The 230,686-nt window shown below is 50.6% G+C and carries 204 protein-coding genes, 1 tRNA gene and 10 pseudogenes (2 of these 215 only partly in view); 104 read left to right on the top strand and 111 right to left on the bottom strand.

What is annotated here, in order from left to right; genetic code table 11:
* A protein-coding gene (locus K3T83_RS42180) for an alpha/beta fold hydrolase (RefSeq protein ID WP_220209153.1) crosses the window boundary here: on the bottom strand, positions 1-477 show its 5' portion. Its footprint begins 336 nt before the window's first position; 477 of the gene's 813 nt are visible here — the first part of the coding sequence; its start codon is at positions 475-477; the stop codon falls past the left edge of the window.
* 328 nt (positions 478-805) lie between these two features.
* On the opposite strand from K3T83_RS42180, the gene K3T83_RS42185 reads away from it, so the two are divergent.
* Both K3T83_RS42185 and K3T83_RS42190 read left to right on the top strand, forming a co-directional pair.
* Positions 806-1,198, top strand: coding sequence for a hypothetical protein (locus tag K3T83_RS42185; RefSeq protein ID WP_220209154.1), 393 nt, complete (start codon positions 806-808; stop codon positions 1,196-1,198).
* Between the two features lie 403 nt (positions 1,199-1,601).
* Entirely contained in the window at positions 1,602-2,024 is a 423-nt protein-coding gene (locus tag K3T83_RS42190; RefSeq protein ID WP_220209155.1) for an organic hydroperoxide resistance protein, read from the top strand.
* Positions 2,025-2,113: 89 nt separating this feature from the next.
* On the opposite strand, the gene K3T83_RS42195 is transcribed toward K3T83_RS42190, so the two are convergent.
* Entirely contained in the window at positions 2,114-2,317 is a 204-nt protein-coding gene (locus tag K3T83_RS42195; protein ID WP_220209156.1) for a large ribosomal subunit protein bL35, read from the bottom strand.
* A 732-nt stretch (positions 2,318-3,049) separates the two neighbouring features.
* Here K3T83_RS42195 and K3T83_RS42200 point away from each other — a divergent pair.
* The 3 genes from K3T83_RS42200 to prpB all read left to right on the top strand — a co-directional run bounded on the left by K3T83_RS42200 (position 3,050) and on the right by prpB (position 5,944).
* Complete coding sequence (locus tag K3T83_RS42200; protein WP_220209157.1) at positions 3,050-3,658, top strand: TetR/AcrR family transcriptional regulator; 609 nt, start codon at positions 3,050-3,052, stop codon at positions 3,656-3,658.
* A gap of 40 nt (positions 3,659-3,698) precedes the next feature.
* Positions 3,699-4,937 (top strand): beta-ketoacyl-ACP synthase II, encoded by a 1,239-nt coding sequence (gene fabF / locus K3T83_RS42205; protein ID WP_220209158.1) that lies wholly within the window; start codon positions 3,699-3,701, stop codon positions 4,935-4,937.
* A gap of 77 nt (positions 4,938-5,014) precedes the next feature.
* A complete protein-coding gene (prpB, locus tag K3T83_RS42210) occupies positions 5,015-5,944 on the top strand; it encodes a methylisocitrate lyase (RefSeq protein ID WP_220209159.1) in 930 nt (309 codons plus the stop codon).
* A gap of 72 nt (positions 5,945-6,016) precedes the next feature.
* On the opposite strand, the gene K3T83_RS42215 is transcribed toward prpB, so the two are convergent.
* Both K3T83_RS42215 and K3T83_RS42220 read right to left on the bottom strand, forming a co-directional pair.
* Positions 6,017-6,439 (bottom strand): hypothetical protein, encoded by a 423-nt coding sequence (locus K3T83_RS42215; RefSeq protein WP_220209160.1) that lies wholly within the window; start codon positions 6,437-6,439, stop codon positions 6,017-6,019.
* 132 nt (positions 6,440-6,571) lie between these two features.
* Entirely contained in the window at positions 6,572-7,129 is a 558-nt protein-coding gene (locus K3T83_RS42220) for a TetR/AcrR family transcriptional regulator (protein WP_220209161.1), read from the bottom strand.
* A gap of 218 nt (positions 7,130-7,347) precedes the next feature.
* Here K3T83_RS42220 and K3T83_RS42225 point away from each other — a divergent pair, with 218 nt between their 5' ends.
* From K3T83_RS42225 to K3T83_RS42235, 3 genes are all read left to right on the top strand, one after another.
* On the top strand, positions 7,348-8,805 hold the full coding sequence (locus tag K3T83_RS42225; protein ID WP_220209162.1) for an alpha/beta hydrolase: 1,458 nt from the start codon (positions 7,348-7,350) through the stop codon (positions 8,803-8,805).
* A 65-nt stretch (positions 8,806-8,870) separates the two neighbouring features.
* Positions 8,871-9,167, top strand: a complete 297-nt coding sequence (locus tag K3T83_RS42230; RefSeq protein WP_220209163.1) for an antibiotic biosynthesis monooxygenase family protein — start codon at positions 8,871-8,873, stop codon at positions 9,165-9,167.
* Positions 9,168-9,429: 262 nt separating this feature from the next.
* A complete protein-coding gene (locus K3T83_RS42235; RefSeq protein ID WP_220209164.1) occupies positions 9,430-10,473 on the top strand; it encodes a trypsin-like serine peptidase in 1,044 nt (347 codons plus the stop codon).
* A 251-nt stretch (positions 10,474-10,724) separates the two neighbouring features.
* Here K3T83_RS42235 and K3T83_RS42240 read toward each other — a convergent pair whose 3' ends face one another.
* The 9 genes from K3T83_RS42240 to K3T83_RS42280 form a co-directional block, all read right to left on the bottom strand.
* Positions 10,725-11,321 carry a hypothetical protein gene (locus K3T83_RS42240; protein ID WP_220209165.1) on the bottom strand — a complete coding sequence of 199 codons (597 nt, stop codon included), beginning with the start codon at positions 11,319-11,321 and terminating at the stop codon, positions 10,725-10,727.
* Between the two features lie 84 nt (positions 11,322-11,405).
* Entirely contained in the window at positions 11,406-11,699 is a 294-nt protein-coding gene (locus K3T83_RS42245) for a hypothetical protein (RefSeq protein ID WP_220209166.1), read from the bottom strand.
* A 46-nt stretch (positions 11,700-11,745) separates the two neighbouring features.
* Positions 11,746-12,537: a hypothetical protein gene (locus tag K3T83_RS42250; protein ID WP_220209167.1), complete on the bottom strand. Its 792-nt coding sequence runs from the start codon at positions 12,535-12,537 to the stop codon at positions 11,746-11,748.
* Positions 12,538-12,920: 383 nt separating this feature from the next.
* Positions 12,921-14,960 (bottom strand): phage major capsid protein, encoded by a 2,040-nt coding sequence (locus K3T83_RS42255; protein WP_220209168.1) that lies wholly within the window; start codon positions 14,958-14,960, stop codon positions 12,921-12,923.
* Positions 14,957-15,607 (bottom strand): hypothetical protein, encoded by a 651-nt coding sequence (locus K3T83_RS42260; protein WP_220209169.1) that lies wholly within the window; start codon positions 15,605-15,607, stop codon positions 14,957-14,959. The genes K3T83_RS42255 and K3T83_RS42260 overlap by 4 nt, the downstream gene beginning before the upstream one ends.
* 27 nt (positions 15,608-15,634) lie before the next feature.
* On the bottom strand, positions 15,635-16,018 hold the full coding sequence (locus K3T83_RS42265) for a hypothetical protein (protein ID WP_220209170.1): 384 nt from the start codon (positions 16,016-16,018) through the stop codon (positions 15,635-15,637).
* Positions 16,019-16,039: 21 nt separating this feature from the next.
* A complete protein-coding gene (locus K3T83_RS42270; RefSeq protein ID WP_220209171.1) occupies positions 16,040-16,183 on the bottom strand; it encodes a hypothetical protein in 144 nt (47 codons plus the stop codon).
* Between the two features lie 144 nt (positions 16,184-16,327).
* Positions 16,328-16,969, bottom strand: coding sequence for an NUDIX hydrolase N-terminal domain-containing protein (locus K3T83_RS42275; RefSeq protein WP_220209172.1), 642 nt, complete (start codon positions 16,967-16,969; stop codon positions 16,328-16,330).
* The gene (locus K3T83_RS42280; protein ID WP_220209173.1) at positions 16,966-17,880 is read right to left on the bottom strand and encodes a CPBP family intramembrane glutamic endopeptidase; all 915 of its coding nucleotides are present in this window, start codon (positions 17,878-17,880) and stop codon (positions 16,966-16,968) included. Before K3T83_RS42280 ends, K3T83_RS42275 begins: the two co-directional genes overlap by 4 nt.
* Before the next feature lie 262 nt (positions 17,881-18,142).
* Between K3T83_RS42280 and K3T83_RS42285 the strand changes: the two genes are divergently transcribed.
* Together K3T83_RS42285 and K3T83_RS42290 are read left to right on the top strand one after the other, a co-directional pair.
* On the top strand, positions 18,143-18,925 hold the full coding sequence (locus K3T83_RS42285) for an aminoglycoside adenylyltransferase domain-containing protein (RefSeq protein WP_220209174.1): 783 nt from the start codon (positions 18,143-18,145) through the stop codon (positions 18,923-18,925).
* Between the two features lie 164 nt (positions 18,926-19,089).
* Complete coding sequence (locus K3T83_RS42290; RefSeq protein ID WP_220209175.1) at positions 19,090-20,307, top strand: Gfo/Idh/MocA family protein; 1,218 nt, start codon at positions 19,090-19,092, stop codon at positions 20,305-20,307.
* Positions 20,308-20,495: 188 nt separating this feature from the next.
* On the opposite strand, the gene K3T83_RS42295 is transcribed toward K3T83_RS42290, so the two are convergent.
* Positions 20,496-21,320, bottom strand: coding sequence for a GNAT family N-acetyltransferase (locus tag K3T83_RS42295; RefSeq protein ID WP_220209176.1), 825 nt, complete (start codon positions 21,318-21,320; stop codon positions 20,496-20,498).
* Positions 21,321-21,637: 317 nt separating this feature from the next.
* Between K3T83_RS42295 and K3T83_RS42300 the strand changes: the two genes are divergently transcribed.
* Both K3T83_RS42300 and tuf read left to right on the top strand, forming a co-directional pair.
* A tRNA-OTHER gene (locus tag K3T83_RS42300) sits at positions 21,638-21,712 on the top strand.
* A 158-nt stretch (positions 21,713-21,870) separates the two neighbouring features.
* The gene (gene tuf / locus K3T83_RS42305; RefSeq protein WP_220209177.1) at positions 21,871-23,079 is read left to right on the top strand and encodes an elongation factor Tu; all 1,209 of its coding nucleotides are present in this window, start codon (positions 21,871-21,873) and stop codon (positions 23,077-23,079) included.
* A 313-nt stretch (positions 23,080-23,392) separates the two neighbouring features.
* Here the strand turns inward: tuf and K3T83_RS42310 are convergent, their stop codons facing one another.
* Positions 23,393-25,144: a Dyp-type peroxidase gene (locus tag K3T83_RS42310; protein ID WP_220209178.1), complete on the bottom strand. Its 1,752-nt coding sequence runs from the start codon at positions 25,142-25,144 to the stop codon at positions 23,393-23,395.
* A gap of 232 nt (positions 25,145-25,376) precedes the next feature.
* Between K3T83_RS42310 and K3T83_RS42315 the strand changes: the two genes are divergently transcribed.
* Positions 25,377-25,757: a response regulator gene (locus K3T83_RS42315; protein ID WP_220211074.1), complete on the top strand. Its 381-nt coding sequence runs from the start codon at positions 25,377-25,379 to the stop codon at positions 25,755-25,757.
* Positions 25,758-25,973: 216 nt separating this feature from the next.
* Here K3T83_RS42315 and K3T83_RS42320 read toward each other — a convergent pair whose 3' ends face one another.
* Entirely contained in the window at positions 25,974-26,366 is a 393-nt protein-coding gene (locus K3T83_RS42320; RefSeq protein ID WP_220209179.1) for a response regulator, read from the bottom strand.
* A gap of 228 nt (positions 26,367-26,594) precedes the next feature.
* Positions 26,595-27,374, bottom strand: a complete 780-nt coding sequence (locus tag K3T83_RS42325; RefSeq protein ID WP_220209180.1) for a rhomboid family intramembrane serine protease — start codon at positions 27,372-27,374, stop codon at positions 26,595-26,597.
* A gap of 465 nt (positions 27,375-27,839) precedes the next feature.
* Here K3T83_RS42325 and K3T83_RS42330 point away from each other — a divergent pair, with 465 nt between their 5' ends.
* Positions 27,840-28,574 carry a J domain-containing protein gene (locus K3T83_RS42330; RefSeq protein WP_220209181.1) on the top strand — a complete coding sequence of 245 codons (735 nt, stop codon included), beginning with the start codon at positions 27,840-27,842 and terminating at the stop codon, positions 28,572-28,574.
* 98 nt (positions 28,575-28,672) lie between these two features.
* Positions 28,673-29,074, top strand: coding sequence for a MarR family winged helix-turn-helix transcriptional regulator (locus K3T83_RS42335; RefSeq protein ID WP_220209182.1), 402 nt, complete (start codon positions 28,673-28,675; stop codon positions 29,072-29,074).
* A gap of 115 nt (positions 29,075-29,189) precedes the next feature.
* On the opposite strand, the gene K3T83_RS42340 is transcribed toward K3T83_RS42335, so the two are convergent.
* Positions 29,190-29,513 (bottom strand): isoamylase early set domain-containing protein, encoded by a 324-nt coding sequence (locus tag K3T83_RS42340; protein ID WP_220209183.1) that lies wholly within the window; start codon positions 29,511-29,513, stop codon positions 29,190-29,192.
* Positions 29,514-29,996: 483 nt separating this feature from the next.
* Here K3T83_RS42340 and K3T83_RS42345 point away from each other — a divergent pair, with 483 nt between their 5' ends.
* Complete coding sequence (locus K3T83_RS42345) at positions 29,997-30,791, top strand: class I SAM-dependent methyltransferase (protein ID WP_220209184.1); 795 nt, start codon at positions 29,997-29,999, stop codon at positions 30,789-30,791.
* Positions 30,792-31,064: 273 nt separating this feature from the next.
* On the opposite strand, the gene K3T83_RS42350 is transcribed toward K3T83_RS42345, so the two are convergent.
* Positions 31,065-31,928, bottom strand: a complete 864-nt coding sequence (locus K3T83_RS42350; RefSeq protein WP_220209185.1) for a methyltransferase domain-containing protein — start codon at positions 31,926-31,928, stop codon at positions 31,065-31,067.
* Positions 31,929-32,168: 240 nt separating this feature from the next.
* Between K3T83_RS42350 and K3T83_RS42355 the strand changes: the two genes are divergently transcribed.
* The 3 genes from K3T83_RS42355 to K3T83_RS42365 all read left to right on the top strand — a co-directional run bounded on the left by K3T83_RS42355 (position 32,169) and on the right by K3T83_RS42365 (position 35,695).
* Positions 32,169-32,732, top strand: a complete 564-nt coding sequence (locus K3T83_RS42355) for a GNAT family N-acetyltransferase (protein WP_220209186.1) — start codon at positions 32,169-32,171, stop codon at positions 32,730-32,732.
* Between the two features lie 326 nt (positions 32,733-33,058).
* Positions 33,059-34,531, top strand: a complete 1,473-nt coding sequence (locus K3T83_RS42360) for a glycosyltransferase 87 family protein (RefSeq protein ID WP_220209187.1) — start codon at positions 33,059-33,061, stop codon at positions 34,529-34,531.
* A 135-nt stretch (positions 34,532-34,666) separates the two neighbouring features.
* Positions 34,667-35,695, top strand: a complete 1,029-nt coding sequence (locus K3T83_RS42365; RefSeq protein ID WP_220209188.1) for a radical SAM protein — start codon at positions 34,667-34,669, stop codon at positions 35,693-35,695.
* Between the two features lie 60 nt (positions 35,696-35,755).
* On the opposite strand, the gene K3T83_RS42370 is transcribed toward K3T83_RS42365, so the two are convergent.
* Positions 35,756-36,262, bottom strand: a complete 507-nt coding sequence (locus K3T83_RS42370; RefSeq protein ID WP_220209189.1) for a DUF4231 domain-containing protein — start codon at positions 36,260-36,262, stop codon at positions 35,756-35,758.
* An 847-nt stretch (positions 36,263-37,109) separates the two neighbouring features.
* Between K3T83_RS42370 and K3T83_RS42375 the strand changes: the two genes are divergently transcribed.
* A complete protein-coding gene (locus K3T83_RS42375; protein ID WP_220209190.1) occupies positions 37,110-37,532 on the top strand; it encodes a hypothetical protein in 423 nt (140 codons plus the stop codon).
* A gap of 20 nt (positions 37,533-37,552) precedes the next feature.
* On the opposite strand, the gene K3T83_RS42380 is transcribed toward K3T83_RS42375, so the two are convergent.
* Complete coding sequence (locus tag K3T83_RS42380) at positions 37,553-38,479, bottom strand: AraC family transcriptional regulator (RefSeq protein WP_236065189.1); 927 nt, start codon at positions 38,477-38,479, stop codon at positions 37,553-37,555.
* A gap of 211 nt (positions 38,480-38,690) precedes the next feature.
* On the opposite strand from K3T83_RS42380, the gene K3T83_RS42385 reads away from it, so the two are divergent.
* Positions 38,691-39,476 (top strand): SDR family NAD(P)-dependent oxidoreductase, encoded by a 786-nt coding sequence (locus K3T83_RS42385; RefSeq protein ID WP_220209192.1) that lies wholly within the window; start codon positions 38,691-38,693, stop codon positions 39,474-39,476.
* 325 nt (positions 39,477-39,801) lie between these two features.
* On the opposite strand, the gene K3T83_RS42390 is transcribed toward K3T83_RS42385, so the two are convergent.
* The 4 genes from K3T83_RS42390 to K3T83_RS42405 form a co-directional block, all read right to left on the bottom strand.
* Positions 39,802-40,212 carry a nitroreductase family deazaflavin-dependent oxidoreductase gene (locus tag K3T83_RS42390; RefSeq protein ID WP_220209193.1) on the bottom strand — a complete coding sequence of 137 codons (411 nt, stop codon included), beginning with the start codon at positions 40,210-40,212 and terminating at the stop codon, positions 39,802-39,804.
* A gap of 80 nt (positions 40,213-40,292) precedes the next feature.
* The gene (locus K3T83_RS42395) at positions 40,293-40,904 is read right to left on the bottom strand and encodes an isochorismatase family protein (RefSeq protein WP_220209194.1); all 612 of its coding nucleotides are present in this window, start codon (positions 40,902-40,904) and stop codon (positions 40,293-40,295) included.
* A 112-nt stretch (positions 40,905-41,016) separates the two neighbouring features.
* The gene (locus tag K3T83_RS42400; protein ID WP_220209195.1) at positions 41,017-41,448 is read right to left on the bottom strand and encodes a MarR family winged helix-turn-helix transcriptional regulator; all 432 of its coding nucleotides are present in this window, start codon (positions 41,446-41,448) and stop codon (positions 41,017-41,019) included.
* Positions 41,449-41,534: 86 nt separating this feature from the next.
* Positions 41,535-42,482: a DUF3592 domain-containing protein gene (locus tag K3T83_RS42405; protein WP_220209196.1), complete on the bottom strand. Its 948-nt coding sequence runs from the start codon at positions 42,480-42,482 to the stop codon at positions 41,535-41,537.
* Positions 42,483-42,849: 367 nt separating this feature from the next.
* Between K3T83_RS42405 and K3T83_RS42410 the strand changes: the two genes are divergently transcribed.
* Complete coding sequence (locus K3T83_RS42410) at positions 42,850-43,710, top strand: hypothetical protein (protein WP_220209197.1); 861 nt, start codon at positions 42,850-42,852, stop codon at positions 43,708-43,710.
* Positions 43,711-44,304: 594 nt separating this feature from the next.
* Complete coding sequence (locus tag K3T83_RS42415; protein WP_236065190.1) at positions 44,305-44,700, top strand: GlcG/HbpS family heme-binding protein; 396 nt, start codon at positions 44,305-44,307, stop codon at positions 44,698-44,700.
* 140 nt (positions 44,701-44,840) lie between these two features.
* Here the strand turns inward: K3T83_RS42415 and K3T83_RS42420 are convergent, their stop codons facing one another.
* Complete coding sequence (locus K3T83_RS42420; RefSeq protein WP_220209199.1) at positions 44,841-46,808, bottom strand: sensor histidine kinase; 1,968 nt, start codon at positions 46,806-46,808, stop codon at positions 44,841-44,843.
* A 159-nt stretch (positions 46,809-46,967) separates the two neighbouring features.
* On the opposite strand from K3T83_RS42420, the gene K3T83_RS42425 reads away from it, so the two are divergent.
* Positions 46,968-47,138 (top strand): hypothetical protein, encoded by a 171-nt coding sequence (locus K3T83_RS42425; RefSeq protein ID WP_220209200.1) that lies wholly within the window; start codon positions 46,968-46,970, stop codon positions 47,136-47,138.
* 233 nt (positions 47,139-47,371) lie between these two features.
* On the opposite strand, the gene K3T83_RS42430 is transcribed toward K3T83_RS42425, so the two are convergent.
* The gene (locus K3T83_RS42430) at positions 47,372-48,781 is read right to left on the bottom strand and encodes an LCP family protein (protein ID WP_220209201.1); all 1,410 of its coding nucleotides are present in this window, start codon (positions 48,779-48,781) and stop codon (positions 47,372-47,374) included.
* A 283-nt stretch (positions 48,782-49,064) separates the two neighbouring features.
* Here K3T83_RS42430 and K3T83_RS56645 point away from each other — a divergent pair, with 283 nt between their 5' ends.
* On the top strand, positions 49,065-50,267 hold the full coding sequence (locus K3T83_RS56645; protein ID WP_236065191.1) for a phage portal protein: 1,203 nt from the start codon (positions 49,065-49,067) through the stop codon (positions 50,265-50,267).
* A 719-nt stretch (positions 50,268-50,986) separates the two neighbouring features.
* Here K3T83_RS56645 and K3T83_RS56650 read toward each other — a convergent pair.
* Positions 50,987-52,114, bottom strand: a pseudogene (locus K3T83_RS56650) (recombinase family protein); the annotation flags it as partial.
* Between the two features lie 209 nt (positions 52,115-52,323).
* Here K3T83_RS56650 and K3T83_RS42440 point away from each other — a divergent pair.
* A complete protein-coding gene (locus K3T83_RS42440) occupies positions 52,324-52,557 on the top strand; it encodes a helix-turn-helix domain-containing protein (RefSeq protein ID WP_236065192.1) in 234 nt (77 codons plus the stop codon).
* Positions 52,558-53,083: 526 nt separating this feature from the next.
* Here the strand turns inward: K3T83_RS42440 and K3T83_RS42445 are convergent.
* The 3 genes and pseudogenes from K3T83_RS42445 to K3T83_RS42455 all read right to left on the bottom strand — a co-directional run.
* Positions 53,084-53,437 (bottom strand): annotated as a pseudogene (locus K3T83_RS42445) (tetratricopeptide repeat protein); the annotation flags it as partial.
* Between the two features lie 399 nt (positions 53,438-53,836).
* Positions 53,837-54,642, bottom strand: a pseudogene (locus K3T83_RS42450) (IS5 family transposase).
* Positions 54,545-54,814 (bottom strand): hypothetical protein, encoded by a 270-nt coding sequence (locus K3T83_RS42455; RefSeq protein ID WP_220209203.1) that lies wholly within the window; start codon positions 54,812-54,814, stop codon positions 54,545-54,547. The pseudogene K3T83_RS42450 and the gene K3T83_RS42455 overlap by 98 nt, the downstream one beginning before the upstream one ends.
* 186 nt (positions 54,815-55,000) lie before the next feature.
* On the opposite strand from K3T83_RS42455, the gene K3T83_RS42460 reads away from it, so the two are divergent.
* On the top strand, positions 55,001-60,466 hold the full coding sequence (locus K3T83_RS42460; RefSeq protein ID WP_220209204.1) for an ATP-binding protein: 5,466 nt from the start codon (positions 55,001-55,003) through the stop codon (positions 60,464-60,466).
* A gap of 855 nt (positions 60,467-61,321) precedes the next feature.
* Here K3T83_RS42460 and K3T83_RS42465 read toward each other — a convergent pair.
* The 6 genes from K3T83_RS42465 to K3T83_RS42490 all read right to left on the bottom strand — a co-directional run bounded on the left by K3T83_RS42465 (position 61,322) and on the right by K3T83_RS42490 (position 69,228).
* Entirely contained in the window at positions 61,322-62,584 is a 1,263-nt protein-coding gene (locus K3T83_RS42465; protein ID WP_220209205.1) for a toll/interleukin-1 receptor domain-containing protein, read from the bottom strand.
* Positions 62,585-62,889: 305 nt separating this feature from the next.
* Complete coding sequence (locus tag K3T83_RS42470; RefSeq protein WP_220209206.1) at positions 62,890-63,063, bottom strand: hypothetical protein; 174 nt, start codon at positions 63,061-63,063, stop codon at positions 62,890-62,892.
* Positions 63,064-63,181: 118 nt separating this feature from the next.
* The gene (locus tag K3T83_RS42475; RefSeq protein ID WP_220209207.1) at positions 63,182-63,526 is read right to left on the bottom strand and encodes a metalloregulator ArsR/SmtB family transcription factor; all 345 of its coding nucleotides are present in this window, start codon (positions 63,524-63,526) and stop codon (positions 63,182-63,184) included.
* A gap of 267 nt (positions 63,527-63,793) precedes the next feature.
* The gene (locus tag K3T83_RS42480) at positions 63,794-63,991 is read right to left on the bottom strand and encodes a hypothetical protein (RefSeq protein WP_220209208.1); all 198 of its coding nucleotides are present in this window, start codon (positions 63,989-63,991) and stop codon (positions 63,794-63,796) included.
* Positions 63,992-64,056: 65 nt separating this feature from the next.
* Positions 64,057-64,218 (bottom strand): hypothetical protein, encoded by a 162-nt coding sequence (locus K3T83_RS42485; RefSeq protein ID WP_220209209.1) that lies wholly within the window; start codon positions 64,216-64,218, stop codon positions 64,057-64,059.
* A 45-nt stretch (positions 64,219-64,263) separates the two neighbouring features.
* Positions 64,264-69,228, bottom strand: coding sequence for a caspase family protein (locus K3T83_RS42490; RefSeq protein WP_220209210.1), 4,965 nt, complete (start codon positions 69,226-69,228; stop codon positions 64,264-64,266).
* A 1,171-nt stretch (positions 69,229-70,399) separates the two neighbouring features.
* On the opposite strand from K3T83_RS42490, the gene K3T83_RS42495 reads away from it, so the two are divergent.
* Positions 70,400-70,924, top strand: coding sequence for a TIR domain-containing protein (locus K3T83_RS42495; RefSeq protein WP_220209211.1), 525 nt, complete (start codon positions 70,400-70,402; stop codon positions 70,922-70,924).
* The gene (locus K3T83_RS42500) at positions 70,921-71,772 is read left to right on the top strand and encodes a macro domain-containing protein (protein WP_220209212.1); all 852 of its coding nucleotides are present in this window, start codon (positions 70,921-70,923) and stop codon (positions 71,770-71,772) included. Before K3T83_RS42495 ends, K3T83_RS42500 begins: the two co-directional genes overlap by 4 nt.
* Before the next feature lie 233 nt (positions 71,773-72,005).
* On the opposite strand, the gene K3T83_RS42505 is transcribed toward K3T83_RS42500, so the two are convergent.
* Positions 72,006-74,147 (bottom strand): pentapeptide repeat-containing protein, encoded by a 2,142-nt coding sequence (locus K3T83_RS42505; RefSeq protein WP_220209213.1) that lies wholly within the window; start codon positions 74,145-74,147, stop codon positions 72,006-72,008.
* A gap of 1,004 nt (positions 74,148-75,151) precedes the next feature.
* Between K3T83_RS42505 and K3T83_RS42510 the strand changes: the two genes are divergently transcribed.
* On the top strand, positions 75,152-76,003 hold the full coding sequence (locus tag K3T83_RS42510) for a macro domain-containing protein (protein WP_220209214.1): 852 nt from the start codon (positions 75,152-75,154) through the stop codon (positions 76,001-76,003).
* A 157-nt stretch (positions 76,004-76,160) separates the two neighbouring features.
* Here K3T83_RS42510 and K3T83_RS42515 read toward each other — a convergent pair whose 3' ends face one another.
* The 7 genes from K3T83_RS42515 to K3T83_RS42540 form a co-directional block, all read right to left on the bottom strand.
* The gene (locus K3T83_RS42515) at positions 76,161-77,267 is read right to left on the bottom strand and encodes a pentapeptide repeat-containing protein (protein WP_220209215.1); all 1,107 of its coding nucleotides are present in this window, start codon (positions 77,265-77,267) and stop codon (positions 76,161-76,163) included.
* A gap of 303 nt (positions 77,268-77,570) precedes the next feature.
* Complete coding sequence (locus tag K3T83_RS42520; RefSeq protein WP_220209216.1) at positions 77,571-78,308, bottom strand: toll/interleukin-1 receptor domain-containing protein; 738 nt, start codon at positions 78,306-78,308, stop codon at positions 77,571-77,573.
* Positions 78,309-79,127: 819 nt separating this feature from the next.
* Positions 79,128-79,460 carry a hypothetical protein gene (locus K3T83_RS42525; protein WP_220209217.1) on the bottom strand — a complete coding sequence of 111 codons (333 nt, stop codon included), beginning with the start codon at positions 79,458-79,460 and terminating at the stop codon, positions 79,128-79,130.
* A gap of 327 nt (positions 79,461-79,787) precedes the next feature.
* A complete protein-coding gene (locus K3T83_RS42530; RefSeq protein WP_236065315.1) occupies positions 79,788-80,234 on the bottom strand; it encodes an integrase core domain-containing protein in 447 nt (148 codons plus the stop codon).
* Positions 80,235-80,259: 25 nt separating this feature from the next.
* Entirely contained in the window at positions 80,260-80,631 is a 372-nt protein-coding gene (locus K3T83_RS56655; protein ID WP_236065334.1) for a hypothetical protein, read from the bottom strand.
* Positions 80,632-80,656: 25 nt separating this feature from the next.
* Complete coding sequence (locus K3T83_RS42535; RefSeq protein WP_220209219.1) at positions 80,657-80,956, bottom strand: transposase; 300 nt, start codon at positions 80,954-80,956, stop codon at positions 80,657-80,659.
* A 42-nt stretch (positions 80,957-80,998) separates the two neighbouring features.
* A complete protein-coding gene (locus K3T83_RS42540) occupies positions 80,999-84,814 on the bottom strand; it encodes an NB-ARC domain-containing protein (protein WP_220209220.1) in 3,816 nt (1,271 codons plus the stop codon).
* Between the two features lie 510 nt (positions 84,815-85,324).
* On the opposite strand from K3T83_RS42540, the gene K3T83_RS42545 reads away from it, so the two are divergent.
* Positions 85,325-85,786: a hypothetical protein gene (locus K3T83_RS42545; RefSeq protein WP_220209221.1), complete on the top strand. Its 462-nt coding sequence runs from the start codon at positions 85,325-85,327 to the stop codon at positions 85,784-85,786.
* A gap of 211 nt (positions 85,787-85,997) precedes the next feature.
* Positions 85,998-86,393, top strand: a complete 396-nt coding sequence (locus tag K3T83_RS42550) for a hypothetical protein (protein WP_220209222.1) — start codon at positions 85,998-86,000, stop codon at positions 86,391-86,393.
* Here the strand turns inward: K3T83_RS42550 and K3T83_RS42555 are convergent.
* From K3T83_RS42555 to K3T83_RS42565, 3 genes are all read right to left on the bottom strand, one after another.
* A complete protein-coding gene (locus K3T83_RS42555) occupies positions 86,371-86,733 on the bottom strand; it encodes a hypothetical protein (protein WP_220209223.1) in 363 nt (120 codons plus the stop codon). The genes K3T83_RS42550 and K3T83_RS42555 overlap by 23 nt on opposite strands.
* A 49-nt stretch (positions 86,734-86,782) precedes the next feature.
* Entirely contained in the window at positions 86,783-87,166 is a 384-nt protein-coding gene (locus tag K3T83_RS42560; protein WP_220209224.1) for a toll/interleukin-1 receptor domain-containing protein, read from the bottom strand.
* Between the two features lie 603 nt (positions 87,167-87,769).
* Complete coding sequence (locus tag K3T83_RS42565; RefSeq protein ID WP_220209225.1) at positions 87,770-88,036, bottom strand: hypothetical protein; 267 nt, start codon at positions 88,034-88,036, stop codon at positions 87,770-87,772.
* Positions 88,037-88,530: 494 nt separating this feature from the next.
* Here K3T83_RS42565 and K3T83_RS42570 point away from each other — a divergent pair, with 494 nt between their 5' ends.
* The 3 genes and pseudogenes from K3T83_RS42570 to K3T83_RS42580 all read left to right on the top strand — a co-directional run bounded on the left by K3T83_RS42570 (position 88,531) and on the right by K3T83_RS42580 (position 92,963).
* Positions 88,531-89,055, top strand: a complete 525-nt coding sequence (locus tag K3T83_RS42570) for a toll/interleukin-1 receptor domain-containing protein (protein ID WP_220209226.1) — start codon at positions 88,531-88,533, stop codon at positions 89,053-89,055.
* A gap of 52 nt (positions 89,056-89,107) precedes the next feature.
* Positions 89,108-90,279: pseudogene (locus K3T83_RS42575) on the top strand (IS3 family transposase).
* A 527-nt stretch (positions 90,280-90,806) separates the two neighbouring features.
* Positions 90,807-92,963: a tetratricopeptide repeat protein gene (locus tag K3T83_RS42580; RefSeq protein WP_220209227.1), complete on the top strand. Its 2,157-nt coding sequence runs from the start codon at positions 90,807-90,809 to the stop codon at positions 92,961-92,963.
* 115 nt (positions 92,964-93,078) lie between these two features.
* Here K3T83_RS42580 and K3T83_RS42585 read toward each other — a convergent pair whose 3' ends face one another.
* Both K3T83_RS42585 and K3T83_RS42590 read right to left on the bottom strand, forming a co-directional pair.
* Positions 93,079-94,287: a toll/interleukin-1 receptor domain-containing protein gene (locus K3T83_RS42585; RefSeq protein ID WP_220209228.1), complete on the bottom strand. Its 1,209-nt coding sequence runs from the start codon at positions 94,285-94,287 to the stop codon at positions 93,079-93,081.
* Positions 94,288-94,650: 363 nt separating this feature from the next.
* A complete protein-coding gene (locus tag K3T83_RS42590) occupies positions 94,651-95,133 on the bottom strand; it encodes a hypothetical protein (RefSeq protein WP_220211155.1) in 483 nt (160 codons plus the stop codon).
* 184 nt (positions 95,134-95,317) lie between these two features.
* Here K3T83_RS42590 and K3T83_RS42595 point away from each other — a divergent pair, with 184 nt between their 5' ends.
* Both K3T83_RS42595 and K3T83_RS42600 read left to right on the top strand, forming a co-directional pair.
* Positions 95,318-99,037 (top strand): HEAT repeat domain-containing protein, encoded by a 3,720-nt coding sequence (locus K3T83_RS42595; RefSeq protein WP_220209229.1) that lies wholly within the window; start codon positions 95,318-95,320, stop codon positions 99,035-99,037.
* Between the two features lie 81 nt (positions 99,038-99,118).
* Entirely contained in the window at positions 99,119-99,421 is a 303-nt protein-coding gene (locus K3T83_RS42600; RefSeq protein ID WP_220209230.1) for a hypothetical protein, read from the top strand.
* Between the two features lie 118 nt (positions 99,422-99,539).
* Here K3T83_RS42600 and K3T83_RS42605 read toward each other — a convergent pair whose 3' ends face one another.
* The 3 genes from K3T83_RS42605 to K3T83_RS42615 all read right to left on the bottom strand — a co-directional run bounded on the left by K3T83_RS42605 (position 99,540) and on the right by K3T83_RS42615 (position 104,826).
* On the bottom strand, positions 99,540-100,331 hold the full coding sequence (locus K3T83_RS42605; RefSeq protein ID WP_220209231.1) for a baseplate J/gp47 family protein: 792 nt from the start codon (positions 100,329-100,331) through the stop codon (positions 99,540-99,542).
* Positions 100,332-100,335: 4 nt separating this feature from the next.
* Complete coding sequence (locus K3T83_RS42610; RefSeq protein WP_220209232.1) at positions 100,336-102,633, bottom strand: Piwi domain-containing protein; 2,298 nt, start codon at positions 102,631-102,633, stop codon at positions 100,336-100,338.
* Positions 102,634-103,497: 864 nt separating this feature from the next.
* Positions 103,498-104,826 (bottom strand): hypothetical protein, encoded by a 1,329-nt coding sequence (locus K3T83_RS42615; protein ID WP_220209233.1) that lies wholly within the window; start codon positions 104,824-104,826, stop codon positions 103,498-103,500.
* 432 nt (positions 104,827-105,258) lie between these two features.
* On the opposite strand from K3T83_RS42615, the gene K3T83_RS42620 reads away from it, so the two are divergent.
* Both K3T83_RS42620 and K3T83_RS42625 read left to right on the top strand, forming a co-directional pair.
* On the top strand, positions 105,259-105,558 hold the full coding sequence (locus tag K3T83_RS42620; RefSeq protein ID WP_220209234.1) for a hypothetical protein: 300 nt from the start codon (positions 105,259-105,261) through the stop codon (positions 105,556-105,558).
* Positions 105,555-105,821, top strand: coding sequence for a hypothetical protein (locus tag K3T83_RS42625; protein ID WP_220209235.1), 267 nt, complete (start codon positions 105,555-105,557; stop codon positions 105,819-105,821). The genes K3T83_RS42620 and K3T83_RS42625 overlap by 4 nt, the downstream gene beginning before the upstream one ends.
* On the opposite strand, the gene K3T83_RS58675 is transcribed toward K3T83_RS42625, so the two are convergent.
* Both K3T83_RS58675 and K3T83_RS42630 read right to left on the bottom strand, forming a co-directional pair.
* Positions 105,764-106,174: a RipA family octameric membrane protein gene (locus tag K3T83_RS58675; RefSeq protein WP_444544566.1), complete on the bottom strand. Its 411-nt coding sequence runs from the start codon at positions 106,172-106,174 to the stop codon at positions 105,764-105,766. The genes K3T83_RS42625 and K3T83_RS58675 overlap by 58 nt on opposite strands.
* 65 nt (positions 106,175-106,239) lie before the next feature.
* On the bottom strand, positions 106,240-106,422 hold the full coding sequence (locus K3T83_RS42630) for a hypothetical protein (RefSeq protein WP_220209236.1): 183 nt from the start codon (positions 106,420-106,422) through the stop codon (positions 106,240-106,242).
* Positions 106,423-106,574: 152 nt separating this feature from the next.
* On the opposite strand from K3T83_RS42630, the gene K3T83_RS42635 reads away from it, so the two are divergent.
* The 3 genes from K3T83_RS42635 (at position 106,575) to K3T83_RS42645 (ending at position 112,178) form a co-directional block, all read left to right on the top strand.
* On the top strand, positions 106,575-106,745 hold the full coding sequence (locus tag K3T83_RS42635) for a hypothetical protein (protein ID WP_220209237.1): 171 nt from the start codon (positions 106,575-106,577) through the stop codon (positions 106,743-106,745).
* A 168-nt stretch (positions 106,746-106,913) separates the two neighbouring features.
* Positions 106,914-107,363, top strand: a complete 450-nt coding sequence (locus K3T83_RS42640; RefSeq protein ID WP_220209238.1) for a hypothetical protein — start codon at positions 106,914-106,916, stop codon at positions 107,361-107,363.
* A gap of 66 nt (positions 107,364-107,429) precedes the next feature.
* Positions 107,430-112,178 carry a P-loop domain-containing protein gene (locus K3T83_RS42645; RefSeq protein ID WP_220209239.1) on the top strand — a complete coding sequence of 1,583 codons (4,749 nt, stop codon included), beginning with the start codon at positions 107,430-107,432 and terminating at the stop codon, positions 112,176-112,178.
* Positions 112,179-112,461: 283 nt separating this feature from the next.
* Here the strand turns inward: K3T83_RS42645 and K3T83_RS42650 are convergent, their stop codons facing one another.
* Entirely contained in the window at positions 112,462-112,911 is a 450-nt protein-coding gene (locus tag K3T83_RS42650) for a hypothetical protein (RefSeq protein ID WP_220209240.1), read from the bottom strand.
* A gap of 208 nt (positions 112,912-113,119) precedes the next feature.
* Complete coding sequence (locus tag K3T83_RS42655) at positions 113,120-114,370, bottom strand: pentapeptide repeat-containing protein (protein WP_220209241.1); 1,251 nt, start codon at positions 114,368-114,370, stop codon at positions 113,120-113,122.
* 1,022 nt (positions 114,371-115,392) lie between these two features.
* Here K3T83_RS42655 and K3T83_RS42660 point away from each other — a divergent pair.
* From K3T83_RS42660 to K3T83_RS42725, 14 genes and pseudogenes are all read left to right on the top strand, one after another.
* Entirely contained in the window at positions 115,393-116,124 is a 732-nt protein-coding gene (locus K3T83_RS42660; protein ID WP_220209242.1) for a GntR family transcriptional regulator, read from the top strand.
* 278 nt (positions 116,125-116,402) lie between these two features.
* Positions 116,403-116,705 (top strand): DUF5348 domain-containing protein, encoded by a 303-nt coding sequence (locus K3T83_RS42665; RefSeq protein WP_220209243.1) that lies wholly within the window; start codon positions 116,403-116,405, stop codon positions 116,703-116,705.
* 46 nt (positions 116,706-116,751) lie between these two features.
* Positions 116,752-116,955: a hypothetical protein gene (locus tag K3T83_RS42670; RefSeq protein ID WP_220209244.1), complete on the top strand. Its 204-nt coding sequence runs from the start codon at positions 116,752-116,754 to the stop codon at positions 116,953-116,955.
* 90 nt (positions 116,956-117,045) lie between these two features.
* Positions 117,046-117,477, top strand: coding sequence for a hypothetical protein (locus K3T83_RS42675; RefSeq protein ID WP_220209245.1), 432 nt, complete (start codon positions 117,046-117,048; stop codon positions 117,475-117,477).
* Between the two features lie 32 nt (positions 117,478-117,509).
* Complete coding sequence (locus K3T83_RS42680; protein ID WP_220209246.1) at positions 117,510-118,319, top strand: hypothetical protein; 810 nt, start codon at positions 117,510-117,512, stop codon at positions 118,317-118,319.
* 455 nt (positions 118,320-118,774) lie between these two features.
* Positions 118,775-119,092, top strand: coding sequence for a hypothetical protein (locus tag K3T83_RS42685; protein WP_220209247.1), 318 nt, complete (start codon positions 118,775-118,777; stop codon positions 119,090-119,092).
* Between the two features lie 662 nt (positions 119,093-119,754).
* Positions 119,755-120,201 (top strand): hypothetical protein, encoded by a 447-nt coding sequence (locus K3T83_RS42690; protein WP_220209248.1) that lies wholly within the window; start codon positions 119,755-119,757, stop codon positions 120,199-120,201.
* Positions 120,202-120,204: 3 nt separating this feature from the next.
* Positions 120,205-120,969, top strand: coding sequence for a glycosyltransferase family 2 protein (locus tag K3T83_RS42695; protein WP_220209249.1), 765 nt, complete (start codon positions 120,205-120,207; stop codon positions 120,967-120,969).
* Between the two features lie 93 nt (positions 120,970-121,062).
* Positions 121,063-122,127: pseudogene (locus K3T83_RS42700) on the top strand (glycosyltransferase family 4 protein); the annotation flags it as partial.
* 113 nt (positions 122,128-122,240) lie between these two features.
* Positions 122,241-122,957: a polysaccharide deacetylase family protein gene (locus K3T83_RS42705; RefSeq protein WP_236065194.1), complete on the top strand. Its 717-nt coding sequence runs from the start codon at positions 122,241-122,243 to the stop codon at positions 122,955-122,957.
* Positions 122,954-124,042 carry a glycosyltransferase family 4 protein gene (locus K3T83_RS42710; RefSeq protein WP_220209251.1) on the top strand — a complete coding sequence of 363 codons (1,089 nt, stop codon included), beginning with the start codon at positions 122,954-122,956 and terminating at the stop codon, positions 124,040-124,042. Before K3T83_RS42705 ends, K3T83_RS42710 begins: the two co-directional genes overlap by 4 nt.
* Positions 124,030-124,695: a glycosyltransferase family 4 protein gene (locus K3T83_RS42715; protein ID WP_220209252.1), complete on the top strand. Its 666-nt coding sequence runs from the start codon at positions 124,030-124,032 to the stop codon at positions 124,693-124,695. The genes K3T83_RS42710 and K3T83_RS42715 overlap by 13 nt, the downstream gene beginning before the upstream one ends.
* The gene (locus tag K3T83_RS42720) at positions 124,695-125,150 is read left to right on the top strand and encodes a glycosyltransferase family 4 protein (protein WP_220211157.1); all 456 of its coding nucleotides are present in this window, start codon (positions 124,695-124,697) and stop codon (positions 125,148-125,150) included. The genes K3T83_RS42715 and K3T83_RS42720 overlap by 1 nt, the downstream gene beginning before the upstream one ends.
* Complete coding sequence (locus K3T83_RS42725) at positions 125,137-127,488, top strand: DUF2206 domain-containing protein (RefSeq protein WP_220209253.1); 2,352 nt, start codon at positions 125,137-125,139, stop codon at positions 127,486-127,488. Before K3T83_RS42720 ends, K3T83_RS42725 begins: the two co-directional genes overlap by 14 nt.
* A gap of 123 nt (positions 127,489-127,611) precedes the next feature.
* On the opposite strand, the gene K3T83_RS42730 is transcribed toward K3T83_RS42725, so the two are convergent.
* Positions 127,612-128,016, bottom strand: coding sequence for a hypothetical protein (locus tag K3T83_RS42730; protein WP_220209254.1), 405 nt, complete (start codon positions 128,014-128,016; stop codon positions 127,612-127,614).
* Positions 128,013-129,464, bottom strand: coding sequence for a cellulase family glycosylhydrolase (locus K3T83_RS42735; protein WP_220209255.1), 1,452 nt, complete (start codon positions 129,462-129,464; stop codon positions 128,013-128,015). The genes K3T83_RS42730 and K3T83_RS42735 overlap by 4 nt, the downstream gene beginning before the upstream one ends.
* Positions 129,465-129,570: 106 nt before the next feature.
* Between K3T83_RS42735 and K3T83_RS58195 the strand changes: the two genes are divergently transcribed.
* Positions 129,571-130,429 (top strand): IS5 family transposase gene (locus K3T83_RS58195; protein ID WP_373324672.1). Its coding sequence is split into 2 segments (ribosomal slippage): positions 129,571-129,951 and positions 129,953-130,429, totalling 858 coding nucleotides; the frame shifts between segments, so codons are not numbered across the junction.
* 29 nt (positions 130,430-130,458) lie between these two features.
* Here K3T83_RS58195 and K3T83_RS42745 read toward each other — a convergent pair.
* On the bottom strand, positions 130,459-131,970 hold the full coding sequence (locus K3T83_RS42745) for a lipopolysaccharide biosynthesis protein (RefSeq protein ID WP_220209256.1): 1,512 nt from the start codon (positions 131,968-131,970) through the stop codon (positions 130,459-130,461).
* A gap of 638 nt (positions 131,971-132,608) precedes the next feature.
* Here K3T83_RS42745 and K3T83_RS42750 point away from each other — a divergent pair.
* The 3 genes from K3T83_RS42750 (at position 132,609) to K3T83_RS42760 (ending at position 135,470) form a co-directional block, all read left to right on the top strand.
* Positions 132,609-133,484 (top strand): alpha/beta fold hydrolase, encoded by an 876-nt coding sequence (locus tag K3T83_RS42750; RefSeq protein ID WP_220209257.1) that lies wholly within the window; start codon positions 132,609-132,611, stop codon positions 133,482-133,484.
* Between the two features lie 216 nt (positions 133,485-133,700).
* Positions 133,701-134,885 (top strand): IS256 family transposase, encoded by a 1,185-nt coding sequence (locus K3T83_RS42755; RefSeq protein WP_220209258.1) that lies wholly within the window; start codon positions 133,701-133,703, stop codon positions 134,883-134,885.
* A gap of 414 nt (positions 134,886-135,299) precedes the next feature.
* Positions 135,300-135,470 carry a hypothetical protein gene (locus tag K3T83_RS42760; RefSeq protein WP_220209259.1) on the top strand — a complete coding sequence of 57 codons (171 nt, stop codon included), beginning with the start codon at positions 135,300-135,302 and terminating at the stop codon, positions 135,468-135,470.
* A gap of 420 nt (positions 135,471-135,890) precedes the next feature.
* Here the strand turns inward: K3T83_RS42760 and K3T83_RS42765 are convergent, their stop codons facing one another.
* The 6 genes from K3T83_RS42765 to K3T83_RS42785 form a co-directional block, all read right to left on the bottom strand.
* Positions 135,891-139,115 (bottom strand): NACHT domain-containing protein, encoded by a 3,225-nt coding sequence (locus tag K3T83_RS42765; protein ID WP_220209260.1) that lies wholly within the window; start codon positions 139,113-139,115, stop codon positions 135,891-135,893.
* A gap of 234 nt (positions 139,116-139,349) precedes the next feature.
* On the bottom strand, positions 139,350-140,618 hold the full coding sequence (locus tag K3T83_RS42770; RefSeq protein ID WP_220209261.1) for a toll/interleukin-1 receptor domain-containing protein: 1,269 nt from the start codon (positions 140,616-140,618) through the stop codon (positions 139,350-139,352).
* A 595-nt stretch (positions 140,619-141,213) separates the two neighbouring features.
* Positions 141,214-141,387, bottom strand: coding sequence for a hypothetical protein (locus K3T83_RS42775; RefSeq protein ID WP_220209262.1), 174 nt, complete (start codon positions 141,385-141,387; stop codon positions 141,214-141,216).
* A 631-nt stretch (positions 141,388-142,018) separates the two neighbouring features.
* Complete coding sequence (locus K3T83_RS57450) at positions 142,019-142,144, bottom strand: hypothetical protein (protein WP_268963564.1); 126 nt, start codon at positions 142,142-142,144, stop codon at positions 142,019-142,021.
* Positions 142,145-142,174: 30 nt separating this feature from the next.
* The gene (locus K3T83_RS42780; protein ID WP_220209263.1) at positions 142,175-144,898 is read right to left on the bottom strand and encodes a tetratricopeptide repeat protein; all 2,724 of its coding nucleotides are present in this window, start codon (positions 144,896-144,898) and stop codon (positions 142,175-142,177) included.
* Complete coding sequence (locus K3T83_RS42785) at positions 144,831-145,256, bottom strand: helix-turn-helix transcriptional regulator (protein WP_220209264.1); 426 nt, start codon at positions 145,254-145,256, stop codon at positions 144,831-144,833. Before K3T83_RS42785 ends, K3T83_RS42780 begins: the two co-directional genes overlap by 68 nt.
* Positions 145,257-145,733: 477 nt before the next feature.
* Between K3T83_RS42785 and K3T83_RS42790 the strand changes: the two genes are divergently transcribed.
* A complete protein-coding gene (locus K3T83_RS42790; RefSeq protein ID WP_236065197.1) occupies positions 145,734-145,955 on the top strand; it encodes a helix-turn-helix domain-containing protein in 222 nt (73 codons plus the stop codon).
* Between the two features lie 269 nt (positions 145,956-146,224).
* Here K3T83_RS42790 and K3T83_RS42795 read toward each other — a convergent pair whose 3' ends face one another.
* Genes K3T83_RS42795 through K3T83_RS42805 form a run of 3 tightly spaced genes read right to left on the bottom strand, consistent with a single transcriptional unit; the run spans position 146,225 to position 148,566 of the window.
* The gene (locus K3T83_RS42795) at positions 146,225-146,380 is read right to left on the bottom strand and encodes a hypothetical protein (RefSeq protein ID WP_220209265.1); all 156 of its coding nucleotides are present in this window, start codon (positions 146,378-146,380) and stop codon (positions 146,225-146,227) included.
* A gap of 45 nt (positions 146,381-146,425) precedes the next feature.
* On the bottom strand, positions 146,426-147,202 hold the full coding sequence (locus K3T83_RS42800) for a TRADD-N-associated membrane domain-containing protein (RefSeq protein WP_220209266.1): 777 nt from the start codon (positions 147,200-147,202) through the stop codon (positions 146,426-146,428).
* A complete protein-coding gene (locus tag K3T83_RS42805) occupies positions 147,199-148,566 on the bottom strand; it encodes a pentapeptide repeat-containing protein (protein WP_220209267.1) in 1,368 nt (455 codons plus the stop codon). Before K3T83_RS42805 ends, K3T83_RS42800 begins: the two co-directional genes overlap by 4 nt.
* Positions 148,567-148,944: 378 nt before the next feature.
* On the opposite strand from K3T83_RS42805, the gene K3T83_RS58795 reads away from it, so the two are divergent.
* On the top strand, positions 148,945-149,652 hold the full coding sequence (locus K3T83_RS58795) for a cell division protein FtsQ/DivIB (RefSeq protein WP_505912369.1): 708 nt from the start codon (positions 148,945-148,947) through the stop codon (positions 149,650-149,652).
* 72 nt (positions 149,653-149,724) lie between these two features.
* Here the strand turns inward: K3T83_RS58795 and K3T83_RS42815 are convergent, their stop codons facing one another.
* Both K3T83_RS42815 and K3T83_RS42820 read right to left on the bottom strand, forming a co-directional pair.
* Positions 149,725-149,886, bottom strand: coding sequence for a hypothetical protein (locus tag K3T83_RS42815; RefSeq protein WP_220209269.1), 162 nt, complete (start codon positions 149,884-149,886; stop codon positions 149,725-149,727).
* Between the two features lie 124 nt (positions 149,887-150,010).
* The gene (locus K3T83_RS42820; protein WP_220209270.1) at positions 150,011-150,181 is read right to left on the bottom strand and encodes a hypothetical protein; all 171 of its coding nucleotides are present in this window, start codon (positions 150,179-150,181) and stop codon (positions 150,011-150,013) included.
* Between the two features lie 318 nt (positions 150,182-150,499).
* On the opposite strand from K3T83_RS42820, the gene K3T83_RS42825 reads away from it, so the two are divergent.
* Both K3T83_RS42825 and K3T83_RS42830 read left to right on the top strand, forming a co-directional pair.
* On the top strand, positions 150,500-150,796 hold the full coding sequence (locus K3T83_RS42825; protein ID WP_220209271.1) for a transposase: 297 nt from the start codon (positions 150,500-150,502) through the stop codon (positions 150,794-150,796).
* An 11-nt stretch (positions 150,797-150,807) separates the two neighbouring features.
* Complete coding sequence (locus K3T83_RS42830) at positions 150,808-151,587, top strand: IS3 family transposase (protein ID WP_236065317.1); 780 nt, start codon at positions 150,808-150,810, stop codon at positions 151,585-151,587.
* Positions 151,588-151,626: 39 nt separating this feature from the next.
* Here K3T83_RS42830 and K3T83_RS42835 read toward each other — a convergent pair.
* From K3T83_RS42835 to K3T83_RS42850, 3 genes are all read right to left on the bottom strand, one after another.
* A protein-coding gene (locus K3T83_RS42835; RefSeq protein WP_373324673.1) for an IS3 family transposase occupies positions 151,627-152,741 on the bottom strand; the annotation gives its coding sequence in 2 pieces (ribosomal slippage) (positions 151,627-152,475 and positions 152,478-152,741; 1,113 coding nt in all).
* Positions 152,742-153,014: 273 nt separating this feature from the next.
* Positions 153,015-153,260 (bottom strand): sensor histidine kinase, encoded by a 246-nt coding sequence (locus tag K3T83_RS42845; protein WP_220209273.1) that lies wholly within the window; start codon positions 153,258-153,260, stop codon positions 153,015-153,017.
* Positions 153,257-154,984, bottom strand: a complete 1,728-nt coding sequence (locus tag K3T83_RS42850; protein ID WP_220209274.1) for a sensor histidine kinase — start codon at positions 154,982-154,984, stop codon at positions 153,257-153,259. Before K3T83_RS42850 ends, K3T83_RS42845 begins: the two co-directional genes overlap by 4 nt.
* Positions 154,985-155,604: 620 nt before the next feature.
* Between K3T83_RS42850 and K3T83_RS42855 the strand changes: the two genes are divergently transcribed.
* Positions 155,605-156,324: a helix-turn-helix domain-containing protein gene (locus K3T83_RS42855; RefSeq protein WP_220209275.1), complete on the top strand. Its 720-nt coding sequence runs from the start codon at positions 155,605-155,607 to the stop codon at positions 156,322-156,324.
* Positions 156,325-156,560: 236 nt separating this feature from the next.
* Positions 156,561-158,162: an FAD-dependent monooxygenase gene (locus tag K3T83_RS42860; protein WP_220209276.1), complete on the top strand. Its 1,602-nt coding sequence runs from the start codon at positions 156,561-156,563 to the stop codon at positions 158,160-158,162.
* A 290-nt stretch (positions 158,163-158,452) separates the two neighbouring features.
* Here K3T83_RS42860 and K3T83_RS42865 read toward each other — a convergent pair.
* The 6 genes and pseudogenes from K3T83_RS42865 to K3T83_RS42890 form a co-directional block, all read right to left on the bottom strand.
* Positions 158,453-159,779, bottom strand: a pseudogene (locus tag K3T83_RS42865) (IS701 family transposase).
* A 30-nt stretch (positions 159,780-159,809) separates the two neighbouring features.
* The gene (locus K3T83_RS42870) at positions 159,810-160,682 is read right to left on the bottom strand and encodes an SDR family NAD(P)-dependent oxidoreductase (protein WP_220209277.1); all 873 of its coding nucleotides are present in this window, start codon (positions 160,680-160,682) and stop codon (positions 159,810-159,812) included.
* 111 nt (positions 160,683-160,793) lie between these two features.
* A complete protein-coding gene (locus K3T83_RS42875; RefSeq protein WP_220209278.1) occupies positions 160,794-162,005 on the bottom strand; it encodes a cytochrome P450 family protein in 1,212 nt (403 codons plus the stop codon).
* Between the two features lie 55 nt (positions 162,006-162,060).
* The gene (locus K3T83_RS42880) at positions 162,061-162,432 is read right to left on the bottom strand and encodes a DoxX family protein (RefSeq protein ID WP_220209279.1); all 372 of its coding nucleotides are present in this window, start codon (positions 162,430-162,432) and stop codon (positions 162,061-162,063) included.
* A 76-nt stretch (positions 162,433-162,508) separates the two neighbouring features.
* Positions 162,509-162,985, bottom strand: a complete 477-nt coding sequence (locus tag K3T83_RS42885; RefSeq protein WP_220209280.1) for a PNPOx family protein — start codon at positions 162,983-162,985, stop codon at positions 162,509-162,511.
* A 69-nt stretch (positions 162,986-163,054) separates the two neighbouring features.
* Positions 163,055-163,678: a TetR/AcrR family transcriptional regulator gene (locus K3T83_RS42890; RefSeq protein WP_220209281.1), complete on the bottom strand. Its 624-nt coding sequence runs from the start codon at positions 163,676-163,678 to the stop codon at positions 163,055-163,057.
* A 435-nt stretch (positions 163,679-164,113) separates the two neighbouring features.
* On the opposite strand from K3T83_RS42890, the gene K3T83_RS42895 reads away from it, so the two are divergent.
* Together K3T83_RS42895 and K3T83_RS42900 are read left to right on the top strand one after the other, a co-directional pair.
* Positions 164,114-164,317, top strand: coding sequence for a hypothetical protein (locus tag K3T83_RS42895; protein WP_220209282.1), 204 nt, complete (start codon positions 164,114-164,116; stop codon positions 164,315-164,317).
* 400 nt (positions 164,318-164,717) lie between these two features.
* Positions 164,718-165,053, top strand: a complete 336-nt coding sequence (locus tag K3T83_RS42900; protein ID WP_220209283.1) for a hypothetical protein — start codon at positions 164,718-164,720, stop codon at positions 165,051-165,053.
* Positions 165,054-165,146: 93 nt separating this feature from the next.
* Here the strand turns inward: K3T83_RS42900 and K3T83_RS42905 are convergent, their stop codons facing one another.
* Positions 165,147-165,326, bottom strand: a complete 180-nt coding sequence (locus K3T83_RS42905) for a hypothetical protein (protein ID WP_220209284.1) — start codon at positions 165,324-165,326, stop codon at positions 165,147-165,149.
* A 74-nt stretch (positions 165,327-165,400) separates the two neighbouring features.
* Here K3T83_RS42905 and K3T83_RS42910 point away from each other — a divergent pair, with 74 nt between their 5' ends.
* The 5 genes from K3T83_RS42910 (at position 165,401) to K3T83_RS42930 (ending at position 172,696) form a co-directional block, all read left to right on the top strand.
* Complete coding sequence (locus K3T83_RS42910) at positions 165,401-165,631, top strand: hypothetical protein (protein ID WP_220209285.1); 231 nt, start codon at positions 165,401-165,403, stop codon at positions 165,629-165,631.
* Between the two features lie 12 nt (positions 165,632-165,643).
* Positions 165,644-166,624: a transposase gene (locus tag K3T83_RS42915; protein ID WP_373324674.1), complete on the top strand. Its 981-nt coding sequence runs from the start codon at positions 165,644-165,646 to the stop codon at positions 166,622-166,624.
* A 257-nt stretch (positions 166,625-166,881) separates the two neighbouring features.
* Positions 166,882-169,875, top strand: a complete 2,994-nt coding sequence (locus tag K3T83_RS42920; protein ID WP_220209287.1) for a hypothetical protein — start codon at positions 166,882-166,884, stop codon at positions 169,873-169,875.
* A 10-nt stretch (positions 169,876-169,885) separates the two neighbouring features.
* Positions 169,886-171,601 (top strand): hypothetical protein, encoded by a 1,716-nt coding sequence (locus K3T83_RS42925; RefSeq protein WP_220209288.1) that lies wholly within the window; start codon positions 169,886-169,888, stop codon positions 171,599-171,601.
* 6 nt (positions 171,602-171,607) lie between these two features.
* Positions 171,608-172,696 carry a hypothetical protein gene (locus tag K3T83_RS42930; RefSeq protein ID WP_220209289.1) on the top strand — a complete coding sequence of 363 codons (1,089 nt, stop codon included), beginning with the start codon at positions 171,608-171,610 and terminating at the stop codon, positions 172,694-172,696.
* A gap of 151 nt (positions 172,697-172,847) precedes the next feature.
* On the opposite strand, the gene K3T83_RS42935 is transcribed toward K3T83_RS42930, so the two are convergent.
* Positions 172,848-173,309, bottom strand: a complete 462-nt coding sequence (locus tag K3T83_RS42935; RefSeq protein WP_220209290.1) for a hypothetical protein — start codon at positions 173,307-173,309, stop codon at positions 172,848-172,850.
* Positions 173,310-173,758: 449 nt separating this feature from the next.
* On the opposite strand from K3T83_RS42935, the pseudogene K3T83_RS42940 reads away from it, so the two are divergent.
* A pseudogene (locus K3T83_RS42940) lies at positions 173,759-174,930 on the top strand (IS3 family transposase).
* Between the two features lie 458 nt (positions 174,931-175,388).
* Here K3T83_RS42940 and K3T83_RS42945 read toward each other — a convergent pair.
* The 6 genes and pseudogenes from K3T83_RS42945 to K3T83_RS42970 form a co-directional block, all read right to left on the bottom strand.
* A complete protein-coding gene (locus K3T83_RS42945; RefSeq protein WP_220209291.1) occupies positions 175,389-175,562 on the bottom strand; it encodes a hypothetical protein in 174 nt (57 codons plus the stop codon).
* Positions 175,559-176,995, bottom strand: coding sequence for an APC family permease (locus K3T83_RS42950; RefSeq protein ID WP_220209292.1), 1,437 nt, complete (start codon positions 176,993-176,995; stop codon positions 175,559-175,561). Before K3T83_RS42950 ends, K3T83_RS42945 begins: the two co-directional genes overlap by 4 nt.
* A gap of 1,835 nt (positions 176,996-178,830) precedes the next feature.
* Positions 178,831-178,986: pseudogene (locus K3T83_RS42955) on the bottom strand (tetratricopeptide repeat protein); the annotation flags it as partial.
* 4 nt (positions 178,987-178,990) lie between these two features.
* Positions 178,991-180,736 carry a hypothetical protein gene (locus K3T83_RS42960; RefSeq protein ID WP_220209293.1) on the bottom strand — a complete coding sequence of 582 codons (1,746 nt, stop codon included), beginning with the start codon at positions 180,734-180,736 and terminating at the stop codon, positions 178,991-178,993.
* 871 nt (positions 180,737-181,607) lie between these two features.
* Positions 181,608-182,267 carry a manganese efflux pump MntP gene (locus tag K3T83_RS42965; RefSeq protein ID WP_220209294.1) on the bottom strand — a complete coding sequence of 220 codons (660 nt, stop codon included), beginning with the start codon at positions 182,265-182,267 and terminating at the stop codon, positions 181,608-181,610.
* Positions 182,268-183,227: 960 nt separating this feature from the next.
* Positions 183,228-183,368, bottom strand: coding sequence for a hypothetical protein (locus tag K3T83_RS42970; protein ID WP_220209295.1), 141 nt, complete (start codon positions 183,366-183,368; stop codon positions 183,228-183,230).
* Positions 183,369-183,385: 17 nt separating this feature from the next.
* Here K3T83_RS42970 and K3T83_RS42975 point away from each other — a divergent pair, with 17 nt between their 5' ends.
* Positions 183,386-183,796, top strand: coding sequence for a hypothetical protein (locus tag K3T83_RS42975; protein ID WP_220209296.1), 411 nt, complete (start codon positions 183,386-183,388; stop codon positions 183,794-183,796).
* Between the two features lie 339 nt (positions 183,797-184,135).
* Here K3T83_RS42975 and K3T83_RS42980 read toward each other — a convergent pair whose 3' ends face one another.
* The gene (locus K3T83_RS42980; protein WP_220209297.1) at positions 184,136-184,720 is read right to left on the bottom strand and encodes a Chromate resistance protein ChrB; all 585 of its coding nucleotides are present in this window, start codon (positions 184,718-184,720) and stop codon (positions 184,136-184,138) included.
* Between the two features lie 523 nt (positions 184,721-185,243).
* Here K3T83_RS42980 and K3T83_RS42985 point away from each other — a divergent pair.
* Positions 185,244-185,843 carry a manganese efflux pump MntP gene (locus K3T83_RS42985; protein WP_220209298.1) on the top strand — a complete coding sequence of 200 codons (600 nt, stop codon included), beginning with the start codon at positions 185,244-185,246 and terminating at the stop codon, positions 185,841-185,843.
* Between the two features lie 49 nt (positions 185,844-185,892).
* A complete protein-coding gene (locus K3T83_RS42990; protein WP_220209299.1) occupies positions 185,893-186,822 on the top strand; it encodes a phosphoribosyltransferase family protein in 930 nt (309 codons plus the stop codon).
* A 133-nt stretch (positions 186,823-186,955) separates the two neighbouring features.
* On the opposite strand, the pseudogene K3T83_RS56670 reads toward K3T83_RS42990, so the two are convergent.
* Positions 186,956-187,423, bottom strand: a pseudogene (locus tag K3T83_RS56670) (orotate phosphoribosyltransferase); the annotation flags it as partial.
* A gap of 655 nt (positions 187,424-188,078) precedes the next feature.
* On the opposite strand from K3T83_RS56670, the gene K3T83_RS42995 reads away from it, so the two are divergent.
* The gene (locus K3T83_RS42995; protein ID WP_220209300.1) at positions 188,079-189,218 is read left to right on the top strand and encodes a cupredoxin domain-containing protein; all 1,140 of its coding nucleotides are present in this window, start codon (positions 188,079-188,081) and stop codon (positions 189,216-189,218) included.
* Positions 189,219-189,288: 70 nt separating this feature from the next.
* Positions 189,289-189,714, top strand: coding sequence for a cupredoxin domain-containing protein (locus K3T83_RS43000; RefSeq protein WP_220209301.1), 426 nt, complete (start codon positions 189,289-189,291; stop codon positions 189,712-189,714).
* Between the two features lie 52 nt (positions 189,715-189,766).
* Here K3T83_RS43000 and K3T83_RS43005 read toward each other — a convergent pair whose 3' ends face one another.
* From K3T83_RS43005 to K3T83_RS43015, 3 genes are all read right to left on the bottom strand, one after another.
* The gene (locus K3T83_RS43005; RefSeq protein ID WP_220209302.1) at positions 189,767-191,134 is read right to left on the bottom strand and encodes an acetyl-CoA carboxylase biotin carboxylase subunit; all 1,368 of its coding nucleotides are present in this window, start codon (positions 191,132-191,134) and stop codon (positions 189,767-189,769) included.
* A gap of 180 nt (positions 191,135-191,314) precedes the next feature.
* Complete coding sequence (locus tag K3T83_RS43010; RefSeq protein WP_220209303.1) at positions 191,315-191,737, bottom strand: DedA family protein; 423 nt, start codon at positions 191,735-191,737, stop codon at positions 191,315-191,317.
* Entirely contained in the window at positions 191,738-191,962 is a 225-nt protein-coding gene (locus tag K3T83_RS43015) for a DedA family protein (RefSeq protein WP_220209304.1), read from the bottom strand.
* Positions 191,963-192,300: 338 nt separating this feature from the next.
* On the opposite strand from K3T83_RS43015, the gene K3T83_RS43020 reads away from it, so the two are divergent.
* Positions 192,301-192,507, top strand: a complete 207-nt coding sequence (locus tag K3T83_RS43020) for a hypothetical protein (RefSeq protein WP_220209305.1) — start codon at positions 192,301-192,303, stop codon at positions 192,505-192,507.
* 189 nt (positions 192,508-192,696) lie between these two features.
* Positions 192,697-192,912, top strand: a complete 216-nt coding sequence (locus K3T83_RS43025) for a hypothetical protein (RefSeq protein WP_220209306.1) — start codon at positions 192,697-192,699, stop codon at positions 192,910-192,912.
* A 712-nt stretch (positions 192,913-193,624) separates the two neighbouring features.
* On the opposite strand, the gene K3T83_RS43030 is transcribed toward K3T83_RS43025, so the two are convergent.
* From K3T83_RS43030 to K3T83_RS43045, 4 genes are all read right to left on the bottom strand, one after another.
* Complete coding sequence (locus tag K3T83_RS43030; protein WP_220209307.1) at positions 193,625-193,780, bottom strand: XRE family transcriptional regulator; 156 nt, start codon at positions 193,778-193,780, stop codon at positions 193,625-193,627.
* A gap of 248 nt (positions 193,781-194,028) precedes the next feature.
* Positions 194,029-194,880 carry a class I SAM-dependent methyltransferase gene (locus K3T83_RS43035; protein ID WP_220209308.1) on the bottom strand — a complete coding sequence of 284 codons (852 nt, stop codon included), beginning with the start codon at positions 194,878-194,880 and terminating at the stop codon, positions 194,029-194,031.
* A gap of 225 nt (positions 194,881-195,105) precedes the next feature.
* Positions 195,106-195,966 carry an IS3 family transposase gene (locus K3T83_RS43040; protein WP_220209309.1) on the bottom strand — a complete coding sequence of 287 codons (861 nt, stop codon included), beginning with the start codon at positions 195,964-195,966 and terminating at the stop codon, positions 195,106-195,108.
* Positions 195,963-196,265, bottom strand: coding sequence for a transposase (locus K3T83_RS43045; RefSeq protein WP_220209310.1), 303 nt, complete (start codon positions 196,263-196,265; stop codon positions 195,963-195,965). Before K3T83_RS43045 ends, K3T83_RS43040 begins: the two co-directional genes overlap by 4 nt.
* Before the next feature lie 311 nt (positions 196,266-196,576).
* Between K3T83_RS43045 and K3T83_RS43050 the strand changes: the two genes are divergently transcribed.
* The 3 genes from K3T83_RS43050 (at position 196,577) to K3T83_RS43060 (ending at position 200,563) form a co-directional block, all read left to right on the top strand.
* Positions 196,577-198,046, top strand: coding sequence for an ISL3 family transposase (locus tag K3T83_RS43050; RefSeq protein ID WP_220209311.1), 1,470 nt, complete (start codon positions 196,577-196,579; stop codon positions 198,044-198,046).
* Positions 198,047-199,143: 1,097 nt separating this feature from the next.
* Entirely contained in the window at positions 199,144-200,094 is a 951-nt protein-coding gene (locus K3T83_RS43055) for a quinone oxidoreductase family protein (protein ID WP_220209312.1), read from the top strand.
* A 7-nt stretch (positions 200,095-200,101) separates the two neighbouring features.
* Positions 200,102-200,563 carry a MarR family winged helix-turn-helix transcriptional regulator gene (locus K3T83_RS43060; protein WP_220209313.1) on the top strand — a complete coding sequence of 154 codons (462 nt, stop codon included), beginning with the start codon at positions 200,102-200,104 and terminating at the stop codon, positions 200,561-200,563.
* Positions 200,564-200,811: 248 nt separating this feature from the next.
* On the opposite strand, the gene K3T83_RS43065 is transcribed toward K3T83_RS43060, so the two are convergent.
* Positions 200,812-201,963: a hypothetical protein gene (locus tag K3T83_RS43065; RefSeq protein WP_220209314.1), complete on the bottom strand. Its 1,152-nt coding sequence runs from the start codon at positions 201,961-201,963 to the stop codon at positions 200,812-200,814.
* Between the two features lie 463 nt (positions 201,964-202,426).
* Here K3T83_RS43065 and K3T83_RS43070 point away from each other — a divergent pair, with 463 nt between their 5' ends.
* From K3T83_RS43070 to K3T83_RS43080, 3 genes are all read left to right on the top strand, one after another.
* Entirely contained in the window at positions 202,427-202,945 is a 519-nt protein-coding gene (locus tag K3T83_RS43070) for a hypothetical protein (RefSeq protein WP_220209315.1), read from the top strand.
* A gap of 347 nt (positions 202,946-203,292) precedes the next feature.
* Complete coding sequence (locus K3T83_RS43075) at positions 203,293-203,565, top strand: hypothetical protein (protein ID WP_220209316.1); 273 nt, start codon at positions 203,293-203,295, stop codon at positions 203,563-203,565.
* 193 nt (positions 203,566-203,758) lie between these two features.
* Positions 203,759-204,697 carry an aminoglycoside phosphotransferase family protein gene (locus K3T83_RS43080; RefSeq protein ID WP_220209317.1) on the top strand — a complete coding sequence of 313 codons (939 nt, stop codon included), beginning with the start codon at positions 203,759-203,761 and terminating at the stop codon, positions 204,695-204,697.
* Positions 204,698-204,995: 298 nt separating this feature from the next.
* On the opposite strand, the gene K3T83_RS56680 is transcribed toward K3T83_RS43080, so the two are convergent.
* Both K3T83_RS56680 and K3T83_RS58680 read right to left on the bottom strand, forming a co-directional pair.
* Positions 204,996-205,616 (bottom strand): hypothetical protein, encoded by a 621-nt coding sequence (locus K3T83_RS56680; RefSeq protein ID WP_236065200.1) that lies wholly within the window; start codon positions 205,614-205,616, stop codon positions 204,996-204,998.
* Between the two features lie 637 nt (positions 205,617-206,253).
* The gene (locus K3T83_RS58680; protein ID WP_444544567.1) at positions 206,254-206,529 is read right to left on the bottom strand and encodes a hypothetical protein; all 276 of its coding nucleotides are present in this window, start codon (positions 206,527-206,529) and stop codon (positions 206,254-206,256) included.
* A 47-nt stretch (positions 206,530-206,576) separates the two neighbouring features.
* Here K3T83_RS58680 and K3T83_RS58685 point away from each other — a divergent pair, with 47 nt between their 5' ends.
* From K3T83_RS58685 to K3T83_RS43095, 3 genes are all read left to right on the top strand, one after another.
* On the top strand, positions 206,577-206,966 hold the full coding sequence (locus K3T83_RS58685) for a hypothetical protein (protein WP_444544568.1): 390 nt from the start codon (positions 206,577-206,579) through the stop codon (positions 206,964-206,966).
* A 132-nt stretch (positions 206,967-207,098) separates the two neighbouring features.
* Positions 207,099-207,692, top strand: a complete 594-nt coding sequence (locus K3T83_RS43090; RefSeq protein ID WP_220209318.1) for a hypothetical protein — start codon at positions 207,099-207,101, stop codon at positions 207,690-207,692.
* Positions 207,643-208,329, top strand: a complete 687-nt coding sequence (locus K3T83_RS43095; protein ID WP_220209319.1) for a transposase — start codon at positions 207,643-207,645, stop codon at positions 208,327-208,329. The genes K3T83_RS43090 and K3T83_RS43095 overlap by 50 nt, the downstream gene beginning before the upstream one ends.
* A 324-nt stretch (positions 208,330-208,653) precedes the next feature.
* Here the strand turns inward: K3T83_RS43095 and K3T83_RS43100 are convergent, their stop codons facing one another.
* On the bottom strand, positions 208,654-208,797 hold the full coding sequence (locus tag K3T83_RS43100; protein WP_220209320.1) for a hypothetical protein: 144 nt from the start codon (positions 208,795-208,797) through the stop codon (positions 208,654-208,656).
* Between the two features lie 87 nt (positions 208,798-208,884).
* Here K3T83_RS43100 and K3T83_RS43105 point away from each other — a divergent pair, with 87 nt between their 5' ends.
* The gene (locus K3T83_RS43105; RefSeq protein WP_220209321.1) at positions 208,885-210,156 is read left to right on the top strand and encodes an MFS transporter; all 1,272 of its coding nucleotides are present in this window, start codon (positions 208,885-208,887) and stop codon (positions 210,154-210,156) included.
* 292 nt (positions 210,157-210,448) lie between these two features.
* On the opposite strand, the gene K3T83_RS43110 is transcribed toward K3T83_RS43105, so the two are convergent.
* The 7 genes and pseudogenes from K3T83_RS43110 to K3T83_RS43140 all read right to left on the bottom strand — a co-directional run bounded on the left by K3T83_RS43110 (position 210,449) and on the right by K3T83_RS43140 (position 214,714).
* Positions 210,449-211,219 (bottom strand): IS6 family transposase, encoded by a 771-nt coding sequence (locus K3T83_RS43110; protein WP_444544569.1) that lies wholly within the window; start codon positions 211,217-211,219, stop codon positions 210,449-210,451.
* A protein-coding gene (locus K3T83_RS43115) for an IS630 family transposase (RefSeq protein ID WP_220208040.1) occupies positions 211,191-212,314 on the bottom strand; the annotation gives its coding sequence in 2 pieces (ribosomal slippage) (positions 211,191-211,906 and positions 211,906-212,314; 1,125 coding nt in all). The genes K3T83_RS43110 and K3T83_RS43115 overlap by 29 nt, the downstream gene beginning before the upstream one ends.
* A 70-nt stretch (positions 212,315-212,384) precedes the next feature.
* A pseudogene (locus K3T83_RS43120) lies at positions 212,385-212,474 on the bottom strand (IS6 family transposase); the annotation flags it as partial.
* A gap of 46 nt (positions 212,475-212,520) precedes the next feature.
* The gene (locus K3T83_RS43125; protein ID WP_220209322.1) at positions 212,521-212,832 is read right to left on the bottom strand and encodes a hypothetical protein; all 312 of its coding nucleotides are present in this window, start codon (positions 212,830-212,832) and stop codon (positions 212,521-212,523) included.
* A gap of 201 nt (positions 212,833-213,033) precedes the next feature.
* Positions 213,034-213,219, bottom strand: a complete 186-nt coding sequence (locus K3T83_RS43130; protein WP_220209323.1) for a hypothetical protein — start codon at positions 213,217-213,219, stop codon at positions 213,034-213,036.
* Between the two features lie 239 nt (positions 213,220-213,458).
* Positions 213,459-213,683 carry a hypothetical protein gene (locus tag K3T83_RS43135; RefSeq protein WP_220209324.1) on the bottom strand — a complete coding sequence of 75 codons (225 nt, stop codon included), beginning with the start codon at positions 213,681-213,683 and terminating at the stop codon, positions 213,459-213,461.
* A 161-nt stretch (positions 213,684-213,844) separates the two neighbouring features.
* Positions 213,845-214,714, bottom strand: coding sequence for a WD40/YVTN/BNR-like repeat-containing protein (locus tag K3T83_RS43140; RefSeq protein ID WP_220209325.1), 870 nt, complete (start codon positions 214,712-214,714; stop codon positions 213,845-213,847).
* A gap of 146 nt (positions 214,715-214,860) precedes the next feature.
* Between K3T83_RS43140 and K3T83_RS43145 the strand changes: the two genes are divergently transcribed.
* Positions 214,861-215,136 (top strand): hypothetical protein, encoded by a 276-nt coding sequence (locus K3T83_RS43145; RefSeq protein ID WP_220209326.1) that lies wholly within the window; start codon positions 214,861-214,863, stop codon positions 215,134-215,136.
* Between the two features lie 356 nt (positions 215,137-215,492).
* Here K3T83_RS43145 and K3T83_RS43150 read toward each other — a convergent pair whose 3' ends face one another.
* Positions 215,493-216,926 carry a pentapeptide repeat-containing protein gene (locus K3T83_RS43150; RefSeq protein WP_220209327.1) on the bottom strand — a complete coding sequence of 478 codons (1,434 nt, stop codon included), beginning with the start codon at positions 216,924-216,926 and terminating at the stop codon, positions 215,493-215,495.
* Between the two features lie 350 nt (positions 216,927-217,276).
* Here K3T83_RS43150 and K3T83_RS43155 point away from each other — a divergent pair, with 350 nt between their 5' ends.
* Both K3T83_RS43155 and K3T83_RS43160 read left to right on the top strand, forming a co-directional pair.
* Positions 217,277-217,657, top strand: coding sequence for a hypothetical protein (locus K3T83_RS43155; RefSeq protein WP_220209328.1), 381 nt, complete (start codon positions 217,277-217,279; stop codon positions 217,655-217,657).
* A gap of 766 nt (positions 217,658-218,423) precedes the next feature.
* Positions 218,424-218,636 (top strand): hypothetical protein, encoded by a 213-nt coding sequence (locus K3T83_RS43160; RefSeq protein ID WP_220209329.1) that lies wholly within the window; start codon positions 218,424-218,426, stop codon positions 218,634-218,636.
* A gap of 140 nt (positions 218,637-218,776) precedes the next feature.
* On the opposite strand, the gene K3T83_RS43165 is transcribed toward K3T83_RS43160, so the two are convergent.
* Positions 218,777-219,085: a hypothetical protein gene (locus K3T83_RS43165; RefSeq protein WP_220209330.1), complete on the bottom strand. Its 309-nt coding sequence runs from the start codon at positions 219,083-219,085 to the stop codon at positions 218,777-218,779.
* A 463-nt stretch (positions 219,086-219,548) separates the two neighbouring features.
* Here K3T83_RS43165 and K3T83_RS43170 point away from each other — a divergent pair, with 463 nt between their 5' ends.
* Positions 219,549-219,833, top strand: a complete 285-nt coding sequence (locus tag K3T83_RS43170; protein WP_220209331.1) for a hypothetical protein — start codon at positions 219,549-219,551, stop codon at positions 219,831-219,833.
* Positions 219,834-219,957: 124 nt separating this feature from the next.
* Here the strand turns inward: K3T83_RS43170 and K3T83_RS58210 are convergent, their stop codons facing one another.
* Entirely contained in the window at positions 219,958-220,170 is a 213-nt protein-coding gene (locus K3T83_RS58210) for a helix-turn-helix domain-containing protein (protein WP_220209332.1), read from the bottom strand.
* 516 nt (positions 220,171-220,686) lie between these two features.
* Between K3T83_RS58210 and K3T83_RS43180 the strand changes: the two genes are divergently transcribed.
* The 9 genes from K3T83_RS43180 to K3T83_RS43220 all read left to right on the top strand — a co-directional run.
* Positions 220,687-221,670 (top strand): hypothetical protein, encoded by a 984-nt coding sequence (locus tag K3T83_RS43180; RefSeq protein ID WP_220209333.1) that lies wholly within the window; start codon positions 220,687-220,689, stop codon positions 221,668-221,670.
* A gap of 2 nt (positions 221,671-221,672) precedes the next feature.
* The gene (locus K3T83_RS43185; protein ID WP_220209334.1) at positions 221,673-222,539 is read left to right on the top strand and encodes a methyltransferase domain-containing protein; all 867 of its coding nucleotides are present in this window, start codon (positions 221,673-221,675) and stop codon (positions 222,537-222,539) included.
* Positions 222,540-223,083: 544 nt separating this feature from the next.
* Entirely contained in the window at positions 223,084-224,019 is a 936-nt protein-coding gene (locus K3T83_RS43190; protein ID WP_220209335.1) for a hypothetical protein, read from the top strand.
* On the top strand, positions 224,012-224,899 hold the full coding sequence (locus K3T83_RS43195; RefSeq protein WP_220209336.1) for a class I SAM-dependent methyltransferase: 888 nt from the start codon (positions 224,012-224,014) through the stop codon (positions 224,897-224,899). Before K3T83_RS43190 ends, K3T83_RS43195 begins: the two co-directional genes overlap by 8 nt.
* A gap of 382 nt (positions 224,900-225,281) precedes the next feature.
* Positions 225,282-225,695, top strand: coding sequence for a helix-turn-helix domain-containing protein (locus tag K3T83_RS43200; RefSeq protein ID WP_220209337.1), 414 nt, complete (start codon positions 225,282-225,284; stop codon positions 225,693-225,695).
* Positions 225,696-225,916: 221 nt separating this feature from the next.
* Complete coding sequence (locus K3T83_RS43205; RefSeq protein ID WP_220209338.1) at positions 225,917-227,071, top strand: hypothetical protein; 1,155 nt, start codon at positions 225,917-225,919, stop codon at positions 227,069-227,071.
* A 22-nt stretch (positions 227,072-227,093) separates the two neighbouring features.
* The gene (locus tag K3T83_RS43210; protein ID WP_220209339.1) at positions 227,094-227,660 is read left to right on the top strand and encodes a lytic transglycosylase domain-containing protein; all 567 of its coding nucleotides are present in this window, start codon (positions 227,094-227,096) and stop codon (positions 227,658-227,660) included.
* Positions 227,661-227,718: 58 nt separating this feature from the next.
* Positions 227,719-228,003, top strand: coding sequence for a hypothetical protein (locus K3T83_RS43215; RefSeq protein WP_220209340.1), 285 nt, complete (start codon positions 227,719-227,721; stop codon positions 228,001-228,003).
* A 32-nt stretch (positions 228,004-228,035) separates the two neighbouring features.
* On the top strand, positions 228,036-230,686 hold the 5' portion of the coding sequence (locus K3T83_RS43220; protein ID WP_220209341.1) for a PrgI family protein. Its footprint extends 739 nt past the window's final position; 2,651 of the gene's 3,390 nt are visible here — the first part of the coding sequence; the start codon lies at positions 228,036-228,038; its stop codon lies off the right edge, out of view.

A 230,686-nucleotide genomic window follows, 5' to 3' on the forward strand; every position in this document is an offset into this window, starting at 1 on the left:
TTTGGGATACAATTTGGGAAAGTAGGCATGATACAGCGAGACACCCCAGAGCGGGGAGAGCAGCAGGCCCGTCATCAGGTTGGCGAGCAAGGACGAGCGGGGAGGCGCGACCAGGATACCAATCAGCACCAGCCCGCGCACACGATCCGGCGCGTCGACGGCTGCACGCAATGCTCCCCCCGTTGCCTTCGATGTTCCTATGATAAAAGCCGAGCCTACATTAAGATGATCGAGCATCGCCAGCATATCAGAGGCCAGAGCCGCATCGCTGTAATCGGGCCAGTTGGCGCTAGATTCGCCCTGTCCGCGAATATCCATTGTCACCACGCGATAACCGGCAGCAACGAGTTGAGGGGTCAAAAAGCGATATTCGGAGCGCAGATCGCCCCCAGCAGGCACACAAAGCACCAGCGGCCCCTCTCCCTGGTCATCAAATGCCAGCATTCCATCGCTCAAGCGCAGGTATTGTGTCTGCATAGTTTTATCTCTCTTCTCTGTTTCTCTATGAATCATAAATTAATTTAGATGTTAATTCCATATTATTCTAATACTGTTAGATTGTCAAGGAAAAAATACTGCTATATCATGAATATGAGACGAAGAGGGGGTTCTCATCTCTGGAGGATAGGAGAGAGATGATGGGGCAGGTGGGGATCTGTACAGATCCCCACTCGAGTGGGCCTTGTTCGCCTACGCGTTCAGCCCGCAGTTGTCCCTACTGCTGGTCGTCCGCCTGGTCGTCGAGCGGCCTCTGCATCGACGATTAGCGGGGCCACTGCGGGCGCAGCTCGTCCCATGACCTGCTGTGTTCGTTCCACAGCCCTCGGGAGCTGAGTCCCTGGGGATCGCGGTAGCTCAGCCACGGCACCGGAGCGTCGATCCTGAAGCCGTTGATCTGGCGCAGCAGGTCGTCCAGGTACTGGAAGTGCTGCTCCAGGAACCTGTTGCCCGCGACCAGAACGACGCGCTTCCTCTCGATCTTGAGCGGCAGCGTCTTCCCGATGGTCCTGGCAACAACTTTGATTGCGATGCGGGTCTGGCGGTTGGTGAACTGCACAGCTTCTCCTTTGGAGCATATAGGGATCGTTTAGTTCTTTTTCCACAGCCAGTTCCAGCGCACGCAGCGCAGCCAACTGGCAACTACCGAGGCGGGGAACCACTTCCTTTCATGGTAGCTCTGACAATTGAAAAATCATAACACGGTACATGTATGAAGGTCAAGCAACTCCGGCAGAACACCAGGGCTTTCCAGTTCTCCGCTCAAAGGGGTGCAGGGTCTCCCTGCCGGGGTCTGGGGTGTCCCCAGTTTCCTTCCCTCCTTCGCGCGCCGCCGCAGGCGGCGCGCAAAAGAGAAGAAAAAAGTTTTTTGCGGGGACACCCCGCACCCCGGCAGAGGGCGGCAGCCCTCTGCACTCCCACAAGATGGGAGAATTGGAAAGCCCTGGGCAGAACACGAATACCCCTGCTTACATCATTTTGTATGTCCTCCAGACTTTGCTTCGGTTTGACGCCCTTCCTTTTTTGAAGTTATCATAGGAAAGGATAGTTGCTTACGAACAATTTCCAACTGAAAAGCTATTACAATGTCAGGAGCATAGCAAATGAAAATTCTCTATACGGCGGAAGCTACAGTATATGGTGGGCGCGAGGGTGAGGCTCGCACCTCAGATGGCAATCTAGTGGTCAATCTGAGCATTCCAAAAGAGATGGGAGGGCCGGGTGGTCAGGGAACCAATCCCGAACAACTCTTCGCTGTTGGGTATGCCGCCTGCTTCCAGTCCGCGCTGATGGCTGTGGCTCGTCGTCAGCATGTTGATGCCAGCCAGTCCACGATTAACTCGAAAGTGGGAATCGGTCCAATTGGCGAGGGCGCGTTTGGCCTCAACGTGGAACTGCATGTCTCGATCCCTGGCCTCGATCAGGAGACCGGCGAGAAACTGGTGGAGGCGGCTCACAAAGTCTGTCCCTATTCCAACGCCACACGCGGCAACATCCCTGTCAAACTAGTCTTTGAAGCGCAATAAAGATCAGGTTATTCGCCTTTCCACTGTGAGAATAGCGAAGGTTGGAGGGCCAGAAACCTCCAACCTCCACATACCCTTCGCATCCTTTATCATGCGTACGGTAGAAGCCGCTTGAGGCGGCGTCTATCACCCTTCGACAACGGAAACATTTTATCTGCTGCTCGCTTAGCAGTGTGCGATTTGTTGCGCCGTAGCGTTGCAATTGCCACTTTACGGCGCATGGCTTTCCCCGATCCGCTGATTTTGACTCGTTTAGCCGTTGCTTTGTGGATTTTCAATTTTTGTTTCGCCATGTCTTTCTGTCCTCCTGACATAAAGATGTGTTGCCTACAACTTTTACAATTGTTGAACAAGAGAAAATGATGGTGCGTGGAGGGCCAGAAATGTGTAGAGAGAAACACAAATGCCGTTGCGCTCGACATGAGGCAACTTCTCTTATCAATGAGGCCGGGAAATGTTGGCGATGACGAATGAGCAATGCCGACCTGGACGTGGAAGCTGCTAACTCAAAGCCGTAAGTGATGAAGTGAGACAACACAAATCACTTGCCGCACAACGACGACAGTGCTGCTCTTCAAAACATCACAAGTTCTGGCGTGAGTTAGCGATGGTCAGGCATATACTCTCCTTATTGCAGTATTAGCGAGGTTCGCGTCCCTAGTATACACAAAACTATTGTCGATGTAAAGCCTCTGTTGCAGAAAATCAGGACTACTTCAAAGATAATGAGGTGTAACAATTTATGACAGATCCCAGGCGGTCGTAGTACTCTGTCAAACTTCAATCACACGTTATCGCGCCTATGGAGGCGGGCGAGGACCAGCCGTCGCCCCTACCATATCCGGTCCCAACCCACAGGATGTTCTGGATGCACCAACGAATGAAGCTTGACAGAGTAGTAGTCCAGAGATGCAAAAAATGAGGATGAAATGTATTGATCTCATCTCTCTTCCGCTTGCGGTTGACTCATACTACACCTGTATGGTATTCTGGACGAAACAGTACAAAATCGAGAGAAGGGTGTTATGGGACGACCAAGCGATGCCAGAGAACGCTTAATCGAGGCCGCTAGAAGCGTTATTTTTGCCCAGAGCTATGCCAGCGTGAGCGTTGATGCGCTCTGTGCGACAGCTGGCGTGGCGAAAAGCAGCTTTTATCATTTTTTTTCTTCCAAGCAAGATCTCGTCCTGGCCGCCATCGAGAGCCACTGGCGATGGTTTGAAGAGAGCGTACTCGCGCCCACCTTCACGGACTCCCTCCCTCCTCCCGAACGGATTTTGCACTTCTTTGAGCTGGTACTGGAGCGTCAACTCAGCCAGAAACAGCTTGAGGGACATATGCATGGTTGTCCCGCTGGCAACCTGACCCTCGAAATGAGTACACAGGATGAGTTGATTCGGGCGCGCATAGAGCAGTTTTTTCGCGATTGGATCGGCTACTTTGAGCAAATGCTGCACGAGGCGAAAGAGCAGGGACTTGTCCCCTCGACGTTGGATACAGCTCTCACGGCTCAAGCGCTGCTCGCTTATTACGAGGGCGTAATCCTCCTGGCAAAGGGCCGCAACGATCCTTCTTTACTGCATACCTTGCGCTCTGGCGCTCTCTCTTTGATGCAGTATCAAGCAAAACCGTAACATTTTCTGTTGGTAATTCATTTCATAGGGAGCAATAGCGATGAAACGTGTAGTAGTTACCGGCATGGGGCTGATTACATCTCTAGGTCATACGGTCGAAGAGACCTGGAAGGCGCTCTGTGAGGGGCGTTCCGGGATAGGGCCGATCAGCAGTTTTGATGCCACCGACTATCCGGTCAGGTTCGCCGCTGAGGTCAAAGACTTCGATGCTAGCCAGTATATGGATCGCAAGGAGATACGCCGCAACGATCCCTTCACACATATAGCGGTTGGAGCGTCCCGCCAGGCTCTCGCACGGGCACGCCTGGAGATTAACGAGCAACTCGCCCCGGATGCTGGTGTTTGCATCGGCAGCGGCGTTGGAGGACTTATCACGCTGCATGAACAGTTCGCCGTGCTGCATGAGAAGGGGCCAAAACGTGTTAGCCCTTTCCTCATTCCGATGTTGATGATTAACGCTGCCGCCGGTATGGTTTCGCTGCTCACAGGCGCACAGGGGCCGACCTGGGCTGCCGTTTCCGCATGCGCCACCAGCGGTAATGCAATAGGGGAAGCGTATGAAACCATTCGGCGTGGAGCGGCGCGTGTAATGCTGGCAGGTGGTGCTGAGAAGGCGGTTACTCCGCTGGGCATGGCCTCGTTCGCCAATATGCACGCCCTCTCTCGCCGCAACGATGATCCCCAAAGGGCCAGCCGTCCCTTTGATGCCGACCGCGACGGCTTTGTGATGGGAGAAGGCGCGGGTATGCTGGTTTTAGAGGATTTAGAATTTGCGTTGGAGCGTGGTGCTCCCATCCTCGCGGAACTGGTTGGGTACGGCTCAACGGCTGATGCCTTTCACATTACCGAGCCTGCTCCGGGTGGTACCGGGCTAGTGCGTGCGATGCAGCGAGCCTTAGAGGGGGCCGGGTTGCGTCCTGAGCAGATCGATTACATCAATGCGCATGGCACCTCAACGCATCTCAACGATGCGACCGAGACTCAGGCCATTAAGAGCTGTTTTGGCGATTATGCCTATAAAGTGCCGATCAGCTCGACGAAATCGATGCTGGGCCATACCTTTGGTGCGGCTGGAGCTGTTGAAGCTGCCATCTCCATTCTTAGCATCCAGCACGGGATCATGCCTCCCACCATTAATCTAGAGCATCCTGATCCCGCGTGCGACCTCGACTACATTCCCAACGAGGCGCGTCATGGTGATGTACACGTGGCGCTTTCCAACTCAATGGGCTTCGGCGGCCACAATTCCAGCCTGATTTTCCAGCGCTACGAGTTGTAAGAATACTAATTTTTGTGAGCAAAAGAGCATATACTTCACAGTTATATGCTCTTTGTGCTTTTGAGGAAGGAAAGATTATGACACAGACCTCATTGCTCTCAGCAGGCAGGCGTTTTCGTGACGCACTTACTGTAGAAAAGCCATTACAGATTATGGGAACGATCAATGCTTATTGCGCGCTTCTGGCAGAGCAGGCTGGCTATCGAGCGCTCTATCTTTCAGGGGCAGGAGTCGCCAATGCCTCCTATGGTCTCCCTGATCTGGCGCTCACGACACTGGACAATGTCCTCGAAGATATTCGGCGCATTACCAGCGTCACATCTCTTCCCCTTCTGGTTGATATCGACACCGGTTGGGGGAACGCGTTGATGATCAATCGTGTCATTCGCCAACTGATTCAGGCGGGGGCTGCCGGGGTGCATCTGGAAGATCAGGTACAGGCAAAGCGTTGTGGTCATTTGCCCGGAAAGGCTCTCGTCTCGCCACAAGAAATGGCGGATCGCCTGAAAGCCGCATTAGATGCTCGTAGTGATCCTGATTTTGTCATCATGGCGCGGACAGACGCTCTGGCTGTTGAAGGGTTAGAACGAGCGTTAGAGCGTGCCGTCCTTTACCAGGAAACGGGTGCTGACATGCTTTTTCCAGAAGCACTTACTCAGCTTGAGGAGTATCGTCTTTTTGGAGAGGCTGTCCAGCTTCCTTTGCTTGCGAATATGACCGAGTTTGGCGTCACTCCCCTCTTTACGACGCAACAACTTGCCAGCGTGGGAGTCAGCATGGCCCTCTATCCTCTTTCGGCCTTTCGCGCAATGAGCGCTGCTGCTCTGCACGTCTACACAACGATCCGCCAGCAAGGGACGCAACAGCAAGCGCTTCCTCTTATGCAGACGCGTCAGGAACTATATGCTGTGTTGCGCTACGAGACCTATCAGCAAAAAATCGACCAGCTTTTTGGACAGCAAAAAGGAGAAAGCGATGAGCAGTTAAACCATAGGGAGGATCGGTAATTATTGCTTCATTTTGCACATACCGACAAAAGTTTTGCCCTCCCTATGGCAATATTCATTGTGGCAGGCGAATTACCCTCGCCTCTCCCTTACCAGCACTGCTTGTTTGACCATGACCTGCTGTTGTGCTGCTGTCCTCTCCTCTAGCATTAGAAGGACGACCAGCAAAACCTCGATTGCTTTGACGAGCACGTCAAACGGGTCAAATCTGCCCTCTGCCGGGCTACCAAGAAAGACCCAGAGCAGGATGGTGAGTATTGTATAGCCGGCTAACACCTTGCGTGTGGCCGCGTGTATTGTTCCCAATTGGGGCAGCAAGAAGGGGGCTAACAACACAAGGTAGCCAAGCCCATTGAGCAGAAACCAGAAATGTAACTCTTCATCTGGTTGTGTCCCGAGATAAAGATGCGCGCCAGCGGTCAGCAGAAGCAATGCAATAGCGCCAGGTTGGATGCTGCTGAAGCGCTTTTGTGATTGAATCGACTGTTTTATCATAAATACCTCTCACGCAAGAAGCAGAAGTAGCCCCCTGCTAAACAACTTTTTGTGGTCGCTAGTACCTATTATACTAATCGGTACGAGTTCTCTAAAATGAAGGGCAGGAGCTTCAATGAGGTATGGTTTGAGCTATTTTGGTAGGAATGCCACTGCTGCGGTTGGGTAGGCAATTAATTGTGCATAAATCAATCCCATTCGTTCGGCTGGATACGGCATCTTCTGATCCAGCCACCACTCGGCAAGCGCAATGGAGGAGGCTACGATATGGTGCGCCGCTATTTCGAGTGGCACCACACTATCCGGTCGTGACATATGTTCAGCACTCGTCGAGGCTGTGGCGGCTTCAAGAAGACGCTGACGCAATGCCTGACTTTTGAGCAGGACGCGGACAACCTCTTCATGCTCTTGAAGATAGCGAAACAAAATAATTCCAGTTGCTTGCTGATCGTCGGCTGACAGCGGGGCGCGTAGCAATGCGATCAGTTCGGCCAGTACAACGTCGAGGACATCCTGTAATAATTCATCTTTGTCTCGATAGTGACGAAAAAATGTAGCATAACCGATATCTGCTCGTTTCGTGATATCACGAATAGTTACTGCTTCGTAGCCTTTTTCCAGTGTAAGTGCAATTAACGCCTCAGCTAAAAGGTGTTGTGTTCGTCTGACCCGGCGGTCCTGAAGTTGCATGCCTGTATCCTCCCCCCATTTGGTGCTGTATCCTCTAGCATACCATATTCTGGCAGTAATTGATCCTGGTATGTTTTCCAGGTGGGAACTCTTGCCCTTCTCCAACGTATAGTATGGTGTATGGTCGTGTACAAATTGTCTGATACTCGTTGAGTTGTATAAGGATATTCTATGAAATTGGTAATGCAAAATTGCTATGTGAGGGGAGGAGGTTTCCAATGAAGGAGAAGGTTCTTGTGAAACGCCAGGATGCTCATCTCTTATATCGCCTGTTGCCTCCCTTCATCTCGTTTTCACTCGCATTGCTGGGCGGTGCCTGGCTCTTGAGCAAAACGGTCATCGATCCGCTGGTCTCGGCGATTATCAACGTCGGGCTGGACCCGTTGCGCTCTCAGTTCATTGCTGCCCTGATTATGACAATGCTTGCCGCGCTATTGGGAGCCACGCTGGGTAGGAACAGGCTCTCGGCGCTGCTTGGTGCTGGAGCTGCCTTCTGTTTGAACTATCTGCTCGGTTTTATTCAGCTTGAGCTGCGGCCCGTCTATGATCCGGGTGGGCATCTCGAACCCCTGGATATGACAGCACTGGTCCATACCTCGTTTGTGATGGTGGCTCTGGCTCTGCTAAGCGCCTTTCTGGGGTCTGCAACTGGTGTGGCGGCAGGAGAGATCTTGCTCGATCCCCCCTGGCGACTGGGGCGATTGCTCTGGCAGCGCTTCCAGAGAAACACGCTCGCATCGCCCCTTGTCAACAATGGTCTCGCTGCGCCTCCTTCGCTCTGGCAAATCATCATATCCTGGCTCGGTGTCGCTGGATTGGCAACTCTGCTGGTAGTCGGTGCGACCGGCGCAACCCCGTTGTTCATCTTCTCGCCTGATGTGGGATTACATGTCGCGCCCAGCGTGCAAAAGGCACATGGTACTATCGTGCAGGGATCGCTGGTCAGCTCTGCGCTCAACGGGCAGACTCGCTCCTTCCTGGTCTACCTTCCGCCCTCCTATAATACTCCAGCTGGCAAAACGAAGCACTATCCGACCCTCTATTTGCTGCATGGCACGCCCGGAAAAGATAGCGATTGGATGACTGGCGGCAGAGTGGCGGAATCGGCTGATACCCTGATCGATACGGGCAAAACGGCTGAGTTGATTATGGTCATCCCCGATGGCAATGGCCGACCCGGACAGACCAGCGAATGGGCCAATAGCTTCGACCAGCGCCAGCGCCTCGAAACCTTCGTTGCCAGCGATCTCGTTACCTACGTCGATCAACACTATCGCACGATCCCTGATGCTGCTCATCGTGGAATCGGTGGTCTCTCAATGGGAGGCTTTGGAGCCACGAATATCGCCGTCCATCATCCCACAATCTTTGGAACCGTCATCTCGCTCGGTGGCTATTATCGAGCGGAAGGCGCAATCTGGGGTCACAATGCAGCTTATATGCAACAAAATAGTCCCCTTAACGTCTTACCCCGTAATCGTTCTGCCTGGAAACTTCATATGTATATTGGCGCTGCGACAAAAGATCAGCCCTATTATAAATATGCACAACAGTTTATACAGGAACTACATACATTGCATGTCCCCTATCATTTCGATCTGCAAAATGGGTATCATTCCTGGCGAGTATGGCAGGTGCAAATGTATAATGCGCTTGGCTGGGTCAAGTGGGGCTGATTAGGGGGAGAAACAACTGCAAAAAGATGTATGATACTATCATAGTAGAACAAGGAGGTTAATATATGATCGCACGAGTATGGAAAGGGTGGACGACTCTGGAGAATGCGGACGCCTATGAAAAGCTCCTGCGCGAACAGGTTATTCCTGGCCTACAGCGCATCGATGGCTATCAAGGGAACTATATTTTGCGCAACGATGGTCCCGAGGAGACGGAGTTTGTTGTGCTAAATCTGTTCGCATCTCTGGATGCAGTCAAAGCCTTTGCCGGTCCCGATTATGCCGTGCCCGTTTTCGAGCCGGAGGCCCGACTCCTTCTCTCAAAGGTTGAGCCTCTCGCTCATCATTATGAGGTGCGCTAAACTATTCCCGTGAGGGTGGCTCAATCCGCGCTTCAAGCTGAAGCAGCCACCCCAGATCATAACGCTCATGAAAAGTAACCCCTCCTCTTTGATTCCTCTTCATGTTTGGGAGCACGAGTATACTGGTAAGAGTAAAAGACCTCATTCTATCCTGGCGTGGTGGCCCCTGGGGGCGTGTCTATATTTTCTCTCACATCTTCTTTTTTATAGAGAGTGCTTGATTGCGGTGCTCATGAGGGGCACAATGGAAAAGGATGGATAGATGTATAAAAAACTGCTTCTACGTTGCGCGGCCGTGGCGCTGCTCTGCATACTGGCGCTGAGCATTGCTCTCATGCATATAAGCCAGCAAACCCACGCTGCTTCTTCGCTTAAAAGCGGCTCGCTCAACGTGATTACATCAACCGTTACGACGGTTGCCTCCAGTACGCTTGTCTATTGGACGACCGCAAGGATGAAAGCGGCCCGCTCTGCTGATAAGTTGCTCGTCAAAGAGGCTATACACCCGCCCGAGCCGTTCACGAACAGCGGAACTCCTGCCTTGCTCGATCCGGTACTCCCTGAGACTGAAGCGGGACAGGCAACAACAACCTCTGGTGGACAGAGGCAGGCGCAGGCCAGTTCCGTTCCCTCGCCTTACACTTTTCCCTATTCCACCATCGGAAAGGTCTTTTTTACCGATCCTCAGACAAACACCGATTATGTCTGCTCTGGAACCGCCATCGCCAGCAGCAATGGGAACACTATCGATACCGCCGGTCATTGTGTGGCAAACGGAGGTAAGAACTATTTCTATACGCATTGGGCCTTCTGTGCGCAGTATTACAATGGTTGCAATACCAGATATCTCTGGGCGGCGCGTAAATTGCTCACCCATAGCAATTGGTATCAACGGGCATGGCTCACCTATGATTATGGTGAGGCCGTTGTGAATGCAAACGCGAGTGGGAATGTTATTAGCGCTGTCGGTGGTGCGGGCGTCGCCTACAATCAGCCCTATCAGCAACACTATACCGCGCTTGGCTATCCACAGATAGCGCCATATGATGGCACGCAGTTGGAGGAGTGCCAGTCGGATCTCTATCAGCGCGATCAACCCAATCCCGATGGCGCTTCCACGCTGAGCATCACCTGCGATATGACCGGCGGTTCCAGCGGCGGCGGCTGGCTCATCAGCGAGCAGGGCAAATTTGGCTATCTCAACGGTCATAACGATTATAAGTATAGCAACGACGAGGCACATATGTATTCACCCTATTATGGCAACGACTGGTACAGCGTCTATCGTACAGCCCAGAGCGCCTAGTCAGCGAGACGGTGCCCATCAGATTTTTGCACCACCATGAGTCGTCCTGGACTTTTTCCCTGCGGCTCTCGCACGCCTCAGGGCCGAAGGCCCTTCGTCTTGGTAAAAGAGGAGATGGTGTCTGGAGGCAGGCAGCCTGCCTCCAGACACCATCTCCTCTTTTACGAGCGAGCCGCTGCGCGGCGAGCAGTGCGGGCAAAGGTCGCCGCGAAAAAATTCGGGATGACTCATAACTGGCCCTTGCTATCTCCCTACACCACGTAACCACAGGTGGAGAGCCAGACGGTGCAGTTACCGACGTTCGCTTTGATATCGATTTTTCCCTGTGCATCTGCCGCCAGCAGACCACCGCCATAGACGAACGAGCTGGCTACCTGGATATTGCCCAGCGTCATATAGACCGTGAGATCGCTGGCTCCATGCGGTGCGAGATGCAGAAACGCGCCCGCCGTTGGGCTGCTGAAGAAGACTTTGCACACAATGCCCAGCGCTCCCAATGGAATACCAGAACTGCCACCAGTTACAGTAAAAGTGCTGGTTACACCGCTATTGATTGTGGTGGCCGAAAACTGTTGAAAGCCAGGAACAAACGTGATCCGACCGGGTGCTGGCGTTGGGATGCCGCTGCTCCCGTTTGGGGCGATGGCGATGATAATGGCATCTTGATAATTTTGTTCGTCAAAAAAGAGAACTGCGCAGAGACCTCCCACCTGGGCACTCGTGCCATCTATATGCGTGGCAATCGGTACGTTGCTCAACGCGGCGCTGGTGGCCTCCAGCAACAACACCGATGCCGTATAGGTGCTGCGATCAAATCCCGCGAGAATCCCTCTTCGTATCTGCTGCATGCTTCCACCTCTTCATCAACGCTCTTTGGGGAAAAATACCGTGTACTCTTCCCCAAATGATAAGCAGGCGCATATTATTGAGAGTTATGCGTCGTCGCTCATCTGGCCTGGATAGGGGATGGCGTCGCTGCCTGCCGAATAGCTATGGAAGTTGCCTGCTGTATAGCTACTGCCCAGCACGCCGTTAATGGCCGTCGCCAGTTGTGTTGCCGTCATCGTGGCATTTGTCGAGACAAACATCCACGTTCCCGCCTGGGGCAACGTGCCATCGCTCGCTTGCTGATAATACGCAAACGTTCTCGCATTAAAGTACGTCCCGATAGGAGCAACCGAGTTGCCATTAAAGCGCGAAAAAGCCAATTCAAGCGCATCTAACATGCTGTTTGTGCCCTTTCTTAAAACTAGAGAATGTTACATCATTTGATCAAATTTCCAACCACTGACAGGAGACGCACCAGGAGTTCGCCGCCGACAGGTTGGGCAGAAACGCGATGCCTGTATTCGCGTTCAAAAAGATCACATCCCCGTTTTGTAGCCCCTGGATCGATGTGTTGGAGGCTCCACAGATCGTGGTATTGCTGGTGCCGGGCGGTGATGCCTGGTTGGTGTTGGCATAGCTCAGGCTGGCGATACTGGTTGTGCCCGAGCCGTTGCGCCTGTTCGCTGCCGTCATGCTGGTGCCGAACGCTGGATCGCTCCCGGAGACAAAATTGAGGCTCGAAAAGCTGGTGTTGCCTATCATCACCTCGATTGCAAAAATGATGATCAGCTTGCCCGATGCGTTGGGATTGTACACCGAGAAACCAGCCGTGATCGCGCCCGAGGCCGTCAGCTTGCCGGTGGTGCAGGAGAAGCCCTGCCCATTCTGTATCCAGAGCCGAATCTGGTCCGCCGAGGGATATGGATTGTTGGTGCTGACCGCAGCCCCTCCAATATAGTTAGCGGTTGGCAGCGTATTGCTGGCCGCTGGTGCCGCGCCCGCGATCTGCGCGATATTGATGCTCTGGTTGGGTGCCAGCGTCAGGCGACCACTGGCATCAATCGCCAGCTTATTGGCTGGTGTGTTCGGGTCCGCGACATTGACCACGCTGCCCGCCCCTCCGCTGCTCGTGACCATCAAATTGCCCAACGAATCCACGCGAAGCGACTGCCCCACGTTTGAAGGATTTAGCGCCCCGATAAGAGACGACCCGTCAGCGTTCATAAACCCGCTCATCTTTTGTATAACCTCCTAACAGGTGCATCCGGGAAATGCGTCGGAGAGCGAGAAGTTCCCCTCTCGTAGCGACAAGGGGCGGTGTGGTGGGGCTGTGGGGGCCTTGCGCTTGTCGCTGTTGGAGACATGCGGGAACCGGGAAACAGAGAAACGATGTGGCCGAGGGCGACAAGCGCAAGGCCCCTGCCAAGACCCCCAACACCCTTTGTCGCTACGGGTACACCCACCATCCTCTCTGCCCAGAGCCCTTCCCCTTTCTATTGCCGGATGTTCCAATAATCGCCCCACTACGAAAACTTTATCTGGTTTGGTTGTAAAAACTCATGTTGAGAGGTCGCTTTTCTGTTTTTACCTGATTCATCGCTTACTTTCTGCAAAGAGTTTTATACACCCCTATAGAATCCGCGCCAGTCATTAACCGCACCACCATACGAATGCCTACATTTATAGGAGATTACGTCATTCGTGTAATTTAAGCCCACAAGCGGGTTGTCTTGCACCAGTAATGTGGGTAAAATTTCGCCCCCAACAAACCCAACCTCAATAGTATCGACTTCACGTGGATCGGCAATCAAAAACCATTGCGTCGAGCTGGTAAGTTGTGGTGACACGATAGGAGCGACAAAGCCCAGCATTGGATTGACGTCATTCAGCGAGCCGCCTGGAACGCCCGCTGATTTCGTGGCGACCATTGCCGTCCATTCCAGTTCCGGTGGCACCACCAGGTAGCGTGGGCGCAAGCCGATGCGTTTCCCGGCGTAGTTGGTCTGTTCGCGCATCGCCGTCACGCCTGTTTGCATCGCCGCCGTACTGAGCGCGGAGGCTCCCAGGTTGTTGTGGGGCGCACCGCTGGTGAAGAGGGGCGAGCCGTCGTAGATGTTGGCACCGCTCGTCAGGAAGCCATAGACAAATTCGGCCAGCGTATAGGCCGCTGCGACCGCTAACTTGGTCGGAATCTGCTTGATCGCTTGCAGGTCGTCATTGATAATCACCTCGCGCGAAACCGTAACGAGATTGCCCCTCTTTTGCGGGACATAGGTTGCAGCGCTATCGGTCAGCGTGGCGGTGGTGTAGGCGCTATCTTCGGGGACGACTGGCAGTGAGCCGAACGCGCCAAAGCGAACGCGGCTTTGTTGCTTAAAGTCGCGAATCGGCACAATCTGGCAAAACTTCATCCATTCGGCAGGCCAGGCTTGATAATCCTTGAGCAATCGCTTGTTCATGCTGGTGCCAAGCAGGTAGGAGAAGCTGGCGGTGGTCGTGTCGGCCTCCGTAATGCGCCCGATCGGTGCATGCTCGCTCACCCGAATCTGTCCCAGCGAACTCAGACCAGAAAGGCCGCCTGTGACCGCCGCATCGCCTGTGACGCGCGCATAAGCCTCACGAATGCCCTCGAATGGTCGAATATTGCCCAGGCGTGTTGTGTCGATCTCCAGATCAAACATGCTATCGAAGGCTGCCTGGATCTTCTCTGCCTCCGTAATCATACCTGAGACGCTCGATTTCTCGTAGCCATTGCCACGAATCAGTCCATCCTGCGTCAGTTGTGCCATCATATTCACGGAGCGTTGAAGTTCGGCTTCCAGTTCGCTCTCTTCAAAGATGCGGCCTGCAAAGCGCTCTCGCACCTGCTGTTTGACTGCCACCGGCAAAATGCTCTCGTGTAAATGTCGTTCTAGCAGCAGTTCGGAGCACTGTTGTCGCGTCTCCTGCAACATCTGCTCGACTTGAAGCCGTTGCTGCTCAACAATTTGCTGTTCCAGATGGACGTCATGCCCTGCGTTTGTCTGTATCTCAACAATAGTTTCTGTGCTTTCTGCTGCGTTGTCTGACATAGTATCGTTCCCTTTCTGCGTTGTATCAACCAGATCTTCATGTGCCGTATCGCTGTGCAGGATGCGACGGAAAGCACCGCCCGCGCTGGGCCGTGTCACGATGTCGCAGGAGTTCAGGCTGGCAATGCTTGTTATCTGTTTCGTGCGCGTAGCCTCGTTCAATTGCCACTGCCCTAAAACATCAATGGAGAGGCCGATCAATTGCGGTCGGTTGAGCTGGCAGGATTCGCGAATCAGCGACCAGAGCCAGTCCGCCGCCTCAAAGATGTGCAGCGTGGCATCGACTTGTTGCGCCTGCTCGCCGCTGGCGGCAATAAATTGAGCATCGTGATAGAAGCCAACCACATCGCGAATACTGCGTACCCCACCGTCCATCTGTAGAGCGTGGTCCGCATAAGCGTGCGCGCCCTCCACCATCTGTGCAATTGTCCGCAGGGCGCTCTCATCATAGGTGTAGCCATTTTTCGAGGTGCCGCCCTGAATGATCGTCACGCGCACTTCATGCCCGGCCTCCACATCTCCCAGTTGCTCTGTAATCTGCGGTTCCAGTATGAAATGCTCCCTGATGACAGCAGGTGGTGTGGTCATCGCCCTTGCTCCTCGCTATCCAACCCCTTCATCAATAAGGTAAACTTGCGGCTGCGACGGTTGTTCATGCCTTGCTGATCCATCTGGACGGCGGGATACTTTTTGGCGCGAATCTGCTCATACTGGGCCGAGGTGTGCATCACATCCAGCGCGTCAGGATCGAGATCGCCCGGTCGCTCGTTCATAATCTGTGGCTGCACCTGTGGATGCTGCAAATCGGGCATGCTCGGGTCCGGTTGGCGGATATCGCGGGTAATGGAGAGGCCGGAGAAGCCAGCCCCGGCAAAGAGGCTGCTATCAATTTCAGAATCATCGGGGATATCCTGCGCGACGACCAGCTCAACCTCCATCCCGTTCGACATATTTACCGCGAAGGGGCGGGGAATGGTGCTCAGATCGGGCAGGGTGGGATCCGGCGTGAAGGCCGGGATAATATTGAGTTCCGCCCCCGTCAGATCGCCATCCTGCAACGTGGGCACTGAAAAATCGGGCGTGCCATAATCAACTGGTTGTGGACCATCCCAGAGGGAGCGCTGCACGAGTTGATCGGGCGTTGGTATGCCAGAGCTTCCGGCCAGATTGAGATCGTAGCGTGACATGGCGCTACCTCCGAAGCCGAGTTGTTCGAGATCATCGGGTGTGTTCATCCTATCTTTCTCCTGTATTGAAATGGTTTAACGCAATCGGCGCAACAGGGCACGAACGTGGGTGCCAGTGGGAACGATGCCAACCGTGGCTGCCTCGATCACCTCATACTTAGGGGCCGCCTGTACCGCTGCGGCACTGGCTGTAGTGGTATCGGCAACGAAAACCAGACCGGTAAAGCTGATACCGAGGGGAGCAATCATGATCAGATCTCGCTCTAGCGTGGGTGGCGCTCCACTCGCGTTCGGAATTTGTGGATCGATAATCTTTTGTGGACGAAAAACGACGCTGATTACGCTATAACTATAGCTGCCGCCGCTTTGATACACGAAAACGACTGTCTTTTGCCGTCCACTCAATGTTTTATTGATTGCGCTCAAGATGTGTGCTGTTTTGCGTGCATCTAATGGCATGTTGTCCTCCCATCCTTCCAGCTACCGACTCCGCTGCGCCAATCGTCCTGCCAGCTCCGCTTGTGCCGCGTGTTGTCGAACCAGGGCCGAGCTGCCATGTCGCTCACTCAAGCTCGGTCTACTCCGTTGTGCCTGTTGCAGCGTTTGTAGTGATTGCCCTTCCACGCGTCGCCTCCTCCCATTGTGTGAAGATATCACCCTTTGCTCTTACTCTATCCGTCCATTCTTTTTCGGTCCTAAAAAACGGTAATAATTTTGCAGAAAACTATCTATATAAGAGAAATTGGATATATATGATTTGTAGATTCTTTAGCGATCTGAAGCTTTTTGCATTCTCAACATCGCCCCGGGCTGTTCAATAAATGCAAGCGCACATGCTGCATGCTCTAAATGTCCAGGATGCCATATCTTCCCATCGGGTTCACGAATCCAGTCATACTCGCTATGTTCCTCGCTTAATGTCACCCGCTGTTCTTCAATTGCTGCTGCCCCCATCAATAGATTGAGTTGATGATGGAGAAACTTGTTTTCCTGCGGTCCCTTCATATGCAAATCGATAGTACCTTGAACACGGACATGTAATCCCGTTTCTTCCAGCGTTTCCCTCTCTGCCGCCTCATGTGGCGCTTCACCTACCGCAACCCAGCCGCCCGGCAGACACCAGCTCTGATCGTCAGACCGACGCAAGGCCAGGAGTTGCCCGCTTGTCGTATGTACCGCAACGTTTACCCCGATCTTAGGCGTACAAGATCCCAACTCCTTCCTGAATCTCGACAATAACGCCTCTTCAGGTGCCTGTAAATATGCGCCATACATGCTCGCAACTATCTCCAATAATTGTGTATATCGCTCCCGGTCATACACATTATTTGCATAATTCAATCCCTCCACCGCGATCCCACGTATTTTATCCATAGCTAATAATATTTCTGATGCAGTCAACTCACTCAAGGTTTTTCTCCTTCAGGTTTTCTCTTAATAATGAACTTCCCGTTCGGAATTTTGATGCTCTTTGGCGGTGCAAAGGAAAATGGTTGCACGCTGGGCCTGATGAGCTTGATCACCTGCTCTGGCGTCTCTTCCGACTCCGAGTGTGCCTGTGCTTGAGACATCTCTTCTTGCTGCGAAGAGGATAAAGGCGCTTCCTGTTCGCTCTCTTGCGCCTTTTGCCTTTGCCGTTTCTGAAGTTCAAGCTCCGTATTGCCGAATACCATGCGCATATCAAACAGTATATGCCACAGAATCGCCGCGAAAAGGTTTCCAGTGAGCGCGTATAGAGCCATGTAAATTATACCGATAATTCCCACCACCACAACGCCTCTCCATGTATACGTGAAATGACCGACGCTAAACAGGAGCAGCGAGAAGATGGCCGCCCCGATGTACGGGATCGCGGAACCGAAAAATGTGATGTGGTGCGTGATGTACCAGGGGAGCAGGCCACGAAAAAGCACCTCTTCCCAGATCCCCGTTATGATGCTGATGACCATCCATAAAAGGCACTCTGATCTACTTCGAGGCAGCGCCAAACCTGTTTGTTGCAGATTTTTCAACGGCATACGTTTGAGGATCAACAGGTGTGTTCGTAGGTGCAGCGCAAAAAAGAGGAGAACCCCTATCAGCGCAAGCAGCGTCGGCCACCAGAGCGTGGGAAGTTGCAGACCAATGCTTGCCAGCGGAATACTATCGTGCAGTATAACAACGACGATGATACCCACGATCACGAGCAAATTGAAAATGCAGCGGAGATAGAGGCGAATATAGGTTCGTGCAGGTTGCCGTCGCTGCGGCGTGAGCGGGAGGCAGCCTCGCATCAACAAAAAAATCAGCAGAGCCGCAATAAATAGTGCAAGAACATCCATAATACACCAGACTTTCTTTCATATATTCATTAGAAAAGGTCGTCATCGATTCAACAGGCCGACAGATCATCAGATATCATTTGAAAAATGTTTTGCACAATCTATGGAGGTAGACGTAACTCTCGCCACTTTTCCAAATTTCCCTATCTCTCCACTACACATCAAAAATGGCTCTTTTGTTGCCATTCCCTGATCTGACAATAGGAATGGGAATATGTGTTATAATCGAAATTATCACAGTCAAAGCAGGAGGTCCGTTGCCATGTCTCCAACGCAGCACCCCACACCAAACGCCGATGTCAATATGCTGCTTCTGACTTTGCTAGCAAGAATGCAGACAATCCTGAAAAACCGTCTGGTCGGCTTCTATTTGCACGGTTCTCTCTCCCTGGGCGATTTTGACCCTGAAGCCAGCGACGTTGATTTCCTGGTCGTGACGACAGAGGAACTCAGAGGAGAGATACTGGACGAGTTGCACACGATGCATAATGAAATCGCTGCCAGTGGACTGCGATATGCAAATTCTTTAGAGGGTTCCTATATTTCATGCGCTGCATTGCGTCAATACGACCCGCGTAATGCCCGTCACCCAGCCATTAGCGTCAATCGGCAGCTCCAGGTCAAGCATCACAAAAGTAGTTGGATCATCGACCGCTATATCGTACGCGAGTACGGTATCATCCTGTGGGGGCCATCACCTAAAACGCTGATCAACCCCATTTCTCCCCAGCAGTTGCGCGAAGCGGTCTATGTTTTGCTCGATGAGTATTGGACGAAACAGAATACAGAGCCAGAAGAGTGGTCCCCACTCCACTACCAGGCTTATGCTGTCCTGTCCATGTGTCGTGTACTTTATACTCTGCAATATGGCACAATCATCCCCAAGCCACAAGCCGCGGCCTGGGCTATCCAGACACTCGAACCTGCATGGAAGCCACTTATCGAGAGAGCGCTAAGCTGGCGTCACCAGCACGAAAAGGATGATCCAACCGAAACGCTGGCCTTCGTGCGCTACATGATCAATCGCAGCAAGGAAGAGATGTAAATACATTTTTCCCCATAATTTTTCACCTCCTCCTTGCGCAACACTAATAGGTGGCACAAACCCGCCTGTCGAGTGTATTATAAAATCGTCAGTGCCAGTTCCATTCCCCCTTGTCTATGGCCTGACAGAGATTGGCAGTAAAATAGAAAAGGTTTTCTGAAATTATGGTAACAGCAACGATTATTGGCGTTTCGGGCTTTGGCAACACCCATTATAACGATTTGCTGCGTCATGTCGAGCGCGGCTCCCTACGCCTGCTGGCTGCAACGGTGATTAATCAGGACGAAGAGGTCGAGAAGTGTGTGCGCCTGCGTTCGCTGGGGGTCGAACTCTTTACCGATTATCAGGCCATGCTCGATCAGTATCGCGGCCAGATCGATCTCTGCTTTATCCCAACTAGCCTCCACCTCCATGCTCCAATGGCGATAGCGGCCATGCGAGCCGGGGCCAATGCGTTTATTGAGAAGCCAGCTGCCGCCACCATTCAGGATATACGCGCGATGCAGGCATGTGAACGGGAGACTGGACACTTTGTGGCCGTTGGCTACCAGACGATGTATGCCTGGGAAACGCTCTGGATGAAGCAGGCGATCATTGAACAGCAGATCGGCACCGTGCAGGCGATCAAGTGCTATGCTCTCTGGCCTCGCCTCGACTCCTATTATGCGCGCAACGGCTGGGCGGGCCACCTCAAGGTCAACGATACCTGGGTGCTGGATTCGCCATTTAGCAATGCCGTCGCGCACCAGTTGAACATGATCTGCTTCCTGGCCGGTACAGAACTCACCCGCTCAGCCAGCCTCCAGAGCGTCGAAGCCGAACTTTACCGCGCCCACGATATTGAGAGTCCCGACACCGCCTGCCTGCGCGTTACCACGATTGGCGGCATCCCGCTCTATTTCCTGGTCACGCACTGCTCCGAAACCCTCTTTGGTCCCGAAATCATCGTGCGCGGCGACCGGGGCAGTATTCGTTGGACCACCGATCATGTCTGGATTGAACGGGCCGATGGCACCCGCGAAGATATGCCGTGCGAGACCGGCGTGGCCCTGCGCGATAGCATCATGGCACACCTGTTCAAACGTGTGGAAGATCCCGGCGCGTTTATCTGCGATCTCTCTATCGCTGGCACCCACACCCTTTGCGTCAACGGTGCTCACGAATCCTCGCCAGTGCATACCTTAGACGCCTCTCTCATTACCCGCTATCCTGAAGATGGCTCCATCAAGACCGTCGTTCGTGACATCGATAAGATCATTGCGCGCTCCTTTAAGGAAGAAAAGCTTTTCAGCGAAATCGCCATCCCCTGGGCGCACAGCGGCAAAGTGGCCTCACTGACGGATTATTCTTTCTTCCCCTCGTCATCTGCCAGCAGCAAATAATCCAGTAACGTCTCACATGTCGTGAGCGAGCGATAATTGGTGCATCCGCGCAATCTTAGGGGATAATCGAATATGGCAGGGGCGATGGCTGGTCCTCGCCCGCCTCTACAGGCGGCGCGATGGGACTTCAGAGCGAGGACCAGCCATCGCCCCTGCCATATTCGGGCACACCTGGAGGATTTGGTGGTTTATTGCTCAGCGCCTCCGTGCAAATTATAGGAAGCGAATGTGAAATGATCCTGGAAACCGAGGCGGCGATACACAGGTATACCCATTTCTGAGGCCTGTAATACAGCAATGTGGTAGCCCCGATCACGGGCCTGATGTAAAGCTGCCAGCGTCATTGCAGTTGCCAGACCTTGACGCCGCATTGAAGGGATCGTGGCTATATTGTAGAGTCCGGCGATCCCTGCGTCCAGCGATAAGATCGAGATCGCAGCAGGCTTCCCTTGTACATAACCCGTATAGTAATAAACATCAGGATCATGCAAGAACCGGTCTCCAAAATCGATGCCTGATAGATAGCGAGCCATTGGTTCAGGGAATTCAAAGCCAGCGATCATGGTGTCCATATGCTGCCTGAATATTTCCTCATCTTCGGCCTGTTTAATAGTCAATCCAACTGGACTTTTTGCAGGTATCTTCACTGCATGCAGGTCCAGTACCATTGAGGGCAAATCTTCATCTTTGGACCAACCATTGGCCTGCAAACACGCTTCCAGACTGGCGCTGCGTAGCGATGGACCAATATACCAGGTCATAGGTCCGCCCCCGGTAGATTTTGCGATCTGTTTGAGCGTCCTGTCAACATCGCTCTCTGGCGTATCCCTTGTAAATGAGGTACGGACAACCCTGTTAAATCCTGTTGACTCAATCACAAACCATGTTGCCTCCGGTTCACGATAAAACATACCTGCAAAAATACGGCCAAGATAGTCCGTGCCTGTTTGACAGTTAGTCTCTGCTGCCTGTATCAATGCCGGATCAGAAAGACTCTCTAAGATTTCAGACATTCTCTCTATTGTCTCCTTAATATGGAAAGTGATGTGCTATCTGTTATATATATCCTCCTGTTCCTGTAGAGAAACAAGATCCATGCTTCTTTCTTTGGCAACACTATACTTTAATTTGCCCTGACGTATATGCGTACAATTACCCATCTTGTCTTTCCGGGCCGCTTGTTTTGTTGTATCCAAGCCCGCTAGATTGCAAGCATCTCTCTATCTTCCTGAAAAAAAACACTTGACAAATAACAAATATAATGTTGTTCTGTCAAACAGAGCAATGGACAGACGTGTACCGGGCCATGTAGATGGCGGGTACCATTTTTACCCGTGAGGCGCAGCGGTGTGCGCGCGGTCGTGATCGATCGAGGTCAGGGGTTCGACTCCCTTCTCGGGTGCCAGTGGTTTTTGAGATGCAAGCAGGAACTATTCTGGCCCGTTTCATCTCATAAAAAGCCGTGCCTTCTTTTCCACAGCTTTCTCGCCAACTTCTAGTTTGTGCCCCTGCCTCATTGCCCCATACATTCATGAATCGACGAAAGGAAGGTGCCATAAGACAATGGCAAAGCGGAACTTCGAGCGGACCAAACCACATGTGAACGTGGGAACTATCGGACATATCGATCATGGTAAGACCACGCTAACGGCAGCGATTACGAAAGTGCTGGCCTCGGCTCAACTTGCGAAATACACGGCCTTTGACCAGATCGATAGAGCGCCCGAGGAGCGTCAGCGCGGAATTACCATCTCTATCGCTCACCTGGAGTATGAGACGGAGAAGCGCCACTACGCGCATATCGACTGCCCCGGCCATGCCGACTACATCAAAAACATGATCACCGGTGCTGCCCAGATGGACGGTTCTATCCTGGTGGTGAGCGCGCCCGATGGTCCTATGCCGCAAACTCATGAGCATGTGCTGCTGGCCCATCAAGTAGACGTACCGGCGATAGTTGTTTTCCTTAACAAAGTCGATATGATGGATGACGAGGAACTGCTCGAACTGGTCGAACTGGAGGTCCGCGAACTGCTCTCGAAGCACCAGTTTCCGGGCGACGATCTCCCGGTTGTGCGTGGCTCGGCCCTCAAGGCGCTTCAGAGCAAGGGTGATCTCTCGCGCAACGATCCCGACGCCCGTTGCATCTGGGAGTTGATGGACGCGGTAGACACGGCCATTCCCACTCCCGTTCGCGCGCTGGACCAGCCATTTCTCATGTATGTGGAAAACGTCTACAGCGTGCAGGGGCGCGGCACCGTCGCGACCGGGCTGATCGAGCGCGGGACCATTAAGGCTGGCGAGGGGATCGAGATTGTTGGTCTGAAGGAGGAGAGCCGCAGCGCCGTTGTGACGGGTGTTGAAATGTTCCATCAGATCCTCGATCAGGGCGGCATCGCGGGCGATAATGTCGGTTGTTTGCTGCGTGGAGTGGCGCATACCGAGATCGAGCGCGGTCAGGTGTTGGTCAGGCCCGGATCGATCAAGCCACACACCACCTTCAAGGCGCAGGTCTATGCGCTCTCCAAAGAGGAGGGAGGTCGTCATCGCCCCTTCTTCAGTGGCTACCAGCCGCAGTTTTACCTGCGCACGACCGATGTTACCGGCACAATCAAACTGCCGGAGAACATTGATATGGTCATGCCTGGCGATACCATTGAGTTGACGGTGGAGCTACGCCAGCCAATCGCGCTGGAAGAAGGGGTCAAGTTTGCCATCCGCGAGGGTGGGCGCACCGTTGGCGCTGGTTTCTGCACTGGCATCATCGCATAGCCCCTGCGCATAAAAGGAAGCCCCGTCGTAGTTGAGCAATAATTGGTGTATCCGGCAAATGTTCCGGGAAGGGAGACGGCTCTCCCAACCCGTAGCGACAAGGGGTGGTGTGGAGGGGTTGTGGGGGCCTTGCGCTTGTCGCTGTTGGGGGGTCACGCGGGAACCGGGAAACAGACCAACGATGTGGCGAGGGCGACAAGCGCAAGGCCCCTACCAAGACCCCCTGCCGCCCCTTGTCGCTACGGATGAACCCAACATCCTCTCTGCCCAGAGCTATTCCCCCTTCATTATCGCTCGACTACGACATTGCTTTTTATTTATTTGCAGCGCCACAGAGCATATGCAGAGCGCTGATCGATGGCGCGAAAAAGTAGCCGCCGCCTGTTGGAATCACCCACTCGTTCTTCGTCGTCAACGTATGGGTCTGGTTGCCGTCCAGCACCAGCTTTGCCGTTCGTTCGCGTGCACCGCTGCCGTTTTGCCCGATTACCAGATCAAAGCCGGTGCCGCTGTCTTTAAAGTCGGGATCATTCGCCCATGACTGCGAGACGAACTCGAACTGATTCTCAATCGAGGTCTGGTACGCGACGAAGAGCAGACCGCGCTCGCCCTCATCGGAGATCGGCTGTTCAATGCTTGATGATGACGGTTCACCAAAGGGCAGGCCGCGCCGGAGCAGGCGATGCTTCTGCGTCTCGGCCTCGCTGGTCTTGCTCTGCTGTTCAGGATCAGTCCCGGAGGCAGCCGATGTGATATCGTCGCGCGGATTGGTTTTGCGAATATGCGCGAAGGCCGGACAGAGTAGTCCCTTCTGGTCCCCGGGCGATGGCGGGAACTCCCGACCGGAGGCGCTGCACTGCCCATCGCTGCCCGGCGTGGTTCCCGTATCGGGAGGCGTGTTCGTTGCGTCGGCATGAAAGTACTCGAAATTGTTGTTGGCGCAATCGCTCTGTCCCAGTTCGGGAGTATCCGCCTCGCCGCTCCGCAACAGGGGCGCACCACTTTGCCAGCGCCCAAGCACTTTTGCGGCCAGCAACGAGGGTGAGATGCCCAGGTCTTGCGCTGTCTTATGTAGAAATGCGTGGAAGGCTCCTACATCCTGGCGCAAACGTCGAAAGACCAGAAACGAGCCATTCCTGGCCCAGTCCGGTCCGGCATTTACAACGTCTCCTGGTTCCTCGACTGGCTTGCTCGCATCCTGTCCCTGGTAGCCAAAGACAAACTCGCCCGGCCACAGCAACGCCTGCCCTGGCTTGCCCTGATTGGGATTGAGTGGGTTCTGGCGCGGCGTCAACACATCCGTTGAGTCGGTGGAGATGTAGCCGCGAATGCCTGGCTGCGAAATGCCATCCAGAAAACCAAAATGCTCGTGTCCCGCAAGCTCACCCGGCAGGATGCTCCCCTCCTCTTTCCGCAGCAGGCTCACACCGCTTATCTGGACATCGTGCATACTCTGCTCTATCTCTGCGACCTGATCAAGCATATCGTCGCGGTCGTCGCTCTGCACGATCAGGATGATATCGGCCCCGTTTTGTGGACCCCCGATAACCCAGTTGTTAGGGTTGCCCTCCGCCTTCACGTCTGTAGGATCTCCCAGCATCTGCGCCTGTTTCACCATCCCGCTTTTGAATGATTGATCGTTAAAGTCCTTTTTCTTTATATCATCGGGCGTTCCAGCGGTCAACACCACCAACGCCTGATAGGAAAACGCGATATTAACCCATGTGGCTTGAATTGCCTTTGTGTCGCGTCCGCGCCGCACACGGAGCGTTTTGAAGAGGCGATTAAAGGCCAGCACCTCCTCAGCAGTGGCGATCAATGGAATCAGGTTGCCGAGCCATGTTTTGCAGATAGCAACCTGCTCGATTTTGAGAAAAAGCAGCATCTCATGATCTTTAAGAAAGCCAGGCAGGATGTTGCCCTGGATCTGCTCGACCTCAAGATGTGGCTCTGGAAATGTACTGTTGGCTACGTCTGGATGGGCCTGATCGGATACCTGACGCAAAGGCGCTGTGGCTGGTGTCTCACGGGGTGGGATGTTCTGGCTTCTCTCTACAACCGTCATAACCAACTCCTTATTTGGATAGCGTTTTAATATGTGTATATGTGTATATTCACTATACCAACGATGCTAACAGGCTTTTTTTGCCATGCAACCACAGCTAATTTACCGCTTTGTCTCCATTTGCTAACCTCGTCCGTATTACAGAATAGAATATTCTCTGATGACCATGTGGGGGAAGGATGACAAACAGAATATCACTATAGTATAAGGAGGTGGTAGTACGGCAGCTCGTATCCTTGTCGTCAATGATGACGCATCGATTCTTGAGTTGTTTCGTCTCATTCTAGAAGAGGAAGGGTATGAGGTTCATCTCTCCAAAATAGCATTTGAAGAGGTTCACGAGGTGGAGAAGCTGGACCCTGATTTGATTATTCTGGATATCAAGATAGGTCGTCATAACGAAGGGCTGTTATTGTTGCAGCAATTGAGAATGTATCGTCCCACGATGAAAATCCCAGTTCTCATCTGTACAGCAGCCATTTCAGTTATTCGCGAGCAGGAGGAGATTCTGCAACACAAAGGTATTCCAGTGCTATATAAACCTTTTGATGTGGATGAACTGCTCCATATTGTCCAACAGAACCTTTTGCCCTCTGAGACGAAAGACTGTTAAAAGCATTGGGGCATCTCTCGGTTATAAGAGATGCCCCAATGCTTTTTATAATGAGTTATACTAATTTATGATAGTGATCCCCCTTTCGTAGTGGAGCGATGTATCGCGTTGAGGTAGCCTGTGGTGCGATTCCACCCACGCGATACATCGCTCCACTACGAAAGGGCATATTAGATTATTTAAAGCTTTTTCCTTTTTCATGCCATAGAACCGATATTATTCCTCCACCAATCGCTCAGTAACTTCCAATAGCTCGTTTAGCTCAAAGGGTTTCTTCAGATAGTGGATATGTCGCTGTCGTATCTCATCAAGTGGCGCGTTTGCACTGATGACCAGGGCTGGAATCTCCTCTAACCCTGGTTGTGCATGCAGTCGATCATATAATTGGATGCCGTTCATCCCTCCAGGTAATTGATAGTCGAGTATCAGGAGATGTGGTTTGGTCCCCTCAACTATTTCTAATGCCTTATACCCATTATCTGCTAGAATGGCTCGATAGAACAGTTCCTCTTCGATAATGCTCACCAGTAAAGAACCCACGTTCCTATCATCCTCGACAACCAGCACTGTCCTTGTGTCGGCCTGTTCCTCTTGTCGTTCTACTATCATCGCATCTTCCTTCTCTTATCCTCTCCTACAACTAAATATACTCATCAATTTTATCATCAATCTAGCGGAAGAATTTTAATCGAAGCAGTTTCTAATTAGAAAGTAAGTATACAACGTTCCTCTCTGGCTGTACAGAGAAAAAAATAAGAATTGTATTAATATATTTGTGCAAGAAAACTGGATAAAATCATCACCCCGTTTTCTTGCCAACACAAACGTACCAGACACTTACCACCAGCGCGCTGGCTGATTAATGGAGGGATGGCGCGGGAAAGCGGGATAGCTGTCCTGCGCGGGAGGGCGCATGAATGGTCGCAAGATCAGTGTCAGAACCAGTCCAGTTAGAAAGCCGCCAACATGGGCGAAGTAGGCAACGCCGCCCATATCCTGCTGCACCGTCGCCAGCGCCGCAATGCCATCGAAGAATTGCAGGACAAACCACAGGCCGATCAGCACAAACGAGGGCAGCGTAACAATGGTAAAGAAGATGAAAATGAAGATGACGGTTCGTACTTTTGCCCAGGGGAACAACAGCAGATATGAGGCAAGCACCCCCGCTATCGCTCCACTGGCCCCCAGGCTCGGTATCTGTGAGGTTGGATCGATCAGTATTTGTGCAATGCTGGCCACTATTCCACATATGAGATAAAACACCAGATACGCGAGATGTCCCATCCTGTCCTCGACGTTATCGCCAAAGATATAGAGAAAGAGCATGTTGCCGCCGATATGCAACCAGCCCGCGTGCATAAACATCGAGGTCAGCAGCGTTAGATAGACCGGGTTGGGCGTATGAAAAAGCAGTTGAGCTGAATTACGCACGAGATCCGTCTGTGGCACGCCATGCACCAGTGCAACCGGCACCACCGCGTAGGCGAAAACAAACTGGTCTGTTGCCGAACCAAGCGAGACTTGATAGAGAAAAACAACAATATTGATGAGGATCAGCCCCCACGTAATCCAGGGTATGCTGCGTCTGGGGCCGGGATAATCTTTGATCGGGATCATGGTTTCGTTTGCCTCCTATGCTTTGTTCTCCTGGAACGACTGGCTTTAGTATACTACGATATCTAAAGGATCATGGTGGCACACGTTGGACACGCAGGGCTTTCCAATTCTCCCATCTAGCGGGAGTGCAGAGGGCGGCAGCCCTTTGCCGGGGTGCGGGGTGTCCCCGCAAAAACCTTTTTTCTTCTCTTTTGCGCGCCGTCGCAGGCGGCGCGCGAAGGAGGGAAGGAAACTGGGGACACCCCAGACCCCGGCAGGGAGACCGCTGCCCCCCTTTGAGCGGAGAACTGAAAAGCCCTGGTTGGACACGCTCTTCTCTTTCACTTTTTGTCTCGTGCTGCTATAATTCATAGCAATGCCTTTGTCGTAGTCGCGCGATTTATCGCGCAACCTCACACATACGCGATAAATCGCGCGACTACGACAGTTGTGAGTAATGAGAGGATACTGGCGCAAGGGATCGCGATGGCTTTTATCAATTATTACCAGATTCTCGACGTCTCTCCTGATGCAAGCGAGGAGGAGATCAAAACAGCCTATCGACGCCAGGTGAAACGTTACCACCCGGATACCAGCATCGAGCCAGATTCCGCCGCTCGCTTCATAGAACTACACGCCGCTTACGAGCTGTTGCTCGATCCTGTTAAACGGCAGGAGTACGATGAGCAACACGGCCTGGGTGCTGGTGGCAGTGTCGTTCCCGGCACTGTCAGAGCTGGTCGCCGCCACGCCATCCCACATTACGTTCCGGCTGCTCCGGTGGTGATTCAGATGAACCCCATCGTCTATTCTCTGGCCGCTGAAGAGGTCTATACGCTGTTCCGACAGGGCATCCTGCGTGGGAAGGCACCCAAAATGGAGAGCGCCGCCTATTATTGTCATCGCTGTCAATACCGCTGGTTCGTCTTCCTCCCACCCGCAAACTCACGCTCAGTACCGCCGCCGCCTCCACCGCCGGTTCAATGTCCGCAGTGCCAGGCCAGCGATTGGAGCGAGTTTTTGCTGCTGCGCTGTCGCCATTGCTCAGCCGTCTTTGAAGCTGAGGGGCCGTTGCGCGAACAGTCAGTACATGGACAATTACGCGGTCGCCTCTTCTTTCCCTATGCGCTCTTTCCCGATTGCCCCTATTGTCAGAAGCCGCACTGGTGCATGGCCGAAGAAACGCGCCTGGGAACCGCTCACAGCGAACCAGCCTCTTGAATAATCTCCAACTCAGGTTGACACAACTGTCATCAATCCCATATACTTCATCTATGAACAAAGTCAGTGATGAGAGAGACGAGCAGATCTTTCACCTGATGGAGCTGCTGTTTCGCATCGAGAAAATAACGGATGCGCATATCAACGCGCTACTCCAGCCCATTCGTCTGACGTGTGCGCAACATCTGGTGCTCAAGCTGTTGATTGAGGCTGGCGAACCGCTCCCGTTGGGACAATTGGCGGAAAAGTTGCACTCTGTGCGCTCAAATATGACTCAAATGATCGACCGTCTGGCAGCCGAAGGGCTGGTCGAGCGCATCTTTGACGCGACAGATCGCAGGCGCGTGCTGGCACAAATCACGGAGGAAGGTCGTCGCCGCTTTGAAGCTGCCACGCAACTTGAGTATCAGGTTCAGCAAGAACTGCATACCCACTTTAGCCAGCAGGAGCGAGATCAACTCGTGTCACTGTTGAGCCGCCTGGAAGCGTTATGGGGGTAAGCATGTAAGCTTTTTAGAGCTGAGCTGAGTAGTTCATAAAATAGTGAAGAAGAGGGCGTGGGCAACCCTCCTGACATCCAGACGAGAGGAAAACCAGCATGCAGGACGAATGTGTTTAGTATATTGCTGGTATCCCCGGGTCGGTTGTGACAATAAATGCCTCTCTTCCATCTGTTGCCGCACGATATGCGTCGGCCTGACCATCGTTGGTCCATTCGCCGTCGCGCCGATAACGAAACTGATACGAGCGGCTGACCTCCAGATCCAGGGTAAACATCCACGTCCCCTGTTCCGTCTGCCGGAATGGATGGGATGACTGGTTCCAGTCGTTGAAATCTCCCACCAGATAAATATTATCCGCCCAAATGCTGCCCGGGAGCATAAATGTTACACGCGCTACAGGTCTTCCGTCCACTTCCGTAAACGCTTTGCGTATCATACAACCCTCCTATCTTATCAGAACTATACACATACATATTTTTGCAACCTCTAACAATAGACGCGCCGCGATCAAATCTATTAAACGCTCTACTGCCAAATTTCCGTTCTCAGGGGATATAGAAAAAGACACGTTGGATCTTGCTTTCTGGTTACACTATTTTTCGCCGATAATCAGAGGGGTTGACATCTCGCTCATACCCGTGCTATCCTGGCTTTACCATATCAATCAAGAGAGGAATCTATGGCTCAAGCGACCGCATTTATTGCTATCTGGCTCAACGCCGAGCATAATCGGACAGTCGCCCATAGCCGTATGCTGCCCTTTTTTCTCCACACATGATGCGCTTCATCAGGCATTTCCTTACTCTATAAGCAGAACGGCGTAGTTTGTGGGCGGCTGCGAATTCAACCAGACACCACATTCAAGTATCGTATTGTCGTACGTTTCTGCATTTTTTGTGTAGTGTAAAGGAAGAGAAAAATGTCTGACCAACAAAACGAACAGGCCTTCTATGAGTATCTGTTGAGTGAGTACCAGCATCCCTTTGCCTGGGGCGACTGGTCTTATCTGGAGGGCCGCCGAGTAGAGTTACCAATAGAACAGCCCTGGGGCTATGCTGACCGTGTTGTGGAGGCGATGCGCACGGTGCGGGCAATATTGGATATGCGCACCGGCGACGGGAGCATGTTTGCATCGTTCATTCGCCAGCAATCGCATCCTATGCAACTGTATGCCACCGAGGGCTATGCGCCCATCCTGGCTCTTACGCGTCAGCACCTCGAACCGCTGGGCGTCACCATCTACGAGGTCGCTGATGAACGTTTGCCTATCGCTGACGAGCAGCTTGATCTGGTCATCAATCGGCATGGCAGCTATGATCTGCGCGAGATCAGACGCGTCCTCAAGCCGGGCCAGCACTTTATCACCCAACAGGTTGGCGATCAAACCAACCTGCGCCTGCATGAGCTATTGCACACTCCGCGCCTGTCAACTGGGAACGCGCCAACGTGGAATCTTGCCATCGCTGTTCGTGAGCTACAACAAGCGGACTGGCAGATCATCGAACAACGCGAAGGCTTCGCTTCCACCCGCTTCTACGACGTGGGAGCCATCGTTTATTACCTCAATGCCATCGCCTGGGAGATACCAGATTTCTCCGTCGAGCGCTACTTTGACAAGCTTGTTGCCATTCGCCGCCTTATTGAGCGCGAGGGCTATCTCGAAGTTGCCTTCCACACGTTTTTCATTGTTGCTCAAAAAACCAAAATGTCGTAGTCGATCGATGACGCTCTAGAGACAAAGGATGTTGGGTTCACCCTTTTCGCTCTCGCCTCTAGGGATAGAGGATGTTGGGTTCACCCGTAGCGACAAGGGGCGGTGTGGAGGTCTTGGAGGGGGCCTTGCGCTTGTCGCTCTCGCCACACCGTTTGTCTGTTTCCCAATCCTCGTGACCCAACGGCGACAAGCGCAAGGCCCCCTCCAAGACCTCCACGCCGCCCCTTGTCGCTACGGACGGGCGCGGGGAATTTTTTCTCTTCCTGGAGCTTTTTATTGCGCTTCAGGCTTCGTGCCGGTTACGGTGAGCATGTTCCAGACGCCGACGAAGTCGCTGGCGTGCATCTCGATCAGCATCTCCTGATAGAGCTTCTCGAAATCTTCATCGGTGATAAGGCCGGTCTGAATGAAGAGAGGGCGTGCCATGTGGTATGCCACCTCGAAGTTACGGTACAGATCGGTCCATGCCTCTGTTTCGGCTGAGAACTCTATTGCATGCCCGATTAGCTTGATATTCTGATATCCTGCTTCACGAAAGAGCCTCGGGAGCATATGGGTCGTGTTGGCTGTACGGTTGCCAACGGGGAAACCAAGACCGGCCCGCAGACTGCCTTCAAACATCATTTGCGCCATCCGATCAAGCGCGGGACTGCTGGTAACGCCCAGATCAATTGGCTCGGTAATCTGGAGCCTGCCGCCGGGATGGAGAATGCGCGTGCATTCCGCAAGAAAGCGCGGCCAGATCTCGCGTAGCAGGGAGCCAATCAGCAAACGACCATTCACCAGATCGAAAGCTCCATCAGGAAAGTCCAGCGGTTGATTGAAGTCCATCACGCCAAACGAAGCGTTGGTGAGTTGCTGGCTCCGGGCGCGAGCATTGGCATAATCAACCATCGGACGACCGATATCAATTCCGGCCGCCTCGATGTTCGGATACTCAAAGGCGACATCCAGCACCCATCCTCCGGGACCGCAGCCCAGATCCAGCACATTACGGAACGTCGTAACCTCCGATGCCGACACACCTTGAAATACTCCCCCCATCGCTTTTGTGAGCAAGCGATCCTGATGTGTCAGGCGCGCCAGTTCTTCGGGGCTATCCGGGTCAAACACATAATTGTTTTCGGATGACGCCATTAGGTCCTCCTGTGAGGCTTTCTCTTTATTGCTTTAGATTGAGATCATATGCGAAAAAAGTTGCTTTGCCAATACATCGCACTGAATCAATCTGATTATACAAGAACTACACTCTGTAAGCAAGTAGGTACTGTTACTGCTCAGAGCGATTTAAACCGCATAGCCGGAGAGATATTGACTTTCGATACCACTATCTCTATACTTTTCTCTGTTATGCACGAACAGGGAGGAAAGAAGCATATGGATATTGAAGCGATGTTTTCCACATTTCCCACTCTCACAACAAATCGTCTGCTTTTGCGGCAAATCCAGCCGAACGACGCGGAGGCGCTTTTCGCCACCTTCTCCGATGAGAGCGTCATGGAGTTCTATGGGCATCTGCCCCATCGTTCTATCGAAGAATCGGTCGAGTTGATTCGGAAACAACATGTCTGGTATGCTGAGCGCACTGGCATTCGTTGGGGCATCACGCTCAAGGGGGATGATCGTGTGATCGGTTCCTGTGGCTTTTATGGCTTCGACGAGGGTTTTCGTCGCGCCGAAACCGGCTACGAACTCAATCGTGCTTTCTGGCGACAGAGCATCATGAGCGAAGCTATGTCCGCTATCCTGAACTATGCCTTTAGCGAACCTGCCCTCAATCGCGTCGAAGCAGTGGTCGATGACGTGAACGAGCGCTCCAAAGGTCTGTTGCGCAAGCTGGGCTTTACCCACGAAGGCACGCTGCGCCGCCGCTTCTTCTTCCGCAATCGCTTCCTTGACGAACACTACTTCGGCCTGCTGAAAGAAGAATGGCCCCTCTGATTTCGTAGTCGCACAGATACGAGATCTCCTAAATAAAAAAGGACCTGGACAGAGAGGTCTCTCCCTTTTCCAGATCCTTGATTGTTGTGGTATCACCTATTCGCGCTATAGAAATTATAGTCTGATGAGCCTGGCTGTGCCGCGTCTGGTCTGCCTATCTGCACCTCTATTTGCCTTCTTAAAATTTTCCATCCCCATTGAGGCTTTCAATAAATTTTCAATCAGCGAGTGCTATGCTCATTCTCATGAGAAGGCGTTTCTCTTCAAGAAAAGTCCAGGAACAGCAGAACACGCAACCTGTATAAACATCTCTATGGAGATACAATATGTCTTTGAAAACGACACTTTCTTCACCAGTTGTACAGATACTCGCACGCATCCTACTGCCAATACTCTTTGTCCTTGCGCTCGTGCTGCGGGTATCGCTCTATCATATAGAAACAAGCGACTATACCTTTTTCGTAAGCCAGTGGTACGATTACATTCAGACCCACAATGGCTTTGCGGCCCTCAGATACGAGTTTGCCAATTATAACGTCCCATACCTCTACCTGATTGCCATCCTGACCTATCTACCCATCCCCAAACTGATTGCGCTCAAAAGCCTTTCGGTGGTCTTTGATCTGGTGCTGGGCCTCTTCACTTACCTGATTATTGGCATCAAGTATCCACGTTCTTACGCTGCGATCATCGGGGCGCTGGTCGTCCTGTTTGCTCCCACGATCTTCATTAATAGTGCTGCCTGGGGACAATGTGACGCGATCTATACGGCATTCTGTCTTGGCAGCCTCTACTTTTTGCTGAAAGATCGGCCAGCCTGGGCCTGCGTCTTCTTCGGCCTGGCCTTTGCTTTCAAGCTTCAGGCGATCTTCTTTGCACCGATCTTTCTGATCGTCCTTTTGCGCAAAAAGGTGTCCCTGCAACATCTCGTCCTGATCCCCGCCATCTTCCTGCTCATGCTCCTTCCCGCCTTGATTGCCGGTCGCGATGTCGGCAGCTTGCTGAGCATCTACGGTGAGCAGATCACCACCGGGGGCGTCGGTGGCGGCGTCACGACCAGCTTTAATGGTGGTGGCGGTAGATTTGCTGGCGGCAATCGACAGGGACCGCCCCCCAACAATGGCGCGCCCGGTGCTCCGAACAATGGCGGGCAACGAGCCTTCAATAGAGGAAGCAATAGCAATCAAGACGGTATCCCGAGCAATGGTGGGCAACGAGCCTTCAATGGTGGCGGCAGGCCCAATGGTGGTGGGCCGCGTGGCGGCATGAATGGCGATAATTTTTCCTCGTCGGCCCTGACCTATAACGCAGCTTCGTTCTATCAATGGCTTCCAGACAACCTGCCCGGCTTCTGGAAATGGATCGGTATTGCTCTCGCTGGCCTGTCGGTTGGCGGCGTTGGCCTGCTCGTCTGGAAAAGCGAACAGCCGCTCACAAAGGCCGTTCTGCTCAAGGTTGCGGTCACTTTTGCCCTGGTGATCCCCTTTTTCTTGCCAGAAATGCACGAGCGCTACTTCTACCTCGCCGACGTGCTCTCAATCGTCTATGCCTTCTACTTCCCGCGCTACTTCTACGTACCTGTGATTATGCAGGCAAGTTCGCTCATCGCCTACGCGCCCTATATGCTCAATGCCCACGTCATCAATCTGGGTTACGCCTCCTTCGGCGCGCTACTGCTCAATATCATCGTTATCGCTGATCTTGTCGTGACGCTCTATCCCCGCAAGAAAAAGGCCAATCGGGAGGTCGTCGCGGAAACGCCCACCTCCGAGGTCTCGGATGCCATCTCAACCTTGTGAAACAATAGCGCTCCCGGCTCTCTGCATCCGTCTTTTCTCGCATATGGTACACTGAATAGAGAAGAGCGTTGCATTGTGTAGCGACAACCACAAGGGATTGTCGCTGCGCGATTCATGGAAATTGGAGCGAATTTCATGCAAAATCGAACCTCTCTCCGTTCGTTGGCCTCTTTCGAGAGCGCTCTCCTCACGAAGCGCGCGTTCAGCGGGTTTCTCCACATTCCCGTCGTCGCCCCGGCCTTTCTCAGATATATCTATCGCCGGGCTGAGCGCCATCAACGCCCCTTGATTGCCAGCATCAACGTCGTCAATCGCTGCAACCTGCATTGCGCCGGATGCTATTGGACTCGCACCGAGCGCGAGGAAGATCGCCAGGAGCTATCGATTGAGGGCGGCATTCCGCTGCTGCATAGCCTGTGGGAAAAGGGTGCGCGCCAGTTCTTATTTATCGGCGGCGAACCGATGACGGAGCGCGAGAAAGTCGAGCAATGGGTGTGCGAGGTCGCTCAACTGGGCGGCATCTCGACCGTGATTACCAACGGCACCTATGGCCTGCCAGCTCCCGGTGAGTGGCCGCGCACTCACTATTTCGTCTCATGCGATGGCGATAGAACGGGCATGAACCGCGTGCGTGGCTTTGACGTGGTGCATCAAACAAACGTCTTTGAGCTGGTGAAGTCGGTCGCGACTCAGCGCAAAGACGTAATGCTGGCGATGACTATCAATAAGCTGAATGTTGATCGTATCGAAGCCTTTGTGCGTGAGGTGGCGACCTGGGGCATTGGCGGCGTCGTCTTCTCGTTTGCCACGCCCAACGTTGGGGATCGCCAATCCTTCTATCTCTCCACCGAACAGCGCGAACAGGCCGTGCAAGATCTACTACGGCTCAAGCGCGAGTTCAAAGATTTTGTGGCGATGGGCAGCCGGGCCATCGAGCTGCTGCGCCCCTCCGAAGTGGAGCAATGGTCGCAGCGCTGCCCGACCTTCGCAGCACAATCCATCCGGGCTGATGGACAGCCCCTTGAGCGCTGCGTCTTTGGTCCGACCGGCGATTGTTCGCGCTGTGGCTGCAATATCTCTACGTCGTTTGTAGCCCTGCGCGAAGGCGACAGCGAGACCGCACGCTTCGTCACCTTCCCGGCGCGCAGGGCCGGCATCTCCTGAGCATGTGGTAGCACCAATCGTACTGGGTTGGTGCTACGCCAACCACCAGCATGCGCTACGCTAGTTCTGTGCCGCTTTCGGAAGTTGCGCCCTTTTGAAGAACTCTTCGCTCTCTTCGCTTGTGACGGAGCGGGTATCGTCAAGCAATTGCTTTGTTGCCTGCATCGCTATCTCCACCGCTTTTTGTGGGTCCATTTCGTATTTTGCCTGAATAATCTTTAGCTCCCACTCTTTGAGCAGATATTCAAGCATAAAGCGCGTCTGGCTGAACCCTCGCCAGTTGCTTTCCCAGTGGAAAAAGGCGCTTAAACCCGACAGCCCGGCAATTGTCAGGGCGACGATTGGCAGCACAATACTGATCCAGATCCCTTCTCTCAGCGTGCTTAACAAGGGGAGACAGGCACTCAATACGATTATCAATACACCCGCAAAGCGAAAACGGAGCCGTGCCTGCCTGGTCGCTTTTTTGTATCCCTCTATTTTTCGTACCACGAAATCTTCTTTGAGCGTTTCCAGTTCTTTGAGGATAGAGATAAATCGTTCATCCTTTTGCTGCTCGCCCTCCATGCTGCACTCCTTCAAGATCTAAATACCTTCTGTCAAGTATACCAGCGTATCAACCAGATTGTATACGATTTGCTTGTTGAAAAATGCGCTGTTTTTATGCTATACTCTATGAAAGAAGCTGAATTCCTCTTCACACCGATGAAAAAGTTAGTAACTGACAAACATCTCAAGCACATAGCAGCCAATTTTGAGCCTGTTTACGCAACATAGACATTGAGGGTCGGTATCCTGTGTCCTGACGCATATTTCCCTTTTTAGCGAATTTATGAAACCGACGATAGGGGGCAGTCTTATGGATTTCAAAAAAATAACGCCAAAGCCGGTGGAGCAAATGCCAACAGCAGACATAATGCGAAATGTGTTTGAGGGAGAGCCATCAGACCAAAGTAGCTCAAACTCGGGAGATGTCCAACCACAGCGTCAAAGGCGAACAATAGACATTGAAGCAATCCAGAAGATAAAACCAACGGCAGAGCACCTGGAAGCTGAAGCCCTACGTACCTCCTTCTACAGATGGAGAGAAGGTGCGGAACGGATCAGCAAGGACGATTTTAATGCAGCCAAACTTATAAAGCAGCTCAATGATATAAGGATGTACGGAACCGATAAGCCAAACAAAGAGATCCAGCAAGTACGCTATCAAGTACGAGATCAACGAGCTAGGGATGTATCTGCAAACATCAAAGGTCTGATATCGACGGATATATACGCGATGACTGCATATCTGTACGGACTCGACTACAAAAATAGAGCAGGCATGACCTGGATGATGAGAGAATATAGTGAGCAGATCGATCTCAGCAGGCAAATAAGGCCAATCTCCACCATGCTGCGGAGGAGAAGAGAGATGCAAAAAGCAATGATTCGGGCATTGCGAAGGCGAGTAAGGAGGCAGATGCCGAAGGGGAAACAGAGAGCTATGCAAGATGAGTTACCAGCACTACAGGAACGAGGGGAGATGAAGTCTCAGGAAATAGCGCCCGCGGAGCCGCTTGCATACGAGATAGGCATGGAGAACTACCTACCTTATGGAGAAGAGAAGCCGCATCAATTGCGAAAGGCACCACAGCAGCGTATACAAGAATATATGAATTCACAGGAAATGGAGGTAGTTACGGAGCAAATAGCATTTATGATGTATGTTGAGAGCTTTCGGGATGGAGGAGAAGAGGGGTTGCGTCAATTGCAACACGACTTTCCAGAAACCTATAAAATAGCAATACGGCACATACAACGGATGAGGGAGCAAGGAGAGCTGTCCGAACAATAGGGCTATCCTTCCTGTCTTTCTCATTCTCCTCGCAGCCGTTGCACGTCGCGCATCGGGGGAACACCGAAGAGGTTTTTGTACTCTCGATTGAAATGAGATGCGTCTTGATATCCGACGCGATAGGCCGCACTGGTCGCGTCCAGACCTTCCCCCAGCATCAGACGGCGGGCTTGCTGAAGTCGCAACCGCTTCTGGAATTGCAAGGGACTCATCGCGGTGACGGCCTTGAAATGATGGTGCAGGCCCGAAACGCTCATGCTCAACTCGTGCGCGAGTTCCTCGATGTGCAACGGCTGGGCGAAGTCCTGGCGCAGTCGGGCAACGGCTCTGGCGATATCGGAGGTGTACCCTCCCAGAATCGCTAGATGGCGGAGGCGGTCCCCTTGCTCTCCTACGAGAAGACGATAGATGATTTCCTGCGTAATCAGTGGCAGCAGGACCGGCACTTCAGCAGGAGCATCCAGGAGCCTCATCAGACGCACCGCCGCGTCAAGCAGATTGCTGTCCAGCTGGCTGATACCGATAGCTCGTGCGTCTGACTGTTTCTGAGGCTGCATGTATCCCGCATCCAGCAGAACCGAACTCACGAGGGCAGGAGAGAGTTCCAGGCGAAGGCTGAGGTAGGGCAGTTTCTTTGAAGCTTCTACCACCTGGCTCACGCTAGGAAGTTCGATCGTGGTCAGCAGGTAATGCAAAGGATCGTACCGATAGCGACTCTCACCGAGCAGAACCTCTTTGCTGCCCTGAGCAATCACGCACACGGATGGGATGGATACTCCATGATGTGGCGCTGTCAGTGACGATGAACGAGCCAGATGTAGTCCCGGCAATGGCTGAACCGTTCCATCTTCATGGAGAACTCGCGAAACCCGCTCAACCAGTTCTTCGCGGTTGTCCTGGAGCCGCTGCATCTCGCGTTCGGTCTGCTCTCTGATCGTCGTAGACATCGGAACTCCTTCTCTTCTCGCTCTTGTGCTCATTTTCAATATTTGCAGAATCAGACAATTATTTTCGACAATCATTCTATCACCCCGCGCTCTGATGCTTCTATACTCCCTGTAGATCAAGCGCATCCCTGTTTGTTGTGTTGAACACTTATAACAGAAGGCCGGGATGTGCTGGTTGTTTATATTGGAACGATAAAAAGGGGAAACCGAAATGGGAAAACTTGATGGAAAGGTTGCGATCGTGACCGGAGCGGGACGAGGGATAGGACGCGCGATTGCGCAGGCATACTTACAGGAAGGCGCATCAGTGACCATAACGGCGGCGCGCGAACAGGCCGAACTGGATCAACTGGCGAAGCAGGATGGGTCTGAACGAGTGCTGGCACTGCTGGCTGATGTAACGGACTTCGAGGCATGTACCCGGGTGGTAGATCAGACGACCCAACGATTCGGGCACATAGATATCCTGGTCAATAACGCGGGGCGAGGCTTGAAGTATGTCAGCTCTTCTTTCCTGATGGAGCCTACTCGCTTTTGGGAAACAGAGCCTTCGGTCTGGCGAATGATCGTAGAAACGAATGTCAATGGACCATTCTATATGGCTCGTGCAGTGGTTACACACCTGCTTGAGCAGCAGCATGCCGGGAGCATTATTAACATCAGTATGAACTATGAAGGGATGAAGCGGCGTGGCTTTTCTCCCTATGGGCCGTCGAAGGCTGCGCTTGAATCTGCCTCGGCTATCTGGGCACAGGAACTCAACGAGGCGCGTATTCGTGTCAATGTTCTGCTGCCGGGCGGCATAACGAATACGGGGATGGTCCCGGCTGAGATGCCAGCCGAGATACAGATGCTCCAACCGGAAATCATGAATGCTCCGGCTGTGTTTCTCGCCTCGGACGCTTCGCAAGATCTTACCGGTCGTCGCTTGATTGCAACCGAATGGAGTGCTGCGAATCCACAGGGCAGGGCTATTGTGGAGGGAATCGGGGCGTAATACTCTGTCAAGCTTCATTCGCAAAGGGAACGGCAACCGTCTATGGTAGGGGCGATGGCTGGTCCTCGCCCTGCTCCACAGGCGCGTTGATGGGGCAACACCGGGCGAGGACCAGCCATCGCCCCTACCATAGACGGTTCCACCCTCCAGGATGTTGTGGATGCCTCAACGAATGAGGTTTGACAGAGTAGTAGCACCAACCACAAACCCCCTCCTGTACCGGGTAGGGAGATCTAGAGCGCGTCTTTGGATTTCCAAAGACGCGCCTCTCGAACAAAGCTGTGAGTTTTTTAGGAGGTGCCACGCCAACCGCAAGGGATTAGCGCTACTGTCGCTCAAGGAGAAACACCGGGATTTCGCGGGTGATGTTCTTCTGATACTCTTCATAGGGAGCAAACACCGCAACGGCCTTAGCAAAGGCTTCTTCCCGCTGCTTTCCTGTGAGCAATCGCGCAGTCGCTTGAAATGTTTTTTCCCCGACCTCAATAGTGACATCAGGATAAGCTAACAAATTGTAGTACCATTGAGGATTTTTGGGGGCACCTCCAGCCGAGGCAACCGCAATATAGTGATCCCCATCGGGAACAGCTATTAAGGGATAAATGCGGGCTTGACCTGATCGGGCACCTCTGGTGGTCAGCAGGATCAAGGGTTGCCACCCTTGCACCACACCCCCCTGTGTACGGAACTCCTCGACCAATTGACGATTATAGGCCATCCACTCATGTTCGTTCATGCTTTTATCTTCTCCTCTTGAACGCTTCAGTTGAGGCGGTTTTCAGTATCATATGTTTGCCTCTGTGAGGCGATGTGCTTTTAAGAGACAGAGGCACTGTCCATACGGACGAGGCCCGCCGGTAGGGTCGCGTAGATCTCTCTGGCTCTGGGATGAGCATTGTCGGCCATCATCGCCAGAACGAGAGGTCTCGTGTCTACCAGGGCTACACCTGCCTGGCTCAGACGGCTGATTGCCGCGATGGAGGGCGAGGGCGAAAAGAGACCGCAGGCATCGAGAACGACATACGTGTCGTAACCTTCCGCCACGCTGGACAACGCAGGAATCTGAGCGCAGACCTCAAAACCGGTGCCTGCAATGATTACCTTCTTGCGCCCGGTTTCCATGATGGCCTCTTTGACGCGTGGTTCTTTCCAGGCATCGATGAGCGTGCGGTCAATGATCGGCTGATTCGCAAAAATTTCACCCAGATCGGCAAGCTGCGGCCCATTAGAGCCAGCAGATAAAACAGTCGTCATGACTGCTGGTACTCCTAACATGCGGCTGACATGAGCCAGCGCAAGCAGGTTGGCTCGCGTTCGCTCCGGCTGGGAAATTCTGCTAAACAGACCCTCTTGCTGATCAATAATCAACAGCACAGCATTCTCCGGTGTAATTGGATCGAGAATAGCTCGTTTCGTTTCCGTAGACATTATCTCTCTCTTCCTTATATGATTGAAACCCGTAGCGACAATCCCTTGCTAGTGTCGCGGCTTGCACTTAGTTGCCCGTCCAAGTATTGGAAGAAAAAAATGGCGTGGACCGCTACCGCTCTAAGTTCGTGGCAATGGTCGCCAGCAGACGATGCAGGAGAACGCGTTCCGCCTCAGTCAAGCCTTCGGTAAGCTGCTGCTCTAAATCGAGCCACATTTGCCAGGCCGGTTCACAGAGAGCGCGTCCTTGCTCAGTGAGATAGACCCGTGAAATGCGCGCATCATCGGAGTCGGCACGACGTTGCACCAGCCCGGCACGCTCCATACGTTGCACAACCTTCGTGATCGTGGAGAGGTCCAGGCAATTGCGGCTGGCCAGTTGTGATTGTGTCATGCCATCTTCTGATCGAAGAGAGAGCAGCAGCATTTCCTGCCCTGTGTAGAGACCAATCTGTTTTAACCGTTCACTGCCGAGGCGATGATGCGCCTTCTCAGCTCGCACCAACTGGCCTCCAATCAGGTGTCCAACGATTGTGAGATCCATCTTTCTTCCCTTTCATTACTTGGATGTCCATATAATATATCAGAAGAAAGGGTATGTCAAGAGCTTCCATCATAAGGATATCGCGATCAGGGCACAAGCCAGAGAATCAGCATAATGATAGATGCAACAAGCAGCAGCCCCGTTACCCCGAGGAATCCTGGCACACAGGCTGAGCCATCGGGCCATTCTCCATAACGACGATAACGTGGGTAGAGCGGATCATAGCAGACGGGAACAAGTGAGCCAGGCGCAAGTGCTTGCTCAACGGTGATCTGGCGCTCTGCTCCCTGCTCCTCAAGGGCGCGGAAGCCGATAATCGACACAATATATTTGCGGGAACGCCTGCGCCGCTCCTCGTTTCTTATGACCATGCCCTGTGTGACTACTCCACGCTTCCAGAGCGCGTAGAGCCGCCAGACGCTCCAGCTAAACAGCAGATATACGGAAATAACCAGCGCGCTGAAACCGATCAGGCTCAGGAGAAAGGTGCCGATTGCATCTGACCTGTTATAGCCATAAAAGACGAGAAACGCTTTATCGGGTTCAGCCGGATTATACCAGCAATCCGTCGTCTCCCCAATCTGGTAGCGATCCGCGACCTCCTGGGCATCGCTGTGCGTAGAATAGCCCTGTTGCCTCGGTCCATCGAACCCGGTTGCCGATGCCTGCCCGCCACTCGACGGATGTACAGTATAAGAGAGCACAGGATAATAGGTTCGGCTTGTGACGTGCCCGCTTTTATTCTTGTTTACATGCTCTTTCACCTGCTTATTCGTGATTGTGCAGGAGCCTTGCCGATACGTGCTATAAACAGCGGTGTCATGCAGTGGCAAGATCATTGCTCCACCAATGATGGAGAGAAACAAGAAGAGTTTGATAAAAAAGCGCAGCCGAAGAAACTGTTGTCGTTTCGCTGGATAGGTATAATCTGCCCCATTCGCTGAATAATAGAGCGACAGATCGCGATACGCATAAGATGGCTGTTGTGAGTTGTCTGCGTAAGGTTGGTTTCCCGGCCAATACTGTTGTGACATGCTGCTCGTCTCTCCTGTTAGAATCACGGAATAAATAATACCTATGTCTTATGAACGCATGAGCATGCGATTTTTCAAAGTGTTTTTCAGCGTTGAGTGGCTCTATTTTCTGGCTGAAGAGACGTGCATCGCCTCCAATCTGGTATTGTCCCTAAATAGGAGTTTTTAGGAGATAGCGGGCAAAGACGTTAAAATATGCTAACCTGTCTCTCATTGGTTCCTTCTTATTTTTTTTCTTCCCCTCTCTATTGCTATTCTTTCTATGATTGATTTATATCAATCATCATGTTATAGAATTCATAGAGAGTAGTCTTTTTAGTATACTTGATCTGTTACATAAATATTGAGCCTTTAAGGAGGTTATCATATGTTACTTGCTCAAGTGGCACTTGTTCCTGAGAATGAAGATACCGGTATTTCCATGTCCAATCTGACCCGTGTTGCTGCGGCATTGCAAAAACAAGTTACAAGGGATTTTGGCCCTATCTGGGAAATAGACGCAACTGTTGATGGATTTGCAAGCCTGGAGGATGTCCCTTTGGGATACTGGCCTATTCTCATCAGTAAGGATGCACCAGATTCCGCGCTAGGCTTTCATGTAGATGAACAGGGGCAACCGTTTTCCATCGTGAAGTTTAACGCGAATTGGTCGCTGACGGCCAGCCATGAATGTTTGGAAATGCTTGCTGATCCCTTTGGCAACCGATTGGTTCCAAGCTTCTCTCTTAAAGATGATCAAGGGAGGGTGTCCTACCTGGTAGAAGTATGTGACCCCTGTGAAAGTGTCGAATTTGCCTATACCTCTAATGGAATATTGGTTTCGGATTTTTACACACCTGATTTCTTTGACCCGGAAAAAACTACGGGAGGTCGTTATGATTTCGTTGGTAAAATTGAGCAACCTCGACAGGTTTTAGATGGCGGCTATATTAGTTGGAGCGATCCTCGTACTAATGAATGGTGGCAACAGCAGTTTTTTGGCGACCGACCCCAGTTTGTCAATTTAGGGAAAATAACCGGGGCGCGCAATATTCGCGAGGCTATTGATAAGAAAACGAGGGAGATGAATCTCAGACCTGAAGTGGCCGGACTACCTGAAACCGATAAATTCCTCAAGCGTGCGCAACAAGATTGGCACAAGGTAACAGTGGCTTCGCAACCGCAAGCATCAATGTTACGTACTACCATCAAGAAGCTAAAGGAGGAAAAGCAACTCGTTGGCGTCTGAGCTGAATTGAACCTGTGGAAAAGCTCAGATGAGACTGAGAAGAGAGAGCAGGAGGAGACATGCTGAGTCAGGTGGTCGATCGCAATGGCATCCCACTGATGAGCAATCACCAGCCTGTTCCTCATAAGGACATGCAAGCTCAATTCAACTGAAGCGCTCCCAAGTCGCTCATGACGCGGTGAGACGACGAAGGAACTGGCTGAGCTGCTTGGGACCTCCAGAAGTCGAGGGACTCTACTGGTATCAGAAAACTGGTTCTCCATCTTCTTCCGTGCAAGGCACGTGCGTAGGGAAAAGGCGTTTAGGCCAATCGGCATCTGTAGCGGATTTCCACATTACATGAGACAACCTATGTACCTACCTCATTGCACAGAAGAAGATGGAGAACCAGTTTTCTGGGTAAATTCCGCTCTCCTCCAAAAGTGGGACAGGTGAAACGTGGCACAACTCCACTTTCGAGTGATGACACACGCTCATGCGGAAGGCCACACTGTCTCGTAGGAAGCATGCACAAGGCTCTACAGAAAAGAGAACATGCTTGGAGGAGCCATCCATCGAGACTGTGGTCAAAATAAACGAACGAAGGAGATTGTGATGGTCACGCTTCAGGATGCAAGAAGAGTTATTGACGCTGCCGAGAAAAAGGCTCAGGAAATTGGTCAGCCGATGAACATAGCGGTGGCCGATGCGGGAGGGAACCTGTTAGCTCATATCCGTATGGATGAAGCCTGGATTGGGAGTATTGATATCTCTATGAAGAAAGCTTTTACGGCACGAGCTTTCAACATTACTACGAAGGATTTGGCAACACAAGCCCAATGCGGCGGGCAATTTTTCGGCATTCACGCATCCAATGATGGTCGGGTCATGATCTTTGCGGGGGGAGTTCCGCTTCAACGGGATGGGAAGGTGGTTGGTGCTGTAGGGGTGAGCGGTGGTTCAGGCGAACAAGACCACGCGGTAGCAATGGCCGGAGCGCAAGCTTTCTAGCTTTCTCTACAAACTTGATCGGTTCGCGAGACCCCATTCATTCTTGCTGGCGAAGAGAGGATTGGATCTGGTCGGTATCGAAAACCTTGCCTATGAAATGTCCGTCGTCCTTGCAGATCTGTGGCACGCCCAGACCCCTGCTATCCCTCTTGGGCACTGACATGGGGGGCTGTTGGCAAGGTAAAGCAAAAGCGACTGCCTTCCCCTGCCATCCCAGAACTTTCCACCCAGATCTGCCCCCCCAGCGTCTCGACGAGTTGCTTACAAATGGAGAGACCCAGCCCTGTTCCTCGAATGGAGCCAGCCAGGTCGCGATGGAGGCGTACAAATCGACTGAAGAGCAATGCGCTCTCCGCAGGGGGGATCCCAGGCCCGGTATCCTTTACGCAGATGCAGAGGAACTCCGTAGCACCGTGTTTCTGAAAGCGTGGGCGATAGGGCTGCGCACTGATGCTGATCGTGGCCCCCTTTGGGGAATATTTGAACGCATTGGAGAGCAGATTGAGGAGGATGCGGTGCAGATAGCCTTGGTCGGCAACCACAGTGAGGTGGTCAGCCACATCGAGCACCATCTGGTAGTCCTGCCTCGTTTGAGGTCCAAAGAGGTGAAGTACCTCCTCCACCACTGGGGCAACAGCGAGGACCTGGGTGCGTGGTGGGGAGTGCCGAAGATTCCCACGAAGCGCATCCAGCACGGTGTCAATGAGGTGGTGGAGTTCTTCACAGCCATGGAGGGCATGGGCGAGAAAGGTGGCTTGCATGTGTGTGTCAATCCTTCCTGCGTGTTCGCTCAACAGCTCAAGGTATCCCTGCATTTCTGTCAAGGGCGTGCGCAATTCATGATTGACATTGAGGAGAAATTGGTCTTTGAGTTCATTGAGGGAACGTTGTTGCTCGTACGCCTCCGCAATCTGTGCCGATTGTTCCTCCAGTTGTTTATTCATCTGCTTGAGAACCTCATTGTTTTGGTGCAAGGTGTGTTGCATCTGACGCAAGGCGTTGTTGTAGAAGAGCGCCTCGCGAATGAGGAAGTACTGCCTCAAGAGAAGCAGTCCGATCAGCACGGCAGCCCCCAGGTATACCCCGTGAACGAGAGTGGGGTTGGTGCCTGTTTGCCATACATAGAAAGCGAGCGCGCCGACCGCTACAATGAGTCCATACGGCAGAAGCATACTCCAGTAAGAGGAAACCTGCCAATCAGCATGGTTGGCACCTTCTCCCTGACCTGCACGCGGAGAGGAAGGCTGCTGTTGAGAGAGCCATCCGTTGACGACTTGAGCGGCGAGGCCAATCAGCATGTACCCCAGCGGCCATGCCTCATCCTGCCAGCCGTGGAGGGACCTGAGACGCAAGATCTGTGCAAAGTCCATGCTATCAGCCATGACAATGATGATTAGGCCAGCAGAGAGCAAGAGAACGGCAAGGCGTGGAATGGAATTATCAGCTCGAAAGAGCAGGCGAAACACGCAGCAGATCAACACCAGGTCAAAGAGGGGATAGGCGCTGCCTACGATCTTGGCGAAGACGCTTGCTTGCCCGTGCAGAATATCTGGACCCAGGACAAAATACCAACTCACGGTAGCAAAGGTGGTCACGATCATGAAGCCATCGAGGGTGACCCGTGAATGGGTGTTAGCTGGAAGCGAACGGGTGGGCAACAGCAGGATGCCCAGGAGCAAAAAGGGAAACGTACTCAAAGACACGGCGTCTGCCCAGGAGGGGAACGGCACCCAGTGATGCAGATCATAGAAGGTGGAGATAACCTGTCCGATGAATTGGCAGAAGATGCCTATGCAGAGCAAGAGCGGCACCCAGCGCTGCCCAAAGCCAGCAGTGGTTCCAGGAGGGGAGGTGGCATCTGGAGCAGGTGCGGCACTGCGCCAGGGCCACGTGAAACCAATCAGGCAGAGTATCGTTGCCAGGAGCAACCCAAGCGCCTGCCCAACATCGTCTCCCATCACAAAGAGCGACTGAGGTCTGGGCGTGAGAAGCAGCCAGTACAGGAACAGGCTATTGAACATGACGACTACAAGGACACTCACGTAGAACGATCGTCGGAGCGATTGAGGCACGGCCCTCATTATCTGTTGCGGCTGGAAAACGTTCATTGATCTCTGTGACCCTCTCTATCCACATCCCTGCACGGTCTCTCCTACACGGTGACCTGTCCGACTCGTCGGAGATTCCTAGATATATTGACACTGTTCAATAAATAATTGTATCATCTTTCCTCCTGGGTGTCTTGCTCTCTGTGAGAGGAGAGCAACATGATCACAATGCCCGTCCCCTTCAGGAGGCATGGAGAGGCGAAGCAGCAAGACTCGTTGCCTCGTCATGTTACCCAGATGCCCAGAGGCTCCAGGCCAAGTGAGACGTTTATCGAACTCGCTCTACTTGCTCAGAAGAGGGAGAACGAGCGCACGAGCGGTGCGACCTGATTCTCACCGCCCCCTTCTGGCTCCCTCAGAGAAAACGTGAACTGCACAGGTGTCCAAGGATCGACATTATCTCGCGTTGTATGTAACAACAGACCGTAAACGGACAAGTGGTAATAAGTATGGGGAGGAAGCGGGTTTGAGGGCGGCGAGTGAGCAGTCGGCGTCAAGGGTGAGCAACACAGCCATTGATCATTGGAGAAGCCGCTCCACATCTCAAGTATCAGGAAACCTCTTTATACTTTCATTCCATCAAACGATTCAAACACGACACAGAACATGAGATCAAGCAGATCGTGGAGACTATCTATGCCCGCAAAGCCTCGGCTCCCCTGTGGCATACTCACGTTTGTTATCTGGCTGATTGCCCCAAGCATTTGCCAGGTGTTCTCTATCTCCATCGTGTCGATTGTCGTAGGAGCAGGCGTGCTCGCGGTGGATAGCGTTGGTTGCGTCGAGGCCACAGCCGCAGTGCTCTTGCCGTTCATCGCTCCCTGCGGGATGCATTTCGCGTTGCCCCTCAGACCGAACATCTTCGCGATCCTGGGCGTGATCTGGTCACAGAGCGGAAGGTAGTTTGTATTCGCACCACTCGGCATTGAATAGGGCGGACTCAATGTTACGCGGTCGATTTTGTTCGTATCGATGGTGCGCGCGAAATTGGCGAACGGGTAGATCTGATCGAGGGTCAGATCTGTCTGAAGCGACCCTTCCAGATCCTTGAGCAATTCCGGCGCTTTGGGAATGATTTCGGATGTTGACAGTTTCATTTTCAACTGGGTTAATACCTGCTGCTGCCGGGCGGAGCGCCCAAAGTCGCCCATGAAATCAGCGTGTCGCGTGCGGACATATTCCAGCGTTTGCTGGCCGTTCATATGCTGCGGACCTGGCGCGATATACAGACGCTTAAAATCGTAAATGCTGCTGTTGGGGTTGTTGGTATCGTCGGGATACACGTCGTCAACCATGGGATGGATCGCATCGATGTCAACGCCGCCTGCCGTGTCGATTATCTTGACGAAGCCGGTCAGACCCACCCAGGCATAATGATCGATGTGAATGCCGTAGTTATAATCGATAGTGTCCATCATTCGCCCAGCCGCTCTGGCGACGCGATCAAAGACCGTGTTGCCACGATATCCAGAGCTGAATACCTCGGCCAACTTGGGGTGCCCTCCGCTGATGGGATCGGTCACCTGCATATCGCGTGGGATGGACATCATCCCAACATATTTGGCTTGGGGGTTGATGGTGACAAGGATGACGATTTGCGCCAGCGGCGTACCGTTTTGCACATCATTCCTTTTCCCATCGGTGTCACTGCCCAGCAGCATGATCGTGACGCGCCCTCCTGTGAACTGAGCATGCTGCTTCGAGTTGGTTTGTGCTGCTGCCGTGTTGGTCGCGTCCAGCTTACTGCGTGAATGGATCGCTTTTTTGCCCGTCATGGTATTGATTGCCTGCGCAAAGTTTTGCTGGTAATACCAGTAGCCAGCGCTGCCGACGAGGAGCAAGAAGATCAGCAGGATAAGCGCGGAACGCCTCAGGATACGTTTCGCTTTCCTCTGTTGAGATGGTGATATGCAGCTCGGCGGCATGCCCTTGCGGGACCGACCCGTTGGCGTGGCCCGGTTGCTGTGGCCCATTGGAGCCTCCCGGCGTGACTTGTTTGCTGTGGTTAGATACCTGGTCTCTTTGAGTATAGCATTTGCCTACGCTTTTTCCATCCTCTTGCAGGTGAATTCCTGTTCGCTCAAACAAGGACGATCTATATCACTCAAAGGAGTGATGTCTTTTCAGCCAGGACATGGGACAATGAAACTCTCGCCGCTTTCCGCTTTTCACCTCCTCAAAAAGAAGCAGTAGAAAAGAATACCTTGCCCTTTTTTATGATATGGACGCTATGTGGTAGAGAAGAGGAGAAATTCTATGCGCTTTCTTGATCGCTTTCTGAAATCATCTATATACCCTGACGAAGAACAAATTCAAGAGCAGATCGACCCGACGCTGCTTGCCTTTGCGGCACCCACGCAGGAGGACTACACGTGGAGTAAACTCACCACCGGCGGCGAGGAAGATTATTATTGGAGACGCCTCTCCGATGTCGCCTATCAAAAAGATTTGATGCCCTCCACCTACCTTGAATTACACAACCTCATCTACGAGTCGTATCATGCCAACCCGCTCGCCTTTGCCATTATCGAGATGACTACCAGTTTCGTGCTCGGTAAGGGCATTACTGTTGATGCCGTCGATCGGGAAGTGCAGCGCGTCCTGCTCGATTTCTGGCGCGAGAACACGATGGATGAGCGCATCTACAATATCTGCACCGAACTCGCGCTCTATGGCGAGATTTTTGTGCGCTTCTTCATCAATAAATACAACGGTAGCGTCAAAGTCAGGTTGATCGACCCTTCGCTCATTGATCTCATTGAAAGCGACCCTGAAGATATTGAAACTCCAGTCCGCTTCCATCGTCGTCCTGTCGTACAAACCATCTCCGCAACCGACCCGGCGACGATGCAAAATCTTACGCCGATCACGAAGCTCGATATCTCCACGAGCTATACTCAGGGTGAATGGTATCGGGCAGGTGAAGAAATGTTGCAATTCGCCATCAATAAAGTCTCGAACGCCAGACGCGGCAATAGCGATCTGGCAACCCTACTCCCCTGGCTACGCCGCTACAAAGACTGGCTGACCGACCGGGTGCGCATCAACAAATACAAAAGCGTGTTCCTTTATGATGTGACCCTGCGCGGCGCTGATAAAAAAGCTATTGATCGCAAAAAGATGGAATACACCTATCCTCCCGAACCGGGATCGGTCATCATCCATAACGAGACTGAGCAATGGAGCGCCGTGCAACCGCAGATTCAAGCCAACGATGCAAAAGAGGACGGTCGAGCGATAAAGTTAATGATAGCAGCTGGAGCAGGTCTACCAGAACATTATCTCAGAGGAGAGGGAACACCTGTGAAAAGAGGCGAGTACTGCACTTCTATTCGTGGCTCGATGTGTTCTCTGCGTGCCGTGGTGCGCAGAGAGGTTTCACGTAGGAAACGGTTCAGCTCATCGCGGTGGATGACGGGATGGGAGACGTTGTGTACCTGTGTCTGCACCTCTCCTTGAGCAATCGCTCGCTCAAGGGTTTGATGGTGCATGATTTCCAACTTGGACAGCTTGTTCACGGTAAACCATTCCCCCTTGTACAGCTCCAGATTGATATGTGGCCGTTTTCTCTTCAGGTAGCGGGCCAGTTCATCCCGATGAATAACTGTCATGGGGATGAACTGGGTGTGGGTGGCAAGCTTCCCTCTCTGTATGTTCCCTCGTAGCGTACTGTTGGCTATTCCGGTGAGTTTGGCCGCTCCTTTGATGCTCAGCCATTCCTGTTCGGCGTCAACTTCAGTGAGAGGAGGCTCCCAATCCCCCTCTGGGTGGAGATAAACCCGAACCCCCAGCACATCCAGCGCATTGAGCTTTTCTGCGAAACTCGCCTCGTGATATTTGCCCCGCATGAAGGTCAGGAAGTTGAGGAAGCCCAGCATACTTTGCTGGTAGGTATGAGACGATTTCACGACGTTGATGGACTTCTGATATTCCTCTTCATGATGCTGGAGCCTTACTTCCTTGTCCTGTATATCGTGAGAAATCAACGTGTAGTAGTAACTGCCTTCTGGGTGTTTATCACGCTCCTGCTTCGCAAAGCATATTTCTTCTCTCAGTTGGTCAATGAGCGCTTTGCCTTGTGAATCCTCCAGAATATTCTGGAGCGATTGCTCGATATTGAACTCGATTGTCTCCCGTATCAGGTCTAATCGCTCAAAGACGCGGCAACACTCTTCCCAAACGAGTTGGTTGATTCTCTCAGTTTGTATGCAGGGTAGCTCAGGGCAGGCATGATATTTATTCGCAGCATTGATGCAGCGGTAAAAAGGATACAGTTTCCCGTTTGCCCTACGTCCGTGTATGTAGCGGCCAGACATTCGATACTGGCAGGCTTGGCAGAAAATATGGCCTTTGAGCAGGAAATCCTCCGGGTTCCGGTGGAGGTGGCTTTTATCGCTCTGGTTGTTTTTGAGCTTGATCTGGGCCAACTCGTAGACATCTACCGCTACAATCGCCGGGATCCCCCCCGGAATGGTTTTCATATGCGGGTTCGGCCTTTTGACCTTCTTCCCTTTATCGGTCATGACGGTGGTGGTTTTGCAGATGCGTAGGATGCCGATATTTTCTGGGTCAGTGAGCAACTTGCGTATCGTAGAAGGCCGCCAAGCCGTGCTTTTCACTTTTGCGTTCCGCGCGTGAGCAGGCGGCAAGATGCCATCTTCCGTCAGTTGATGTGCGATCCCGCGCAGGCTCATATCTTCGTCCACGAACATCGTGAAAATCGAAACGCGCGTAGACGCATGCTCTTTGTCAATGACATACTGTGTCTTGTCCTGATCTTTCCATTGCCAACCGTAGGGGACCCGTCCGGTTGCGACCGGCAGATTGTGTTCTAATCGCGTCTGCCAGCGGCGGTTGGCGTACTCAACAATCTTTTCGCGTTCGGATTCGGCGCTCCAGGCGAGGATGGAGCGGATCAGCTTGCCGGTCAGACTATTATCGATGTTTTCGCTGACACTGATGATCTCGGCACCAACGCTCTCGATTTCCTCAAAAATCATCGCAGAATGGACAAAGTTACGTGAGAAGCGACGCAAGTCCCACACGATAATCGCATCAGCGAGATGGTCGCGGATAAATTGACGGGCAAGGGTCAGTTGTTCGCGGAGGGAATAGTGGATAAAACCACTTTTGACTTCTTTTAACACGAGAGCCACATCGATGTCATGCAGTTCAGCATATCGGCGGCACTTCTCTTCCTGGTATTCCAGGCTTGCCCCGTCCTGTTCCTGTTTATCAGTGCTGACACGGCAATAAATGATGGCGCGTTTTCGAGGCTTCGACGCGTCCTGTTGACCACGTAGCATAGAGAGATCCAACCTTTCTTTCTAAAAGAGTATTCCAATATCTGAGCTGAGGCCCACCTTCCTCTCATCGAAACACCTCTCTTGAGAGTATACCATGCATTCCTTGACATTCCAAGAGTTTCTAGTACAATAAGATAGATTCCCATAATCCCAAGAAGAAGCGTTGACAATCCTAGAGAGGCATGCCATACTACTCAAGAGACAGACCTGTGAGCGATTGGAGTGTGTGTACCATGACGCTAGAAGATTATCGGGTAAAGCTGGGTTGGTCGAAAGCGAGGCTTGCTAGGGAAGCGCATATTGATCCGGGAACGCTGGGTGATGCGATAGCGGGCAAAAAAATCTATAAGGCCACGGCTGGAAAGATTGCCAATGCCATTAGCGCGGCGTTAGGACAGGAAATCACCTATAAGGACTTTGATGGATTGCAGCTTGCTGACTGAGAACCAGAAGCTGGGAGAGAGGCAGGAAGATACCCCAGAACTGTTTCTGAAGTATCTTCTTGAGAAGAAGCGGAAAAGAGTGTAAAAAAAGGTCTCAAGGCTTATCAAGAGCTGATGAAGAAATCGACCCGCTCCTGCTCATCCATGCTGGTGCTACTCCTCGATTCACTCGATGCTTGATACCGCCTAGTATACTCCACGAATAGAGGATTCGTATATACTCGTGTACACATAGTCAGAGACGAAGAGGATTCATGCTTCCCAAATGGGAACGAGCGAGGGTGGACAATGGGGGTACAACGAGAGGACAAGGTTTTCAGGTGAAGCTCATAGCTTCTCCTCTTCCTGCTCCTGTTCACAACCCCAGCATGTCGTTCCCTGGTGCCTGGTCCTTAGATCCTTGTACACCTGTGAAGTTTACGTTTTCGCTGACGGAGCCAAAGGGGGAATCAGAGGAGCAGGTCGCGCTGCTTGTGCGCTCGTTCTCTCTCTTTTGAGTGAGTGGAGCAAGCAGTGTGTAGAGCACTCAGGAGTGGATCTCTTCGTCCCAGGTGTTATGACGAAGGTTCATCCTCCTGGGGCTATCCTGCTCTGTTTGAGCGAGTAGGTGAAGCAGCGCTTCGACATCTCCGTTGGTATGCAGGTCAGCCAGCAGAAGGATGTAATGCTTGAGAAGCTGCTGGGTCACCGGATGCTCCATCCCTAAAGACTCCTGGCAAATCATGACTGCCCGCCGCATCAGCAGTTCCGCCTCCTGGTAGCGCTCCTGGGCCTGATAGAGTATTGCCAGATTATTTAGGCTCCTTGCTGTGTCGGGATGGCTGGCTCCCACCTGTTCCTCGTAGATGGCAAGTGCTCGCTTATAGAGCGGTTCCGCCTCCTGGTAGCGCCCCTAATAAAAGGGCCGTGACAAGCAAAAAGGAACTTCTGCCTTCCCAGCGTGATGCTAGCAAATAAAGCGAGTGGGGTTCCGAAGAGAGGCAGTAGTTTGCAGCAAGACTCAAAACACGCTATACTCCTGCTAGAGTTTGCTCTGGAGAAGAGAAGAACAAAAAGCACCGGTTGGAGCGTTCTCTTAGAGCAGAGGTGATTGTTGCATGCCGAGGTGCTCACCGCCAGCGAGCCGGGAAGAGAACGGATCGGACGTTTTCAATGAGGACGCCCGATCCCTGACAAAACATATGAGCTATTGGACAAGAGCAATTCGCTGCCTGAGCGTCTGCTTATTTGCTACTCAGGGTTTTGAGTGCGATCAGGAAGGCTAGGGCGTATCTGCAAATCATAACCAAAGCATGATGGAGGCAATCGTCACCATCGCCAGGAAATTGACCGCTCGCTTCTCGTAGCGAGTCGCGACACGCCGGAACTGCTTGAGGCGATTAATGAGGCGCTCAATGTAGTTGCGTTCTTTGTACAAGGCTCGGTTAAACGGCCCGGTGCGCGTCTCATCGCTGCGGCGGGGAATGGTGTAGCCAATTCCTCGCCGCTTGAGGTAGTGACGAAGCTTTCGACTGCTGTAGGCCTTGTCTCCCAATACTCGCTTTGGCCGTAATCTGGGACGCCCCCGCCCCACCCGCTTGACAGCCCCCTGTTCCATGAGGGTTTTCACTTTGGTCATCTCGTGACGCTGGCCCGCAGTCAGAACAAAGGTCATTGGTTTGCCTTTTCCTTCGGCTCGTAGATGCAGTTTGGTACTAAAACCACCTTGGCTCTTTCCTAACGCCTCTTGATTTTGATCCCCCTTTTTGCCCCAGCCGCATGCTGATGAGCGCGAATGATCGTACTATCGACGAAGTGCTTTTCCCAATCAATGGACCCATCAGCATCCCCTTGTTGTTGCAGCTCTTCCAAGATACGTTGCCAGATCCCCGCTTGCTGCCAACGATAAAAGCGGCTGGAAACCGTCCCAACAGAACCATAGCGTTCTGGGAGATCGCGCCACGGGGCACCTGTTCGCAAGATCCACAAGATCCCATTGAGGATACGTCTATGGTCGTGGGCTGGTCGTCCAATGTTCGGTTTTTGAGGGGGTAGCAAGGGACGAAGCTTCTCCCACTGCTCGTCTGTCAATTCTCCTCTTCTCATATTTCTGACTATCGGCAGAGGTTGCGACTTTGCAGATACACCCTAGCACACTTGTTCCCATTGTAGGGACGAATGCCAGCAGGAGCAGCACTGCCAGGACGAAGAGGATCAAAGCCACCTGGGTTGCGACCGGCAATTGCTTGACCGTTTCAAGAAGCTGTTGGAGGGTCATGCGTATTCCTTTCTTAGGTATTGATCTATGAGTACCGATCTTCTGGTGCCGTCCGCTCACCAGAAGGTGCTCAGTTTCCCATCGTTGCCATTGCAATGTCTATGGAGAGTATAGCCAGTATTGGTTGCAAAAAGGGTGTGCTTGTCGTGCAAAAAAGTCGTGCTTGTCGTGCAACTGGGGTGACGAATGCGTGAGCTTGAGGCGTTTCGGAAGAAGGTTCGGCACTACTATCAGACCATCTCTAAAGAGAATGGCAAGAAATATACGCAGCAAGATCTTGCCCATGCCATTAGCCTTGATCCTAAAGAACTTGGGAAACAGTTAAGGGGACATCGTGATAAGAAGAGTGGGAGAGTGTGGCGGCTCACCGAGGAGAATGTTCTCGCTATCATCGTCACTCTTGCCAAGTGGCAAGCACTTGCTACCTGGGACGAAGCGCTTGATCTGCTCACCTTGATGGACTATCCGTTAGACCACTCTTCCTGGAGAGCAGAACTCCAGCACTATCTTGATCCTCTTCCCGTGGGTGCTGAAGAAGCGCATCTGTCGCAGCGTGCCGCCTCTTCTCTTGATCGCGTGAATACCTCTGCACATCATGCCAATCTTGTCGCAGCAGAGACCCAGCAAAAGCAACGCGAAAGACTCCAACGCCTCCAATCACTGCTTCCTGATCAAAGTAGTGTGGTGCAACAATTGCTGGCTCATTTTGTAGGAAGAGAGCAAGAGGTGGCTCAGGTACAACACGACATTGCACAACGACAGCAAACAGGAGGCTATGTCGCCATCACTGGAGAGGCAGGGCAAGGCAAAAGTAGTCTGATCGCTAAACTCATTGAGGCGTATGGCCGTCAGCAGGTCGCCGCCTATCACTTCATCGAGCTGAACCCCGGTCCTGAGTATCAAGTCGGACTGCTCCGTCATCTCATGGCTTACCTCATCCTCAAATACCACCTGCCCGATTTCTATGTCGCCAGTGAAACCCGTGCAGCCCTGCGCGAATATTTCCCCAAGGTCTTGGCCGAAGTGGTGGCACGAGGAGGTCAGGAGGTGATCTTTGTGGATGGTCTGGATCAACTGCAAGCCGACCCCAACGGGGATCGAGACTTGAGCTTCCTGCCGCTCAATCCTCCTGCGGGTATCGTGTTTGTGCTGGGAACACGTCCTGATGATACCTTGAAACCACTCAAACTGCTCAAACCCCTGGATCACTATCAGCTACCGGCGCTGAGCCGAGAGGACTTTGCTGTGATGCTCTACCACAGGCACGTGACCCTAGATCATCGGCAGGCCGACCAGTTGTATCACACGTTGGATCACAATGCCCTCTATCTTGATCTCGTGGCAAAAGAACTCGTCCTCCAACCAGCGCTCTCCCCTCAAACCATCATTGCGCGTCTTGCCAACAATCCTGAGAACATCTTCTTCTTCGCGCTGGATCGGCTCAAGAGGCAGAAGCAGGAATGGCGCGAAGTCATGAGACCGATGCTTGGACTACTGCTGATCACTCGTGAACCGCTCTCAGCAGACGATTTGAGCAATCTGCTTCACTTGGAGTTAGATCAAGTTGCTGAGGGCATCATACGCTTGGGGGGGCTACTGAGAGCGACAGAGGAGCAACGCTATACCCTCTTCCACCTCAAGCTCGCTGAGTATCTTAGACATCCTGCCCACGAGAACGAGAGGATCTTTGCCTCTGATGAAGAAGAGAAGCTGCATGCTTGTTTTTCCTCCTGGTGTGAGCGAGGAGGATTGCTGGTACTCTGGAAGTTGACGCACCAAGCAAGTGAGAGAGCAAGACGACACTATGCCCAATGCCATTACTTGACGCATCTCTACTTGGCGCACCAGTGGCCGCGCCTCTTTAAAGTGCTGGATGAAGGCAGCTATGGACGAGCCAAAGAACGTTCAGAGGAGGGCATGCACTCCTTTGCCCAGGATCTCATGTATGGCTGTCAAGCCGCCGCCTGGGAAGGTTGGAGCCAGGAGCAAGCCTGGGAGCATCTATCGCGTTTGTGGCGCTACACCTTGCTCCGATGTAGCGTGCAAAGTCGTGCCGATAACTATCCTGATGACCTCTTTACCTTACTGGTACGGATGGACCGTGAGCAAGAGGCTATTGGGCAGGCAGAACTTTTGACCGATTCAACTCGAAAGGCTCGTATCTTCCAACAGATTGCAACCATACTCAGTACGCAATCAGATAAGCTGGCAGCATGTGAATTCCTCACTCAACGAGCTACCGATTTGGTATATTCCCTCTTTGATAGCATGAGCCAGAGCTGGGCGTTAAGCGAAGTAGCAAGATCGTTATCACACACAGGACGGTGGGAGCAAGCTGAGCGCGTGGCCCGTTCCATTGCCAACGACGAGGTCCAAAGCTGGGCATTAAGCGAAGTGGCAAGATCATTATCGCACACAGGACGGTGGGAGCAAGCTGAGCGCGTGGCCTGTTCCATTACTTATAACCGGAGCCAAAGCTGGGCGTTAAACGAAGTGGCAAGCGCTTTAACGCAAACGGGACGGTGGGAGCAAGCTGAGCGCGTGGCCTGTTCCATCGCTGACGATGAGGTCCAAGCTACAGCATTGAGTGGAGTGGCAAGTGCCTTAACACAAGCTGGACGGTGGGAGCAAGCTGAACCTTTGTGGGAGCAAGCTGAGAGTATGGCTCGTTCCATTGTTGATAGGGAAAGGCAAGGCTTGGCATTAGGCGAAGTGGCAAGCGCCTTAACACAGGCTGGGTTGCGGGAACGAGCTGAATCTTTGTGGGAACAAGCTGAACGAGTGACCCATTCCATTGTTGATAGGGAAAGGCAAGCTCTGGCGTGGAAGGTGTTTGCTATCACCTTAACGCAAGCCGAGTTGTGGGAACAAGCTGAGCGCGTGGCCCGCTCCATTGTTGACAAGAGGAGCCAAACTGAAACGTTGAGCGAGGTGGCAAGCGCTTTAGCACGAGTTGGGCTGTGGGAACAAGCTGAGCGCGTGGCCCATTCCATTGTTAACAAAGAGTGGCAAGCCAGGGCATTAGGTGAAGTGGCAAGATCGTTAACGCAAGCTGGACGGTGGGAACAAGCTGAACCTTTGTGGGAACAAGCTGAGCGCGTGGCCCGCTCCATTGTTGACGAGGGGCAGCAAGCCAGGGCATTAGGTGAAGTGGCAAGATCGTTAACGCAAGCTGGACGGTGGGAACAAGCTGAGGGTATGGCCCACTCTATTTCCGATAATCTTATACAAGCCACGATACTGAGTACAATAGGAAACTTCCTTGTTTCTTCAAACCAAGTAGAGTATGCTAAAGCAATAACTGTTAGAGCAGAAGAAGCAGCACGATCTGTTTACGATAAAGAAAGGCAAAATAAGGCATTGAGTGGAGTAGCAAGTGCCTTAACACAAGCTGGACGGTGGGAACAAGCTGAGCGCGTGGCCCGTTCCATCGCTGACGATGAGGTCCAAGCTACAGCATTGAGTGGAGTGGCAAGCGCCTTAACACAAGCTGGACGGTGGGAACAAGCTGAACCTTTGTGGGAACAAGCTGAGCGCGTGGCCCGCTCCATTACCGAGGACTGGAACCAATCTCAGGCGTTAGGCGAAATGGCAAGTGCCTTAACACAAGCTGGACGGTGGGAACAAGCTGAGCGCGTAGCCCGCTCCATTACTGATAAGAGAAAGCAAACTGAAGCATTGAGTGGAGTGACAAGTGCCTTAACACAAGCCGGGTTGTGGGAGCAAGCTGAAAGAGTGGCAAGGTTCATCATTGATGAGGAGCGGCGAACCGAAACATTGAGTGGAGTAGCAAGTGCCTTAACACAAGCCGGGCTATGGGAACAAGCTGAGCGCGTGGCCCGCTCCATTACCGAGGACTGGAACCAATCTCAGGCGTTAGGCGAAATGGCAAGCGCCTTAATACAAGCCGGGCTGTGGGAACAAGCTGAGCGAGCGGCACACTCTATTGCTGATAGGGAAAAGCAAACTGAAGCGTTAGGCGAAATGGCAAGTGCCTTAACACAAGCTGGACGGTGGGAACAAGCTGAGCGCGTAGCCCGCTCCATTACTGATAAGAGAAAGCAAACTGAAGCATTGAGTGGAGTGACAAGTGCCTTAACACAAGCCGGGTTGTGGGAGCAAGCTGAAAGAGTGGCAAGGTTCATCATTGATGAGGAGCGGCGAACCGAAACATTGAGTGGAGTAGCAAGTGCCTTAACACAAGCCGGGCTATGGGAACAAGCTGAGCGCGTGGCCCGCTCCATTACCGAGGACTGGAACCAATCTCAGGCGTTAGGCGAAATGGCAAGCGCCTTAATACAAGCCGGGCTGTGGGAACAAGCTGAGCGAGCGGCACACTCTATTGCTGATAGGGAAAAGCAAACTGAAGCGTTAGGCGAAATGGCAAGCGCCTTAATACAAGCCGGGTTGTGGGAACAAGCTGAGCGAGCGGCACACTCTATTGCTGCCAAGGGAAGGCGGACAGAGGCATTGAGCAAGGTGGCAAGCGCCTTAACACAAGCTGGACGGTGGGAACAAGCTGAGCCTTTGTGGGAACAAGCTGAGCGCGTGGCCCGCTCCATTGTTGACGATGAGGAGAGTCAAACCAGGGCATTAGGCGAGGTGGCAAGCGCTTTAGCACGAGTTGGGCTGTGGGAACAAGCTGAGCGCGTGGTCCGCTCCATTGTTGACGATGAGGTCCAAGGCTGGGCGTTAAGCGAAGTGGCAAGCGCTTTAGTGCAAACGGGGCTGTGGGAGCAAGCGGAGCGCGTGGCCCGCTCCATTGTTATCAAGAGAAGGCAGACAGAGGCATTGAGTGGAGTGGCAAGCGCCTTAACACAAGCTGGGTTGTGGGAGCAAGCGGAGCCTTTGTGGGAACATGCTGAGGGTGTGGCACACTCCATTGCTGATAAGAGAAAGCAAACTGAAGCATTGAGTGGAGTGGCAAGCGCCTTAACACAAGCTGGACGGTGGGAGCAAGCTGAGCGCGTGGCCCGTTCCATCGCTGACGATGAGGTCCAAGCTACAGCATTGAGTGGAGTGGCAAGCGCCTTAACACAAGCTGGACGGTGGGAACAAGCTGAACCTTTGTGGGAACAAGCTGAGCGCGTGGCCCGCTCCATTACCGAGGACTGGAACCAATCTCAGGCGTTAGGCGAAATGGCAAGTGCTTTAACACAAGCTGGACGGTGGGAACAAGCTGAGCGCGTGGCCCGCTCCGTTGTTGACAAAAGAATCCAAATCTGGATATTGGGCGAAGTAGCAAGCACTTTATCGCAAACGGGACGGTGGGAACAAGCTGAGCGCGTGGCCCGCTCCATTCCTGATAGTTGGAGCAGAACTCTGACATTAGGTGGGGTGGCAAGCGCTTTAGCGCAAATGGAACGGTGGGAACAAGCTGAGCGCGTGGCCCGCTCCATTCCTGATAAGAGGAAGCAAGCTGGGATATTGAAAGAAGGAGTACACGCTCTTTGCAAACATCAGCAGACAACAAGGCTATGCCACTTGGTCCAGCAATCCTTGATGCAGGTCGAAACCAGAGACGCTGCCCTTGAGATTTTTGCGAGCTTCGTTGAAAGTGTCGTCTCCCTCAAGCCCGAACTCGGTCTCGCCTTCTTTGAAGGGTTTCACTGGGTTGACGCTTTTTTGCAAGGGAAGGAGCGTTCCTCCTAGATCTTCCTTTTGATGACAGAAAGATCTTTCCAGCGTCAGCCTCTTCCATTTTTGGTTCAGATGGTCTCCAGCCCTCCGCTCATCTCCTCTCAGCACATTGCCTGAACATGTTACACGACCGGAAAGAAGGCGGGCTTCCTGTTTTTTTTAATATATTCATCAATGAACAAGAACGAATAAATACTGCATCATATATGTCTTAGCAAGAAGTGTTCAGGCTGTGCCTCTCAGCCACTCTTTTGTAAGCAGGGCAAGAGAGAAATTTATATCTTTTGCTTCACATACCCTGCTTCGGTTCATTTAGGTAAGTGAAGCAGAAGGGAGGCACGTGATTGAGCAAGGGAAATTATATACACCGCATCGAAGCAGGAGAAAACGAACTGCATTGACTCTCTTGCTTACACAAGGAAGATTTCTTCTTGACTCCGCTACCACAACGATACCTGGAAGCAAGCCCAACAGAGTACAGAAAGGCAGGCCCGCTGGCGAGTCGCAAGAACTGAGGAAATTGGCAGAAAGCGCCTCACCGGAGGAGAATGGGCACTGAAGGAGATAGATATACACGCTCACACGTGATCTGATCATCGAAGGCGGCTGAAGCGATCTGCCGCCCCTTACAGAGAACACTGTTTCCAGGCGTCTTCGCGTTCGTTCCGTGAACATTATGTGTTTTCTTAATGAGCCAGAGGAGGGCCGAGAGGAGACCAACTCTCGCATCTAGAATCAGCAGAAAGTAATGAAATATCTTCCCTTTTCTACTCAGCCAAATCAGCCAAGAGGATCATGGAATTGAGGCAGATGTTCGGGGTCAGCGGAAATTTGCGCAACTCCAGTACTTTCTTCGTTTCTTTTTTGTTAATATTTATTTCCCTTTCTGACAGATTTTTTCTTCCAAAACGGCTTTGGTCCGCGAAAATACTCTACTGACTCGCTGAAAGCTAATTTACTTAAATATGTTTCAGATAGATCAACCTTTTGCAGAGCCTCAAATTTCGATTCTAAAAACCCTCTTTGCTGCTCATTGCTTAATTCTACAAGGTCTTTTTGCTGCTCATTGCTTAATTCTACAAGGTCTTTTTGCTGCTCATTGTGAAGTTGTTCATCAATGCGTGCTTGATTCAGATAAAAGCTGCTCTCGAAAGGATTGCGATGAATAGCTTGTTCACAAGCCAGCATTGCCTCTTTCCATTTCCTAAGATGAATAAGAACAATAGATTTATAATGATAAAGATAGGCATCTCCTGGATATATTGCAATAGCATCATCATACGCACTCAATGCATCACTATAGCGCCTTAATGCAAAAAGAGCCAGGCCCTTGCCGCAAAGGGAAGGATGAGTGACTTGAAAATGACTAAGTATCAACTGGTAACAAGTAAGGGCTTCCTCATAACGTTGGAGGTGCAATAACATTTCCGCTTTTCGTTGCCATGCTTTCTCGTTGTCTGGTAAAAGCTGAAGAATAGACTCAAATATAGCCAGCGCTTCGTCATAGTTCCCAGCTTCTGCATGAATCTCTCCTATCCGACCCAAGAGCAGACTATTAGCAGGATCAATTTGGTAAGCTTGCTGATAGGAGTACAAGGCTTCTGAGTACTCTTGTGATTGAAACTGAGAATGACCTACACGCATCCAATATTCTTTTTGATGGCGATCCTCAGAGAGTTGCTGAAGGATTACATTATAGATTTCTTGGGCAATTTGGGTAAAAGCTTCATCTTGTGAACCCCACAATACAACAGGTTTTCCGTCTCTCGGCAAGGCTTGAAGACGGCCTAGCGGAGTCGTTTGCCAAACGACAGGCCGTAGAATGATAGGAATAACAGAAGCTAATCCCCATTCCTGTCTCTCTAAAGCTTGTTGTAGCTCTATTCCATAACAATAATCGGATCGCATGAAACTGGGGCTAATGAGCAGTAGAATGAGATCGGCCTGATCAAGGTGGTTATTGATGGCTTTTTGCCAATCCTCTCCAGCACGGATCTTTCGGTCATGCCAAGAAATAGCTATACCAGAGCGTAGTATAAACTCAAGGTGCTCTTCCAACTCTTCACGGAGTGAACTATCTTTGCGGGCATAACAGTAAACTATCTGTACTGGGAGATTTGATTTTGCCATAAGACTTCACCCTTTTTATCTCATTGCGCTCGATATAGACACCTTCATTCCTCAAATTTTCTCAATGAGGGTAGAATGATCCTTAACAAAAAGGCTGTTTGCCAGTTATAGTCAACAAGAGATTTCGCTGGCCTCCAACGCGATGATGAGCTTCTCATGTGCCGTCTCTCCCGCCTCTTTTGGAACTACTCGGAGCTGGTTCGTGGCCAAAGTATGTTCTACCTCACCATGAGCTTCTCAATTAAGTGAATATTCTCTCTGAGAATACACACAATTGTAGTAGCATCCTCATGTCTGTAAAATTATCAGAAGAGGTAGACACGCAAAGCTGCTGGCAAGAAGGGTTTGAACAGCTCCCTACAGGCCGCATAATGCAGGAGCACGCGACTGGAGGTAGGTTGCCCATTGACGCCCACCACAACGGCCAACCGTTTCCCTGCTTGCTCCTCTTGTGACGACCCTGTCACCTCATCGGACATTGATCCTGCTCACTCCTTCTTTTCAACACAAGACAACCCTTTCTTCTTTTGAAGAGTGTTTTCACCACCCACTCGACTTCACGAGAAAAGCCCTTCTTTCCTGATGCTGCCTAGTATACTACATCAATAGAAGATTCGCATATACTGGTGTACTCATAGTCAGAGACGAAAGCGGTTCGTGCTTCCCAAATGGGAACAAGCGAATGCAAGGCATGGGGTGAATCGAGAGAATAGAGCGTTTTCTAGAATCGTTATAGTAGCGCTGGCGTCCCCGCCTCTGCTCGCTGACCAGTCCGACCTCACGCAGCACTTTGAGGTGTTCGGAGAGACTGGGCCGCTGCATAGCGAAATGTGCTGCGAGAGATTGGACCGACTGCTCTCCCTCCTCGCGGAGCAGACGCAAGAGTTCGCGCCGCGTCGGGTTTGCAAGGGCCGCAAAGATGGTGTCAATCGAATCCAGCATCGAAACGCTCCTTGTTTTCGCTTCCTCATCCGTAGGAAATTTCCTACGGATCGAAGTAGGTGTATTATACGTAGGAAATTTCCTACCTGTCAAGGACTGTTTCCCGCGCTTGCTCGCGCCCCTTCCTTCTTGCCCCCGATTTCAAGACATGTGCAACGCAATACTCCGTTTTATTTTCTCGTTCGCAGCGGGAACGGCTGGAGGATGAATCGCGATCTAATGACGCTGGGCCAGCAGACCGGCGTCGAGGGGAACTAGAGCAGGAGATCACCCCACAAGTCCTTGATAGATCAGATCCCACTTCGCTGCCCCATGTGGTGTGAACTGCCCGACAACGCAGGAGTGATATCGTTGCCCATGTAGGAGATCCACGAATTGCAGCCTCACCTCAAGGAACTGCTCACCATGTAGCAGAAGGCTCTGGGAGCGGAAAAGAACCTCCTCTTTTCCAGCTCGGCTTGGCATGCCTCCTTCGTGGCCCAGGTCTGCTCAGCACTCAGGGCTGATCTGGAGACAGCAATCTTGTGCCTCTATCTGCGCCTTCTGCGTTTGCGTGCAGGCATCTGCCCTTGCACTTTGATCGTGCTGTTTGAACTCACCTGAGCGGCGGTGGTCGGATACAACGCACAGTACTTGAGGGCCAATTGGAGGGCAACATCGGCCTCTTTGAGATCGGCGGCTTCGATCACCACCGGCTTGCTATCGAAATCAATAGCTCCGAAAACGGAATGATCTCCTCAAGATGTTGCCTTTTCAAGAGGATCTTCATAACTCACTTGAAGGAAATTTTCTACCTCCTGAAAGACATTGAACAAGGAAGCACCTAAATCGTGGTGGAAGCGAATCAACCCAGCCGTAAGGAGAAGTATTTGGACTGCTTCGTCTCTCGTATTGGTACGTTGCCAGGATCGTTGTATGAGGGCCACGACTTGCTCATACTGTTGAGCCTGGGATAACCCCGCTGCGAGTACAGCTAACGCTCGCGCTTGCCCTCTTGGTCGTTGAATGGAGTTGATTATCTCCTCTGATTGCCTGAAAAAGCGAGTTGCTTGCTCCGTGAAGCCTACTTGCATCGAGCCTACGCCCAAATCTGTTAGTACTGCGGCTTGCTCAAATGCTCCAAGAGAATGAGCTATTCTCTCCGCTTCACTCCAACGGCCCTTTTGCGCTAGTAAGGTTGCTAAGGCTACTAAGGCTAATGTTCTGAAAGCATCATAATGAGATTCGGATTGAATAGTGCGTGCTATCTTTTCTGCTTTGCGCCAATGTTGCACTCGTGCTTGTTTGAGAAGGGTGGTGAGTATCTCCTCCCCACCGTCAATGTCTACGCTATATGGGGAATGGTCAGATCGAATCAAAATTGCAAGCGTTTGTAGGGGAGAATGTGGGAGAGAACGAAAAATATCTTTGATACGAGCAACACGAGTACTCATCTCTTCCTCCCGCAGTAATGCATCTAGCAGATCGATTTGTTGATACTGATTCAATATCTGCGTTCCAGCCTCCCATGCCAAACCGAAGAAACGTCTGGCATGAGAGGGTTGCTGTGCCTGCTCTAAGGCCCCTGCCAAGTCCCCAAACGCCTCCAGCCTGTCTTGAGATATAACAAAACATTCAATTGCTTCTTCTACTTCATCTAAGAGGCGACGAACGGCTTCCCACTGCTGTACATGAACGAGGGCCAAAATCAACGCATGCAATCCATTCACCCGCTCTTCTAAAGAAAGGGTGCTTACGATCTCTTCTGCAAGATTGAAGAAACAATAAGCGTACTCCTGCTGCTCCATCAAGACAAGGTAGGTAGCAAATTCACTCAAGGCTCTTGCTTGCTGATATGAACTTGCAGCATATTGTGCTTCTATTAACGCGATAAAAGGTGTAGTTCGTTCCCATTGCTGTGCCTGCGTGAGGGCTAAGGCAAGATCACTCAAGGCTTTAATCCGTTCTTCAACTCTGGTGATACTCAGAGCAATTTGTTTTGCTTGTTCCCATTGCTGTGCCTGCGTGAGGGCTAAGGCAAGATCACCCAAGGCTTTGATTCGTTCTTCAACTCTGGTGATACTCAGAGCAATTTGTTTTGCTTGTTCCCATTGCTGTGCCTGAGCCAAGCCAGATGCTACGTGTCGCAGAGCCATCGCTTGCCGATTCGTACCTGAAATACTCCGCGCAACCTCCTCCGCTTTTTTCCACTGCTGTGCTTGAGCTAACACGAAGGTAAGTTCTTCCAATAATAGCGACTGCCAACCGCTATGCCCAATAGCATCTATAGCCATTTTTAATCGATGAAAAAGTTGTTCTGCTTGTTTCCACTGCTGTGCTTCCACCAGCACCGAAAGCAATCGTATAAGCATTCTTTCCCGATCTTCTGCCTCTTTCTTCTCTCGTGCTATTTCTTCTGCTTGAAGAAAAATTTGTCCTGCATATTTCATACGCTTTGCTTTTTTGAGTTCTAAAGCTAGTTTCGCTAACACCCTTACTCGTATATCAATATCTTGAATATTTCGAGCTATCTCCTCCGTTTTCTTCCACTGGTGCGCCTGAATGAGTGTTGAAGCTAGCTTCTCCCAGGTAACAGATTGCCATTGAGGTTCCCGAATGCTGCGTGCTTGTTTTTCTATCTGAGGAATATATCGTCGGGCATATCCCCGCCGTTGTTCCCGCGTCAGCGCTGAAACAAGTCCACAGAGTGCTGACGCCAAACTCGAAGCATCTTGAATAGCGGGTAGAATGAGTTCTGCCTGTTTCCATTGCTGGGCTTGGGCCAATGCACAAACAAGTTCACTCAATGCTCCGTCGCGTCGTTGGTCATCCCGAATGCTTCGCGCCATCTTCTCTGCCTGTTCCCATTGTTGAGCCCGAATCAATATTGAGGCGAACTCTTCTAATGCTCTTGATTGGGTATAAGAATCGTTTTGAAGACTTCGGAGTAGAGCTTCTGCTTGCAAAAAAATTTTTTGAGCATGTTCCTGCTTATGTACCTGTATGAGCGCTAAAGCTATTTCCTTTAATATATTCACCCGATCTTCGATATCCTGAATACTTTCTGCTACCCTTTCTACATGTAAGAATGTTTCCTCTGCATATTCTCCCATGTGTGCTTGAGCAAGTACTACAGCGAGGCTCTTCCATGCCTCTGCTTGCAGCGTGATGTCAGTAAGGCTCCAGATAATCGTTTCAATCCGACGAATGATTGCCATTCCATCTTGTCTCTTCTCTGGTTGCTTCATAAGCACGGGAATGAGTAAAAGCAAAATTTCGATCTTTTTTTCTGGTTGTGTAAGGAGATCGGTCAGATTAAGCACTTCCTTTTCTTTGCCCAAGCTTAACATAGTTTGAAATAATTGCTGTGGATACTGATCTACAATATTACGCAAACTACACCGCAATAACGTATAGCGCCAAAGTCGAACCAAGTGCTCCAAACTTTCTTCTAATGTCCAATCACTCCAACATGCGGCCTGGCAACCATACCATAGATCCTGCATATATAACTGTCCACCAGTATCAAAACGCTTTTTCTTCTTTCCATAGACCCCTTCATCTAACACAGTAAAAAGCTGTTTCCAGCAGTGAGCGTGGTACAGATGGGTGATATAGTGTTGGCGTGCATAACGGCGGCGATCTTTTTCAAAAAGGCTAGATGTGTTCTCTTCCCAGATGTTCTCCATCCCATACATTTCACACCAAGCAATAAAGCGTGCATGCCACCCTTGTATATCCTCTCTATCAAAAACGTAGTTTTTCTTGGGAGAGGTTTCCTTCTGAGAGAGATGCTCACGAAATTTGAGATGAAACAAGCTATAGCGTTGCTGCTCATCAATGATCACAAGACCGCCAAGCCGTTCCAATCCCAAGTTGACCAGCTCACCATCGACGTTCGATTTCATCGCAAGGTTGAGCAACTGTTTAAGCTGTTCCCGCATGAGAGGCTCTTGTGCAGCAAGCAGCAGACCAAGCACAGGTTTGATGACAAGCGCCCAGAGTGAACCCTGCTGGCGGAGGCGATCAATAGTCAATGAAAATACGTTGTCTGGATCATCGATAAGTCGCCGAACGATCCCCTCAACATACAGATCTGTTAAGCCTTGGGGGACAGCGAGTTCTTGAGCAACAAGATCCAGATAGAGAGCGTTTTCTCCTAACATGGTGTAGAAGCGATCTGCGAGAGGACGTTTCAGAATAACACGGTGATGGGCTAAGATGAGATTAAAATCATGGCGACTCAGGTTGGGCAAGCGATACTCCTGAGCCGGTTTGAGCAGATCGAGAGGGCGCAAGGTATCGTTGGGGCGAGTTCCCATAACAAAGGCGATACCAGGCGGAAGTCGATCTGGACCTTGTGGCAAAAAGCTGAGATCACGCCATCCCGTGTGCGGGTCCGTTTGCAATTGATCCAACCCGTCGATGAAAATGAGTTCCCGTCCCCCCTTCTCGGCAATCTCTTGGAGGATTCTGGGAAAGGCTTCCCCAAGCGCCGCTCGGCTCTCACTGGCCACATACAAATCCGAAAGATCATATTTAAGAATGAGCCGAGCCATCAGATTACGCAGCAGCACCACTTGATAATCGGGAGGTGGTGTCAGTGGGATGAAGTGGAAGGCCACTCGCTCCAGATTGCCTTGCGCTTGAGATTGTGCCTCGATCAGTTTGGCAATCACACTGCTCTTGCCCTGACCGGCTTGCCCTGTAATGGCGAGATATCCTCCTGTTGAGAGAAGCGCCTCGATCCGCTTGTGTACCTCCCTCAGTTCCTCCTCACGACCCACAAAGCTTGCTAACCGATCTTGCAAGAAGCCAGAATGTTCTGAGAACATCGTACGGAGGCGCTGTTCTCGCTCTACACGTCGTACTCCTTGCTCCAGCTTTTGGCGTTGCTCTCGTGAGAAGGCAAGATGCTTGGCTAAGATCAGGCTACTGCCAGCCCCAAAGAAATGAGGACGCTGCTGAAGAGGCATGCTCTCATCCAAATACCCAAAGAGGCTGGTAAAGGTGACGTAACCCTGTGCGGTGATCGCCTGTTCTTGCTCTCCACACAAGGCAGAGAGAATATGCCCTGTTAGGAGACCATGCCCATCAGCTTCTTTGGCAACCGTCTCTCCTGTGGCAGTGAGCGCCAAACGCACTCCCCCTCGACGGGCAGGACTCTCGGCTCCCGGCTCCCCAAAATAATAGCGTAATCGATGCTGCAATGCATCCAGATACGGATCGGGAGCGCTATCCCGAAATTTGCCTGCATAACAACAGTCCAAAATGATGAGGATGCTTTTCGCTTGCTCATGCTCAAACAAGATCTGACGTACCCAGCGTAGAGAGATCTGTGCGTCTTTGTCACGCTGAATGCGAGCTGCCTTGAAATCATGGCTGACCAGATAGACTTCATCGAGGTCAGCTCCAGTGGGCATCGCTTCGGCATGCCCACTAAAATAGAAGAGTGCTGTATCTTCCTCATTCAGAACATCAGCCAGATCCAAAACCGTATCTTTGATGCCAGCAGTGGTAGCCTGCTCTCCTAGCAACGGAGGAGCGAACAATTCAAAGCCACACGCCTCACTCTGCAAGACCTGAGCCATCGCCTCTGCATCCTCCCCTGCATAGAGCAGAGGCGCTCGATCAGGGGTAGGCTCTCCATTGATCCCAACCACCACAGCCAGTCGTCTCCCCTGCGCTTCTACGTGTGACGATCCTGTCACCTCATCGGACATTGATCCTGCTCACTCCTTCTTTTCAACACAAGACAACCCTTTCTTCTTTTGAAGAGTGTTCTCACCACCCACTCGACTTCAAGAGAAACGCCCTTCTTTCTTGATGCTGCCCAGTATACTACATCTAGAGACGATTCGCATATACTCGTGTACTCATAGTCATAGACGAAAGAGATTCGTGCTTCCCAAATGAGAGCGAGTGCAAGAAATGGGATGAATCGAGAGTATGGCGTTTTCTAGAATCGCTGGTGACACTCCTCTTCCCGCACTTGTCACACCTCTTCCTTCTTGCCCCGATTTCAACAACACCGTACACTCCAGTGGTGCATCTTTTTCGTTGAGAGGCTGGCCGAAGGTGAACCAACCAATTTGTGAAGTGAGTGTGAGTACAGAAGAGCTTGCTCGCCTTCATGTTTCGAGTAGCTTCCTTTCTGACCTCCAGACTTGGAATACAGACCGTCGCCACACTCCACGACAGAGCCGATGCCATCACCAAATGAACTAGTAGGGGCCAACAGTCGTACATCTCACAGAGCGCTTTTTCGCATGGCTCTAGAGGCGATTCCACAAATTTAGCGCTGAGAGGCGATTCTACGGGGTCAGCGACCATCAGAGCAATTCGCCGCAAGACCACGTGACGCTCCTCTCAGCGCGTATCAGTTTTCGGGCTTCAATCTCCAATTTACATACTCCAGGTATTTCCACTCATAAGCTCACCTTGTGCCGTCTCATCGATCTGTCTCGGCTCCACCTTGTCGTTTCTGAGAAAACGCCTCCCAAAACTATCTTTCTGCCCGGGTTTCTTGTTGAGATTTTTTGTGTGAAGACTACCAATGTGAGGTGACGGCCAAACAGATAAATCAAGCGATATAAAATTACCGATTCCATAATATATATAGGCTATTTGTTACCAGATACTCTATCTCGTAAATAGAATAAAATGTATAGCTATACTCGTAATATTGTGAATGAAGTAGTAACTATGTAGCCAGAACCTTTCTATTTTAGACAATAAGTTCTATACATCTGCAAATCGTTCTGTTATAATCAGGAGCATCTCGATAAAGTGATCTCGAAACAGCGTTAAAATGCATAGGTCGAGATTATTAGAAAATAAAAAGCTGTAGCGAGAAAATACCTTTTAATTGACATCTGTAGGAGTCCGTGTTTCATGGCATACCGAAATAAGACCTATATCGCCTTCGATGGCGAAGCCGACCTTTATGCTTATAGAATGATGCAAGCCTGGAGAGAGAACGAACATATAGATTTTGACTTCCACAATGCTCATGACCTCAATACAGCACGTGACACCAGCCAACCTGAAACGATCATAGCTCGTCTTAGAGAGCGGTTGGCTAATACAAAACAAGCTATTCTTCTGGTTGGTGATACAACGCGCTCAAAAGCAGCTAGGGAAACCTCTTTTCTTCATTATGAGGTAGAGGCTGTACGTCGGCGAGGATTGCCAGTCGTGTTTGCCAACTTGAATCAATCTCGAAAAGTGCAAACCTTGAAGTTACCAGAAAGCTTGGCCTCAAATTATTACACGATCTCAGTGGCGTGGCAACCAAAGATTATCAAGTATGCGCTGGATGAGTATGTGGCCGAATTTCAGAATAACCTGATAGCGGACGCCCCAAAGATAGAGCCATATTATTATAAAGACTTCGTGTATGAGGGTTTGGGTTTGTGATAACGTTTCTCAAGAAGGTGTTCGTGGGAGTATTGGCGGCTACAGGCATACTGTGGCTGCCTTTCGATATAAGCAGCTACATCGACCCACAGCACAGGCTGCCAGTATATTGGTATTTTATAGCATTGGTGGTCATCACGCTCGGCATTACCGGCTGGCTGCTCTTCAACCGGAGAACGTTCAGTCACCACTTCCGACGACAAGGTATCACATTCACCATTGTTGTTGGTGACATTTTTGCCTTTGATGACGGTGCTGCTATCAGCTTCAGCGATACCTTTGATACAGAGGTAAGCAGTGAGCTAATCAGTAAGCACAGTTTACAAGCGCTCTTTACGAAGCAAGTGTATAACAATGATGTAAAAGCGCTCGACAAAGATATTAAGCAGGCGCTCCGAAAAAGTAAAGCGCTTGCAACCAAAGACACTTCAAAGCGGATTGGCAAAGCAGACAGGTATCCGCTAGGAACTGTTCTCTGCATCGAGAAGAAGAGTAAACGCTACTATCTCATCGCCATTTCTAAGATGGGAGGGGATGGGAGAGCACAATCAACACAGCAAATTTTCCACGAGTCACTATGTAATCTTTGGACCTGCATTGAAAATACCGCAGATAACGAGACTATTTCCATACCAGTCATTGGCACCGGCAAGGCCAGGCTGTATACTGATTTCGAGCTAGCTCTGAAAGAGATTTTACTGTCTGCATACAGCTATAGCCGCATTACAAGGAGACCAACCAATCACCTCCGTTTTGTTATCAACAAGCACGATGCGAAACACATTGACATGCTCAAACTGAAGGACTTTGTGGAGTCGCTTGATACTACATCTGATGCAGGCTATTAAAAATGGGCCAGTATAGTATTCCACACCGAAAGATATCTGGTAAACCGTTGCAGCCTGCGGCATGATTGGTTCCGCTTCCCATAGCGGCTCCGGTCTTGATAGAGTCCTGCCAGATTGTTTAGGCTTGACGCCGAGTTGGAATGAGCGACTCCTACCTGTTCCTCTCGAACGACAAGCACTCACTAATCACTCTGCGTTATCGATTTTCCATAGCTCTAACCTCAGCATAACCTTTACTTCGCACTGAAGAACCCGTTCTTCTGAATCAGTGCCTTTGCTTTCTTTTCGGCTGGATCGATAACATCCTGAGTTAACGTTTGTAACAAACTTTCCTGATCTGTATAATGATGAAGAGGAAGAACCGAACGATATCCTAGAAAATGCTCGAACATACTATACTCACGATCTGGAACATGCAATAATGGTTGAATAGGAACTGAAGGAAGATTAGGCACAATTGCTTGTAGTTCTTGGGGAAGACTTTTCGCGTCTGTGAGATCGGCAATTACAAATCGAGCCATGTGAGCCAATGTCGAGACCGTTTCTGTAATATCTCGGTTGGCTGGCTTATCAAAGTCAAACAGCACGGGTGTATAGTTCTTCTTGCGCAGTTCGGTTCGCAAGGCATTTAAGATTCTCATTCGCTCAGGTGTAAACCGCCCTAAGATAAGAACAACTTTAAAGGTAATGGTATCGATGATAGTACGGATCTTTTGATTATTGAGGAGCAGGTAAATGAATTGAGCAATCTCTAAATTATCTACAGTGATAGGAGGCTCTTCTGGTGGTGTGATGATTAAATTTGCTTGCACCGCTCCCTCTAAGCACACATTCCATGCAGAAATGGCATGAATGCGACATCCACTGATCTGTGCTTCACTCAGATTGGCTTGAAAGAGGTCTACCCCGCTCAGATCAGCTCTCTCAAGACAGGCTTGGCTCAGATTCGTTTTGCTCAGTGTCGCCCCACGCAAATTGGCCTCAGTGAAATCAACTTCGCTCAGGTTTAGCCCACTCAGATTGGTTTCACTCAGATTCACTCGACTGAGATTGACTTGATAAAGTTGAGCTTTGTCCAACTTCACGGTTCTCAGATCAAGACCGCTCAAATTCGCTCCGCTCAGATTCACTTGGCTGAAATCGAGATCGCTGACAAAAGCGCTACTGAGGTTAACTCTGCTCAGGTTGGCTCCCTTGAACCTGGCATGAAAGAGAACTGCTTCACTCAAATTGGAGCCTGCCAGATGCGTTCTGCTCAGATCAGCATCCGAAAGGATCGCTTGGCTGAAATCGGCCTCGGTTGCATGAACATCATCGAGCCAAGCTCCGTTCAAATCAGCCCTTCTCAGATGAGCATGGTCAAGGATAGCTCCACGTAAAGAGCTTCCTCTGAGATTGGCATCCGAAAGGATCGCACTGCTGAGCTTTGCCTGGAGTAGATTTGCTTCTGTCAATCTGGTGCTGATGAATCTCGTTTCGATCAGAATGGAGTGAGATAAATTGGCCCCGGTAAGATCAGCTTTTGTAAGATCAGCGTGGGAGAGATCCGCTTGCGAGAGATCTGCCCCTTTGAGGCGTGTTTCAATAAGTTTAGCCCTGATGAGAAGAGTTTTGTTTAAGATGGCCCTGGTCAAGTCAATCCTACTTAGATCTGCTTCACTCAGATCCACGCCTCTGAGATCAGCTCCCATAAGATGTGCGTGACTGAGATCTGTTCCTCTGAGATTAGCTTCCTGCAACTCGGCTCCATTCAGCTTTGCATGGCTAAGATTAGTGTGGGAGAGATCTACTTGCGAGAGATTAGCATTGCTTAAATTTGCTCCACTCAGATCGGCTTGTGAAAGATCTATCTTGCGTTGATAGATCTTATCTAGTTTTGGTATCCATGTAATATTCCGGCTATCCCGATCTCTTATTGGATGTAGGAATCTTGGGCCTCCGCCTCCCATCTCCGTCTGCTTGACCCATTTCACAAATTCTTTGCTCAGAAGTGTGTGGCTGAGATCAAGTGACCGTTGGCTTGCCCATCGCAAGAATTCCTTGCTCACTTCTCTCTCTTCCTCTTCGTCAGTCCCTATCCAATGCAAATATTGCTGGCTGAAGGCAGTTCTACTCAGAACCAGTCTTCTCTGTATAGCCCATTGCAATAAGGCCACACTCAAAGTGGTTTTATTCAGATCGAATGAGTCTTGGCTTACCCATTGCGCGAATTGGCTGCTCAGATCCAGTTCATTTGAAGCTATGTTGGCCAACTCTGCTAAGTCAAGATAAGCAATTTCCATGAGCGTTGCCTCGATGTTCCTCCGTATCTTTCTCCAGTAGTTCCATATCTTTACTCCTTGTTTGAGAATATCAAGATGCTCTTGATTTGCCATTTCATGTTCCTCTTCTCTCACGCTCTCTATAAGACTATGTTCTCTCCTTATCCAATAAAATAAGGTGGAGATAAGCTGGTTCTGCCTTCTACCAACCTAATTGGTTGAGGAGGACTGACAATTACCAAAACGGAGCTGGGCGGCGAAAATACAAATGCAACAAAAAGCATAGGGATTTATTCAACACCGAACTTCATGAGCAGACTGACATGATCCGATCACTTCTATCAACATCTTGATCTGTGCCTTTTGGTTGCACTTACCCTGGCTACTTGCTCGTAAGTATATGGATTATAAAATATGAGAAGGAGTAAATAGGTAAGGAGTAAAGATAATTCATGCAAACTGCTCTCTGCAACTTTATAATCATCGATAAACATATCACTAGGTAATAGTACTGGACAGGTAAATATATGTCTGCTATACTTTCCATAAATAAAATACGGATTTTTCCTCTATCAAAGAGAAATAGTAATTGCACAAGATATGAGAAGAGAAATGCGTGGTATAGCTTATCGAAATAAAACATATGTTACATTTGATGGGGAAAAAGATATATGGGTGCATCATATGATGCAAACATGGGAAGAACATGAGCAGAGAGATTTCAATTTTTACGATGCTCACGATATCAACAGCGCAAGAGATACGAGTTCCGAGAATCCATTAAAGCGCAGCTACGAGAACGCATGGCAAATACAACACAAATGATTTTACTGGTAGGGAAAAAACAAAATACTTGCATAAGTTCGTTTCTTGGGAGATTTCCCTTGCCCGAAAAAAGACATTCCTATTGTTGTAGTGAATTTCAACAAAAAGCGCGGGTATGATGTGGCACTCTGATCATGAGCGATAGGAACTAAAGTATATACCATGCATGTTGCATTCCATATGAACATTATTCAGGACGCGTTGGATGATTTTGCAGACCATTACCAGAAATACAAGAGTATCAGAACGGGAAATTATCGTTATCTCGATTCTGTCTACGAAAGTTTAGGTCTATGAAACTAAAGGGATACAAAAAAACTGCTTTATCTCGACAGGCTTTCAGAAGACTCATTGCATCCTTTTTCCAAATCCTGGGATCAATAGCCTTGTTGTTAGGGATTTTGGACATATTATTTCCAGGTATCCTCCAATTTGGATATGAAGGAGTCATAGCAATTGGAGGCATATCTCTTGCAGGCTCTCTTCTTTCTTTACGCCCGAAAAAAACAATTTCTCATCAATTATCAGTGCCAGACACCAAGATGACTATTAAAGTGGGAGATTTATTTCAAGAAGATTCCAACCTCGTCATTGGTGTAAGCGATGCCTTCGACACTGAATTAGGAGATATCATCAAGCCCACCTCGATCCAGGGACAATGCTTAACGAACATTTATCAGAATGACAGAATTCGTTTGGATCAAGATATTAACACAGCACTCCAGGGGATTTCTGGTAAGATAGATAAACAAAAGACAAGAGGGAAAAATAAACGCTATCCCATCGGGACTGTTGCAACCTTATCAGTGGGGACAAAAAAGTATTTTTACTCGGCATATAGCTATATGGGAAACAATCTGAAATGTGAGTCAGACATCAAACGACTCTTGGTCAGTTTGGAAAAGTTGTGGGAGGAAATTCGAGTAAAAGGGCAACATGACAAAGTAGCAATGGCTGTGATCGGTTCTGATTTAGCTCGTATTGGAACTGCCTCTCATGCCGATTTGATAAAACTTATTGTTCTCTCATTTATCCTTGCTTCTCGCGAGAAGTTGGTCACGCCAGAGCTAATTATCGTGATTCATCCAAACAATGTAGGAAAAGTAAACATGCTGGAATTGGAAGATCTCTTGAGAAGCTTCTAGATTTGGTAGCTCATGAGAAAAAAGTGAAGCATCTTATACTGCTGAATCATGCAAGGGAAGTGTGAAAGACAGAACAATCTGGTGTTTATCAGAAAACGTCATGTCCTCTCCAAAGATACATTCAAGAACCAAATTCTCCAACAGACTCTCTCAATGGTTAGCAATTGAATACTGCGTCTAATGATGCCTGTCTTTCTTGGAATTTTTCTTCAGCAGGTTGAATGACGCTTGGAATGAGCAGTTCTATCAAATGTTTTTTGCTGCGAAACTCAACAAGGGGTAGTACCCAAGGATACCCCAAGAAATCACGGAACAGAGAGTGAGATCTCTCCTTCTCTTCAAGAAGAGGAGCAAAAGGTATTTTAAAATGTGGGATGGTTGCATAGAGTTCTTGGGGAACTGATGGTCCGCTGAGATCAGCAATGACGAACCGAGATAAGCCTGCAAGGATCATGATAGTTTCTGTCAAGTCTCGACTTTTAGGTCTTGCAAAATCAAAGATTATTGGAAGATAGTTTATCTCTCTCAGTTTGTCAGCGATAGCATATAATAGTTCGAGACCATTGTAATCAAAACGACCTAAGAGGAGAACACCTTTGTCTATAACAGAGTTGATTACTCCACGAAGCTTCCTATGTTCAAGAAGTAAATAAATGAATTGAGCTATTTCAAAGTTATCCACCGTGATAGTAGTTTTACCATCATCAATAATGAGATGAGATTGTACTGTGTCTTGCAAGTGAACACGCCACGCAGAGATGCCGAATATAGAACATCCTGTGAGATTTGCTCTTGTTAAATTTGTACTCACAAAGCTGGCTGACGTAAGATTGGCTGACCTCAGATCAGCTTCACTGAGGTCAGCGCCGTTGAAGTTCGTCACGCTTAGGTCTGCTTTGTGAAGAACTGCTTGATGGAGATATGCTCGTGCAAAAGTAGCTCCCTCACAGTTCGCGCTTTGAAAGTTTGCTTGTTTGAGCCATGCTTTATAGAGGTAAGCGTCTCTCAAGTAGATGTGGCTGAGATTGGCTTTCTCAAGATGCGCTTTCCAAAGACGTGCATTGCTCAGATCGGCTTCGCTTAAATTTGTATTATTCAGGTTTGCTCTACTGAGATCAGCGCCTCTCAAGTTTATTCCACTGAGGTTGCTTCCCTCCAAATCAATCTCACTCAGTTGTAGAGATTCATCAAGATTTTTGCGTCTCCACTCATTCCAAATCTCTACCCCTTGTTTGAGGATGTCAAGCTGTTCTTGGTTTGTCATTATGTTTCCCTTCAATCCTTCAGCATTTAGATACAGTTCACAAGCAAATTTGCTTTTAAAGAAGAGTCTGTTATCGACATGTATATACTTCCCATCGTTAGCACGCACGTCCATCACTATTTCCAGATAAGAACCTCTTTTCTCTCGGACATCTTTTCTCTGTAATATCTCTAATTCGTGTTATAAATGTAATTATAGTGATGACTGCTTTGATACAAACACTCTACTTTGTTTTATTTTCTTATTGTGAGGCAAATGTATTTCTACGTATGTGCTTTTAATGCTATATAGATAGAGCATCGATCAACGCAGTGACTTTTCACTCGCTAAATCGCGGATCAGACGTTTAAAAGCATGCTTATAATCATCTGGATTTTTCCAGCTTGAAAAGTTTCCAATGTGGCGTGTTTGAATATCTGTGATCCATCCAGTTTTGATGTGTTCAACAGTATTGTCCAAACGAATTGGAAACAAAACATTTGGTGTTCCTTCATATTCCTTGTGCAAAGCGGTTTCAACCTCATGCTCTACCCATTGACTCAGAACTGAGTGTTCTGAGAGGATAAGAAGAAGTTTCTCGTACAGACGAATAGACTCGTCAATACGTAATCTGATTTTATCACCAATTTTCATATCATGTGGCGCAAACCAACAATCTACCCCAATAGCCTCTAAGTCAGTATGGAGATAGCGAGCAAATTCCTCGTCTTTGTTTGAATAGCTAATGAAGCAAGTATAATAGTGGATCGGTTTTTCTTGAAGGCTTTGTACATGTTCAGGTTGTGCTTCCAGAGCTTTTTTCAACCTATTCTGCTCTTCTAATTCAAAACGTAGTCTTCTATTTTCTTCGCGCAGTTGCACAACTTGCCGCCGCATGATTTTAGCATGGGGATCATACTCCGAGAGTGGTAATACCTCAACTGTGTGTTTCTGCTGTATGATTCCTTGCCTCCGTTCGCTGAGAAGGTGTCTACGGGAGAAAGTACGAGGCAGGATTTCCAGGACTCCATCCATTTGAGAGGTATCGTCAGGTGAAAGCATATCTCCTCCTTCAGAAACGGTGACAAGTTTGACTTATGCTGCGAAATGAAGTATTTAATAATTATTATGTATCAAATACTTGTTATATTCAAGCTGTTAAACAATATATAAGTAACAACTGATGTAGTCGAGTAGTTAGTGTCTTTCTGCCATATGATCATATTTCATTTCTATAAAATACTATTTATCAGTAGGGTACACATTGTTTGATTTTTACCTTCTTGAAGCAGTGTGAGAGGTTCCCCACAGACATACCACGACGCACTAGCTGCCTGCGCCATTGTCTATCCAGGCATAGAAGCATTTGTTCCAGTTGCATGCTTGAGTATTCATCTTCTCATATGCAGCATAGAGGATAGTAGCTACTCGCATAATTATTTCCTTCCTCTTTCTGCTATTATCACTCTTATTACTTCTCTCTCGATTTCAATATATATGCAACACAATCCCCCCTTCTCTTTTCTCGCTTGCAGTGGGAAAGGGTGGAGGATGAATCTCGATCTGCTGACGTTGGGCCTGTAGATGCCCATCGCGTAGGGCTAAGAACAGGAGGCCACATAGACATAGAAAGTCCATCATTAGCCTGATCCCGCCCTGCTGCGTTGTGGGGGTAGGCTGCCCAACAGCGTAGGAAGTGACACGGTTGCCGATGCAAGAGATTCATGAACTGCTCCCTCACCTCAAGGAACTGCTCGCGGTGTAACAGAGAGGCTCTGGGAGCTGAATAGCCTCTTCTCACGGTTCTGCTTCGCATCCCCCTCTCGCGGCCCAGGTCTGCTCACCACTCAAAGCTGAATCTGGGGCAGGGATCTTGTGCCTCTATCTGCGCCTCCTACGCTTGCGTGCAGGCATCTGCCCCTGCACCTTGATCGTGCTGTTTGGACTCACCTGGGTCGCGGTGGCTGGATACAACGCACGATACTTGAGAGCAAGCTTGAGGGCAGCATCAGCCTGGGTGAGATCGGAGGCTTCGATCACCTGGAGTTTGCCGTCGATTTCGATGGTCAGTTTGATGGGATGTGTTGCGCTCTCTTGTTGCCCAACTTGCTGGGTATGGGCCTCTTTGGTGCGCTTGAGCAACGGCACCAGGGAGGTACAGACCGTGAGCAGGCCGCTGAGATCAGCAATTCCTCCAGCAATGACCGTAATCATACTATCTACTCAACAAGGATGACTAATTCGACCAGAAAAATTTCGATCTCTCGTTAATAAAGGATGCCTATCAACCGAGTGTACTATAGCTCTCTAACTGTACGATGCCAATGCACTCCTGTCTCACGAGAGTGATGAGTGTAGGATTTTGACGTTGTTCTGGGGAAATAATTGGTGCCATTGCAATGGGCTTCCTCGTCTCTTGATCAAAGGTCCAAACTCTCCCGAAGTATACCATGAGCTCCACACTCCTGTGCATTGTCCCTCTCATACACCACAATGAGGAACAATTAGTGTGTGGTGTCAAGTACCTGCGGGTTTAGACGCTTAAAGAAGGGAAAGAGGGGAGACTTGCTCCAAGCCATGCAACTGAGCATACTGCTGAGGAGAAAGCTGGTCTAACCCCTCATGAGGACGCTCCTGATTGTAAAAATTGATCCACTGTTCTGCTGCCCGTAGAAAGTCACCCAACGTGTGATAGGGGCGACGTTGAGCCACTGAGAACTTGAACTGACCGACAAAGCGCTCGGCAAAGCTGTTGTTAGTTGGCGTGCCAGCTCGACTCATGGAGAGCACAAAGCCTTTGCGCAAGAGCAACTGGCGCGTTTGTTCGGCTCCATACTGCTTGCCTTGATCGCTATGCCAGATGCTGCCTGGTCCCTCAAAGGTCATCGTCTGGATGGCATTGGTGACTAGATCAGCTCGCATGTGATAATCAAAGGCGATGCCCAACACGTGACGGGTCCGATGGCGCAAGGCAAAGCATCCTCGCACACGCGACCGATCAGCCAGTCTGATCTCAAAGATGTCGGAAAAGATGACATCTGTGCTGTCCCAATCCAGTTCCTCTTCGCGCAGCAGATTGGGGGCGAGTCTCCGCCGCTTTGCCTGGATAGAGGTATTTCTTGCGTTTGCGCCGCGCGGCAATGCCATACTTGTGCATGACCCGTTTGACCCGGTTCTTGCCCGTGTGAAGCAAGACCGCAAGCTTGCGATGGCCCATCGTATCGTCTCGCTCGTGCAGCGCTTCAATGCGTACTGCCAACGCCTTATCCATGTTCGGACGCTTCGGGTGGGTGGAGAAACTGCTTCGTGCAACGCCCAGTGTACGGGCCAACTGGCTTTTGTTGATTGGGCTGCCGGAAGCACACAGGGTGCGCGCCAGTTCCACTTTTTCTTGTTTGCGAGAGCGCGTCCTACAGCCCGCGGGATTTTTTTAAGATGTCGTTCTGGACCGTCAGTTCACCGATCAACTGCTTCAGTTCGTCTGGTGACTCCCCTCTCGCAAACCCTTGTGCCTTCCTGCGGGTCTCCTGGTCCCGTTTGTCAGCAAAAATTTCCGGGCCACTCTCCTGGAACTCTTTGCGCCAGCGGTGAAGCACGGAGGAGGCCAGGCCGAACTTGCGGCACACCTCCTCAATCGTCGTATCCCGTTGGTAGCTTTCCATCACTGCTTTGAATTTGAACTCGGCGGTATACTGTTTCTTCTGCGTCATTTTTTCTCGTACCTTCTAGACTCTCTCTTTCCACTGTCTATTCTACCAGGTACTTAACATGGACGTGTTCCCTTGTACGAGTTCAAAGAAATATACGTCTTCACCACTAGCAACAAAATAGGGACTCGCAGAAGAAAAACATATATCTAAATAATACGTCTCAAGAGCAAGCGTACAGAGGCATCTCCCGCTTTGCATCTCCCACACTTTGAGGGTATTATCAGATGAGGAGGAAACAATCCATCGACCATCGGCACTAATCGCGCATCTGGTGGCTTCACCTGTGTGGCCTCGCAGAGTGTGTACCACTGTGCCAGTCTTACGGTTCCAGATCTTGAGTGTGCGATCATCTGAAGCAGAAACAATAAACTTCCCATCGGCACTGATCGCGCATCCATTGACTGAAGCTGTGTGCCCTTGCAGGGTACGCACGACTTCTTCGGTCTCGCGGTTCCAGATCTTGAGCGTCCCATCCCAGGAGGCGGAAACAATCCACCGACCATTGGCACTGATCGTACATGCCTGAACCCAACGTGTATGCCCCTGTAGGGTACGCACGACCTCTCCGTTCTCACGGTTCCAGATCTTGAGTGTGTGATCAGACGAAGCAGAAACAATAAACTTCCCATCGGCACTGATCGCGCATCCATTGACCCTGTCCGTATGCCCCCGCAGGGTACGCACGATCTCTCCGTTCTCGCGGTTCCAGATCTTAAGTGTGTGATCATCTGAAGCAGAAACAATAAACTTCCCATCGGCACTGATCGCGCATCCATTGACTGAAGCCGTGTGCCCTGGCAGGGTACGCACGACTTCTCCGTTCTCGCGGTTCCAGATCTTGAGCGTCCCGTCCCAGGAGGCGGAAACAATCCACCGACCATCGGCACTGATCGCGCATCCATTGACTGAACTCGTATGCCTTTGCAGGGTACGCATGATCTCTCTAGGCTCGCGGTCCCAGATCATAAGTGGCCCAATCCAGGAGGCAGAAACAATCCATCGACCATCGGCACTGATCGCGCATCCGGTGACCCTCCCCGTCGTATACTCCTCCTCCCAGATGTGTACGACCTCCCCGACCCCGATCCTCCGGTTCCAGACTCTAAGCGTACGATCATCTGAGACAGAAACAATCCATCGACCATCGGCGCTGATCGCACATCCATTGACCTTATCCGTATGCTCCTCCAAGATGTGCCAGATCTCTTCCTCGCGGTTCCAGACCCTGAGTGTCTCATCAAAGGTACGCACGACTTCTCCGTTCTCGCGGTTCCAGACCCTGAGTGTGCAATCATCTGAGGCAGAAACAATAAACTTCCCATCGGCACTGATCGCACATCCATTGATCTTGGCTGTATGCCCCCGCAGGGTACGCACGATCTCTCCATTCTCGCGGTTCCAGACCCTGAGTGTGCAATCATCTGAGACAGAAACAATAAACTTCCCATCGGCACTGATCGCACATCCATTAACCTTGGCTGTATGCCTTTGTAGGGTACGCACGACTTCTCCGTTCTCGCGGTTCCAGACCCTGAGTGTGCGATCATCTGAGGCAGAAACAATCCATCGACCATCGGCGCTGATCGCACATCCATTGACCTTGGCTGTATGCCTTTGTAGGGTATGCACGATCTCTCCATTTTCGCGGTTCCAGACCCTGAGTGTGCAATCATCTGAGGCAGAAACAATAAACTTCCCATCGGCACTGATCGCACATCCATTAACCTTGTCCGTATGTCCCCGCAGGGTACGCACGATCTCTCCGTTCTCACGCGACCAAATGATAAGTGTTGGATCATCTGAGGCAGAAACAATAAACTTCCCATCGGCACTGATGGTACATCCGTTGACTGCTTCCATATGCACGGACAAGGTACGGTAGAACATGCTTGGGAATGATGTTGCAAGAGTATAGCATGCCTTGACGTACACACCCTCGATGTGCTTTTCCAGGATAGCGCATTGTTCACGATAGTGCTCTAAATCACAGAGATAACTCAGAAAGAGGCATTGGGTGTTTGATAATACGTCATCGTAATTCATCAGGTGCCCAATCTGCGCAATTCTTGTATGCAAGAGCATCAGCGATTGGTCATGTGGAGCCAGCGTTATAGCCTCTTGCAAATCTATTTCGATTGTGTGGGAACCCAGCAAGAAGGCCTTTTTGGTCAGATAGTGAAAATTATGTGCGATGATCAACAACTCCGGTATTCTGTCCGCTGCCTTGAGGTGAAAAAAGAGGTGCTTCCATAGGTAGGGTTCTTCGAGGGAGAGATCTCCCCAAGTAGGAAGATGATAGGCATTCAAGAACGCGTGATGGAAACTTGTGACATGTGCTGTCGCCATCTGTTGCAGATAGTTTCTCAGAACGTCATGCAACCGAATCGTCTGGGTCCTCAGATCACAGGAGACCAAGAGAGAAAGACTGAATAAGCGCAGACACAGTTTTTTTACCTTCCGTTGATCAAGCCCCCCCGTTACTTGCCAGAGTTTTCCAACAGTGGCAAGCGGAATGTCGGCATCTTCTGGGAAGATTGAGAGTTCTTGGTAGCGAAGAGCCTCTTCACGGCTCAGGAGCCGCAGGCTTGCGGTTAGGCACCGCTCGACGGCCTGATGGCGTTGGTTTGTGTTGGCTTTGTCAAAGGCAACTATGCCATCGGCTTTATAATCGTCGTGTAGGTCGGCCAAAGCATTCGAGAAACTTTGATTGCTATTGAGCCATTCTTTGAGTGTGCTATTAGCGAGGGTGAGCAGCAATGGCCATTCTCCTAAATCTTTCACGATTGCGGAGAGAGTGACGACATAGGGGGGCTTTTGGAGGCTCGCTGGCAATCCCTGGCAGAGCAATTGGATAGCTTCCTTCTCCCGCATCGTATCAACGAATACTCGTTTGCTTGAATCTGGCAGGACGCTGGTATTTCTGGTGGTGATGAGACGGACACAGTGCGGCCCACCTTCCAAAAAAGGAGTGAGATCGACTCCTTCCCACACGTCGTCGAGCACAATCAGGTACGAGCGATATAAGAGGAGGCTTCGCAAGCGTGCTACCGCTTGCTCTAGCGTAATATAATTCGCATGTTTCTTAGTAAGAGACGTAACGAGAGCATTCAAGAGACTCAGTGGGTTTGGAGGCGTCTCGCCCAAGGTGATCCAGAGAATGCCATCAGCAAAGGTCGTTTGAATATCCGGATCATGGCAGAGTGCTAGTGCCAGAGTGGTTTTCCCAAACCCACCAGCCCCATGCAGTGCGGTCGTAATCGCAACAGGGGTTCTCATGCCGGTTTCGCTCAGTAGGAGCCGTTTGACCGCGTTGAATTCAACCGGGCGTGCAACATACCCAGCAGGCAAGTCGCGGGCCTCGAAAATGGCTGGTCGCCGGGCAGAAAACACCGAGGCTTGGAGGTGAAATCGCTGACAGAGGGTTCGCACAATCGAAAGCCATGCCTGATCGCGGTTTCTCCAGAGGATCACTGGCTCTGTGTGCTCTGGAAGAACGGGAAGCCTCTGTAGGCGTGTCTCCATTTCCCAAGAACAGGGACGCCCAAGGATGAGGAAGACACGCGCCGTCCCGCTGTACTGTCTTTCGATCGCCTGTTCCATCTCATGCTGGCATTGATCGGAGCTGAAGTAGTCGGGGCTGAGTAATAAGAGGAGAACGGAGGCCGAGAAGAATTGTCTCTGTATGACTTGTGCCGTTTCGTTGCCAGGTTGTATCTGGTCATGGCTCCAGAAGGTCACCAAGTGCTGGTCCAGCAAGATCTTGAGGTGTTTCTCCAGTTCTTGCTTCAATCGTTGATCTGCATCAGCGTAGGAGCAGTACAGTGCGATTGGCGTGTGTACGACTTGCTGATCGCTCATGGTGCAGTCCCTTATGTTCTCTTTCTCATGATCAACAATTATGGATGTAATTATAGCGACCTTGAGAGCGTTCGACAAGAGAAGAAGAGCTATGCTTAAAAAGAATGTTGTATTGGGTCCAAGGAGTGATGAGGTATTTTACTTTATACCAGAACGCCTTCTCGTTACATTTTTGCTGTGCAGAAGCTTCCTCTCATCACCTGACTCCCTGATGCAGAGCAACAAGGAGAGCACCGCGAAGCTGGAGGGGGCGTCGTGAGCAGCCGGAACCGTCACACCCTCGTCAGTCGCTACCTCAACACCGCTGTTCGAGGCCAGCAGGAAGCCTGCCGGGAGGTACTGGACGAGCATCCCGCCGTTCGTGAATAGGGAAGATAAAGGCGAGCAAGATTGGATTTGGTAGGAATCACTTGTAGCCTAGCCACCTTTACGAAAAAACTCATAAGATATTGACAGCCTTCATACAATGGGAGCATGGCATATAGCTCCGTACATGATCTACCTTCCTTTGTGGAATTATCTAAACAACTGAATGCCCTGAAGCCCTTGCGCTTTCTGTTACCGAAGGACCAGCGCGGCGAACTCGAAAAATTAGAAGCTCAACTCAAACAGATGGTTGACACAGTTGATGATTTCTATAAACTGCTCGGCGATAGGCACTGGATTTTTCATGACCTGCTTAATATGGAGAAAGTACGTGCTATTATTCAGCATAATGCAGGTGCGGAGGACGCAGAACGCCAGTTCATTGCTCTCTATAATGACCCTGAGTTTTTGCGCTTTGCTTTTATGCGTTGCAGCGGCTTCGAGGCATTGCGCAAGCGCAGGCATCTTCTTGAAAAAGCCCGTGATGACTACTTTGCTGGACGCTATTATGCTTGCATCTATCTTTTGTTATCCGTCGCCGATGGTTTCGTGAATGAGCTTGAGCGTGAGCATAGGGATTGCATGCGCGGAGTAGCGAAGAACTGAGCGCCTGGGACAGTCCGATCTCACATCACCAGGGCATCGGACGTGTTCAGCGGGTCTTTACAAAACAAATAAGCGTCACAATAACTGAGCCTGTTGAAGAATTGTACCGCACGGCATCATGCACGGCACCGTGCTTCATTTTGACAATATTGTCGTCGCTACGAAAGCATGGAATATGCTCTTTGCGGTCATGGACTGAGCAACGGCTAAAATGAAAGCGGAGACACCAAAGCCTCCTGAAAAGAGCTGGAAAGACATTATCCGTCAGATCATAGAGAATGCAAGTGACAAGAAATTATTAGGCGCATGGACATCGTATACGCTCACAAAGACGGACGAGGGTTTTGAGGAAGACCTGGCCTTCATAGCTTGTACCGCATATCTGGAAGCCTGGAAAACGAAAAATTATGGCAAGGTGAGCCAGCGTTCTCACCTCGCGCCTCCTGGTAGTGATGAGGATACTGCCTGGATGTTTGCTGGGAACAAAGGCGGAAAGGATCGCTTCAGGATCTTCGACATTATCGAAAATGAGCAACCAGTTATGATGATGCAGCAACCAGTGTTGAACTGCTGCCATCTGTTTGTCAGCTTCTTGTTGCTCTGCTAGTCTTAACACTTGCGTCGCTATTTGAAGCGAGGTGGCTGGCTGTCGCGGTCTCCAACGAGTCAGCCGGTATCCAGAAGATGGCGCTATACTGATCGGCGTAGCGATGGGCGTATTCAAGAGCCACCTGGGTCTCGCCAATGCCACCTAACCCACTGATGGATTGCGTGATCGCAGTGGCTTTCTCTCCAGGAACCAACCGTTGGCGCAACGTGTCCAGAACGTCATTACGCCCCAGAAAGTAGGGATTGCGAGGATGAGGCACATGCCAGAGAGGAGAGAAGGACGGTGGAAAGATCGCTCGTTGCCCAGAGGAGGGAAAGGAAACCGATGAAGGTTTCACCCGTTGCTGTTTGACCCCTTCCAGGAGCCGGTCGCGTGCCTGCTGTTCCTCATAAACCCACCAGATCTATGAAGGCAATGGACCCAAGCACCCCCTCAATCTCACAAGCATCAATGCGCACAGGTAGCACCCGACCGTGTGTGCCAGCTGGATCACGTCGAAAGGCCACCGCCCATTGTGCCACTATCTCCTCAGAAGCCAGGGAGGCGGCAGACAACACGACCACTGTGCGTTCGGCACGCCTGGTGGCATCGTCCATTGCTTTGACGACATTCGATCCAGGGCAAACATCCCAACCCTGAAAGTGAATGCGATAACCCGCTTGCTCTAGCTCCCAGGCGATCCACTCAGCCCATGCCTGATCCTTACCAACGCCGCGAGAGCTGATGAGGAAATCGACCCGCTCCTGCTTATCCTGTTGCTGCTCGCCCATGCCGCTGTTGCTCCTCTTCACGTCATACAATGCTTGATATCGCCAAGTATACTCCATCAAGAGAGGATTCGCATATACTGGGATACCCATAGTCATAGATGAAGGAGTTTCGCGTTTCCCAAATGGGAACGTGCGGGTGCGAGAAATAGTGATGAAATGAGAGAATGGCGATTCCTAGAGCAGTCCGTGGCCCGCCTCTTCCCACACTTGTCACACCTCTTCCTTCTTGCCCCCGATTTCAAGACATTTGCAACACAATACACCATTCTATTTTCTCGCTCGAAGCGGGAAAGGGTGGAGGATGAATCTCGATCTGATGAGGCTGGACCAGCAGATTTGCATTGAGGGGAGCGAAGAGCAGGAGCCACAAGGGGAGTCCATGATCGATCTGATCCTACTTTGATGCCTCATGGGGTAGGCTGCCCAGCAGCGCAGGGAATGACACCTTTGCCAATGCAAGAGATCCATGAACTGCTCGCCGTGTCTTAGAGGGAAGCTCTGGGGTATAAACGTCCCCTTCTCCTGGTGCGGCTTGGTCCGTCTCCCTCGCGGTCCAGATCTGCTCACCATTCAGAACTGGTCTGGGGCAGCGATCTTTTCCCTCTATCTGCGCCTCCTGCGTTTGCGTGCAGGCATCTGTCCTTGCACCTTAATTGTGGTGTTTGGACTCACCTGGGTTGCAGTGGTTGGATACAGCGCACGATACTTGAGAGCGAGCTTGAGGGCAGCATCGGCCTCTTTGAGATCGGAGGCTTCGATCACCAGCGGTTTGCCGTCGATCTCGACCGTGAGTTTGATGGGATGTGTCGTGCTCTCTTGTGGTCCGACCTGCTGAGTATGAGTTTCTTTGGTGCGCTTGAGTAATGGCACCAAGGAGGTACAGACCGTGAGCAGGCCGCTGAGATCGGCAATCCCTTCTGCAAGAACGGTATAATTGGCCGCGTGGTCACGGCTTCCCTGTCTGATGAGGGTAACAAACGAGAACAGGAAACGTTCGATCCTTCATTCTCCTGTAGAGGGTGCTGCACGCGGGTTTCAAGGGCTCGTTTCCACTGGTTCAGCAATTCAGGACAGACAGGTTGTTTGTCTTTGCGTATCGAGGGTAATCCGTTGCACCGAGTCCCCCCGTAGGATTCTCTGTCACAAAGAAATAATTCCCTCCGTTCTTTTTGAGATATGGTTTTCCACAGCGGCTTCCTTCGTAAGCATTGCTCCTATCTCAAGTATTGTAGAGAAAAGCGGGGAATATCCATTTCCCCTTCTTACTTCCCCGGTCTTGTTCTGCTTCCGATTCTACGCTATACTTCAGCCAAGCAGTTGCAAGATGTATTACTCATCGTATAAGCAGCAGAGGTAAGTGATCAATGCCAATTTTTCAAACCTCTATCGAGATCTTCTGTTCCTATGCCCGTGCCGATGAAGTATGGCAGAGGAAATTGGAAACGCATTTAAGTCTTCTCAAAAGACAGGGCCTCATCTCGCTCTGGCATGATCGCAATATTGTTCCTGGTACTGACTGGGCGACAGCAATTGACGTGCATTTGGAAGCCGCTTCGGTCATTCTCCTGCTCATTAGTCCCGACTTCTTCGCATCGGACTATTGTTATGGAACGGAATTGAAGCGAGCAATGGAGCGACATCAAGCGAACGAGGCACGAGTGCTTCCTATTCTTTTGCGGCCTGTTGATTGGAAAGGTACTCCCTTTGAGGGTCTTCAAGTGTTGCCAACCGGTGCTAAGCCCATTACTCTATGGGACAATCATGATGGAGCCTTGACAGATGTAGCCATAGGAATTCGTAGGGTTATTGAACACTTGCATTCTCTCTCATTTCCCGCTTCTCCTCTATCACTTCCATATTTGTGGAACATTGAGCTTCCCCCCGTTTGAAAGAGTCGGGAAATGTGGAATATACTAGACTCAATCAAACGAGGGAAGAAAGATGACCAAAGAACAAAAAGCCTACACGAAAGAGTTCAAAATCGAAGCTGTACGCTTGGCCGAGACCAGTGGCAAACCTATCACCGAGATCGCTCGTGATTTAGGGATAAGCGACAGCACCATTCATAACTGGCGTAAGCAGTTTTCCGAGCACGGCGAGCAGGCATTTCCAGGCAGCGGGCATCAAACACCCGAGGCCGAAGAACTGCGCCACCTCAAACGCGAACTGGAAGTCGTGAAACAAGAACGAGACATTTTAAAAAAAGCGCTTCATATATTTTCACGACAATAGCGGTGAAGTTTCAGTTTATCGAAGATCACCGGCAAGAATATGCGGTAAAGACGATGTGCCGAGCACTTTCCGTCTCAGAATGTGGCTATTATGCTTGGCGCAAACGACCAAAGAGCGAGCGTGAGCAGAAGAACGAAGAACTCACGCAACACATTCAGCAAATTTTTGAGCACAATCGGCAGATCTATGGGAGTCCGCGCATTCATGTGGAACTGAACGATCTGGGGGTGAAATGTTCGCGTAAGCATGTGGCTCGTCTCATGAGAGCGGCAGGCATAAGTGCAGGACAGAAACGTCGCCGGGTTCGGACCACCGATAGCTCACATAAGAATCCAGTAGCGGACAATCGCTTGAATCGAGAGTTCAATGCTTTTGCCCCAAACACCAGATGGACAGGCGACATTACCGGCATTGAGACGGGGCAAGGCTGGCTCTATCTGGCGATCATCCTGGATCTGTATTCGCGGAAAGTGGTTGGATGGTCCATGTCCTTGCATCGTGATGAGGAGCTGGTCGAAAAAGCCTTGAAGATGGCACTGATCCAAAGATGCCCCAAATCAGGATTGATGCATCATACAGATCGAGGGAGTCAATATACTAGCCAAGCATATCAAGGTCTTTTAGCTAGTGCAGGAATCACCTGTAGTATGAGTCGAAAAGGCAACTGTTGGGATAACGCCCCTACGGAGAGTTTCTTTGGCACACTCAAACGAGAATGGACTCATCGACACCACTACCAAACTCAGACCCAAGCCAGGCAGTCCATTTTTGACTACATCGAAACGTTCTACAACCGCAAACGTCGGCATTCGGCACTCGGCTATCTCAGCCCTGTAGCCTATGAGCAGCTAAATAGAAAGGAGCTTGAAACAACTGTTTAAAACGTTGACGTAACGTATTTTTTCTGATAGAGTAAAAGTATCTTAAACGTTTAACGTAACGTTCTCTACGTTTTCTTCATCGAAAGCAAACTCATGAGACGTGGAACGCTCAGACGTTCTCCACACTCCTCGACTCTACGAAACGGGGTCAAGCTCACATTCCCTTTCCACGTAATCCTTTTTTCATCGGTCGTGAGGATCTCCTCATAAGGCTCTCCACGCAACTACAGGCTGGTCAAGCAACTGCTCTTTCGCAGCCGCAGGCTATTAGTGGTTTAGGGGGAGTTGGCAAGACTCAGCTTGCTCTTGAGTATGCATATCAATATCGCTCTAACTATCAAGTGGTTTTTTGGGCACAAGCAGACACTTACGAGGCTCTTCTTTCATCTTTTGTTATTATTGCATCGTTGCTTCGACTCTCGGAGAGGGAGACGTATAACCACCCTGTCGCTGTTCAAGCAGTCAAAGAATGGCTTCAGACTCATTCGGGTTGGCTACTTATTTTGGATAACGCCGACGACTTAGCTATGATTCGAGAGTTCCTACCACCTATTTTTGAAGGTCATCTCCTCTTGACGACTCGTACCCATGCAATGGGACGACTTGGGCAACGCATCGAGGTAGACACCCTTTCTCCTGAAATGGGAGCTCTCTTCTTGCTCCGACGTGCTGCAATTATTCCTCCAGATATGTCTTGGGAACAAGTAAAGATTTCAGATCGTGAGAGCGCACTAGAACTCACGCAAGAACTTGGAGGGTTACCACTAGCCCTCGACCAAGCAGGAGCATATATCGAGGAGGCAGGGTGCAATATTTCAGATTATCAACAACTTTATCAACAGTATCGGGTTGTCCTGCTGAAGGAGCGTCGTGGAATCATTCCTGATCATCCAGAATCTGTTGCAACAACATGGTTACTCTCCTTTGAGCGAGTTGAGCAAGTCAACCCCGCAGCATCTGAACTGCTTCGACTGTGTGCTTTTCTTGCACCTGATAGTATCCCGGAAGAGATGATTACCGAAGGTTCGCAATACCTCGGCCCGAGGCTTGCTGCTGTTGCAGCAGATGCTTTCTTATTCAATCAAGCCATTGGAACTCTACTAGCTTATTCGCTTATACATCGCGACGCAAATCACCACGTACTTTCCATCCATCGGCTTGTCCAGGCTGTACTCAAGGATGCTATGAACAAGGAACTCTTGCACATATGGGCGGAGCGAACAGTATGGGTAGTTGCTGTCACATTCCCCAGGGAAGACCACACACGCTACTCCCGTTGTGAGCAATATTTACCTCATGTGCGGGAGTGCATCAGACTGATAGAGCTGGAAAACATAGTTTTCTTGGAAGCAGCACAATTACTGGATCAGGCAGCTCATTACCTTCAACAGCGGACACGATACTGGGAGAGAGAACCACTCTATCAACAAGCATTGAGGATTCGTGAACAACTATTGGGGTCAACACATCAAGACACCGTGCAAAGTATGATAAATTTAGCTTGGGCCTATAGTCTACAAGAGAAGTATATTCTCGCAGAACCTCTGTGGAGGCAAATACTCACGATTCGCGAACAGCAACTGGGGATAATGCATCCTCTGACCGTGCAGAGCATGGCTCGATTAGGAAGCTTCTGTGCGGGCCAGGGACAGGATGAGGAGGCAGAATTACTGTATCAGCATGCATTGACGCTCCGTGAGCAAATTTTTGGGCCAACACATCCCGATACTGCGGAAATGCTGATTAGTTTGGCACGGCTCTATCGCAAGCAAAGGAAATATGAAAGGGCAGAGCCTTTATATGAGCGTTCATTGAAGATCTATGAACAGCTAGCAACCTCCAAAACTCTCTCTGCTGCATATTACTTAGGAATGTCAGCCCAGCTTTATGAAGAACAGGGCAAATATGCACAAGCAGAATGGTTGCATCTGCAAGAACTAGCAATTCAAGAGCGGATATGGGGACCACAGCATCATTGCACAGCAGCTAGCTTATCCAGTTTAGCACACTTTTACCATAAGCAAGCTCAATATGAGAAGGCAATTCCTTTGTTTCAACGAGCAGTGGCAATCTATGAACAGACGCTTGGTGAAGTTACCTATATGGCAAGTAGCTTGTCTGGTTTAGCACAAATTTACAGAAGTCAACGTAAATTTGAGGATGCCAAGTCACTCTATCAACAAATATTGGCTATTGATGAACAAACATTCGGGCCGATACATTCTCATACGGCAGGAAGTCTAAGTAGTCTTGCTCAGCTTTATGAAGAACAGGAGAAAAATGAAAAAGCAGTGCAGTTGTACCAGAAAGCATTCAGCACTTATGAGAAATTATTAGAAGCAAAACATGTCTCTTTGAGAAATATTTCACATGGTGCTGACCAATTTCATGTGAGACAAGACCAGCCCACAGATCTATTGCTGCTGCATCAACGGCTACTTGCAATATGTGAGCAGGCATTGGGATTGGTGCATCCCTCTACAGCAGCAAATTTATCTCGTTTAGCGTTCTTCTACCATAAACAAGGCAAATATGAAGAGGCAGAAGCATTCTACCGAAGAGCATTGGCAACTTATGCACAAATGTTGGGACCGAGACGTCCGGCAGAACTACTAAAGCGATATACATCTCTGCTACAGGCGATGGGGCGGAAAATAGATATAAAGCAATTATACGCAGAATAAGCATGGAATTTGATCAAATAAGTATTAGTTGCATCCATTCATGATCTTATAAGCTCCAGAAAGCCAATCTCATGTAACACTTCAATTAACGCTACTAATCTGAGAGTCCGACTTTTCAGCCATGCTCGATTTCATATGCGTGCACTTCCAGCAAGAGCAGTACATACAGCGCAGAAAGTAAGCTGTCGGGAACCATATACAGCTTCCGTTGTGCAAGCGAGAGCGTTGGATTGACATGACCTTTTAACTTCTCCTCGACTTCGTTAGAAAGATAGTAGAGAGCAGGTTTGATTACCTCGCCCCACTCAAACTGGTAGAATAAGCTGGGGCGTATATTTTCCGAAGCAGCTATCACTTTGCTCTTTTGTGCTCCATTGGGATATTTCCAGACGAATGCGACACACTTTGTATCCAGTTTCCAGAGAATATGCTCTGTAAGTTTTTCTATCTGTCCACTCTGAATCATTTCCCATACAGTCACCAGCAGATGCATTTCACTAATCTCGTTTACCCAAAATTGGAGCGCTTCTCCACTCCAAAGGATACTCGCTGGTCCTGGATAATAGAGAAATACAGAAGTACCCAGTTCCCCATACTGGTCAGCAAATTGCTTAATGGCGTCAGTTGTCTGAGGTAGGTTCGCGAACTTCCGTAATACGTTTTCCTCTCGAAACAAGGAATATCTCCGGCTGATTTCCTCTCTGCCAATAGCTTCCGAAACGAGCCAGGGCGCTTCTGGCAAATCAGTTGACATGACAAAGCCAGGGGCAAGACGCAAATCATAATCCCAACGATAACCGTTCAGTGGAGCGAAACCAAGAAACAGAAAGCCTTCTCTCACATCCTCCAGTTGTTGCGGTTGAGAACGAAATTGTTCAATCACTTCTACGATTCCCCTACGTACGTCTAACCATATTTTATCTTTATTTCTCGCTCCACTGATCGAGGAGCCATATTTAGGGAGCGCTTGCAGCCCACTCATACCTTCCACGTACTCCAACTCGACTGGACGTATGCGAATCGGGATGAGAGCAAAAATCTTGTTTTCCTTCTGCAATTTCAGAGTTTGTTGCCAGATTTCATCACAGTGAGCAGAGGCAAGAAAATCTGGGCTTACAAGGAGTAAAACAATGTTTGCTTGTTCCAACTGCTTGTTCAGTTCCTGCTTCCGGTCAGCACCGCCTCGTATGAGTGCTTCCCACCAAGTATGGATGTTGAGAGACTGTTTCAGAGGGACGAGATGTTTTTCCAGATCATCGACGAATACCTTATCCTTATCATCATAGCAGTAGAATATATGTATCGTTTCTACGTGTTTTTCCATGTCCGGTTTGCTTCTCTCTTTTGTCTCGTACACTCTGAGTTACCACTCCTTGTACTTTCCTACAAAACCTACATACGACTAATTACACTTCAGCAGGCGATCTCTCCATCTGGAAATAGAAGCAGCACTAAATAATAGCTGAGATCAGCTTTCTTCCTACTTTCTCTGCTTAAACCACACCATAGCAACTGGTCCCTTAAAAAACTGCATATACCACAGCCCAAATTTAGGGTTATCGGCAGGAGTATACCCAAGATACTGAAAGAAGTCTGTATCAGCTCTTACATAGGTGAGCGAGAAGTGATTGAAGGGCAAGACCTACTCACCCCTCAGAGCCAATCTGAGAGCAACGGTCCTGTTCCTCTATCTGCGCCTCCTGCGTTTGCGTGCAGGCATCTGTCCTTGCACCTTGATCGTGCTGTTTGGCGTGACCTGAGCTACGGTGGTTGGATAGAGCGCACGATACTTGAGAGTGAGCTTGAGGGCAGCATCAGCCTGGGTGAGATCGGCAGCTTCGATCATTAGGGGTTTGCCGTCGATCTCGACCGTGAGTTTGATGGGATGAGTTGTGCTGTTCTGTTGGCCGACGTGTTGGGTATGAGCCTCTTTGGTGCGCTTGAGTAGCGGCATGAGGGAGGTACAGACCGTGAGCAAACCACTAAGATCGGCAATCCCTTCTACAATGGTGGCATGATTGGCGGCAATGAATGTGAGCAGCTCAATCCCTCGCTCTCCTGTATAAGGTGCTGGACGCATGGTGTAATTGGGCGATGGCAAGGCCAGCATGTACTCTATTGCGACGTGCGCAAAAATCTCTTCGATCTGTGCCGCTACGTTGTCGTTCACAATTTACACGTTCTAGCTTGCTCTCAGTAAAAGCTACTGAGGTTCAAGCGGCTGCGTGATTTCTCGACCGATCCTCTAGTCCTCCATATTTCATAGGCTATTTTCATGCGCGGAGTTGATTGGTACAATAGAGTGGATTTCTAGAGTTGCCGATCTACATGTTCAACAAAGGCAGGTACAGCGCATGGCTATCGAATGGACTTCGATTATCATTGACAATGTCATTGGCTACATCCTCGATCAGAGCGGTATTGGTGAAGAGATACGCAGCAAACTTCGTCGCAATCCTGTAAAAGGAGCCCTTCATCATGCGCTCAATCACGCCTATGCGGAATTTGAGAAACGGTATCCTGACTGGACCTCATCCTTCTTCGATGCTGATTTTCTCAGCGAGGAAGCCAGGCCCATCTTAGCTCAATTTCTCCTCCCGGAAGGCTCTCCCAGTCCCAGCGATTTAGCCGTATGCTGGGCCAATGCTCTCAACCTGAATCAAAGCGAACAACGCGCCGCACGCATTCGCGAACTAGAGCCAGTTGCAGCTGACTTTCTTGTCTTGTTCAACAATGCATTGAAAGCAGAGCCGGAGTTGCAAGTCCTCAACCACAGCCGCACCACAGCCGAGATCGCTACCAATACGCATGCCACCGTGAATCGTCTCGACGCCATCCTAGATACCTTCTGCCGCAGGCTCGACAACAACAAAGCCACGCTTGGCACGCTGCGCGACTACTTGAACTGGTTTATCGAGTGCAATCTTTACCTTGATCCTCGTGGCACACTGCAAACGCAACGATCAATGCAGGTTAGGCTCGATGAGGTCTATATCTCGATGCGAGCGCAATATGAGGAGAGGTCAAGCTTCATTGATCGCCGTCTCTTGGAAAGGGATTTAGCTGAGTTAGAGACGAAGCGTGACATCCATAGTCTCATAGCAGAGGAACGAGATGACCAGCACGAACTCCTGCTGGAACGCCTCCGAGAGGAATGGCTGATCGCCAAAGAGGTCAAGGGTGAGGTATTGGAACTTGCTGAAACCATCATGCAACATGATAAATTGGTGATCCTTGGTGATCCTGGCAGTGGCAAAAGCACACTTTTGCGCTACCTTGCACTCAAGCATGCCCAAGCTATGAAGACCAGCAATGCAGATGTAGGGAAAGATCTTGGCGTGACTCGTTTCCCGATCCTTGTCCGTATCGCCGACTATGCCGAGTATGGTATGCCTAAAGGCAAATCGCTCAGCGACTTTCTGGTCGATTACTACAAGAAGCACGAATGCTCCCATGAAGGATTAGCTGATTTGCTTATGACGAAGCTTACAGAAGGAACCTGTATCGTTTTGCTTGACGGGCTGGACGAGATTGTTAATGCTGATGAACGTCGTAACGTCGTTCGTCAGATCGACGAATTTGTAGCTCGTCATGGTAACAGGCCCAACCGCTTCATCATCACCAGTCGCATTGCGGGCTATCGTAGTACACCATTAGGAGGGCTATTTGCTCACTATATCATTCAAGATATGGATGAGTTGCAGATACATCACTACCTTGAGCGCTGGTGTTTCGCAGTCGAAACAGCCCAAACGCCTGAACTCTCCGCCGAAGCACGCGAAATTACAGCCAAGCGAGAGATGAACGGTGTTATGCAAGCGATACTAAACGCTACAGGTGTAAGACGGCTTGCAACTAATCCATTGCTCCTGCGTGTTCTCGCTATGATCCATCGCACAGGAGCACAGTTGCCTCAGAAGCGTATTGAACTTTACAGGCTTGTAGCAGACACACTTGCTCGAACGTGGCGCACAGCCCAAGGTGTCCCCGAATCTGCCATTGTCAAAGAAGAATATCTTACGCCTTTGCTCAGCAAACTTGCCTACTGGTTGCATGTACACAAACCCACAGGCATTGTTACTGAGCGTGAACTGTACAATGTGCTTGGTGAGGAATGGGCCAACCTACATGATTTTGAATGGAACCCTGACAGGCTGAATACGAAGATTCGAGAAGAAATTAGTAAGTTTCTTCTCAATGTGAGGGAACATACAGGATTATTTGTCGAGCGTGCTCCTCGACACTATGGTTTTATGCACCAAACTTTTGAGGAATACTACGCGGCACGCTACCTCGTTGCCCTCAGCAAAATCCGTGCTAAACTGATACGCCAGCACCTGCATGACCCACGTTGGGATGAGCCAATTCTCTTAGCGTTGGGGTTTGTCGGTTTGGAATCTCGCTTTGAGGCTCAAGAGTTAGTAGAGACTGCAATATTGGCTGAAGGTGAAGATGCGAGAACCCTGGGGCTGAGGCCAAGTGAACATGAAAAACTGTTAGGCCAAGATTTCTTGTTCTCGTTGCGCTGTCTGGGAGACAACATTCCTATGAGGCCGACGATGATACAAAAATTAATCGAGAGGTTAATGGATGAGTTATTAAATCAGAGTGGACGCGGAAAGTTTAGCAGATACCGAGATGAGTTGATGAGCAAGGTAAGATATTTGAAAAACAGCAATGTTACCCCCATACTGTTATCTCGTCTCATTGCTGCCCTTCATACTGAAGATAATATGAAAAGGTGTTATGTATTAGAGTGTCTGAATATGCTAGAATATACATCAGTTGAAATGTTTGATAGCCTCATTGCAGTTCTTCGTAGTAAAGATCGAAAAGCACGTCAAAGGGCAGCAAACAGCTTAGGGCAGCTAGGGAAAATATCAGATAAAGCAAATACCGATCTACTTATTGTTTCGCAAGAGATTGTTGCTGCCCAAGATGACGATACAGAGACAATCTGGGATACAGCTCAGACTTTAGGAACTCTTGCACGTATGTCATCTGATATTGTTGTTCTACTTATTGCTACCTTACAAGATAAAAACAGAAACAAACGCGGGTTAGCAGTAAAGGCTCTGAGATATCTGGAGCAGCCATCCGATGAAGTTATCACTGCACTCATCAACGCTTTATATGATAAAGATAGAATAGTACAAGATTGGTCCGCGTCAGCTTTAGGCCGATTCGGACGGACTTCAGAAAGGGTGATAAGCATTCTGATTGCGGCCATAGAGAGTGGAGATACCAAATTAAGCTACGGGGCGGCAGAGAGCTTAGGATGGACAGGCCAAGCAACCCCTGAAGCGATCCAAGCTTTTTTATCTCTTCTAAAGCAAAAAGATAGTGAGCTACGCGGAATTGCAGCATGGGGTCTTGGGAGATTGGGTCAAGCATCTATAGAGATTATTACTGCACTCATAGAGGCTTTGTCCGATACAGATAACGAGGTTCGCGCTGAAGCTGCACGTAGTTTGGGATGGTTAGGAAAGGCTTCTATGGAAGTTGTCGCAGTTCTTATTGCCATATTGCATGATAAAGATACACACACACGTAATTATGGAATAGCGAGTTTAGGACGATTGGGGCAGGCATCACCTGACATGATACAAGGGTTGATGGATGCATTATCCGATGAAGCACGCCAGAATTGTTATCAAGCAGCCGAGAGCTTGGGGCGATTAAGACAAGTATCACCGAAGATGATTGCTGTCCTCGTTGAGGCTCTCGCCAAAGCGCATAACCCAAGACTACGTGGCAATTCAGCTCTATTATTAGGCAAATTGGGCCAGGATGATAACAGTATCATCGACGTGCTCTGGAATGGATTACGACGAAGTGAGCATAATGTGGTACGCTCCATTGTGTGTTCAGCTTGTGCTGAGAGCCTGGCTCTGATAGGACGACGATCTATTCACTCAGGTGAAATGATAAAGAGTCTCGTCATACAGGCGATCACAGACACGGAATTCGATAAGCCGGATGAAGATGAGAATCGTTATGTCTACGACTATGCCTACGATGTCTTATGGTTCCTGGAGGTTGGAGGAGAGATTGGTAAGGAGATTGACTATTGATCCATTATACCAATGTTGAGTATCCATCTCTTCATCCAAATCGTCAGAAGGAAGAACCTTCCTTCTGGGGCCGTCCTGCTCTTGTTGAACGAACAAGTGAAGGTGCACTTTCTTCAACTGAGCAACAGGGGAAAAGAGACAGGAGGTGTTGCAGGAAGAAAACGGCACGGAGAAGATGCTCGCTGGGCACAGTGGAAAATTTCTCCTTTTGTCCCTTGGGACGGCTTGGCTTGTCCTATGTATTCCGGAGAGGAGCAACTCTCGGTGCCTTTGGCGAAGTTGCTCAGGAAACAGTTGAAGAGCGAGATGTGGATAGTTGTGGGAAAACGTGGAGTTGCTCTTGAACATCTGCAACCTACTGCTTCTGGATTTTCTCATGGCTAGCTCTGGCCTTTTCCCATGAAAGCCGCTCTACCAGAACCAACTTTTCTCTGGCTCATGCGCCCCGAGATAGCCCATGACGTGATCCAAAACGCCCAGGAGCTAGCCGACTTGCTCGGCATCAACCTGACGGAAGTGTGCGAAGAAAAGAAGGACGCCTGCTGGTTGGGCGTCCTTCTTCCGTTCTCTCACACGCACCAGCCAGTCCCCGGCACGTCAGTACCACCCTTGTCTCCCTCACGCGAATACTCAGGACATGCGCCCTCGTTGGGATGTGGTCTGTGATCGGCTGGCAGGTCGGGATCGCCCTGGCCTGTTTGTCACTCACCTCCGTCACCTCGCTCCACGGCTTCAAATGCAAACCGAACGGCTGTTGAGATGTGGTTTGTGACCTGGCACTCATGAGAGCCGTTTGTTTGTCACTATCAGCCGCAGAGGTGATCGAGGAGGCGTCCCGTCCGCCGCTGAACACTCTGGTGTTCTTCACGAAGATGTCCGTGCCGTATATTCGGTTGATGCTATATGCAGGGATGTTACCGTTACGCCCTGCCGCCATCGCATAGGCGCTTACCGTTACCGTGCCATAGCTTTCACCGTTGCCAGCCGGGACCGTGACACTCTCGTCAGTCGCTCCCTCAACGCCACTGTTCGAGGCCAGCAGGAAGCCTGCCGGGAGGTACTGGACGAGCATTCCGCCGTTCGTGATAGTCAGCGTACCGCTCGCAGTAATGGCTGGATATTGCTTGACCCCGGTAGCTTTGACCGGTACACTGCCAGTAACGGTCCGCACCGGCAAAAGGATGGCAGGCACGGACTTCGTTTTCGTGATGTACACCGGCTGGATGGGCGACGTGGCGCATACAAGCAAGGCAATGGATATAATGAGCGCTAAGCGGGGGCTAACACGGTTCACCAACCTAGATCCAATAAGGATCCGTTCCCTCTGCTGTTGGTGGGCGAATCCCTCGTAGCGCCAGACTCGCCATTTTATCGCTATAGTGGGTGGTCACTGGCAACCGTGGCGCTAGGAGCGAACCATAGTGTAGCAATGTCAAGGATAACACCGAGTGCAGAGCATGCTCAATCGAGAGGGGAGCCTCTGCACGAATATAGAGTGGATAGGGAGTCGCTTTTTTAAAGGGAGGTAAGGACGAGACGAGAAAAGCGGCTTGATCACTCAGACGAAAGGCCGACCCCTTCGCTGGCTGAAGCCATTGGCAGAATTGTTGTTGGCCTTTCTGTTGCCCGTCTGACACTGGCATCCAATGGTAGAGGCGGGGCGCTCCAGATTTGACAACCTCGACCAGAAAAAAGGTCGCTCCAATTTGCTGCCCCCATGCCTTGAGAGCTGCACGTTCATTGCCACGAAACCACCCATCGCGATGGACCAGAACCCGCAATCCGGCAAACTGTTCTGCTGGGAAAAACTGCTGGAGCGTTTGCTCAGGAATCGTCTCGCCTTCGATGAGTACTTGATGAACCGCATACTTGAGTGCCGGCTCACTATTTTGATAGATATGGGTGGTTGCTAGCGTGTTCATGCTCCCAGCTAATCGCGCCTTATTCATACGAGCAATATCGATGCCCACGACCACATCCGTATACTGAAGTGGTTCGGCAAGACGGAATGGGACATTGCCCACTTTACAGAGCAATCCCAACGCAATATTAGGCACCGCATCCGTCTTGCTCAACGTTGCTGCATATACAACCTGATTAGGTATTCCCCGCACAACAGTCACGTCTTTGACACTCAGATAGCCCTCATCTCGACTCAGTTCTATCTGCTCACGAACACGCTCTGGTAACAAGGCCAGGATAATATCCGGCTGCTGTTCTTTGAGGTATCCAATGGCTCGTTCCAGAGCAGCCCGCGTGAAGAGTTCCAGAGAAGCATGCCCGACGAAACGAAGAGGAAATTTGAATACGTGACATTCCTTTTGCAAATTCTTCAAGAAGGCACGGATCTCAAGACGATGATCAGGCACGCCCAGCAGCAATCCGACTCGAATCGGTGTGCCCTCTGGAAAGGCTGCACTGCGTTGATAGAAACCATAACGACGGAGCTGCGCAAGCACCGTCATCTCTTCCTTGACCAGATGGTTCCCACCAACTAACACATACGGCACAAAGTCATAGTCAGCTGGCCGCAAGAAAGAGGAGGTGTGCTTTTCTGAGGTAAAGGCAGGTTGAATCAACTCAATCCGACGCAGGACAGCAGCAACTGCACTGATCATCTGTGAGCGATCTTCGGGTGAAAGACGCAACCTCTGTAATAGAGCCTGAGTCTTCACCCCAAATTGGGAAGCGTCCTCCACACGCGCCACCACTTGCAATGCACTCGCGACGTAATCTAAGGGTTTTTTCGCTTGATTATTGGCCAGAGCTTTCCCAGGACGCATCTGTACCACTAGTTCATCATCCTCAGCTTTCTCAATAAGAGTACGGGTCACGTGATTGAGCGTCAAGTTGAGGAGCCGCTCTCGATGAGCAGAAGCTCGATCTTTGTAGACATCGACGATCTGCCCTTTGCACTTTCTATTTCTATCCAGTACCAGAAGCCCTTTGAGTTGCTCAGGATCGGCCAACTGACGTGCATATGCTCGCAAATTCTGGTTCACGACAATTTCAGAAGTCATAGAGAGGGCAATGGTTGGCCTTCCATCAACTACCCATCCACGCGGGGTGCAGATCCGACGTATGGTGAGGTGCTCAGAGAGCTTCTGATGATAGTTGGCGAGGCTGTGAAGCATGTGCTTACGGACCTTCGCCTTCGTTGAGAGATAGTGTGCGACAAAATCGGCTTGGACCTGAGCGCTCACTTGGAACGTGCTATCTTGCTGAATGGCATGGACACACCCAAAGATCGTCGGCATGCTTTTCCAAAGCGAGGAGAGGAGTTGCTGAAATTGCGTTTCTGTCACTGCATGATTGGTCACTAGACGATGCTCGGTCCAGAGCCAACATCCAGGAAACATATCATTACAGCGACAGGCAAGCCGAGTGCCTAATTCGGTTGGTTCGCCGCCATGCACATCAAGCATATAGGCAACCAGAGGAGGAATCTTGGCTGGATTGATCGGGAACAATTCTATTTTCAATTGAGGCATGGTGATGGCTACAGGGGTCTGTGGCACCGTCAAATCTGGTACGCTTGGCACAGGAAATGACGTAAGGCGAAACAATGGCGAATGCTCAGGCGTCTCATAATGCATAAGAGAAAAACCTCCCTTTCCACTTTCACATATCCACAACAGCGATTTCTAGATTTTCTAGCAACAGAGAGAACAGCATTGACCAAAGAGGCTACTTGCAGATAACAACGTGACAATTGCCTGACAGTAACAACTTCTTCACCCTCTTCTGTTGTGAAGCTTTCATCCACTGAGCATGGTAAACGAAAACAAGACCCTGGCTCATGCGCCCAGAGATAGCTCATTATGTGATCCAAAAGGCCCAAGAACTGGCCAACCTGCTCGGCATGAGTCTCTCCGAGGTGAATTGATGAGCAATACTTCCCTGACGAGAAGCACACGCATCAAGCGCTCGTTCGCCTTATCCGAATATATTACCGTCGCCTGGACGTGATCGGCGGCAGATCAGTGTCGCAGAGGCAAATTGCCAGGATACCAGCTGGGGAAAGTCTCCCTCATCTGGCGCGACGACTTTATGAAGTTTGTGAAGGACTCGTGCATCAGGACGGATAGCTAGGCCAGCAAGGAGGATAATGAAGTAGCAAGAGAATCTGGGCTTTTCCTCAGGTTCTCTTGCTATGCTTGCAGCTTCTCTTTCTTTGAATCCCCTTACTTCTGGTACATCCCCGTAGCCTCTTTCATCCAAGTTGTGCAGCACTTTGTTTACCTGGCTTAACCAAGCTGAGAGCAGTGGCCTGACCGGACTCTGCGGGTTTGCTCATTGCCTTGAAACTCGATCGTGCGCAGCAGTGCTGGGAAAAACCGACCACATGGTGTGAGTGTCACATTCAGCTTTCGTCTATCCTGATTTGTGGTCTTCATCTGTAGCTGTTCCAGTACAGATGAAGACCACAAATCAGGGTAAATCAAAGTCACCAGTAACAGTTACTTTCCTTTTTCCCCAACAAAGCAATGCATGAGCCAGTGAACAATGCGGGTGTCGGACGTATTAGAGAAGTAGCGGAGCAATGGCTCAATAACCTCAAACGGGGCGGTGAGTGGTTCAAAGTCTGCCACAGCCAATGTTAACTTCTCCTGCGTGTGCCAACCACTGAGTCTATCATCTCCGCCTTGAAGCAACTCAAAGTTGTCGATAGGCCAACCATATTTGAACGCATGCAGCATCCACCGGCTTTCACGCTCCATCGAAAGAGCGCCAGGTATGATATCCTCCAGTACACTATAGTGATGAATCGGCTTGTCCCAATTGCGCCGATACTCGGCCATGCGTCGCGTCAGATGTTTTGTTCTCCCGATGTGGCAGACAGTGTCAGATGCATCGTAGTGGAGCGCATAGATGACAGCGCTCTCACCATACGCATTCCTCATGGCATTACGCAATCGCCTTATCTGCTCAGCTTCAGGAAGCGTATTGAATCGGGGGATACACGTTTCGCAGCATACTTTGATACGGTCGAGCCGATAGCCTTGATATTCGCGTAGGAAGTCCCAGACGGATGTTGGAGTGCCACACATTGGGCAGAGCGGATTGGCTTGTCGATTCCTTTTCCGATAACTATGGCGGCATCGAGGACAAAGCGTCCCTGTCCCGTTATAATACCCTGATTGACCAACTCCGGCTGTGTGAAACCAATCGGAAGCGCATCGATACTCGGTGCTCCCATCTAATTGTTGCTCCGTTTGGAGTAACGTACCACATAAATAGCACTGTGAGATATCTGTTTCCAGTAGAGGAACGCACAAGCTGCCATAATCATTGACTGCAAACATGCCCTGGCAACCTCGGCACCGCTTTTTCTCTTCTTTCTGGCGCTGTTTTTCTGCTTCAACACAGGTTGTACACTGATCATGCAAAATATATCCACCTCGCCTGGAGCGCTCGCATGGAAAAGCAGTTGCTGCCAGCTTCTGTCGGCAGGTACTACATTGGCGATCTGGTTGGAGCCTCAGCCAAACGTCGCGTTGTCTAATGCGCTCTTCCTCGATCTGACGCCGCACTGCTGCTCGGCGACGTTGCTCTTCCTCTTGTTGTTGGCGCCTTTCTTCTTCCTCACGTCTACGTTTTTCTTCCCACTGCCGCGCAAGCTCTCGTTGCCTCTGATAGGTTTGTTGAAGGTTAGCTGCGTAGCAGTCAGCACAGATCCGCATACGTCCATCTGTCTTATTTCTGCGCCGATGAAACGCATCAAGCATCTTCCACTGCTCGCACTGTTCGCATTTCTTATCTTCTTTCCCCTGACGATCATCTTCCATAAAATCCTCATGCATCTTTTAACCTAAATTTTTGTCAAAGATTCACAGATAAACCAAATGTCTCCCAGAGAAGAGTTCTTTGCTTCTATCGAGAAAATAGAAGAACTTTCTTTCTAAAGGGACATTCCTCGAACTCCCTCTCAGAGCAGACAAAAGCGACAAGTGACAGCACTGGCTCAGCGCAAACGAAAGTCACAGATCAGTGCAGACAAAATAGTAACGTGACAGCAAGTTCCAAGTTCACAGAGAAAATAGCAGTGGTATACTACAACTCACGGCTTAAAGTAGTTTAAGCCGTGAGTTGTGCGAATAACTCCGCCCTTGATGAGCACAACAACATTACACTATATGTCACCCACAGATACAATCAGCGCCAATCACTCACGGCATAACTGTTTACGGCATGATCAGAAGGGGGAAGGAGACGATACAATGGCAACGCCGAAGGGATTGAAGCAGTTTCATCGCACACTCCCCAACGGGGACAAGGTCTTGATCTATAGCAACCAGAACCACATCATGCTCCAGCTCCGTCGCGAAGTCCCGACGGAGCTGAATCTTCTCGAACCATCCTTTAAAGTTGCCGTGGACCTCTCGCCAGTTGATGCCTTGCTCATTGCCAGTGAATTGTTCGCCGCAGCTGCCCTCCAGATGACAGGAGCACCACAAACTACGACAGCGCTCCCGGTGATACCAGCAGATCCCTTGAACCAGGAGGAAGAACAAGCATGAAAGATTCTGCTGTGTTCGCAGGCATCTCCCTGTTTCCCGACCAGGATGCGGTTATCTGGATTACGGCGTCTCGCGAGGAGGTGTTAGGCAGCAAAGATGCGGTGACCAATGATACCTACTGCCGCATGCTCACGAAATTCACCATTGATAAAGGTGGCAAGCGCTTTTTCAAGCGCCTGCGCCTGCTCTTCAAAGATACCATGCGTTACAAAAAAATGAGAAACAGCAGCCATATCAGCGCTACCAGGATAGGAACTATGTAAGCTAAAAGCCAGACACTAGAGACAGGCCATTTTGCGTGCTTCCGTCTTTCTAGGGTCATTCTGTATTCTGGGGCAACAGTTTTGACTTGCTCTGCAAGGTCATCAAGGAGATATTTTTGTCTGGCTTGGATGTACCCCCAGAGAATAGTTAGACTAAAGCCAAGAAGCATTATCAACTTCAACCCAAGAAGACTACCATTCGGTCTGCTGTAGAGAAGACCAACGACGCCAAGAAGCACAGACTCAAAGACTAAAAAGAAGTTGAGTCGATTGTAGAAATTAGTATCCAGATGCAAAAAATGCTCCCAGAGACGGCTAATTTGCTCCGTTTCCAAGTGCTCAGACATAATCATTAGCTCCTCTCGATTTGAGCCATTGACTTTTTCATAGATAGAGAAACGCAGCGATCCTAGTGACCTCAAATCTCGTGAAGCGGTTTCACACGCTGCGATTGGTTGGTTGCTGCCTGACCTACGACTTCTGTTGGCGGGGGAGGAACGGTCGGCCCTACTTGGGGAAGCTTTCTTTGATGGAAGCGTGTCTGTGGCGGGATTTCCAGTGTCTCGCTGTATAGAAACTGCTGAACGTCAAAAACCTTCATTTATTGAGAAAGTTCCAGTTCTCAATTAGAACTAATAAAATACTTTTTAGCTTCACATCATACTGACGTCTACTCTGGTAGATAACTCTCAGAAATGGAGGGGAACTATAATTGCGTGCTGAAGTGTTTATTGTGGAATAAATGCCTTTGACATGGCAGTGAATAAAGAAGAGGAGGGGAGTACACGTGACCGGCTCATCGATGCGAGGCGGCTTGCCGCCGATGCCCTGCTCTTCATCCTCTTTTCTGTTGTTCAGAGAACCTGCGTTGGACTTGGTAGCTCTGCCGGAGGAGCGCAAGATTCGGCAATAGCTTCTCGCTAAAACACTCTATGATCTGGTCCACTACTGATACTGTGTTGCGTAAGCCGCGAGATGCACTAGACCAAGTGAAAAGCGTCTACAATTAAAGAGATTTATATAGAACTCATTATATGATATACTATCTCCTCTGTAGAAAAAGATATCATAGTACGTAAAGGAGCAACAAATATGGACCCTACAATTGTAGATCTAGTAGCGAAAATAATGACAATTTTATTACCTTTTGTATCAAAGGGTACAGAGGAGTTTGCTTTGAAGGTTGGCGATGCAGCCTATGAAAAAGCCAAGACGATCTTAGAGATTTTGAAGCAGAAATGGACCAAAGACAAAGAAGCAACAGAGAGCTTGATTCACTTTGAAGAGAAGCCAGGACGCTACCAAATAGTGGTGGAAGATATACTACAGGAAAAACTGGCTAAGGACCACGATCTGGCGGAACAAATAGCTCGATTACTGCGAGAAATGGGTCCCATACTCGAAATTACACAGCAGATGGAGGAGGGGAAGGATGTTATTGGACTCAGAGCAAGAGAGATGAGAAGCGGTAGAATCAAGGTGACACAGGATATCGCTAAAGCGGAAAGGGTGACGGGTGCAAAATTAGACTTACTAGGCTAAGATATTCTCTCCTTTTTAGATAGTCTTCTGTGCATTGTCGAAAGTTTGACTATTCTGTGTAAGAAGATGGTACAGAACATCAGAAAATATGTTTTCGATTTTAGCCACTACATTACAGAGCGAACCCAGAATTTTGCTGCTCGCGAATGGGTCTTCAGCACTATCGATGACTGGCTTGCTAATTTGGATAGATCGCGTTTCTTTCTCCTTGAAGGTGAGCCAGGCAGTGGGAAAACAGCAATCGCGGCCAGATTATGCCAAATCTCGCAAGGAGCAATTCCTCAACAACACTTGACAGCTCTCACAAAAAGTTCCATAAGTGCTATTCATTTCTGCAATGCTCGTGATATGTCATCGATTGATCCATTTGCTTTTGTGAATTCAATTGCCACCCAACTCGCAAATTGCTATCCTGCCTATCTCAATCTATTGAATAGTCAGCGTAAGGAGCAGCAAATTTACGTTAACGTGCGGCAAAATGTACAACAAATCGTGAATGGGCAAGCAGTAGGGGTAATCATCAATGTTAATGCTCCAGCCCCAGAAACTGCTTTTAATCGCATTGTGCTAGAACCTCTTGAAGTCTTGTTTAGAACAAGATCAGAAAAACAAGTTGTTATTCTCGTCGATGCTCTAGATGAGGCTCTCACCTATAGTGGAATGTCAAACATCGTTGCTTTGCTCGCGCATACTGACGGGCTATCACCTCACGTGCGTTTCATCCTAACTACGCGTCCTGAAGAACAAGTGGTGCGTAAATTTATAGATGTAAGAAAAGTTTCAATTTCCATTCCACATGATCAACGTTGTCGAGAAGATATCAGTCAATACGTGCAAATGAGGCTAAGAAATGATCCGCTATTAGCAGTGAAAGTTGAACAAGCAGATCATGATCAAGTGGCTCAATTGATTGAGGTACTGCCACTCAAGGCTGAAGGCAATTTCCAATTTGTTCGCTTCCTGCTCGACAGCATGGCAAAAGGTCAACGCGGATTAATGGAATTGAAGGGGCTACCGACAGGTCTAGGCTGGTTGTACTTCGACTCACTAATACGCGTGGTTGAAGCCAAGAGACGCGACTGGTTCGTCAATTACCGCCCACTGCTGGGAATTCTTTCAATAGCACAAGAGAGTTTGACAGCAGCTCAATTGCAAGCTTTTACCTCACAACAGGAGGGAACTATTTGGCAATATCTCGGTGACCTCCAACAGTTTCTCGAAGAGATAACATCCCAGGATGAGCATGGAGATATCGTAAGAAGATACTGCCTCTTTCATGAGTCGTTTAGCGATTTTCTGCACACCCAATATTTTATTATGAATGGTGTACAGGTACGAAACACTTTTTTTCTTTCGAAAATCGAATGGCATGAGATTCTAGTAGATTGCTGTGAAGGGAATGCCATAACAACTATTTGGGAGGACGCCCAACATCAGCCTCTTGAGCAGGGGAGAAGAGAATATGCACGTCGGCATTATATTACCCATCTGTATCAATCACAAAAATGGCAACGGCTCTTTGCAGTACTGGATGAAGGCACCTACGGGCGTAAGAAATTGATGCGCGACTCTAGCATGCACTCGTATGCTCAGGACCTCGATCTCGGTCGGCAAGCAGCAGCGAGTAAAACACGGACAACAGAAGAAGACATCGTATTTCTTCCTTACATATGGCGATATACCGTCCTACGATGTGGCTTGACAAGTCGAGCTAATCAGTATCCACCGCAAGCATTTCAGTTACTCTTGCTTTTAAACCAAGAGTCAAAGGCTATAGGTCTGGCAAATTTACAGACCCAACCAGACATCAGAGCACGAGCTCTGATGTACATCGCGGATTACCTCGTGATCCAGCCTGGGCGCGAGCAAGAGGGACTTCAAACATATAAAAGTGCGTGGGAAACAGCACTTTCGATGGAAAATACTGATGAAAAGAGGATGATTTTACGGGAGTTAGCACAAGTATGGACGAAAAAGCGGCAGTGGGACTGTGTAGAGGCCATCATTCAATCGATAGAGTCTGAAGGTACGAGAGTTGATGTGCTGAGCGAGTTCATAACGGCATTAGTGAACGAGCAACAATGGGAACGCACAGAAGCAATTCTCCAGGCAGCGAAAAGTAGTGATGAGGGAACTACTGTATTATGTAAACTTAATGAGGCATTTATAAAAGAACGACAGTGGGATCGTGCTGAAGAAGCTATCCAGGCGATGCAAGACAACTTTGAAAAAGCTACGGCATCACGTGATTTGGCAGTAGCGCTTGTATCATTTCAGCAGTGGGAGCGAGCAAAACATATAGTCCATTCTATAAGAGAGCCTGATGAGCGTGCAAAAGCACTTTGTGCTTTGGGAGGAGCCTTCGCTCAAGAACAGCAATATGAATCGGCTCAATTACTTTGGCTGGAAGCCGAAGCGATTATCAGCACGTTAGAGGATGATCTTAGAGCATGGCCATTGCGCGTACTGGCAGAAGTTCTTATCAAAGAACAGCAATGGGAACGTGCGGAGACGATTATTCAGACCATAGACGAAGACGAGTGGGATGAGAAAGACATGGCGTTACACGAACTTGTAGAGGCTCTTATCAAAGAACAGCAATGGGAACGTGCTGAAACAATTATTCAGACCATAGACGAGTGGGATGAGAAAGCGAAGACTTTGAGTCAATTAGCAGGAGCGTTGTATCAGGCGGGACAGTGGAGCAGATCGGAGATAATCTGGAGCGCAGCGGAGCAAACAGCTAATATGGTTTCGGAACTGGCCGAGAAATCAATGGTATCAGTGGCGCTAGCCGAGATGTTTACTCGCACAGGACAACAGGAGCGTGCCAAAGAGTGGTGGATGAAGGCGAAGGAGGAGATCAGAAGAATGAATGAAGGCGAAAACAAAAGGTATGTGTTAAGGAAATTACGGAAAGCACTGATCAAGGCAAGACAGTGGAATCAGGCAGAAGATGCGATTTTGATGATAGAGGAATATGATGAAAGACATGGAGCTTTGCAGGTCTTAGCGATGACATTGATCAAGGCACAACTGTGGGAACAAGCGGAAGAGGTCATTTGGAAGATAGAGGATTACTATGAGAGAGCAGGTCTGTTACGAGAACAGGGGAGAGCTCTAGCCCAAGTACAACTTTTAGAAAGTGCTAAAGAAAGATGGAAAGAGGCGAGATCAGAGATCCAGGCAATAAAGTATCACTTTTGGAAAGCAAAAGCTCTCTGTGAACTGGGAATTGTGTTTGCTCAAGCCCAGATGTGGATAGAGGCGAAGCTAGCGATGGAGGATGCCGAGAAGGAGGTCTACTTCATAGAAGGGAAAGACCGGAGGAGACCTGAGATCTTGCGTGAGATAGCAAAAATATTAGCTCAAGCGCAGCAATGGGAAAGAACTGAAATACTCATTCGAAGAATTGAAGATACTTTCTGGCAAGCATGTGGATGGCATGATCTAGCGAAAGCACTGATCAAGGCTAAACACTGGCAGCAGGCCAAGAGGGCAATTTCTATGATAGAAGATAGTAACCAAAAAGTACAAGCATGGCATCTGCTTGGGATAACACAGGCTCAAACGCATCTCAAAAAACAGGCGAAAGAAAGTTTCAAGGAAGCAGAGAAAATTGCCCGGAACATCGAGAACCTCGATCAAAGAGCTGATGTGTTACGGGAAATAGAACTGGGATTTGCCCAATTACAGCAATGGAGATTCTTTTTAATCACTTCTAAATACATAAAATATTATTTTAAGAAAAATACTATTTTACATAAAATAATGGCAAAAATGATAAAATCACGACAACGAAAGTATGCTGAAGCTATTATGCGTACAATAGAGGATTCTGATGAGCAAGATGGGGCATTGGAGACGCTTGCGATAAGGCTTATACAAACGCACCAATGGAAATGTGCCGAAGCAGTGATCTACAAGATACGAGGAAACTCTGCGAGAGCAGAGGGATTGTGTAAGTTAGCACTAGTATTTGCTCAGACACAGCACTGGGAATATGCTGAAGCAAGATGGAGTCAAGCACAAACAATCATCAAGAGAATAGAGGAGCCTGAGAAAAGAGCGCAGATGCTACATGTAATGGTAACGACACTTATTAAAGCACAACAATGGAAGAGGGCTCGGGCAGCTATCCGCTTAATCGAGAGAAACGAGGAAAGCTTCTTGGCCTGGTATGAGTTAGGAGAAGCCTTATTTCAGGCCCAGCAACAAGAACTAGCTCATTCTGCCTGGGTTGAAGCGGGAGTAATTGCCTCTAAGATGGCTTCTAAGTGGGATTGGAAACTTCATACTCTAGCAGGAACATTAATCAAAGCGAAGCAGTGGGAACATGCTGAGTCCATCATTCAGAAGATTGAGGACCATGATAAAAGAGCGGAGATGCTACGCATGTTAGTTGAGGCATACGCTCAGTCACACCAATGGGAGCAAGCAGAGACAATTATTCGCATGATAGAGAAAAATGACGAAAAAATCCGGGCATTATGTGCCCTAGGGACGGCTTTGTTTCAAGGGATGCAACAAGAGCGGGCCGAGGTGATTTGGGAGGAAGCAGAGACGATAGCACATTCGATCACCCCTTACTATAGCAGAGCCTGGGATCTTCGATGCGTCGTAGAAGCACGATGTGCTGCGGGCAAGTGGCAGCAAGCACTGAATTTAGTACAACTATCATGGATGCAAGCGGAGACCAGCGAAGAAGCAATTTCTCTTTTTCCACTCGCCTTACGCTTTGTTTCTATAAAGCCTGAGCTAGGTACTACGCTTGGCGAAGCATTTACCTGGGCGAACAAATTCCTAGAAGGTTAGATATTATTATCAACGTAATTGGTCATATGAATGATGGAGTAGAATTGGCTCAGATTGTTTTTTGGTGAAGGCGATCACACTTCCAACGGGAAGTATGTCGTGCCAAAGAACGGTTGAGGCATCGCCAGTCCATCCTTTGCCAGTATTTCGCCCATGCGGGCTGTTTCCTTTAGTTTTCTCGGTTCAGATCAATATAATGAGAAAAGTGGTAGTCTACTGAACTATAGTATATTTACAGTAAAACCTCTCCATTGGCTCTGGTAAATCCTCTCCTTCATAAAGATTACCCCTGTTGTGCTGGGGGATATTTCTTTTTGAACTCTATGAGTGCCTGATTGAACTCCTCGGTGGTCACGCCAGTATAGGTCACTTTGTTGATCGCTCCGGTTTTTGGATCAACGGCGTTCAAGACCATCACACCATCTTTAATGGTGCCATTGGAGGTGATCTTTTTCCCCAGAGGATCAGTCGTAACCGTGATCTTCTCACCGTCCTGATGTCCTGTAAGCGTCCCAGTAAAAGGGGTCAATTTCCCGTTAATAGGTACCAGAAAGCTCCAAGTGACACTAATGGTTTTATCATCATTCACGGTCCACGTCATATACCGAACACCATCATCACTCACGCGCATATACCCATCAGGGGCAGGATTTGAGGCAAGCGGTGTCTGACATGCCGCCAATATCCATACCAGCCTCACGAGAAATAAAAGTGATACACATGTTTTCTTCATGAGAACGTCCTTCATTTTAATATATAGTAGCTCTCCTGTGAATCGGAACGAGCAGTTTTCATAAATGTAACACATGTGCAAAGAGGGTGTTAGCAAGTTGATAAGCACATAATAAGTTCAGCTTACTCGAAGGCGGCGATTGCTAGATGGTCCAGCATCGTGTATCGTATGGCAATCTCAGACGACTTATCAATCAGCCAATCAACTCTTACGAATTCTCGTCAGGACGGTCCTGAGCAGGGACTACTGCACTGTTTTCATCGACATGGGAAGGTGGTGCATTTTCTTGAGGGGATAGAACCGATGAAGTCTGCTGGTTGTTGTTTTGCGACGGCGAGGTAGATGTGATAACTGACAGAGATACATTGGTTGTGAGGTCTTTATCAATGATGGCACCTTTGGCTTTGCAGGCTTCAAGTTGCTCTTTGGTAAGTCCTTTGACTTTGCGCAAGTTGGTATCTTCTAGACAATAAGCACAATCAAGGTCAGCCCCGCCGAGGTTGGCCCCCTGAAAGTTGGCTTCTCGGAGGTTAGCTCCCTGGAGATTGGCTCCCTGGAGATTGGCACTTCTGAGATCTGCTTGCGAAAGATGTGCCTCACTCAAATCTACACCAACCAGATTTGCCTTGTAAAGATTTGTCTTCATAAGAATGGCCTCTTTCAAATCTGCTTGAGCAAGATTTGCTTTGTACAGAGCCGCCTCGCTCAAGTCCGTTCTGCGAAGTGCTGCATTCCGCAGAGACGCTTCAGGAAGCCAGACCTGTCGCAGGTCTGCCTGGGTAAGGTGGGCATTATCTAATTGGATACACGATGCATCAAGGAACTGAGGAGACTGTTTGAGCTTCTTGCGAGCAAGGGGGAATGATTCCTTGAACACCATGACGAGTGCTTGACTGAGCGAAGTAAGAGGTTCAGGCACAGCAGGATCGAGGTATCGGAGTCGCAAATTGGCAACGGCCAGATCAAAGGTTTGGGTATAAAACTGTTCGTAACCCGGACGCAGAAAGGTCCGCAAGAGAATGGCGGCACCGACTTTGGCTCCTTCCTTCTCGTTTCCTAGCCCTGTGACAGCAGCTTGGAAACGCTCTTCTGCTCTTTTTTCCAGTTCGGTACGCTGGTCTTTGCGCCAGCGCCACAGACCAACGAGTGCGCCAATGACAATCACGAGGGTTGAGAGAAAACTGGAGAGGATCGTCGCGACGTTATTCCAGAGCCAATTGCCTAATGTGTGCTGCTGACCAGCGATCTCGCCGTCGAGCTTCTCTTTCTCTAGAGCGGTCTTAGTGGCATCTTCTGTCGGCGTTGCCTGCGCTGTAACCGAGCCTTTCGTGGCTGATCCTGACGCTCTTTCCCGCACAGTTGCCGCTGATACAGGAACCCATGTCATGAGTACTAAAAGCAGCAGCATGCCAGCAACAGTGATACCGACTTTCCACAGGACGCACGTTCGCCGATCCATAGGTACAGCCTCCACACGATGATCAACATTCCAGAATGTACTCTTACGTCAAAAACGCGAGAGAAGAGACTTTCTTGCACATACGTTGAAACCTATATTGCTAACCAGTATTCTTGCTTTTAGAGGTTAGATCTACTATAATGAGGATCACTTGTGGATAAGGCATTTTGATAAGTCCTGATAAGTGAGTGACAATGGCGTAGACTAGAAAGCGATACAAGAAGACTACAAGGCTAGAGTCAGTATACGTGCTTTAGCTGCTTCGTACCGCGTTCCTCAATCCACTATCGAGAGCCGGAAGAAAGCTGAGTCCTGGTCTCGGACATCGGACATGGGGCTGGTCCAGTTGCAGCTTGTCAGAATGGAGGCTCCCTCTCCTGCCGATGCCTAGTCGTGACCCATGTTCATGCAGTGCCCTGCCTGTGACGCGAGGCGAGCGCGGGGCAGGGTGGCTCGTGGTGGACGCCGAGACAGGCTGTCACTCCAGAACAAACAGCAGGAAGAGCAGAGAGAGCGCAAAACGATCAGCGCGAAGCAAGAGGAATGCCCAGGATGGCTCACTCGCTGGAAGATCACGCAAGAGATTGCTGAAGCGCGACACAGTGAGAAAATTTCTCAATGTGCTTGGTTTCGCCTCACTATATGCACCGACGTTTGATCTTTCAGGAGGAATGTGTCACCTCTCTTAACGTCTGCGTAAAAATGACCAGGATCGACAGCATATCTCCTTCTTTGCCATCGGGAGGGGAGGGATTGCAATCGGCGGCCAGAAGCGATGCCGCATGTGCTTGGTAAGCTCGTCATCCCAAGTGAGTTCTGTTGGGGCAAATTACATCGGCGCTGACACTTCTTGCAAGATATCAGGATAGGGGACTCTCCATCGCGTCGTGACCTTGTCTCCAAAAGCACGCGGGAGGGGTGGGTTTTCTCCCTGTGAATGATGCTTCCCCTTCCATTTCTATGTCATCTTGTCGTACAATACGATTGTCAGGCAAGTTTCATTGAAAGGATGTGATCCACGTATGTCTTCTTCCCTTTCCACGAGCGGCGCAACCCCTTTTACGATTGCCCACATCGCCGCTCCTGTACGTTCGCAGGTCGAACAGCAGTTACGTCAAGCCATCACGAGCGGGCACTTTCTCCCTGGGGACCGGCTCATTGAGCGAGAACTGTGCGCGCAGCTTGGCGTGAGCCGAACTTCGCTGCGTGAAGCCCTGCGGCAGCTGGAAAGCGATGGTCTCGTCACGAACATCCCACACAAAGGGATGGTGGTCGCTTCCATGACTCCGCAGGAGGCCCAGGAGGTGTATCAACTCCGTGCGGTCGTGGAGGGCCTGGCAGGGCGGCTGTTTGCTGAGCAAGCGACAGATGAACTGCGAACACACCTCTCGACAGCCATGCATGAGATTGAAGCTGCCTTGCAGGAGGGAATCCTGGAGGATCTTGTGGTCGCCAAAGACCGCTTTTACCAGATCTTGCTGTCTGGCTGTGGAAATCGTCGAGCCACGATCTTCTTGCAATCGTTGCATGACCGTATTGCCTCCTTACGGAGGTTGACGCTGGCGCAACCTGGACGAGCACAAGAGAGCGTGGTGGAGATGCACCGCATTCTTGAGGCCATTCTGGCGCGGGACGGACAGGCCGCCTGCCGTGCGTGTATCACCCATGTGGAGCAAGCGCAGGCATGTGCTGCTCTCCTGCTCACGCAAGCAGGACGTGGTGGAAAGTCGCAGGGAAAGAACAAAACCTCGTAGAGAAGGAGCACACACCACGATGAAGGCAGAGGTATGTACCGCCAATGAGAGCGAGAGAGCAGTGCTTAGTTAGGCTCTTGAGAGGGAGGAGGACGCCGCGTGCTCTGCTCTGGGGCAAGGAACGGTGAGACATCCCTGGATCACGGCGAGAATGGAAACGAGAAGCCGGACTACAGAGCCGCCTCAGTTAAGCTGTCGGATCGAACAGGCAACGGCCATCCTGGTGACGCTGGATTCGCTGCGAGAGGCAGAGGGAGAAAGAAAGGCGGAGAAGAACGATGAAACAAGCAGGACATCTTGAGGCGCTGAGCGACCTTGTTTCCTCTGTGGACCCTGGGCACGCTTACGTCGGTATCCAGGCAAAACAGATCACCTGGCCTTGCCTCCTACTCAATGGACAGCTGGTGAGCGATGGCGATCACCTCTCCATTCTGGTCATTGATAGCTGGGTGGTGGGAGAGGTGCGACAGGACCAACACGGTTGGTATTTGTTGACCCCTGCGCGGGTGGGGATTCGCCTCTCGGCTGGACTAACTGCCAGGTTCGAGTGGGAGGAAGAGGAGGAAGCAAGAGAGTCATAGGTAAATCGTCATACTAGCGGTGCTCTGATGCACCTGGAGGAACCTCATGTGGCTTGATGAAGCGAAGATTGCGGTGTGGAAGGCAGGCGAAGTCGTGCCTGCCGGGGGCTATGTGCGGATTGACACCCGTTCCTACCGCCTGATTACCTTGGAGCAGGAAGGACCGTTACCAGCCTCCTTTGACGGGCAGGTCGCACTCTATCGGGCCGTCGCACTCGCACATCAAGGTCGGGGCAAGCGACAGGAATAGCGGCCATGAGGAGGGGCGGGAAGCCGGTGAAGAGATCATCGTCAAAGGCTTGTGTGAATAACAAAGAGCAGTTCAAGAGGACGAGCCTCGATGGGCAAACCAGTCGAAAAGCTCCAAGTCGAATATGCTACGCTCCAAGTAGCACAACTCCCGCACCGCACCGTCATTCAAGCTATTGAGTCGGAGGCGGAGCGAATCCTGCTACAATCAGGCGGAATGGTGCGAAGAAATGGGGAGGGGTATCTCTACGAAGAGTACCTGGACAGTGGCTTTCCTCCTCTGGTGATCTACTGGCCTGCCCAGACCCGTTTCGTGTATGTGGCACCATGTGAGCAGGAGGATCGCTTCGTGATTTTTCTGGTTGCCATCCTGCCTGGGCTTCAAGCAGAACTGCACCTGACCTACGATTATCGTCCCTGGAATCCACTTCACGGCCCGTTCGAGGAGTTTTTTACGCTGCGGGTGGCCCAGGTGCATATCTTTATCGAAAGAGAGGCAGGGGATGAGAGTCAATCTTCATGATATTCAAGAAGAGGTGCAGAGAGGCGTGTACCGTGATCACTACGGTGAAGCCCATGCTGTTGAAGATCGAGGCTCACGCTCTCGGCAGGGATTCGCGTGCCATCTGTGTATCCTGGGCAAGCAAGGGAGCGGCGCTCTCTGATCGCGGGTATGTTGCCCCGAATCTCCGTGCGCTATGCGTAGCGCTGAGTATCGACGAGCAGGAGGTGCGCTGGCAGTCAAGCCTCCAGGAGCAAGAGCCAGATGGCTCTATCCTTTTTCTCTTCTTTGGAGAGAGAAGAGACCAGCATCGTTGTCTTGCGATGGGAGCGTGCCCATCCCACACGGGCATGCACCAACACGGTGCGTGTCTCTCGCGGAAAAGGAGACGGAAAAATCATGCTCGTACCTGTCCGATGGCATCTTATGCTGATTGGGTACTCGAACGCGTCGATCATCTGGGGCAAATAGACCTCGTGTTGTGGCTTCAAATGATGGTCGTGACGGCAGGTATGCTCTGGTGTCTGGCTCTGGCTCTCACCATGTTCGCCGGAGGATGGTATGCCTCCACCCGTCCAGATCCCGATGCTGACCGCACCATCAGGCGTGTGGCTCGCATGCTCTCTGATCAGATGTTCTCGCTGATAGCGAGAACCCAAATCCTTCAGATGAGAGTGCCCAGAAGCCAAGGAGATGGAGCAATGGATCAGCAAGAAGCAGAACGCCTGGTTGCTGCCACCCAACGATTGCATGTCGCCTGGCTCCAGGTGGATGGGATCGTGTGCCATAGAGAAAACGTGAACGTCACAGGTGGACAAGGATCTCAGGACTACGCGCCAGGGAATGACATGCTGGGGGTATAACCAGAACGGAGAAGAAGAGGACCACACTGGAGTGACCCTTCCCAGGCTCAGGTGATGGCTGCGCTTTTTGCTGCGCTTCCCTTGCTGAGGCAAGCTTTGTACACTGCGGCGAGTGTCAAATAAGGATGTGTTCGCATGGGAGAGCCTTTTTCGGTAGAATAGTGAGTAAAATGCTTTTCAGGATATTGCTAAGAGGACATTATGAAATTCCATGATTCCACTGACTCTCACTCTCTCAGTGAAGCATGCCACGATCTGCACATTCATCGAAGCAAGCTCTTGGAAGATCGTCTCAAGCTCTTACATGAAAGACAAGGATTGCTAGAACAACGGATGCTTCTCTTGGAGCAAGTACAAACGCTCATCGCTCGATTGAGATATTACCAACAGTGGCTTCTTGAACAACGACACCACTGGAAACAGTGAGAGACCTCTCGTCACCAACATTGTATTGAATGAAAGAAGCCAGTTCTCACCTCGGTAGGGAAGATAGCGCACGGAGCCTCCATATTGCCCTTGATGGTCCGCATCCTCTCCTGTGGCAGCGCGACCACCACCTCTCCGGTGCAGTGAGAGAGGGGGAAAACGGCAAGCGCCATGACCCTCCCTGCCCATTAGCCCCGTCCTCGTTTCACTCCCTCAAACCCACTGCCAATCACAGTCGTTCAATGATGCAGGCAACCCCTTGTCCGACAGCAGAGAATGTCACGTCGTTGCCCATCGAGGAGATCCATGAGGTACTCCCTCATCTCAAGGAACTACTTGCCGTGTAGTAGAGAGAGGTATGAGGCGATCCTCTGTTCCGTTCGTGCCAGAAACGTTTTTGCCAAAGCCGAGGATCGCCTTCACTGCCTCGATCCGTTGGGTGAAGCACATTGTCTGTCTATGGTCACGCTTTCTGCTGAGAAGCTCTTGCAGCGCAAACCCTTCCGTTCGCTGCTGGCTGAATGCTCCTCTTTCGTCGACCTTTGTCTCCGTACGACTCGTTTTCTCCCCTTTTTCTGCTTGCCTTCTTCAAACCACCCTATTCCTTGTGCTTACCTCTTTGCGCATCCCGTGGGACAGACGTATTCAAGAAGACAAAGGACAATCACGAAAAGATCTGTTTCATTTCTATATATATACATGTATAAATATATAGATCAAATAGTTAATGAATCGACACTTATTTAATTCAAATTTTACTAAAATTCAACCATATTGTTGCTTTTTTCCCTTCCCAAAAAGGGTCTCATACGGCATACTACGTGTGTCATATGAATTGGCATAAGGCAATAGATCAAAGAGCAGGATATATTTGCACTTTCCATGTGGTGCAAAAAGAACAGGTAAGGTAGTAGAGGATACCTTCTCATGCCGCAAAGATCGTTCAGACGCTCTCAAATAGGGAGATCCCTGCTCGCTGAAGCTCTAGGAAAGGTTTTTGAGAGAGAGTATGATTCAACACGTGTTGTTTAGATGCGCTCCTCTACTCGTAGGAACAATACTCTTCGTAGGAATACTGCTTCTTTTTACTGGAGAGAACGCAGCACTGCGCCAGACACTTCTCGCCCATGCACTGCTTCCTCAATCTGAAGAGACGACGGAACTGTACTTCGATGCTCCAGAGCAGTTACCTCCATCTGTATCAGCGCATCAGGCTCTTCATTTTACCTTTGTTATCCATAACCTTGAAACTATCGATTATCAATATACCTATGCCGTCATGGTCGTGAGAGGTGATACGCAGTCTCTTCTCGATCATGGCACACTTGTTGTAAAAAACGGTCAATACGCTTTCATGGGAGAGCAAGTTGCCCTCAAGGATGTTACGCACAAGCAACAGATCGTCGTGGCGTTACTCAACAAAAAGCAGTCCATTGATTTTTGGGTAGGGAGATAAGTCATGCACAAAAAAACTGTCACCGTCTTGATTCCGTGTCATAATGAGGAACAAGGGATCGCAAAAGTTCTTGACCGCATCCCCTCTCATCTGCTCAGGCGTGCAGGTTTTGAAACTGAGGTGCTTGTCGTTGATAACAATTCCTCTGATCGGACCTCATCTGTGGCAAAAAGTAGAGAGGCACAGGTTGTGTTTGAACCTGTCAAAGGCAAAGGGAATGCAGTTCGCAAGGCATTTAGTTGTCTTGGAACAGAACCAGGGTATGTCGTGATGCTTGATGGAGATAATACCTACGATGCTGGAGAAATGCTCCGACTCCTGGAACCCCTTATGGCTGGTTTTTGTGATGTTGTGGTTGGCTCGCGGCTCAATGGGAAAATCACGAAACATGCGCTCAAAACACAAAATCGTCTGGTCAACACGGCCTATACCTCATTAGTTCGGGGGTTTTATGGCACTCCCATCACTGATGTTCTTAGCGGCTATTTTGCCTGGCGCAAAGATGTCGTACTCGCACTGCGAGAGCATTTATGTGCAGACGATTTTCGTATTGAGATGGAAATGATTACAAAATTGGCAAAATTGCACTACTCAATGTATTCTGTTCCCATTTCTTACTCCAGACGTGAAGGCGAAACAAAAATCGTTCCCGTCAAGGATGGACTCAAGATTCTTTCCACTTTTTCGCGCAACTTATTCTGGTCTCCTTCTTACAAAGAGGTGGCGATCCTTCAGGAGAGAGAACACAAGGAACCCCTCTTCATTTAACAATGGCGCTGTCCGCTCTTCAATGGAGAGGGGCTGGTTGTCCTGCCGTTGTTGACAAGCGAACTCTTCCATTTTCAAGAGAGAAAGAAAGGAATGAAGGTGGCACATTTCCAAGATACTCAAAGCACGCTCACGCCATTGCTTTCGGTGACGATTGTTGTTACCTATGCTCATCCATATATTGGATCGGGTTTGGGTGTGGTGGCGGTTTCCCAGGCGGAAACGCTGGCCTCCCAGGGCCATCAGGTGACTCTGATTAGCAGTAATATTCCGCGAACCTCGCAGCGATTTGAGCACAACCATGTCACGTATCTCAAAGTGCCAGCAGTCGCATGGCTGGAACGGTTCCATATCCCAGTCCCGTTTCTGTTCTTCGACCAGCATGCTCTTCGAGCGATACAACGCGCTGATGTCGTTCATATTCACGATATGCTCTATCCTTCTTCTCTGCTTGCCGCGCTCATTGCCAAGCTCTATCGGAAACGCGTGGTGTTGACACAGCATGTTCCCCATGTGTACTATGCCAGTCCCATCGTGAATCTGATAGAGATGCTGGCCGAGGCAACGGTTGGGAGGGCAACCTTGCGGGCCAGTGATGTGGTCCTGGTTCTCACTGAGGACGTGTACACATGGATGAAACAGTATAAAGATGAGGTTTATTGTTTGCCCAATGGAGTGGACTTCACTCGATTTCATCCGCCTGGACCCCAGGAAAAGCAGACCATTCGTCACCGTTACCGCCTGCCAGCAGAAAAATTTCTCGTCCTGTTTGTCGGCAGATTCGTTCCTAAAAAGGGGTTTGATGTCCTCTATCGCGCCAAAGATCCGGCGTATCTCCTGGTATTTGTTGGTGGAGGGAACATCCCAGAGACGCTCCACTCAGATGAGGAAGTCAGGATTCTTGGACCCCTGCCCCCAGAAGAGGTTGCCTTGCTTTATCAAGCAAGCGATGCCTTTATTTTGCCGTCCTATGGAGAGGGGTTTCCTCTCTCTCTTCAGGAAGCGATGGCGACGGGGTTGCCAATCATCACTAGCAAAGCAAACAGGCTCGATCAGACGCTTGTTCATCCTTTGATTCGTTCCATTGGCGTCACCGCACCCGAAATACGCTCAGCCATCAAAGAGATTCAGGGCAATCCCGTGTTACAGCAGGACATGAGCCAGTACGCTCAGACCGTCGCGACACAGCATTTTTCCTGGCAGACCAATAGCGCAAAGCTGGTCGAGGTGTATCGTCGCAAGCCTGAAACGACACAGACCCCCCACGCGTCGTGGTCACAACCAGTTGGGATGATGGACACCGGTTTGATACCCGGCTGGCCGCCTTGCTCAAACACTATGGTCTCACAGGCACCTTTTATGTCTGTCCACACGATCAGGAGTGGAAGCGGCAGGAATTATTGCATCCAGAGGAGCTGCGTGCGATTGCCGACGACTTTGAGATTGGCGGCCATACCATGACGCATCCTCACCTGACACGGATACCCCTTGCGCAGGCCAGCGATGAAATTGAGCGGTCGAAACGCTATTTAGAAGATGTGCTGCAACGGGACATTACTGCCTTTTGCTATCCCTATGGGCACTATAACAGCCAGGTGAAACGGCTGGTCCAGCAGCACGGATACATGCTTGCCAGAACCACGCGCCGCTATGCCTTTGATGTACCTCATGATCCGTTCGAGATGGCAACGAGCTTTCATACTTATGCGCATTATTCTGATCTCCCGACGATCTTTCGGTTCTCCCACTGGTCGCTGGCTCAGATGAAAACCTATTGGGACTGGGAACAGCTTGCTATCGCGCTCTTTGAGCGCACCTGTCAGCAGGGAGGTCTCTTTCACCTGTGGGGCCATTCCTGGGAACTGGAGAAAACGAACGGGTGGCAGAAGCTCGAACGGGTGCTGGCCTACATTGCGACCATGTCACATGTGGTCCACCAGACGAATACCGAAGCGCTGACAACCTTGCAACGAAAGGTGCATCTATGAAAATACTCCTGGTGACCTCGCATTTCCCTCCCTCAGTTGGAGGAGTTGAACACTATACGTTCCATCTGGCCTCTGGACTCCAGCAGACCTATCAGGATACGGTGGTGGTGGTGACTACGGATGTCCATGCGACAACCCAGATCGTGGAGATGTATCAGGGTCTCAAAGTCTATCGCCTCCCGGTCATGTTCCAGATCTCTCACACGCCTGTTCATCTGTGGTGGTACTTTGCCCTCAAAAAGATTATGCACAAGGAACGGCCAGATGCAATCAATGCACATCAGCCTGTCATGGGTTTAGGAGATGTAGCAGCGTGGGCTGCGGGGGATATTCCCTTTGTCCTCACCTATCATGCTGGCACGATGAAGAAACAGCGCTTTCTGATGGATGTGTTCATTGGCATGTATGAAACATTGGTGCTCCCCTCTACCGCTCGCAAAGCCACTCATATTGTGTGTGTATCTCGTTTTGTGCAAAAAAGTGTGTTTCGGCAGTATGCTGCGAAAACGACGATTATCCCGCCGGGTGTCACTAGCGCTCTCTACCGGCCTGATCTTAGCAAAACAAGAGCCGAACGCCGTGTCCTCTTTATTGCACGCCATAAAAATATGTATTACATGAAGGGTCTCTCCTATCTCATCGAGGCCATCCACCTGCTCAACGATGTCACCTTACGTGTGATCGGGGAAAAAGCTGAGGTTGGGAACGCGCATGTAGAATTTGTGGGGGTAAAGCAGGGGGAGGCGCTTGTTGAGGAAATGCAGCAAGCAAGCGTGCTTGTGTTGCCATCCCTTGCCCATATGGAAAGCTTTGGCATGGTGCTCATTGAAGCTATGGCCTGCCAGACCCCTGTGATCGGCACCACTATTGGCGGCATTCCTGAAGTCATTGACGATAGGGTCGATGGCCTGGTTGTCCCGGCAAAAGATGCTCGCGCTTTGGCTCAGGCTATCTCCTATATGCTTGAGCATCCAGAGGATGCCCGGCGTATGGGAGAGGCTGGGGCAGCAAAAGTGGCAGCGCGTTTTACCTGGGAGAGCTGTGTCGAACGAACAAAGAAAGTAGTGACCTCATGCATCAAGTAACATCTGACAAGCCAGAGATTGTCCACGTCATTGCCTATTATCCTCCTCATCTTGGCGGCATGGAAAATTGTGCCGCCCATCTCGCAGATGGATGTGTGGAGCGAGGATACCGCGTCTCTGTCTATACCTCAGATCGCGGGTACTCCCGCCAGACGGCTCTGCACTCAAAAGTGCAGGTTCATTATCTCAAGGCATGGGAATGGGCACATACGCCTATCATCTTCACGCTGGTGTTCCATCTCCTGGCGCTGCCACGTCGTACGCTGATCCACTTGCATATCTCTCAGGCATTTGCCCCAGAAGTGGTCTATCTGGTCTCCAAGCTTCGGGGCATTCCCTATGTGGCTCATATGCACCTGGATGTCGATCCGTCCGGTCCGTTCGGTTTTCTGCTTGGACCATATAAGCGTCTCTTTCTCAAACGGGTCTTACACGCTGCTGCAAAAGTCATTTGCCTGTCCGAGCCCCAGCAACAGCTCATTGCCAAGAAATATCATTTGTCGCCAGAAGCGATAGCGGTGATCCCCAATGGGGTGGCAGGCGAGTATTTTGTCGGGGCCAAAGCGGAGGAAAATGCAGTGCCACGGCTCCTGTTTGTCGGGCGTCTCTCCCCCAAAAAAATCTCTCGCTCTTCATCGAGGCGGTTGCACTGATGAGAGAGCGTGCGTGTGTGGATATCGTGGGAGATGGCGAGGAGCGAGCAGCTCTTGAGGCACTCCTTGGACAGTATCATCTCCAGCAAGTCGTGCTGCATGGAAAACAAACCGGGTCAGAGCTGCTTGCCTTCTACCGATCCGCAGATATCTTCGTGCTTCCCTCGTTGAAAGAGGGCGTTTCCCTCGCGATGCTTGAAGCGCTTGCGGCTGGCCTGCCCGTTGTCGCTTCTGATCGGCCAGAGATTCGCCAGTTTTTGGGGGAGTGTGGTCTGCTCATCGAGAACCCGACTGCTAGTGCGTATGCTCAGGTGTTGGATCTGCTGGTACGCGATCAGGAGAGGAGGAAACATCTGAGCACGCTTGCGGTCCGAAAAGCCCGCACGTATTCCTGGCAGAGTATGCTTGCTGCCATTGACCATGTGTATGAGGAGCTTGTCCATGAGTATCAGTAAAAACGCGCTGTTTGCTTTGTTCGGAGGATGTGCGACACTCAGCTTGCTGTTCAATGCAGCCCATCTGCACGTATGGTATATTCCCATCTGTCTGGCATGCTTTACGTATCTCCTTTTGCCAGGGATACTGCTCTCGCTTATCTTGCGTATCTCTGCGCTCTCGTTTTGGGAACATCTTCTCTTCGTGGTCGGGTTGAGCATTGCCTTTTTGGAGTTTGGGGGATTGCTCATCAATGTCCTCGGACCAGCCTTTGGCGTGAACGATCCACTCGCCTTTGATACTTTGCTCAGTGGTTTTGCGCTCTTGACAACCTTGTTGCTTGCGGTTGCCTGGGTGAGAACCCCGCCTGATGCGATCCACATCCAGCTTGCCATTCCCTCGTCTACCGTGCAGGTCTTGTTTCTGGTTCCAGTCTTCTTGCCCCTGCTTGCAGCGGAAGGAGCTATTCTCCTCAACAACGGAGAGAGTAATATGCTGACCCTCATCCTGCTGGGAACGATTGCCTGTTATAGCCTGCTGCTGGTTCTCCTGCGTCACAAAATACCACTCTCACTCTATCCCTTCACACTCTTTTTCATCGGGATGGCCTTGCTTTTTACGACCTCTCTGCGCAGTTGGTATATCTCTGGGCACGATATCGAAAGAGAAATGTACGTATTCCAGCTCACCAATACCCACCATTTTTGGAACATGGCCTGGTATCGGGATGCCTATAACGCCTGCCTGAGCATTACCATTCTACCGACGATTCTCACCAATCTGCTCCCGCTCCAGGATATGTATGTCTTTAAGGTCATCTTCCAAATCATCTTTGCCTTCGCGCCAGTAGCCGTGTTTTTTATTATCAATACCTACACGAAGCCCGTGATCGCCTTTCTCTCCGCCTTCTTTTTTCTGTCGTTTCCCACCTTTTTTAACGATATGCCGATGCTCAATCGTCAGGAGATTGGCTTTCTCTTCTTTGGCCTGGCCCTCTATATGATGGTTAAGCGCAACTGGAAACGGCAATTTTATGTGCGGGAGACAGTGCTAGTTGAAGAACTCTCTTTGCCAATGAGGAGAATCCTCTTTGGGATCTGTATTCTAGGCGTGGTCGTTTCTCACTATTCGACCAATTTTGTCGATGTTATTCTCGTCACGTTTGTCTATGTCGGCAATCGTCTCCTCTCCCTGTCTGCTGTCAAACGGGTGCTTGTGCGTCTTGTGAGGAAATCGCGTCTGCCTGTCCAAACGACGTTTGCCAACAAAGCGTTTCTCAATCTGCCCCTGCTCATCTTGCTCGTGGGAGGTACCTATGCTTGGAATAGCCTGTATACTCAGTCATCAGACCACGCGGGTTCCGTCGCGGCAGAAGTGGTGAGCAGTTTGCTGCTCACGTCGAGAAATACCAGGTCAAGCGATCTCTCCTACAGCATATTCTTTGCGACCAAATCTGATCCCAAAGCGCAATTACAGGATTACATCCAGGGCATTGTCCAGTCGGCACGAGCAGGACAGGGCGGCACGACATCTCAATTCTATAGTCCCGCGCTCACCGGCACGTATCCGGTCGTTCCCATGCAGCAGGAGATACTCGCCCCAACCCCGCTCGGAGAACTCCTTGAGTCATTCCACGTGCCAGTCTTTGCGCTTCAGTCATCGTTACGATCACTCTCAGCAACGGGTATGCAACTGTTTGTGGTGCTTGGGCTGTGCGTGATCCTCTTCTCGAAACACAAACGGCTCTTTGATGTGCAGTATATGTTGCTATGTGTAGGAGCCGTTTTTTTGCTCATCCTTGAGATACTGCTGCCTGCACTTTCTGTAGAGTATGGACTCCTACGCATGTTTCTCCAGTTTCTTTTTCTCTTTTCGCTGCCCATTGTGTTGAGTGTGCAAAGCCTGTTTTTTTTCCTCAAGGACCATCAGCGAATCTTGTGTACAGGCATCGTCGCGGTGCTGTTTTTTCTGAATTTGACAGGAGTTGTTTCCCATCTCACGGGCAACTATTATCCTCAGTTGCCTCTGGATAATGCTGGCTTATATTACGACGCCTATTACGTTCATACGTCCGATGTGCTGGCAATCACCTGGCTCGTGCATCACAATCCCAACCATGATCCTGTCGAGGCGGATCTCTCAGGAACCAATAAGTTGCTCACCTATGGAGGGATCGAAGCTTTCAACGAAATTTTTCCCCAGGTGATTCACAAAAATGCCTATGTCTATCAAGAAATTTCCAGCCGTATGGTGGTCTCTATTGATCGCGATGTATTGATTTATAACTCGTCGAAGCCTTTTTTAGATGAGAATAAAAACCTGATCTATAGTAACGGGCGCAATAACATCTACCGCTAGCCGGTGTTCACGCTTCCTTGCGTTTCGTGAACATCTTTCTAAAGAGCTCACTTGCATCTCACTCAGCGTCTCATCTGAAAGGATCACTTTGCGGCATCTCTGTCATAGAATGTCTCTCCTCACTCATGTTTGTCCAGGGTGAGGCCACACATCAACGGGTATTTGCTGTCGCTGCTCGAACCGTCTCTCTGCCTGCTCCGCCCGCAATTGCCATTCTAGCACATGGTCGTTGAGGTTGAGCCAACGCTCGTTCAACTGGGCGTACTGCCGTTCCAGCAAGAGAAGTTGGTCAACCAGTTCTTCTCGGTTCAGTTTCATGTAACGTTGCCAGACATGAGCTTGATCGCGGTCTGTTTTGATTGTTGGCTCTGTGCCAGAGCGCTTCTTTCCTGCGAACCGTTTGGCTAGTTTGACTTGCGTCCAATAGCGTTTGTAGTAGGCAGAGACTTCCGTATGTTCCAGGATGGTCGTGTGGGCCACCTCTGTTCCTGCTGGATCGAGTTGCTTGGAGGTTGCCACACTCATCATGGTGGAGTCGTCACGAGAATGGTGACTGTATAGGCTGGGATTTTCTCGATGAGGCAGGATATGCAATTGTTTGTTGGGAGGATGCGCAGCGTCACCCGCCCCTGATGGGCAGACCAGTAGAGGGCGATGTATGTGTCTGAGGATGGATCATAGTGGAGTGGATCGATGGGCTGCACAATACCAGGTGTACTCTCTGCAAGAGTGTAGTTGGTGCCACTCTCCAATCGAAGTTTCAGGCCGAGCCGACTATATCTCTGAACTTGTTTTGTCTTGCTCTTATCATCGTTCTCCAGGAGTGTGTTTTGAATCATCGAAACCTGTTGAAGTGTGGGTTCCTTTGTTCCTAGAGCGTAGGCTTGCAAAACAGAAGCAGCAGGGAAGCGATAATCGCCACGATTTTTGATGATAGCCCAGGCATCGTGGTACTGTGTACGGCTGAAGAAATCAAAGGCAAGTGCTCCGATGATTTGGGAGTTGTGCATGTCCTGGAGCGCCTGGTACACCCCTTGATAGATGGCAGCCTGAAGTTGAGGACTTCCAATCGTGTTCTGATCACTTACAGCCTCCCCGTTGGCCTCGCCAAATTCTTCCAGCAGGAGCGGTTTTTTCGTCTGTAAGCCATGCTCCACCTGCGAGAAAAACAGTTTTGTTTTGACTGTTGCACCAAGCGTGACTCCAAAGGGACTGCTAGTGAGTCCATATAGGTGAAGAGAGTAAAAATCAACGATAGGGTCAAGTTTACGACCAGCGGCCCCATCTGACCAGTTGAAGGTCGTTGGATCATATGGATCAGTTGTTGGCGTTGGACCCGCCCACCATCCAACCGTTTGTTTCAAGTGAGGATATGCGTTCTGAATGAGGTGATGGGCCTGCTCAAGCAACGCAATATTGGCATCTGTAAGCAGTGGCTCGTTCTTGATATCGACGGCATAGACGTTCGGATGAGCGAAAACACCGCTTTTGATATACGCACGAACGAGCTGTAAGTATACAGGTTGCATTGCAAAGGTGTAATGCTCAGGATTGTGGCTGGCTGTTTCGATGAGAATAATCGCTTTGATGCCTTTGCGCTGCATCTTGCCCAGTACCTGGCCCCATTGTGCTTTGGTATACAACGAGTCCTCGTCATTGTCGATACTGCGTGCCCCGTTGGTGAGGCGCACGAGGGTAATGCCGAGGGTTGCTGCAATATCAATGAGATCTTGACCCTGACTGTTGACAACATAGTGCTGCGAAGTCGGGAGTACCTGACTCATATCGATATTTTCTCCGTAGAAAAACGAGGTGCGAGAGCCTGGAGCCGAGAGGAAGGGAAGCAGAGAAAGCGACAGGAGGTTCTCTCCTTCGGGAAAGAGGAGATGAGCAAGGAGACTGCCTAGAAGACAGATGCTGCTCATCCAGAGGAACGTCCGACAGCCTTTTTTAGGGGAAGATGTCTTTTTTCTCACATGAAGTCTCTTTTCTGGAGTATGTTTGAGAGTGTGTCGGAACTAAGAAGCTACCGATAAAGAAAAAGAAAGGAGGCTGTCAAGCGAACAGAAAGGATCGGCGGAAATGACCAATCAGTTTACCAGACAACGATACCCTTCAGATATCACCGATGCCCAATGGGAACTGCTTGCTCCCTACATCCCAGAACCAGGAAGCTATTCCCCGCGTTTGCCGATCTCGCGACGCGAAATTGTGAACGGCATCTTGTATGTGTTGCGAACTGGATGCTCGTGGAGGCAAATGCCACATGATTTGCCCAACGGAAAAACGGTGTATCATTATTTCCGCCTCTGGAAACTAGACGGCACCTGGGAAAAGGCGATGACCTCTTTACGCAAGCGGCTACGCACCCACCTGGGACGCGAGGAGGAACCAAGTGCGGCCATCATCGATAGTCAATCGATCAAAACCAGTCCCGTGCGAGGCAACGAACGCGGCTTCGACGGCGGGAAAAAAAATCTACGGTCGCAAACGACACCTTTTGGTTGATACGCTTGGGCTGCTCCTAGCTGTCAAAGTGCATTCAGCTGGCTTGGTTGATCGTCGTGGAGCTCCTTTGCTCCTTCAAGATCTCGCTGGTCGTTTCCCACGTCTGCGGCATCTGTTCGCCGACAGTGGGTATACAGGCCCACTCCTCGCCTGGATCAAGACGCATCTGGGCTGGAACACCGAGATTGTCCCCAAACCGGAGCAATGGGTTCTCATCAATGGTGAACTGGCCCGCTTGCCTGGTCCTCAAGGCGGCTTTCAGGTGCAACGCCAACGATGGAAAGTGGAGCGCACCTTTGGCTGGCTGATCCGTTACCGACGATTAGCTCGCGATTATGAGGGATTGCCTTCCAGCAGTGAAGCTTTCATCCAGATCGCTTCTCTCCGACTCTTTCTGACTCGTTTGGCTCCTTTCCGTTCCTTTACACCCTAGTTCCGACACACACTGAGATAGAGCATCGTTTAGGCGCGCCTCCGTCCTCTATGCGTGGATGAGGGACGAAGGACGAAGCCGAGCGCAAAGACTCCTGCAAGAGCCTGACCAATCATCCACCCCCATCCCACCCCGATGAGTTTGCCAGAAATGAAGAGAGAGGCAAGTGCAAGGGTTAACAGTGCCGCAACGGTATTGGTCAACACCAGCAGTTTGATGCGATGGGTAATATTCATCACTGCATTGGCAACGAGCAGAAGTGCGGTGAAGAGAGTAGAGAGGCTATAGAGTTGCAAAAATGGGAGAGCCTCGCTCGCGTAGCTTTTGCCAAAAAACTGCAATAAGAAGTTGCCAAAGAACACGATGACTGCTGTTGCTGGAACCAGGAGAACGAAGATCGTAATCAGGGCTTTTTTCGTATGCTTGGGCAGATCCACCTCATTATAAGCGCCTTCCGTCAATAACGACTGGGCGGTGGCGAGTGGAATGATGAGCAGGATATTTTGCAGCATAGAAGCAATATAGAAGTAGGCGGCATAGCTTGACGATAACCCATTTAAAAGGATGATGGGAAGAACCAATGAAGGCATGTTCAACATAAAGCCATTGATGTAATTGGCAAAAGAATACGCCAGCGTTTCTTTCAGAAAGGCGATATTTATCATAAAAGCTGGTTTGATGCGGAATTTGAGCAATAAAAAGAGAAGCGCGACCAAGACCCCAAGAGAGAGTGCTGAGGCAGTCGAGGCAAAGATGCCATAGCTGCCAAGAGCCAGAAAGGTAAAGGGAAGCACCAGCTTGAGGAGACTGATGAGCGCGTTTTTGAGCAGAATGATCTCCGCCGCTCGAAACGCCATCGCGACACTTTCTACAAGGGTATTCCAGGAACAAAAAATGATAAAGAGGAGGAATGAGAAGATATAGAGAGGGTGAGAGCGTAAGAAGACGAGCTGAGGAGAGAAGATATGTACACCGAGCAAAAAACAGGTGGAAGCGAGGATAGAGGCAGCAGTCACAAGCGCAAAGGAGGAATGAATACGTTCATGTTGATAAGGAGCTTTGGGAAGGTAGCGGTTTAAACTGGAGTTGAGTCCCAGTATCGTTACATTTCCGAGGAGTGTCATGATAGAGATCAAGGTCGTGGCAATCCCAACATATTCCGGTTGATAGAGACGAGCGATAATGATCCAGAAGACGAAGCCAAGTCCACCCAACAGAAAGGTGCTTGCCATGTTAAAGAGCGAGTTTCTGTAAAGCGGATCGGTTCTCATGTGCCACCAGAGCGCGTGGAAGCCTTTGCGGAGTGCCAGTTGTTCTTGAGTGCCTTCCACCACTTCGGGTACAGGTATTGTTTCGGGATCGAGAGGAAGCGCAGAAACGTGGTTGACCACACAGAGCATGGCAGTGGTAATCTCGCTGAGCGGCAAGCGTTCCAGGCGCGTTTTTCGTAAGGGGCGCGGTGGGAGCAGTTCTGTAGGAGGCATCATATCGAGAGAGGAATGAAGCCTCTCTCCTTGTACGTGATTTCTGTCTATGTGCATATGACTATGTTTATTCATAGAGATACTTACTCGCTGTCAATGAGTTGCATTTCTTTTTTTGACGGATCATATCTAGATATGTACGGAGGCATATCATCTCTTTGAGATCACTCGATTCCTCCCTGGAGTGGAACGGAAGATGGCTCTCAGAAGAAGGACTCTGCCCCGTCATAATAGGAGTGAATGGAACGCCAGGCGGCGGAGCGCTTCTCTACATTCATTGTATTTATTGATCCAAATGCAACAACAGAATTTATTTTGCTTCGCTGTATCAGAGAACCGTTCAAAATTGGTGTGTGGAGCAGATTTATGTGGAATCCTTCGTGGGTTTTTGTATGTCACACATGCAATACGTGGCAATGAGGGGGAAGCAATAACGAAAGGATGGACCACAGTGGAGTTCTTGTTGGCCTGAAAGTAGTGGTGCATCTCTCCTCCTCAGTATAATGATGTATCCAAACAAATACATGTTGGGGACGACAGGGCTCAATGTGTTTTTTCTCAGGATCTCTTGGGTCAAGGTCTTGTAAACTGAAACGAGATGGTGCATCTTGCTAAAACGCACGACAGTTCGCTATACTCATGAGAAATGTGAATGTTTTCATGGTGAGTCTAGCATGCGAGGAGGTTGGAACGCGATGTCTCTTCACCCTGTCGATGGCTCTACATCTGGCAATGGACTTCAACTGCACTATCGTCGTTGGTCTGCCCCTTCTCCCGATCCACATCTCCCTCCGATTCTCTTGTTGCACGGCTTGGCTTCGGCGGCCTCGATCTGGAATCTTGTCGCCCCGTTGTTAGCAGAGCAGGGGTATCATGTGATTGCTCTTGATCAGCGAGGGCATGGCGAAAGTGACAAACCGGAAACGGGCTATGACTTTGCCAGCATCATCTTCGATGATCACATTGCCATGAAAACGCTTGACCTTGAGCGACCCATTCTGGTTGGACATTCCTGGGGAGCGGCAGTCGCCTTGCACTATGCCGCCGTCCATACTGAGAACGTGACGGCTCTGGTGCTAGTGGATGGAGCCACCAATCAACTCTCTCTCCGTCCCAACTGGTCACGGGATCAAGCGATCCAAGCGCTGGCCCCACCACGTTTTGCTGGGATGCCACGAGAGACCTTCCTCTCTTTTTATCGTCGTGGTCCTCTGGCAGAGCAATGGACGGCTGAACTTGAGGAGAGTATCTTGCAGATCGTCCACCTGCGTGAAGACGATACCGTCGCACCACGTCTGGACTTTGAGCATCATCTGCAAATTATTGGAGCCATGTGGGATCAACCCCTTTTCGATCTCTACCGCCAGGTGCGTTGTCCCCTGAAGCTGATTGTCGCAGAGCAGCAGCCTACCAACGACACACAGGCCACATTGGTGCAGATACGTCGTCAGGGGATCGAGCAGATTCACGCGCTTCGGCCAGATATCCATATCGTGTGGATGCCTGATACCATCCACGATATTCCTTTCCATCGTCCTGCTCACCTTGCCCAGGAGATCCTCTCGCCATAAGCTCTTTCGCTCTACCTGCTGGGGATTTGCCTGCTGGCTCAAGGAAATCCAGAACGGAGGTGAGCTTGCACGATTGTCGTGGAGTCGAGCAGTCTCAGACGCCGTGCCGAGTTCTGTGTAATGGAAAACCTTCCCAAATCGCATAATTGAAGACAATAATACAGGCATAGATATCCCTTTAAAACAAATCCTTCATTTCTTGAAAAGGAGAAAGCTATGCCTGTTGACAAGAACAAGCGTACCACATCGGACGCAGACCTCTCAAGATCGAAATCAGAGACGCCATCACTGCCAGATCAACACACCTTCCATGAGCATTTACGTGCTCTCATACGCAATGCCGTGCGTGTGGTCATCGAAGAGGTGATGCGCGAGGAGCTGGAGCAATTCCTGGGGGCCGCCTGGGGAGAGAGTACATCTGAGCGGAAAGGGTATCGCAATGGCACCTACACGCGAGATCTGGCGACTTCCTCGGGTCCGATTGAAGACCTTCAGGTCCCCAGAGACCGTGACGGAGACTTTCACACGCAGGTCTTTGATCGCTACAGTCGCTATGAACCTCATATCGCAGAGGGTTTGACCCAGATGTTTGTGGCTGGAGTGAGCACGCAAAAGGTGGGCGAGGTTGCAGAAACGCTCACAGGAGTGACACCCAGCGCCAGCGCCGTGAGCCGCCTCAATCACACGTTGACGCAACAATTTGAAGCCTGGCGTGAGCGACCACTTCAAGCACACTGGCGCATCTTGTATCTCGATGGAGTCTACTTCACAGCACGTCACGGAGATCAAACCGATTCAACCGTTCTGTTGACTGCCCTTGGCGTGGATCTGGATGGAAACAAAGAAGTGCTGGCTCTGCGTGCCTGTGCCAAGGAAAGTAAGGATGGTTGGAGTTGCCTGCTCCAAGATGTACGCCAGCGGGGAGCCACGCAGATCGATCTGATAGTCACCGATGGACACGAAGGCATCCTTTCTGCCGTCACAGCACTCTTTGCGGCAACGCCTCGACAACGCTGCGTCGTGCATAAACAGAGGAATGTCATGAATGCGATCCCTCATCGTGAGCGCAAAGAGGTGAGTACAGAACTCTCAGGCATTTTCAAACAAGAAAAGAAAGAAGACGCCGTGCTCAATTTGGCCGCGTTCAAAGCGAAATATCAGAAACGGTATCCTGAAGCCATACGCAGCCTCTGTGAAGACGAAGCGCATCTTCTGACATATTACGACTTTCCGCTGGTAATGCACCGTTATATCCGCACAACGAACGCCATTGAAAGCTTTTTCAGCAATGTACGGCAGCGAACAGATCAGATTGACACATTTACGACAGAAACATCCTGTCTCACGATTGTGTGGGCGACGATGCAAGATATTCATTTGCCACGGATTCCCGTCAGCTAAACGCTGATGAGGGCTTGAATGATTGAAGGAACCAACCAGTCTTTCAGAGTTGGTGAACACGAATATCTTTCTTTTTTGTGATCTTGTGTACAATCCCTTCGTTTCTGCACTCGATCTCAGCTTTTTCTCTCTCTTTACTTTCTTGCTTCACCATTTCAAGATACTTCTACAATGACATTTTCCCATTCCACATAATACGGCATGGTGTCATCAACGAAGTACAACTAACTCGTCCTCAAATCGCTCATGACGTGGTTGAGACGATGAAGGAGCAGGGGGAGCCCCTAGCGGGAGCAAGGGGGGCGTGGGTCTAGCGCTCCCTCGCTACGTCTTCCTTGATTTCTTCGTGACAGACGAAGGTGCCGCTATCTCTCACATATTCTCACTGACATGGGGACAAGAGGAGAAAGTGAGATGAGAGTGTTTCCTCGCACGGTTCGTGGCCCTCCTCTCCCGCTCTTGCCACGCCTCTTCCTTCTTGCCTCCGATTTCAAGACATTTACAACACAATACACCCTACTATTTTCTCGTTCGCAGTGGCAACGGCTGGAGGATCAACCGCGTGATCTGATGGTGGGCCAGTAGACCTGCATTGAGGAGAGCTAAGAGCAGGAGGCCATACTGGAAGTTCACCATCATCCTTCTCATCTCATATGACCTATCAACGTGATTGCGAAAAGTGGATAACTCTGCCTATACCCTTGTTGTGACGCGAGGTGGGAGAAAAGCTTGCCGGTGAGACAAGCGATCTCATTGAGAGTGGGTACATCAACTCGCCGTGACCCAGATAGGATGCCTCCGGTCTTTATTTCCTCCTGGTGCATGATCCTTCGATCCCTGTACACCCGTGCAATTTACGTTTTCTTGGGCAAGGCCAGAAGGGAAGTCAGAGGATCAAACCGCGATTCTTGCACGCTCGTTTTCCCTCTTCTAACGGAGAGTTAATACTTGACATACTGTCATTTATAGGGATTATATTGAACCCTGGCTTCAGAATGTTTTCTTTCAGTTTTCTCCCACGACCAGAATTCCTTCGCATGGCTTCAAAAGATGTTGAACTCTTCCTTCTATTAACGCAAAAGCTATATAGATGTCGAGATAACTATCGATTGCTCGTTGAACTTCCTCACTGTCTCTCCACTCACTTTTAAAAAGGGAGTTCTTCAAGAAATTGGACCCAATGCTTCGTTCTGTGGATGAGAGGTTGGTTGGCACATTTTGGCTCCATCCACTCTCATGTAGAAGCGGGGAAAATTCCGTTAAAGCAGGCGTTAAGGGCGCACTTGGCTTGCCAATCCACTTCATCAAGGATATAAAATATTGCTTTGAACTCTTCTTTCTTTCTGACCAATAAAGGAGATATGTAGCTAACATCTGAGCAAGGAGTCGAACGTACCAGCGGAGAAATGCTAACTCTTCGTTCTCTGGGGAGTATTTCTTTGATGAGAAACGCTTTGCATCAAAAGCATAATTGCGAATACTCTCAAGGGTTAGGAAAAGTTCCTGATCAAAGATATCTAATGATGTATGATGAAATGTACGAATAAAATTGTGATCAAGGTTAAAGAGACCATCCCAATTGATGTAAAGAACATCTTTCCACTTACGACCAAGTGTACGATCAATCGCACGTGCCAAAGTACTGTTTATAACTTCAAGGCGATGACGCGCCTGAGAGCGCTCACGAGCCTGCTTAAGTCCTATATCGCGATCTAAACCTAAAGTACTCGCAAGGTCTGCGTCAGAGATAGTAGCAAGAATTTGATCATTTTTCATCACGTGAGCAAGGCTGCTTGCAAAATCGAAGGTGCGGTCGAAATTAAAAGTCTGCTTGAGACGGGAAGGAGGAGTATGATAGGAGGCATACTTAAGAGCAGAGATAAAGTTGGCGGTTAGGTTCCCTGTAAAAGTAATCCCATAATTACTCTCCTGCATTCTGCGTTCAATAATAGTAATATGCACCTTATTTTGTAAATATTTATCGTCTTTTTTGTTAATATTGCTTTCATCATTTAGCACCGTTTCCAGAGCATCCTTAACATAAACATAAATATCATTTTTTCTAATGGTTTCCAACATATGATAACTATTTTCCGACAAAAGAAATGAATCGTTTCCTTTTATCCAATATCCATTATTTATATTAATTTTATCATTTTCTTTAATTGTTGGTAATCGATAAGTTCGACCATCTAAAGTTCGTTTAGTTAACCATTCACAAAATGCTAGGGCATCAGTTGGTCGTACACCTAAAATAGGTTTTTTCCCATCGCCTTGAAGAAAATGATCAATAGTCCAGTGATCAGGTTGGAAGGAAGTCCCTTGTATTTTTTGCGCATCGATAAATAGCTGATATTCAGCACAACTTATTAAAGAATTATCCATAAAAAGCGCATCATCAATTTTAATCATTTTTTGCAAACGCTGACTTAACATCGCTTCTGTCACTATTTTACGGCGCTCTGGATCTATATCATCAAATCCTTGCTTCAAGAGATTTTCAAATTGTAATCTGATATCAGGATCTACTTTAAGTGCTTCTTCATGACATCCAATAGCGAGGATAAGAGAAGCTAAAGAAGTCTGACTTTTCGCCAAGCATGTTACAAGCACTGTTGAAGCATCAGCCAGAGCACAATACAATCGAATCGTTTCATGCCACCAACCGCTTTCAATCTCGTCTAGAAGTGTTTTCTCTAATTGGTGTTCTTTGATATGCACTGCAGCGAGGTATTCTTGAAATGTTTTATGTGCAAAACTATAGAGATCGGGATCACGCTCTATAAATATGCCACTCGTCTCCTGGACCATTTGCAAGAACACTTTTGGTTCCCATCTCGTCGTGCTTACTTGTTGAAGAGGGGAAGCAATAATGTTACATGCTTCGGAAACAGGGATGGCTTGTTTTCCCTGTCTCATCATATAATAGGCAAGTGGCTGAAGGACTTGCTGTTTTTGAGCAGGACTCAGTTCCTGAGCGACACCAATAGCTTCTCTACGTTTTCCTAAAAAGACTTCGCAGATTTCACCATAAAGTGCTACACGCTTGCCTGGTAGGGAGCCTCGGTAACGATGTACAGTGGTAATCATAGTAAGAAGTAGTGGATTGATAGCAAGAGCAAGGAGGGGAGGCGTTTGACGAAGCCGCTGCAGAAGATCTTCCGCTCCGCTGCGCGCTCTCATATGCACTCCAGGATCTTCTTTTCCCCAGCTCTTAAGTTCGTTAGCTAAATACCACCTTTGGATAAATCGCTCAATTTGCTTAAGAGTGAAGGGACGAGTTTCTAAAATAGTAACACCATCAATAGGGTTACCGCGATAGCCGTAAGGGCGCGAAGTAAGAATAAACCGATTGTTGCCATAAGCAAGTATTTGCTGCTGGACCCACTCTACCACTTGCTTCCGTACCTTTGTATCTGCAACTTCATCTAATCCATCAAGTAGAATCAAGCATTTCCCTCTTTTGAGATGAGAAAGAATCCATTGCTCAGGTATTACTTGTTGCCATTTCCTACGAATATGATTTTGCATTGCTTCGACTAATGAATAATCAGGCTTGTCTTTAATCATTTCGGCATGTTCACGTAAATAAAGAAAAATCGGAAGTTTGTGTATTCGTTGGTTCTGCTTTCCTTTCTCTTGGGCTAGTTGTAACGCTATATGTTTGAGCAAAGTTGTTTTTCCACTACCTGGTGGCCCAACAATCACAAAGTGTTGTTTCATAAGTGAGGAAGATGTAAGGTAATGCCAAATATCTTGATCGTGCTTAGAATGGAGTTGTCCGGCGACCTTAAGCAAATCCTCTGAAGCTTGATGCGCTGGTGTTGGTTCAATAACTAACTCAACGAACACATGCTCAAGTTCAAGATCATGTGCGGCTCGTGTACTTAGCCCTTTGACATCAAAGACTTGATGCTCATAAATGATGTACTGGCGATAGTGCCTTTTATAATGAGAGAAGATTACTTGTGCTTGCCATTGAATATTTTTAACCACCCAATCCACTAATGGATTTTTGAGTTTCTGCCATACTTCACCGAAAAAGCCAGATAATAGTAGACTGAACTCATACACAAGCGTTATAATTATAGCTAACCAAATATGACTCGTCACAGTTTGTGCAAAGGTCCAGCCTGCTCCTAGAGGAACACCCACAGCAATAAGGAAACGAAATAAGGTTAAAATCATACGATTAAAGAAAGACGAATTATTTGGTGAGCCTCTACTCATAGCTACTCCTCAACTTCTTTCTTAAATCTTCGCAAGCGCTGTAGGATTTCAAAACGCACGATAATAGCTTCTATATGATAGGACGATGGTGAAGTGAATTTTTATAATACGGCCAACTTGCCGAGGTGGGCCTATCAGTGTTTTTCGTCAAAAGACATTGACAGACCAGTTGGAGAACGTTTTCCGTCTTTCCCTCTTATTCATCAACCAATATTAGAACAACCATAACTGACATCACCACTCAGAGGCGCTCTGACGTATTGTTTTGACAGCATGGTGAATGTGTTCGGCAATATCATGCATTGCTTTCTCTCGATCGGCTCGGTCACTGATGGGTTCTCGATCAGAGGGCAGTGGCTCAAGCTTACCAATGGGAGTGTCTTGCCAGCCAGCAGAATACCGCATGAGAATAGGAATAACACGAGCTTTTCCTATGTCGCTTCTCTTGATTGCTAGTTCCATTTCTTTGTAGCATTCGTTAGACGCAAAAAAGTCTGGGCTTAATAATAGTAATATGAGATGCGCTTGATTTATATAAGTGGAGGCCCCTTGCTCCCGCTCCGTACCTGGTACAATGTGGTGTCTATCCCAGAGATAAACATCTGTTTGTCGCTTCAGCATACTGAGTTGTTTCTCTAGATCATTGAGAAGTGCCTCATCTTCTGGTGTGAAAGCAGAAGAGAGATATATATAAACAAAATGTTTTGTCTTTCCAGATACATTGATCAGATGCTGTTCAGATTCGTGTTTGGTAACCATTTCTTGTTGATATGAGGCGGCATCTTTTTGATCTTGGCGAATATTAGTTGCCTGTTCGCTTAAAAGACTCATTTGCGCTGGCAATTCATCCTTATCTGAAAACGTATCCTCCAGGTTAACCGTTAAGCCTTCGCCTAATGCAAATAGCTTCTGCTTGATTTCTTCTCCTACTTCATTTTGTAGTCCCCAGAGATGACTTTTCTGCTTGTGTACACTAAGACTTTCCTCGTTCTCCACAGAGTAACCTGAAAGCTCCTTTTCTAAAAGCTCCTTTCTCAAAGCAGTTCTTTCGATCATATTCTTTGTAAATACAAGCTCCCGCATTTTTTCATCCAGTTCCAAAAGATTTTGGAACAGTTTCACAAATTGTTCTTCAGTTAATTGGGTTGTCTCAATTTCAAAACCATGGAATTTAACTTTGATCCGGCGTCCATTCACCTTCTTGGTCCATGAGCTAAGAACCTTATAAAGTGCGACAGCTGCACCAGACAATAAACCGGAGCTACCTATCCAGATAAGGATTTCCGCAATAGTCGGCGGAGAATCCCCATCGGAATCTTCCTCTCTATTCCATCCATTAAAAACTGTTGTACGATAGAGATCCATCTCTAGTTCATCAAGCGAGCGATAGTATACCGTCAACCCACCGAGGTAGGCATTATCATTTTCGTCTCTGGTATCTATTTCCCCAGGGGAGGGCCAAAGCGCAATTATAGTCTCTATATCCTTATTAAATGAAAGCACTATCTTGTTCTCCCGCGATCTGAAAGCCGGAAAAAACTGGCTCAGATTATAAAAATCATTTTTATCTTGAAAAACGAACGGTTTCGAGACGCCTCAAGAAGAAGTCTCGCTGACCCCAGCCCGATATTGAGCTTCTCACGTACCGTTCCTTCCACCTCTTTTGTACCTATTCGGAACTATTTCTCAACTATAATACGATCTACCTGCATCATAATCTGTTTCACCAAGTAAATATCCTCTGGATAATACACAGTTATAGCAACATCCTCTTTCTCTATGAAATCATCGAAATAGATAAACACATAAGGATTCTGGCAAGAAGGGTTTGAACAGGTTCCGTTAGGCGTATTGTTTCGCTGGCTCAGTTTTCCCCATGCCAGGGAGATCATAGTTCACCCCACTACACAGATGCCGACAGGCATTGCACATCTTTATCGCAGCGAACCCGCTCAAACTTGAAATCCTGACTGCCCAGGGGATGTCCACTACTATAGAAGAACGCCATATCTTGCCCACTAAGTCTACAATTAAATCCAAGATTGTATCTTTGTGATCGCAATAGCAGTGGCCTGCCCTCCAAACAGTGAGTGGCAAATCATTCAAGGCCACATACTTCCCTTTGCAAGCCCTGAGCCATCACTTTTGCATCCTCCACTGCATAGTGCAAAGGTACTCGACCAGAAGCAGGCTGCCCATTGACATCAACAACTACAGCGAGCCGTTTCCCTCCTTGCTCCCCTTGTGACAATCCTGTCGCCTCATCTGTCATTGCTCAGGCATTCTCCTTCATTCCAGCACAGAATATTCCATCCCTCTTCTAAAGCTGCTTCCCTAAAGCACTCGGTTTCCAGCGAAACGCCCTTCCTCTCGATACTGTCTAGTATACTACATTTAGAAAGGATTCGCATATACTGCATACTATAGTCATAGACGAAGAGAGGTCGTATTTCCCAAATGGGAACGAGCAACTGTGGAGCATAGGGACGCAACGAGAGCATAGAGTTTCCTTCGCGGCAGTGGCTCTTCTCTTCCCGCACTTACTTACGTCTCTTCCTTCTTGCCCCCGATTTCAAGACATTTGCAACACAATACTCCGTTTTATTTTCTCGCTCGTAGTGGGAAAGGCTGGAGGCTCAACCTTGACGTGATGAGGCTGGGCTAGCAGATCCCCATCGATGGGAACGAAGGACAGGAGCCACATGAGGAGTCAAAGGTCGATCTGATCCCACTCTGATGCTCCATGTGGCTCCTGCCCTACAGCAGAGCAAGCGACATCGTAGCCCATGCAGGAGATCCACGAGATCTTGCCTTCCCTCAAGGAACTGCTCCCTCTGTAGCGGATCGAGGCATTGAAGGCGATCCTTTGGGTGAAGCACATTGTCTGTCTATGGTCACGCTTTCTACTGAGAAGTTCTTGCCAGCGCAAAACCCGTTTCCTCAAATAACGCCTGCATCTGCTCGATCTTTCTCCCTCTGGCGATGGCATCAGAGGGTGGCGTGCTTGCAGCAGCAGATACCACGCCCAATGCTGAGTGTCTATTTCCTCGTCCAAAGCGTTATGACGAAGGTTCTTCCTCCAGGGCGCCGTCCGGCTTCGTTTGAGCAAGCAGGCGGATGAGCGCTTCGGCATCTCCATTGGTATACAGATCAGCCAAGAGCGTCAAGTAATTCTGGAGAACCTGCTGGGCGTGAGGATGATCTCTGCCTAAAGACACATGGGAAATGATGACAGCCTGCCGCAAGAGCGGTTCTGCCTCGGTGTAGCGACCTTGACTCGCATAGAGGAGGGCCAAATTATTGAGGCTACGTGCTGTGTCAGGATGGGTGGCTCCCACCTGCTCTTCCCGAATAGCAAGTGCTCGCTGGTAGAGAGGTTCCGCCTCCTGATAACGGCCCTGATTCTTGTAGAGTGCTGCCAGATTGTTCAGGCTGCTCGCCGTATTGGGATGAGTAGCTCCCACCTGTTTCTCATAAATGGCAAGCGCTCGTAGCATGAGTGGTTCCGCCTCTGCGTAGCGGCCCTGGCTCACATAGAGTTCTGCCAAGTTGTTTAGGCCACGTGCTGCGTCAGGATGGGTGGCTCCCAACTGCTCTTCGCTAATAGCAAGCGCTCGTAGCATGAGTGGTTCTGACTCGGTGTAGCGGCCCTGGTGTACATAGAGTCCTGCTAGATTGTTCAGGCTACGTGCTGTGTCAGGGTGGGTGGCTCCCACCTGTTTCTCATAAATGGCAAGCGCTCGTAGCATGAGTGGTTCCGCCTCTGCGTAGCGGCCTTGGTGTACATAGAGTCCTGCTAGATTGTGCAAGCTGGTCGCTGTGTCGGGATGAGTGGCTCCCAATTGTTCCTCTCGGAGAGCGAGTGCTCTGCGATAGAGCGGTTCTGCCTCAGTGGAGCGACCTTGACTCTGATAGAGGAGCGCCAGATTGTTCAGGCTCATAGCTGTGTCGGGATGGGTAGCTCCCAACTGTTCCTCTCGGAGAGCGAGTACCCGTTGTAAGAGAGGCTCCGCCTCTGTATCACGTCCCTGGTCTCGATAGAGTTCTGCCAGATTGTTCAAACTTGTGGCTGTGAGAGGATGAGAGATGCCCAACTGCTCTTCATAGATAGCAAGCGCCCGTTGTAAGAGAGGTTCCGCCTCCTGGTAGCGCCCCTGACTCTGATAAAGAGCTGCTAGGTTGTTTAGGCTGATTGCTATCTTAGGGTGCATCACATCCAACAACTCTTCATAGATAGCGAGTACCCGTTGTAAGAGAGGTTCTGCCTCCCGATAGCGCCCCTGACTCTGATAGAGGAGCGCCAGATTGTTCAGGTTGTTTGCCGTGTCAGGATGGGTGACTCCTAACTGTTTCTCGGTGATAGCAAGCGCCCGTTGTAAGAGAGGTTCTGCCTCCTGGTAGCGCCCCTGGTCTCGATAGAGGATTGCCAGATTGTTCAGGCTGGCCGCTGTGAGAGGATGAGAGACGCCAAAGTGCTCCTCATAGATGGCAAATGTTCTGCGATAGAGCGGTTCCGCCTCCTGGTAGCGCCCCTGGTCTCGATAGAGGACTGCCAGATTGTTCAGGCTGGCCGCTGTGAGAGGATGAGAGACGCCAAAGTGCTCCTCTCGAATAGTGAGTACCCGCTGATAGAGCGGTTCGGTTTCCTGATACTGCCCGCGTTCGTATAAATAGCTACCTGTCTTATTGAGCAATCGCGTCCCCTCAAGTGGTAACTGTGTCAGAACATGCATCCATCTGACACAGATGAGAGCATGGGGAAGTAAAAGCTCACAGCGTGTCCAGGTGTCATGCTCTCCGCTGGGGAAGACGGCATCGACCACTAGCACCGCCCGCTGCATCCACTGCCCTCGCTCTTCTTCGGAAAGCACCTCTTGCATCACCGCTTGAACAAGTCGATGCAGCGACACCATCTGGTCTCTGCGTTCGATCAACGAGTAGCGATGAAGCAGACCGAGGGCTTCATCCATCTTCAGATCGTTTTCGGCTCCTTTCTGCTTAGAAAGAAGAACGCCGTCCTGCACCAGCGAGTCTGGGATCGTCTCTGGAGCGAGAAATGCGCAGAACTCAAGCGCTTTCCCAGCAAGCTGATTGCGGAGCTGAAGCTGCTCCCAGGCAATCCAGAAGGTCACGAGCACCGACTCAGGGTGATCGCTCTCACGGCGATGATTGGATTGTCTCTCTGCGTTGCGTCGATCCAGCAGGAGCGGTCGAAAGTGTTCATAGAGATCGAGGTAGTGCTGTAGGCTGCATCCCGTCTCCGCGATGTAGGCTCCAGCTTGATCGAGCGCGAGGGGAAGTCGATCCAGGAGGTGAGAGAGGTCTCTCGCAAGGAAAAAGTCGCCAGGGATGGCATCTATTACAGGCGCGTCACTTGCGATCCGTCCAGCCCGTCGCAAGAGGAAGAGGATAGCATCCTCCTCAGCAAATAAAGGCAGCGCTTCGCTCTGGGCCAGTGGTCCCACCTCGCGCCTTCGGGTGGTGAGAAGAACACTGCCAGCATGTTTGCTTGGCACAAAGGTGGAAAGGATCTCGTGTGGGTTCTCGACATTATCGAAAATGAGTAGCCATTTAGAATGCTGGTCCAACCAGTCTTTGATGGCACGAATCTGCTTGTCGGCTTCTTGCTGTTGTGGTAGCCCTAATGCCTGCGTTGCTACCTGGAGCCAGGCGGTGGTTGCTGTTTCCAGTGAGTCAGCGGTGATCCAGAGGACATTATAGTCCTGGGCATAGCGATGGGCGTATTCGATGGCAACCTGGGTCTTGCCGATGCCTCCTTCCACTGATGGATTGGGTTAAGGCGGTGGTCTTTGCTCCTGACACCAGCCTCTTGCGCAGTGTTTGAAGAATTTCCTCACGACCGAGGAAATAAGGATTGCGGGAAAAGGGAACATGCCAATAGTTAGTAGGGATCTGCTCAATGCCCGCCACTTGCAAAAACGCTTTGCGCTGCTCGGCAGAAAGCTCAAAGACATCAGCCAATTGGAGGACAACATCTCTTGGTGGAATAGTTCCTTGTTCCCACGAGTAAATCGTGTTGCGGTGAACGCCGCCTATCTTTTCCCCAAGTTCCTTCTGATTCCATCCACATTGCTTGCGATACGTCTTGACGAGTGCTCCGAAGTCTATTTTATCTACCAATTTTCGCCTCCTTGTTCCTTTGCACAGCACATGCACAGTGATTGCACACCCATCCACCTGTATTTAGCTGCATACTTCTCATGATGCTTATCGATCAGATCGTGGTGCGCACCACGATGGCCCTGCGGGTGAGAACAGTGAAGAACAACACTGCCAATGGAAAAGGGAACATGACTTCCCTTTTCTAAAACGCACGAAGAAGCGGAATTTGCACCAGAGCATACTGAGCGCACAATGCTCGGTTGCTGCATCGATATAAGCGTGTTCTGTGTGGAGCAAGTTCTCCGTTGGTTTTCCGATGCTTCTCCGGTTCTTCTCCTGGGGTTCCCACCGCGTCGGGAGCATACTAGTACCGTGTCCCGTTGATGGGACGAGACCCCACGCACGCAGGCGTGGAAGCACACCAGCGGCCAAGCTGGGCGAGAGCGTACGTATCGCCGTGCTTGTCCTCATCAAGAAAGCAGAGGATATTACCAGATGTACAATCAGACGGAACGACCCTGGTACGTGCGCATAAAACGAGAGCGGCTCTCGCTCGGTTGGTCGATAGAGGAGGCTGCTGAGCAGCTAGGTGTAGACGAGCGAACCTTACGTGATTGGGAAGCGGGACGGCATTTCCCCAGCTATGCAGGACGACGAGCGTTGCGTGACCTGTACGGAAAGACCCTAAAGGAGCTTGGGTTGGTTCCTTCAGGGTAGCTATAGACTTACTAACAACATGACTGCCTTACGTCCTGCTCTATAACGAAAAGGAGAGATGATGAGTCTGTATGAGTGGTTCTCTGTTGTGCTGGGGATTGCGTCCCTGGGACTAGCGATCCTCACGTTCCTTCAAGAGCGTCGGTCGTCCAAGTAGGGTCGTCTGGGCTATGCTTCTGCGCTGAGATGCGTGGCCCCATTTCTTCGACACCACTTTCCTAGCATTCGGGAGGGAAGAGACCTTCTTCCCTCCTGCTGCCTGTATGCTCTCACTCGTTTGCAGAAGGGCAGTAAGCTTGCTCAGTCATGGCATAATGGGATTCGCGATCCGGGAGTTGAGCCTGCTTCTGATCTTTTCTGCTGGCTGATGGCACACCTTCTGTTTCCGAAATGATGGCTCGCAACGCTTCAATGCGCTCCCTCACACTCTGCTCCTTTGCCAATACAGCTCCTCTGTTCTAATGGTTGAGCTATGACTTCCCTTCCTTTTCTGGTAGTGATTTTTTCTCAAGATCCGTTTCAACTGAACCTGCATACATTGCCTGCACTAACTTTGCACGAGTGGTCTGCTTGATCTCCCCTTCTAGGTTTTCGCAAACACTATTGGCAATCACAAACCTTTGAATACCATCCAACCGAATGTGGAAAGTCTCTAATTGCTTCGTTGCGCTTCCATAGAGATAAAAGTTAATGCCTGAAAGAAGTTCTGTTAATGCACCAGCAATAAGACTCGGATTGGCAAATGCTCCTGGATCTCTATAAACAATAAAACTAACGCCTCCTATGAAGAAGCAAAGCCCTATGCCTGCGAAGATGATGGCAGTTGTAAAGCTGCGTTTGGATTGTTGAAGGACTGTTTCATAGTAGCTAGAACTGATCGCTAGTTGAGTTGCAACCACTTGCTGAATATCGGCAGGATTGACCTGGGCAATTTTTTCTATTTCGCTGGGAAGCTCATCCGAGAATGCTGGGATATAAAATTTTTGATAATATTTCCGTAGAAAAAGGACACTAGGGCCAGCAAGCAAGAACAGAAGAAGAAAGAAAACGATCACACCAGCAGTCCAAGATAGAATGACCCACCAAGGGGGGAACTGTATGACTATGGGTGGCGGTGGCGATGGTTTCACATTTTTTGTAGCAGCCGGGTCAAAGATTTGCTGTGCAACAAACCATACTAGAAGCATTGCAAGCATGCCTGTTCCCAAGGCGAGAAGGCTAGGCCCTAAGGAGTTAATACGTTTCATTTCTGGTCTTCCTTCCCTGTTGAAGGTTGATTTCCACTAATGGCAGGAAGTAGTTCTAATCCTGGAATCTCGCTCAGTTGTAGAATAGGCGTTAGCAATGTACGAACCAGGAGTGGTTTCATCTCCTCCTGGGTTTGCGGATATAAAAGAACGACCATCTTTTCGGCAATGGCTAGCGCATCCTCGATTCCTCGTTTTTGAATGTCGAGACGCTGTTCGAGGACGGCTAGGCGTTGCTTTTCTAGTTCCAAGCGACGCTGTTCTTCTTCAAGCGCGTTCATTGCCTCCTCATGAGCAACTTGCTGCTCGACGTGCTTGACTTGTTGTGCTTTCTCCCGAGTCTCTAATTCCATTTGTTTGAGGCGTTGCTTTGCTTGTGTGACCCCATCGATGGCTGTGCGAAGTGCTTCGGCAACGCTGGGGGCGCTCAAATCCACCTTCCAATCCATATTCATGGGAGAGTTTTTCGAGATGCGGAGAATCTCAACCTGTGCCTCTTCAGCGAAGCGTATCTCATGCGTCTGTATGTAAGTGAAGAGATCAGCAAAGCGACGATGAGCAATCAGCCAGCACATGGTAGATAGCTCTGTGAGGACGGTGATCGTTCTTGCAACTTTCCAGGCGAAGAGAGGCTCCCCGTTAAGACGGATAGGCAGAATTTCAAAGATGCTGCTATTTTTCATCAAGGATTTCTGTACATCAGTTGCCTGAAACTTACCTATTTGTGCTTTTCTCAAGGTAACAATCTGCTCAGCACTATCTACTTGCAAAAAACCATAAAATTTGAAGATTTGATCTTTGATCAACATAAGATCGGAGATTAATAATTCGACGCTATCCAAGTTACTATTCTGTACTTTAGTATTTTGCAAATTGGCATGACGTAAGTTAGCATCTTGCAAATCAGCATACCGCAAGTCTGCATCCTGTAAATTAGCACCTTGCAAATTTGCGCCTCGTAAATTTGCACCTTGCAAATTGGCATCCTGTAAGTTAGTACCTTGTAAGTTGGCATCCTGTAAGTTAGCACTTTGTAAACTGACAAGTGGTAAATGTGCCTCCATTAAATAGGCTTGATGTAAGTTGGCTCCTAGCAGATTAGCACCTAATAAGTTAGCTCCCTGTAAATTAGCTCCCTGTAAATTAGCTCCCTGTAAATCGGCAATCCGCAAATCAGCCTGTTGCAATTTAACTCTACTGAGATCAGCGTATTCTAAGTGCATCCCAGCTAGGTCAATCTCTTGCAAATCCCTTCCCGCAAGATATAAATTCTGAGATCCTCCAACTTCTACGAGCAACCGCTCAACATCAGAGCGCGTCAGCGGAGAACTTGCATTAACATCCACATATATATTCTGGCTCATTCTGGCTCCTCTGTCTCGGGTGCAAATACATATAGCAACTTCGTATGCACAGATGCTTCCCGATCCTCCTTCTTTAAAATGCCTTCCAGTGTCAAAAGAAACGCAATGCTTTAGCCTTTATCGTTCATCGATTGCAAGATGCGTAGCGCGAACTGGATCTGGTCTAGCACTGGTTTCGTTGGCTGCCCAAACAACATTCGGTCGAGGTCGTTCTCTAGCATTATGTTCTCCCCCACTTTCTACTGAGCACGGATTGCTTTGAATATCTTGAAACCACACGCCCGGATCATCACTCAGGCAAGCGTCTGCAAGTTTTTTTGCCACATCTGTTCGTAGCCCCTCGCGACAGATGTTTGCCCATCCCCCTTTGATGTAACCTTGCATCTTATACTCTCGTGTCTGGAGAAGATATTCAAGCAGATCGCCCCTGATGGATCAAGGCCTGCTGCTGTGAACAGTATCGTAGTTTCTTCTGCATTAAGATGGAGGGTGCGAACCAACTCCAACAGATTCCCTTTGATCTTGGGAAGATACTCTCCCGCTTCCCAGGCTGCTAACCGCTTGTCGGGTTTTGCTCAGGTGTTCCGCCAACTTGTCTTGGCTCCATCCGGCTTGTGTTCGCCACCGGGCAACCAGTTCCCCAAAGATGAGAGTTTCCGCTTCTTCCCTCATGACCTTTCCCTCTTCAAAAGATGTGCAGTGAGTGTGCAGCGGCACTGCACACGGCCCCGCGTATCATTGACTCATCGCGATAGACAAAAAACCAATCACACAGGAAACGATGATGCGCACGTCGTTTTCCACGAAAGAGAGAAAACGATGCCCATCTTTTGGCTTTGGCTCCTGCTGAGCCTGCTTCCCTATCAGATTGAACGTCAGAAGAAGCGAAATCTGTACTCATTCACCTTGTTGGCACTGCTCTGGCAGTTTACCTTCACGCGCCGGAATAAGCGATACCACTGGAGTTTCTCGTTGCCCTGGATCAAGCATCTCTCGCGGCTCCAGAGCGTACGTACCCTCTTCACTCAGGTCATGACGAAGATGATCCAAGAGGCAGTCAACAAGCTCCTCTCGCTGCTCACATAACCCCTGCCATTTGGGAGGGAAGAGATCTTCTTCCCTCCTGCCCGGTGGAACACTCCTATCGTTTGCATCCTCTCACACGTTTGGCGAAGGGTGGTGAGCCTGCTTCAGATCTTTTCTGATGGCTGGCGGCACACCTTCTGTTTCCGAAATGATGGCTCGCAACGCTTCAATGCGCTCCCTCACACTGGTTTCTTCTGGCTTTCTCTCCGTAAGCGCCTGTCTTTGCCAGCGCAAAACCCGTTTCCTCAAATAGCACCCGTGTCTGCTCGATCTCATTGCCTCTGTTGATGGCATCATGGGAGGGGTACAGCAGCAGACACCACACCAATGCTGAGTATTCGTCACTTCGTCCAATGTGTCATGGCGAAGGTTCTTCCTCCTGGGGGCCATCCTGCTGTTTTTGAGCAAGCAGGTGAAGCAAGGCTTCGACATCCCCATTGGCGTGCAGGTCGGCCAGGAGAATTATATAATTCTTGAGAAGCTTGTGGGTCTGAAGATGCTCTACTCCTAAAGACACTAGGCAAATCATGACTGCCCACTGCACGAAAGCTTCAGCCTCCTAGAAGCACCCCTGACTCTTATAGAGCCTCGCCAGATTGTTCAGATTCATTGCCGTGTGGGGATGAGGAGCTCCTAACTGCTCCTCATAGATGGCAAGTGCTCTCTGATTTCAAAAAAAGATTAAGAACACATTTCAAAGGGAAATAGAGGAGAAGCAGACAAAGTGTTTTCACTCCTTTTCTGTTACTCAATTGCTCAAATAGCGTTTAATATAAATTGGTCTTGACCCAGAAAAGTGTGGAAGGTAAACTAGAGAGAATGGACTTCCACAGAAAGGGAACAGACCATGCAAAAGAAACAAAGGACATTTACACGAGAGTTCAAGAGAGAAGCAGTCCAACTCGCAAAAACCAGTGGAAAGCCGATGATCCAAATTGCAAGGGATTTGGGCGAGGCTTCCAGCACGCTGCATCATTGGTGTAAGGAGTTTGACGAGCATGGGGTGCAAGCATTTCCTGGAAGTGGGCATCAAACACCTCAAGAAGAAGAAATGAGACAATTAAAGAGAGAAAACGAATTATTGCGCCAAGAACGTGATATCTTAAAAAAAGCGCTGGGCATCTTCTCGCGCGGCCAGCTCTGACCTTTCCTTTCATTGCAGAGCAGAGCCAACACTATGCCATCACGATGCTCTGTAAGACCCTTGAGGTGTCGGAGAGTGGCTACTATGCCTGGAAAAATCGAGAGCCTTCCCAGCATTGTCGAGAAGATGCCCGTCTCGCCGCCGAAATTCAACAACTGTTCCTGGAGCACAGAAAGCTTTATGGGAGTCCACGCATTCATATGCTGCTCAAAGAACGAGGGATCAGCACAGCTCGCAAGCGAGTTGCACGTTTGATGCGTGAGCTGGGCTTGTCAGCGCTGCCCAAACGGTCGCGCAAACCGACAACGAAAAGCGACCCTCATGCTCGTTTTGCTCCTAATCTCCTCCAACGAGAATTTCACGCGGATGCACCCAATACGAAGTGGGTCTCGGATACCAAAGCCGTCGAGACTGCTGAGGGGTGGCTGTATCTGGTCGTGATCCTGGACCTCTTCTCGCGCATGGTGGTCGGCTGGGCGATGGGGACATCGGAGGATTCGGAACTGACTGAGCTGGCGAGGCTTTTGGCGGTAGCGCACAGGCATCCTGGATCTGATTTGCTTCATCCGTCTTCCCGAGGAACTGAATTTACTTCCGAGCGGTATCAGGCAGCTTTGCGTGAGGAAGGCATTGAAGTCAGCATGAGTCGCACTGCAAATTGCTGGGATAACGCTGCAATGGAATCGTTCTTCGCTACTCTCACGAAAGAGTGTACCAATCGAATACGCTTCCAGACAAGGCAGCAAGCTCGTACTGGGCTTCTCGGAGTTTTTCGGAGGAAGGAAACTTGAGAATCAACACATCAATTCTTCATACGTGGTCGGACTCACCTAATTGAGCGTGGAATGACGACGCTCCCGATTATAAAAACATTCGATGTATTCAAAGATGTCTTGTCTAGCCTGGGATCGGCTTTCGAAGGAAGAACGCTCAATGCATTCGCCCTTGAGGGTCGAAAAAAAGCTCTCCATGACGGCATTATCATAACAGTCGCCCGCAGCTGACATACTGACCACAATGCCTAAGGAGGCGAGCCTGGTGAGATACCTAGTAGCGGTGTAGGTGCTGCCCTGATCGGAGTGGACAAGCAGTTCTCTGGGAGGAGAGCGGCGCAGCAGTGCCATCTCGAAGGCGTTGCGGACCAGTTCCTCATCATTGTGTGGTCCCATCGCCCATCCAACAACGAGACGCGAAAAGAGATCCAAGACAACGGCAACATACCACCAGCCTTCTCCTGTCCAGACGTAGGTCGTGTCACTCACCCATTTGCTATTGGGGCGCTCAGTTTGGAAATTCCGATTGAGCAGGTTGGGAGCGGCAGTGACTCCCTTGCGCCGCTTGGTCCCCACAGGCGAACGTCGTTTGGGCTTGGCTACTAGATCCATCTCACGCATCAGGCGAGCCGTCCGTTCACGCGAACATCGCAGGCCGAGATCGCGCAACTCCATCTGAATGCGAGGGCTTCCATACACTCCTCGCTTCGCATGAAAAATGCGCAGGATGTGGGTGGAGAGAATGCCATCTTCTCGCTCGTGTGCGCTTGGCTCTCGCCCCAGCCAGGCATAATAGCCACTGACACTTACCCCAAGCACTCGGCACATAGTACTCACTGGATAGAGCTGAGCATGGTCCTTGATGAAGGGATAACTCAGTTCTGGTTGCGCGAAAAGATGGCTACTGCTTTTTTTAATATATCACGCTCCTGTCGGGTGACTTCCAACTCTCGCTTGAGACGACGCAGTTCTTCCTCATGCGCTGGAGGATTTCCGCTGCCTGGAAAGGCTTTTTCCCCAGCCTGGGCAAATTCCTTGCACCAATGATGCAAGGTGCTGTCGGCAATCCCAAGATCACGGGCAATGTGGAGCATAGGTTTTCCACTCGTCCTCGCTAAGCGAACCGCTTCCAGTTTGAATTCCTTCGTGAACGTTCTTTGCTCTTTTGGCATGATACTCTCCTGGTGGATGCTCTCTCTCAAGTTTACATTCTCCAAGAAAATCCGTCAAGCCCAGTACAAAGCTTGCCTCAGCAAGGGAAGCGCAACAAAAAGCGCGGCCCCTTCCCAGGCCCGGGTGAAGGCTACGCTTTTCAGAGATAGCAGGATCTTGCTGCCTATACCTCCCTCCTCTTCTCTCACCTCTCCAGTAGAAACAATGCTCGGAAATCCGGGTGTGTCTACGATGGAACGTCCTGGCAGGTCCGTGGCACACCCAGCCTCCTGCTATCCCTCTTGAGCGCTGACATGGGGGGCTGTTGGCAAGGTAAAGCAAAAGCGACTGCCTTCCCCTGCCACCCCAGCACTTTCCACCCAGATCTGTCCCCCCAGCGTCTCGACGAGTTGCTTGCAGATGAAGAGGCCCAGTCCCGCTCCCCGAATGGAGCCAGCCAGGTCGCGATGGAGACGGACAAATCGATTGAAGAGCAATACGCTCTCCGCAGGGGGGATCCCAGGCCCAGTATCCTTCACGCTGATGCAAAGGGACTCTGTGGCAGTGTGTTCCTGAGAGCGTGTCCGTGAGAAGGCTGCGCACTGATGCTGATCGTGGCCCCCTTTGGAGAATACTTACATGCATTGGAGAGTAGATTGAGGAGGATGCGGTGCAGATAGCCTCGGTCGGCCATCACCGTGAGGTGGTCAGCCACATCGAGCACCATCTGGTAGTCGTGCCGCGTTTGAGGCCCAAAGAGGTGAAGCACCTCCTCGACCATCGGGGCAACAGCGAGGACCTGGGTGCGTGGTGGAGCGTGCCCAAGATTCCCACGAAGCGCATCGAGCACGGTATCAATGAGGTGGTGGAGTTCTTCACAGCCATGAAGGGCATGGGAGAGAAAGGTGGCTTGCATCTGGGTGTCAATCGTTCCTGCGTGTTCATTCAACAGTTCAAGGTATCCCTGCATTTCTGTCAAGGGCGTGCGTAATTCATGATTGACATTGAGGAGAAACTGGTCTTTGAGTTCATTGAGGGAACGTTGTTGCTCGTACGCCTCCGCAATCTGTGCTGACTGCTCCTCCAGTCGCTTATTCACCTGGCTGAGAACCTCATTGTTTTGGTGCAAGGCGTGTTGCGTGCGACGCAAGGCGGTGTTGTAGAAGAGCGCCTCGCGAATGAGGAAGTACTGTCTCAAGAGAAGCAGTCCGATCAGCACGGCTGCCCCCAGGTACACCCCGTGAACGAGGGTAGGGTTGGTGCCGGTCTGCCACGCAAAGATGGTCAGTGGGAGGACGGCGGCAAGGAGTCCATACGGCAGCAGCATGCTCCAGTAAGAGGAGACCTGCCAATCAGCATCGGTGGCACCTTCTCCCTGACCGGCACGCGGAGAAGAAGGCTGCTGTTGAGAGAGCCATCCATTGACGACTTGAGCGGCCAGACCAATGAACATATACCCCAGCGGCCATTCCTCATCCTGCCAGCCATGAAGAGAACTGAGATGCAAGATCTGGGCAAAGTACCTGCTATCAGCCATGACAATGATGAGCAGGCCAAGAGAGAGCAGGAGAACAGCAAGACGTGGGACAGCAGTATCAGCCCGAAAGAGCAGGCGAAACACACAGCAGATCAACACCAGGTCAAAGAGGGGAGAGGCGCTGCCCACAATCTTGGCGAAGACGCTTGCCTGCCCGTGCAGAATATCTGGACCCAGGACAACATACCAACTCACGGTAGCGAAGGTGGTTACAATCATGAAGCCATCGAGGGTGACCCGTGAATGGGTGTTGGCTGGAAGCGAACGGGTGGGCAACAGCAGGATGCCCAGGAGCAAAAAGGGAAACGTACTCAAAGATATGGCGTCTGCCCAGGAGGGGAATGGCTCCCGGTGATGCAGATCATAAAAAATGGAGATGACCCGCCCGATGAATTGGCAGAAGATGCCTAGGCCGAGCAAGAGCGGCACCCAGCGTTGCCCAGAGCTAGTCGTGGTCCCCAGAGCAGAGGCGGAGTCTGTGGCAGGGAGAGTCTTGCGCCAGGGCCAGGTGAACCCAACCAGGCAGAGTATCGTTGCCAGAAGCCATCCAAGCGCTTGCCCCACATTATCTCCTCTCCCAAAGATCGTCTGAGGCCCAGGCTTGAGGAGCAACCAACACAAGAAGAGGCTATTGAACACGACGACCACGAAACTACTCAGGCGGAAAGATCGTCGGGGCGATTGAAACATTGCCCTCATCATCTGTTGCGGTTGGAAGACGTTCATTGATCTCTGTGACCCTCTCTCTCCACATCCCTGCATAGTCTCTCCTCCACAGTGGTCTGTCCGTCTCGTCGGAGACTCCTAGATAGATTGACACTGTTCAATGAGTGATTGTATCATCTTTCCTGCTGGGTGTCTCGCTCTCTGTGAGAGGAGAGCAACACGATCACCACGCCCGCCGCCTTCAGGAGGCATGGAGAGACGAAGCAGCAAGACTCGTTGCCTCGTTATGTGACCCAGATGCCCAGAGGCTCAAAGCCAGGTGAGGCACCGCCGAACTCGCTCCCCTTCTGGCTCAGGCAAAGAACACGTGAACTGCACAGGTGGACAAGGATCTAAGCCTTGAACGTCATTTTCACAGGTGCCACAGAAAGAGCATTCCAACAGAGACGGCCTACTAGCTGAGGAAAGGAAATAGCTGAAAGATTGCTTCTCGATATCTTTGGAGAAAAAAAGGGGTCTCCGTAGAATCGTATTGAACAGATGAAAGTGGTAAGATACACCTGTTACACTCTGGTATCCTTTTCCTAAGGAAGAGATTTTCTTGTCTCCAGAACAAGGTATATTCCTTGCTCGTAGCTGCCATTGAACTTCTGAGCACATCCTATTGAGGAGGGAGAAACATGAGCCTTCTTGTGCAAGCGAGATGGTCAGATTCGCCGTATGTCGAGTCGATTTGGCGGGGAAGCGCCCAGAGCGATACCTCTCTGCTGTGCGCTGCTGATGGACGTTGGAAACTCCTTTTCGCAAAACTACATGGAACGATGCATGTTTCTGTCGAGGGTCCCATGACCAGGCCGATCCCTATGATTCACCGTGAAGGAACCCAGTGGCTCGTCATCAAGTTTGAGCTTGGTACATTTCTGCGACCTGTGCCCGCCAGATCGCTCCTGGATGGGGAGGCCATCCTGTCTCAGGATCGCAGGAACTCCTTCCCGCTTGGAGGCTTCACGTGGCAAGTGCCTGAATATGACAATGCTGAGACCTTTATTGACTGGCTAGTACGTGAGGAAGTGCTCCTCTCTGATCCCGTGGTGATGGCCGTGCGAGCTTCTCACCCTCACCAGCGGTCGTCACGCACCGTGCGGCATCGCTTTGTACAAGCCGCCGGTTTGACCCAAGTGAGCATTCGTCAGATTGAGCGTGCTCGCTACGCTATGTCGCTTTTACAACAAGGCGTCTCGATCCTCGATGTGGTGGGACAGGCTGGCTATGCCGATCAATCGCATCTGACCCGATCCCTGGGGCGCTTCATGGGACAGACCCCAGCTCACTTCGCAAGGATGCACATGCCAGGCCCTCTCCCTCTTGCATCTCCCCCCACCGCTCTCTTGTCTCGCTGACCTGTCCGGGTCCGATGCTGCTTGCCATTTTATTCAAGACAGGCCAGGATCTTGTGGAGTATGCTTCTGCTGTGCTGGCCGTTTTTGTGTGTTCGCGTGCCAGCAAGCAGAAAAGAACACACCCCTCACTCACACCCATCAGGAGGGCGCATCATCAGGCGGGATGCACGACGAGTATCTGCTTCCCTCTGCTCGTGGCGGCTGATGTGTGAACAGAGAAAGGAAATGCTGCTCCTATGACGGATTCTTCTTTCACCGACGTTCTAATTGTTGGTGCAGGTCCAGTGGGTCTGACCTTGGCGAATAATCTAGCCCGGCACAGCATCGCTTGCCGTATCATCGACCAACGGAAGGCATCCCACAACGAGATACGAGCGAAGGGTCTGACGCCGCGCACAGAGGAAGTCTTCGAGGATCTGGGCATCCTTGAGCAGATCCATGCTCGCGGAAGTCGTAACCGGCTCTTTCGCTTCTATGAACGTGATCAGCTTGTCCGCGACATAGATCCGGCAATCGATCCGACCAATCAGCCGACACCCGATGCACCCTACAGAGGAGCCTTCATCATCAGTCAGGCACAAACCGAAACGGTGCTGCGTGAGCACCTGGTGGGGCAGGGTGTACACGTAGAGCTTGACTGCGAACTGGTGCATTTGACCCAAAACGCAGACCATATCACTGCTCTGGTCATCCATGGTGGCAAAAAACAGACGATCCAGGCGCGTTACCTGGTGGGATGTGATGGAGGACACAGCACCGTTCGCTACCTGTGTGACTTCCCCTTCCTGGGTGAGACGCTCCCGAACGAACACCACCTCAACGCTGGCCTCCTCGTCAATGGGCTGGACCCAGCGTATATGCACGTCTGGGCAGATCCAGTGCAAGGGTTGTTTCTGTCCCCGATGCCCCACGATGGAATCTGGGTCTTTCAGGCGGCTATCTCGCCCGAGCAGCACGACACCTCGCTCTCCACCTTCCAACACATCTTCGACGAACGGGCCGGGTTGCCCGGAGTCCATTTGAGCGATCTGCGCTGGGCCTCCATCTGGCGACCGAATATCCGCATGGTCAAGCAGTATCGCCACGGGCGAGTCTTTCTAGCTGGTGATGCGGCCCATGTGCACTCTCCTGCTGGCGGGCAAGGCATGAATACCGGCATCCAGGATGCCTACAATCTCGGCTGGAAACTGGCCCACGTCGTGAAGGGGGCACCGGACTCTCTGTTGGAGACATATCAAGCCGAACGCCTTCCCATCGCTGGGGCCGTGCTGGCGACCACGACCGCTCGCCACAAGATGTGGCTCCATCAAGAGGCGGCGAGCGGCGATGGCAAAGCCCTCATCCAGTCAATCAGCGATTTACTCACGAGTAAAGACGCTATCGCCGATGCGACCCAATTGAGCATTACCTATCGAGGTGGTCCGCTTGCCTGCGACCTCGATGAGACGATCGGCATTCGCGCTGGCGACCGTGCCCCCGATGCACCATGTATCCCTGCTGCAAGTTCCAAGAAGGTGCGGTTGTTCGATCTCTTTCGGGGTCCGCACTGGACATTGCTCACCTTCGGTGACAGGTCTCTCCCACGGCTGTCCGACGTCTGCAATGCTTTCATAGCAATGTACACGGTCATTCACCCAGGAGTCACAACCGGAGCTTGCGAGCACGTCTTAATCGATGTGGATGGAGACGTCCACCGCTTTTATGGTGTCAGCGGTGATGCATTGATCCTGGTCCGTCCTGATGGCTACGTTGGTCTTGCGGCAGGCAAGATGGATCAAGGGCCGATCCTCGACTACTTGCGCACGATCCTGGGTAAAGGAAAGGAGGAGCAAGTGTGATGAAGGCCCAACGCCCCGCTAGGAGATCCTACCCGTTGTACGGGATCGCTTCAACCGTGTCAAGATCGATCTGAATGTGTTAGAGCAGGTGATGCGCGAACGCGAGACACCACCTCACCCGCTTGTCCGACGTGTAGAGCAGTTAGAACGTGAAGTCCGTTCGCTCCGTGAGCAGTTAGAGCAGACGGCAGGATAGTCCTACAGTTGTAGATAACTGGCAAGAATGCTTCGGCGTTTGTAATGGCAAAGTCGCGCGAGAGCTTGATGCGCGCGTCGCCAGAATGACCAAGCTAGGTAGTAGGCGGAAGAGTGATGCGATTTGCCGACAAGACGAAAGAACAACCGCCGGATTTCGGCAATGCTGAGGGGAACCATGATCGGGAGATCAGAAGACATGTGGGATTGAACAGGGTCGGTTGCTTCTGGCTCCGGTGACTGGGGCGTTTGCTCAAACTTTTTTTGTGTGCGTCTTCTTCTCCGTTGGCTCGCAAGGCCGTTAAAAAAGCTAAAGCAAGCATTGAAAGAGTTACGCGCCGATACCATCCGTGCCAGGAACGGACCTCGTACTCATCCAGGCCCACTTCTCCTTTGGCTTCCTCAAAACACTGCTCCACTGTCCAACGCGCGCCGAAAGCCTCTACCATCTCCTCTAAAGATGTATCAGTGGGAGCAAAAACCAGCACATAGGCCGTCTCCGCAGGTTTGGCCCCCTCGTCCAGGCTTCGTCGCACCACCAGCCAGTGCTGCCACCCGCTGATCTCTGACGCTGTCAGTTCGACTCGTGCCCATGCGAAGAGACGAGGCCCTTTACTCCCCACACCTGCACTCAGTTCTTGCCAATCCTCCCTCGCTAAATTACGCGCTACCTGATCCACTCGCTTGCGGATTCCTTGCACCTCCACATGTTCTTTGCAGGATACTGCCAACGCATATGCCTGTTTGCGCGTCTCCAGAGCAGCTCGAAGCGATTGTGCGCTTCCGTACACAGTATCTCCTGTGACCCATGCGACAGGAAGACCTGAGTCCAAGGTTCGCTCTAGCATGCGCTGGGCTAGCTCGGGTTTTGTCGCAAAGGTTACTTCTGGAGGTACATGAGCTTCTCGGCAGCGTTCCAGGTCGTCGGTCCAGCTTTTGGGCAAATACAATTCGAGGGTCCTGCAACGTGTGTCCATGTAAACTCGCATAAGAGAGAAAGACGCCTATCTGACAGTTTTCAATGCGCCCGGCCGTACCGCTGTACTGTCGCTGAACCCCCACCGATTTGCGTCCCTTTTTGAGAAAGCCGGTTTCATCGATCACCAATACCCCCTTTGGATCTGCAAGTGTTTCCTTGACATATGTCCGCAGTTTGTCTCGTACCCCATCACAATCCCACCTGGCTCGGTCGAGTAGGTGCTGCATCGCATACGGGGTGGCTTCTCCTACCTCTTCCGCTACTTGCCACCCGTTTTTTCGTGAAGCTTTACTCATCAACCCCAGCACATAGGCAAGGGCTCGCTGATACGGCTCTGGTCGTGTAAAACAGAAGCTGATCCGTTGACTCAGTTCGTTGAAGGCCGAGGTCCATATCTCACTAGGAGATGAAGAGAAACCGGCGTCGGGATATGGAAGAGGCATGAATGGTTCTCCGTGTTTACCAAATGACCGTCAATTGTTTTCAAGTTCTCTGGATGATGGTTTGTGTTCATCCACTTTCTCCAAGCGCTTTGCTTTGTTTTCCAGATCAAAAAGGCGTCGCATGAGCATCTCGAAGCCTCCTTGTGGCATGCTCCTGCGCAGAAGCGCTAGCATGGTCGCTTGGGCACCTACGGTGTAGCGCAAGTGCGGCGCATCCTGTTCGATGATCCGTCTGATCACTCTGGCCACACGAAGTGGGGACATTCCCTGACGCATTGAGGCGTTGAATCTGTCTGTGAATCGGCTCCGGCTCGCTGCATAGGCTGCAATTTCGTGACTCACATGTGGGACTACCTCTGCTGCCGGTGTACTGACGGGACCGGGTTCGACAAGCGAAACGCTGATCCCAAATGGTTTCACCTCATAGCGCAGTGACTCCGTATACCCCTCAAGAGCGAATTTGCTGGCGACATACAACGCGCGGAAAGGCATGCCTGCGAAACCACCTGCTGAGCTCATCGTAATGATTTTGCCCGAACGAAGCTTTCGCATAATTGGGAGTACTGCATTCGTCACACGCATCACCCCAAAAAAGTTGGTTTCAAAGACCGTCCGGGCTTCAGAAAGTCGAGTCTCTTCACTCGCGCCAGCCAGGCCCGTCCCGGCGTTGTTCAGCAACACGTCGATGCGCCCCGCTTGGGCCAGGACGTACTGGACGGCATGCGCGACCGACTCGTCCGAGTGAACGTCCATCTCCAACAAAGGGAAGGCTCTTTCTCCATACCGATCTGGCGTGCGACTTGTCCCAAAGACGCGGTAGCCCTGTGCGCTGAGTAAATCCGCAGTAGCCTGACCAATCCCCGTCGCGGCTCCCGTAATCAGCACGACTCGTGTTGTCGTCATAGGTCTGTTCCTCCTTCTCTCGCCTGATGTTCGTTCATGATTCACCGCAACAGCTTGTGCCCTTCGAGATTCAGCGGATCATGCTCAAAGGACACAAACCTAGAAAAACGTTTAGAACACGACTGGCAAATGGCGCAATCCCAGGATCATCGAACCTGGACGCCAGACCAGGGCTTCTCGGTCGCTCTCCAATCGGAGATGTGGGAGACGACGCAACAGCGTGCCAAGCGCAATCTGTCCTTCCAGGCGGGCTAATGGTGCCCCCAGGCAATAGTGAATCCCCTTGCCAAAGGCGAGATGCCGATTTTCTTGCCGGGTGATATCCAGGGTATCTGGTTCGGTAAATGTCTCACCGTCACGGTTCGCTGCGACCAAGGCAACCAGCACCTGGTCGCCACGACGGATCAGTTTACCGCCTAACAGGACATCGGCGCTGGCCCAACGCGGCGTCGAGAGCATCAGCGAGCCACGATAGCGGAGGAACTCCTCTATCGCTGTTTTGATCAGCGCGGGATTCTGCTTGAGCAATGTCATCTGATCGGGGTGCTCTAAGAGTGCAAGCATGCCATTGCCGATCAAATTGACCGTCGTCTCATGCCCGGCAATGAGTAACAAGAAGACCATCGACACCAGTTCTCCGAGCGAGAGCCGGTCACCCTCGGTTTCGGCCTGAATCAGCCTGCTTAACAGGGAATCTTCGGGCTTCTGACGCTTTTCCTCGATCAGTGCCAGGAGGTACGTATGAAACGCCTGGAATTGGTCGCCAGCTTGCTGCAAAGCGAGAGGGTCGCCGATCGCTTCGGCGATCACATTCGACCACGTGCGAAACTGTGCGCTGTCCTTGGCAGGCACACCGAGCATTTCCGAAATGACCCTGATCGGGAGCGGAAAAGCAAACTGATCGATCAGGTCCATGACTCCTTGTCCCTCTATAGCATCAATCAGTTCGTCCGTAATTTCTTGAATGCGCCCTCGCCACTGCTCCACCAGGCGAGGTGTGAACGAAAGGGTGAGAAGCTGGCGCAAGCGGGTATGATCGGGCGGATCAATATTGAGTAGTATCTGGTTCATGAGTTTGCCTACTGGACCAGGGAGGTGCGGCTGTTCCCATGACAGTAGTCCATGTTTCAGCCTTTCTTTGACAAAACGCTCATCGCGCAGCACAATATCGGCATCCTGGTAGCGCGTAATCAACCAGACTCGTTGCCCATCAGATAGATTGATCTGATGCACCGGGTCGTCGGCGCGTAACAGAGCAAAAGCCGGAAAGGGATTGGCCTTGAATGCCGGCGATGTCAGGTACAGTTCCGTTGTTTCGCTCATTCTCTGACTCCTTCTTGTCCTGGCACTTCTTCCCAAAGGGAGACACCTTTCTTTCCTATCTCCTCAAAATGATCTGGATCGCTGACCATCTGAGCAGGACAATACTCAAGCTGAGGCCGAGGAAGACGAGGGTCCAGGGCACCTCAGCAAAAAGATTCCCGGCTCGTACATGGGCCAGCGTTGCTCCCATCATGGATGCAGCTATCAACAGTGCCCCGATGACTGCCAGCAGATCCACGCGGAGACCAAACAGCAGCAATACTGCGCCACTCAATTCGATCACATTCGCGAGCCAGATAAGCCACGAAGGCACAGCAAGCGCGAGCACCTGCTGAAGCGTCGGTGCTCCGGATATCCGGCTGAGTGGAATAACGGTAAACGTTAGGGCAAGTAATACTTGCAAGATCATCGTACTAGGTCGAAGCATAACTCCTCTCTCCTGAAAAAATAAAAACACGAGACGACAAATGCCATCCATTTTGAAGGCGAGTCGCACTATGCCGTCAGGCAGGATGTTCCGTCTGGATCGTAATCAGCACATGAAGCTGTGCAGCTTGCTTCAAGCTTGCTCTGTCTGGCTGACTATGCCTATCAAGGCGGACCTGGTAGAAGTGAGCATCGGAGGGCGCCTGACGGAGCATGGCTCTGATCCCTTGTTCGACATCATCTGGGTCAGTATTCACCTCGGCACGTCCTCGCATGTTCTGCCCTGCGATAGACAGGTCAACTGACACCCCTCCGCGTAGGTTGCGCCACCAGGGGCTATCAGTGAGGGTAAGCACCGTCTCATTTGTACGCAGATAGCGCACCGGGATCGTGTAACGACGCCCACTTTTTCGCCTGGTAAAAGTCAACAACATGGTTGTGCGACTCAACAGCGCGTGGAAGGGTGAGCGGAGCAATCCGGCGACGAGACGATTGACCCAGTGCGGAACAGTTGGCCCGGGATGGAAGGGTGATGAAAGACGTTGAGACCTCATGCTCTCCTCTCTTTCTTTTGTGCGAACTTTGTCTCTAAAGAGAACTAAGTTCACTTAATGGTAAAAAATTTAGTGACCATTGCTGGGGAGCGTGGCATCCAGGCGTGTTTTCCAGCCAAGCAACAGATCGTTGACCGCTTGTGTCAGCGTTTCCTTTGCTCGCGTTGGGCCGCCGGAAATATACTGAGCCAGGGTGAGCGCGACAAAACCATGCATCGTCGCCCACATCATCTCAACAGCCTGGTCCAGGTCACTCATCTTCACGCCACTTACCAGGCCCCACTCCTCGATAGCTGCTCGTACCACCAGAAAGGCGGCTTTGGCCTCCTCAACCTCGTGAATTTTCCCCTTCAGATCAAACATCAGTTGATACACAGTGGGCTGGTGCCAGGCAAAGTCCCAATAAGCGGCGGCCATCTGCTGCAAGCGATCCGATGGGCGATGCTCTTGGGCCGCAATGTGCTCTAAAGCAGCTACCATGTGTTGAAATCCCTGGAGCAGGAGTGTGCGCAGAATGTCCTCTTTATCCTCAAAGTACTTGTAGAGAGCAGACGGGCTATATTCAATGCGCTCAGCAACCCGACGAATAGTCACAGCCTGCCAGCCCTCCTCAGTTGCAATCTCCAGCGCAGCCTGCAAAATGGCCTGTTGGGTTGCTTCACGTTCACGCTCACGCCGCTGCTTGATACCCACCGTGATCATCTCCTTTCCTGTAAGGAGTATAGAACATTGTTCACTAAAATGTCAAGTGTTCTCTTCGCACGGGGTGCAGTTCATTTTTTGTCCAGAGGCAAATGGTGATGGTCAGCATCATCGCTCCATTTGAGAAGAAAGAACTTCTCCTTGAATGGCTTTCTCTCTCGTTCATCTACAACTGTAGGAATAGGCACAAACACAATAGCATGTGCTGGCCGCCATCAACGCATCAATGGGAGGCGATCTCTCAACAGAGCAAGCGGCTGTCCTGCTGAAGTAGTTGGTAGCCGATGCGCTCGCCGATGCTGCTCCCCAGCGCACCAGAAAGATTGCGACACAAAGGCAACTGACGGCCCTCGAAAAACGAGGCTTATCGGACGAGACAATAACGCTGGTGAAGTTTGTCAGGATTCATCAGCCTGGCATCACCTTGTGGGAGATCAAAAAAGCATTGAGGCAGGGGAGATCGCGATCACGATCTATCAGCGCGAAGGCGAGGCGAAGCGCAACAAGCGGGAATGGTGGCTCACGCCAGCACAACACCGCGCTCTCATCAACTACTGCCAGCAGCACCAGATCGCGTATCGTGCCTGTCCTGATTGCAGAGATCAGAGCGCATCCCAACAAGCAGGATAAGCAGAGCTGAATACATGAACATCCTTACCTCCACCTGTGTCTCCTCCCACCGGCACAGCATAAGGCGGCCAACGTTCTCGATCTCCACAGGTGACGGGGCAGCAATCGTGACACTGCCGCGTGCAGCGATTGCTGCCCCGAACTGTTTTCTTGCACAGAGCAGGAGAATAGGATACAATTGGGGTGAGAAGTCTGAGCGACTCTCTTTCAGGCAACGTGGAGTGGAGAGACAAAATAACGACCCATGAAGTAGTGTGAAGATTGTCGGTTCCCAGGATCAGGCATGGCAAAAAAGTTCGGCGCGGGAAAAGCTCACCGCATCTTCACTTGGGGAATACAGCTTGCCAGAAAAGAAGCCCCCCCTTGTTTTCGCTTCAACTAGCGATGATAAGGGAGTATCATGCTCAAAAACACCCATCATATCCTCAGTTCCCCACCAGGGGAAGCATTGCCTGATCGTAGGATGTATGCTCTGAAAATGGCTTGGCGTCTCAGATGGTTCTTTGCCATCATTCTTGCCGGAGGATACGGTGCTTCTGTCTGCACAGGACTGCTTGGCTTCATCTTCACGCAAAACGCTTCCTACCTCGTTCTTGCTTCTGCCCCATTGGTCTTGCTTCCTGCGATAAGGTATCTCGTGCCTATGCATCGGTTCCAATACTGGATCGAAGTAGGCAAAATCGCAGGCAAAGCGCAAGCGCAGCGCGGAAGAGTGGAAAGGAGAAAGCAATCGTGACCCGGTTCTATGCAACAATTGCTGCGTAGCCAAAAAGGGGAGGCAACAACGAGATCCTCTCGCTGCTGCTCCCCTGTGGTCATCGATCCCTCCTTACCAATGAAATAAGTGAGTGATCACTGTCTGAATCAACGCAACCAACAAAAGACGCCAAAACTCCCGGCACAAACAGGTGTCCTTTACTGCTCGCACCGCTTGATACCATGCCGCTTGCAAGCGATGCGCTATTGAAAGTGGCGCTGCCTGCACGCGGCGAAACACATACGTTTCCATATGTATTTCAGCTCCTTTCCTTATCCGTGAACAGGCTCAATCGGCTTCCCACGAAGATGTAAAAGATTGTAGATTTGGAGGAGAGACACGTCCCCCAACTCCTTCCCGCTTCGCTCACTCAACAAGAACATGAAATCCTCGCTCAAAGCAATCAAGAGCGTCATGATTGGATCGAGCAACTGGGAGCGCAAAATCGGAAGATGACGACGCGTGGCTACCATCGCCTCGCTGACCTGTGGGTCAGCACCACCGATCCAGATGCGACACGCATGGAAACCAAGACGGGCAGTGACGTGGGCTACTGAACCCATTATGTCGTGGACGGTGGAAAATCCCGTATCATTCTCCAGGTCTTGGTGGCTCCATCGGAAGTCATGGATAATCAACCCATGCTTGATCTCCTTTGGCGAACCCGTTTTCGTTGGAAACTGTGGCCTCGACAGGCGACTGGGGATCGCAAATACGGTACGGAGGACAACCTTGTCGCCCTTGAAGCTCAACATATCCGCGCCTTTATTCCTCTGCCTGATCATGACCACCGCACCGCTTTCTTCAGTTCGGATCGCTTCCGCTATGAACCGGAGCGGGATGTCTACATCTGTCCAACCGGCAAAGAACTGCGTTTTGATCGGGCCCATTCAACCGAGCGGGCGCTGCGCTATCGAGCCCGTGCCAAGGAGTGCAACTGCTGCCCGCTCAAAGCCCAATGTACTACCAACCTTCAGGGACGCAGCCTCTGCCGTAGTGTGGAGGAGACGATTCTGGAGCGAGTCCGTTCCTATCAAGATCTGGAAAGCTACAAAAAGGCGCTGCGCAAGCGGCAGGTCTGGGTCGAGCCGCTGTTTGCGGAAGGAAAAGATTGGCATGGCATGAGACGCTTCCGTTTACCTCGGCTCTGGCGTGTCAACAGCGAGGCACTCCTGCGAGCAGCGGGACAAAATCTCAAACGCCTCTTGAAAAAGCGCGGGTGGGGGCGGCGTCCATTTCCGACCGAGGCGGTGGCCCTGATACCTCCAGCGGGTGGAGGAACCGAAGCGTTCTCAAGAACTCCTGTGATGAGAAGACAGAGAGCTAGCATCGCTATGGCATCCCTCGCCACTTGGGAGGTTGTCAAGGCATTCAGCGAGGCAAAGACCAAGCCGTTTTCTCTGGCAAGCAGCAGTATTGTCGCTTTTTACCCTATTCTACTCTATTACTTTCATTATTTTTATATTTTTCTCTTTCTTATTTCATTTACTACTCGTATTTCATCACTTGGAAACAAGCTTTGGACCATCAAGCCTCTCTCTTCTTTTTAACTCAACAAGGGATTTTTCAACAGGCTGAGGCATTCTCCGACAAGCAATCGTACGATTATTCATAGCCATCATTAAATATAGATTGGTTGATTAAATATTTGATTTTATTGAATCTATATGATATTTTATACCTGAGATAAATATGTTTAGCATCTTGAAAGGTGCTTAGTGAGCATTAGAGCTACACAATTTCAAAAGGGAAGAGGTCTCTTGCACCCATCTGATTGGACCAGAATGAATTCAGAGGAGTTCTAATCATGGCTGATACATCTGAAATGACCAATATTTTCCGCTTTATGGAACTGCGGGCACCATATTCCCTTCCAGGGAAAGTATCCCGCCAAAATTACATCCGAGACGATGTTGTAAGCCTTCGTGACGAGAAGCCCTGCCGCCTCGATGCTGACCTTCAGTCGGCAGAAAGCCCTTCGGCCATTGGCAAATTAGTATATGAGCATGTATTTTGTAAGCGTCGTGCCGAAGGTTTTGAGACAGACCTTGACTATCTATTAGCTGATATCTTCCAATTGCTGACACCGTATCAACCCCTTTGTTCCGGGCTATCGCCTGTTGGAGGAGAACATGCAGAAGCAAGACCACTCTCGATCTTTGAATTAGAGCGTCGGGCATATATTTCCTATGGAAACGTCTATCTTCTGTTACCGGAGCAGTTGGAACAGATCGAGGGATTGAAATTGTCCCCCCAATTGCTACGCGCATTGATCATCATGGAAAGAGTGGGAGGAAGCTTCAACCTGCCTAAGTTAGTGAAGGAACTGGAAAACGTCTTCGACAAGCGCCCTCTGCAGGATGTTGTCTTCCAAAGGGGTGTTTATACAGAAGATTTTCGCACGACCAAGCGTCTCCTCTTCGATACACTCTATCTCCTCTACATCCTGCGTCGAGTTGTCTCCGTGAATCTCGAATATATGATGGATGGATTGCGCGTGCTTCACGTACTTGAGACCCTTGCTGTAGACAGCTTGATTGGGAAAGTGAAAGCAGGATCACTAGACCGATTGCAGAAGGCACTCTTGGAGTCACTCTATCCTGAGATAACCGACTGGAATGGTTCAGATACGCTTTCAGGATTGCCGCTCATCCAAACAGAAACTGATTTTCATGCGTGTCTCACCGCTACGCCAATTATCCATCCGATTTTTGCGAGATTGCACTGGTATAAGCATCCCTTCAATGATTTAAAGCCGATTGGCATTGGTGATCTAAAAGTGGTCAAGCAATGGTTGATTGCCTATCAGGCTGGCGAGATTGCCCATGTTGAAAATGTCTTGAAAGGGGAGATCAAAGATCGAACATATCGTCATTTGGAAAAAACTGAGGAGACATTCTCCTTTTCAAGCGACTCCACACAGGAATCCCAAAAAGATACGCAGACAACTGATCGTTTCGAACTCAAACGGGAAGTCGAAAACATTGTGAAGACTGAGTTAAGTGTAGGTGCGAATGCCAACGTCACATACAATTATAATTCTGGCGCTGTTATAGCTAATGTTGGTGCAAATTTTAGTTATAAACAGGACGCTACTGATCAGACCAAGCTATCAAACACATTTTCAAGGGAAATACTTGCCAAGGCGATGGAGCGTGTGCAGACAAGGACCACAGAACAACGTTCTGTGACTAAGATATTTGAGACCGAGGAAACAGACAAACATGGCTTCAATAATGTAGAAGGAAAAGGACATGTCAGTGGTATCTACCGTTGGCTTGATAAAAAGTACAAGGCACAACTTTTCAACTATGGCAAGCGAATGATGTTCGAGTTCCTGATACCCGAACCTGCGGCCTTCTTCATCGAATCGCGGCTTTGTGCATTTGAGGCGACCTTAGATGTCCCACAACCACCAGAGAAGCCAGTTCCTGAAACCTTTTCACTCGATTTCAAACCGGACGAAATCAACGAGACAAAGTTTCAAGAACTCCAGCAGAAGTATGACCTGGCAGAGTTTTCATTCCCAGAGCGCACTAGGTCGGTCGCGTTTATCAATCCTGTCACAGGCGAAGATTTTTTTCAGGAACGAGGTATTGATGGCAATGGCCTATGGTATGCCAAAACGTATACTTGTCGGCTCAATGCTAAGAGCTACGTACTCTCTAAGTTGACTATTACTGGTTACATGCAGTACCAAGGCAGAAACGAAACCGATCCAAAGGAACTTAATACTCTCGAAGTCTATATCGCTGGCAATCAGGCTGTTCGTGAACAAAATGAGGCTGCGGAGTGGTGGCAGTGGAATCCAGGAATGGAATTTTCGCCGGGCAACACTATCCTGTTTGATAGTGACGATGTTGCGCTGACGATTGGTTTTTGGGATATCGGTCTCTACAACCTAAGCTTTTATGCTGAACTGGTGCTTGGGCAACAAGCCTATCATAATTGGCAAACGCAGGTTTTCAACAAGATACGCACCATCGAGCAACAAAGGGTGGACAAAATTAACCAGGAGAAGCAACTCGCATATAACACAGAGATGGCTACATACCGCAATCGTCGAGATGAGTTGAAGGCCACATCTGTCAACGAACTTTTGCAAGGGCAGTCAGAGGCGTTCAATAGCGAGATTATCCGCACAGAATTGAAGAAGCATTGTCTCACCATGCTTACCAAGGAGTTCGCTGGCCCCTCCGACGCTCTGATTGAGAAGATAGATGCGTTGCAGCCTATTGACGATCACTTCACCTTCCATCAATTCCAAATAAAAGAAGAACTGGAACTGGATCCTCCCAAAACGACTTTTTCTATTAGTGAAGCAAATGAAGCAATTACTTACCCTGCCATTATCCAAGATAAGGCGAGAGAGAAGGGCCGTTACATTCAGTTTTTAGAGCAGGCATTCGAGTGGCAGCAGCTCGCATATATTTTCTATCCGTACTTCTGGGCACGTCGACCAAAATGGATCGAGATAATGAATCATGTCGATGATACCGACCCGAACATGGCTGCATTTCTCCAGGCCGGTTCCGTGAAGGTACTTATTGCTGTGACGCCTGCATACGAGTGTGCAGTTCAGCACTTCCTTGCTACGCGCGAACCCTGGGAAGGCGGACCAACGCCGGTCATTGGTGATCCACTTTTTATTCCTTTGTACGAAGAAGTGCGCAAGCGTCAGGATGATCTCTACAACGCGATTCCAGAAGGGGAGCCGTGGACATTTGTTCTGCCCACCTCGCTCATTTATCTGGAGAATAGCAGTACGACGTTGCCAACATTTCCAGATCACACAGCTTAGAGAGGAACAGATGATAAAAGTTATTTCTTTTGAAGTTGTTCCTGAGCCTAACCGCTTCTTTGATAAGGACGATGATGAGACGATACCAGCCGAGCTCGTTACTAGCACGGGCAATACTTTAGCGGAGTTGCTTGCAGTTGCCTATCTTGAACGAGTTAGTCAATATAAGCGGGATTTAGAGAAAGGCTATAAGGAAATACGGTTTGGCTATTCCCAGTGGGCCGACAAGCGTCCAACCTTCAAGGTTGATCTCCCCGGTGGAACCGAAACCATCGTGTTTGACGAAGAACTGGACGCTCGTTTAATGGAGATCTATGGGCTCCATGGCTGGGATGGCATTCTCAGGCTAGAGCAGGCGCTTGAAGATGCTGAGAAGAATCCTCGAACCCGCTCTCTTGAACCATGGTGGGTTATTTTACCTTTTTATTTGTTTACCAGAAACCGACTCATTCTGCTTATCCGCCAGGCATTAATCGAAATTGAGAAAAAGGCGGCTCAAATTATCGTTTCTCGGCTCAATCTGACGGCCATCACAGTTGCCACTGCCTGGGAAACAGAATTCGTCTTTTCGAGTAAAGAAATAAAAACGGGACGATTGATACCCAGTGCTTCACTGGACACACCTTTGCCGGAGAAAAAGACTGTCTACTCGATGGGTAATCGACAGCTATCCGATGATCTTTTCCCCTTGTTCAGTGAAGCGGTAAACGCAAGAGCATACGTGGATGAGCAAAACAGAAAAGTAGCACGCCTCACTAGCGATATTGAGGAGATTGGGGAAGAGGCAACAGGAGGTCCTCCATATAGTGTTGTACTTGATCTCGAAGATGCCCAAAAGCTCATCCAACAAACAAATGATGTTTTAGCAATGTTGCTTGAACAGATAAGTAAAAAGGCGGTATTGGCATTGCTGGCATTGCCACTCTTGAAGCAAGGCTTCGAACAACCAGATATGGAGAGTGCTATTGGCGAGGCGCTTTGGCCTTTCTATGGCAAATTAGATCAGTTAGCGAAAGCCATTGACCCACAAACGAGCCGGATTGAAATGGATTTTCCGGGTATTCAAGGGAGTGCACCAGATGCCGCACGAAAGTTAGAGATTCTGTTCTCTTTTGGTTATCACATTGAAGCCCTTTGCGCAGAAAAAGCCATTGCTCAGGCTGTAGATAATCCGGCTTACTTCGCTCTTTTGAGTGAGGAAACCCTAAATCACTTGATTAAAACTAACGGTGTCGAATATGGGACGCTTGCCCACGTCGTTTGTCACCACTACCTTCTCATCCTTATGAGACAAATAGAAGAGGCGCGAAAGTCTCAAGAGACCTTCAAACGCTTCTTTGAAGCGCTGGCAAAAGTTGGAGCTGGCCTCTCGATAGCACTCGCATTGGCACCGGTTGATCTACCAGTTGCTGCTGTCTTGAGAATTGTATCAGTCGCCCTGGGAACTCCTTTCTTGCTTTTTCAGATCTATTCGATAGTTCATCAACTCTCTGTTTTTGAACAAGCTGTTAATCTGCGGCTAGCTGAAGCTGCTACCACGAATATTGAATTATTGGCGGCTATCAGCGAACTCACCGCTATGCGAGCAGAATACGCTGAACAAATCACAAAAACGATGAGCATGGAAATTGGCTTGCTCGTTGCTGGAGGCAAATGGCCTATCTTTAAAGAATTTTTGCACTGGCGTGGTTATTATGCAGACCTCAAGATGTTACTGGAGGATTAGTTCGCGATGCCTAAAACCAAGTCACCACTCACAAAAATCAAGGTAACGCAGATAGCTACTGCTTCACTCGAAGCTATGGAAAAGGAGATAGACTCTGCCAAAGAGTTAAGGCGGCTCGAGGAAGTGAGCAGACTTGAGAGCGAACGCACAAGGCAGTTGGGTCATCTGTTGCTTGCCAGTGAAGCTGAAAAGCTCAAATTAACAGCTATCTTTTTTGAGAATCTCAAGGAGCGTCTTGTGACTGCCCTTGAATCTGTGAGACTTAGGTACAAGGATTTCGATTTTAAGAGTTGGAAAGACTTTGCGGCGTTTGTTCAAGGGAAAGTGACCAGTATAAAAGTGACCAATATCAAGAAGTTTGAGCGTGGCCTACAGGGCCGCAAGTGGTGGTTTATTGGCAGCATTTTGTTCGAGCGCTATATCAAATATGGACCCGTACGGAGATTTCTTGACGAAACTGCCCAGGACGCCCGCAATACTATTAACGATTCAATAAGGTCCAACAAATCGTATACGATGATAGATGCCTGGAACAAGCTCATCTCCGTAACTAAGGAGTTCGGAGAATTATCAGCAGGCGTGGAATTCCTGCTTGAGACTGTGGACGGAGAAAAGCAATTTCTGGATTTTGGACATATCGCGTTTAATAGAGACGGATATTGGATTATACCTACCCCCACTGAAATCAAACTGCCTTCAGCTGCTAAGAAAGTCGCAATACAGTTCAGCGAGTTTATAGACAGGCTTAGAGAGGCGAAGAAGCTGATTGTCAAGTTTCAGGCAGCAGATTTTGGGAAACTTGAGAAATACGTCGGCTCTGGTATCATAACGTTGGAAAAAGCTGATGAATTCGCCGTTGCAGAAATTGATCGGAGCAAGCTGGTGTTTGACCAGAACGCACTCAACCAAATGGTCGTCAAGCCAACCAAAGAGGCGTGGGGAAGTGTCAAAAAACCTGCGAAGTCTCCAAACATAGACATTGATCTTGGCACAACCTCTCAGGAAGGGGGATTTAACTATTGGAAAATCGAGGTCGATATTAATCGGGACCCCTTTCAGTCGCTTTATCAAGCTATTTTTCTCGGCACGAAGTAACAGACGAAATCATTCAATCTCGGCTGCTGGACTTCAACGAGCCAGATGCAACATGCCTTCTAACACCATTTACGGGCCATTACATTCTGATAGGGAATAACTGCTTTACCAGCACCCAGTTTTGAATGGTCTCGCTCTCTAGGGGGTGGAGTTAAGGTTGCTGTGCTTGTTTAATTCTGTTTTGAAAGGACCGAAAAGAGCGTGAATGCTCATGAGGCTTTTTCAAAAACTCCCGAATGTCGTTGCTTGGAATCTTCCCCTGAGTCACTAATTGTATTTCCCAAGATCGACCATGCTCTTGAGAATAAAGAGCGTTGCATATGAAGTTGGGGAGCAAATTATCTCTTAGGAGGTCGCTAAGGTTCCAATCCGTTTCGGTCGATTTCAGTTGAATCCACACATCTTTAGAGGACTCTTCCACATGCAGGTTGGTCTCTAAAGCAATTGGTTGAGGAGGTGGCATAGCCTGAGCAAGAAGGTCATTTCCTTGATAAAAAGCGACAGAAGAGACTCTTTTATAGAGTAATAACCAGAGTGCGTACACAAGATGATATTCTGTGCCTTTGAAATTGTTCCGATCTCCCATTATTTCTTTGTCTAAAGATGAAGGCATACCTCTATGAAACCTCTTTTTTTAATAGCCGTGTTTATATATGTCTTCGTATGAGGAGATAAAGATGTTCGTCGATGAACCATAGACGACCCTATTCGCTCAGACTGCTGAACACCTTTCATCTTAACATTCTTCCTATCTCATGTAAACTGAAGTAACACCTTCTATTAAAGAACAGCGCCTTCAGCCACTCAGCCGCTAGAAGACACAACGGATCGGTCAGTCCCTCCACCCAATAGCAGCCTGTTGCTTAAATCCTCTCCTACTTCAGTTTGTTCTCCCCTCATTACGTTGATTATGACCAATCGGACAACAACTCAGGAGAGTGCCCGTTTCGGTGGCTCCTGATAAGCAGTAGACGATGCTCCTGCTTCAGCCTGAGCTTCCCCCCGTTTGAAAGAGTCGGGAAATGTGGAATATACTAGACTCAATCAAACGAGGGAAGAAAGATGACCAAAGAACAAAAAGCCTACACGAAAGAGTTCAAAATCGAAGCTGTACGCTTGGCCGAGACCAGTGGCAAACCTATCACCGAGATCGCTCGTGATTTAGGGATAAGCGACAGCACCATTCATAACTGGCGTAAGCAGTTTTCCGAGCACGGCGAGCAGGCATTTCCAGGCAGCGGGCATCAAACACCCGAGGCCGAAGAACTGCGCCACCTCAAACGCGAACTGGAAGTCGTGAAACAAGAACGAGACATTTTAAAAAAAGCGCTTCATATATTTTCACGACAATAGCGGTGAAGTTTCAGTTTATCGAAGATCACCGGCAAGAATATGCGGTAAAGACGATGTGCCGAGCACTTTCCGTCTCAGAATGTGGCTATTATGCTTGGCGCAAACGACCAAAGAGCGAGCGTGAGCAGAAGAACGAAGAACTCACGCAACACATTCAGCAAATTTTTGAGCACAATCGGCAGATCTATGGGAGTCCGCGCATTCATGTGGAACTGAACGATCTGGGGGTGAAATGTTCGCGTAAGCATGTGGCTCGTCTCATGAGAGCGGCAGGCATAAGTGCAGGACAGAAACGTCGCCGGGTTCGGACCACCGATAGCTCACATAAGAATCCAGTAGCGGACAATCGCTTGAATCGAGAGTTCAATGCTTTTGCCCCAAACACCAGATGGACAGGCGACATTACCGGCATTGAGACGGGGCAAGGCTGGCTCTATCTGGCGATCATCCTGGATCTGTATTCGCGGAAAGTGGTTGGATGGTCCATGTCCTTGCATCGTGATGAGGAGCTGGTCGAAAAAGCCTTGAAGATGGCACTGATCCAAAGATGCCCCAAATCAGGATTGATGCATCATACAGATCGAGGGAGTCAATATACTAGCCAAGCATATCAAGGTCTTTTAGCTAGTGCAGGAATCACCTGTAGTATGAGTCGAAAAGGCAACTGTTGGGATAACGCCCCTACGGAGAGTTTCTTTGGCACACTCAAACGAGAATGGACTCATCGACACCACTACCAAACTCAGACCCAAGCCAGGCAGTCCATTTTTGACTACATCGAAACGTTCTACAACCGCAAACGTCGGCATTCGGCACTCGGCTATCTCAGCCCTGTAGCCTATGAGCAGCTAAATAGAAAGGAGCTTGAAACAACTGTTTAAAACGTTGACGTAACGTATTTTTTCTGATAGAGTAAAAGTATCTTAAACGTTTAACGTAACGTTCTCTACGTTTTCTTCATCGAAAGCAAACTCATGAGACGTGGAACGCTCAGACGTTCTCCACACTCCTCGACTCTACGAAACGGGGTCAAGCTCAGCCCCTTGATCGAAGAGATCGAGCACCTTGCTTTCTTCTCTGCCCTGGAGTTGCCCTCCTTCCCCGAACAATGCCTGCAATTCTGGAAGGATCTCTGCTCACCTCTTTTGGCGGTACGCGCGAGGAGATAGCATTTGCCCCTACGACTCCACCTGTCACGCGAGGACATGACCACTCGTCTCTCAATAGTCTTACGTCATCTGAGCAGTTGAGAGAGGAGCCTCAGATGAAGGGGAAAATTTTTTTGCGTCTCCTTGCATGGTTTCTTTGATTTCCCCAATCTTACAATGTAGGGTAGCTCCTATTCGACTTTGTCAGGCTTTTCTGCGCTGCCTATGGCTTCAGCAATCACCTGCTCATCGGTCACATCATCCTTGATGCGAGCATGACCAATGAGGTAAATGATAGCGGCGGCGATCAGCGATACCACGACGATAGCCCCAATCCAGATATCCCAGGGGCCAATCTCGATCAAGTTGGGAACCCAGGGGCGGACACAGTCGCGTAGAGACCAATACCGCTGGCAAGCATCCCCACGATTGAGCAGAGATAGAACACCCAATCTGGAGCGAGTCGGACATCAGCGAACTCTTCATGATATTTATAGCGAATGACGATAATATCTATGAATTGGAAGATCATCGAAATACACCAGATCACCGCAATTGACACGAAGAGAATGTAGTACATGAGGTTCACTAGATTCGCGCGGTTGGTGGTATTCGATGCCGCAGTGTAGGGAATGACCATGTAGACGGCTATGGCAAGAACCACGATGATGATGCTTTGCACAAGCACCGCTACCCACGGCACACGAGCAGCGTTCACTTTGCTCATTGCAGCTGGCAAGCGGCGATCCAGACCAGAAACAAAGAGCATACGACCAAACGAATAATTGTAGATAAGAGCCGCATAAAGGCCGAAGCCAATCATGATCAGGTCAACGATCACTGAGAGCACCAGACCAGCAGGGCCAAAACCATTATGAACAGCATCGACCATTGCCCAGAGATTCGTCTGAGGATTGGTATTCACATAGCTAGACAGGCAGGTAGCCGTCACCTGTGGGCATGCTGAAGGGACAGCCGTCATAATACCAAAAGTAGTGAGGAGATAGGCGACCATGACGACAATGGTTCCCCAGACCAGATAACAAGTTACGGCGCGTTCACTGGTCACTTCAACGCCCATATTCAAGGGCACCTCAATACCCAACAAGGCAAGGATGACGAAGCCAAAGATGGTAAAATTGCCAGTGCTGCCGAAGGTGATGGCCCAACCGCCTCCACTCACAGCCATATTCGTGAATCCAGGATGACCAGAGAGGAGCCAGGCCACTCCTGCGATGCCGATCAATACGATAGCAGCGCCGTACAGGACGAACATAATGTTGACGAGATTTTGTGCGGCGCGGAAACGGATAGCAGAGAGCCAGAAAGATATAGCTGTGACCGCGAGAATCACCAGTCCCAGTTGCCAAGGCTCGGCGAGAATGGTCAGGCCAAACAGACCTGCTAACTGGCTGATGAAGGTACTCACAAGGCTTCCACAGACCATCACAACGAAGATGCCGGGCCACCAGGCACAGAAACCAGCGAAAAAACCCCAGAAAGGACCAAAGGCTTTATTCGTCCAGACATAGATCGATCCTTCCTGGGGAAACATCCGACCAAGTTGTCCAACCACGATAGCCCCTGGAATCAGAAAGGTCAAAAATCCTGCCACGAGATAAATATAGGCCACTGGGCCTGCGGCAGCTATACCAGGCGCGTTCGTGATAAAGAGGACGATGGCAATAAAAATAGCCACCAGATCGAAGGTGTTGAGAACTTTGGAGAGAATGCCTCCTGCAATGCGTTCTGACCGGAGGACCTCGCCCTTACTACTTTCAGTCGTCGTTGTTGCCATGAGAAAATGACCTCCAAAAATTTCTGTGATTCAGGCTTGACACTCCACCTATGAGATGCAAGAGAGATCAAGCTGATACGATTGAGAAATGGGCAGGATCAAATCACGAGAAAAGAAGAACTCCCTTTCTTGAAAAGAAAAATAGAATACTCCCCCAGAGCAACGAAATCGTGAGGAAATGAATCCAGAAGAGTATCTTATGAGTGAGCTGCACTGAACGGTGTCAAGCGACCATCTTAACCTGAAGTATAATAAGGATCGTTTCGCGTATCAATCCCCTCTTTACAATAAAGTCAGCATTTTTTGCACAGGGCTAGACAGGAAATTCTACCCATGCGAAGATCGCTTCACCTTCAAGAGGAAAGAGAATAATGGACAAGGACACAGGCCAGTCTTGACACGAATTGAGTGAACTTCGGGATTGCTTACGGGACACGAGTGGACGCCGTGCCGCATGAGAGTATCCCTGGTGCAACCAGGAAGAACTGGAGCAATGTTCTTAGGTCAACAGTTTGCCCAGAGTCGAAAGACAATGGTGGACAAGAACCTGCTGTGAACGCGACGATCACCCGAAAACATGTACAGTGAGGTGTCGCAAGACCTGCATGCGCCGTCTCAACCAATGTCACAAGCGATTTCGGGACGTGTCAGGTACATTGGGCTTGCCCGTCCTGGTTTCGCGGCTTCCTCCATGCTTCTCGACGCTCTGAGAGCGGGAACAATCACCTCTCTGCGAGAGGCTGGGCTGTGCAGTTGGTGAGCAGCGCCTCTGGAGCCGATGGAGTGAGAGCCAAGCTAAAAAGGTGGATCAGAAATGTGGTAGACTTGCACCTGAACACGAGCCTCTCGCAACACGCCTTCTCCACTGGCTTTCTTGGCCGGATCACAGCGAGAAGGTGGTAATGGGAAGCTTCGCGACTGAGCGATTGAAACGCAGTTCATCACGCGAAATCTGTGGATCATCTAAGAGCTGGTTTGAAAAGGTCACCCCTTCGCTAATTCATTGTTTGTAAACGGCAGTTGTGGTACGCTCCGGGCAGTTTTTTGCAAGGATTGAGGAGAGGTTGCTAATGTCATCTACCACGCGTTTGCTGCTTGTGCGTCATGGCGAGACGCCTGCCAATGAGGAATGATGGCCTTATATCTTTTCATACTCTTTCTGCTATTTTTATTAGGTTTGACGGTTTTGCCGGATGATCTCAAAAGCTATCCCTCTGAGACGTGGCACGCCAAACGGAACAGGGGTGTCTCTCTGCGAGCCAGGGCCGAAGCCTGCACCATCGTTTCATGGAGAGGTGTTGCATTGCCCTTGCCGCTCATCTCTCCTCAAAAGCCGTCAACGTCATAGAGAGGGGTGACACATTCCTCCTGGATGATCAAACGTTGGTGCATAGGATGAGGTGAAACCGGACACATTTTGAAATTTTCAAAATGTGTCGCTCCACGCTTCAGCAATCTCTTGCGTGATCTTCCAGCGATGGTGAGCCATCTCCTCGGCATCCCTCTTCCTTCAGGATGATTGTTTTGCGCTCTCTCTGCTCTTCCTGCTGGTTTTTCTGGAGTGACGCCCTGTCTCGGCGTCCTTCACGAGCCACCCTGCCGTGTGCGCGGCATGGACAACGGAGCAGGGCTGACTCTCTACGAGCCAGGACCCAGACCAACATTGTGGTGCGTGCTCACAGGAGCCGTTGTGAGCGGCATTTCCCGCTGACTCGCCTCTCGTCAAAGGCAAGCCACTCCATGAAAATGGGTCAAGATCAGCGGTCTGTACAAGGAAGCCGAACCCCTTTGGCTGCAAACGCTTACCATCCGAGAGGAACGGGTAGGAGCCGCTCATCCCGATAGAGCAGTGCCAGATTATTCAGGCTCCGTGCCGTATCAGAATGAGTGGCCTCCAACTGCTCTTCAGTGATGGCAAGCGCTCGCTGATAGAGTGGCTCCACCTCAGAGTAGCGTCCTTGGTCCTGATAGAGAGCCGCTAGATTGTTCAGGATACTAGGTAGTACGTTCTACAAGTTCACCTGTATCTTTATGAATCATATAATTTCTTCTGGATTCCTCATACAGTTCTAGGCTTGACGTTTTCTCCCAGAACAAAGCCAATTCTACAGCTTCTATGATTTGCCTCTTTATTCCTTGTTTAAAAGGGTGCTCCCATGCATATTTCATTAATGCTTCTCCCCATTTTTTACCCTTTTTAAACTCAATTAATTGAGGGATGGTGAGCGATGCCTTCTCTACTGCTTTAAAAAAAGGTGCCGATTTTTTTGTTTCTTTCACATAATTATGAAGGAGGTCACGGTCTGCTTGACTAGGTTCCCCATCTTGCACCATTTTCCAAACGATTGTTTCCAGTTCATCTACTTCAAAGTTTGCGAACTCAAAATCGAGGTCGGAGAGAAAAAACCTGCCGAAAATTCCATCATCTGGATTGGCTTGATTATTCCTTGCCGCACTTTCCATAACCCTCACATTTTCAGGGACATCCTTATCAATTATGACAAGGCTATAGACTTGATTTCTTATATCAGCTTGCAGTTCATCCCTAAAAAAAGCTCCCATTGAATTGCCTTGTTTGATCAATCCATGCAAATTAGTAACTGGCACATCTAGCGTCTTAAAAAAGCTGCTAAGTGCGCCAAATTCAGTTTCTCCCTCCCCATACAAGTGGACACGAGGTTTATAGTTTAAGCCATGCCGTCGAGCAAATGCACCTCCTGCTTGGCGGTCATCTAGGACTCTATTAGAACCGTAGAGCTTCTCTTTGACATTCTCTGGTATCCATCCAAGTCCCAATTCATCCTCTTCGCGCAATACTTTGTTAAAAGTGTTCTCAGTTGCTCGTCGGAGCATCTCTGCCATTGTTCTCAGAAGAAGTGCGCCGCCTAAGTGACCTTCTAATGTTAAGCGTAGTTCACTCTCTCCCAGGCAGAGCAAGGTGTGTATCCACCTGTTGGGATCAAGCAGTTGTGTTTCAATACAGAGGTCTTGTCGTATTTCTTCCAATCGCTTCATACCAAAAGTTTGATAGAGTCTCTTGACCATATGCTCCCCATAGTCGGCCATATGCTGGCGTATTTCTTCCACTCCGGTCTGATAACTCATAGTGTCAGATGGATCATATCTCACAGAGTTGAAGATTCGCATATAGGTATATGGCTCAGTAACAATACTGAGGGATGCTGTATCGTTCCACTTCTTCATCTTTGCCATAAATTGCTCTGAACCGAACCATTGTTTGAAGAAAGATATACACCAATCTAGGCGACGTGGAAGACCACTTTGATTGAACATTTGCATCTTTGCAATATCAAACTTAATTAGGCCATTTGCTCTATTGAGACAATGAAGTACATAGTAACGGAAAGGATGGAAAAGAAGCTCTGTACCATTCTGAAGGGGTGCAAGCTTTTGTACCAAAGCATTCCATTCATCGGAACACTTTTGAAGCTGGCGTTCATCAGAGTAAATATGGCACTTATACTGGTTGATACCATGATCAACCAACCCTTTATCATGAAGCTCAGTTTCACTTTCTATAAGATCAGCTTTTAGCAATCCCAACTGCCATAAATGAATAATGTCTTCTTCTCCAAAGTTAGATAATCCACGATCAGAGCAAAATTGTGCAAGCTCTTCAGGGTTGAGAAACTTCATCTGCCAAATTCGGCGATGCTCGGCTATCCAGGTTCCAGAGACCGCTAGTTCTAACAATTCAGAGGGCATATTCTTCTGAGGCATGGTGTTATTACCCTATCCTTCGCTTTCCATCCTATACATTGCTGCTTACAAGGCATCAAATCATTTATAGTAGGGCTTATTATACAGCAGCTCCGTTTCCGCCGCAATAAATTCGCTCGTCTGAACAAAATATTGCACATGCCTGATCTCTGTTGTCCCAATTGGAAAAGCAGCCCAGACCTGCTCGTCTGTAGGGAGCAGCGTGAGAGCAAGGGTAGCTCAGGAAAGTCGAGCACGTGGGTGTTCATAATCGACCTGCATCTAGTTCGCAGCCTTGTGGGGGAGCAACCCGACACTGGAGGGAGTAACATTGCTACTCATGCAAGTGATCCACGAGTGGCTTCCTCACCTCAAGGATTTGCTCACCATAGAGCAAAGGGAGGTATCAGGCAATCTTGTGTTCCATCCGTGCCAGGAGCGTTGTTGCCACATCCGAGGATCTCCTTCACTGCCTCGATCCGTTGGGTGATGCACATGGTCTGTCTACCATCACGCTTTCTACTGAGAAGCCCTTGCTAGCGCAAAGCCCTGTTCCTCAGATGACATCCACATCTGCTCGACCTCACTTCCTCTGGGGATGGCGTCATTCGTGTGACGTGCTTACGGCAGACATCACACGGATGATGAGTATCCATTTCCTTGTCCCCAGCATCCTCCTTTGAAGATTGGGGTGACTTGGAGCCTATCATACACTTGCATCTTCTTCTTTGCGTGCTTAATGGGATCTCTCAGAACGATAGAGAAAAAGATGCCGCAGGGGCCAAAACAGACTTTCTGACAACGTGCTTGTTTGCAATAGATGCCGAAGAGGTTCGCCTGCCAGCTCCATCGGTGCATCCTTCACCAATGGAGCCAGCCTGTTCTCTTCGTATTAGCCATTGAAGAGCAGGAGCCAGGCTCCCAGCCCAATGAGCAACAATCCTGCAATCCATTCATTCCACTGTTTGACCGCTTTCATAGACGTGCCGAGCCAGCGACCCAGGGCCAATCCGAGAATCGTCATCAGACACCCTTGTATCCCGATACACAAACAGATGATTAGCAAAGAGACGTTTCCTTCATGAGCAGCCAGAGGCGTCACGCTGCCAAGCGAAAATCCAACGACTAGCTCATCCATGCTAATAGAGAGCGCGAGCAGGAGGGGGCGTATCCATTGGGGGGCCCATGCCAGCCGTGTACGGGAAGGTTTAGGTGGAGAAGAGACTGTTGCAGGATGCATCTTTTGGTTTCGCTTTTCTAGCAGTTCCCGTGCTTCTTCCACGACCTCCCACAAGCCAATGCCGATCAAGAGGAGTGGTCCTATCACGCTCAGCACTTCGCTGAGCGCCCAGGAGAGTTCGTATCCTATTGCCAGTCCAACCAGCGGCATCAGCATCTCTGTTGCAGCAAACAGAAGTGCAGAATTGAGCCAGAGAGAAAGAAGATGGGGAGCTGAATCACTTTTCGTTGTCTTACTTTTCATGCCCAAGCTCAGCGAAACGCTCAAGCTATCCAGTCCTAATGGGAGCAGAAATATGAGTAGACTCATCATGATGGAAGACTGTCTCCTTTATATTGTTTCATCTCAGTGACGATGTGGAGGCACCAGTCTGCCACATCGCGTACACCCTCGGTTGTGTGGTCCTCATTGCTTGTTTTTCCCGCTCAGAAGGAGCATGTTCATCCCCAGCTTTTTGAAGGAAGCTGGGAGTCTGGTGCATCTCCTCAACAAAAAAATGCAGGAAGATATTTATTGATGCAGGATAGCATGAATTTCTGATGGTCTTGCACAGTCAGATGTGCATTCACAGGAAAGTACCGGGTTCTGGTTAAGAAAAAAGAGAAATCCTGCCCCTTTCTCTTTTTGCTGCACCTTCAGTGTTCGAGAGAACACGTGTACAGCAGTACCCACGCGTTGGGAAACGAGGATTGACACAACGGCTGATCTCTAGGAGAACTCTCTGGACAACACCCACAAACCGGGGGTTCAGGCAGCAACAAAGGCTCCTGAACAGGGACGGCACAGCAGGGGTCTGAGGGAAAAAAGTACCCATTGACGTACATCCATGTCACCAGCCCCTTCTCACCCTGTTGCATTTTTTAACGCAACATCTGTTTCACTATTCATGTTTCTCCCGCAGAGACTTTTGCAATTCCAGCTTTTTAAAGCAAAAAAAGCTAGAATTTCCCTACACTCTCGGGTATACTGAGGAAGAGACTCATGTGCAGAGGTGTATGTAGGAAGAAGGGATGCTATTTGGGAAAGGGTGCCCAGAGCTATCAGAACCACCTGCCACTCACCCATTTATGTATGCCCTTCAGGGCATCTGTTCCCTGCTCTTCCGGTATTACGCGTGATCTCTTCCCATCTTGGTCGTTCTGGCACATCTCTGCTTTTTCTTCAGTGGGAGGAGTGGAACCATTGAGAAGGAACATACCGCCATGACCCATCAACAACACCGTTCCTCATCATGCTCACTCTGGAAGCGGAGCGCAGTGCAGACGGCTTTTCCTAGAGAGGTGTGCCAAGAGGCTGCCCGCTCTCATCTTGGCGCTCCTCTGCGCTGTTATCGGCCTTCTGCCAGAAAAACGGTCCGATCTCTTCTCTTGCTCGTCCCTGTGGCATGTGTTGCTTGCTCTGCTCTGATGACATACTCCCTTCTTGGAAAGATGCCAATCACTCAGTGGCTGGATCTGGGGCGCACCTTTCTCCTGGTGGTGTCAGTGCTGGGAGGCTGGTCCGCTGTCCTGGGCATCCTGGTATGTGTAGGAGAGTTGGTGACGCTCTTTTTGAGAAGGCATGAATGCCTGTATGAATGTCAGGAAGGATTGTTTGTGATGCGGGCAAGCCAGCAGATCACAACGATCATCCACTGGAGCCAAATAGAAGAGATCAGCGCAGAGCGACATTTCCCAGCAACGAGAGGGTATGCCTATTGGCTCAGGTGCCGCGATGGGAAGACTGTGAGAGTCGGTCGCAAGCTCTGGGAACGGACCCGTGATCGCTTTGTACAACAGCATGCACACCATGATCAGTTTACCGTCACTTCCTCCATCTTGATACGGGATGGAGAAACATGATCTCTTTGCAACAGAGCAGCACTTTCTGGTTTTCTTGCACAGACAGATGGACATGCACAAGAAAAGTACTGAGTTTTGGTGAAGAAAAAAGAGAGAGATCTTTCCTCCTCTCTTTTTTGCTGCCTCTTCGTTGTTCGCGAGAACACGTAGGTAGCAGTACTCACGCTTTGGGAAAACAGGGATTGACACAATGGCTGGTCTCTAGGAGCACTCTCCTGGCAACCCCTTAGACCAGGGATGGAGCACTACTCGGGCAGAAACAAAAGCTCCTGAGAAGTGTTTTCTTGCTCCTTCTCAGGAGCGATAGTGTTCACCAGGAAGCACCATATGGATGCAAATCTAACGTTCCAGGGGTGTTTCTTCGCCCACATCAAGATCTGCCGGGGGATCATATCCCTGCTGTCGGTAGACTTGAGTAGTATAGTCCTTTAACACCTGTTGGCAACGAAGCAGAGCCTCGGATGCAGCTTCACGTTGTGGTCCGCCAAAGAAATCACGGGCATGGATTTTCCGCAGCCAGACTTTCAACTTATGCCAATCTTCTTCATTTTCCTGTAATTCTGCAAATGTGAATTTCTGCGCTTTTGTCTCTTTTTCTACTTCACCCAGGAAGCGTTCACAGCGATCAAGAAATTCGGTATAATCTTGCTCTCGTTCGGAACGAAACCGCTCGATCATCCGTTCTTCTTGCTCGGGCTGAAGCACCTGGGCGGTCAGCAGAAAACCACCACCTCCCTGAGCCTCAAGGTCAGTGAGAACTTTCTGTAACGTTCGCTCGATGCTCCCCATGCGTGGAAGCACCCAGACCCCGTTCTGGAGCGCCACGGCTCCAAGCTGTTGCATCCGTCGCCAAACCGAGACGCGTAAACTTGACGGCACAGCAGGCGTTTGAGGAAGAAAAAGCACCCATTGGCGCACATCCATGTTGCCAACCCCCTTCTCGCTGTGTTACACGTAATGATGTAACATATGTTGCAGTATTCATGTTACATTAAAATAATTTTTTACAAATATCCCCTCTATTATAGCAGAAAGGCTGGAATTACTCTGTATTCTCAGGTATACTTTTTTGCAGAAAGAAACGTGTGAGTTGTGCAAACAGTGGATCTCTCAGAGCAAAGGGGCATGTACAGGCTTTTTGATGAGAGAGCCATCTGCCATTCTTTGTGACAGGAGCAGATGCTTTTGAGCACGTGTGTTACGTAAGATAAGACAACCTATAGAGAGGAGTTCATTGTAGCTTCGCCCGTGAAGAATCTGAGAAGGTTCTTCCTGCTGTTTGGAAGGATGGTTGCATGCATCTCCCATTTCGGTTCTCTCGCCTCCGTCTGTTGCTCTTTGGTGCCGCCCTGCTAAATCACGTGATCTCAGCTTTTCCTCCCATTGGCTTACCCAGGCTTTGCGATCACGTTCCCATGAGTGAGAAGAAGGAAAGGATTGGTACGTTTTGAAAGACATCATCTCGCTTCTCATCCTCGGTTTTGCCCTCTCCCAGGATAATTTCCGGGTCTCGATTGCGGTCGGGACGTTTAAGCACACTTGGCGTCGTGCGCTGCGAATAGCACTGGTGTTCGGGCTTTGGGATGGCATTGCACCCCTGGTCGGTTTGCTCATTGGGGACCTTCTGGGGAAGGCTATCGGTCCAGTGGCCGACATTATCGGGCCGATCGTGCTTGCTGGGTATGGCATCTACCTCCTCGTTCGGGTGGTGGTGGTGAAGAGGGCTGAGGGAGAGGAGGAGGAGCCAGATGATCGTATTGTGCTCTTCGGTCTGCCTCTCCCTCTCAGCCTGGACAATATGATTGCGGGCACTGGCTTGGGATTGGTTGGCTTTCCCCCCATCTACTCGGCAGTGTTCCTTGGCGTTATGACGTTTGTGTGGTCCTTGGTTGGATTGCAACTCGGGAAAGTGATCGCCCGCTTCATACGCGTCCGCTATGAGCTGCTCGCAGGTCTAGGACTCTTGCTCGTGGCGGCCTTGTTGGCATTTGGAATAGGAAGCATGGGAGGAGACGAAGCACAAGTTGTGAGGAGTTTCCTTTCATAGATTGTAGTTGCCTCAAGGATGGGGCAGCTCTAGAAAGACAACATCATCGATGCCAGAGATCCCGACACATGAACTCGCACTCTATCATCTCAATGAAGCTGGTCTTCCTGTCAAGAGCACGTGTCCGTTTCCTTTTGTCGCTGCCGACTATAGCCGCTACAAGTATGGAGCGACTGCCGTTGCTGATAGGTTTGCCTCTGCTTTAGGAGATGCGTTTCAACACGCATTTCCTCATCTCATTTTTGCGCCATCCCTGCTGATTGCCTCTTCTCCCTATAAATATGTGCCAACCGCAGCCCATGCACTCGCCTGTCTGTTTCTCCGTCATGTCAATCTGGAACGAGACCGGCGGCACCTTCCTCCGGCTTGCCTTATCAAGATCGCGCGATACCATCTCTCTGCTGGCGATTATGGCACCCTTCCCATCGAGCAACGCCGCCTGCTCATGCGTAGCAATACGCTCTCGCTTGACCCGGCTGCGCTTGAGGGCGCGCATCTGGTGATGATCGATGATATCAAAGTCAGTGGGGCGCATCAAGAGCGTTTGAGAGAGGCAACCGAGACCCAGCCTCTCGCCTCACGCACTTTTCTCCATATTGCCAGTTTCTTCATCCATCCCTCGGCAGTTCTCGATCCGACCATAGAAGATAGGCTCAATCATGCCTTTGTCAAAACGCTGGATGATTTGATGGGCATCATCCAGGCCTCCGATTTTGTCTGGAATGTTCGTCTCTGCAAATTCCTGTTGAGTGCCAGGAACCGCGCCGAACTACCCGCGTTTCTGGAGCGTCTGCCTGATCGTTTCCTGCTGGACCTGTGCGAGCGGAGTTGTGGTGATAGTTACGACCTTATGGCTACCTATCGGGAAAGTCACCTGCTCGTCCAGGCAGCGTTACAGCAGCGTCAGGTGCAGGTTCCTGGTAATAGTGCGCCCAGGGGTGGTGATAGGGTGCCCGGTAAAAAGTCATCAACTGCATAAATCCATGTTCATCGATCATTCCTGCTTGCAAGGCCGCTACGACAATGAAAGGATAACTGGTCAAAGCGCGTACCCGATAGTCGCTCAGGAGGGCTCGCGAAGATGGAAAATGCCAGTTCACAAGACTCTGGACTCCGATAACTTTGAGGTCAGTTTCGCGATGAATGGCGTCAATGGCATGGCGCGTGCTGTTTCCACTGACGACAATATCTTCAAGAAGCAGAGCACGTTGCCTTCCCTGGGGACGACACTCGACTAGATGCCCCTTCCCCATTGCCTTTGGAGTGCTGCGGACATAGGCAAGTGGTACATGGAGACGGTCGGCTAACGTCTTTGCCCAGGGAATACCGGCATTTGCCACCCCGACGACGTACGTTGCATCCGGGAACGTAGATTGCACCGCTTTGGTCAACGCTCTATCGAGCAAGCGCCGAACATCGGGAATGCTGTTGAGCAGACGGCAATCACAGCCGCAAGGCGCGACAATCCCACATTTCCAATGGAACCATTGTTGAGGAGGCAGACGCAGATCAGCACGAAATGCCTGACTCCTGACCAATGCGGTGGCGACCATTCTCGCTTGAGGGGAGGAGAAGATCATCTCCTGCACATCTTGTTTGGCTTCGACCAGAGCCGCACGGATGTGGGTGGGAAGGCGATATGTTCTGTTCCTGATCACGAGAGGCTCCTTCTCGCAAGCAAAAAGACACGAAGAAGTTTTGCTCGCTCCATCTTCTTCTTATCAGCATTGGTATCAGTATACGCTGAAAAGGGCGAGATTCCAATCAACACAGATCGGGTGAAGATGCAACATATGTTGCACTATTAAAACTATAATAGTTGCAATGGCCTTGCAACAGCGAGCCATCCATAATACCTCTCCTCTTGCTAGTATATTTGTAATATTCCCTAAGAAGAGTCCCTCATGTAAGAAGGCAGGCGGTTTCATTAACACGTGCTAATAGCACAGGAGAGCATCGAAGAGACGAGAAAAAGTGGAAATCTTCATTCCTATCTGGTACTTTTTGGGGAAATCAGACAAGCAGAAGTGTAATAGAGCGTGATATCTAGTATACTCCGCTGATAGATGGGTGTACATATCAAACTATTTCAACATGTCGCTGCGACACTCATCCCTGTTCACTGTCTGATGATCTTCTCAGAGGCACAATTGACGCTCACATATCTTAGGTGGTCGTACTCACGATGGATCATCATGACAGCGGAAACACACGAAAGAAGAGAAGGGATAGACAATGAGTATCAAACATCGCGGCATCCTGGTGATTCTCTGTTCCCTGGGGTTGCTGCTCCTGTTGGCAGCCTGCGGAGGATTTGCCCCAGCAACGACAGGCTCGACGGATTCTTCCAACTCGACGGGCAACGGCGCGTCCACCGGTTCACAGACGGTGAAGATTCCTATTGGTGATTTTGATGTCAGATCTCCTCAGACGACCTTTGAAACGGGCGTGAAGTATCACTTTGTCGTGACCAACGTGGGCAAACATCACCATGATTTTCTCATCATGCACCGCATGAATACCGAAACGATGGTCATGGATGATGTGTATAAAGATTCATTGGCTTATATTTACAATATTGCTCCTGGGGAAACGAAAACCCTGGATTTCACCTTTGATCACACGGCTCCCTCTGGTACGTTGGAGTTTAGCTGTCACTACGGCGGACACTGGGAAGCGGGGATGTATCAGCCCATTGTGGTTAATGCTGCTGCTGGAGCTTCGGTGAGTCCTTATCCCAATAACGGCGTTCCCATGCAGGAGACGACCACATCAGGTGCCACTGGCAAATGCGATGCGCCAGTTTCGGTCACACTGAGTGCTGACAACACATTCAACCAGAGTCGGGTATCGCTCAAAATGGGGGATACACTCACCATCGTCAATAGCACCAAAGGGGAATTTACCCTGACCACCACGCCCGATGCGGGTATCCGTTTGACGATTGTTGATCCAGGGGAAACCGAGCATGTCCCTTTCCAGAAGGCGGGTGGATTCACGCTGTCGAGCCAGGAACACCCAACGGCCAAGCTTGCCGTCCAGGTGGAGAGTACCGCAGGCGTGACCTGTGGCTTTACCCCGGTGGCAACGGTGAGCTTCGATGCCAATTATAAAGACCCCAAAAACCAGTACTTCTTCACGCCCAAATCCGTGACCATCAAAGAAGGGCAGAGTATTACGCTCTCGAATCTGGCCGATTATGACCTGACTTTCACGGCCAAGCCGGATGCGGATCTGGGCAATATCCAGCTTGATCGTAATGAGCATCAATTGTTGCAATTCCATGACAATGGCACCTACACCATTTCATGTAAAGAATTTCCCACGCAGCAATTCACGGTCGTCGTGCAAAATGGTGGAGGAGACGACAACTAAGCAGCACAGAACGGTGAAGAGGTGATAGGTTGATCCAGTGCCTCTTCACTCTTGTTAAGGGAAGACTGTGATGAAGAAGATAGTGATCGCGTTTGTGCTTGTCAGCCTGATGACGATGGGGATCGTGGCATGTAGCCGTGATGGAGCGCCCACCGTGTCCTCTTCTACCTCTCCGGTGGTTGCGGCCTCCCCCACGACGCCGCCAGATACCGTGCATATGGACGACGAACAGTTTGTGCAAAAAAGCATTATGATTAACAAGGGGGAGAGTGTTACCCTGATCGATGATGTTTCCACGTTGCATGTGATCGCGAATGGCGTCTGGCAGAGCAATGGGATACCCTTGTATCAGGAGGAACCAGGCGCGCCATCGGTGCAGCTCCAGGTGCAGGACAAGGGAAGTCATCAGATCGGACCCTTTACGACTGCTGGCACCTTTCACTTCTACTGTACCGTCCACCAGGACATGAGCCTGACGGTAATTGTTCAGGAGTGAGTCGAGGTCCACTCTGTGCAGGAGTCATTGCTCCTCAAACAAGAGCTTGGAGTCATTCAGGCTCTTGTTCCTGTTGATTCAGCAGTTCTGGATGGGTGTGGACAAAATCAGTAGGAGGACTGCCTGCCAGAAAATCGGGGTGCGTGAGGATGGCGAGCAGGAAGTCCCGGTTGGTGCGTAGTCCTTTCACCTGGATCTCTCTGAGGGCATGAGCCAGACGGTGTGCTGCCTCGCTGCGGGTTGGGGCATGGGCAATGACTTTTGCCAGCAGGCCGTAGCGTGAGATCATCTGCCCGCTGGCAACTCCAGTCTCGTAGCGAATACCAGGATGCGGCGAGAGATCAAACTGTTCCAGGCGTCCAAAGGTGCGACGGAAACCCGCGAGGGGATCTTCGGCATAGAGGCGTGCTTCGAGCGCAGAGCCAGCACAAGGGATCTCGTGCTGCTGCATGGGAAGAGGCCCTCCACAAGCAATCTGAAGCTGAAGCTGGACAAGATCCAGGCTGGTGAGGCATTCGGTGATCGGGTGTTCCATCTGCAAGCGCGGGTTCATTTCCAGAAAAAAGAAGCGATCTCCCTCTACAAGATACTCGACCGTTCCCACTCCCACATACCCAAGCAGTGTCGCGAGCGTGAGGGAGGCATCTCTCATCTGCTGAAGTAACCTGGATGAAAGCCCGAGCGGTGGAGCTGCCTCGGCCACCTTCTGATAGCGACGTTGGATCGAACAATCCCGTTCGTAGAGATGGAGAACGGAGCCGTGCATGTCGGCGACGATCTGAACCTCAATGTGTCGTGGAGATGACAAAGCTCCCTCTAAAAACATGATTGTTTCGCTCAGGGAGTGGGAAGCAACATGCGACACCTCCCTGATGGCCTTGAAGAGGTCAGAAGGGGTTGCGACCAATCGTATCTCTTTGCCGCCCCCACCGGCATTGGTTTTGACCAGCAAGGGATATCCAAGCTGAGATGCAGCTTGCTCCCAACCGCTTTCCCTGTCAGTGGAGACAACAGCATCAGGAAGCGTTGGAATACCAGCGGTACGAGCCACCTCCTTCGCCGCCAATTTGTGGCTCATCTGTTGGAGGACATGTGCTGGTGGACCGATCCAGAGGAAGCCTGCTTCCTCACAGGCTTCGGCAAAGGAGGCACGTTCTGACAGAAAACCATATCCTGGGTGAATAGCATCAGCTCCCACCTGCCGAGCAATGGTCAGGAGTTGGGACTGATCGAGGTATGGTTCGGTGCCAGTCGCGCTGATGAGGGGAACGGCAACATCTGCCTCCTGTACACAGGGAGCATCACGATCTATCTCAGCATAGACTACTACTGTTCGTATGCTCATGCGCCGTGTAGTACGCAAGATGCGACGGGCAATTTCTCCCCGGTTGGCAATCAGCAGGGTGGTGATCTCAGTCATCCTTGGCTCCAAGAGAAAAAACCTTCATTCCTGATGCTGTTCAGTATACTTCATCATTTTTCTCATCTGCCACCCCTTCATGGATGAGTGCAAAACTGCTTGTGAGACCTTTTTCCCTGATCATTTCGGGCTATCCCCGAAGCAGCTCGGGCATCTCTTTCACCCGTTCGTGGCTTCCCTCTAGTAGACATCCAGCGATCCAGGCAGCGCTTGTTCTGCTAACTCTTCCAATCGTTGCTCGTTGCGCCAGATCAGCGCCAGCCCTGCGATGATGATGAACACGACGAACACAATCGTGACAGTGCCAACAGGTCCGGTTAATCGGTGGATGCTCTCGCCCAAGAAATAGCTTCCCAGACCATAGAACGTGGCCCAGGTGATGCCCCCCAGCGCGTTAAAGAGCAAAAAGGACGGCCAGAGCATGCGGTTGGCTCCTTGCCAGGAACGCTGTCCAGGCACGCAGGACTGCGATAAAGCGGCCAAAGAAGACCAATTTACCCCATGTTTGCGGAACAGATACATCCCGACTTTCAGCTTGCGCTCATTGAGATGAATGTACCGTCCGTAGCGACGCAGGAGACGGAACCCTCCCTCGCGACCCACCTAGAACCCCAGGTTATCGCCGAGAATCGCACCACAGGCCGCAACTACAATGATCAGGAGGATGGATAAGTGATGAGTCGTCCCTGCGGTAATAGCAGCGACCAGGAGCATCGTCTCACCCGGAAAAGGAATCCCAGTACTCTCGATGGCAACAAAGAGCAGGACGGCGAGATAGCCGTAGGTTGCCAGCAGCCGTACCAAGTCAGAAGTTGCTAAGTGGATCATCTGCTTGAGCTTCTCCATTCAGAGTCGATTTCATATCTGCTATTGTCTCCAACAAAGATGAGGAACACATGAGAAATTGTTCCCACCCATCAACTGAGCGATTGAAACACAAGGAAGCCTCTTGCACAACTTCACTGTTCGTCGGACGTGGCAAGAACCTTTTTCGCGACTGAGCGATTGACCGATGGGGATGCGGCTTGAGTATTCTGAGGGGGGGCAACAACACAATCGGAAGGAAGCAAGGCAGACCAAACAAGGGGGCATGCAAAAACGCCCTCCTCGCTCCGGGTTCAGTCTTCGCTCTCGTCTCTCCCCGGCTGAGGGGAGATGCCAAGCAGATGAGCCAGTTCCTTCGTCGTCTCAATCAGGAAATGAGCGACTTCGGGACGAGTCAGACGATATATATGTTCCTCTTCAAAACACCATCTCAACAGTTCTCATCATCAAGACAGGCCACTTCTCGCCTCTTGCAACAGGTGGGAAGTCGAGCAAGAGGGCTGATAACGGGTCGAGAGCACGTGGTCAACGGTGGGGAGCCATCCTGAGCACCCCTCTTGCTTCGTGATGATCGTTTTTTCTCTCTGCCCTTCCTACTGTTTCTATTAATTCTGACGATTTTGCCGGATTCTCTCAAGAGCAACACCTCTCAGACATGGCCCGCCAAACAGAGCAGGGCTGTCTCTCTGCGCGCCAGAGCCTCAGCCTGCATCATCGTTTCATTGAGAGGTGCTCTCGTGAGTCGCATTGCCCTTGCCGCCCACCTCTCGTCAAAAGCCGTCAACGTCGAAGAGTGTCAGCGCCAATGTAATTTGCGCCAACATAACTCACTTGGGATGACAAGCTACCAGGCATCATGCTCAGGCTTCTGGTCGCCGATTGCAATCCCTCCCCTCCCGATGGCAAAGAAGGAGATATGCCGTCGATCCTGGTCATTTTTACGCAGGCGTTAATAAAGAGAGGTGACACATTCCTCCTGAAAGATCAAACGTTGGTACATATGATGAAGCGGAACCTGGCAAATTTAGAAAATTTCAAAATTTGTTGCTCCACGCTTCAGCAATCTCTCATGTGATCTTCCAGCGGGAGTGAACCATCCTCAGCATTCCTCTTCCTTCGCGCTGATCGTTTTGCGCTCTCTGTGCTCTTCCTGTTGTGTTGTGTTTTTGGGGTGACGACCTGTCTCGGCGTCCACCGCGAGCCGTCCTGACTTGTGTCCTTCCTGGCAGCCTGGTTGCTCCAAGTCTTGCTTGCTTCACTCGCTCAAAAGAGGGAAAACAAGCGCACAAGCAGCCCAGCCTGCTCCTCATCGCCTTCTCTTGACTGCGCCAAAGAACATGTGAACTTCACAGGCGTTCAAGGATCTAAGCCTTGAACACCATGTTCACAGGTGCCACAGAAAGAGCATTCCAACGGAGACAGCCTACTAGCTGAGGAAAGTAAATAGCTGAAAGATTGCTTCTCGATATCTTTGGAGAAAAAAAGCACTACTTGTAATAATGTAGTGCTTTATGGCTCCCTCCAGCCTTTCCAGGTCTGGGCGACAAGGAACAATGGGGAGGTGACGAACGCTCCTGCGAGCATCATCCACCGGTCTTCCAGCTCTGACGCTCACAGGCGGAATGGCTGCTCTCAATCAGCCAGTTGCAAGCCCTCAAGGTCCTTCTAGGTGATTTCCTGTCCGAGTGCGGCACGAAGCGCATTGGCACTCTTTCCGGCTGTCGCCTTATAGATGTTCTTGCCTGTTATCGCATCGCTGATCGTTGCTGGATCAACGTGAGCTTCACGAGCAAGCTTGGCTTTCGACCAGCCCAACTTCACACGATCATCTTCTCACGTCGCCATCGTTGTTCTTTCCGTCTCCAGTTCCTACGAGATATGCATGCTGTCGTATGACATGAGGCTCCAGGATTGTCAATGACTTCCCCTGATGGTGCTGTCTTCTCTCGTCTACTCAAGGAACGTCAGGGAAGAGACGTGAGGCCCAGGCTCGCTCGTGAAGCCCACCCGTTTGATGGAACACGTTCGACTTCCTCTCTGGAGAGACTCCTTCCTCAGCCCCCCTGCTCTTAGGCTTCCTCTGGGGTGTTTGCCCATGCTGTTAACCCAAAGGAGAAACAGAGAAACTCCTCTTGTTGGAAGTCGGCGACCATTTGAGTATAGAGGTGATCATAGGCTTCCTCGGTGACAGGCACGTGCTGCAAAATAAACGGTTTGAGTAGTGTATACGCCGCCTCCATATTCCTGAAGGTGGGATAATGCAGAGGCGTGGCAGAAGAACAGTCCAGTTTGAACGCTTTGCTCTGGATCTCCTGGAACCCTGCCTCTTGCAAGAGCTTGGGAAGCCTGTACGCAATCCCCAAAGAGCGACCATCAACCGAGTAGGTTCTCTTCTGCTTGGCGAGGGCCTCGTAAAAATACCCGCTGATCTGCTGACACGCCTGACTATTGGAGATGACGATTTCGCTCTCGGTCAGGCGAATGGTTCCTCCCGGTTGCAGGACGCGTTTGCACTCCCTCAGCAGTTTCGGCCAGGACTCTTGATCCATGACCCCAACGAGCAAACGACCATTGACCAGATCGAAGGAGTGATCCTGGAAGGGGAAGGGTGCTCTCACATCCATCACTTCAAACGTCACATTCTCAAGGTGTCTGACTCTGGCTTGCGCGAAATTATAGGCGATGATACTTTCGCTACTATCCCCTCCCACCACCTGCATCTCTGGATACTCAAAGGCCACATCAATCGCCCATCCTGCTGGTCCACAGGCAATATCAAGCACTCTTTGAATGCCAGCAAGCTCAATTTCAGGAAACAGTCCTCCTATCGCCTGGGTATACAACTGATCTTGCAACACAAGACGACCCAGTTCGACGCCTTGATCTTTGATCACATACCGGTTTGCATCCTCGATGGACATGGGGGAGCATCCTTTCTTGCTACACGATAGACGTGTTTTGTGGATTTCCACTAGTATACACGCCATTGTGCGTTTTGTCTGTGGGATAGGCACACTTTCCCGTCTTGGGAGGCACGATCAAAGAGCCACTGACGACGCACGATCAGCGGGCAATAAGTTCGGCATGAGAGGGGGAAGAGCAAGCAGTTCCTTGGAGTGCACCCATTTTGCCGGACACAAGGCAAGTCAACTTCGGGGGAGTGAGGCATACATCGCCTCAAACTCAACGGGAGGGAGGTATCCCAAACTGGAATGCAATCGTTTGACATTATACACCTGTTCAATGAAAACCGCCAAATTGGATTGTGCATCAGCAAATGTCTGATAGTCTTTGAGGTACACTTCTTCCTGCTTGAGCGTTTTGAAGAACGACTCGGCTTTGGCGTTGTCATAGGGATTGTCCACATCCGACATGCTCATCACAGCTCCAATCTGGTTCAGTTGTTCAACGTAATCATGGCTAGCGTATTGCATCCCCCGATCACTATGATGGATCAAGCCAGGCCGCGGCTTGCGTTCCCAGATGGCTTGATGCAAGGCGGCCAGGGTGAGCGAGGTGGTCATCTCTCGCGAGAGGTGCCAGCCTACACGGCGTCGCGAGAAGGCGTCCAGAAGCGTTGCCAGATAGACAAACGCGCTTCTCAAGCGAATGTAGGTAATATCAGCCACCCAGGCTTGATCAGGAGCTGTGAGCAGCACCCCTGCCAACTCATTTGGATAGACCGGGAAATGATGGCGTGAATCAGTGGTCTTGACCACGAAGCGTTTCTTCAAATGGCACAAAAGCGACTCTTCGCGCATGATGCGCAACACCCGTTTGTGATTGACGATCTGCCCTTGTCGATGAAGTGCTCGCGTGACCCGACGATAGCCATACCCAGGAAACTCCAGGATGATGCGCTCAATCTCATCACGCAAGGCGATCTCCTCTTCATCCTGCTCTGGGGAGCTGAGCTGCTCATAATACCAACTCCGACTCACTGCGAAGAGATCACAGAGCCGTTGCACACTCAGTTCGGGATAGCGCTCATGTGCCTGTGTGATCATGAGATGCCGCCGCCTGACCTCATAGCCTGTAACGCTTTTTTTAACACAGTGTTCTCCAGAGCCAATTGCCCACAAAACTGTTCCAGTTCTGCAATGCGTTGGGCATCAGTTGATGGCGAACCAGATGCCGGCTCCTGGAAAGCGGCCTCTCCCCGTTCCTGGTATTCTTTGCGCCAACGGGAGAGCACACTTTCAGCCAGGCTATATTCCCGACAGAGTTGGGCTGGTCGCTTTTGCCCGGTAATCACCTGGCGGACGACCATAAGCTTGAACTCGCGACTGTGCTGGCGTTTCTGCATCTCTTCTTCTCCTTCTCTAGTTTTGCTCTTCTTAGTGTACAACAGATTGGGAGAAGTTGACTTCGATCACTGTCCGGTTTTAGGGTTCATGCACACTTTCGATGATGAAGATGTGATATACTAAGCCGTACATGTTGTTTTCTACCCCTTTCTGGTTTCAATTTCACCCATGATCCAACCAACCCATTTACTCGGTCTGCCTGCTCATTTGCGCCTGGATCAGATCGAAATCACACAACAATTGCTCACCCTCTTCCTGAGAGTAAAAACAGCCGAAGCAGCTTGCCCATTGTGTCAGCAGGTTTCCCACCGTGTTCACAGCCACTACACGCGCACACTTGCCGACCTGCCTTGCGGGGGAAAAAAACCTACGGCTCCTGGTGCTGGTTCGCCGCTTTTTTTGTCAAAACGAGGTCTGCTCTCGCAAGATTTTTGCCGAGCGGCTCCCTGATTTGACCAGTGTATATGCACGGCGAACCACTCGTTGTAAAGAAATCCTTGCCGAACTGGGCTTTGCACTGGGAGGAAAAGCCGCAGCCGCTCTGGGGAGCTTTCTCGGCTTGAGAGGTTCTCGCATGACCATTTTGAGATTGCTGCGCCAAACGTCTGCTCCAGCGGTATCCACACCGAAAATGCTCGGCATTGATGAGTGGGCATATCGACGGGGGAAAAAGTATGGCGCGCTTCTCATTGATCTGGAGAAAGGAACTCCTGTCGATTTGTTGCCCGACCGTCACGCGGCTAGCGTGGAAACCTGGCTCAAGAATCACCCAGGAGTACAACTCATCAGCCGGGATCGAGGCGGAGAATTTGCCCGTGGAGCACGCCTTGGTGCTCCAGAAGCGTTGCAAACGGCAGATCGGTTCCATGTGTTCCGCAACTTGGCAGAGGTTGCCGAGAAAATCCTGGGTAAGCATCGTCGAGCATTAAAAGCCATTCATCTGGTGACCAAGCCAGCCGCCTCTGCCTCGCCGTTGTTGCGCCATCAGCGTCCGGAGCGCGAGCGACGGAAGCAACAGGCACGTGCAAAGCTCGTCGAGCGATACGAAGCCGTCCAATTGCTGGCCAAGCAAGGACTCTCACACAAAGAAATCTCGCGCCGACTTCATCTCCATCGGGAGTCCGTCATTCGCTATGCCCGTGCGAAGACGTTTCCCGAACGAACAGAACGGCCAGTTCACCCAGGCATACTGGCACCGTATGAAACGTATCTGCGAACGCGTTGGGTCGAAGGAGAGCACAATGCCGTTGGCTTGTTCCGCGAGGTGACGACTCGCGGATACAGAGGTTCACGCATGACTATTGAGCGGTTTCTCCTGGGACTGCGCCGGATGGAGCAACAAGGGATCGAAGTGAGTCAGACAGCGACCTCAGTCGAATTGACACCACGGCGCGCTGTGGGTCTGATGCTTCGCTGTGGTATTGACCTGGACGAAGAGGAACGCCTGGCCCTTGAGCAGGTTTGCCAGACCCATCCCCAGGTGAAGCACCTCAATACCTTGTTCCAGCAATTTGCTCAAATGCTCCGAGATCGCCGAGGCGAAGATTTAGATCAATGGCTTCACGCCGCTTTTCACTCAGGCATCCCCGAATTACGGGCATTTGTGAACAAACTGCGTCAGGATCAACAGGCAGTGCAAGCTGGATTGGTACTTAAGTGGAACAATGGGATGGTCGAGGGACATGTCAATCGCTTGAAGTTTTTAAAGCGCAGCATGTATGGCCGGGCGAATTTTGACCTGCTGCGGCTACGGGTCTTGCATCATCGAAAGTGTGCATGAACCGGTTTTAGGGGTTCATTCCACCTCTCTCCCCTTCATTGATCCACTTGCATTCCATGTATTTGTCTATGATGTGTTGGAATACGAAAGAGATGCAGTCCCTCCAAGCATACTAGTTGATGATGACGGCTTGCCTCAAACACCTGAAAAGCCTTCATGCAATTTTACTATCCCGGTCCTGCTCGCGTCTTCTATGAGAGAGATGTGCATAGCGTTCGCATTTGAGGCAGTCTGGTGGGCGAGTTAATAGGTTCTCTTCCTCCCGCGTCGGCTTGCAACTCAGCTTGTTGTACCCATCTGAACCTGTTATCAGCTACGCCTGCGAGGGGATGAAACACAAGTGAGGTTGCACAAGCAGAAGCACTTAAGTATTGCTGGTGGACGCGACGCGTCGAGCAGGTGTCACCTTTGGTGCAGGTGTCTACGTGTTTCTGGATGAGAGTCGTCTGCTCTCTACAACCGTTGGGCGTTCACGTGAGAGGCACCTCGCAGATGACTCTCAGGCTTCCTCTTCTCGCACGCGCATCGTGTTACCTGTCTTCTCTACAAAAACCTTTCTAGCTTCTTCACGTCCACGTGTGTTCTCCTCACTCATCGGTTCCTGATGCTTGCTTGGCTTTGGAAGCGCTTTCTCTTGGGGGAAGCGATTTGACTCTCGTCGCTTCTCTTTTTTGTCTTCGTCAGATACATGAACTGCGATAGTTTTGATAGCTACGATTGTTGCACAGGACAGAGAACCGAACAAATCGAACAATCTAGAGACAGACGACTGAGCACAACACGCAGCGCGACGTATTGGCTCGTCCACCTTGCCAACCCAATGATCTCAAGGCAAATGGAGGATGAAGCACTTCATGGGTTTTGTTGTCCTCCAATGCTCACGAGACAACATGGCTCTCTGCGAAAAGCTGAGCTGCCCACGGAATGCGCAACGAGGCTTATAGAAAGCAGAGAACAAAGGGACAACCTCCTCTTCGCTTTGAGAACGGATTGACAACTTCTTCTTCGTTGTTTATGATAAACCTATCAATCATAAATGAGTTGATTATCAACTCGTTACTTATTAGCAGTGCATGGGAAAAGAAAGGGAAGAGTCCTTGAAAGCTGCTGTCCTGCATATGCCTGGGGAAGCACCTCGCTTTGAAGAGTTTCCAGAACCAACTCCAGAGCAAGGTGAAGTGCTTGTGCGTGTCAAAGCCGCCCCATTGACTAACTTGAGCAAAATGAGAGCAAACGGCACTCCCCAGTTTCCTGTCGTGTGTGGGGTGAACGGGGTTGGGCTGCTTGAGGATGGGACACGTGTCTACTGTGGCGGGTGTCGGCCCCCGTATGGCATGATGGCCGAACGCGCTATCGTCTCTCGTTCCGAGTGTATCCCCGTCCCTGATGAGATCGATGACCTCACCGCTGCGGCCTTGCCCAACGCGGCTCTGGCTTCCTGGCTTGCGTTGGTCTTTCGCGCACAGTTCCAGCCCGGGGAAAGCGTCTTCATCCTGGGGGCGACAGGCGTTTCTGGCAAACTTGCCATCCTAGTTGCCAGGCAGCTTGGAGCTGAACGTGTCGTGGCTGCCGGACGCAACCAAGCCATCCTTGCTACGTTGACAGATCTTGGAGCTGATGCAGTGATTTCCCTGAACCAGTCGGATCAAACACTGACAGAAATGGTGGCGAACGAGGCTGCTCACCACCCATGTGACATCATCCTTGATTTTTTATGGGGACACCCCGCCGAAGTAGTGATGGGCGCATTGACTCGCCCAGCGTTCCAGGGAGAGGCGTCTCGCATTCGTTTTGTCTCCATTGGGGAAATGGCCGGATCGACGGCCTCCATTCCGGCTGCGGTCTTGCGCAGTTGTGGATTGGAAATCTCTGGGAGTGGGGGAGGCAGCATTGCGCGAGAGGCGATCTATGACACCTTTCCCCAGATATTTGCGCTCGCTGCACAGGGGAAGTTGCGTATGGATATTGACCCGGTCCCTCTAGCCGAGGTGGAGAACGCCTGGCAGTCTCAAGACACACCTGGTCGTCGCCTGGTTTTTCTGCCGTGAGGTCGCTATGAGATCAGAAGAAGAGCATCTGCCGCCAGAACAAGAGGGCAAGAATCCCTTTGTGCTGCTCACCCATTTGCATCGAGATATGTCGCGAACCTTCTCTCAACAGATGGGCATGAGCTTTTCTCGCCTGCTCTTTCTGCATGAATTGTGGCATGCAGGGGAAATCAGCCAGACGGAACTAGCGAGCCGCTTGAGCATGGAAGGAACATTGCTCACGCGTTTTGCCAAACAAATGGAGGCGGCAGGCTTGATCATCCGCCGGGTCGATCCCCGCGACAATCGTTTTACCCTCGTCTCCCTCGCGCCAGCAGGACAACAGGTGCTTTCGGAGATGGGTACCCACGCAGATACCTTCGAGGCGGAGTTGCTAGAAGGAGTAAGCAAAGAAGACTTGGCACACATGATGCGAACCATGAAACAGATCCAGAATAATCTGTCTCGAAGGCTCGAACACAATGGATAAGATCGAGGTTGGGGAAAGCCACTCAGTATCAGACGCAAGAGAACGACATATGAGGAGGTCAAAGCAAAATCAGGAAGAGCAAAACCACACGAGAGTTGATAACCTTGCTGTTCTGCTCTTTCTGATCATCAGTGCCTTGACGACAACTCATGGATGACTCTTCATGAAGATGCGTTCAATGACCCTGAGTATACCACAAAATGGGGCTTGTTCTGAGTTCTGAGAGAACCTCTCATGGGAGAGGTGAGCTACCACCCAGAAGTCAAATCTGCGTTAGCCCTTGCCACAGCACTCTGCCTGCCCAGAATGTGTGTGTCCAGGGTGGTCCGTTCTGCCGCTGTCATATAATAAGAGTTCTCAAAGGGTGTATTGAAATACCCTTGAAACCGCGCCCGTGCCGTAGGTTGATCTTGACCTGTCATTGGATCTTTCGTTGTTACGGGGATTAAGTCAACTTTTACTTCATTCCCACCAATCGCTGCGGTGGAATAGATAAGTTGGCTCGCATCTTCTCCTGTTTTTGTATGGAGAAAATCTATAATATTAGCCAGTCTTTTGGCACCCGAGGATTCTAGCTGATTGTCAATACGACTTACGTATGTATCTCCTGTCTCAAACGCTTGAGTCTGCGAATGATCTATCGCGGTCGGATCTCCAAATTGCCAGTTCTCAAAGGCTTTGTAGCCTGAGGCCACAGATATGCGCCTCTCGCTCGTAGCCTCGGCAGACCCATGTGGCCCCACGAGCCAGGGACTCGTGGTATCGGCAGGCCCAAGTGGCTGACTCGGACGCCAGATGTTAGGAGTCTCAGGTATCATAGACGTGCTCTTCTCACTGCCACTCCCTCTCGTAGAAACCATCAGGCTGTATTGACGCTCTTCATCCGCTCGCGTTGATAGAGATGGTCTCCTCTGATCTGCCTCTCTAGCTCTCGCTAAGAATGCTTTGTAATCTGATGAAGATGCTACACTCTCCTTGCGGTAATCTCCCTGCCTTGATTCTCCTCCTATGGAGGACCTGCTATCATCAAAAAATGTACTACTATAGTTGCCTGGTGTATCTGGAAGTGTGGATGGAAGGTGTGTTTGGTCTCCAAACATAGCAGGCATAGAAGAATCTCGTATAGGCGGCATCGATACTTGTGTTTTTTCTCTAGATGTCTTCGGAGATGAATCTTCATATTTCCCAGAGAATGGTATTGATCCTCTCCTGGCTTCCGGGGAACTTGCCTCATCATCAAGAAAAGCACTTGTACGAAATTGCGTCCCTTCGTGACTTGTATCAAGATTATGGAAACGTAACGCATCTGAATCTTGAGATGAACCCTGCTGGCTTTGTTTTTCGCGTTTTTCTCTGAGCTTTTCTCTTGTATCTCTTTTACTAGATGGATTATCTGCCACAAACTATTCCAATCTATAACATTCCCCCCTCCTATGAGGAGAGAGGGATGATGTAAGGTTTTCGATGCTAATTTGTTAAGTCACTACTATCTACGGGATGCACAACGAGATGGACATGCGACTGTAGTGACTCTGCTGACTTCTTCGCTTCTTTAGATCTCTTCAAGCGTTTCCTGGATAACACCCTTCAGATGAATTGCTTGTGATCTCCCTTCTTCTCATGAGAAAGCATAGAAATGATCGGCTAAATGACAGCAGCATTTGATCCAGCATACTCGATGAGTATGCTCTTTTTGGGGGTAAGTAGGGACAGGTTTTCCTCAGTTCGCAGTAGTAAATTGTGGTATTTTCGCCATGATCGCCTGCAGCTGAGCATCGTCGGAGATTCCCTGGAAGTCGTAGCGCGGAGTGTATGGTGCTTCTAGTTGTCGGATCTCTTCTTCTGTTAGCTCGATGTCGAGTGATGCTACAGCATCGTCGATCTGTTCAATCATTCCTGGAGACATTCACCCAGGCTCCCAGCGGTCAGCTACGGCGCGTTCACTACTTGCTCACCCTGCTTGAGGAGTTGGCTTTCCTGTACGATGAGCGTCTGGCTCTCGCCTCTGCGGAGAAGAGTGATCTGGTACAAGTGGCCCGCGAGCTGTTGAAAGAACAGCGAGCCCTCTTTCCTCGCACGCTGTTGATCATCCATACGGAGACAGAACCATTGCTTGTACACTGCGGAAAGCGTCGGGTGAGGTTTGTGCTCTCCGCGCTGCTGGGCTATGGCCTAACCCGCCCACTCAGTAGGGAAATGATCCAGGTGAGGGCGCAAGAGGATGCCGCTCATGGAACTACCCGTGTTGCTCTGCACTACCAGCCAGTGAGGACTGAGGTGTCAGAGCATCTGTTTGATCTCTCGTATTGGAGCCGGCAGGTGACCACCAGCCAGCATCTGGAGTTGGGCCTCTCCCTCTCCCTGAGCGCCGCCCTCGTTTGAGCGATTGAAATCTCCCTGTTTGCACATACGCGTCGTCTCCTTCCGCCAGAGCAATAGGGGTTCGAGGCTGAGCAATTGAAATCCGCGAACCGCTTCACAGTTCACCACCGTTGCCTCAACAGTGTGGTATCGTCCGGCCTCCTTCTCAAGCGGAGGGGAGCAGAGGGCGAGGATCACCTCCGATGCCAGTCAATTTTCCACTCTGATCGCTGGTTCGCTTTTCACGTCGCTTGGCTCTCCAAGCAGGCCAAGACCACGAGGCTGATAGATGTGCACCTACAAGTATACTGAAAAGAGGGAGATGGCAAGACCTCCAAGAGCTTCGTTCCAAGAGAGGACCATAAGAGATGAGATCAGAAGAAGCACCAAAAAGATCCAGATGGACGGCTCCTGCACGTGATCCCCTCCTTGAGCTAAAATGGGGGTTGGCCCTCCTGGGTGAGGAAGGGTGCACCGCCTCTCTGGCCTGGCTCACCAAGCACATGAAGCTCCTGCCTTCGAGCGATCCCCCCGATCCAGGTGGCAGGGCGCGAGGGAGTCACCCAGTCGCTCCCCCGCTGGAGGCAAGATCACCCCTTGGGTATCACCTCGCCCAGGGAGATCCCAAGCAGGTCAGCTAGCTCTTTCGTCACATGAATCACGTAATGTGCGATTTCGGGACGAGTGAGATGATACACATGTTCCTTCTCAAAACACCATCTCAATATATCTGCAATTCTCTCTCTCTTCGGATCTTCGACACATTCGATGTGCCTCCTCGGCCTGATTTTGCGCTACAATAGCATCAGTTTCAATCAAAGGAGCGAGAAAGAATTGTACAGCAACATCCCCCGTTCCGAGGAATACCAACATCGTCTGCTTGAGTTCATTAGGCAGGAATATGGAATAAGCGCCGCCGTACTAGCTCCCGCAAAACGCGGCTATTACGGTGAAACGTGGCGGCTGGACGCTACGGATAGCAGCTATTTTCTCAAACTGGTTTACCCCGCCGCGCATAAAGCCGTCTATGAACGCAGCTTTTCTCTCATCCAGCACCTATGTGACCACGGCATTGACTTCATCAGCCGAATCGTAAAGACAAAAGACGACGACCTGTCCACACGATTTGACGGCGCAATACTCGGCGTTTTCGACTGGATTGACGGTGAAAACAGAGAAACAGACGCGACAAAAATCCCAGAATATCAAATGCTGGCGAAGGTCTATGCAGTTCCGTCTTGTGGCGTTCCCATTCGACGTGAAGATTTTTCGGGCAAAAGTGCCGATACGTTCTTCGAGCAATGGAACGTGCTGGATAACATACAGATTCACTCACTGCTTGAGAAACATCGCGCCAAGTTGGAGCAAAGAGCCAAGAGGTTGAAATACTTTGCCGAGCTGTGCCAAGGTGACACAGCGGACTTCTTCATCACCCACGGCGATGCCGGAGGAAATCTGATTGTGAACGGCGACAGGTACTTCATCGTGGATTGGGACACCCCCATCCTCGCGCCGCCGGAACGTGACGCATGGGTCATGTGCAGCCGAGATTGGGCAAGGGACGCTTTTTCTAAGGCTCTGTGTCAGAACGGCATTAGACACACCCTTCGTTTGGAGCGGCTGGCGTATTACTGCTATCATTTTTTCTTTTTCTATCTCACCGCATACCTCGATGGGTTCACGCAAACTGACACTATGCGGGAGATTGAAGAATACATTGACGGCTGGATAGAGGGAAGTATTCAATACGCAGACACAAATAGTCAAAGTTAAAAAATGGTTTTGGGACATATTCGGTGTGCTTACTGACTTGACTTTGTGGTAGAATAGCATCAGTTCCAATCATTTGAGTTATCTGGAGGCATTCCATCGATCTCACCCCCTGTTTTTGCCTTTCCTTCAACGGTACGCCTTGAGACCATCGAGGTCCAGGATCAGACCATCATCGTCCATCTTCAGACCGCCTCATTACGTGCTCTTTGCCCACGATGTGGGACGCTAGGCTCTCGGGTCCATAGCCGCTATGTCCGCACCATTGCCGATGTCACCTTTGGCGCACGGCGCTTGATACTCAAACTGTTGGTGCGCAAGTGGATCTGCTGTGAGGTTTCGTGTTCCCAACGCATTTTTGCAGAACGGCTTCCTGGACTGGCCCAGCGGTATGCACGGATGACAGATCGGCTGGTAGAAGCACTTCAATCTGTGGGAGTGACAACGAATGGAGCTGATGCCGCACGGATTGTTCTCGCGGACCCAGGCGTAGATGTGCGCGGACATCGAAGGCAACCACTTCTCCCAGCCCAGGGACCTCTTCTTTGAGCGCAGCAACGGTGGCAGCAAGCAAGTCGGTGAGCAAGGTGCGGTCCAATTGACGGAGCTTCTCGCCAAACCAATAGCGCGTGGGAAGCGTTGCCTCGACATCAAAGCCGTAGTTGGCGCTTGGATCAAGCTGGAGGTCAAAGCTCAGTTCGATGATGAGCAGAGGATGCTTGCACAAAAAGTCACGCAATTGCGAGGCTGCGATCAAGCCTTCTCTGATCCGTAGCAGAAAGGCTTTGAGGTAGGCCGTGAGGGAATGGTGGTGAGAGCCATAGCAGGCTGAGCGGCAGGCAAGCCAACGATCAACGACAGACCAGTCGAAGAGAGCAAAGAAGGCGCGGTATTCTTGAACAAGTGGGTCAACATCGAGCATGGAGGCCAGAGTGGACTGGTCAAAGCGAACAGATGCAGGTATCTGAACTATCGACTCCTTCGTGTGGTGGATGTGGTTTTTTACTACTCTGCACGAAGGGTTTTTCTTCTCGCAAGAGGGAAAGGACGTTTATGCTACAGGAGCGGGAGTCGTTTCAGCGAGAAGTGACTTGCTCGATTCTTGCTCAACCAGCAGATGAAGCAATGAGGGACGTGTTCGTGTCCTGATCGAGAAAAACAGTGGATTTCCATTGGAAAGTGACTTGCTCGTGTTTTTGGGGAAACACTGCTCGATCCAGAATCGAGAAAATTCCCTATTTCTATTCATGAGTTACTTGCACCCCTCTCTGTCGCGAAAAGCCTTGTTCCCACATTGAAGCGCGTCGAGTCGCCGCGAATAACTACATTGGTTCAATCGCCCAGTCGCGAAGCCGCCCGTTGCTACAACATCGTCGGGATTGAGTACAGCCAAAAAGGATTATTTCAATCGCTCAAACGCGAAGCCACTCATTGCTACGACCATTACAGAACGCATGCAACACATCCCGCCCCGAATTTCAATCGCTCAAACGCGAAACCACTCATTGCTACGCTCAAATGTCCTTGAGGGTCCATATCGACTCCAAGATTTCAATCGCTCAAGCGCGAAGCGGCTCATTGCTACTTTTTGCGTCTTGATCGGCCATAAGCTGAAAGTCAAATTTCAATCGCTCAAGCGCGAAGCGGCTCATTGCTACATCAACAAATCCTCTGGGGATTGCCTGGTGAGCAGTATATTTCAATCGCTCAAACGCGAAGCCACTCATTGTTACCAAAGACACATCCTGGCATGCATGAGCTATTGGATGGGATTTCAATCGCTCAAACGCGAAGCCGCCCATTGCTACATCACCCAGAATGGCTTGGATAATCATCAGCACAATATTTCAATCGCTCAAACGCGAAGCCGCCCATTGCTACCTTGTACAAGATATTATATGGCGCAAGCTGCAAGTATTTCAATCGCTCAAACGCGAAGCCTGCTCTTGCTACTGATGCGTACCAGCAGGCTCCTGCTGAACTGCGCAACGTTTCAATCGCTCAAACGCGAAGCCTGCTCTTGCTACATATCAGCCGTGAACAGGGCAAGATGCAGCAGGATGTGTTTCAATCGCTCAAACGAGGGGTGCAACTAACTCATTTATGGAAATCGGGAATTTCTCCGATTTCGGATCGAAGAGCATTTCCCCAAAAACATGAGCAAGTAACGTTCCAATGGAAATGTGCCGTTTTTCTCGATCAGAACACGAATACATCCCTCGTTTCTTCACCTGCTGGTCGAGCAAAAATCGAGCAAGTCACTTCTCGCTGAAACGATTCCCGTTCCTGTAGCAAAAACGTCCTGGGCCTCTTGCAACAAGAAAAACCCTTCGTGCAGAGTATCAAAAAACTACATCCACTCACACGAAGGAGTCGATAGTTCAGATACCTGCATCTGTTCGCTTTGACCAGTCCACCCTCGCCTCCCTGCTCGATGTTGATCCGCTTGTCCAGGACTATCGTGCCTTCTTTGCTCTCTTTGATTGGTCGGTGGTTGATCGAGGGCCTTGCCCGCCGTTCCAACTGCTACGGTTCCCACGGCCATCCGTTCTCCGCCTACCTCAAAGCGTTTCTGCTACGGATCAGAGAAGGCTTGATCGCAGCCTCGCAATTGCGTGACTTTTTGTGCAGGCATCCTCTGCTCATCATCGAGTTGGGCTTTGACTTGCGGCTTGATCCGAGCGCCGACTATGGCTTTGATGTCGAGGCGACGCTTCCTACGCGCTATTGGTTCGGCGAAAAATTGCGGAAGCTCGACCATGCCTTGCTCAGTGACTTGCTTGCTGCTACTGTCACTGCTTTAAAGGAGGAGATCCCTGGACTCGGCTCAGTTGTGGCCTTCGATGTGAAGCACATCTACTCCTGGGTCAAAGAAAATAACTGGCGTGCCTATGTCCCAGACCGCTATGACAAAATGCGCATTCCTCTCGGTGATCCTGACTGCAAGCTTGGGGTCAAACGCGAGCCTCAACAAAGAACTCTCAGATGGAACCACTGAAGAGAAAAAGGAACTCATTTGGGGCTATGGAACCGGCGTCGCTGCTGCCACCACCCCAGACTATGGCGATATCGTGTTGGCTGAACACACATTGCCTTTCAATGAAGGCGATATCACCTATTTCCGCCCGCTGTACCACCAAAGCGTCCTGGCCCTCGATCACTTCCCCACTCATATCACCGCTGATGCCGCCTATGATGCGTGGTATGTCTACGACACGGTGGCGCGTCGGGGAGGGATCGCTGCCATCCCGCTCAATGCGCGTAGCACCACCACCTTTGACCCTGATGGCACCCCACATTATCCCATCGGACTGCGTATGTCCCCCACCTTCCACTATGCTCACACCAACGGCTATCGCGCCTTGCGCTACCGCTGCCCGCTCTTGTTTCCTCTCGCGGTTGGTCAGAGCTGCGATCACGAGCAATTTCTCAAGGGCAAAGGATGCCAAAAGGAGATCAATGACGAACCAGGAGGTCGCGCTCGCCTCCTGATGGATCGCACCAGCCCGCTCTACAAGGCGGTTTACACCCAGCGAACATCGTGTGAACGCATCAACAGTCAGGCCAAAGAGCTTGGCATCGAATGCCGCCATCCGTCCACAACGGACGTTCTGTCGCCAACCTCAATACTTTGATCTATTTAGTTATTAACGTGCGAGCATTGCAGCATGCTAAATCAATCAATAGAGGACTTCTACAAATGAGTTAGTTGCACCCCTCTCAGTCGCGAAACCTCCCGTTGCTACGACAGCAGAGCGGCTTGGTCTCATTTACACTCTTGCAGGGTAAGCAGGTTTTCTGTTATTCTAGAGCTATGCAATCTCTCTCTTTGATGGGGGAACTGAAAATCCCCGGATGGATGATCCATCGCAACCGTAATCGCAACACAAGCATCCACGCCGCATAAGCCCGGCACAGTTATTGGCTTATGCGGCTGAAAATGGTGCCACGCGCGTTTTTCAGCCCGGCGTTTTTGCGCGCCGGGTGGTAATTTGCCGTGTACTGTTTTCTCCCTCTCGTTTCTTAACCATCTCTTCCAACTGACCGGGTAGCATATGGTCTCTCTGCTTGGCTTCCCGGTTTGCTTGTCTTTGTCGCTTCATCGACCCATTCCGCGCTCGCCTCGCAGTTGAGACGGTATCTGTTTGCCCGCTTTTGTTTTGATCTCAACTGGTGAAAGGATTGTCCCGATGACAATGACACGCGATACGGTAAAAACGCGGCCTGGAGCGGGATCGCTCTGGCGCAATCGCGACTATCTGCTGCTCTGGTTCGGCCAGGCCATCTCCTCGATAGGAGGCAGCGTCTCGGATCTGGCGTTTCCGTTGCTCGTGCTGGCAGTGACTGGCTCACCGGCTCAGGCGGGTCTGGTTGCTGGTCTGAATGCTCTGGCCGCCGCGCTCTTCGCACTGCCAGCTGGTGTGCTGGTCGATCGCTGGGACCGCAAACGCGTGATGCTTTTCTGCGACCTGGGCCGCTTTGTGAGCCTGGCCAGCATCCCACTGGCTCTCGCTACGGGCCACCTGACCATCTCTCAACTGTACATAACGGCCCTGGTCGAGGGAACGCTGGCCAGGCTTTTCGGCCTGGCGCACACGGCCAGTCTGAGTCAGGTCACCACAGAGGCCCAGTTGTCAACTGCGGTCGCGCTGGATGAGGTAATGGAAGGGACGACCGCGCTTGGTGGACCCTCGCTCTCCGGCCTGCTTTTTGGCCTGAGCCGGGCGCTGCCTTTCCTCGCTGATGCCATCTCTTATGCCGTCTCCATTCTGACGCTGCTGCTGATTCGCGTCCCCTTCCAGGGACAGCGCGGAATCAAGCGCCGCCATCTGCTGGCAGAGGTGCGTGCTGGCATGAACTGGATCTGGTGCCAGCCCTTTATTCGTGCCATGACCCTGCTGACAGCGCCCGGAGCCTTGTTTAGCACTGGCCTCCCGTTGATCATCATCGTACTGGCTCAGCAGCAGCATGCTTCGTCCTTTCTCATCGGCTGTATCTTCGCGCTGGGAGGCATTGGCTCGATCGTCGGCGCGGCGCTGGCACCGATGTGGAGGAAGTGGCTGAGTGTCGGACAGTCTATTCTCCTCTGCCGCTGGGCATTTGTGCTCCTCTGGCCCCTGTACGCGCTGGTGCCGTTTCCCTGGATGATGGGCCTGGTCGATTTTGGAGTTGGCCTGGTCGATCCGATCGAAGATGTGGCCTATTTTAGCTATCGACTGAAACTTATCCCCGAAGAACTGCGCGGGCGCGTACTCAGCGTCTGTCGGCTCTTTCCGGGAACTGCCCGCCCGCTGGGGCTCTTCGTCACCGGACTGCTGCTCCAGCAGATCGGGGCTGTCCCGACCCTGCTCATCTCCTGGGGCGCGCTGTTCCTGTGCGCGCTGCTGTTTACGCTGAACCGCCATATCCGCCAGGCCGGACGCGAGGAGGCTCGTGGCGCGGAAGGTATGGAAGAAAGCTGATCAGGTGAGTCCTCTGTTCTGAGGTATCTGTAAATGAGATCGTTCGGTGTCGTCCTTCTTCCCTTGTTCCCTGTCGTCATTGACCGATTTCTCAGCGGAGCAATTCAAACAGACGACAGGGAGCAGTACCAAAAGGACGACACACCGATTGCAATTGACACAAACTCAAGGAGGCTCGATGAAAAAGTATCAAGTTGAGCTCGACGAAACACAACGCAAGCAATTGGAAAGGTTGTGTTGCAAGAAATGGAAAGGAAACAAGATGAGCAGAAAATGGCCCCACTTGTTCCGTTTAGGCAATCACTGCAAACAGCTGGGTAACCAAGGCCACCTGGCTTCTCACGTCTTCTTTGGCTACGCCTTGTAGCTGTCCTTTCCTGATCATGTTCATGATCTCGAAGCCTTGCAGGGCTTTCCTCGCTGTCTCAAACGAAAAGAAGCCCATACCCGATTTCGTTAAACGTTTGATGAAGCGATGGTCCTGCTCGATCAGATTGCCCCGGTACTTGACCTGTCGCAGTTCCACCTGTTCCGGCAGCACTCCGGCAGCTTTGAGTTCCGCAATCGCTTTGGGGTAGGCGGCGTTCTTATCGACATTGATAACCCGAGGAACGAACCGGGGAACGAGGGGAACAACTGGCGCAAAAGACCTCGTTTTGTTTTCATCCACTGAACCAGCTTGAGAGGAGGCTTCCACTGAGGATCGTAATGCTTTGCAGAAGAAGCGTTTGGCGGCCTCGGCATCGCGCGTCGAACTCAAGAAGAACTCGATCGTGTTCCCCTCAGAATCGACCGCTCGGTAGAGATACATCCAGGCTTTCTTCACTTTAATGGACGTTTCATCTACTCTCCAGGAGTCATTGCAGGCTTTGAGATGAGGACGGCAGCGTTTCTCGAACTCAGGAGCATAGTGCTGAACCCAGCGGTAGATGGTGGTGTGATCGATGGTGAGTCCTCGCTCCTGCATCATTTCTTCCAAATCCCGGTAACTCAATAGTCCCCCACACTGAAGGTGATGCCTGGTTCTCGTTCCCTTAAGAAGGAATTTCCTCGCGTGAGGGATACAAGTGTTTCAGTTTGATGCGTGCATCGGGAGGAGTAAAGCGCCACTGCACCATGGCTTTTTGCGCGTTGCGTGCGTGCTCCCATGCAGCAATTTCTTGACGGAGTTGCTCGATATTGCTGATACGCCTCTTCAAACATTGGTTGACTAAGACCGATAACTCAATTTCCACCATATTCAACCAACTCCCGTGGAGTGGTGTGTAATGCCATTCGATCCTTTTTGCCAAACGGAGTGCTTCTGGGAAAGGAAACGTTTCATACAGAGCAGCAGGCGTATGTGTATTCAGATTATCGAGGACTAGCCGCACTTTGGAAGCAGAGGGATATTTCTCATCAAGCAGGTATTTGAGACAGTCGGCGAAATCTCGCTTCGTGCGGGTGGCTTTGACCAGAGCATGCCGCCAACCCGCTTGTGGCTCAAACATCAAGAAAGTGCTACACGCACCATGGCGCGAAAATTCCGTATCCTCGCGAGCCAGGCGACCCGATTGCACTGGTTGGGGTGGTTGCAGGTGTCCAATCAGTTGACAAGGACGCTCATCGATGCACACAACAGGGAACGCTGGATCGTAGGGCTGCATGTACAAATCCAGGAGATCTTCCATCCGCCAGACGAACTCCGCCCCGACTTTCGGAATACACCACTCTTCTTTCAACCAGGGCTTGAGTTCCTTTTTTTTAAGACGCGACGAACTGTCTCATCAGAAATGCTGTCCACGATGTGCAATTGCACCAGTCGGTTCGCGAGCAATTCGAGCGTCCAGCAAGTGCGGCCTTCGGGAGCATCACTGCAAGCAAGCGCGACCAGATAGGCTTCTTGCTTCCCATCGAGTCGAGGCTTTGCGCCAGGACGAGGGAATTCAGTGAGCGCATGATCTAACCCTTTTTGACAGTACCGTTTGCGAACCCGTTGGACCGTTGCCCGACCGACTTCCAGCGTCTGCGCAATTTCGTCGTCCGATTTGCCTTGATGGGCTAGTAATAAGATGTATCCTCTGGCGATGGTTCGGGCGGAATGTTCCCCCACTTTCAGGAGGTCATGCAATGTTGTCCGATCTTCGTCGCTCAGACAGACTTTGTGGATGAGGGCCATGCGGTTCTGCTCCTTTTTTTCTCAGCATACCTTAAGGAGCAGCCAGGCATCAACTTTACTGTGGTGGACTACTCAACGCGTATCGGAGATACCAGCGCACAGATAATAGAATGATGTCGGATTGGAAATGACGCCATTTGAAAAGACTCGGAGCCTTCATAAACTTACCTCTTCTTGATTCTATGAATACTCCAGAGCTTACAAGATCATACGCTTGTTGGCAACCTATCATTTTTGCAACACAACCGGGAAGGGTGAGAGGGTTGCTGATAGAAAGGTGGTTCTTGCTTCGGCTGGCTGTACTGCTGCCGCTTCATCGCATGAGCTGTGCTCAAGAGGATGAGCCTCAGCACAAGAAAAAAGAAGAGCAGACCGATGAAGGCGAGGATCGAAAGTTGCCAAAGGTGGATCATCGCCAGGCTCGCGATCACGATCAACCCGATCAGACCGCCAACCCCTTCATAGGAGCCGCGCATCTGCCGACGGTCGGCTTTGCGTTGTGCTCGATAGTCTATCATAATGATGTCTCGTTTTCTCCCGTTGGGATTCTCAATGGTTCGGGGTCCTTCTCCAGGGCCTCATTGTATGTACGTCTGAATGAGAGCGCAGGTTTTGTTCATTGAGCAGCAAGCCCACACCCATTATGTAGTCGTGCAGAAAAAAGCACACGTTTGGCGAACAGGTCCATATTTTGTGCATGAGGGTGTTTTTGTCGTTATTTAACTCATCTGACTCGCCCCGAAGTCGCTCATTCCCTCATTCAAGTCACCACCGAACTCGCCGACCTGCTTGGCATTTCCCTCGTTGAAGGGATGGTAAATGACTTCCGATGTGAGCAGGTTTAGCCCTCCGACATAAGCACTTGCCCTCCGATATGAGCGACTTCCACCAATGCACTTGAGCAAACCGCTCCATAACTAAAATACCAGCAGAGAAGGTTGTAAATAAATAACTACTTGAGCACTCCGAGCGGTCACCACGTCCTTGCCGTCTGGATGGTTTTTGATTCTCCTCTACCAGACAAGAACTCTCTGGTAGAGGAGAGCCGGTCAGAACTACACCGCTTTGATGTATCGTTGGTCCACGCAAAGCGACCAACGCGTTGGATACCCTCTCCTGGCAAAAGATGTCGATACCGCCAGATTTATGATGTGGGCAAGAGAGAGATCAGCCGCCAGTTCAGCCCTCCATCACTGGTTTTGTAGACATCTGTATTATCCACCAGCGCCACCCCTACCTGTGGAGAGAGAAACTCAACCCTCCACCTGGTTACATCACCCCCTACAGGGGTACTCGACGTTTGCCCCCACTGTCCGTTGGAGAGCGTGAACAAGAAGTATCCATCATCAATATGGGTGGTGTCTACCACATTCACTTCGTAGGTAGGATTCGTCGGAAGGGCCGCCCCCTCAACCCGCCACGTGTTTCCACCATTCTGTGTTGCATACAGATATCTTGCGATATGCGCGTCTGTTTTCCCAAATGAGACCGTGAGATACCCATCAGCGTGAGTGGAAAACGGGAGAGTATCTATGGTACTGGGTTTCGAGGTTTCCTGCGCAGGAAGGGGAAGGGCAGACGACGGTTTCCAGGTAGACCCACCATCATGGGTCTCATAGAGCGCGGCTTCGGAAGATCCATCAGAACGTTGGGAACCGTCGAGAGCAGTGCTGAATCGTCCTGTTTGTGAGTCAATAAAGGCGAGGCTACCAGCATAGGTTGGGGGAGATGAGGGAGAGGTTGCCACGTCTTGCCTCCATCAGTGGTATGGAAAAGCATCGCATCTCTCGATGAAGATGACGTTCTCTTGCTCCCACCTGTCGAGGTCTTCTGGTCTGACGGCGACAGCACCACCCAGCCACGCGTGTGATCAAGAAAGGTCAACGAAGACGCTTGCATGCCGAGCCTTTTGATTTCTGGCGCTGTGGGCCAGTTGTAACGTTGCCATGTCGTCCCACCATCAACGGTACGATAGAAGTAAGGGGGGAAAACAGTGCTTGTATTGGCAGGTTGGAATGGCTGGAGGAAAGCCATATCTTCATCGAACACATTGAGCAGGAAATCCCACCCCGCTGGTTCTTGCGGGAGGGTGATCTGCTTCCAGTCCTTGCCTCCATCAGTCGTGCGAAACAACGAACCTTGACCAGTAGGAGTATATGGTCTGGCCCAGCCCACTTGCACGCTCGCCATGTACAAGCCATTCGCTAAATCAATGCCCCTGCCTACAAACCTTTGTGGCACTGATGAAACGGCTGTTGCCTGTGCGGTAACGGTTGGCCTCACCTGCGCTCCTGGCGATGAGGCGGGGGGAGATATATTGCCACAACTGCTCACGCCACCAATGATCAGTAGCGCCGCCAGCAGCATTCCATGCCCCGAGGAAAGCTTTTGCCTGTTCATAGAAGTCCAATGATCCTTCACTTGAGATATCCCTTCAAGTATAGGGTAAAACAGAAACATGCTGCAAGAGCAATGACCCATCGAACGCTCATTATCTCCTCACCAACTACTCATCGTCTGCATCACAGAACGGAAGAACCCTCTGTATGAACGAGCTGCGGCTGACGGAGGATGAGCCGGGGAAGCGTGGCAGCATTTTATCACCCGATTTTCGACGCTACGCGCAGGAGATCGGCGGCGTATCAAAGGGGGAGAAATCTCGTCGTTATTTCCACTCTTCTTTGCTGATACACCAGATGGGAAGCGGTTTGCTCAAGTGCATTGGTGGAAGTCGCTCATATCGGAAGTCATTTACCAAGGGAGAGGCGAAAGCGAAGATTGAGCCGAGAGCGAGGAGTGCGTGGTACTTGCTCCTCGCTTGACACGCGATACATCTGTCTGGGAAAGGGTATAATCGCTCGGTTATGAGCCGCTTCACTGCCATCTCCTCACAGCGCTGAGGGCAGAAGAAAAGCCGAAGGAGCACGCGTTTAGCGAGGGGCTCAATTTCACACACAAGGAGAGCACATATCGTGGACATCTTTTTGGTCTTGCCACTCTAGTAATGGCTCCTAGATCCTTGGACACCTGGTGCGTGGAGAGGAAACTATTTGCCCCAAATACTTTGTTGATGTGGCTCAGATAGCTCGGCGAGCCACATCTGTCAGTAACAACAATTTGGCTTCAGGAGTTTCAACACGTCATTTCTCTAAAGCGCTGAATCCACAGTCAGAGACATTTACCGATTGAAGAACCGTTGGGTCAAGGTGGCGATGAATGTCACTTCGGTGATCAGCCCCACCAGCGCTTCTAGTGCGGCCAGGACCGTTAGCGGATCATCGAGTGAGACAGTTGTACCTGGAAAGAAGCCACGACCGTGGAAACTAGTCATACTGAAGACTAAAGCTCCCAGTGGAGAAAGCTCTGGTCCGACAGTGTAACCAAGAAGGTAGTAGGCTGTAGCAAAACTAGCGATCACGAGAAAATAGGCAAGAAAGCTACGGCTGGGCTGATAGCCATAGCCTGCTATGAGATAGAGAAACCAGGAAAAGAGCCAGGCGCTACACATTTGTCCCTTTTGCTTCAGTTTTGCTCTTGGCTGGACTATCTCCAACCAAAAGACACGCCTCTGTAGGCATTGAGCACGGTAAGCAAAGCGAGATGCCTCTTCATTCAGTCCTTGTTGTTGAAGTGCAATGGCTAGTTGCCGATTGGCACGGACCGCTGTCTCATACTCAGACAAACGCAGAGCTTTGTTTTTCCGTTTCCCTTTGTGTTTGCTCTTTCTGGCTTCGTGCTCATCACCAAGCATGCGTACCTGCGACCATTGAATTCCAGAAAGGTAGATGCTCTCCCAGAGCACATCTGCACACATTGGGGCTGAGTGCCACGGATCACTGAATAGGATATTTCTCAGATCGGTTTTCTCTAATCGAACTCCTTTCATATTCGCTTCCTGCAATCGTGCTTGCCTCAAATCAGCTTCCTGTAACAAGGCTCCTCTGAGGTCAGCTTGTCTCAGTTGTGCTCCTCTGAGGTCGGATTTTTCCAGACAAGCTCTTCGCAGATCTGCTTTTTGCAAGTCAGCTTGCCTCAAGTCAGCTTCTTGTAACTGTGCTTCTCTGAGATTAGCTCCTTGCAATTGGGTTCCGAAGAGATTGGCCCCTACCATCTGCATTTGAGCTTTTTTTCGTTGATCTTGAGTGGCTTCGTTCCGTTCATTCCAGGTGAGACCCCCTCGTAAGCCTGCTAGCGGTAAGTAACTCAGATTCACGTGCTGTATATCGGCTCCTCGCAGATCGATCCCTTCGCGTTCCCGTTGACACTCATCACTCCAATCCACTGGACCATGACCATTCTCATGGGTTGAGAGTAACCATTCGATATCTGCTCGATTGAGCTTCACCTGCTGAAAAGGATAAATCCCTTGCTGAATATTTGGAGAAATGGCACGCCGCACTGAAAGATACTCCTGACGCTTGACATCAATCTCTGGCTCAGTACGCCAGGGTTGATCTTGGGCTTGCCAGTAGATACGCCACGCTGCGTGATCATGGGGAGGAGGATGTTGGGGGAGCGCGAGAAGCTGGTTCGATTGTATTGAAGTCTGTCTTGCTATGGGCTTGAGCATCAGGTTGAGCAGAGATAACAGCAGCGCAGGTTTTCTTGGCATGAGCGTGTTCCTCTTTGGGAAGCGATGGGCGCAATGAAGTTGTTAGGACTTCTCGCACCACTCTCTATTCTCTACTTGAAGAAACGTTGCCCTCTAAAGGAATTCAAAATTCGGTATACTAATGCATCTCCTGATCTGGATAGGTTATTTCAATCGATCAAACGCGAACCTCGGTTCTGCTCCCCCCACGAAAAGCAACAGCCATGGAAGCCTATGGACCGTGCCATTTGCGAGAGGCTCATGTCTTTCTCTCATCAAAACGTGGCAGCGACAAATTTAGAAAATTTCTAAATTTCCTCAGTTCTGCCCTAGAATGAAGAAAAGCGACCAACATCGCAAACAATGGCTGATTGGTTATTCTCGACCTCTCACCAGTTCTTAGCGCATCATCTCCCCTGCTACAAGCAAGCGGCGAGCTGATCCACGATCTTGATGAAGCTCAATCATCAAGATGGAGGCAGCGTTTTGAGGAGGAACATGCGTATCATCTCACTCGTTCCGAAATCGCTCATTACGTAGTTGAGACGACAAAAGCGTTGGCAGATCTCCTTGGCATCTCCATTGATGAGGAGGCAGACGAGGAGAGGGAGCATCTCCCTCTCCTCGTCTGCCTGGGTCACTGCTGCCTAGATTGGGAGACGTTACTTCCTGGCTTAGCAGCCCTGTTTGGGAGTAACTGCCTTATGAGTGCCTCTGGTCTACGTCACGCCGATGATGTCGTGTTTTCATAGCGAAGGCAGACCAGATCTCGGGTACGGATCGGCACTTACTGAGCAAACGGATGCTGGATCGGAACGGCAGGCAATTGACAGCTTTGCTTCGTCGTCAGTGGGAGGCAACTCCTAGAAGCTCCACTTCGCCACAAAACCATCTAACTTCCTGAGGCGAATAGGCCTTGAGCGCCCATGCTTCCATGTCTCGCTTCATCTTCAAAGGAGATAACTCCACGAAATCGGGTGAATACCACCCTCAGCTCGTTGCAAAAAAATGACTGACATCCAACCGTACACCACGGAAGTGGTCAAGAGCCGTTTCTTGACTCCACCTTTCAGTCACATAGATTTGCGTACTTGTTCCCATCTCCCTCCTCCTGTACATTCATTGTAGCAGATGCGCGCTGCTCTTGAACGCCTGCCTGCTTATGCGCCAGAACTCAATCCTCAAGAAGGAGTGTCGGCGATGGCATGGCGCTTGGAGATGGCTGCTCTGTTGGTGTCGGCAGCAGTTCCATAGGTGTGGCTGCGGTGGCTTGTGCCCGTGCGGTGGGCGTCACGCTGGCCTGAACCGTTTGTGGATTCTACGTGGTGGTAGCGATGCTGCCCGAGGAGCACACACGACACGCGATCTAGACAAGCATGAGAGAACCGCAGCCAATCCATCACCTGTTCTCTCGCTGAACCATATTTTTATGAAGATTTCATTGACAATCCGTGTCAGTCCCTCTAGATTCTCTCTCAAAAGAGTATGGCACCATCTGGTAAGGAAAGGGAGATAGCTATGGGTACAAGCGTCCACGGTACTCTGGAGGAGGCCATCCACCGACTCCAGCAACACGGTTTTGAGGAATGCACCGCGATGGCGAGCAGGCAACACGAAACAGCCTATTTATGTGCATTTCAGCGTCAGGATGATGAGCAGCAGATTCTCTACTGCTGTGTCACCGTCGAGGATCTCTTCGCCCTCTTGTCCTTTGTCGAAACGTTTGCCTGAGCGGTGTTGGCCCGTTGGAAGAACTCGTGTGCAAGCTTCGTTTGTTGCTTATCGCTCCGTTGTGCTTGAGGGGGCAATCTACCCCTACAAGCAAAAAGACCTGTCCCTGGTGCTTATCCTGATGAACACATGATGTTCGTCTATTCCTGTAGGGGAAAGATCGGTGAGAGGCGTTGGAGGGACACAAAGCGTCCGAGGATATTGCCAGCCGTGATGCGATGATCGTGTCCACGCGCAGTGACGATCAGAATATTCTCGGCATCGAGGTAGCAGCGTCGTATGGCGTCCTCCTGCGTTTCCAATGGGCCATAGGCTCCTCCACGCAAAAGTACCTGGCAGATCACCCCTTCGCGCGCACAGGTTTCATCACGCACGAATTGCACTCGATCTCCCGTGCTGTATGCAGGCGCAGGCAACGAGGTGGGATCAACCCCCTGCGGCCAGCTCACGATCTGTTATCCCTGGCGAACATCGACCGGCTCCCACCAGCCTACACAGCTAGTCCAGACGGGAACGGGCAAATATCTTTCGCTCATGGTGTCACAGCCTTTCTCAAGCAGGCAATCAAGGAGGCAAGCCAATTGCCGCTCCCTTGCTCTCTTGTACCATTTGACGTATCCGTGTAAGTATGGGAAACACGGTGAAGGCAGATGCCTTCGTTTCTCTCTTCGAGTGGAACGCCTCTTTCTGCTGAAGAAACCTCGATCAGGCGCTTATAAAGGTGACTTCACGGCTCGGGCTTCTCTCTTCGTCGCTCCAGTAAGGCATCAAGCGTGAGCGAGGGTCAAAAATATACTCCAGAGACATGGTGAAGTGTTCCTGTTTTCTCTGTATACCCTCGTCCCGCTTCACAAGCCATCAGAGCTGTCTCGACCCGCCCGTCTCACTTGTTGTAATATTATGAGGAAGACGATGCAAGAAACACGACGCACGATACGAACTGTGGAGGAAGCACCAATGCGCCTGATTCGTCAAGGGGATCGTTTTGTCGCCCAGTTCTCTTTTGTCTGGGAGGTGAGCACGCTTGCTGAGCGTGAGGAAGGCTGGGTCCCGCTGTTTTTGCCTGGACACCTGGAAGAGCCACTAGGGGCAATTCATAGCCAGACTCACAAGGTACACCTTCGGCAAGGCGTCCGTCTCGCCGAGAGGCAGATTGTCGTGCTCGGAACCACCCGGTTCCCAGAGCCTCCTTTGTAAGGCTTGCAAAGCGACGATAGTGGTGAGTTCCGCTTCTTAGGTGCTCTCGGCTCGACTATGACACCTTTTTCCTCTTCTGCGCTGAAGTCACTGTTTCTCTTTGCAGGAGCACCACTGATGACGATCAGGACAGACACGATGTGTCCTGACACAGGGAAATGCCTAGCACAGATTCCAGACTCGGCTGGAGAGCGAGAGAGGGGCGATGTCTCCCCTTTTCCCAGGCTCGAATAGTTGTCTCTCCAACACGGAGTTGTTTTGCGAGTTCCCGTTGACTCCATCCTTTTTTTCGACGGGCTAACCGAATGCTCTCAAAATACGGTAATGACTCACTCATAGACACAATCCTTATGTTATGAGGATAAACGGGATACAGTTACGAGTTGACGACACGCATGTATACTCTCATACAATGTATGAGAAGAGCAATTACACTCCTCTATTTGAGAAAATGTATGAGAAAAAAAGCGACATGAGGTCCTCTCTCTATGCAACAAAAGCAAAGTCATAGATGATTTTCAAATGCATCCAAGGAACTATCCTTTCTACAAGAAGAATAGGCGTAGGCAACTTTCTATCCTATTAGGAGACTAGCTTTAGCGTAACACAAGAAATAACATCTGTCAACATTCATGTAAAAACACAAGAAATTATACATTCTATGTATATATTGTTGTAAAGGGATGCATACAACTTATTTGACTTTCTCTATCATGTTCAGTACAATGTTATTACATGGAATCGAGGAAACAATAACAGATGACAGCGATGTGAACCTTCATTGCTTCCTTCTCGCTCTTTTGGAAGGATTGCTGTATAGTATAAGCAACTTTGTAGAAAGTGCAGGGACGCCATGGCTTCTTCATCTTCCTGGCGTGAGCTGTTGAAAGGACTCATCGCCGTACCCTCAGAGCGTGCTGCTGCGGCAGAACGGATAGGTCTCAATCCGATCACTTTTGTACGTTGGGTACAAGGCACCTCCAAGCCAACGATGCAAAACCTGATCGAGCTACCCAATGCCTTTCCTGCCCATCGTGAGGAATTTATTGATCTCATCGAACAGGAGTATGGTATCCATCTGCGCGATTCCCAGCCGATAACCCCTTCTGTCTTCTCACCGGAGCAGGCTATTCCTTCGGAATTTCTGCTCAAGGTGCTTGGCGAATATGCCCGTGCTAGCGGTCCCTTTGCCGCCTGGTACATCCGCACGCAGTGCCTCGAACAACTTTTGAGCTTGCTCGATCCTGGAAAGGAGGGCATGGATATCTCAATCATCCGGTGTATCCCTCCTCGATCAGAAGGAGTACACGTTCAAAGCCTCTGTGAGGTGATGGGCATCGGCAATCCTCCCTGGCCCAGTGGCGTTGATCGTCGCCTCCTTTTCTTAGGCTCCGAGAGCTTGGCTGGCTGGGTCGTGGAACACAGCGAGCCAAGCGTCATTCAAGACTTTGGTTCTCCCGGCCTGCTTCCATTTCGCATCACCACAGGGGAAAAAAGTGCCGCCGCCTATCCGATCCTGCGAGCCGGAAAAATTGGTGGATGCCTGATGGCAAGCAGCAACATTGAGAATGCCTGGACGCCTTTGCGTCTCTACTGTCTCGACGCTTATGCCAAGCTCCTTGCTCTCCCGATGGGAGAAACCGATTTTTATGAGAGCCAACGGATTGCCTTGCGCGAAATGACTATTCTCGCACCTTCACGGGAACAACATCTGTTGCTCGAATTTCAAGATCGTCTTCGTCAGTTGCGACGAGCGCAGCACACACTGAGTATTGTTCAGGCTGAAACACTGGTGCTTCAACAGATGGAAGCCGCCTTAATGATAGAAAGCGAGTAACCATGCAACCTCCCCTCAATCCATCTGAGAATAAAACGACGTATTTCATTAACCCCAATGACAGCGGAGAAACACAACGCCTCCTTGATTATGATCTTCTTATGACGAGGGCTATGGGAGAACGTCTCTTTCCTGACAGCTATACCCCTTCAACGGGGAGTCTGGTGATTGATTTCGCTTGTGGTCCTGGAAGATGGGTCAATCAGGCGGCATTTGAGTATCCTGAGAGCGAATTTTATGGGGTCGATATCAGTTCCACCATGATCCGCTATGCCAGAGCGCAAGCACAGGCCCAAAGACTCCCCAACCTCACCTTTCAGGAAGGCTCTGTTCTTGACCCACAACCGTTTCCAGGGGCAGCCTTTGATTTTGTCAATGCTCGCTGCATCTCCAGCTTTATGCCAGTCTCAGCCTGGAAGCCGTTTCTTGAAGAGGGTAAGCGGATTACGCGTCCGGGAGGAATCATTCGCTTGACCGAGGCTGAATGGCTGTATACCAATAGCGAGGCAGGAGAGAAGATTGCCGATCTCGCCACTCGTGCGCAATGGCTCACAGGAAAATCCTTTTCCCCTGATGGCAAACGCTTTGGCAGTACGCTGGCACTCCCGAAATTATTTCGAGAAGCCAGATTGGAAGATATCCAAAAACAGGCATATCATCTTGATGTATCGTTTGGAACCCAGTCACATGCGCTCAACTACCAGATGATACTAGCTGGTCTCGAAATGATGCGAGCATTTCTGGTAAAAACAGGTGTCACGACAAAGGATGCCTTTGATGCTCTGTGCCAACAATTCGATTATGAAATGCAAGATCCAAACTTCTTGGGATGCTACTATCTCCTCAGTGTATGGGGAAAGCGCCCGTAGATGGACGTTTTCTCTCTTTGGATTTTACCACTATGTTTCCTCTCTTCGCATGTGCCTATGCCATGTGGGATGACGCGCTACGCTCTTCAGTTTATCCTCTCTGGAGACAGAGGGGATAGATTTTCTGTCAGCCTTTACCAAACGTGGCACCCCTGACGCTTTCCTGACGCTTTCCTGACGCTTTTTAGCTTCCTCTTCTGGAGTACAAGCAGGTATACTAAACATGCCAGAGGAGATAGGGGAGCACGAAACCCATAAGCAATTCCAGGTTGCCAGGCCAGAACGCTATTTGGTCGCCGTTCGTCTGCTTCTTATGAGAGAAGCAGATCACTCCCCCTCTACATTCTTCTTCTCTCGTCTCCCTCTTTCGTTTTTCACATGTTTTCTATGTATATGCAATTTTTGCAATAAAAGCTATTGCAAAAATTGCATATACATGAGATACTTCTATGAGAAGAAGGTGTTCAAACGCTGGCACTTGCCTTCTCGTCCACAAGGTACAGAAAATGGTTATTTTCTTAGAAACGGTGAAGAGAGTTGCACTATGCCTTTGCCTGAAAAGACGTGGCGTGACCTGCTACGAGAACGACTCGACGATAGTGGAGAACGGATGCGCATCAGCCGCGAGTTGAATGTCAATTTTTCTACTCTCTGGCGTTGGGTAGCTCCAGGCTCAACCCAAAAGCCTCGTGTCGCCTATCTGCTCAAACTCCCAGAGCTTTTTCCCACGACTCAACAGGGGCAGATCCGGCACCTGTTGGCTGAAGAGTACCCAGAGGTCTTTCCCACGACAACCGAGAACGCTGCCAGGGAGGAGGAAGCTCTGGTCGCTATTCCTAGCCTCTATTATCAGCGCGTCCTCTCGGCCCTTCAGGAATCGGATGGCCTCTCAACCTGGGCGGCATTGACACTGGGACTCAAGCAGTTGGCAACACAACTCGTCAGTGAACGGGAGAAGACCTCGCTCTATCTCATGCAGATTTCTCCTTCTCAAAGAACATTGTATCTACGAGAAGGGATGATTTACGATGATCAGGCGACGCTCCCGTTTTCTGGCTCCTCGCTCACCACCTTGTTTTTTGTCGGCTCCGCAAGCGCTCCGGCAGAGGCCGTTCTCACGAAGAAGGTCGTCGCGCGTGGGCATGGAGAGCTTGCCTATCCGCTGAGTAGGCGAGGGAAGGTGGTCGGCTCTCTGTGGATGACGACACAGGCTTCCTTTGGCTTTAGTCAGGTCCAGTGTCAACTAGGAGCGCTCTACGCCTCGTTATTTTCTGCTTGCTTTTGGGAGAAAGATTTCTACCGAACGGACCAGTTATCCTTGGTCCCCATGCCTTCACGAGAAGAACAGATCAAGTGGATGCAGCAGATGGTCGGGTCAGGCTATCTGTACAGCGTGATCGATCCAGAAGCAGAGAATGAGAAACAATTGATTGATTTGGAAACCCGCATGACGATGCAAGGAGGTTGTTTTCATGACTGATTCCAATTCGTACTTCATCGATGTTGAGAGTTCCGCCGAGCTTTCTCGATTAATTGGACAACATCGCTTATTTTCTCAAATGTACCAGGGAGCGGTGTGGCCTGAACTGCCACCGGAAGTGGTAACGCGTCTAGAGGATGTGCTGGATGTCAGTTGTGGGCCAGGTGGCTGGGTTCTGGATGTAGCTCGCCAGGAACACAAGCGAGCAGTGGGGATTGATTTAAGCGAATCGATGATTGAATATGCCCAGGTCCAGGCCAGAGAGATGGGCCTTGAGAACAGCGCACAATTTCGCGTGATGGATGCTACCCAGCCTTTGCAGTTTCCTGATGCGATCTTTGATCTGGTCAACATTCGATTTCTTGTCGGCTTCTTGCCTCGCCGTCTACATGACCGGTTTTTCAGCGAAGTCGTCCGTCTGCTGCGCCCTGGAGGCGTCTTGCGGATCACGGAAAGCGAGCTAGGCTATACCAGTAGCCCAGCGCTCGAACGCTTTGCTCAACTGCTCATTCAGTCGCTTAAAGCCGCAGGGCATGGAGCAGGAGTGCCAGGTCCACACATGGGCATGTTACTCCTGTTGCCTCATTTGCTGTGTGAACACGGATTTGAGCAAATTGCCAGATCAGAGATTTTGGGTGAGTATTCGGCTGGCAGTCCCCTGCATGCAGGGTTTTACGAAGATTGGAAAGCAGCCTATAAGTTGTCTCAGCCCTTCTTTCTCGAACAGGGTTCCATCACCCAAGCAGAAGTCGATGAACTGTATGAGCAGATGCTCAGCGATATGAGGAATCAGGACTTCCTGGGATTCTACGACCTCGTGACCTACATTGGATACAAGCCGGAACAAAATGAGGCGAATCATACGGTTTCTTCCACCTGAATCTCAAGGAGAAAGGTTTTGTCCACAAAAAAAAGCGGTTCCAGATTTCCAGGCCGGGCCGCTTTCGTTCGTCACCTCAAAAAGACGCGATGAGCAGGAGGAGAGCAGGAAGAGATTGCTTCTCGCAAGGATACCGTCCTTCCTAAGAAGGGTGTCATGACGTTGTTCTCTCGGTGATGCAGAGTGTTCTCCTCTTCTTCTCAGACGTTCGCTATCACATAAAAAGGGGAAATGGAAAAGTAATCCCATGAAGTATTGTTAATGATGTTATCAGTGAATAGAATAAGAAAAGAGGAAATGAGTTAGATACTTATTTTTCATTGAAAAGAACCCCCTGTTTCTTTGAAAAACAGGATGTCTCTCATAGAGAAAGGATATTTTCATGCAAGTGCAGACAACCTCTCCCTCCCTCACAATGCATGTCCAGTCTTATTACATTGCTGACTACGAAGTACTGGCCTGTGAAGCGCTGCGGCTGGTCCTGCTGAGCCAAATGGGAAGACCCCTGTATTATCTGCCTCTCTCCCCAGCAGAATTTCAGCTCTTTGTGCAGTTGATGGAGGACCATCACATAGGCAAGGAGACGAACAAAAGACAAGCACTTGAACGGCACGTGAGTAGACTCAAACGCAAACTCCCTGCCTCCTGGCGTATTCACTATCAACGACGAAGCGGCTACCACTTGCAGGTCGAGATGCAGGCAAAGCGACCCCATCGTCAAGAAGTGACGCGTCCCTGGCATCACGCACCATCTGCTCTGGAGCAGAACCGATCTGCTCCAGCACTGTGTCGCTAAGCGACCCAAGCCAATGGGGTTCCAAATCGGACGCAATGTTGCGCTACCCCAAAAGCTTCTCACGTTTTGGTACACGTACTCCTTTTCAGGTCCAGCGTCCCTCCGGTATACTCGTGTCAAGGGCTTTTCCTGGGGCAATGAGGCACCAGCCAAAGCATTTGTCTATTGGCAGAGCACTCGCTCACACGAAGGGGGGAGTGCTGGAAAGGATCAGTTTGCGTATGTCGTGCATCCCTCTTCCTTCAAGTGGGCACAGGCGACCGGTGGTGAGACGTGTACTCCTGTATCTGCTGCTTGGAGCGTTCGGAAGCATACTCCTGCTCTCGAACGCCCCTACGTATGTCCGTTCGTCAGCTCTACCGGTGCAACAGGTCCAGGAGGCGGGATCTGTTGCACTGGGAACGTCACAGCAGACTCCCACCACCCGCCTCATCCGTGCGACGATGGCCGAGCCGGGACCACCTCCGGCACCTGTCGTCTGTTCGATCTTTGATGCAGGCTACATCGATTGCCTCATCGGGCAAGCCAGTACCACCATTGCCACCCGCCTCTTTGAAGCGGTCAGCCCGCTGCTGCATTGGATCGAGGACAACCCGCTCAATTTCGTGACCAGGACGCCAGATGCGGCGACCTATACCAATCCAGTGGTCCAGCGCTTTGTCAGCTTTGGCATCTTTGTCTTTGATGCGGCCCTCGCCGTGCGCCTCCTGCTGATGGCTTATCACGTGCTGATTGGTCGTTCCATTGGTCTGCCCAGCCTCACCGTGCGAGAGGCACTGCCTCGTCTAGCGTTGCTGGTCATTCTGGCTCATAACAGCTTGCTCGTGTGTCAATGGTTGATCGAATTCAACAACTCGCTGTGCCAGGGGGTCGATGATCTCTTTCAAACGTCGCTCTTGCGTCTCTCCATTGAGGCCATTTTCCACAGCTTTACTGGGCCAGGAGCGGTGAACCTGCTTTTACTGTTCTCGCTGTCCCTCTTTCTGATCGTGCAGGTGTTCTTCCTGCTCTGGCAGATGTTGGTCCGGCTGGCAACCGTGATCCTGCTCACGAGCCTGACGCCCTTTGCCTTTTTGAGCGAAACCTGGCTGGCACGCTGGATCAGTGCCTTTGTGACCGTTGTGCTCATCCAATTCATTCAGGTGTCGGCCCTCGCTCTCGGTGGGATGCTCGCCGCTTTTTTTGCAGGCAATCTGCTCCAGGGTTTTTCCGACCAGCTTGTGATCTCTCTGCTGGTCTCCAATGCCCTCTTTTTTCTGGTGCTGCGTGTCCCCTCGATGCTACGAGAATTTGCCCTGCGTCCCCTCACGGCTGCTGGGGAGACCACCGCACGAGCGACCACAGGCATCGTGAGCCGCTTTGTTGCGGCGCTCTAAATCGTTGAAAGGAGGTGTGCATATGCTGCGCACATGGATGCTTCTGTGTGGCTTGCCCGCTGGGCTGCTCCTGCTCGTTCCCGCCTTCTGCTTGCTGGTGACGGCCAGCACCGCTCAGAGCCTCACGTCTCCGCTGGGAGGAAACACGTTCGGTAGCTCAGGCATCCTCCCACCGGGAGCACGTCCGGGGGGTGCTTCCAGTCCCTATGTGGCCCTCGCCCAGACGGAAGCGGTCGCGGCAGGTCTGTCCCCGGCTCTCTTTGTCCGACAGATTCAGGTCGAGAGTGGCTTCAACCCTTCTGCTGTCTCGCCAGCCGGAGCCATCGGCATTGCTCAATTCTTGCCAAGCACAGCCGCCGGTCTGGGCATCAACCCCTGGGACCCGCCATCAGCCCTGCGCGGAGCAGCGCGACTCATGGCAAGCTACGTCCGGCAGTATCAGGGGGATCTCAGCAAAGCGTTGGCTGCCTACAATGCGGGTCCGGGAGGGGTGGATGCGGCGGTGGCACGCTGTGGCAATCTCACGCGTCCCTGGCAGGAGTGCTTACCTGCTGAAACCCAGCACTATCTGGTCTTGATCTTGACCTGAGCATCGGTCTGCACACGCACATTGTCCTCTGCCAAAGAAGAAGGAGGAGGAACCATCTATGTCTCTGCATCTCGCGCTTGCCGTGACCGTTTCCATCGGTCAATTTTTTCTCAATCTCTTTAATCAGGGTCTTGCTCCAGCCCTCTACGGCATCTCTGCCTTTTTCTTTGCCTGGGGCAGCATCGGTCTCATGTTTCCCGGACAGCGTGGACAAGAACTGGCGAAAGAGAATATCTACCGCATTTTAGGAGCACTCGCCCTTGCCCTGCTGACGGCCATCATCACCAGCATTTTCTTTACTGCGGCGGGCGGAACCCCGCAGATTGCTGCGCCGACCCAATAACACTCACGATGCAAAGAAGAAAGGACAACACTATGCATGAAGCCCTACGTCGGCACACCCACCCGACGCATCTGTTTTTGCCTGATAAAGTGCTCTTTGGCCTGACTGTGCGCCAGATCCTCTTTTTGTTGGTGGGAGGCACGTTGGCCTACTGGCTTTGGCTCCGTCTGGGTCTGGTGATCCCCGCCTCGTGGAGGAGTGTTGGCGTCGGGGTGCGCATTGTCGCAGCGCTGCTCCCCTTCGTGCTCTGTCTGGTGGCGGCCTTTGCCAGCATTGCCTCGCGTCCCCTCGAACTCTGGGGCATGGTGGCCCTCCAATTTGCCGCCCAACCGAAACGCGCCGTGTGGCGTGCTGCCCACCAGACAACGGGCCGTTCCTCCTCACGGTCTGCGAGCGTGCAAAGCCTCTTGCCGATCCGACGCGTTCTGCACGATCTGGTCGAGGTGGGAACTGCCCATGCCCGTGCTCCTGAGCAGTATGCTGCCATCATCGAGGTCCAGACGGTCAATGTGAGCCTCTTATCCCCTGAAGAGCAACAGACGCTCTTTACAGGCTTCCGCGCCTTCTTATCGGCACTGCGTTTCCCGGTTCAGATCCTCATGAGCAGCCGCCGCATCGATCTCTCCAGCTATGTGCGCCGAGTGAGAGAGGCGATAGGAGAGTCACCCTCTTCTGGAGAGGAGACCACCACTGACCCACGAGGCCAGCCCTTGCCCTCGCGTCATCGGCTGGCACGTGCCCACCTGGAGGCGCTCGCCACTCTTGAGCGTGAGCAGCTTTTGCTGGAGCGCCGCCTCTATCTCATTGTGTGCTCAGAGCGTGAGGAGTCGCGCTGGCCTCTCGCGAGAATCTTCCCTGCGTCCAAACGGGCCAGCCACACCGAGCTTGCTCAGGTTCGTCGTGCCCTTGATCTACGTGTGGCATCGCTGCTCGACCAGCTTTCCGAGATGGGACTGGAGGGGATCAGGCTCGTCGGAGAGGATCTGCTTACCCTGCTCGATCACTCCTTACGAGGAGACAGTGCGAGACGGACACCGCTCACGCTGGCTCATCTGGTCCACCCGCTGCCGGGAGCCATCTCTCCTCTTTCCCATACTGAGCAGGCACTCTCGGAAGAGGCACTGCTTTCGGTGCCACCGCAAGAGGAGGAAGACGAAGCAGAGGAGGAGCAGGATGAGGAGGAGATGGATCTGTCTACCCCCTCGGCCCTCGATCAGCTTGTGCCTTCCGTTCTGCTGATCTCGTCGGATCATCTGCGAGTCGGAGAGAACTATCTGGCAGGCAGCGCAGTGGTGGGTCTGCCTCGTGAGGTCAGCGACGGGGTGTTATTGCCCCTGCTTGCCCTTGATGAGCAGATGGAGGTGAGTTTGCATGTGCGCCCTCTGGCGACGCCTAACGTCTTGCGCCGCTTGATGCGCGAACAGGCACAGTACCGCTCAACGGAGCGGATCACCAAGCAGCGCGGCATGCTCTCCGACCCGGATCTCTCCGTGGCACGAGATGATACCGAATGGCTCATCCCGCAGCTCGCCTCTGGGCAGGAACGGCTCCTGGAAGTCGGGATGACCATCATGGCCCGCGCTGCCAGCGAGGTGGCTGTTCACGCGTCTCAGCAGCGTATCGAGAGCACGTTGCACAACGGCTTGCTCTCCGCGCACCCGACCACGCTCGAACAATTTGAAGCATATGGGACAACCCTGCCCCTTGGACGAGCGAACCCCTCACGTCCGTTCACCACTACCAGCTCCGCACTTTCGGCCCTGCTGCCTTTCACGAGCACGACGATGATGCAGCCCTCTGGCGTCTTTGTAGGGCTGACCAGCAGCAGCGAACCTGTACTGCTCGATCCGTGGGGAGCAGACATGAACAATCCCCATGAGTTCTGGGGGGGCATCTCTGGCTCCGGCAAATCGTTTGCCATCAAGGTGCGGATCATGCATGAATTACTGATCCGCCCGGACCTGCAAGTGGTGGTCATCGATCCGGCAGGCGAGTATCGTGCCATGATCGAGGCGATGGGAGGCGATTGTATTCGCATTGCTCCTGGCTCAGCCCAGAGCATTAACCCCTTTGATCTGGTTCCCGCAGGGCTGGATCTCTCCCACTATGTCCAGCAGCAACAAGGTGATCGGTTGGCCGAGAAAATCCAGAATCTCCATAATTTTCTGGATATCCTGCTCGCCACCAACGCTCCATCCACTCCTGGAATCGACCTCTCTGAGGAACGGGGACTGCTTGACGACGTGCTCTACGAGGTCTACGCCCGTGCAGGCGTCACCACTGATCCCTGGACGCATGGACGACCGGCCCCCCTCTTACACGATGTGGCGCAGGTTTTGCGCACCCACAAGAAGGACAAGCACGCGCTGCGGCTGGCCCAGCGGCTCCAACGCTTTCTCACTGGCAGTCTGGCCGGTCTCTTTAGCCGTCCGACCAATGTTGCCCTCACCGCGCCTGTGCTCGCCTTTGATTTACGCGAGGTGCGCGAAGGCAGCGAACTCCAGCCCGCAGGCATCTTCCTGATCTCCGACTTCCTCTGGACCCAGGCACTCTCCCAGCGTCGTCCGCGCCGCCTCTACATCGATGAAGCCTGGTCGCTCATCAAGTATCAGGAAGGCGGCGAATTTTTAGAGCGCATGGCCCGTGAGATGCGCAAATATTACATGAGTGTTGTTACCATCAC

It is taken from the genome of Reticulibacter mediterranei (assembly GCF_016587455.1).

Bases quoted from the DNA above. Each gene is read 5' to 3' on its own strand.
- K3T83_RS42190 (WP_220209155.1), top strand. From the start codon at position 1,602: ATGAAAATTCTCTATACGGCGGAAGCTACAGTATATGGTGGGCGCGAG.
- K3T83_RS42195 (WP_220209156.1), bottom strand. From the start codon at position 2,317: ATGGCGAAACAAAAATTGAAAATCCACAAAGCAACGGCTAAACGAGTC.
- K3T83_RS42200 (WP_220209157.1), top strand. From the start codon at position 3,050: ATGGGACGACCAAGCGATGCCAGAGAACGCTTAATCGAGGCCGCTAGA.
- fabF (WP_220209158.1), top strand. From the start codon at position 3,699: ATGAAACGTGTAGTAGTTACCGGCATGGGGCTGATTACATCTCTAGGT.
- prpB (WP_220209159.1), top strand. From the start codon at position 5,015: ATGACACAGACCTCATTGCTCTCAGCAGGCAGGCGTTTTCGTGACGCA.
- K3T83_RS42215 (WP_220209160.1), bottom strand. From the start codon at position 6,439: ATGATAAAACAGTCGATTCAATCACAAAAGCGCTTCAGCAGCATCCAA.
- K3T83_RS42220 (WP_220209161.1), bottom strand. From the start codon at position 7,129: ATGCAACTTCAGGACCGCCGGGTCAGACGAACACAACACCTTTTAGCT.
- K3T83_RS42225 (WP_220209162.1), top strand. From the start codon at position 7,348: ATGAAGGAGAAGGTTCTTGTGAAACGCCAGGATGCTCATCTCTTATAT.
- K3T83_RS42230 (WP_220209163.1), top strand. From the start codon at position 8,871: ATGATCGCACGAGTATGGAAAGGGTGGACGACTCTGGAGAATGCGGAC.
- K3T83_RS42235 (WP_220209164.1), top strand. From the start codon at position 9,430: ATGTATAAAAAACTGCTTCTACGTTGCGCGGCCGTGGCGCTGCTCTGC.
- K3T83_RS42240 (WP_220209165.1), bottom strand. From the start codon at position 11,321: ATGCAGCAGATACGAAGAGGGATTCTCGCGGGATTTGATCGCAGCACC.
- K3T83_RS42245 (WP_220209166.1), bottom strand. From the start codon at position 11,699: ATGTTAGATGCGCTTGAATTGGCTTTTTCGCGCTTTAATGGCAACTCG.
- K3T83_RS42250 (WP_220209167.1), bottom strand. From the start codon at position 12,537: ATGAGCGGGTTTATGAACGCTGACGGGTCGTCTCTTATCGGGGCGCTA.
- K3T83_RS42255 (WP_220209168.1), bottom strand. From the start codon at position 14,960: ATGACCACACCACCTGCTGTCATCAGGGAGCATTTCATACTGGAACCG.
- K3T83_RS42260 (WP_220209169.1), bottom strand. From the start codon at position 15,607: ATGAACACACCCGATGATCTCGAACAACTCGGCTTCGGAGGTAGCGCC.
- K3T83_RS42265 (WP_220209170.1), bottom strand. From the start codon at position 16,018: ATGCCATTAGATGCACGCAAAACAGCACACATCTTGAGCGCAATCAAT.
- K3T83_RS42280 (WP_220209173.1), bottom strand. From the start codon at position 17,880: ATGGATGTTCTTGCACTATTTATTGCGGCTCTGCTGATTTTTTTGTTG.
- K3T83_RS42285 (WP_220209174.1), top strand. From the start codon at position 18,143: ATGTCTCCAACGCAGCACCCCACACCAAACGCCGATGTCAATATGCTG.
- K3T83_RS42290 (WP_220209175.1), top strand. From the start codon at position 19,090: ATGGTAACAGCAACGATTATTGGCGTTTCGGGCTTTGGCAACACCCAT.
- K3T83_RS42295 (WP_220209176.1), bottom strand. From the start codon at position 21,320: ATGTCTGAAATCTTAGAGAGTCTTTCTGATCCGGCATTGATACAGGCA.
- tuf (WP_220209177.1), top strand. From the start codon at position 21,871: ATGGCAAAGCGGAACTTCGAGCGGACCAAACCACATGTGAACGTGGGA.
- K3T83_RS42310 (WP_220209178.1), bottom strand. From the start codon at position 25,144: ATGACGGTTGTAGAGAGAAGCCAGAACATCCCACCCCGTGAGACACCA.
- K3T83_RS42320 (WP_220209179.1), bottom strand. From the start codon at position 26,366: ATGATAGTAGAACGACAAGAGGAACAGGCCGACACAAGGACAGTGCTG.
- K3T83_RS42325 (WP_220209180.1), bottom strand. From the start codon at position 27,374: ATGATCCCGATCAAAGATTATCCCGGCCCCAGACGCAGCATACCCTGG.
- K3T83_RS42330 (WP_220209181.1), top strand. From the start codon at position 27,840: ATGGCTTTTATCAATTATTACCAGATTCTCGACGTCTCTCCTGATGCA.
- K3T83_RS42335 (WP_220209182.1), top strand. From the start codon at position 28,673: ATGGAGCTGCTGTTTCGCATCGAGAAAATAACGGATGCGCATATCAAC.
- K3T83_RS42340 (WP_220209183.1), bottom strand. From the start codon at position 29,513: ATGATACGCAAAGCGTTTACGGAAGTGGACGGAAGACCTGTAGCGCGT.
- K3T83_RS42345 (WP_220209184.1), top strand. From the start codon at position 29,997: ATGTCTGACCAACAAAACGAACAGGCCTTCTATGAGTATCTGTTGAGT.
- K3T83_RS42350 (WP_220209185.1), bottom strand. From the start codon at position 31,928: ATGGCGTCATCCGAAAACAATTATGTGTTTGACCCGGATAGCCCCGAA.
- K3T83_RS42355 (WP_220209186.1), top strand. From the start codon at position 32,169: ATGGATATTGAAGCGATGTTTTCCACATTTCCCACTCTCACAACAAAT.
- K3T83_RS42360 (WP_220209187.1), top strand. From the start codon at position 33,059: ATGTCTTTGAAAACGACACTTTCTTCACCAGTTGTACAGATACTCGCA.
- K3T83_RS42365 (WP_220209188.1), top strand. From the start codon at position 34,667: ATGCAAAATCGAACCTCTCTCCGTTCGTTGGCCTCTTTCGAGAGCGCT.
- K3T83_RS42370 (WP_220209189.1), bottom strand. From the start codon at position 36,262: ATGGAGGGCGAGCAGCAAAAGGATGAACGATTTATCTCTATCCTCAAA.
- K3T83_RS42375 (WP_220209190.1), top strand. From the start codon at position 37,110: ATGCAAAAAGCAATGATTCGGGCATTGCGAAGGCGAGTAAGGAGGCAG.
- K3T83_RS42380 (WP_236065189.1), bottom strand. From the start codon at position 38,479: ATGTCTACGACGATCAGAGAGCAGACCGAACGCGAGATGCAGCGGCTC.
- K3T83_RS42385 (WP_220209192.1), top strand. From the start codon at position 38,691: ATGGGAAAACTTGATGGAAAGGTTGCGATCGTGACCGGAGCGGGACGA.
- K3T83_RS42390 (WP_220209193.1), bottom strand. From the start codon at position 40,212: ATGAACGAACATGAGTGGATGGCCTATAATCGTCAATTGGTCGAGGAG.
- K3T83_RS42395 (WP_220209194.1), bottom strand. From the start codon at position 40,904: ATGTCTACGGAAACGAAACGAGCTATTCTCGATCCAATTACACCGGAG.
- K3T83_RS42400 (WP_220209195.1), bottom strand. From the start codon at position 41,448: ATGGATCTCACAATCGTTGGACACCTGATTGGAGGCCAGTTGGTGCGA.
- K3T83_RS42405 (WP_220209196.1), bottom strand. From the start codon at position 42,482: ATGTCACAACAGTATTGGCCGGGAAACCAACCTTACGCAGACAACTCA.
- K3T83_RS42410 (WP_220209197.1), top strand. From the start codon at position 42,850: ATGTTACTTGCTCAAGTGGCACTTGTTCCTGAGAATGAAGATACCGGT.
- K3T83_RS42415 (WP_236065190.1), top strand. From the start codon at position 44,305: ATGGTCACGCTTCAGGATGCAAGAAGAGTTATTGACGCTGCCGAGAAA.
- K3T83_RS42420 (WP_220209199.1), bottom strand. From the start codon at position 46,808: ATGAACGTTTTCCAGCCGCAACAGATAATGAGGGCCGTGCCTCAATCG.
- K3T83_RS42425 (WP_220209200.1), top strand. From the start codon at position 46,968: ATGATCACAATGCCCGTCCCCTTCAGGAGGCATGGAGAGGCGAAGCAG.
- K3T83_RS42430 (WP_220209201.1), bottom strand. From the start codon at position 48,781: ATGGGCCACAGCAACCGGGCCACGCCAACGGGTCGGTCCCGCAAGGGC.
- K3T83_RS56645 (WP_236065191.1), top strand. From the start codon at position 49,065: ATGCGCTTTCTTGATCGCTTTCTGAAATCATCTATATACCCTGACGAA.
- K3T83_RS42455 (WP_220209203.1), bottom strand. From the start codon at position 54,814: ATGACCCTCCAACAGCTTCTTGAAACGGTCAAGCAATTGCCGGTCGCA.
- K3T83_RS42460 (WP_220209204.1), top strand. From the start codon at position 55,001: ATGCGTGAGCTTGAGGCGTTTCGGAAGAAGGTTCGGCACTACTATCAG.
- K3T83_RS42465 (WP_220209205.1), bottom strand. From the start codon at position 62,584: ATGGCAAAATCAAATCTCCCAGTACAGATAGTTTACTGTTATGCCCGC.
- K3T83_RS42470 (WP_220209206.1), bottom strand. From the start codon at position 63,063: ATGTCCGATGAGGTGACAGGGTCGTCACAAGAGGAGCAAGCAGGGAAA.
- K3T83_RS42475 (WP_220209207.1), bottom strand. From the start codon at position 63,526: ATGCTGGATTCGATTGACACCATCTTTGCGGCCCTTGCAAACCCGACG.
- K3T83_RS42480 (WP_220209208.1), bottom strand. From the start codon at position 63,991: ATGCCAAGCCGAGCTGGAAAAGAGGAGGTTCTTTTCCGCTCCCAGAGC.
- K3T83_RS42490 (WP_220209210.1), bottom strand. From the start codon at position 69,228: ATGTCCGATGAGGTGACAGGATCGTCACACGTAGAAGCGCAGGGGAGA.
- K3T83_RS42495 (WP_220209211.1), top strand. From the start codon at position 70,400: ATGGCATACCGAAATAAGACCTATATCGCCTTCGATGGCGAAGCCGAC.
- K3T83_RS42505 (WP_220209213.1), bottom strand. From the start codon at position 74,147: ATGGCAAATCAAGAGCATCTTGATATTCTCAAACAAGGAGTAAAGATA.
- K3T83_RS42510 (WP_220209214.1), top strand. From the start codon at position 75,152: ATGAAACTAAAGGGATACAAAAAAACTGCTTTATCTCGACAGGCTTTC.
- K3T83_RS42515 (WP_220209215.1), bottom strand. From the start codon at position 77,267: ATGACAAACCAAGAACAGCTTGACATCCTCAAACAAGGGGTAGAGATT.
- K3T83_RS42520 (WP_220209216.1), bottom strand. From the start codon at position 78,308: ATGCTTTCACCTGACGATACCTCTCAAATGGATGGAGTCCTGGAAATC.
- K3T83_RS42525 (WP_220209217.1), bottom strand. From the start codon at position 79,460: ATGATTACGGTCATTGCTGGAGGAATTGCTGATCTCAGCGGCCTGCTC.
- K3T83_RS42535 (WP_220209219.1), bottom strand. From the start codon at position 80,956: ATGACGCAGAAGAAACAGTATACCGCCGAGTTCAAATTCAAAGCAGTG.
- K3T83_RS42540 (WP_220209220.1), bottom strand. From the start codon at position 84,814: ATGAGCGATCAGCAAGTCGTACACACGCCAATCGCACTGTACTGCTCC.
- K3T83_RS42550 (WP_220209222.1), top strand. From the start codon at position 85,998: ATGAAAGCGGAGACACCAAAGCCTCCTGAAAAGAGCTGGAAAGACATT.
- K3T83_RS42560 (WP_220209224.1), bottom strand. From the start codon at position 87,166: ATGGGCGAGCAGCAACAGGATAAGCAGGAGCGGGTCGATTTCCTCATC.
- K3T83_RS42570 (WP_220209226.1), top strand. From the start codon at position 88,531: ATGCCAATTTTTCAAACCTCTATCGAGATCTTCTGTTCCTATGCCCGT.
- K3T83_RS42580 (WP_220209227.1), top strand. From the start codon at position 90,807: ATGATTCGAGAGTTCCTACCACCTATTTTTGAAGGTCATCTCCTCTTG.
- K3T83_RS42585 (WP_220209228.1), bottom strand. From the start codon at position 94,287: ATGGAAAAACACGTAGAAACGATACATATATTCTACTGCTATGATGAT.
- K3T83_RS42595 (WP_220209229.1), top strand. From the start codon at position 95,318: ATGGCTATCGAATGGACTTCGATTATCATTGACAATGTCATTGGCTAC.
- K3T83_RS42610 (WP_220209232.1), bottom strand. From the start codon at position 102,633: ATGCATTATGAGACGCCTGAGCATTCGCCATTGTTTCGCCTTACGTCA.
- K3T83_RS42615 (WP_220209233.1), bottom strand. From the start codon at position 104,826: ATGGAAGATGATCGTCAGGGGAAAGAAGATAAGAAATGCGAACAGTGC.
- K3T83_RS42620 (WP_220209234.1), top strand. From the start codon at position 105,259: ATGGCAACGCCGAAGGGATTGAAGCAGTTTCATCGCACACTCCCCAAC.
- K3T83_RS42625 (WP_220209235.1), top strand. From the start codon at position 105,555: ATGAAAGATTCTGCTGTGTTCGCAGGCATCTCCCTGTTTCCCGACCAG.
- K3T83_RS58675 (WP_444544566.1), bottom strand. From the start codon at position 106,174: ATGATTATGTCTGAGCACTTGGAAACGGAGCAAATTAGCCGTCTCTGG.
- K3T83_RS42630 (WP_220209236.1), bottom strand. From the start codon at position 106,422: ATGAAGGTTTTTGACGTTCAGCAGTTTCTATACAGCGAGACACTGGAA.
- K3T83_RS42635 (WP_220209237.1), top strand. From the start codon at position 106,575: ATGGCAGTGAATAAAGAAGAGGAGGGGAGTACACGTGACCGGCTCATC.
- K3T83_RS42640 (WP_220209238.1), top strand. From the start codon at position 106,914: ATGGACCCTACAATTGTAGATCTAGTAGCGAAAATAATGACAATTTTA.
- K3T83_RS42645 (WP_220209239.1), top strand. From the start codon at position 107,430: ATGGTACAGAACATCAGAAAATATGTTTTCGATTTTAGCCACTACATT.
- K3T83_RS42650 (WP_220209240.1), bottom strand. From the start codon at position 112,911: ATGAAGAAAACATGTGTATCACTTTTATTTCTCGTGAGGCTGGTATGG.
- K3T83_RS42655 (WP_220209241.1), bottom strand. From the start codon at position 114,370: ATGGATCGGCGAACGTGCGTCCTGTGGAAAGTCGGTATCACTGTTGCT.
- K3T83_RS42660 (WP_220209242.1), top strand. From the start codon at position 115,393: ATGTCTTCTTCCCTTTCCACGAGCGGCGCAACCCCTTTTACGATTGCC.
- K3T83_RS42665 (WP_220209243.1), top strand. From the start codon at position 116,403: ATGAAACAAGCAGGACATCTTGAGGCGCTGAGCGACCTTGTTTCCTCT.
- K3T83_RS42670 (WP_220209244.1), top strand. From the start codon at position 116,752: ATGTGGCTTGATGAAGCGAAGATTGCGGTGTGGAAGGCAGGCGAAGTC.
- K3T83_RS42675 (WP_220209245.1), top strand. From the start codon at position 117,046: ATGGGCAAACCAGTCGAAAAGCTCCAAGTCGAATATGCTACGCTCCAA.
- K3T83_RS42685 (WP_220209247.1), top strand. From the start codon at position 118,775: ATGAAAGAAGCCAGTTCTCACCTCGGTAGGGAAGATAGCGCACGGAGC.
- K3T83_RS42690 (WP_220209248.1), top strand. From the start codon at position 119,755: ATGATTCAACACGTGTTGTTTAGATGCGCTCCTCTACTCGTAGGAACA.
- K3T83_RS42695 (WP_220209249.1), top strand. From the start codon at position 120,205: ATGCACAAAAAAACTGTCACCGTCTTGATTCCGTGTCATAATGAGGAA.
- K3T83_RS42710 (WP_220209251.1), top strand. From the start codon at position 122,954: ATGAAAATACTCCTGGTGACCTCGCATTTCCCTCCCTCAGTTGGAGGA.
- K3T83_RS42715 (WP_220209252.1), top strand. From the start codon at position 124,030: ATGCATCAAGTAACATCTGACAAGCCAGAGATTGTCCACGTCATTGCC.
- K3T83_RS42720 (WP_220211157.1), top strand. From the start codon at position 124,695: ATGAGAGAGCGTGCGTGTGTGGATATCGTGGGAGATGGCGAGGAGCGA.
- K3T83_RS42725 (WP_220209253.1), top strand. From the start codon at position 125,137: ATGAGTATCAGTAAAAACGCGCTGTTTGCTTTGTTCGGAGGATGTGCG.
- K3T83_RS42730 (WP_220209254.1), bottom strand. From the start codon at position 128,016: ATGATGAGTGTGGCAACCTCCAAGCAACTCGATCCAGCAGGAACAGAG.
- K3T83_RS42745 (WP_220209256.1), bottom strand. From the start codon at position 131,970: ATGCACATAGACAGAAATCACGTACAAGGAGAGAGGCTTCATTCCTCT.
- K3T83_RS42750 (WP_220209257.1), top strand. From the start codon at position 132,609: ATGTCTCTTCACCCTGTCGATGGCTCTACATCTGGCAATGGACTTCAA.
- K3T83_RS42755 (WP_220209258.1), top strand. From the start codon at position 133,701: ATGCCTGTTGACAAGAACAAGCGTACCACATCGGACGCAGACCTCTCA.
- K3T83_RS42760 (WP_220209259.1), top strand. From the start codon at position 135,300: ATGAGAGTGTTTCCTCGCACGGTTCGTGGCCCTCCTCTCCCGCTCTTG.
- K3T83_RS42765 (WP_220209260.1), bottom strand. From the start codon at position 139,115: ATGAGTAGAGGCTCACCAAATAATTCGTCTTTCTTTAATCGTATGATT.
- K3T83_RS42775 (WP_220209262.1), bottom strand. From the start codon at position 141,387: ATGACAGATGAGGCGACAGGATTGTCACAAGGGGAGCAAGGAGGGAAA.
- K3T83_RS42790 (WP_236065197.1), top strand. From the start codon at position 145,734: ATGTACAATCAGACGGAACGACCCTGGTACGTGCGCATAAAACGAGAG.
- K3T83_RS42800 (WP_220209266.1), bottom strand. From the start codon at position 147,202: ATGAAACGTATTAACTCCTTAGGGCCTAGCCTTCTCGCCTTGGGAACA.
- K3T83_RS42805 (WP_220209267.1), bottom strand. From the start codon at position 148,566: ATGAGCCAGAATATATATGTGGATGTTAATGCAAGTTCTCCGCTGACG.
- K3T83_RS42820 (WP_220209270.1), bottom strand. From the start codon at position 150,181: ATGATTTGCCTAGTGTCTTTAGGAGTAGAGCATCTTCAGACCCACAAG.
- K3T83_RS42825 (WP_220209271.1), top strand. From the start codon at position 150,500: ATGCAAAAGAAACAAAGGACATTTACACGAGAGTTCAAGAGAGAAGCA.
- K3T83_RS42850 (WP_220209274.1), bottom strand. From the start codon at position 154,984: ATGAACGTCTTCCAACCGCAACAGATGATGAGGGCAATGTTTCAATCG.
- K3T83_RS42855 (WP_220209275.1), top strand. From the start codon at position 155,605: ATGAGCCTTCTTGTGCAAGCGAGATGGTCAGATTCGCCGTATGTCGAG.
- K3T83_RS42860 (WP_220209276.1), top strand. From the start codon at position 156,561: ATGACGGATTCTTCTTTCACCGACGTTCTAATTGTTGGTGCAGGTCCA.
- K3T83_RS42870 (WP_220209277.1), bottom strand. From the start codon at position 160,682: ATGACGACAACACGAGTCGTGCTGATTACGGGAGCCGCGACGGGGATT.
- K3T83_RS42875 (WP_220209278.1), bottom strand. From the start codon at position 162,005: ATGAGCGAAACAACGGAACTGTACCTGACATCGCCGGCATTCAAGGCC.
- K3T83_RS42880 (WP_220209279.1), bottom strand. From the start codon at position 162,432: ATGCTTCGACCTAGTACGATGATCTTGCAAGTATTACTTGCCCTAACG.
- K3T83_RS42885 (WP_220209280.1), bottom strand. From the start codon at position 162,985: ATGAGGTCTCAACGTCTTTCATCACCCTTCCATCCCGGGCCAACTGTT.
- K3T83_RS42900 (WP_220209283.1), top strand. From the start codon at position 164,718: ATGCTCAAAAACACCCATCATATCCTCAGTTCCCCACCAGGGGAAGCA.
- K3T83_RS42905 (WP_220209284.1), bottom strand. From the start codon at position 165,326: ATGGAAACGTATGTGTTTCGCCGCGTGCAGGCAGCGCCACTTTCAATA.
- K3T83_RS42920 (WP_220209287.1), top strand. From the start codon at position 166,882: ATGGCTGATACATCTGAAATGACCAATATTTTCCGCTTTATGGAACTG.
- K3T83_RS42925 (WP_220209288.1), top strand. From the start codon at position 169,886: ATGATAAAAGTTATTTCTTTTGAAGTTGTTCCTGAGCCTAACCGCTTC.
- K3T83_RS42930 (WP_220209289.1), top strand. From the start codon at position 171,608: ATGCCTAAAACCAAGTCACCACTCACAAAAATCAAGGTAACGCAGATA.
- K3T83_RS42935 (WP_220209290.1), bottom strand. From the start codon at position 173,309: ATGCCTTCATCTTTAGACAAAGAAATAATGGGAGATCGGAACAATTTC.
- K3T83_RS42950 (WP_220209292.1), bottom strand. From the start codon at position 176,995: ATGGCAACAACGACGACTGAAAGTAGTAAGGGCGAGGTCCTCCGGTCA.
- K3T83_RS42960 (WP_220209293.1), bottom strand. From the start codon at position 180,736: ATGCCTCAGAAGAATATGCCCTCTGAATTGTTAGAACTAGCGGTCTCT.
- K3T83_RS42965 (WP_220209294.1), bottom strand. From the start codon at position 182,267: ATGATGAGTCTACTCATATTTCTGCTCCCATTAGGACTGGATAGCTTG.
- K3T83_RS42970 (WP_220209295.1), bottom strand. From the start codon at position 183,368: ATGTCATCAGAGCAGAGCAAGCAACACATGCCACAGGGACGAGCAAGA.
- K3T83_RS42975 (WP_220209296.1), top strand. From the start codon at position 183,386: ATGCCAATCACTCAGTGGCTGGATCTGGGGCGCACCTTTCTCCTGGTG.
- K3T83_RS42980 (WP_220209297.1), bottom strand. From the start codon at position 184,720: ATGGATGTGCGCCAATGGGTGCTTTTTCTTCCTCAAACGCCTGCTGTG.
- K3T83_RS42990 (WP_220209299.1), top strand. From the start codon at position 185,893: ATGCCAGAGATCCCGACACATGAACTCGCACTCTATCATCTCAATGAA.
- K3T83_RS42995 (WP_220209300.1), top strand. From the start codon at position 188,079: ATGAGTATCAAACATCGCGGCATCCTGGTGATTCTCTGTTCCCTGGGG.
- K3T83_RS43000 (WP_220209301.1), top strand. From the start codon at position 189,289: ATGAAGAAGATAGTGATCGCGTTTGTGCTTGTCAGCCTGATGACGATG.
- K3T83_RS43005 (WP_220209302.1), bottom strand. From the start codon at position 191,134: ATGACTGAGATCACCACCCTGCTGATTGCCAACCGGGGAGAAATTGCC.
- K3T83_RS43015 (WP_220209304.1), bottom strand. From the start codon at position 191,962: ATGATCCACTTAGCAACTTCTGACTTGGTACGGCTGCTGGCAACCTAC.
- K3T83_RS43020 (WP_220209305.1), top strand. From the start codon at position 192,301: ATGAGCCAGTTCCTTCGTCGTCTCAATCAGGAAATGAGCGACTTCGGG.
- K3T83_RS43035 (WP_220209308.1), bottom strand. From the start codon at position 194,880: ATGTCCATCGAGGATGCAAACCGGTATGTGATCAAAGATCAAGGCGTC.
- K3T83_RS43040 (WP_220209309.1), bottom strand. From the start codon at position 195,966: ATGATCACACAGGCACATGAGCGCTATCCCGAACTGAGTGTGCAACGG.
- K3T83_RS43045 (WP_220209310.1), bottom strand. From the start codon at position 196,265: ATGCAGAAACGCCAGCACAGTCGCGAGTTCAAGCTTATGGTCGTCCGC.
- K3T83_RS43060 (WP_220209313.1), top strand. From the start codon at position 200,102: ATGAGATCAGAAGAAGAGCATCTGCCGCCAGAACAAGAGGGCAAGAAT.
- K3T83_RS43070 (WP_220209315.1), top strand. From the start codon at position 202,427: ATGCTACAGCATCGTCGATCTGTTCAATCATTCCTGGAGACATTCACC.
- K3T83_RS43075 (WP_220209316.1), top strand. From the start codon at position 203,293: ATGAGATCAGAAGAAGCACCAAAAAGATCCAGATGGACGGCTCCTGCA.
- K3T83_RS56680 (WP_236065200.1), bottom strand. From the start codon at position 205,616: ATGCTCGATGTTGACCCACTTGTTCAAGAATACCGCGCCTTCTTTGCT.
- K3T83_RS58680 (WP_444544567.1), bottom strand. From the start codon at position 206,529: ATGATTATCCAAGCCATTCTGGGTGATGTAGCAATGGGCGGCTTCGCG.
- K3T83_RS43100 (WP_220209320.1), bottom strand. From the start codon at position 208,797: ATGAAGCGACAAAGACAAGCAAACCGGGAAGCCAAGCAGAGAGACCAT.
- K3T83_RS43105 (WP_220209321.1), top strand. From the start codon at position 208,885: ATGACAATGACACGCGATACGGTAAAAACGCGGCCTGGAGCGGGATCG.
- K3T83_RS43125 (WP_220209322.1), bottom strand. From the start codon at position 212,832: ATGATAGACTATCGAGCACAACGCAAAGCCGACCGTCGGCAGATGCGC.
- K3T83_RS43140 (WP_220209325.1), bottom strand. From the start codon at position 214,714: ATGAACAGGCAAAAGCTTTCCTCGGGGCATGGAATGCTGCTGGCGGCG.
- K3T83_RS43145 (WP_220209326.1), top strand. From the start codon at position 214,861: ATGAACGAGCTGCGGCTGACGGAGGATGAGCCGGGGAAGCGTGGCAGC.
- K3T83_RS43150 (WP_220209327.1), bottom strand. From the start codon at position 216,926: ATGCCAAGAAAACCTGCGCTGCTGTTATCTCTGCTCAACCTGATGCTC.
- K3T83_RS43160 (WP_220209329.1), top strand. From the start codon at position 218,424: ATGGGTACAAGCGTCCACGGTACTCTGGAGGAGGCCATCCACCGACTC.
- K3T83_RS43170 (WP_220209331.1), top strand. From the start codon at position 219,549: ATGCAAGAAACACGACGCACGATACGAACTGTGGAGGAAGCACCAATG.
- K3T83_RS58210 (WP_220209332.1), bottom strand. From the start codon at position 220,170: ATGAGTGAGTCATTACCGTATTTTGAGAGCATTCGGTTAGCCCGTCGA.
- K3T83_RS43180 (WP_220209333.1), top strand. From the start codon at position 220,687: ATGGCTTCTTCATCTTCCTGGCGTGAGCTGTTGAAAGGACTCATCGCC.
- K3T83_RS43185 (WP_220209334.1), top strand. From the start codon at position 221,673: ATGCAACCTCCCCTCAATCCATCTGAGAATAAAACGACGTATTTCATT.
- K3T83_RS43190 (WP_220209335.1), top strand. From the start codon at position 223,084: ATGCCTTTGCCTGAAAAGACGTGGCGTGACCTGCTACGAGAACGACTC.
- K3T83_RS43195 (WP_220209336.1), top strand. From the start codon at position 224,012: ATGACTGATTCCAATTCGTACTTCATCGATGTTGAGAGTTCCGCCGAG.
- K3T83_RS43200 (WP_220209337.1), top strand. From the start codon at position 225,282: ATGCAAGTGCAGACAACCTCTCCCTCCCTCACAATGCATGTCCAGTCT.
- K3T83_RS43205 (WP_220209338.1), top strand. From the start codon at position 225,917: ATGTCGTGCATCCCTCTTCCTTCAAGTGGGCACAGGCGACCGGTGGTG.
- K3T83_RS43210 (WP_220209339.1), top strand. From the start codon at position 227,094: ATGCTGCGCACATGGATGCTTCTGTGTGGCTTGCCCGCTGGGCTGCTC.
- K3T83_RS43215 (WP_220209340.1), top strand. From the start codon at position 227,719: ATGTCTCTGCATCTCGCGCTTGCCGTGACCGTTTCCATCGGTCAATTT.